211 protein-coding genes, 1 pseudogene and 1 riboswitch (2 of these 213 only partly in view) are annotated in these 225,946 nt (G+C 65.9%); of the genes and pseudogenes, 104 read left to right on the forward strand and 108 right to left on the reverse strand.

The features are described from left to right. Positions 1-770: the 5' portion of an FAD-binding protein gene (locus BLT71_RS01735; protein ID WP_091717021.1), read on the reverse strand. 487 nt of this gene lie to the left of the window's left edge; the window shows 770 of its 1,257 coding nt (coding positions 1-770); the start codon lies at positions 768-770; its stop codon lies off the left edge, out of view. 116 nt (positions 771-886) lie between these two features. Between BLT71_RS01735 and BLT71_RS01740 the strand changes: the two genes are divergently transcribed. Beyond that, entirely contained in the window at positions 887-2,170 is a 1,284-nt protein-coding gene (locus BLT71_RS01740) for a glycoside hydrolase family 27 protein (RefSeq protein WP_091717023.1), read from the forward strand. A gap of 34 nt (positions 2,171-2,204) precedes the next feature. Here BLT71_RS01740 and BLT71_RS01745 read toward each other — a convergent pair whose 3' ends face one another. From BLT71_RS01745 to BLT71_RS01780, 8 genes are all read right to left on the reverse strand, one after another. Next, positions 2,205-3,056: a pentapeptide repeat-containing protein gene (locus BLT71_RS01745; protein ID WP_091717025.1), complete on the reverse strand. Its 852-nt coding sequence runs from the start codon at positions 3,054-3,056 to the stop codon at positions 2,205-2,207. A gap of 205 nt (positions 3,057-3,261) precedes the next feature. Continuing rightward, positions 3,262-4,992 (reverse strand): amidase, encoded by a 1,731-nt coding sequence (locus tag BLT71_RS01750; protein WP_091717027.1) that lies wholly within the window; start codon positions 4,990-4,992, stop codon positions 3,262-3,264. Next, a complete protein-coding gene (locus BLT71_RS01755; RefSeq protein WP_091717029.1) occupies positions 4,989-6,104 on the reverse strand; it encodes an agmatine deiminase family protein in 1,116 nt (371 codons plus the stop codon). The genes BLT71_RS01750 and BLT71_RS01755 overlap by 4 nt, the downstream gene beginning before the upstream one ends. A 112-nt stretch (positions 6,105-6,216) precedes the next feature. Continuing rightward, the gene (locus BLT71_RS01760) at positions 6,217-6,924 is read right to left on the reverse strand and encodes an alpha/beta fold hydrolase (protein WP_091717031.1); all 708 of its coding nucleotides are present in this window, start codon (positions 6,922-6,924) and stop codon (positions 6,217-6,219) included. Positions 6,925-7,096: 172 nt separating this feature from the next. Further along, entirely contained in the window at positions 7,097-8,269 is a 1,173-nt protein-coding gene (gene rsgA / locus BLT71_RS01765) for a ribosome small subunit-dependent GTPase A (RefSeq protein WP_091717033.1), read from the reverse strand. Positions 8,270-8,553: 284 nt separating this feature from the next. After that, positions 8,554-9,594, reverse strand: a complete 1,041-nt coding sequence (locus BLT71_RS01770) for a hemolysin family protein (protein ID WP_091717034.1) — start codon at positions 9,592-9,594, stop codon at positions 8,554-8,556. Further along, the gene (locus BLT71_RS01775) at positions 9,587-10,945 is read right to left on the reverse strand and encodes a hemolysin family protein (RefSeq protein ID WP_091717036.1); all 1,359 of its coding nucleotides are present in this window, start codon (positions 10,943-10,945) and stop codon (positions 9,587-9,589) included. The genes BLT71_RS01770 and BLT71_RS01775 overlap by 8 nt, the downstream gene beginning before the upstream one ends. A gap of 124 nt (positions 10,946-11,069) precedes the next feature. Then, entirely contained in the window at positions 11,070-11,306 is a 237-nt protein-coding gene (locus BLT71_RS01780) for a zinc-ribbon domain-containing protein (RefSeq protein ID WP_091717038.1), read from the reverse strand. 158 nt (positions 11,307-11,464) lie between these two features. On the opposite strand from BLT71_RS01780, the gene BLT71_RS01785 reads away from it, so the two are divergent. Beyond that, positions 11,465-12,616 carry a GGDEF domain-containing protein gene (locus BLT71_RS01785; protein WP_091717040.1) on the forward strand — a complete coding sequence of 384 codons (1,152 nt, stop codon included), beginning with the start codon at positions 11,465-11,467 and terminating at the stop codon, positions 12,614-12,616. Here the strand turns inward: BLT71_RS01785 and BLT71_RS01790 are convergent. From BLT71_RS01790 to BLT71_RS01800, 3 genes are read right to left on the reverse strand one after another with little or no spacing between them, the layout of a single operon-like run. Then, positions 12,613-13,755, reverse strand: coding sequence for a Gfo/Idh/MocA family protein (locus tag BLT71_RS01790; protein ID WP_091717042.1), 1,143 nt, complete (start codon positions 13,753-13,755; stop codon positions 12,613-12,615). The genes BLT71_RS01785 and BLT71_RS01790 overlap by 4 nt on opposite strands. After that, positions 13,740-14,438: a ThuA domain-containing protein gene (locus BLT71_RS01795; RefSeq protein ID WP_091717044.1), complete on the reverse strand. Its 699-nt coding sequence runs from the start codon at positions 14,436-14,438 to the stop codon at positions 13,740-13,742. The genes BLT71_RS01790 and BLT71_RS01795 overlap by 16 nt, the downstream gene beginning before the upstream one ends. Further along, positions 14,435-15,664 carry a Gfo/Idh/MocA family protein gene (locus tag BLT71_RS01800; protein WP_091717046.1) on the reverse strand — a complete coding sequence of 410 codons (1,230 nt, stop codon included), beginning with the start codon at positions 15,662-15,664 and terminating at the stop codon, positions 14,435-14,437. The genes BLT71_RS01795 and BLT71_RS01800 overlap by 4 nt, the downstream gene beginning before the upstream one ends. Positions 15,665-15,792: 128 nt before the next feature. Between BLT71_RS01800 and BLT71_RS01805 the strand changes: the two genes are divergently transcribed. Both BLT71_RS01805 and BLT71_RS01810 read left to right on the forward strand, forming a co-directional pair. Further along, positions 15,793-16,821 (forward strand): LacI family DNA-binding transcriptional regulator, encoded by a 1,029-nt coding sequence (locus tag BLT71_RS01805; RefSeq protein WP_091717048.1) that lies wholly within the window; start codon positions 15,793-15,795, stop codon positions 16,819-16,821. 927 nt (positions 16,822-17,748) lie between these two features. Continuing rightward, complete coding sequence (locus tag BLT71_RS01810; protein ID WP_091717050.1) at positions 17,749-18,165, forward strand: hypothetical protein; 417 nt, start codon at positions 17,749-17,751, stop codon at positions 18,163-18,165. Positions 18,166-18,207: 42 nt separating this feature from the next. On the opposite strand, the gene BLT71_RS01815 is transcribed toward BLT71_RS01810, so the two are convergent. After that, the gene (locus BLT71_RS01815) at positions 18,208-19,707 is read right to left on the reverse strand and encodes a SulP family inorganic anion transporter (protein WP_197676726.1); all 1,500 of its coding nucleotides are present in this window, start codon (positions 19,705-19,707) and stop codon (positions 18,208-18,210) included. A gap of 193 nt (positions 19,708-19,900) precedes the next feature. On the opposite strand from BLT71_RS01815, the gene BLT71_RS01820 reads away from it, so the two are divergent. After that, a complete protein-coding gene (locus BLT71_RS01820) occupies positions 19,901-20,290 on the forward strand; it encodes a MerR family transcriptional regulator (RefSeq protein ID WP_390896637.1) in 390 nt (129 codons plus the stop codon). A 142-nt stretch (positions 20,291-20,432) separates the two neighbouring features. Further along, positions 20,433-22,034, forward strand: a complete 1,602-nt coding sequence (gene mptB / locus BLT71_RS01825) for a polyprenol phosphomannose-dependent alpha 1,6 mannosyltransferase MptB (RefSeq protein WP_091717052.1) — start codon at positions 20,433-20,435, stop codon at positions 22,032-22,034. A gap of 12 nt (positions 22,035-22,046) precedes the next feature. On the opposite strand, the gene BLT71_RS01830 is transcribed toward mptB, so the two are convergent. Next, positions 22,047-23,270: a glycosyltransferase 87 family protein gene (locus tag BLT71_RS01830; RefSeq protein ID WP_172829891.1), complete on the reverse strand. Its 1,224-nt coding sequence runs from the start codon at positions 23,268-23,270 to the stop codon at positions 22,047-22,049. Positions 23,271-23,331: 61 nt separating this feature from the next. Next, positions 23,332-24,675 carry a glycosyltransferase family 87 protein gene (locus tag BLT71_RS01835; RefSeq protein WP_091717054.1) on the reverse strand — a complete coding sequence of 448 codons (1,344 nt, stop codon included), beginning with the start codon at positions 24,673-24,675 and terminating at the stop codon, positions 23,332-23,334. A 291-nt stretch (positions 24,676-24,966) separates the two neighbouring features. Here BLT71_RS01835 and BLT71_RS01840 point away from each other — a divergent pair, with 291 nt between their 5' ends. Next, on the forward strand, positions 24,967-25,167 hold the full coding sequence (locus tag BLT71_RS01840; RefSeq protein WP_091717056.1) for a hypothetical protein: 201 nt from the start codon (positions 24,967-24,969) through the stop codon (positions 25,165-25,167). Between the two features lie 318 nt (positions 25,168-25,485). Here the strand turns inward: BLT71_RS01840 and BLT71_RS01845 are convergent, their stop codons facing one another. From BLT71_RS01845 to BLT71_RS01860, 4 genes are all read right to left on the reverse strand, one after another. Continuing rightward, positions 25,486-26,982 (reverse strand): NAD-dependent succinate-semialdehyde dehydrogenase, encoded by a 1,497-nt coding sequence (locus tag BLT71_RS01845; RefSeq protein WP_091717058.1) that lies wholly within the window; start codon positions 26,980-26,982, stop codon positions 25,486-25,488. 115 nt (positions 26,983-27,097) lie between these two features. After that, positions 27,098-27,679: a cysteine hydrolase family protein gene (locus BLT71_RS01850; RefSeq protein ID WP_197676727.1), complete on the reverse strand. Its 582-nt coding sequence runs from the start codon at positions 27,677-27,679 to the stop codon at positions 27,098-27,100. Continuing rightward, positions 27,676-29,106: a purine-cytosine permease family protein gene (locus tag BLT71_RS01855; RefSeq protein WP_091717060.1), complete on the reverse strand. Its 1,431-nt coding sequence runs from the start codon at positions 29,104-29,106 to the stop codon at positions 27,676-27,678. Before BLT71_RS01855 ends, BLT71_RS01850 begins: the two co-directional genes overlap by 4 nt. A 102-nt stretch (positions 29,107-29,208) precedes the next feature. Beyond that, positions 29,209-30,159 (reverse strand): flavin reductase, encoded by a 951-nt coding sequence (locus BLT71_RS01860; protein WP_091717062.1) that lies wholly within the window; start codon positions 30,157-30,159, stop codon positions 29,209-29,211. Positions 30,160-30,276: 117 nt separating this feature from the next. On the opposite strand from BLT71_RS01860, the gene BLT71_RS01865 reads away from it, so the two are divergent. The 8 genes from BLT71_RS01865 (at position 30,277) to BLT71_RS01900 (ending at position 37,472) form a co-directional block, all read left to right on the forward strand. Beyond that, on the forward strand, positions 30,277-30,972 hold the full coding sequence (locus tag BLT71_RS01865; RefSeq protein ID WP_091717064.1) for a GntR family transcriptional regulator: 696 nt from the start codon (positions 30,277-30,279) through the stop codon (positions 30,970-30,972). 53 nt (positions 30,973-31,025) lie between these two features. Further along, positions 31,026-31,691: an amino acid synthesis family protein gene (locus BLT71_RS01870; protein WP_091717066.1), complete on the forward strand. Its 666-nt coding sequence runs from the start codon at positions 31,026-31,028 to the stop codon at positions 31,689-31,691. Then, positions 31,691-32,242: an amino acid synthesis family protein gene (locus BLT71_RS01875; RefSeq protein ID WP_091717068.1), complete on the forward strand. Its 552-nt coding sequence runs from the start codon at positions 31,691-31,693 to the stop codon at positions 32,240-32,242. Before BLT71_RS01870 ends, BLT71_RS01875 begins: the two co-directional genes overlap by 1 nt. Then, positions 32,239-32,979, forward strand: coding sequence for an alpha/beta fold hydrolase (locus BLT71_RS01880; RefSeq protein WP_091717070.1), 741 nt, complete (start codon positions 32,239-32,241; stop codon positions 32,977-32,979). The genes BLT71_RS01875 and BLT71_RS01880 overlap by 4 nt, the downstream gene beginning before the upstream one ends. Further along, the gene (locus BLT71_RS01885) at positions 32,976-34,457 is read left to right on the forward strand and encodes an aldehyde dehydrogenase (RefSeq protein ID WP_091717072.1); all 1,482 of its coding nucleotides are present in this window, start codon (positions 32,976-32,978) and stop codon (positions 34,455-34,457) included. The genes BLT71_RS01880 and BLT71_RS01885 overlap by 4 nt, the downstream gene beginning before the upstream one ends. Before the next feature lie 12 nt (positions 34,458-34,469). After that, positions 34,470-34,670: a tautomerase family protein gene (locus BLT71_RS01890; RefSeq protein WP_091717073.1), complete on the forward strand. Its 201-nt coding sequence runs from the start codon at positions 34,470-34,472 to the stop codon at positions 34,668-34,670. A gap of 56 nt (positions 34,671-34,726) precedes the next feature. Next, positions 34,727-35,794 carry an LLM class flavin-dependent oxidoreductase gene (locus tag BLT71_RS01895; RefSeq protein ID WP_091717075.1) on the forward strand — a complete coding sequence of 356 codons (1,068 nt, stop codon included), beginning with the start codon at positions 34,727-34,729 and terminating at the stop codon, positions 35,792-35,794. 184 nt (positions 35,795-35,978) lie between these two features. After that, complete coding sequence (locus BLT71_RS01900; protein WP_091717077.1) at positions 35,979-37,472, forward strand: FAD-dependent monooxygenase; 1,494 nt, start codon at positions 35,979-35,981, stop codon at positions 37,470-37,472. Between the two features lie 132 nt (positions 37,473-37,604). On the opposite strand, the gene BLT71_RS01905 is transcribed toward BLT71_RS01900, so the two are convergent. Next, entirely contained in the window at positions 37,605-38,405 is an 801-nt protein-coding gene (locus BLT71_RS01905) for an IclR family transcriptional regulator (RefSeq protein ID WP_091717079.1), read from the reverse strand. A 120-nt stretch (positions 38,406-38,525) separates the two neighbouring features. Between BLT71_RS01905 and BLT71_RS01910 the strand changes: the two genes are divergently transcribed. The 4 genes and pseudogenes from BLT71_RS01910 to BLT71_RS01920 all read left to right on the forward strand — a co-directional run bounded on the left by BLT71_RS01910 (position 38,526) and on the right by BLT71_RS01920 (position 40,432). Beyond that, positions 38,526-39,035: a tripartite tricarboxylate transporter TctB family protein gene (locus BLT71_RS01910; protein WP_091717081.1), complete on the forward strand. Its 510-nt coding sequence runs from the start codon at positions 38,526-38,528 to the stop codon at positions 39,033-39,035. A gap of 17 nt (positions 39,036-39,052) precedes the next feature. Further along, a pseudogene (locus BLT71_RS20275) lies at positions 39,053-39,187 on the forward strand (TRAP transporter large permease subunit); the annotation flags it as partial. A 10-nt stretch (positions 39,188-39,197) separates the two neighbouring features. After that, positions 39,198-39,452 carry a hypothetical protein gene (locus BLT71_RS01915; protein WP_091717083.1) on the forward strand — a complete coding sequence of 85 codons (255 nt, stop codon included), beginning with the start codon at positions 39,198-39,200 and terminating at the stop codon, positions 39,450-39,452. Beyond that, positions 39,449-40,432, forward strand: coding sequence for a cyclase family protein (locus BLT71_RS01920; protein WP_091717085.1), 984 nt, complete (start codon positions 39,449-39,451; stop codon positions 40,430-40,432). The genes BLT71_RS01915 and BLT71_RS01920 overlap by 4 nt, the downstream gene beginning before the upstream one ends. Positions 40,433-40,435: 3 nt before the next feature. On the opposite strand, the gene BLT71_RS01925 is transcribed toward BLT71_RS01920, so the two are convergent. Next, a complete protein-coding gene (locus BLT71_RS01925; RefSeq protein ID WP_231994411.1) occupies positions 40,436-41,386 on the reverse strand; it encodes an EamA family transporter in 951 nt (316 codons plus the stop codon). Positions 41,387-41,455: 69 nt separating this feature from the next. Here BLT71_RS01925 and BLT71_RS01930 point away from each other — a divergent pair, with 69 nt between their 5' ends. The 4 genes from BLT71_RS01930 to BLT71_RS01945 all read left to right on the forward strand — a co-directional run bounded on the left by BLT71_RS01930 (position 41,456) and on the right by BLT71_RS01945 (position 45,802). Beyond that, positions 41,456-42,313, forward strand: a complete 858-nt coding sequence (locus BLT71_RS01930) for a LysR family transcriptional regulator (RefSeq protein WP_091717089.1) — start codon at positions 41,456-41,458, stop codon at positions 42,311-42,313. Positions 42,314-42,415: 102 nt separating this feature from the next. After that, a complete protein-coding gene (locus BLT71_RS01935; RefSeq protein ID WP_091717091.1) occupies positions 42,416-43,786 on the forward strand; it encodes an MFS transporter in 1,371 nt (456 codons plus the stop codon). Positions 43,787-43,964: 178 nt separating this feature from the next. Continuing rightward, positions 43,965-44,630, forward strand: coding sequence for a GntR family transcriptional regulator (locus tag BLT71_RS01940; RefSeq protein ID WP_091717093.1), 666 nt, complete (start codon positions 43,965-43,967; stop codon positions 44,628-44,630). Beyond that, positions 44,627-45,802 (forward strand): MFS transporter, encoded by a 1,176-nt coding sequence (locus BLT71_RS01945; RefSeq protein WP_091717095.1) that lies wholly within the window; start codon positions 44,627-44,629, stop codon positions 45,800-45,802. The genes BLT71_RS01940 and BLT71_RS01945 overlap by 4 nt, the downstream gene beginning before the upstream one ends. A 130-nt stretch (positions 45,803-45,932) precedes the next feature. Here BLT71_RS01945 and BLT71_RS01950 read toward each other — a convergent pair whose 3' ends face one another. From BLT71_RS01950 to BLT71_RS01960, 3 genes are all read right to left on the reverse strand, one after another. After that, positions 45,933-46,154 carry a hypothetical protein gene (locus BLT71_RS01950; protein ID WP_091717098.1) on the reverse strand — a complete coding sequence of 74 codons (222 nt, stop codon included), beginning with the start codon at positions 46,152-46,154 and terminating at the stop codon, positions 45,933-45,935. Between the two features lie 145 nt (positions 46,155-46,299). Next, positions 46,300-47,283 carry a trypsin-like serine peptidase gene (locus BLT71_RS01955; protein WP_091717100.1) on the reverse strand — a complete coding sequence of 328 codons (984 nt, stop codon included), beginning with the start codon at positions 47,281-47,283 and terminating at the stop codon, positions 46,300-46,302. A gap of 139 nt (positions 47,284-47,422) precedes the next feature. After that, positions 47,423-47,995: an MOSC domain-containing protein gene (locus tag BLT71_RS01960; RefSeq protein ID WP_091717101.1), complete on the reverse strand. Its 573-nt coding sequence runs from the start codon at positions 47,993-47,995 to the stop codon at positions 47,423-47,425. A 69-nt stretch (positions 47,996-48,064) separates the two neighbouring features. Here BLT71_RS01960 and BLT71_RS01965 point away from each other — a divergent pair, with 69 nt between their 5' ends. Continuing rightward, positions 48,065-49,051, forward strand: a complete 987-nt coding sequence (locus BLT71_RS01965) for an alpha/beta hydrolase (RefSeq protein ID WP_091717103.1) — start codon at positions 48,065-48,067, stop codon at positions 49,049-49,051. On the opposite strand, the gene BLT71_RS01970 is transcribed toward BLT71_RS01965, so the two are convergent. The 3 genes from BLT71_RS01970 to BLT71_RS01980 form a co-directional block, all read right to left on the reverse strand. Then, positions 49,048-51,438 (reverse strand): ATP-binding cassette domain-containing protein, encoded by a 2,391-nt coding sequence (locus BLT71_RS01970; RefSeq protein ID WP_091717105.1) that lies wholly within the window; start codon positions 51,436-51,438, stop codon positions 49,048-49,050. The genes BLT71_RS01965 and BLT71_RS01970 overlap by 4 nt on opposite strands. 76 nt (positions 51,439-51,514) lie before the next feature. Continuing rightward, positions 51,515-51,934, reverse strand: coding sequence for a VOC family protein (locus tag BLT71_RS01975; protein WP_091717107.1), 420 nt, complete (start codon positions 51,932-51,934; stop codon positions 51,515-51,517). Continuing rightward, positions 51,931-52,377: a helix-turn-helix transcriptional regulator gene (locus tag BLT71_RS01980; RefSeq protein ID WP_091717109.1), complete on the reverse strand. Its 447-nt coding sequence runs from the start codon at positions 52,375-52,377 to the stop codon at positions 51,931-51,933. Before BLT71_RS01980 ends, BLT71_RS01975 begins: the two co-directional genes overlap by 4 nt. Positions 52,378-52,595: 218 nt before the next feature. Between BLT71_RS01980 and BLT71_RS01985 the strand changes: the two genes are divergently transcribed. The 10 genes from BLT71_RS01985 (at position 52,596) to BLT71_RS02030 (ending at position 68,521) form a co-directional block, all read left to right on the forward strand. Continuing rightward, the gene (locus BLT71_RS01985; protein ID WP_091717111.1) at positions 52,596-52,979 is read left to right on the forward strand and encodes a CBU_0592 family membrane protein; all 384 of its coding nucleotides are present in this window, start codon (positions 52,596-52,598) and stop codon (positions 52,977-52,979) included. Between the two features lie 157 nt (positions 52,980-53,136). After that, positions 53,137-55,539: a phosphoenolpyruvate synthase gene (gene ppsA / locus BLT71_RS01990; protein WP_091717113.1), complete on the forward strand. Its 2,403-nt coding sequence runs from the start codon at positions 53,137-53,139 to the stop codon at positions 55,537-55,539. Next, entirely contained in the window at positions 55,540-56,391 is an 852-nt protein-coding gene (locus tag BLT71_RS01995) for a pyruvate, water dikinase regulatory protein (protein ID WP_091717115.1), read from the forward strand. It begins immediately after the preceding gene. Between the two features lie 71 nt (positions 56,392-56,462). Then, entirely contained in the window at positions 56,463-59,765 is a 3,303-nt protein-coding gene (locus BLT71_RS02000; RefSeq protein WP_231994413.1) for a DUF5107 domain-containing protein, read from the forward strand. Then, complete coding sequence (locus tag BLT71_RS02005; RefSeq protein ID WP_091717119.1) at positions 59,762-61,111, forward strand: cellulase-like family protein; 1,350 nt, start codon at positions 59,762-59,764, stop codon at positions 61,109-61,111. Before BLT71_RS02000 ends, BLT71_RS02005 begins: the two co-directional genes overlap by 4 nt. Positions 61,112-61,162: 51 nt before the next feature. Beyond that, positions 61,163-62,047, forward strand: a complete 885-nt coding sequence (locus BLT71_RS02010) for a helix-turn-helix domain-containing protein (protein WP_231994415.1) — start codon at positions 61,163-61,165, stop codon at positions 62,045-62,047. Positions 62,048-62,176: 129 nt separating this feature from the next. Next, positions 62,177-63,676 (forward strand): LCP family protein, encoded by a 1,500-nt coding sequence (locus tag BLT71_RS02015; RefSeq protein WP_091717123.1) that lies wholly within the window; start codon positions 62,177-62,179, stop codon positions 63,674-63,676. A gap of 268 nt (positions 63,677-63,944) precedes the next feature. Continuing rightward, positions 63,945-64,349 (forward strand): type 2 periplasmic-binding domain-containing protein, encoded by a 405-nt coding sequence (locus BLT71_RS20280; protein WP_157693409.1) that lies wholly within the window; start codon positions 63,945-63,947, stop codon positions 64,347-64,349. Positions 64,350-64,800: 451 nt separating this feature from the next. Continuing rightward, entirely contained in the window at positions 64,801-67,452 is a 2,652-nt protein-coding gene (locus tag BLT71_RS02025; RefSeq protein ID WP_091717127.1) for a polysaccharide lyase family protein, read from the forward strand. Between the two features lie 343 nt (positions 67,453-67,795). After that, a complete protein-coding gene (locus tag BLT71_RS02030) occupies positions 67,796-68,521 on the forward strand; it encodes a FadR/GntR family transcriptional regulator (protein ID WP_091717129.1) in 726 nt (241 codons plus the stop codon). Here BLT71_RS02030 and BLT71_RS02035 read toward each other — a convergent pair. The 4 genes from BLT71_RS02035 to BLT71_RS02050 are packed head-to-tail and all read right to left on the reverse strand — an operon-like array spanning position 68,518 to position 71,963. Then, on the reverse strand, positions 68,518-69,360 hold the full coding sequence (locus BLT71_RS02035; protein ID WP_091717130.1) for an amidohydrolase family protein: 843 nt from the start codon (positions 69,358-69,360) through the stop codon (positions 68,518-68,520). The two genes, BLT71_RS02030 and BLT71_RS02035, sit on opposite strands and share 4 nt — an antisense overlap. Then, positions 69,357-70,343 (reverse strand): aldo/keto reductase, encoded by a 987-nt coding sequence (locus BLT71_RS02040; RefSeq protein WP_091717132.1) that lies wholly within the window; start codon positions 70,341-70,343, stop codon positions 69,357-69,359. Before BLT71_RS02040 ends, BLT71_RS02035 begins: the two co-directional genes overlap by 4 nt. Next, the gene (locus BLT71_RS02045; RefSeq protein WP_091717134.1) at positions 70,340-70,651 is read right to left on the reverse strand and encodes an L-rhamnose mutarotase; all 312 of its coding nucleotides are present in this window, start codon (positions 70,649-70,651) and stop codon (positions 70,340-70,342) included. Before BLT71_RS02045 ends, BLT71_RS02040 begins: the two co-directional genes overlap by 4 nt. 1 nt (position 70,652) lies before the next feature. Further along, positions 70,653-71,963 (reverse strand): enolase C-terminal domain-like protein, encoded by a 1,311-nt coding sequence (locus BLT71_RS02050; RefSeq protein WP_091717136.1) that lies wholly within the window; start codon positions 71,961-71,963, stop codon positions 70,653-70,655. 132 nt (positions 71,964-72,095) lie between these two features. Between BLT71_RS02050 and BLT71_RS02055 the strand changes: the two genes are divergently transcribed. Both BLT71_RS02055 and BLT71_RS02060 read left to right on the forward strand, forming a co-directional pair. Next, a complete protein-coding gene (locus BLT71_RS02055; RefSeq protein WP_091717138.1) occupies positions 72,096-72,989 on the forward strand; it encodes a fumarylacetoacetate hydrolase family protein in 894 nt (297 codons plus the stop codon). Then, entirely contained in the window at positions 72,986-73,738 is a 753-nt protein-coding gene (locus tag BLT71_RS02060; protein ID WP_091717140.1) for an SDR family NAD(P)-dependent oxidoreductase, read from the forward strand. The genes BLT71_RS02055 and BLT71_RS02060 overlap by 4 nt, the downstream gene beginning before the upstream one ends. A gap of 601 nt (positions 73,739-74,339) precedes the next feature. Here BLT71_RS02060 and BLT71_RS02065 read toward each other — a convergent pair. The 5 genes from BLT71_RS02065 to BLT71_RS02085 form a co-directional block, all read right to left on the reverse strand. Beyond that, on the reverse strand, positions 74,340-75,257 hold the full coding sequence (locus tag BLT71_RS02065; RefSeq protein WP_091717142.1) for a carbohydrate ABC transporter permease: 918 nt from the start codon (positions 75,255-75,257) through the stop codon (positions 74,340-74,342). Further along, positions 75,254-76,207, reverse strand: coding sequence for a carbohydrate ABC transporter permease (locus BLT71_RS02070; protein WP_091717144.1), 954 nt, complete (start codon positions 76,205-76,207; stop codon positions 75,254-75,256). Before BLT71_RS02070 ends, BLT71_RS02065 begins: the two co-directional genes overlap by 4 nt. A gap of 66 nt (positions 76,208-76,273) precedes the next feature. Further along, positions 76,274-77,563, reverse strand: coding sequence for an ABC transporter substrate-binding protein (locus BLT71_RS02075; RefSeq protein ID WP_091717146.1), 1,290 nt, complete (start codon positions 77,561-77,563; stop codon positions 76,274-76,276). Between the two features lie 43 nt (positions 77,564-77,606). Further along, positions 77,607-80,201 carry a rhamnogalacturonan lyase gene (locus BLT71_RS02080; RefSeq protein WP_157693410.1) on the reverse strand — a complete coding sequence of 865 codons (2,595 nt, stop codon included), beginning with the start codon at positions 80,199-80,201 and terminating at the stop codon, positions 77,607-77,609. Between the two features lie 25 nt (positions 80,202-80,226). Next, on the reverse strand, positions 80,227-81,480 hold the full coding sequence (locus tag BLT71_RS02085; protein WP_091717150.1) for a D-arabinono-1,4-lactone oxidase: 1,254 nt from the start codon (positions 81,478-81,480) through the stop codon (positions 80,227-80,229). Between the two features lie 168 nt (positions 81,481-81,648). Between BLT71_RS02085 and BLT71_RS02090 the strand changes: the two genes are divergently transcribed. The 6 genes from BLT71_RS02090 (at position 81,649) to BLT71_RS20285 (ending at position 86,472) form a co-directional block, all read left to right on the forward strand. After that, positions 81,649-82,698 (forward strand): aldo/keto reductase family protein, encoded by a 1,050-nt coding sequence (locus tag BLT71_RS02090; protein WP_091723749.1) that lies wholly within the window; start codon positions 81,649-81,651, stop codon positions 82,696-82,698. 26 nt (positions 82,699-82,724) lie between these two features. Beyond that, complete coding sequence (locus tag BLT71_RS02095) at positions 82,725-83,744, forward strand: LacI family DNA-binding transcriptional regulator (RefSeq protein WP_091723751.1); 1,020 nt, start codon at positions 82,725-82,727, stop codon at positions 83,742-83,744. A 9-nt stretch (positions 83,745-83,753) separates the two neighbouring features. Beyond that, positions 83,754-84,167, forward strand: coding sequence for an RbsD/FucU family protein (locus BLT71_RS02100; protein ID WP_091717153.1), 414 nt, complete (start codon positions 83,754-83,756; stop codon positions 84,165-84,167). Positions 84,168-84,193: 26 nt separating this feature from the next. Next, on the forward strand, positions 84,194-85,414 hold the full coding sequence (locus BLT71_RS02105) for an alpha-L-fucosidase (protein ID WP_091717156.1): 1,221 nt from the start codon (positions 84,194-84,196) through the stop codon (positions 85,412-85,414). Between the two features lie 169 nt (positions 85,415-85,583). Then, on the forward strand, positions 85,584-85,907 hold the full coding sequence (locus tag BLT71_RS02110) for a LacI family DNA-binding transcriptional regulator (RefSeq protein ID WP_091717158.1): 324 nt from the start codon (positions 85,584-85,586) through the stop codon (positions 85,905-85,907). A 334-nt stretch (positions 85,908-86,241) separates the two neighbouring features. Then, positions 86,242-86,472, forward strand: coding sequence for a hypothetical protein (locus BLT71_RS20285; RefSeq protein WP_157693412.1), 231 nt, complete (start codon positions 86,242-86,244; stop codon positions 86,470-86,472). 1,102 nt (positions 86,473-87,574) lie between these two features. Here the strand turns inward: BLT71_RS20285 and istB are convergent. From istB to BLT71_RS02160, 8 genes are all read right to left on the reverse strand, one after another. Beyond that, positions 87,575-88,390: an IS21-like element helper ATPase IstB gene (istB, locus tag BLT71_RS02120; RefSeq protein WP_091717162.1), complete on the reverse strand. Its 816-nt coding sequence runs from the start codon at positions 88,388-88,390 to the stop codon at positions 87,575-87,577. Next, the gene (gene istA, locus BLT71_RS02125) at positions 88,387-90,066 is read right to left on the reverse strand and encodes an IS21 family transposase (RefSeq protein WP_091717165.1); all 1,680 of its coding nucleotides are present in this window, start codon (positions 90,064-90,066) and stop codon (positions 88,387-88,389) included. Before istA ends, istB begins: the two co-directional genes overlap by 4 nt. A gap of 187 nt (positions 90,067-90,253) precedes the next feature. Further along, positions 90,254-91,102: a carbohydrate ABC transporter permease gene (locus BLT71_RS02130; protein ID WP_091717167.1), complete on the reverse strand. Its 849-nt coding sequence runs from the start codon at positions 91,100-91,102 to the stop codon at positions 90,254-90,256. Continuing rightward, the gene (locus BLT71_RS02135) at positions 91,102-92,043 is read right to left on the reverse strand and encodes a carbohydrate ABC transporter permease (RefSeq protein ID WP_091717169.1); all 942 of its coding nucleotides are present in this window, start codon (positions 92,041-92,043) and stop codon (positions 91,102-91,104) included. Before BLT71_RS02135 ends, BLT71_RS02130 begins: the two co-directional genes overlap by 1 nt. A gap of 66 nt (positions 92,044-92,109) precedes the next feature. Next, complete coding sequence (locus BLT71_RS02140; protein ID WP_091717171.1) at positions 92,110-93,459, reverse strand: ABC transporter substrate-binding protein; 1,350 nt, start codon at positions 93,457-93,459, stop codon at positions 92,110-92,112. A gap of 1,462 nt (positions 93,460-94,921) precedes the next feature. Next, positions 94,922-95,452, reverse strand: a complete 531-nt coding sequence (locus BLT71_RS02150; RefSeq protein WP_231994416.1) for a gluconokinase — start codon at positions 95,450-95,452, stop codon at positions 94,922-94,924. Further along, positions 95,453-95,764 carry a putative quinol monooxygenase gene (locus BLT71_RS02155; RefSeq protein WP_091717173.1) on the reverse strand — a complete coding sequence of 104 codons (312 nt, stop codon included), beginning with the start codon at positions 95,762-95,764 and terminating at the stop codon, positions 95,453-95,455. It lies immediately after the preceding gene. A gap of 244 nt (positions 95,765-96,008) precedes the next feature. Continuing rightward, complete coding sequence (locus BLT71_RS02160) at positions 96,009-96,998, reverse strand: sugar-binding transcriptional regulator (RefSeq protein ID WP_091717175.1); 990 nt, start codon at positions 96,996-96,998, stop codon at positions 96,009-96,011. A gap of 315 nt (positions 96,999-97,313) precedes the next feature. Between BLT71_RS02160 and BLT71_RS02165 the strand changes: the two genes are divergently transcribed. The 10 genes from BLT71_RS02165 (at position 97,314) to BLT71_RS02210 (ending at position 109,676) form a co-directional block, all read left to right on the forward strand. Beyond that, positions 97,314-98,276, forward strand: a complete 963-nt coding sequence (locus BLT71_RS02165) for a sugar phosphate isomerase/epimerase family protein (RefSeq protein ID WP_157693413.1) — start codon at positions 97,314-97,316, stop codon at positions 98,274-98,276. Further along, on the forward strand, positions 98,277-99,245 hold the full coding sequence (locus tag BLT71_RS02170; protein WP_091717179.1) for a PfkB family carbohydrate kinase: 969 nt from the start codon (positions 98,277-98,279) through the stop codon (positions 99,243-99,245). Between the two features lie 306 nt (positions 99,246-99,551). Then, positions 99,552-100,610, forward strand: a complete 1,059-nt coding sequence (locus BLT71_RS02175; RefSeq protein ID WP_157693414.1) for a sugar ABC transporter substrate-binding protein — start codon at positions 99,552-99,554, stop codon at positions 100,608-100,610. A 14-nt stretch (positions 100,611-100,624) separates the two neighbouring features. Beyond that, positions 100,625-102,130, forward strand: coding sequence for a sugar ABC transporter ATP-binding protein (locus BLT71_RS02180; protein ID WP_091717183.1), 1,506 nt, complete (start codon positions 100,625-100,627; stop codon positions 102,128-102,130). Continuing rightward, positions 102,127-103,200, forward strand: a complete 1,074-nt coding sequence (locus tag BLT71_RS02185) for an ABC transporter permease (RefSeq protein WP_091717185.1) — start codon at positions 102,127-102,129, stop codon at positions 103,198-103,200. Before BLT71_RS02180 ends, BLT71_RS02185 begins: the two co-directional genes overlap by 4 nt. Before the next feature lie 183 nt (positions 103,201-103,383). Continuing rightward, positions 103,384-104,313 (forward strand): amidohydrolase family protein, encoded by a 930-nt coding sequence (locus tag BLT71_RS02190; RefSeq protein WP_157693415.1) that lies wholly within the window; start codon positions 103,384-103,386, stop codon positions 104,311-104,313. Between the two features lie 226 nt (positions 104,314-104,539). After that, positions 104,540-105,565 carry a LacI family DNA-binding transcriptional regulator gene (locus BLT71_RS02195; RefSeq protein WP_091717189.1) on the forward strand — a complete coding sequence of 342 codons (1,026 nt, stop codon included), beginning with the start codon at positions 104,540-104,542 and terminating at the stop codon, positions 105,563-105,565. Between the two features lie 500 nt (positions 105,566-106,065). Then, complete coding sequence (locus BLT71_RS02200) at positions 106,066-107,418, forward strand: NAD(P)H-dependent oxidoreductase (RefSeq protein ID WP_091717190.1); 1,353 nt, start codon at positions 106,066-106,068, stop codon at positions 107,416-107,418. Between the two features lie 158 nt (positions 107,419-107,576). Then, positions 107,577-108,467, forward strand: coding sequence for an NAD(P)-dependent oxidoreductase (locus tag BLT71_RS02205; RefSeq protein ID WP_091717192.1), 891 nt, complete (start codon positions 107,577-107,579; stop codon positions 108,465-108,467). Positions 108,468-109,034: 567 nt separating this feature from the next. Then, positions 109,035-109,676 (forward strand): hypothetical protein, encoded by a 642-nt coding sequence (locus tag BLT71_RS02210; protein ID WP_157693416.1) that lies wholly within the window; start codon positions 109,035-109,037, stop codon positions 109,674-109,676. Between the two features lie 126 nt (positions 109,677-109,802). On the opposite strand, the gene BLT71_RS20990 is transcribed toward BLT71_RS02210, so the two are convergent. Further along, positions 109,803-109,988: a DUF4913 domain-containing protein gene (locus tag BLT71_RS20990; protein WP_407681230.1), complete on the reverse strand. Its 186-nt coding sequence runs from the start codon at positions 109,986-109,988 to the stop codon at positions 109,803-109,805. A 229-nt stretch (positions 109,989-110,217) separates the two neighbouring features. On the opposite strand from BLT71_RS20990, the gene BLT71_RS02220 reads away from it, so the two are divergent. After that, positions 110,218-111,198 carry a hypothetical protein gene (locus tag BLT71_RS02220; RefSeq protein ID WP_172829892.1) on the forward strand — a complete coding sequence of 327 codons (981 nt, stop codon included), beginning with the start codon at positions 110,218-110,220 and terminating at the stop codon, positions 111,196-111,198. A 6-nt stretch (positions 111,199-111,204) separates the two neighbouring features. After that, on the forward strand, positions 111,205-111,660 hold the full coding sequence (locus BLT71_RS02225; RefSeq protein ID WP_091717198.1) for a hypothetical protein: 456 nt from the start codon (positions 111,205-111,207) through the stop codon (positions 111,658-111,660). Positions 111,661-112,436: 776 nt separating this feature from the next. Here the strand turns inward: BLT71_RS02225 and BLT71_RS02230 are convergent. Beyond that, the gene (locus tag BLT71_RS02230) at positions 112,437-113,603 is read right to left on the reverse strand and encodes a sensor histidine kinase (protein WP_231994418.1); all 1,167 of its coding nucleotides are present in this window, start codon (positions 113,601-113,603) and stop codon (positions 112,437-112,439) included. A gap of 582 nt (positions 113,604-114,185) precedes the next feature. On the opposite strand from BLT71_RS02230, the gene BLT71_RS02235 reads away from it, so the two are divergent. Both BLT71_RS02235 and BLT71_RS02240 read left to right on the forward strand, forming a co-directional pair. Next, positions 114,186-115,808, forward strand: coding sequence for a xylulokinase (locus tag BLT71_RS02235; RefSeq protein ID WP_091717202.1), 1,623 nt, complete (start codon positions 114,186-114,188; stop codon positions 115,806-115,808). Then, positions 115,805-116,737 carry an aldose 1-epimerase family protein gene (locus BLT71_RS02240; RefSeq protein ID WP_091717204.1) on the forward strand — a complete coding sequence of 311 codons (933 nt, stop codon included), beginning with the start codon at positions 115,805-115,807 and terminating at the stop codon, positions 116,735-116,737. The genes BLT71_RS02235 and BLT71_RS02240 overlap by 4 nt, the downstream gene beginning before the upstream one ends. An 87-nt stretch (positions 116,738-116,824) precedes the next feature. Here the strand turns inward: BLT71_RS02240 and BLT71_RS02245 are convergent, their stop codons facing one another. The 3 genes from BLT71_RS02245 to BLT71_RS02255 form a co-directional block, all read right to left on the reverse strand. Further along, positions 116,825-117,646 (reverse strand): hypothetical protein, encoded by an 822-nt coding sequence (locus BLT71_RS02245; protein ID WP_091717206.1) that lies wholly within the window; start codon positions 117,644-117,646, stop codon positions 116,825-116,827. Position 117,647: 1 nt separating this feature from the next. Further along, positions 117,648-119,375 carry a multicopper oxidase family protein gene (locus BLT71_RS02250; RefSeq protein ID WP_091717208.1) on the reverse strand — a complete coding sequence of 576 codons (1,728 nt, stop codon included), beginning with the start codon at positions 119,373-119,375 and terminating at the stop codon, positions 117,648-117,650. Between the two features lie 222 nt (positions 119,376-119,597). Next, entirely contained in the window at positions 119,598-120,341 is a 744-nt protein-coding gene (locus tag BLT71_RS02255; protein ID WP_091717210.1) for a GAF and ANTAR domain-containing protein, read from the reverse strand. 166 nt (positions 120,342-120,507) lie between these two features. On the opposite strand from BLT71_RS02255, the gene BLT71_RS02260 reads away from it, so the two are divergent. Further along, positions 120,508-121,029 (forward strand): hypothetical protein, encoded by a 522-nt coding sequence (locus BLT71_RS02260; RefSeq protein ID WP_157693417.1) that lies wholly within the window; start codon positions 120,508-120,510, stop codon positions 121,027-121,029. Between the two features lie 100 nt (positions 121,030-121,129). Next, positions 121,130-122,116: an aldo/keto reductase gene (locus tag BLT71_RS02265; protein WP_091717214.1), complete on the forward strand. Its 987-nt coding sequence runs from the start codon at positions 121,130-121,132 to the stop codon at positions 122,114-122,116. A 21-nt stretch (positions 122,117-122,137) separates the two neighbouring features. Here the strand turns inward: BLT71_RS02265 and BLT71_RS02270 are convergent, their stop codons facing one another. The 4 genes from BLT71_RS02270 to BLT71_RS02285 all read right to left on the reverse strand — a co-directional run bounded on the left by BLT71_RS02270 (position 122,138) and on the right by BLT71_RS02285 (position 127,814). After that, a complete protein-coding gene (locus BLT71_RS02270; RefSeq protein WP_091717216.1) occupies positions 122,138-123,913 on the reverse strand; it encodes an ATP-binding protein in 1,776 nt (591 codons plus the stop codon). Then, positions 123,913-125,613 (reverse strand): 5-oxoprolinase subunit B/C family protein, encoded by a 1,701-nt coding sequence (locus tag BLT71_RS02275; RefSeq protein ID WP_091717218.1) that lies wholly within the window; start codon positions 125,611-125,613, stop codon positions 123,913-123,915. The genes BLT71_RS02270 and BLT71_RS02275 overlap by 1 nt, the downstream gene beginning before the upstream one ends. A gap of 18 nt (positions 125,614-125,631) precedes the next feature. Continuing rightward, entirely contained in the window at positions 125,632-126,981 is a 1,350-nt protein-coding gene (locus BLT71_RS02280) for an MFS transporter (RefSeq protein WP_091717220.1), read from the reverse strand. A 74-nt stretch (positions 126,982-127,055) separates the two neighbouring features. After that, positions 127,056-127,814, reverse strand: a complete 759-nt coding sequence (locus BLT71_RS02285; RefSeq protein ID WP_091717222.1) for a LamB/YcsF family protein — start codon at positions 127,812-127,814, stop codon at positions 127,056-127,058. A gap of 107 nt (positions 127,815-127,921) precedes the next feature. On the opposite strand from BLT71_RS02285, the gene BLT71_RS02290 reads away from it, so the two are divergent. Further along, positions 127,922-128,599, forward strand: a complete 678-nt coding sequence (locus BLT71_RS02290) for a GntR family transcriptional regulator (protein WP_091717224.1) — start codon at positions 127,922-127,924, stop codon at positions 128,597-128,599. Positions 128,600-128,630: 31 nt separating this feature from the next. On the opposite strand, the gene BLT71_RS02295 is transcribed toward BLT71_RS02290, so the two are convergent. The 3 genes from BLT71_RS02295 to BLT71_RS02300 all read right to left on the reverse strand — a co-directional run bounded on the left by BLT71_RS02295 (position 128,631) and on the right by BLT71_RS02300 (position 130,632). Next, positions 128,631-129,113 (reverse strand): nucleoside deaminase, encoded by a 483-nt coding sequence (locus BLT71_RS02295; RefSeq protein ID WP_091717226.1) that lies wholly within the window; start codon positions 129,111-129,113, stop codon positions 128,631-128,633. Between the two features lie 93 nt (positions 129,114-129,206). After that, the gene (locus tag BLT71_RS20295) at positions 129,207-129,353 is read right to left on the reverse strand and encodes a lmo0937 family membrane protein (RefSeq protein WP_156368333.1); all 147 of its coding nucleotides are present in this window, start codon (positions 129,351-129,353) and stop codon (positions 129,207-129,209) included. 172 nt (positions 129,354-129,525) lie between these two features. Continuing rightward, the gene (locus BLT71_RS02300; RefSeq protein ID WP_091717228.1) at positions 129,526-130,632 is read right to left on the reverse strand and encodes a GTP pyrophosphokinase; all 1,107 of its coding nucleotides are present in this window, start codon (positions 130,630-130,632) and stop codon (positions 129,526-129,528) included. A gap of 317 nt (positions 130,633-130,949) precedes the next feature. Here BLT71_RS02300 and BLT71_RS02305 point away from each other — a divergent pair, with 317 nt between their 5' ends. Then, a complete protein-coding gene (locus BLT71_RS02305; RefSeq protein ID WP_091717230.1) occupies positions 130,950-132,428 on the forward strand; it encodes a M1 family metallopeptidase in 1,479 nt (492 codons plus the stop codon). Here the strand turns inward: BLT71_RS02305 and BLT71_RS02310 are convergent. Together BLT71_RS02310 and BLT71_RS02315 are read right to left on the reverse strand one after the other, a co-directional pair. Continuing rightward, positions 132,418-133,455 (reverse strand): LacI family DNA-binding transcriptional regulator, encoded by a 1,038-nt coding sequence (locus tag BLT71_RS02310; RefSeq protein WP_091723754.1) that lies wholly within the window; start codon positions 133,453-133,455, stop codon positions 132,418-132,420. The two genes, BLT71_RS02305 and BLT71_RS02310, sit on opposite strands and share 11 nt — an antisense overlap. A gap of 61 nt (positions 133,456-133,516) precedes the next feature. After that, positions 133,517-133,711, reverse strand: a complete 195-nt coding sequence (locus tag BLT71_RS02315; RefSeq protein ID WP_091717232.1) for a hypothetical protein — start codon at positions 133,709-133,711, stop codon at positions 133,517-133,519. A gap of 321 nt (positions 133,712-134,032) precedes the next feature. On the opposite strand from BLT71_RS02315, the gene uriH reads away from it, so the two are divergent. Genes uriH through BLT71_RS02330 form a run of 3 tightly spaced genes read left to right on the forward strand, consistent with a single transcriptional unit; the run spans position 134,033 to position 137,507 of the window. Further along, positions 134,033-135,100, forward strand: a complete 1,068-nt coding sequence (uriH, locus tag BLT71_RS02320) for a uridine-preferring nucleoside hydrolase UriH (RefSeq protein WP_091723756.1) — start codon at positions 134,033-134,035, stop codon at positions 135,098-135,100. After that, complete coding sequence (uriT, locus tag BLT71_RS02325; RefSeq protein ID WP_091717234.1) at positions 135,100-136,527, forward strand: uridine transporter UriT; 1,428 nt, start codon at positions 135,100-135,102, stop codon at positions 136,525-136,527. Before uriH ends, uriT begins: the two co-directional genes overlap by 1 nt. Next, on the forward strand, positions 136,524-137,507 hold the full coding sequence (locus BLT71_RS02330) for a ribokinase (protein WP_091717236.1): 984 nt from the start codon (positions 136,524-136,526) through the stop codon (positions 137,505-137,507). The genes uriT and BLT71_RS02330 overlap by 4 nt, the downstream gene beginning before the upstream one ends. A gap of 119 nt (positions 137,508-137,626) precedes the next feature. Here BLT71_RS02330 and BLT71_RS02335 read toward each other — a convergent pair whose 3' ends face one another. The 3 genes from BLT71_RS02335 to BLT71_RS02345 all read right to left on the reverse strand — a co-directional run bounded on the left by BLT71_RS02335 (position 137,627) and on the right by BLT71_RS02345 (position 140,135). Next, complete coding sequence (locus BLT71_RS02335; RefSeq protein ID WP_091717238.1) at positions 137,627-138,367, reverse strand: SDR family NAD(P)-dependent oxidoreductase; 741 nt, start codon at positions 138,365-138,367, stop codon at positions 137,627-137,629. Positions 138,368-138,435: 68 nt separating this feature from the next. Continuing rightward, the gene (locus BLT71_RS02340) at positions 138,436-139,359 is read right to left on the reverse strand and encodes an AEC family transporter (RefSeq protein ID WP_091717239.1); all 924 of its coding nucleotides are present in this window, start codon (positions 139,357-139,359) and stop codon (positions 138,436-138,438) included. A gap of 119 nt (positions 139,360-139,478) precedes the next feature. Continuing rightward, entirely contained in the window at positions 139,479-140,135 is a 657-nt protein-coding gene (locus BLT71_RS02345; RefSeq protein ID WP_091717241.1) for a cyclodeaminase/cyclohydrolase family protein, read from the reverse strand. 79 nt (positions 140,136-140,214) lie between these two features. Between BLT71_RS02345 and BLT71_RS02350 the strand changes: the two genes are divergently transcribed. The 4 genes from BLT71_RS02350 to BLT71_RS02365 all read left to right on the forward strand — a co-directional run bounded on the left by BLT71_RS02350 (position 140,215) and on the right by BLT71_RS02365 (position 143,063). Then, a complete protein-coding gene (locus BLT71_RS02350) occupies positions 140,215-141,009 on the forward strand; it encodes an alpha/beta hydrolase family protein (protein ID WP_172829893.1) in 795 nt (264 codons plus the stop codon). A gap of 42 nt (positions 141,010-141,051) precedes the next feature. Further along, on the forward strand, positions 141,052-141,990 hold the full coding sequence (locus BLT71_RS02355; RefSeq protein ID WP_091723759.1) for a carbohydrate kinase family protein: 939 nt from the start codon (positions 141,052-141,054) through the stop codon (positions 141,988-141,990). A 94-nt stretch (positions 141,991-142,084) separates the two neighbouring features. After that, entirely contained in the window at positions 142,085-142,582 is a 498-nt protein-coding gene (locus BLT71_RS02360; protein ID WP_091717243.1) for a MarR family winged helix-turn-helix transcriptional regulator, read from the forward strand. A gap of 85 nt (positions 142,583-142,667) precedes the next feature. Then, the gene (locus tag BLT71_RS02365; RefSeq protein ID WP_091717245.1) at positions 142,668-143,063 is read left to right on the forward strand and encodes a hypothetical protein; all 396 of its coding nucleotides are present in this window, start codon (positions 142,668-142,670) and stop codon (positions 143,061-143,063) included. A 145-nt stretch (positions 143,064-143,208) separates the two neighbouring features. Here BLT71_RS02365 and BLT71_RS02370 read toward each other — a convergent pair whose 3' ends face one another. From BLT71_RS02370 to BLT71_RS02430, 13 genes are all read right to left on the reverse strand, one after another. Further along, positions 143,209-143,466: a metal-sensitive transcriptional regulator gene (locus BLT71_RS02370; protein ID WP_091717247.1), complete on the reverse strand. Its 258-nt coding sequence runs from the start codon at positions 143,464-143,466 to the stop codon at positions 143,209-143,211. Between the two features lie 70 nt (positions 143,467-143,536). Continuing rightward, entirely contained in the window at positions 143,537-144,022 is a 486-nt protein-coding gene (locus BLT71_RS02375) for a hypothetical protein (protein WP_091717249.1), read from the reverse strand. 49 nt (positions 144,023-144,071) lie between these two features. Then, positions 144,072-144,794 carry a VIT1/CCC1 transporter family protein gene (locus BLT71_RS02380; protein WP_056077160.1) on the reverse strand — a complete coding sequence of 241 codons (723 nt, stop codon included), beginning with the start codon at positions 144,792-144,794 and terminating at the stop codon, positions 144,072-144,074. 92 nt (positions 144,795-144,886) lie between these two features. After that, positions 144,887-145,828 carry a matrixin family metalloprotease gene (locus tag BLT71_RS02385; protein ID WP_231994419.1) on the reverse strand — a complete coding sequence of 314 codons (942 nt, stop codon included), beginning with the start codon at positions 145,826-145,828 and terminating at the stop codon, positions 144,887-144,889. Between the two features lie 230 nt (positions 145,829-146,058). Then, a complete protein-coding gene (locus BLT71_RS02390; protein WP_091717251.1) occupies positions 146,059-147,240 on the reverse strand; it encodes an ABC transporter substrate-binding protein in 1,182 nt (393 codons plus the stop codon). A gap of 179 nt (positions 147,241-147,419) precedes the next feature. Then, positions 147,420-148,190 carry an SDR family oxidoreductase gene (locus BLT71_RS02395; protein WP_091717253.1) on the reverse strand — a complete coding sequence of 257 codons (771 nt, stop codon included), beginning with the start codon at positions 148,188-148,190 and terminating at the stop codon, positions 147,420-147,422. Beyond that, positions 148,187-149,101, reverse strand: coding sequence for an NAD(P)-dependent oxidoreductase (locus BLT71_RS02400; protein WP_091717255.1), 915 nt, complete (start codon positions 149,099-149,101; stop codon positions 148,187-148,189). Before BLT71_RS02400 ends, BLT71_RS02395 begins: the two co-directional genes overlap by 4 nt. Next, complete coding sequence (locus BLT71_RS02405; RefSeq protein ID WP_056077150.1) at positions 149,098-150,447, reverse strand: MFS transporter; 1,350 nt, start codon at positions 150,445-150,447, stop codon at positions 149,098-149,100. The genes BLT71_RS02400 and BLT71_RS02405 overlap by 4 nt, the downstream gene beginning before the upstream one ends. A gap of 171 nt (positions 150,448-150,618) precedes the next feature. Further along, positions 150,619-151,416 (reverse strand): IclR family transcriptional regulator, encoded by a 798-nt coding sequence (locus BLT71_RS02410; protein WP_056077148.1) that lies wholly within the window; start codon positions 151,414-151,416, stop codon positions 150,619-150,621. Between the two features lie 112 nt (positions 151,417-151,528). Then, complete coding sequence (locus BLT71_RS02415; protein WP_091717257.1) at positions 151,529-152,266, reverse strand: fumarylacetoacetate hydrolase family protein; 738 nt, start codon at positions 152,264-152,266, stop codon at positions 151,529-151,531. A gap of 19 nt (positions 152,267-152,285) precedes the next feature. Continuing rightward, complete coding sequence (locus tag BLT71_RS02420; RefSeq protein WP_091717259.1) at positions 152,286-153,338, reverse strand: D-2-hydroxyacid dehydrogenase; 1,053 nt, start codon at positions 153,336-153,338, stop codon at positions 152,286-152,288. A 70-nt stretch (positions 153,339-153,408) separates the two neighbouring features. Continuing rightward, positions 153,409-154,689 carry a Y-family DNA polymerase gene (locus BLT71_RS02425; RefSeq protein WP_172829894.1) on the reverse strand — a complete coding sequence of 427 codons (1,281 nt, stop codon included), beginning with the start codon at positions 154,687-154,689 and terminating at the stop codon, positions 153,409-153,411. A 26-nt stretch (positions 154,690-154,715) separates the two neighbouring features. Further along, complete coding sequence (locus BLT71_RS02430; RefSeq protein ID WP_056077140.1) at positions 154,716-155,147, reverse strand: LexA family protein; 432 nt, start codon at positions 155,145-155,147, stop codon at positions 154,716-154,718. A 120-nt stretch (positions 155,148-155,267) separates the two neighbouring features. Between BLT71_RS02430 and BLT71_RS02435 the strand changes: the two genes are divergently transcribed. Genes BLT71_RS02435 through BLT71_RS02455 form a run of 5 tightly spaced genes read left to right on the forward strand, consistent with a single transcriptional unit; the run spans position 155,268 to position 158,723 of the window. Next, on the forward strand, positions 155,268-155,618 hold the full coding sequence (locus BLT71_RS02435; protein ID WP_056077138.1) for an ArsR/SmtB family transcription factor: 351 nt from the start codon (positions 155,268-155,270) through the stop codon (positions 155,616-155,618). Then, positions 155,615-156,325: an aquaporin gene (locus BLT71_RS02440; protein WP_091717261.1), complete on the forward strand. Its 711-nt coding sequence runs from the start codon at positions 155,615-155,617 to the stop codon at positions 156,323-156,325. Before BLT71_RS02435 ends, BLT71_RS02440 begins: the two co-directional genes overlap by 4 nt. Beyond that, on the forward strand, positions 156,322-156,732 hold the full coding sequence (locus BLT71_RS02445; protein WP_056077134.1) for an arsenate reductase ArsC: 411 nt from the start codon (positions 156,322-156,324) through the stop codon (positions 156,730-156,732). The genes BLT71_RS02440 and BLT71_RS02445 overlap by 4 nt, the downstream gene beginning before the upstream one ends. A 54-nt stretch (positions 156,733-156,786) precedes the next feature. Then, entirely contained in the window at positions 156,787-158,151 is a 1,365-nt protein-coding gene (locus tag BLT71_RS02450) for an FAD-dependent oxidoreductase (protein ID WP_091717264.1), read from the forward strand. After that, positions 158,148-158,723 (forward strand): GNAT family N-acetyltransferase, encoded by a 576-nt coding sequence (locus BLT71_RS02455; RefSeq protein WP_231994420.1) that lies wholly within the window; start codon positions 158,148-158,150, stop codon positions 158,721-158,723. The genes BLT71_RS02450 and BLT71_RS02455 overlap by 4 nt, the downstream gene beginning before the upstream one ends. Here BLT71_RS02455 and BLT71_RS02460 read toward each other — a convergent pair. Further along, complete coding sequence (locus tag BLT71_RS02460; protein ID WP_056077127.1) at positions 158,695-159,228, reverse strand: hypothetical protein; 534 nt, start codon at positions 159,226-159,228, stop codon at positions 158,695-158,697. The genes BLT71_RS02455 and BLT71_RS02460 overlap by 29 nt on opposite strands. Before the next feature lie 276 nt (positions 159,229-159,504). On the opposite strand from BLT71_RS02460, the gene BLT71_RS02465 reads away from it, so the two are divergent. The 4 genes from BLT71_RS02465 (at position 159,505) to BLT71_RS02480 (ending at position 161,945) form a co-directional block, all read left to right on the forward strand. Then, on the forward strand, positions 159,505-160,323 hold the full coding sequence (locus BLT71_RS02465; RefSeq protein WP_091717268.1) for an HAD family hydrolase: 819 nt from the start codon (positions 159,505-159,507) through the stop codon (positions 160,321-160,323). Between the two features lie 125 nt (positions 160,324-160,448). Beyond that, on the forward strand, positions 160,449-160,697 hold the full coding sequence (locus tag BLT71_RS02470) for a hypothetical protein (protein ID WP_091717270.1): 249 nt from the start codon (positions 160,449-160,451) through the stop codon (positions 160,695-160,697). Between the two features lie 45 nt (positions 160,698-160,742). Continuing rightward, entirely contained in the window at positions 160,743-161,573 is an 831-nt protein-coding gene (locus tag BLT71_RS02475; protein ID WP_091717272.1) for a glycerophosphodiester phosphodiesterase, read from the forward strand. A 126-nt stretch (positions 161,574-161,699) separates the two neighbouring features. Continuing rightward, positions 161,700-161,945, forward strand: a complete 246-nt coding sequence (locus tag BLT71_RS02480; protein ID WP_091717274.1) for a DUF6480 family protein — start codon at positions 161,700-161,702, stop codon at positions 161,943-161,945. 8 nt (positions 161,946-161,953) lie between these two features. Here BLT71_RS02480 and BLT71_RS02485 read toward each other — a convergent pair whose 3' ends face one another. From BLT71_RS02485 to BLT71_RS02495, 3 genes are all read right to left on the reverse strand, one after another. Next, complete coding sequence (locus BLT71_RS02485) at positions 161,954-163,012, reverse strand: EAL domain-containing protein (RefSeq protein ID WP_231994421.1); 1,059 nt, start codon at positions 163,010-163,012, stop codon at positions 161,954-161,956. A 165-nt stretch (positions 163,013-163,177) separates the two neighbouring features. Next, positions 163,178-164,719 (reverse strand): putative bifunctional diguanylate cyclase/phosphodiesterase, encoded by a 1,542-nt coding sequence (locus tag BLT71_RS02490; RefSeq protein ID WP_091717276.1) that lies wholly within the window; start codon positions 164,717-164,719, stop codon positions 163,178-163,180. 20 nt (positions 164,720-164,739) lie between these two features. Beyond that, positions 164,740-166,455: an ATP-binding protein gene (locus BLT71_RS02495; protein ID WP_407681231.1), complete on the reverse strand. Its 1,716-nt coding sequence runs from the start codon at positions 166,453-166,455 to the stop codon at positions 164,740-164,742. A 51-nt stretch (positions 166,456-166,506) separates the two neighbouring features. Here BLT71_RS02495 and BLT71_RS02500 point away from each other — a divergent pair, with 51 nt between their 5' ends. The 5 genes from BLT71_RS02500 to BLT71_RS02520 all read left to right on the forward strand — a co-directional run bounded on the left by BLT71_RS02500 (position 166,507) and on the right by BLT71_RS02520 (position 170,866). Further along, the gene (locus tag BLT71_RS02500) at positions 166,507-166,881 is read left to right on the forward strand and encodes a DUF7793 family protein (protein ID WP_091723763.1); all 375 of its coding nucleotides are present in this window, start codon (positions 166,507-166,509) and stop codon (positions 166,879-166,881) included. 147 nt (positions 166,882-167,028) lie between these two features. Beyond that, positions 167,029-167,829, forward strand: coding sequence for a class I SAM-dependent methyltransferase (locus tag BLT71_RS02505; RefSeq protein ID WP_172830026.1), 801 nt, complete (start codon positions 167,029-167,031; stop codon positions 167,827-167,829). Between the two features lie 499 nt (positions 167,830-168,328). After that, the gene (locus BLT71_RS02510; RefSeq protein ID WP_091717282.1) at positions 168,329-168,781 is read left to right on the forward strand and encodes a hypothetical protein; all 453 of its coding nucleotides are present in this window, start codon (positions 168,329-168,331) and stop codon (positions 168,779-168,781) included. A 66-nt stretch (positions 168,782-168,847) separates the two neighbouring features. Beyond that, complete coding sequence (locus BLT71_RS02515) at positions 168,848-169,657, forward strand: SDR family oxidoreductase (protein ID WP_091717284.1); 810 nt, start codon at positions 168,848-168,850, stop codon at positions 169,655-169,657. An 84-nt stretch (positions 169,658-169,741) separates the two neighbouring features. Then, positions 169,742-170,866: a glycerate kinase gene (locus BLT71_RS02520; RefSeq protein WP_091717286.1), complete on the forward strand. Its 1,125-nt coding sequence runs from the start codon at positions 169,742-169,744 to the stop codon at positions 170,864-170,866. A gap of 36 nt (positions 170,867-170,902) precedes the next feature. Here BLT71_RS02520 and BLT71_RS02525 read toward each other — a convergent pair whose 3' ends face one another. The 3 genes from BLT71_RS02525 to BLT71_RS02535 are packed head-to-tail and all read right to left on the reverse strand — an operon-like array spanning position 170,903 to position 172,486. Continuing rightward, complete coding sequence (locus tag BLT71_RS02525; RefSeq protein WP_091717288.1) at positions 170,903-171,238, reverse strand: LuxR family transcriptional regulator; 336 nt, start codon at positions 171,236-171,238, stop codon at positions 170,903-170,905. A 40-nt stretch (positions 171,239-171,278) separates the two neighbouring features. Further along, complete coding sequence (locus tag BLT71_RS02530; RefSeq protein ID WP_091717289.1) at positions 171,279-171,941, reverse strand: DUF6766 family protein; 663 nt, start codon at positions 171,939-171,941, stop codon at positions 171,279-171,281. 32 nt (positions 171,942-171,973) lie between these two features. Continuing rightward, complete coding sequence (locus BLT71_RS02535; protein ID WP_091717291.1) at positions 171,974-172,486, reverse strand: DUF6328 family protein; 513 nt, start codon at positions 172,484-172,486, stop codon at positions 171,974-171,976. Between the two features lie 210 nt (positions 172,487-172,696). Between BLT71_RS02535 and BLT71_RS02540 the strand changes: the two genes are divergently transcribed. Continuing rightward, positions 172,697-173,611, forward strand: coding sequence for an SDR family oxidoreductase (locus BLT71_RS02540; protein WP_091717293.1), 915 nt, complete (start codon positions 172,697-172,699; stop codon positions 173,609-173,611). Positions 173,612-173,654: 43 nt separating this feature from the next. Beyond that, positions 173,655-174,011, forward strand: coding sequence for a hypothetical protein (locus BLT71_RS02545; RefSeq protein ID WP_091717295.1), 357 nt, complete (start codon positions 173,655-173,657; stop codon positions 174,009-174,011). A 77-nt stretch (positions 174,012-174,088) separates the two neighbouring features. Here BLT71_RS02545 and BLT71_RS02550 read toward each other — a convergent pair whose 3' ends face one another. From BLT71_RS02550 to BLT71_RS02600, 11 genes are all read right to left on the reverse strand, one after another. Next, positions 174,089-175,102 (reverse strand): Gfo/Idh/MocA family protein, encoded by a 1,014-nt coding sequence (locus BLT71_RS02550; RefSeq protein WP_091717297.1) that lies wholly within the window; start codon positions 175,100-175,102, stop codon positions 174,089-174,091. Positions 175,103-175,106: 4 nt separating this feature from the next. Beyond that, a complete protein-coding gene (locus BLT71_RS02555) occupies positions 175,107-176,000 on the reverse strand; it encodes a TolB family protein (RefSeq protein WP_231994423.1) in 894 nt (297 codons plus the stop codon). Positions 176,001-176,003: 3 nt separating this feature from the next. Continuing rightward, entirely contained in the window at positions 176,004-177,005 is a 1,002-nt protein-coding gene (locus BLT71_RS02560) for a sugar phosphate isomerase/epimerase family protein (RefSeq protein ID WP_091717299.1), read from the reverse strand. A 2-nt stretch (positions 177,006-177,007) separates the two neighbouring features. Further along, positions 177,008-178,219: a Gfo/Idh/MocA family protein gene (locus BLT71_RS02565; RefSeq protein ID WP_091717300.1), complete on the reverse strand. Its 1,212-nt coding sequence runs from the start codon at positions 178,217-178,219 to the stop codon at positions 177,008-177,010. Positions 178,220-178,250: 31 nt separating this feature from the next. Next, entirely contained in the window at positions 178,251-179,372 is a 1,122-nt protein-coding gene (locus BLT71_RS02570; RefSeq protein WP_091717302.1) for a Gfo/Idh/MocA family protein, read from the reverse strand. After that, positions 179,369-180,121, reverse strand: coding sequence for a sugar phosphate isomerase/epimerase family protein (locus BLT71_RS02575; protein WP_091717304.1), 753 nt, complete (start codon positions 180,119-180,121; stop codon positions 179,369-179,371). Before BLT71_RS02575 ends, BLT71_RS02570 begins: the two co-directional genes overlap by 4 nt. 40 nt (positions 180,122-180,161) lie before the next feature. Beyond that, positions 180,162-181,052: a carbohydrate ABC transporter permease gene (locus tag BLT71_RS02580; protein WP_091717306.1), complete on the reverse strand. Its 891-nt coding sequence runs from the start codon at positions 181,050-181,052 to the stop codon at positions 180,162-180,164. Next, positions 181,052-182,014, reverse strand: coding sequence for a carbohydrate ABC transporter permease (locus BLT71_RS02585; RefSeq protein WP_091717308.1), 963 nt, complete (start codon positions 182,012-182,014; stop codon positions 181,052-181,054). The genes BLT71_RS02580 and BLT71_RS02585 overlap by 1 nt, the downstream gene beginning before the upstream one ends. A gap of 12 nt (positions 182,015-182,026) precedes the next feature. Beyond that, positions 182,027-183,352: an ABC transporter substrate-binding protein gene (locus BLT71_RS02590; RefSeq protein ID WP_091717310.1), complete on the reverse strand. Its 1,326-nt coding sequence runs from the start codon at positions 183,350-183,352 to the stop codon at positions 182,027-182,029. 109 nt (positions 183,353-183,461) lie between these two features. Beyond that, positions 183,462-184,289, reverse strand: coding sequence for a hypothetical protein (locus BLT71_RS02595; RefSeq protein WP_091717312.1), 828 nt, complete (start codon positions 184,287-184,289; stop codon positions 183,462-183,464). Beyond that, on the reverse strand, positions 184,286-185,389 hold the full coding sequence (locus BLT71_RS02600; RefSeq protein ID WP_091717314.1) for a Gfo/Idh/MocA family protein: 1,104 nt from the start codon (positions 185,387-185,389) through the stop codon (positions 184,286-184,288). Before BLT71_RS02600 ends, BLT71_RS02595 begins: the two co-directional genes overlap by 4 nt. Positions 185,390-185,582: 193 nt before the next feature. On the opposite strand from BLT71_RS02600, the gene BLT71_RS02605 reads away from it, so the two are divergent. Beyond that, on the forward strand, positions 185,583-186,803 hold the full coding sequence (locus tag BLT71_RS02605) for an ROK family transcriptional regulator (RefSeq protein ID WP_091717316.1): 1,221 nt from the start codon (positions 185,583-185,585) through the stop codon (positions 186,801-186,803). Positions 186,804-186,873: 70 nt separating this feature from the next. Here the strand turns inward: BLT71_RS02605 and BLT71_RS02610 are convergent, their stop codons facing one another. Further along, positions 186,874-187,461 carry a TetR/AcrR family transcriptional regulator gene (locus BLT71_RS02610; protein ID WP_091717318.1) on the reverse strand — a complete coding sequence of 196 codons (588 nt, stop codon included), beginning with the start codon at positions 187,459-187,461 and terminating at the stop codon, positions 186,874-186,876. A gap of 90 nt (positions 187,462-187,551) precedes the next feature. On the opposite strand from BLT71_RS02610, the gene BLT71_RS02615 reads away from it, so the two are divergent. The 3 genes from BLT71_RS02615 (at position 187,552) to BLT71_RS02625 (ending at position 192,041) form a co-directional block, all read left to right on the forward strand. Further along, positions 187,552-190,065: a beta-glucosidase family protein gene (locus tag BLT71_RS02615; protein ID WP_091717319.1), complete on the forward strand. Its 2,514-nt coding sequence runs from the start codon at positions 187,552-187,554 to the stop codon at positions 190,063-190,065. Positions 190,066-190,251: 186 nt separating this feature from the next. Next, a complete protein-coding gene (locus BLT71_RS02620; RefSeq protein ID WP_091717321.1) occupies positions 190,252-191,139 on the forward strand; it encodes a GAF domain-containing protein in 888 nt (295 codons plus the stop codon). Further along, on the forward strand, positions 191,136-192,041 hold the full coding sequence (locus BLT71_RS02625) for an SGNH/GDSL hydrolase family protein (RefSeq protein WP_091717323.1): 906 nt from the start codon (positions 191,136-191,138) through the stop codon (positions 192,039-192,041). The genes BLT71_RS02620 and BLT71_RS02625 overlap by 4 nt, the downstream gene beginning before the upstream one ends. A 12-nt stretch (positions 192,042-192,053) precedes the next feature. On the opposite strand, the gene BLT71_RS02630 is transcribed toward BLT71_RS02625, so the two are convergent. Both BLT71_RS02630 and BLT71_RS02635 read right to left on the reverse strand, forming a co-directional pair. Then, the gene (locus BLT71_RS02630) at positions 192,054-192,530 is read right to left on the reverse strand and encodes a hypothetical protein (protein WP_231994424.1); all 477 of its coding nucleotides are present in this window, start codon (positions 192,528-192,530) and stop codon (positions 192,054-192,056) included. Positions 192,531-192,606: 76 nt separating this feature from the next. Then, positions 192,607-193,959, reverse strand: coding sequence for a uracil-xanthine permease family protein (locus BLT71_RS02635; protein WP_091717325.1), 1,353 nt, complete (start codon positions 193,957-193,959; stop codon positions 192,607-192,609). A gap of 238 nt (positions 193,960-194,197) precedes the next feature. Here BLT71_RS02635 and BLT71_RS02640 point away from each other — a divergent pair, with 238 nt between their 5' ends. Next, positions 194,198-194,803 (forward strand): malonic semialdehyde reductase, encoded by a 606-nt coding sequence (locus BLT71_RS02640; protein WP_012631002.1) that lies wholly within the window; start codon positions 194,198-194,200, stop codon positions 194,801-194,803. Positions 194,804-195,036: 233 nt separating this feature from the next. On the opposite strand, the gene pgm is transcribed toward BLT71_RS02640, so the two are convergent. Then, the gene (gene pgm / locus BLT71_RS02645; RefSeq protein WP_197676728.1) at positions 195,037-196,698 is read right to left on the reverse strand and encodes a phosphoglucomutase (alpha-D-glucose-1,6-bisphosphate-dependent); all 1,662 of its coding nucleotides are present in this window, start codon (positions 196,696-196,698) and stop codon (positions 195,037-195,039) included. A gap of 273 nt (positions 196,699-196,971) precedes the next feature. Between pgm and BLT71_RS02650 the strand changes: the two genes are divergently transcribed. Beyond that, the gene (locus BLT71_RS02650; protein ID WP_091717328.1) at positions 196,972-197,916 is read left to right on the forward strand and encodes a nuclease-related domain-containing protein; all 945 of its coding nucleotides are present in this window, start codon (positions 196,972-196,974) and stop codon (positions 197,914-197,916) included. On the opposite strand, the gene BLT71_RS02655 is transcribed toward BLT71_RS02650, so the two are convergent. Further along, positions 197,876-198,823, reverse strand: a complete 948-nt coding sequence (locus tag BLT71_RS02655; protein WP_091717330.1) for a LysR family transcriptional regulator ArgP — start codon at positions 198,821-198,823, stop codon at positions 197,876-197,878. The two genes, BLT71_RS02650 and BLT71_RS02655, sit on opposite strands and share 41 nt — an antisense overlap. A gap of 94 nt (positions 198,824-198,917) precedes the next feature. Here BLT71_RS02655 and BLT71_RS02660 point away from each other — a divergent pair, with 94 nt between their 5' ends. Together BLT71_RS02660 and BLT71_RS02665 are read left to right on the forward strand one after the other, a co-directional pair. Beyond that, positions 198,918-199,490, forward strand: coding sequence for a LysE/ArgO family amino acid transporter (locus tag BLT71_RS02660; protein WP_091717332.1), 573 nt, complete (start codon positions 198,918-198,920; stop codon positions 199,488-199,490). A 59-nt stretch (positions 199,491-199,549) separates the two neighbouring features. Further along, positions 199,550-200,122 carry a DUF4190 domain-containing protein gene (locus BLT71_RS02665; RefSeq protein ID WP_091717334.1) on the forward strand — a complete coding sequence of 191 codons (573 nt, stop codon included), beginning with the start codon at positions 199,550-199,552 and terminating at the stop codon, positions 200,120-200,122. Between the two features lie 104 nt (positions 200,123-200,226). Here the strand turns inward: BLT71_RS02665 and BLT71_RS02670 are convergent, their stop codons facing one another. Next, positions 200,227-200,925, reverse strand: coding sequence for a FadR/GntR family transcriptional regulator (locus BLT71_RS02670; RefSeq protein ID WP_091717336.1), 699 nt, complete (start codon positions 200,923-200,925; stop codon positions 200,227-200,229). A gap of 136 nt (positions 200,926-201,061) precedes the next feature. Here BLT71_RS02670 and BLT71_RS02675 point away from each other — a divergent pair, with 136 nt between their 5' ends. Genes BLT71_RS02675 through BLT71_RS02685 form a run of 3 tightly spaced genes read left to right on the forward strand, consistent with a single transcriptional unit; the run spans position 201,062 to position 205,235 of the window. Next, positions 201,062-202,429: an SLC13 family permease gene (locus BLT71_RS02675; RefSeq protein WP_091717338.1), complete on the forward strand. Its 1,368-nt coding sequence runs from the start codon at positions 201,062-201,064 to the stop codon at positions 202,427-202,429. Positions 202,430-202,489: 60 nt separating this feature from the next. Continuing rightward, entirely contained in the window at positions 202,490-203,716 is a 1,227-nt protein-coding gene (locus BLT71_RS02680) for a CaiB/BaiF CoA transferase family protein (RefSeq protein WP_091717340.1), read from the forward strand. A 1-nt stretch (position 203,717) separates the two neighbouring features. Continuing rightward, positions 203,718-205,235, forward strand: a complete 1,518-nt coding sequence (locus BLT71_RS02685; protein WP_091717342.1) for a carboxyl transferase domain-containing protein — start codon at positions 203,718-203,720, stop codon at positions 205,233-205,235. A gap of 141 nt (positions 205,236-205,376) precedes the next feature. Here BLT71_RS02685 and BLT71_RS02690 read toward each other — a convergent pair whose 3' ends face one another. The 5 genes from BLT71_RS02690 to BLT71_RS02710 all read right to left on the reverse strand — a co-directional run bounded on the left by BLT71_RS02690 (position 205,377) and on the right by BLT71_RS02710 (position 208,458). After that, positions 205,377-205,817 (reverse strand): LapA family protein, encoded by a 441-nt coding sequence (locus tag BLT71_RS02690; RefSeq protein WP_091723769.1) that lies wholly within the window; start codon positions 205,815-205,817, stop codon positions 205,377-205,379. Positions 205,818-205,897: 80 nt separating this feature from the next. Further along, positions 205,898-206,302 (reverse strand): hypothetical protein, encoded by a 405-nt coding sequence (locus tag BLT71_RS02695; RefSeq protein ID WP_091717344.1) that lies wholly within the window; start codon positions 206,300-206,302, stop codon positions 205,898-205,900. Positions 206,303-206,384: 82 nt separating this feature from the next. Continuing rightward, on the reverse strand, positions 206,385-206,588 hold the full coding sequence (locus tag BLT71_RS02700; protein WP_091717346.1) for a hypothetical protein: 204 nt from the start codon (positions 206,586-206,588) through the stop codon (positions 206,385-206,387). A gap of 111 nt (positions 206,589-206,699) precedes the next feature. After that, the gene (locus BLT71_RS02705; protein WP_091717348.1) at positions 206,700-206,930 is read right to left on the reverse strand and encodes a hypothetical protein; all 231 of its coding nucleotides are present in this window, start codon (positions 206,928-206,930) and stop codon (positions 206,700-206,702) included. Positions 206,931-207,048: 118 nt separating this feature from the next. Further along, positions 207,049-208,458 carry an amidase gene (locus tag BLT71_RS02710; protein ID WP_091717350.1) on the reverse strand — a complete coding sequence of 470 codons (1,410 nt, stop codon included), beginning with the start codon at positions 208,456-208,458 and terminating at the stop codon, positions 207,049-207,051. Positions 208,459-208,570: 112 nt separating this feature from the next. Between BLT71_RS02710 and BLT71_RS02715 the strand changes: the two genes are divergently transcribed. The 3 genes from BLT71_RS02715 to BLT71_RS02725 all read left to right on the forward strand — a co-directional run bounded on the left by BLT71_RS02715 (position 208,571) and on the right by BLT71_RS02725 (position 210,190). Beyond that, positions 208,571-208,897: a rhodanese-like domain-containing protein gene (locus tag BLT71_RS02715; protein WP_091717352.1), complete on the forward strand. Its 327-nt coding sequence runs from the start codon at positions 208,571-208,573 to the stop codon at positions 208,895-208,897. Next, on the forward strand, positions 208,897-209,877 hold the full coding sequence (gene pheA / locus BLT71_RS02720) for a prephenate dehydratase (RefSeq protein ID WP_091717354.1): 981 nt from the start codon (positions 208,897-208,899) through the stop codon (positions 209,875-209,877). Before BLT71_RS02715 ends, pheA begins: the two co-directional genes overlap by 1 nt. A gap of 94 nt (positions 209,878-209,971) precedes the next feature. Continuing rightward, entirely contained in the window at positions 209,972-210,190 is a 219-nt protein-coding gene (locus BLT71_RS02725) for a hypothetical protein (RefSeq protein ID WP_091717356.1), read from the forward strand. Between the two features lie 28 nt (positions 210,191-210,218). Here the strand turns inward: BLT71_RS02725 and BLT71_RS02730 are convergent, their stop codons facing one another. Further along, a complete protein-coding gene (locus BLT71_RS02730; protein WP_091717358.1) occupies positions 210,219-211,298 on the reverse strand; it encodes a diacylglycerol/lipid kinase family protein in 1,080 nt (359 codons plus the stop codon). 90 nt (positions 211,299-211,388) lie between these two features. Here BLT71_RS02730 and serS point away from each other — a divergent pair, with 90 nt between their 5' ends. Next, the gene (gene serS / locus BLT71_RS02735) at positions 211,389-212,669 is read left to right on the forward strand and encodes a serine--tRNA ligase (RefSeq protein ID WP_091717360.1); all 1,281 of its coding nucleotides are present in this window, start codon (positions 211,389-211,391) and stop codon (positions 212,667-212,669) included. Between the two features lie 150 nt (positions 212,670-212,819). Then, a complete protein-coding gene (locus tag BLT71_RS02740) occupies positions 212,820-213,875 on the forward strand; it encodes a type IV toxin-antitoxin system AbiEi family antitoxin domain-containing protein (protein WP_091717362.1) in 1,056 nt (351 codons plus the stop codon). A 91-nt stretch (positions 213,876-213,966) separates the two neighbouring features. Here BLT71_RS02740 and BLT71_RS02745 read toward each other — a convergent pair whose 3' ends face one another. Together BLT71_RS02745 and BLT71_RS02750 are read right to left on the reverse strand one after the other, a co-directional pair. Beyond that, positions 213,967-214,503, reverse strand: a complete 537-nt coding sequence (locus BLT71_RS02745) for a GNAT family N-acetyltransferase (RefSeq protein WP_091717364.1) — start codon at positions 214,501-214,503, stop codon at positions 213,967-213,969. A gap of 1,255 nt (positions 214,504-215,758) precedes the next feature. Next, a complete protein-coding gene (locus tag BLT71_RS02750; protein WP_091717366.1) occupies positions 215,759-217,315 on the reverse strand; it encodes a PLP-dependent cysteine synthase family protein in 1,557 nt (518 codons plus the stop codon). Between the two features lie 288 nt (positions 217,316-217,603). Here BLT71_RS02750 and BLT71_RS02755 point away from each other — a divergent pair, with 288 nt between their 5' ends. Continuing rightward, a complete protein-coding gene (locus BLT71_RS02755; protein ID WP_231994425.1) occupies positions 217,604-219,259 on the forward strand; it encodes an MFS transporter in 1,656 nt (551 codons plus the stop codon). A gap of 93 nt (positions 219,260-219,352) precedes the next feature. On the opposite strand, the gene BLT71_RS02760 is transcribed toward BLT71_RS02755, so the two are convergent. After that, positions 219,353-219,730: a rhodanese-like domain-containing protein gene (locus BLT71_RS02760; RefSeq protein ID WP_091717368.1), complete on the reverse strand. Its 378-nt coding sequence runs from the start codon at positions 219,728-219,730 to the stop codon at positions 219,353-219,355. A gap of 40 nt (positions 219,731-219,770) precedes the next feature. Continuing rightward, positions 219,771-221,039 carry an LLM class flavin-dependent oxidoreductase gene (locus BLT71_RS02765; RefSeq protein ID WP_091717370.1) on the reverse strand — a complete coding sequence of 423 codons (1,269 nt, stop codon included), beginning with the start codon at positions 221,037-221,039 and terminating at the stop codon, positions 219,771-219,773. A 215-nt stretch (positions 221,040-221,254) separates the two neighbouring features. After that, a riboswitch (SAM riboswitch) is annotated at positions 221,255-221,363 on the forward strand. Between the two features lie 35 nt (positions 221,364-221,398). Between BLT71_RS02765 and BLT71_RS02770 the strand changes: the two genes are divergently transcribed. The 4 genes in view from BLT71_RS02770 to BLT71_RS02785 are tightly spaced (at most 11 nt apart) and all read left to right on the forward strand, a layout consistent with a single transcriptional unit that may run on beyond the window. Then, positions 221,399-222,493: an LLM class flavin-dependent oxidoreductase gene (locus BLT71_RS02770; protein WP_091717372.1), complete on the forward strand. Its 1,095-nt coding sequence runs from the start codon at positions 221,399-221,401 to the stop codon at positions 222,491-222,493. Positions 222,494-222,504: 11 nt separating this feature from the next. Beyond that, positions 222,505-223,917 (forward strand): NtaA/DmoA family FMN-dependent monooxygenase, encoded by a 1,413-nt coding sequence (locus BLT71_RS02775; RefSeq protein ID WP_091717385.1) that lies wholly within the window; start codon positions 222,505-222,507, stop codon positions 223,915-223,917. Continuing rightward, the gene (locus BLT71_RS02780) at positions 223,914-225,575 is read left to right on the forward strand and encodes an ABC transporter substrate-binding protein (RefSeq protein WP_091717387.1); all 1,662 of its coding nucleotides are present in this window, start codon (positions 223,914-223,916) and stop codon (positions 225,573-225,575) included. Before BLT71_RS02775 ends, BLT71_RS02780 begins: the two co-directional genes overlap by 4 nt. Beyond that, positions 225,572-225,946: the beginning of an ABC transporter permease gene (locus tag BLT71_RS02785; RefSeq protein WP_091717389.1), read on the forward strand. The gene runs 573 nt beyond the window's last position; the window shows 375 of its 948 coding nt (coding positions 1-375); its start codon is at positions 225,572-225,574; its stop codon lies off the right edge, out of view. The genes BLT71_RS02780 and BLT71_RS02785 overlap by 4 nt, the downstream gene beginning before the upstream one ends.

Here is a 225,946-nt window from a genome sequence, read left to right on the forward strand (position 1 = left end):
TCCAGCTGCTGCGTGCAGTTCTCGGCGGACATGTCCGGCAGCGGATGCCGAGGTCGGGTGGCAGCGGTGGCGCCAAAAAACTTAGCCAGTGGAGGTTCGCTGTCGAGGGCCTTGAGCCAGACCTGGCTGACCGAATCACCCGCGTAGGTGGTGAAGAGGCTCACGCTGTAGGCGGCGGACACCAGGGCATCAAAGTTCGCCAGCGCTGCGTCCCACGGCAGGTCTTCGAGGACGCGTTGCCGCATCCGGAAGCTGGGCCGGGTGGAGAGTTCGACGGCGGTGATGACGCCCAGGGCGCCAAGGCCCACCACGCTGGCCAGGAAGTCGTCCCCGTCAGCACGGGTCAGGGTGAGGACTTCCCCGGACGGCCGGACCAGCTCGATGGACTGCACCTCGCCCGCCAGGGACTGGTTGTTGACGCCGGAGCCGTGCGTCCCGGTCTGGATGGCCCCGGCCACCGAGATGTGGGGGAGGGATGCCAGGTTGTGGATGGCCAGGCCTGACTGTTCAAGCGCCCGGCACAGTTCGCCGTAGCTGACGCCCCCGCTGACCCGGACGGTCTGCCGTTCGCTGTCCGGCTCGATGCTGTGCGGCAGGCCGTCCAGCAGGATGTGCAGCCCCTCGGTGTCGCCCACCCGGTTGAAGGAGTGCCGCGAGCCCAGCGCCTTGACCCGGGGCGCCGCCGCGACCAGGGCGGCGAGCTCGTTCACCGACTTTGGCCGGTGCACGGCGGACGATGCGTATTCGAGGTTTCCTGCCCAGTTCTTCATTGAGGTGGCTCTCCGGTCGGGTTCGTGGCTTCATCAACTGTCAGCGCTAACAAATGCAGGTGTCAAGGCACTTCCACGGGGTGGCGCATCGATTTCCAACGTTGTAGTTTGGCCGGATGACTATCGCCGCCACGCCGCCCATGGGCTGGAACACCTGGGACTGCTACGGCACGTCCGTCACCGAGGCTGAAGTGCTGGCCAACGCCGAATTCATGGCCCGGCACCTCCTGCCGCACGGCTGGGACACCGTGGTGGTGGACATCCAGTGGTACGAACCGGCTGCGCGGGCCGGCGGATACAACCACGGTGCCCGGCTGCAACTCGATCCGTACGGGCGGCAGCTCCCGGCCGTCAACAGGTTTCCCTCGGCGGCCGGCGGGCTGGGGTTCAGGCCGCTGGCCGACCGGATCCATGCCCTGGGGCTGAAGTTCGGCCTGCACATCATGCGCGGCATCCCCCGCCAGGCGGTCCTCGAGCGGCTTCCGGTGGAAGGAACGACTGCCACAGCAGACCTGATCGCGGACACCGCCTCCGTCTGCAGCTGGAATGCGGACAACTACGGCCTTGACCACAGCCAGCCCGGAGCCCAGGCCTATTACGACTCCCAGCTGCGGCTTTTCGCCGCCTGGGGCGTGGATTTCGTCAAGGCCGATGACATGCTGGGCCCCTACTTTGACGCGGAAATTGCCGCCTACCGGAAGGCCATGGACCGCTGCGGCCGGGACATGGTCCTCAGCCTCTCACCGGGCAGGGCGCTGTCGCTTTCGCGGCTTGACCACCTGCGGGCCAACGCCACCATGTGGCGTGTCTCCGACGACCTCTGGGACGTGTGGGAAGACGTGGAAGCGCAGTTCGCCCGCATGGCCCGCTGGGCACCCCACCAGCGGCCGGGCAGCTGGGCGGACGCAGACATGCTGCCGGTGGGACGGATGGCGCAGCGGGCCGAACGCGGCGGGGAACGGCTCAGCCGCCTCACCGCCGACGAGCAGCGCACCATGCTCTCGCTCTGGTGCATCGCCCGGTCCCCGCTCATGCTCGGCTGTGACCTGCCGGCCTCACCCCCGGAGACCCTGGACCTGCTGACCAACCCCGACCTGCTGGCAGCCCACCGGGCCGGTTCCAACAGCCGCGAGCTGCTCCGCGACGGGGACCTGGTGGTCTGGGCGGCAGAAAGCACGACGTCGGAGGACCGGTACGCGGCATGCTTCAACACCGGGACGGCCAGCCTGGCCCGTTCCCTGCCGCTCGCGGACCTTGGCCTCCCGCAGCCCGGCGGCTGGCGGGCACGGGAGGCCTGGAGCGGCTCCAGCGCCGGAATCACGGCAGTGGACCGGGTGCCGGCACTGGAGCTGGAACTTCCCGCCCACGGGGTGGGCTTCTACACTTTCTCCCGGGCCTGACTCCCGGCCCGCCGCACGCTCCGCGGTGCGCGCCCTAGTCCGTCCAGTGCCCGGGCCGCGCCAGCACCGCCGGAAGCCGCGTGCCCCCGTTGCCCCGGGCCGAGGTGACCTGCGCCTGGGTGAGGAAGAGCGCGCCGGCCAGGTCGGCGTCGTCGAGCCTTGCATCCCGCAGGTCGGCACCGAGCAGGTCCACGGCCGTGAGGTCCGTGCCGCGGAGGTCGGCGCCAATCAGCACTGCGTTGCGAAGGTCCGCGCCGCACAGCTGTAGCCCGCGCAGCCCGGCACCGGCAAGGTCGGCGCCAGCGTGCAGGCGGGCGGCCGGGCCGGCGTCGTCCGTAAAGTAACCTGCCCGGACCTCTTCACTGACCGTGCGCAGGAGCTGTGCGGTGCTGTGGTGCAGGGCCTCCACGTCGAGCTCCAGGACGGCCTGCGCGCCGCTTGCCGCGGCCTCTTCGAGCGTCACCCGAAGGTGCTGCACGTCGGCGGCAGTGTCCGGGCTGTAGGTTCGCCGGTGCGCTTCGGCCAGGTGCCAAAGCATCTCGTGGAGCTGCTTGACCACCCGGAAGGCGCCAAACGTGGCCTGCTGCGACGCAGGGTCCTCCCGCCAGCTGATCCTGGCAAAGAGGCCCTGGCTGACCGACTGGCCGGCACCGAAGCAGTCGAAGACCGTGCAGCCCCGGAAGCCGCGGGGCCTGAGCCTGTCGTGGATGGTGCAGGAAAAGTCGGTGGCCAGGTTGGGGCATTCGGCAGCGGGTGGCTTGTCGATGGCGAAATCCGCCGAGCGGGTAAAGCCAAAGGCGGTGAAGCAGAGCGCGAAGCAGTTGGCGCAGTCAGGCCGGAGGGTGACCTGCGTGAGGAGGGGTGTGCCGTGTGGCTGGGTGTCCATGGGGTCTCCCGAGAATGTTTCCGATAAGGGGGCCGGGTGGAGGGGAACCCACAACGGGGTTCCCCTCCATGGCACGCGGAATCACCGCCCTGTTCGTAATCGGGAGCCGGAGCGACGGGTGAAGACTGCGGAAGCTGTGGATCACAGGCAAGAAATGAAAATCACTGCGTCCAGAATAACTGCAGCGTCCAGGTCCGGGACAGGGCTATTCGACGTCTCCGGCGGACGTGGTGCGCGGCGGGGGTACGCGCCGGTTTCCGGTGGCCTCGACGGCCGCCGCGAGGCGCAGCAGTTCCGTGTCGCTGTAGGCCCGGCCGGCAATGGTCAGTCCCACCGGCATGCCGATGTCCGCGGCCAGCCCCATGGGAACCGTAACGGTGGGAATGCCCAGGTGGCGCGGCACCAGATTGCCGTTGGACACCCAGACGCCGTTGCGCCAGGCCAGATCGGCGGACTCCTGGTTCCTGTCCGCGTCGGCGGGGCCAACGTCCGCCGCGGCGGGAAACACCACGGCATCCAGGCCCAGCCGGTCCATCCACCGCTCCAGGTCCGTGCGGCGGGTCTTTTCCAGGCCCTCCAGCCCGGCCTGCAGGTGCGGGATCTCCGCCAGGGACGGCACGCCGTGGTCGCGGATCCACGCCGGATAGTCGCTGATGTCGTCGTCGAAACCGTCGTACCTGTCCGGCAGGGAACCGTCGGGTGCCGGGAAGATGTCGGCGCCCTTGACGTCGGCCAGCCGGTTCAGCCGGGGATCGCCGTTGGCGTCCAGGAAGTCGTTCCACGCCCAGGCGGAGAGGTCGACGATTTCGCGGCGGAGGTAGTCGGCGGATACCAGGCCGCGGGTGGCGATGGTGGGCGCGCCGGGCCGGTCGCCCTCGTAGTTGGAAACCACGGGGAAGTCCACCTCCACCACTTCCGCGCCGGCAGCTTCGAGATCGCGCCGGGCAGCGTTCCACAGGCCGATGATGGAGCCGCGGGTGTCGATGCGCCGGCCGGTGGGTCCGCCGATTCCCGGGTTCGCTGCTGTGCCGGCGTCCGGGTCGGCGTTGATGTACATCCTGGGGATGCCGAACCGTTTGCCGGCGAGCACGCCTGCCGCGGCGGCGCCGTCCGGAACGGCCAGGGCCACGTACGACGGCGGCCGGACGGCAGATGCCTTGGGTACCGGGATCCACGGCTGGACACGCCAGAAGTCGCCCCGGGTTTCGGCGTCGTCAGCCACCACCACGTCCAGGACCTCCAGGAGGTCCGCCATGGTGCGGGCGTGGGGGACCACCACGTCCATGGTGGGCACCAGGGGCCAGTTGCCGCGCACGGAGATGACGCCGCGGGAGGGCGTGTAGGCGCAGAGTGCATTATTGGACGCCGGGGCGCGGCCTGAAGACCAGGTTTCCTCCGCCAGCCCGAAGGCCGCGAAGCTGGCAGCCGTGGCTGTGCCGGCACCGTTGGAGGAGCCCGATGCGAAAGCCGCGGTGAGGTAGTCAGCGTTGTAGGGGCTCTCGGCACGTCCGTATACGCCGCGCTGCATACCTCCGTTGGCCATGGGCGGCATGTTGGTCAGGCCGATCAGCACGGCACCGCCGGCACGGAGACGTTCGATGGTGAAGGCGTCCCGTTGTGCCACCAGGTCCTTGAACGCAGGTGAGCCGGCGGCCACCGTCAGGCCGCGGGCCTGGTAGCTGTCCTTGGCGGTGTAGGGGATGCCGTCCAGCGGGCCGAGCAGGGAGCCGTCAGCCCGCCGCCGGTCCGACGCCCGCGCCTCTTCCAGCGCGTCCGGATTGACCACCACCAGGGCGTTGAGGCATATGCCGTTTGAGTCATACTTCTCGATCCGCGCCAGGTACGCGCGGACCAGGTCCTCGCTGGTGGTTTCGCCCCTTTCCAGCGCGGCGCGGAGCGTGCCGATGCCGGCCTCGACCACATTGAACGGTCTCACGATGCCGCGCTTCTCTTTGGTGCTGGCTGCTGCTGGGTGATGCAGTGGATGCCGCCGCCGAAGGCGAAGATGTCCCGGGCGTCCACCAGTTCCACCGTCCGTCCCGGGTAGGCGCGTTCCAGGATGCCCTGGGCAATGGCGTCGTTGGGATCGCCGAAGGCGCACAGCGCCACCACGTTGTTGGCGACGTAGTGGTTGATGTAGGACCAGTCCACGAAGCCGTTCTCATCCGAAAGGACGGTGGGCGCCGGAACGTCGATGATGCGCAGCGGCCGGCCCTGGGCGTCCACCTGGCCCTGCAGGACGGCCTTCAGCTGCAGGTAGAGAGCATGGTCCGGGTGGTCAGGGTTGTCCTGCTGGTGCAGCAGGATGGTACCGGGCCCGGCGAAGGCAGCCACGATGTCCACATGGCCGCGGGTGCCGAATTCGTCGTAGTCGCGGGTGAGTCCGCGCGGAAGCCAAATGGCCTTGGTGGTGCCGAGGGCCGCGTGGATCTCGGCCTCCACCGATTCCTTGGTGGCTGCGGGGTTGCGTCCGGGATCCAGCTGGACTGTTTCGGTGAGCAGCACCGTCCCTTCCCCGTCCACGTGGAACCCGCCGCCCTCGTTGACCAGAGAACTGGAGCGGACGGGGACCTCGGCTTGTGCCGCCACCGCGGAAGCAACCTTCCGGTCCTGGCCCCAGGCGGCCCACTCCTGCGCACCCCAGCCGTTGAAAACCCAGTCGACGGCAGCCAGCGAACCGTCCGGCTGGTGCACGAAACTGGGCCCGCTGTCCCGGATCCAGGCGTCGTCCAGTGGAATCTCCACCACCGCAATGCCGCTGCCGAGCCATTCGCGGGCTGCCGTGGCATCCCGGGGATCGGCTACCACAGTGACGGGTTCATACTTGGCAATGGTCCGGGCTACCTTCGTCCATGCAGCGCGTGCGCGGTCCAAGGTGGAGCTTCCCGCCGGCCCAAAGGTTTCGTTGGGCGGCGGGAAGGCCATCCAGGTCTGCTGGTGGGCGCTCCACTCAGCCGGCATGGCACCGGAGGCGGCTGACCGGGCGGCCGGGTTTGCTTGAGCGGGGGCGGCGCTGGCTCCGTCAAGGGAAGCGTAAATGAATGTCATTCATTTAGTATGCGGAGTGTGGCCCGGCCGCGCAAGGGTCCTGCCCAAAATGACGGCTCCTGGGCAAGGCGTGCGGCGGCCCGGAACGTCGGTCCCCCGGAAGCCTGCCGCTTCAGCTTTCCGGGGTGCCTACGGCTGCCACGATGGCCTGGCCCAATTCGTCCGGTTTGGTGAACTGTGGCCAGTGGCCGGTGGGCAGGTCCACGTACTCCACGTCCTTCATCCGGCCCAGTTCAGCCACGAAGGGGTGCCCTCCCGCGATCCATTCGTGCAGCATCGCGGAGGGAAACTCGCAGGCAATGACGGTTGCCGGCACGTCATAGCGGCGCTCGTCATGGAGGTGCTGCTGGTCAAAGGCCACGCCCTTGGGCTGCGGGATGGCCCGGGCACGGAACTGATCCCGCAACGCATCATCGAGGTCCACCAGGTCGGCGTCTTCGAAGCCCTCCCACGGAGGCAGCGGAACGTCGTGGCCGTCCGCCTCAAGTTCGTCATTGATCACCCCGCCCTCGCCCAGGGGGCCGCTGTCCACGTAGATGGCCCGCGCCACGCGCTCCGGCCGGGAATCGATGACGCCGTGGATGATGGCGCCACCGCCGGAGTGGCCCACCAGCACCACTTTTCCGTCGAGGCCGTCCACTGCGCCCACCACGGCGTCGATGTGGTCACGCAGGCCGATCCCTGCCCGGTTGGCGTCTTTCGACTCCAGCCCGGGCAGGGTGAGGGGGACGGGGCGGTGGCCGGCAGCTTCAAGCGCCGGCACCACCCCGTCCCAGGAAGAAGCGTCGAGCCAGAATCCGGGAACGAGGATGATGTCCATGACCGCACCCTACCGCGGCAGTCCGACACTGTGGCAGGACGCCGGGCCCTCCCGCCCAGTTGCCGGCGGGCTCAGGTCCAAGCAGCGGAGGCAGCGCCAGGTGCTGCACGGCGGAGCGTGGCCCCGCCCGCCTTCAGCAGGGGGTAACTGGGCAGGAGTGTACGCCGCCAGGTCAGCGGCTCCCCTTGCGCCGCTTGCCCCGTCCTGTGCCGCCGGCCTTCTCCTGCCTTTCGGCCACCTCACGCTCCGCCCACCGCTGCGACTTCCCCACGGACACCACTTTCTGGTGCCACTCGCGGTAGTACGCCCGCTGGGCCGCAACGTCGGACCGCCGCGCCAGGGCCGCCAGTTCCCGCTGCATCTTCAGGTAGGAGTTCCAGCGGCGCTCCGGGAGGACACCTTGGTCGATCGCCTCCCGGACGGCGCACCCCGGCTCGTTGCCGTGTCCGCAGTCATTGAACCGGCACGTCCCGGCCAGTTCCTCCACATCGCCGAACATTTCGCCCAGCCCGTCCTCGGCGTCGAACAACCCGAACCCGCGGACGCCCGGGGTGTCCATGAGCACGGTGCCGTTGGCAAGCGGCACCAGTTCCCGGGAGGTGGTGGTGTGCTTGCCCTTGAAGTCCCCGGACCGGACCTCGCCGGTGTGCTGGACTTCCCGGCCCGCCAGGGCGTTGATGAGCGTGGACTTGCCGGCGCCGGAGGGCCCCAGCAGCACAATGGTTCCGCCGGCCGGGATGTGCGCCATCAGTTCGTCGATCCCGTCGCCGTTTTCTGCCGACGTGGTGACCACCTCCACGCCCGCGGCCTGCAGGATGACCTTCCCGACGACGTCGTCCGCCACCTGCGCAAGGTCCGCCTTGGTGATGATCACCAGCGGAGTGGCGCCGGAGTCCCACGCGGCCACGAGCGTCCGCTCGAGCCTGTTGTGCGTGAGGGGCCGGTCCACCGGGAGCACCACCCCCACAGTGTCCATGTTCGCCGCCAAAACCTGCTCGGCGGATGAGTCCTCGAAGGCGCGTTTGCGGCTCAGCTCGGACCGGCGCGGAAGGACGGTCAGGATCTGCCGGTCACCGGCCCGGTTGGGGCCGAGCCAGACCCAGTCGCCGGTGACGGCAGCCTCCCCGCTGAGTGGATAGGGGAGGTGGAGGAGCCCATCGGCCACCGCCACGAGCAGCAAGTTGCGGTCCACGCGGACCACACGCCCGCGTCCGGTGCCCCCGGGGCAGGGATGGTCCTCGAAATATCGGGCGACGGCGGCCGTATATCCGAAACTGGATGGACCGTCAGTGATTTGTTGGGTGGTGATGGTGCTGTCCAGGGCGTTGCCTGAAGAAGTGTTCAAGGTTATTTCCTCGGGAGAATGTCCCGGTGCACCGGCGCGCGTCAGGCGCTGGCGGTGCAGGCGGGGAAAAAGGTTGGGTTGATGGTTGCGGGGCGCCCAAGGCGCGCGACAATGGCAGTCATCAAAACCACCTCCAATCCCTCGAAAGGTTCCCGTCGTCCTGCCGGGAACGGCAGGGCGGAACCGGGACCCACTCTAGCGGCGTCCGCCGTCGGCGGCTAGGGTCCGGCGCAAAAAAGGTGCGGCCCCCCGAAGGAGGCCGCACCCTGGTGCTGAAATGCCGGTCAGACGCTGGTGGCGTCCTGCACCTCGCCCACCAGCTCTTCGATGATGTCCTCAAGGAACAGCATCCCGGTGGTGGCGCCCTCGGCGTCGAACACCCGGGCCACGTGGGCTCCGGTGCGGCGCATGGCCGCGAGTGCGTCCTCAAGCTCGGAGCCCGCGAAGGCCGAGGCGAGCCGACGGATCCGCTTGGCAGGCACCGGCCGGGCGAACTTCTCCGGCGACGTGAGGTCCATGACGTCCTTGAGGTGGAGGTAGCCCGCAGGTTCGGCGTTGCCGTCCGTGAGGATGTAGCGCGAGTACCCGTGCCGGGCCACGGCCTGCTGGATGTCGGCCGGGGTGGCCGTCTCCGGGAGCAGCACGATGTCCGCCAGCGGAACCTGGACGTCGGCCACCGTCTTGGCGGTGAACTCGAACGCATTGGTCAGGGCACCGGTGGTGTCCTTCAGCATGCCGTCGCGGGTGGACTGCTCCACGATGCTGGCCACCTCATCCAGGGTGTAGGCGCTGGTGGCCTCATCCTTGGGTTCCACCTTGAACAGGCGCAGGATGCCGTTGGCGATGCCGTTCAGCGTCCAGATCACGGGCTTGAAGATCCGTGCCACAACTACCAGCGGCGGGGCCAGGATCAGCGCAGCCCGCGTGGGGACCGAGAACGAAATGTTCTTGGGCACCATCTCGCCCAGGACCACGTGCAGGAAGGTCACCAGCAGCAGGGCCACGATGAACGCGATGATGCTGATGGCCTCGTAGGACAGGGACGTCAGGCCCAGCGGGATTTCCAGGAGGTGGTGGATGGCCGGTTCGGAAACGTTCAGGATGATCAGCGAACAGACAGTGATGCCCAGTTGGCTGGTGGCCAGCATGAGCGTTGCGTGCTCCATGGCCCACAGCGTGGTTTTGGCGGCTTTGCTGCCCGCTTCCGCCTTGGGTTCGATCTGCGACCGGCGGGCCGAGATCACCGCGAACTCGGCGCCCACGAAGAAGCCGTTAACCACCAGGAGCACAGCCAGCCAGATGATGCCGGGAAGATATTCACTCATGGGTCAGCTCCCGGGTGATGTTGTCCACGATCCTGTCGTGCGGGCTTTGCGGTGCTTCGCCGGATTCGGCGGGCGTGAAGCGGAGCCGCTCCACGCGGGTCTCCAGCGCGCGCTCCACACGGAGCGTGCCGCCGTCGACCTCCACTTCGTCTCCGAGCTCGGGCAGCCGGTCCAGCTGGTCCGTTACGAAGCCGGCAACGGTGTCGTACTCACCGTCCGGAACGCGGATGCCGGTGCGGTCCAGGAGTTCGTCCGGGCGCAGCGCGGCGTCGAAGGTGATGGAGCGGCCGGTGCGGACCACGCCCACGCGGGCGCGGTCATGCTCGTCCTCCAGTTCACCCACGATCTCTTCCACGAGGTCCTCCAGCGTGACGATACCGGCGGTGCCGCCGTGCTCGTCGGAGACGATGGCCACCTGCAGCCCCTGCTTTCGGAGCAGGTTCAGAAGGGTGTCAACGCCCATGGATTCGGGAACGCGGAGCGGTTCAATCATGAGGTCTTCGGCGGTGGTGACGGCGCGGTCGGACAGGGCGACGGCGAACGCCTGCTTGACGTGCAGGACGCCCACCACGTCATCCCGGTCCCGGCCGATCACCGGGAAGCGGGAGTAGCCGGTGGACTTCGCCAGGCCGACGATGTCCTCCGCGGTGTCCGCTGTACCCACCGCGGTCATCCGGACACGCGGCGTCATGACATCCACCGCGCTGTGCTCGGTGAAGCGGAGCGTACGGTGCAGCAGCGTGGCATGGTCCAGGTCAAGAACGCCTTCGAGGGCGGAGCGGCGCACCAGGGAGCTCAGCTCCTCCGCGCTCCGGGCGCCGGACAGTTCTTCCTTGGGTTCGATGCCGAAGCCGCGGATGATCTTGTTGGCGGTGTTGTTGAAGAGCAGGATCACGGGCTTGAAGACCGTGGTGAAGAGCGCCTGGAACGGCACCACCACCTTGGCGGTGGCCAGCGGCAGGGCCAGGGCAAAGTTCTTCGGAACCAGTTCGCCGATCACCATGGAGAAGATGGTGGCCAGGAAAATACCGGCCACGGATCCGACGGCCGGCACCAGGGTTTCCGGCAGGCCCGCGGATGTCAGCGGGCCGCTGAGCATCCGGCTGATGGCGGGCTCGAACGTGTAACCGGTGAGGAGCGTGGTGAGGGTGATGCCCAGCTGTGCACCCGAAAGGTGGGTGGACGTGATCTTGAGGGCTTTGATGGTGGGGCCGAGGCGTTTCTCGCCGCGGGCCTGGCGGGCTTCGAGGTCGTGCCGGTCCAGGTTCACCAGGGCGAACTCGGAGGCGACGAAGAAGCCGGTGCCGACGGTCAGGACCAGGCCGATGCCCAGCATGATCCATTCATACATTGGGGCGCCCCTCTCCTGTGGTGGCCGGTGATCCGGTCAGAAGGCAGAGGGGCCAGGGCATATGTGAAGGAGGGTCGTCCATAGTGCTTTTAACTGTACGGGACGGCCGGAAGTTCCCGCAGCGTCAGCCGCGCATTTCCAGCGCCCGCTTCTGGCGGCCCGAGATGGACGAGACGTAACCGCAGTTGGTGCAGGTGATGCGGAACTTCCGGGACGTGGTGAACACCGGGATGAAGAACAGCGTGAACTTGGTGGCCCGCTCAACCAGTGCGTGGTGTACGTGGGCGTGGCAGTGCTGGCACGTACCGGGCCTGCCGGGGAGGGCTTTGTCCACTGTCTTGAAGCCAAAGAGAAGGAGCATGGCGGGCCTTTCTGGTGGCTTGTACGGGTGAACCGGCAGCATCTTCCACACTAGGCGGTCCAAGCACGTTCGTCATGGCGTGGTGGGTGCGGGCCAGCCGGGGCGGTGCGATACTTGGGGGCAATTAGGGTTTCGGCGTTTGGGGGACTTTCGGAGACATGGTTCTGGATACGACGACCCTTCGGATCGCATTCGGCCTCATGGCCCTGGTGCTGGTGGTGCTGTTCTACTTCTCGGCGTACCGGGTAACGCGCTCCCCATACAGCGGCTGGTGGTGCGTGGCGCTGATCTTCTTCCTCGGCGGTTCAGGGTGTTTCCTGCTGGACGGGACGCCGCACCAGGTCTGGGCCAACCCCGTGGGCAACGTGCTGCTGGTCCACGGCGGCGTGGCCGTCTGGGCGGGCGCCCGGTCCCTGCGTACCGTCCGGCCGCCCATGTGGGCCTTCGCAGGCCTTCCATTGGCCACGCTGGTGGCGTCGATCCTGGACAGCCCGGCCACCAACACCTGGTCCGGCGGGACGGTTTTCCTTGCCGCCATGAGCATCAGCATCGGGCTGGCCTCACGCGAACTGTGGCGCCTGGAGCCCGGGTACTCCCGGGTCCGGATCCCCATGGCGGTCTCCGCCGGCGGCCTGGCCGTCTACTACTTCTTCCGCTGGCTGGCCTTCGTCCTGGAAGGCCAGGACGGGCGCACGTTCGTCACCGTGTTCGGCTCTGCCGTCACCACGCTGGTGACCATGGTGCTCCTCGTGGTGGTGTCCTTCAGCATGGCGGCCCTGAGCAGCGAGCAGCAGACGCGGGCCCTGCGCGTGGTGGCCTCGCGCGACGACCTCACCGGCCTCCTGAACCGGAAAGCCTTCCTGGACCTGGCCGCCGAACAGTTGGCGGACCGGGCCATCACCGGCGCCTCCGGGGCCCTCATCCTGGCCGACCTGGACCACTTCAAATCCGTCAACGACACTTACGGCCATGCGGCAGGGGACGTGGCACTGCGCCGGTTCGCGGACGCCTGCACCGCCACCGTGCGGACCACGGACCTGGTGGGCCGCTACGGCGGCGAGGAATTCGTCCTCCTGATGCCCGGCGCCAGCCCCGAGCGGGCAGAGCTGGTAGCTTCCGAAATCAGCCGCCGCCTCGCCGCGGACGCCCGCCTGGACGGGGTGGAGATGCCCACGGCGAGTTATGGGATTTCCACGTACGACGCCGGGACCTCCCAGGTGGACGATCTCATCGCCGCAGCGGATGCGGCGTTGTACACGGCCAAGTCCCTGGGCCGGAACCGGAGCGCCCGCAGCGACGGGCGCGTTTAGGCGCGAGCGGGGCTGCTGTCCGGGCCGTCCTCCGGCTGGGCGGGTGTCAGCGGGACCGGTGCGGGCCGGGCAACGGTGCTCCGCACCTTCGTGGCGGCGCCGGTCCGGGCAGCCTCCAGCAGGGACTCCATGACATCCAGGACGTGGAACGCCAGCTCGCCCCCGGCCCGCGGCTCGCTGCCGGGAGGGGTGGCCGCCAGGTCCGCGATCCCGAAGCCGCGGCCCGCGCCCTCGTAGCCGGCCGACACCGGAAGCACCTCCCAGTCCGCTGCACCGAGCGTGAAAAGCTCCACGTCGCCGTCGAACTTGTTGGGATCCGGAACCACCAGCGAGCCGCGCTCGCCGTGCACCTCCAGGTTGGGGCTCTTGGTGCGGACGGCGTCAAAGCTCATCACCAGCGTGGAGATGGCGCCGCCGGCATGCGTCAGTGTCCCGGTGACGTGCGAGTCCACGTGGACGGGAACGGTTTCGCCGGCGCGGGGGCCGGAGCCAATGCTGCGCTGGTCCCTGGTGTGGCTGGCGGCGCCGGTCACGGAGACCACAGGACCCAGCAGGGTCACCAGTGCGGTGACGTAGTAGGGGCCCATGTCCAGCAGCGGGCCGCCGCCGGGCTGGTAGTAGAAGTCCGGGTTGGGGTGCCAGCGCTCGTGCCCCGGGGTGGCCATCACGGCGGTGGCGGCGATGGGGGTGCCGATCAGGCCGTCGTCGATCGCCTTCCGCGCGGTCTGGATCCCGGTGCCCAGGACCGTGTCCGGAGCGCATCCCACGGCGACGCCGGCGGCCTTCGCAGCGTCCAGGACCTCCCTGGCCTCCTTGGTGCTCGCCGCCAGCGGCTTTTCGCCGTACACGGCCTTCCCGGCGGCAATGGCCTGGAGTGCGATGTCCGCGTGGGCCGCGGGGATGGTGAGGTTCAAAACGAGGCCGACGGCGGGATCAGCCAGCAGTTCGTCCACCGTCAGGGCACGCACGCCATCGCAGGAGTCCGCCACAGCCTGCGCGCGGTACAGGTCCAGGTCCGCCACGGCGATGAGCCGGATGTCCGGCAGGCGGCGGAAGCTCGCCAGGTACTGGGCACTGATGGCGCCGCAGCCGATGATGCCGACGGTGATGGCAGTGCCTGCGGTCAGCGGCTGGCCCACAGCAGCCCCCTCTCCACGATGGTGCGGACGTTGGCGTCCTCCAGGATTTCCACGCGGTGGCCGGGGGTGCACACGAAGATCTTTCCCGCGCCCCACTGTCGGGTCCAGATGGCCGGTGAGGTGACCTCGCGGTGCCACGGATCCCAGGGCCGGACTTTCTGCGTGGTGGTGGCCAGGACGTCGATGTAGTCATCGGCCAGCACCCAGTACTGCTCGGTGACCAGGTCGAAGCCGGGAATGCCGCGGGTGATGGGGTGGTCCGCCGCGGCGGGAAGCATGTTCACCGTGTACGGAACGTAGTTGTCCGCCTGTTCGCCTCGGCGCTCGTCCGGGTGCTTGCCGGGGTGGCAGGCGAACTGCCCGCCGATCAGGTGCAGGTAGTCGGAGGTATTGCGGTACGAATCAGCGATGCCGCCGTGCCAGCCCGCCAGGCCGGTCCCGTTTTCGACGGCGGCCCGCAGGCCCGCGAACTCGTCCTTTTCGATGGTGCTCATGGTCATGCACTGGACGATGAGGTCCACGCCCGCCATGTAGTCCGCATCGGCATAGATCTTCGGGGAATCCTCGATCCGGACGTCGTACCCGTGGTCCTTGAGGAAGGGGATGAACAGGTCCGTTGCTTCGACGGGCTGGTGCCCGTCCCAGCCGCCGCGGACCACCAGGGCGTTTTTCGTGCCGGTCATAGGGATATTCCTTCATGTGCATAGGAGCTGGAGGCTGGGTCTGGTTGGCGGATCTCTTGCCAGCGGGAGGCATTGCCTGCACTGCTCTCCACCGCTGCGAGGACGCGCTGCACCCGCAGGGCGTCATGGAAGGACGGTTCAGGCTGGCGGCCGGCCGCGAGGGCTGTCACCAGGTCCACCACCTGGTGGGTGAAGCCGTGCTCGTACCCGAGGCCGTGGCCGGTGGGCCACCAGTTGCCCACGTAGGGGTGCTCCGGTTCGGTGACGATGATCCTGCGGAAGCCGGCGTCGGGCCCTTCAGCGGCGTCATAGAAGGACAGGACGTTGTTGTCCTCGAAGTCGAAGGCGAGGGAGCCCTCGCTGCCGTTGATTTCCAGCCGCATGGCGTTCCGCCGCCCCAGCGCATAGCGCGTGGCCTCGAAAACCCCCACCGGGCCGCCGTCGAACCTTGCCGTGAAGATCGCCGTGTCGTCCACCGTTACCGCACCCCGGGGCGAACCGGCGTCGAGGTTTCCGTGGCCGCCGAGGCCCACGAGGTCGCCGGCAAGGGGCCGTTCCCGGACGAACGTCTCCATCAGGGCCGACACTCCGGAGACCTGCCTGCCGGTGATCCACTGGGCGGCGTCGATGATGTGGGCGCCGATGTCGCCCAGGGCGCCGGAGCCGGACCTGGCCTTGTCCAGGCGCCAGGTCATGGGGGCATTTTCGTCGCTGAGCCAGTCCTGGAGGTATTGGGCACGCACGTGACGGATGGTTCCCAGCCTGCCGCCGTCCACCATCCGCTTTGCCAACGCCAGGGCCGGGGTGCGGCGGTAGCTGTAGCCGCACATGGCGTAGACGCCGCGCGGCGCGGCGGTCCGTGCTGCGGCGGCCATGCGCTCGGCCTCCTCCACAGTGTTGGCCAGGGGCTTTTCGCAGAGCACATGCTTGCCGGCTTCCAGCGCGGCAATGGCAATCTCGGCGTGGGTATCGCCGGGAGTGCAGATGTCGATGAGGTCGATGTCATCCCGCTCGATGAGCCGGCGCCAGTCCGTTTCGGTGGAACTCCAGCCCAGCTTGGCGGCCGCGGCTGCCGCGGCGTCGGCGTTCCTGCCGGCCAGGGCGGTCAGTTCCGGAACCAGCGGAAGGTCGAAGAACCGCGGGGCCGTCCGCCAGGCGTGGGAATGTGCGGCGCCCATGAAGGCGTAGCCCGCCATGCCAATGCGCAGCGGGGTGGAGTTTGCCATGTGTGCCTCTTTGCAGGTGTTCGAAAGTTTTCGGTACTATTTCGGGATACTTTGACGCTATTTTGGCTTCTGTTTCCGCGTCAAGGCTTTCGGCCACCGAAAACTTTCGACGACGGGATGGGAAGCGGATGGAGAAGCGCAGCAGGCTGACCCTCTCGGCTGTGGCTCGGCAGGCCGGCGTCTCGGTTCCCACCGTCTCCAAGGTGATCAACGGCCGGCCGGATGTCGCGGCGGAAACCCGGAAGCGGGTCCTCGCCATCCTGGAAGAGTCGGGCTACAGGTCGCCGGTGCAGCACCGCCGCTCCCTCGCTGCAGTCCCGGTGGTGGAGGTGGTGGTCGACTCCCTGAATTCCGGCTACACGGCTGAGGTGCTGGCCGGGATCATGGATTCGGCCACGGCCGGCGGCGTGGAGGTGGTGCTGAGCAGTACAGGTTCGCGCGGGGGAGCGCCCTACCCGGAGCAACGTGCCCAACGCATCGTGGACCAGGGGCGGTGCGGAATGATCGTGGTGACCTCGGCCTTCGGCGACGCGCCGCTGGACGCCTTCCACCGCCGCGGCGTTCCCGTGGTGGTCATCGATCCGCTGAATCCGCCGTCCGAGCAGGTGGTGAGCGTCGGCTGCACCGACTGGGCGGGGGCCAAGGACGCCACGGCGCATCTCCTGTCGTTGGGGCACCGGCGGATAGCGTTCCTCGGCGGTCCTGAAGCGGTGGAGTGCAGCCAGGCCAGGCTGCACGGTTACCTTGCGGCGCTGCGCTCACAGGGAATTGCCGCGGAGGACCGGTACGTCCTGGCCGGGGAGTTCAGGTCCGACGACGGCGCGCGGCGGCTCCGCGACCTGCTGCTGCTCGAGCCCCGGCCCACGGCGGTGGTTGCCGCCAGCGACACCATCGCCTTGGGCGTGATCGCCGAAGCCCTCCGCCAACAGGTCCGGATTCCGCAGGAACTCAGCGTGGTGGGATTCGACGGCATCCGCCAGGCGGAGGAGGCCGTGCCGGCGCTGACCACCGTGGCGCAGCCGCTGCGGGACATCGGCCGCGCGGCCCTCCGGATTATCCTGCGCCAGGTCCAGGGGGAGGTGCCGGACTCCCGCCGGGTTGAACTGGCCACGAAGCTGGTGGTCCGGGAATCGACGGCGGCCCCTCCCGGGGAATAGGCCTGCTGTTCGCCATTTAATTTCTTGGAGCAGAAAAGGGCACCCATTGCCAATTGCGGTCATGGGTGCCCTCGTTCTAATACTGCTTTACCCGTAAATCACACGGCACGATACTCCTGTGGGGAAGAATGCCGTCCCACGTTCAGTGCCGGTATGAAAACCGAAGAGGTTGTAACGGTCAACATTGTAAAAAACGAATGTTCCAGATGGGCGTGCGATGTAAAGCTGGTTGTAGCCGAGGACCGGCGACGTGCAGGAGACGGTATCGGAGACGGATACCGAATAGCTGAGTCCCGCTTGTGCACTGACAGCGCCCGCGGACAATCCGAACCCTCCCGACACCGTGGCTGACATGGTCACGGCACGGGACAGGCTGCAGGTTGCTCCGGGATTCCTGCAGCTCGTCAGAATGTCCGGAGACTCGGTTCCGTACTGCTGGCCGGTTACGGAGACGCGGTATGTGTCCCCCACGGCATCCGTGCCGGCCATGCTTCCCTTTGGCTGCACGGGCTGCGCGGAGAGATTCGCAAAGTGATGATCCACGGCGGCTTGGATATCTTCACCCGATAACGAGGACGGCCGGATTTCAGATGCATGCGCAGGAAGCGCCAAGCCGAGGCTTAGGCCTGCGGAGATTGTGGCTGCCAAAAGAACTCTTCTGATATTCATTTTCCCCCATTTTGTAAATCCATACGATTTCGATGGCGGATCGAGCGTAGCAGGGATATTTGGCGCAAATTCCGTTGTTTATGAATTGACGCCCACGAGGCGTGCTGGTAAATGGCGCCGTCCGTCGTTTTTCATAGCATCAAATTGCCGCATAGATCAAGTCAAGTGGCTTTTGCGGAACCTGTTCCCCGGCAATATCGTAGCTAAGTAGATATTTTCTTTTGAGGTGGGGGAATTATGCCGGTCCGCGGCTCTGTAGTGACGTCCGCAGTTGCAGCCATGGCGATGCTGGCGCTGGTGTCATGTACCCCGGAGCCGGAGCAGCCGGGCATGGCAATTCTTGACCGGGCAGCTTCAGCCGAAGATGAGGTCCCCGTGTTCGTGGACCTCAAGGGCGCGGACCCCTCCACTGTCAGGCTGGCTGCTGAGCACGGAGGTTTCCGGTTCTACCTTGCCCGCCCGGACCAGGAGGCGGGATTCTGTTTGATCCAGGTTGCGGACGAAGGCAAGGACCGGTGGGGTTCGGCGTGCGCAACGGACGGTGGGCCCGTGCTGACCACCAATCTTCTGGGGTACGGCAGTGAGGCGGCTGTGCTGGCCGACGGCGAGGATACCGGGGACCTGGTGGGCCAGGGTTATGCCCTGATCCAGGACAACATCCTCGTCCGACGCTGATTCGCCGCCAAACGCTTGCCCGCGCTCAACTGGCCGGAAGTGTCAGGAGCCGAGGTGCCCGCTGAGGCGGCGGTGGAAGCCGGTGCTGCGCTCATCGAGGCCTTCAATGGCCACCGTGGCCCCGTGGTCGCCGTACTTCGTTTCGATGGAGTCGAGGGCGGCGACGGTGGAGGCGTCCCAAATCTGGGCACGGCTGAGGTCGATGGTTACTGACTCCGGGTCGTCGGCGTATGCGAAATGTTCCACGAGGTCGTTGCTGCTGCCGAAGAAGAGCGGCCCCACCACGTCGTAGCGGACGCTTTCGCCGTCGTCCGCAAGCTTCCTGTCCACGCTGATGACGTGGGCCACCCGGCGCGCGAACAGCACCATGGCGAGGACAACGCCCACCAGGACGCCGTAGGCAAGGTTCCCGGTGAACACCACGACTGCCACCGTGACGCCCATGACAAGCGTCTCCGGCAGCGGCATCCGCTTCAGGGTGGACGGCCTCACGCTGTGCCAGTCGACGGTGGTAACGGCCACCACCATCATCACGGCGGCGAGGGCCACCATGGGAATCTGGCCCATGATCGAACTGAGCCCCGTCACCAACGCCAGCAGGAACACCCCGGCCACCACCGTCGAGATGCGGGTGCGGGCCTGCCCGGTCTTCACGTTCAGCACGGTCTGCCCGATCATCGCGCACCCGGCGATGCCGCCATAGAAACCGGCAAGGATGTTCGAGACGCCCAGTGCCCAGGATTCGCGGCCCTTGTGCGACGGGGTGTCGGTGATGTCATCCACGAGTTTCGCGGTGAGGAGCGTTTCCATGAGCCCCACGAAGGCCACGCTCAGCGCGGTGGGCAGGATCAGCTGGAAGGTCTCAACGTTCACCGGGAAGAGGAACGGCGTAAAGCCGGGCAGCTTGCCCGTGAGGGGCCCCTCGTCAGAGACGTTTGGAACCGCGAGGCCGGCAATAATCGCGATTGCGGTCACGACGACGATCGCCACCAGCGGCGACGGGACCACCTTCGTGAACCGCGGAAGGATGAAAATGATGGCAAAAGTCAGGGCGAACAGGGCATAAGCGAGCCACGGGACGTTGAGGACGTGCGGCACCTGCGCCATGAAGATCAGCACACCCAGGGCATTCACGAACCCGATCATCACCGAGCGGGGAATGAACCGCATCAGGCGGGCCAGGCCGGCCAGGCCAAAGACCACCTGGATAACGCCGGCCAGGAGCACCGTCGGCAGGACGTACTGCACGCCGTGCTCATGCACCAGCGGGGCAATGACCAGGGCCACGGAACCGGCTGCGGCCGTGACCACTCCCGGCCGGCCGCCAAGGATGGACATCGCCAGGGCCAGCACGATGGAGGCGACAAGGCTCACCATCGGGTCGACTCCCGCGACGATCGAGAAGGAGATGACCTCCGGGACCAGCGCGAGCGTTGTGACCATCCCTGCGAGGACCTCGCGGGACAGTTGCCGTGGGGAACGCAGGGCGGTCATCACGGTGATGGGTTGCCGGAAAGGGCGGGGGCGGTCGGCGACGGCCAAGGAGCGGCTCCAGGGACTCGGCTCTGTTTGGGAAGAGCGGTGGGGAACGTTTCTGCGCCACGCTGCGCACGGGTCCAGCCCGGTCATGGAAGACAATGGGTGGAGAGGGAATGCACCGGCAACGTCCGGATGCGTGTGCAACACTACCCTAACGTGAGGGTTGACCAGGGTTGGTGACGTGATGGTGAAAGAAATGACCGCCGAAGAAGTGGTGGCAACGATGCATATCGGCGAGCTCGCGGACCGGTCGCAGATGTCGTTGCGGACCATCCGCCACTACGACGAGGTGGGCCTGCTCAAACCGTCAGGCCGGACCGAGGGCGGCTTCCGCCTCTACACCGAACGCGACTTCACCCGCCTGCTGGTGATCCGCCGGATGAAGCCACTGGGATTCACCCTTGAGGCCATGGCTGAGCTCCTGCGGGTCATTGACGCGCTGGAAGCGTCCGGGCCCGGCCAGGATGACACCGCCATCAGATCCGAGCTGAACACCTTCATTGAGGAGGCCTCACGGCGCCGCGCCAAGCTGGAGGAACAGCTCGGCATGGCCGATGAGTTCCTGGCACTCCTCCACGCGCAGTAGGGCTTTACGAAAACTGTGGGCAGCCTCCCTGTCGCAGACCGGAGCAGCAGCAAAGCCGGCTGATAAAATGGGCGGGTTGCAGGGCGGCCTTTTCTCGCTGGTCCAGCCAGCGCCGCAACCAGGTAGGGGACCAGACACAATCATGACGGCAGGCGGGTCACACCTCCGGACTTCGGAAAGCCGGCCGGGCACACCGGCAACGGCGTCCGCGCCGGCCAAAGGACGTGCCTACCTTGCCACCATCGAAGGTTTCATCGGCTCCCTGATGATGTTCGTGGGCTCCATCGGCACAGGGTGGATCGCCAACGGCTCACCCATGATCCGCCAGCCCGTGGTTATCGCCCTGCGCACCGAAGGATGGGGCGTCACGGTTTCCACCTTCCTCCTCACCCTCGGCGCCATGCTCCTGATGCGCTCCTGGCTGCGGCTGGGCCAACGGCTCGCGGACTGGGGCAGCAAATCCCTGCGGTCCGTGGTCATTGCCGTGTCCGCATGGTCGCTGCCCCTGATCTTCTGCGTCCCCGTGTTTTCCCGCGACGTCTACGCCTACACCGGCCAGGGGCGGCTGGTCCAGGAAGGCCAGAACCCGTATGAGGTGGGAATCTCCACCCTCAACAACTGGTTCGCACTCGGCGCCGATCCCGCCTGGGCGGAAAACCGCACACCCTACGGCCCGTACTTCCTCTGGCTCGCGCGTGGGGTGGTGGGGCTGACAGGAGCCCAGCCCGACGCGTCGGTCCTGCTCTTCCGCCTGCTGGCCGGCGTCGGCGTGCTGCTCTGCGTCATCTACGTGCCCAAGCTCGCCGAACTGCACGGCATCAACGGTGCCCGGGCGCTGTGGATCACGGTGGCCAACCCGCTGTTCCTGATCAGCTTCATCGCCAGCGCCCACAATGACGCCCTGATGGTGGGGCTGGCGGTCGCCGGCGTGTACTTCGCGGCCACCCGGCGCTACCTGGTTGGCATCCTGCTGGTCACCGCCTCGATCGGCATCAAGCCCATCACCGTGCTCCTGCTGCCGTTCATTGGGGTGATGTGGGCCGGACCGTCGGCGTCCTGGCTCCGGAAGTTCCTGATGTGGGGTGCCACGGCGGGCATCAGCCTGGCCGTCCTGGTGTTGAGCGGCATCCCGTACAACCTGGGCATGGGCTGGACCTGGGCCATCCTGGACACCACCCCGGGCTACACCGGCTACTCGCCCTCAGGCTTCCTGGGACAGCAGGTGGAGTTCCTTGCCAATGTCCTTGGCCTGCCGGGCGGAACCTTCGCCACGTGGCTTCGGACCGGAATGAAGTGGACAGCCATCGGGCTGGTGCTGCTGCTCATGTTCCGCGGCGACTACTCGCGGGCGGTGCGCCGGATGGCGTTGGCGTTCACCGCCGTCGTAATGCTCTCGCCCATCATCCAGCCCTGGTACATCCTGTGGTTCCTGCCGTTCCTGGCCGTCACGGGCATCCGTGACGACTGGCAGATCCGGTCGCTCTACGTGGGTGTCACGTTCTTCGTGGTGTTCGGCGCGCAGGACCAGCTCTCCGTGTGGGGCTTCGTGGAACTGCCCATCCCGCCGTCGTCGCTGGCGTTCGTGACAGCGCTGGCCTTTACGTTTTACCTTCTATTCCTCGACGTGCATACACGCAAGCTGCTCATCGAGGGGCGTCCGCTGGACCTGGCCCGCACGGGCTGGCAGTGGGTGGCGGAGCGTCGGGCCGCCCGCCAGGCTACACGCCGCGCGGGACGTCGCTAGGCCCCAGCCGTTCTAGGCCCCGGCAGTTACGGGAGCGGAGTTCTTCCGTCCCAGCTCGGCGGTCCGCTTCACCGACCACCACAGCAGGACTACCAGCAGCACGTTGCGGGTGGTCAGGATGGCTGCCATCACCGGGTGGGCGTGGATCAACGGAGTGTAGAACAGCGGGTAAATCACGAACGTGGTCATGGCGATGCCCATGAGCAGCGCTGCGGGGACCTTCCAGCGGTTCCAATCGTGCGCGAGGCCGGCGATGATCACCGGGGCCAGCCAGATGATGAACTGCGGCGAGCCCACCTTGTTGAACACGATGAAGGCGGTGACCATCATCAGAGACCCCTCGAGGAACAGTTCCTCGCGTTCGGCGCCGCGCTTCAGTGCGCGGACCAGCAGGACGGCGGCCACCACGGCCGCGAGGATCAGCAGCGGCTGCATGAGGAACGCCGCGGTGCTGGCGCCCGGGCCGTAGACCTCGGTGGAGTTGATGGCCGTGTTGTCCGCCATTTTGGACCCGGCAATGTGGAAGACGCTCAGCCACACCCACGGCGTGGAGAAGGTGGCTTCGAGCTGCATGCCGCGTTCGCCCTGGTTCAGGAGGAAGTCCATGATGTGCGGCAGGCCGCCGGACAGCCACGTTCCCAGGGCCACGGCGGCGGTGACGCCGGCACCGGCCAGGACCACCTGGATGCGCTTGCGGCTGGCGATCACGATGGGCGCCAGGACGGCCGCGGGCCACACCTTGATCCACGTGGCGATGCTGAGCAGGAAGCCGGCAACAACGGGGCGCTCCGCCGCGTACAGCAGCGCGATGAGCACGATCGGGGCGGTGATGCCTTCCACCCGCGCGAAGCTGAGGTAGCCCATGAAGATGGTGAAGAACAGCCACCACCATGCGGGGGCGATGCCGCTGACCTTGCGCGGCCCCCGCGTCAGGTACAGGATCCCGACGGCGTTGAGCGCCGTGATGATCAGGAACCACATGAGCAGGTACAGGCTGGGCCCCGCGATGTTCGCCAGGAAGATGGGCAGCTGGGCCAGCACCGGGTAGACCCACGGGCTGATTTTGCCGTCCAGGTCCTGCGGGTTGTAGCCGTCCGTGGCCCACTGGCGGTACTGCTCCGTGTCGCTGAACGTGTCGCCATTCAGGAAAAAGGACGCCATCCAGCCGAGGAAGTACAGATGCACGACGGCGAAGCCCCACCACACGCTGGACGGCCGGGCGAACCAGTCCACCACCTTCGCCGGGAGCAGCCGGGTGCGGACACTGACCAGGCGGTCAAAGAACGTCGTGGAAATGTCAGGACTCCTTCAGTGCAGGAGCGGAAGCCGGGGTTTTCCTGCCCAGCAGGTACACCCGGCGGACGCTCCACAGGAACAGAACCACCAGCAGGATGTTGCGGATGGTCAGCACCAGCGCCATCCACGGGTTGTTGTGGCTGAGGGCGTCGTAGAAGAGCGGGTAGATGAAGTAGGTGGCCACGGCGATGGCGATGAGCATCACCGCAGGGACGCGCCATTCGCGCCAGCTGTGCGCCAGGCCCACGGCGACGGCTGGGCCAAGCCACACCATGAACTGCGGGGAGCCCACCTTGTTGAAGACCACGAACGCTGCGGCCAGGGCGAGGGCGCCGGCCAGGAGCAGCTCGGTGCGGTCCACGCCGCCGGCCACCTTGTGCTGCTTGCCGTTATGGAGCGCCCAGAAGGTCATGCCGGCCACCACGAGGGCGGCCAGGATGAGCAGCGGCTGCATCAGCACGGACATGGTGGCGGTGCCGGGACCGTCCACCTGCATGGAGTTGATGTCCGTGTTCATGTACATGCGGGAGCCGCCGGCATTCAGGACGGACAGCCAGAGCCACGGGGTGGTGAAGGTGGCTTCGAGCTGCATGCCGCGGTCGCCCTGCTGGGTGAGGAAGTTCAGCAGCTTGGGGACGCTGCCCAGGGCCGCTGCCAGCGCGACCACTGCCGCCGACGTCGCCAGCCCGGCCAGGACCACCACGAGACGGTTCTTGACCACGGCGAAGAGGGCCAGCATGATGGCAGCCGGCCACACCTTCACCCAGGTGCCGATGGCCAGCAGGACGGAGGCGATGAACGGCCGGCCCACCCCGTAGGCCAGGGCCACCAGGACAAGGGGAGCGGTGAGGCCGTCCACGCGGGCGAATCCGAGCCAGCCCATCAGGAAGGTGAAGGACAGCCACCACCAGCCCGCCGGGATGGCGTCCGTGTTGCGGCCGCGTTCGGTCAGTTTGAGCAGGGCCCAGCCGTTGAGGAGGGTGGTCATCAGGACCCAGAGGAAGAAGAAAGGTCCAGGTCCGGCGGCGCCGGCGACGGCCATGGGGATCAGCGCGAGGATCGGGTAGACCCAGGGGCTGGGTCCGCCGGACAGGTTGGCATCGTTGAACCCGGCCATGGCCCAGTCGCGGTAGATGAAGGTATCGCTGAAGGCCTCACCGCGCAGCGACAAAGAGGCCGCGAAGATGAGGAAGACCAGGTGCACCACGATGAACCCGCCCAGCAGCCCGCGGGGCGTGTTCAGCACCGCACGCGCCCTGCCGGGAAGGATGACATTGCGGATCCGGGTGAGATTGCCGAAGAAAGCGTCCGTGGAAATGGCGGGATCCTTGTCAGGTCGTGGCACACATAAGTGGTTGCGCGGGTGGCTGGACGCTGCCGCATGGCAGGCGCACAGCGGCGTCGTTCAGGAACATCGAAGGGCCTGGAACAGTTTCCGCCCGGTTTCAACTCTAATTCACGGCCATTGACCGGCCGTAATTGCATTTGCCGTGGAAAGCGCAATCCCCTGCCTGACCTGCGGTATTTTTCTAAAGTTGCTGGCGGGGGGATGTGTCATGCACCATAGTGCCCAGGCACTGCAGCCTTGGGGAGCGCAGGTTCCACTCCCATCCGCACCACCCCTAAGGCACAACCAATGAACTTTCCCCTGACCTTCACCGTGTCCGACCGCCAGAGCATGGACAGCCAACTGGACGCCGCCGTCTCAGTTGCCAAGAAGCATGCGATGGATTGCCGGCACGGCATCCTGGTAACCCGCCACGGAGTGGACAAGTTCACCGTGGCCCTCAGCGACGCCGTCCCCTTCGGCACCACGCGGGAACACCAGGCCTGGTAGGGCCCTTCCCCTGCACAGGCCGCCGGTCCGAAGCTTGTTCGCAGAACCCCGCCTTCAGGGTTCGGATCTGCGAAGTAGCTTCTGATCCATCAGCTGGTGAGAGCAACAAAAGCGCCTGCCGCCCCTTTCCGAAAGGGGTGGCAGGCGCTTTTTTGTTCGTGGCTGCGTTTCTGTTTTCGGCCGGGCCGGGCACGCATTCTGAAGTAACGCCCGACGGCGGAGTCCCGGCTGTGTGCGCGGTGGTCTGAAGCTTGTTCGCGGAACCCAGCCTTGAGGGTTCGGATCAGCGAACAAGCTTCTGATCCGCCAGGGACGGCGTTAGTGGGCGGTGTAGGGGTCGGCGATGCCGATGTATTGGGTGGTGGTGTATTCGGCGATGCCTTCGGAGCCGCCTTCGCGGCCGAGGCCGGATTGTTTGACGCCGCCGAAGGGTGCTGCGGCGTTGGAGATGACGCCGGCGTTGAATCCGACCATGCCGAATTCGATCTGTTCGGCCACGCGCAGCAGCTTGTTGAAGTCGCGGCTGTAGAGGTAGGACGCGAGCCCGTACTCGGAGGCGTTGGCCTGCCGGATGGCGTCCTCTTCAGTGGTGAACGTGGTGACAGGGGCGACGGGACCGAAGATTTCCTCGCCGAGGATCGCGGCGTTGTTGGGGACGTTGGCGAGGACGGTGGGCTGGTAGAAGTAGCCTGGTCCGTCCACGGGAGCGCCGCCAGTGACCGCAACCGCCCCGGCGTCGACGGCGGCTCTGACTAAGGCGTGGACGTCGTCGCGGGCACCGGAATCGATGAGCGGTCCGACCTTGGTGTCCGGGTGGGTGCCGCGTCCGGTGGTGAGGGCTGCCATGGCGGCGGCGAATTTGCGGGTGAATTCCTGGGCGACGGATTCGTGGACGAGGAAGCGGTTGGCGGCGGTGCAGGCTTCGCCCATGTTCCGCATTTTGGCGGCCATGGCCCCTTCGACGGCGGCGTCGAGGTCGGCGTCGTCGAAGACGATGAAGGGGGCGTTTCCGCCGAGTTCCATTGAGGTGCGGAGCACGTTCTGCGCGGCGTCCGCTATCAGTCGCTTGCCTACGGGGGTGGAGCCGGTGAAGGAGATCTTCCGCAGGCGGGAGTCTTTGAGCAGGGGTCCGGAGATTCCTGCGGCGGAGGAGGAGGCGACGACGTTGAGTACTCCGGCGGGCAGGCCGGCGTCGAGCATGGTCTGGGCGAAGTACTGGGCCGTGAGGGGGGTTAGCTTCGCGGGTTTGAGGACCATGGTGCAGCCGGCGGCGACGGCGGGGGCTACTTTGCGGGTGGCCATGGCGAGGGGGAAGTTCCAGGGCGTGATGAGCAGGCAGGGTCCGACGGGTTTGTGCTGGACGAGGATCTTGTTCTTGCCCTCGGGGGTGGTGAGGTAGCGGCCGTAGTCGCGGACGGTTTCCTCGGAGAACCAGCGGAGGAACTCGGCGCCATAGGTGACTTCGCCGCGTGCTTCGGCCAGCGGCTTGCCCATTTCCAGGGTCATCAGGAGGGCGAAGTCGTCGGCGCGTTCGGTGACCAGGTCAAAGGCGCGGCGGAGGATGTCGGCCCGTGCCCGGGGTGCGGTGCGGGCCCAGGCGGCCTGGGCGGCGTCGGCTGCGTCCAGCGCGGCGACCGCGTCTGCGCCGGTGGCGGAGGCGAGCGTGACGAGGACCTCGCCGGTGGCGGGATCGTGCACGTCGAACGTGCCGCCGTCGGACGCATCCCGCCACTCACCGTTGATCAACAGGCCGGTGGGCACCGAGGCAAGCAGGGATATTTCGCGGTCGATGGTCAAAGTCGTGGTATTAGCCATATCGGCTCCTTAGGATGCGTAGCTCAGTGCCTCAGGGCTCACGGCCCTGGATTTACGGGGGGCGGGGACGGGGAGGGTGGGAAGTGCTCACTTCGTGCTCCGGGTGTTGCGGGTTTCACGGGCGAGATGAGTGCTGACGCACTTTCCGGCCAGCGAACTGGTCGCTGGTCACCACTTCACACATGGGAGAGAGGAGTTCCAGCAGCGCCAGCGTCTGTTGCTGGGCTTGATCGCTGACAGCGGCACAGGCGTCGGAAATTATGGTGACAAACCGTCCGGCGTCCACCGCGCCAAGCGCGGTGGACAGGACACAGCAGTCGGTGGCTACCCCGGTCAGGACGATTTCTGCCCCTTCCGGGATGAGGGCTGCCAGCTGTGGTCCCCATTTGGAAAACGTCGGAGCGTCGAGGACCGTTGCCGTGCCTGAGACATCCATGGTGATGTCCCAGGCGCTGGAATCGGCTGGATATCGCATCTCGTCCCAGCGCTGATAGTAGGCCGCCCAGGCTCCGTGTTCGGTCTCATCGCGGACGAAGCGGGTGAAAACGGTGCTGCCTTCGAATTCCTGGTGAAGGCGTTCGATGACGGGGACGATCTCGTCGTAGCGGGGAACCTGCCATTGCCCCTCGTCCTGGAAGGCTCGCTGCATGTCGATGACGACGAGTGTGGCAGCACCGGGGCGAGGGGCGCCGATCACAGGGTTTGTCCGGCAGGGGTGCGGTCCAGCGTTGCGTGGCCGGAGAGGCGCTGGCGCCTGTGGGTGGCGAAGTAGACGGCGGCCGCGACGGCTGCTCCGACGTAGTAGGAGAGGTCACCGATCTGTGGGAAGGCTGCCGCGATGGGACCGGTGTAGATGGAGGACATCCAAAACGGAGAGGACAGGATTACGCCGGCAGCCCAGGCCACGAAGCCCCATTCGAATTTCCGGGACTTGTCAAAGAGTTCGCGCAGGCCGCGCTCGGTGCGGCGGCCGCCGAACAGGTAGTCGCACACCAGGACGGCGACATAGGGCGCGATCCAGTAGGCGGTCAGGTTCAGGAAGGCAGTGAAGCCCTCGTTGAATCCTGTCTGTCCCCACTGCGCCACGAGGTAGGAGGCCATGCAGATGAAGATGACCGCCGTGTGGCGCTTCACCGGAACACCCATCGTCTGGATCGAGATCGCACCCCCATAGACGTTGAGGAAGTTCTGGGTGAATGAGGACAATGCAACCACCCCGAGGCCGACGGCGGCCCAGGGGCCCATGAGTTCCTTCAAGGCGCCAATGCTGTCGGATGCCGTCGTCGTGGTTCCCAAAAGGGTGCCGAGAATACCCATCCAGACGAGTGTGATGAAGTTCCCGAGCATGGTGGCCCAGCCGGCACCGCGGCGGTTTCCCGGAGTGTTGGGGAGGTACCTGGAGTAGTCGGAGGCGAAAGGCATCCACGCGACGATGAATGAGAAGAACCAGCCGAAGAAGATGATCCAACCACCTACCCCGTCAAAGCCCTTCGCTGCTGGATTAAAGTCGCTCTCAATGCGTCCGTTGGCCGCTGCGACGATGGTGATGAAGATGAAACCGATCACCAGGACAAAGGAAAGAATCCGCTGCAGGAAATGGATCAGGTTGTAACCAATGACAGCCACACCAAGCTGGATGCCCATGAGGATCAGCGATGAAAGCCAGAAAGGAATGTCAGTGAGCAGGGCGATTGCTTGGCCTCCGAGGATGACCGTGACCGCTGCCCATCCGATTCCAGCGAAGACGTTCACGTACGCCACCGGAAACAGGTTGCCGATGAATCCAAGCGGGCCACGGCCTTGCATCTGCTGCGGGACTCCCAGGCGGACTCCCATCTGGGACAGGTAGCCCATTCCTGCCGAAGACGTCACCCCGGCGAGGACGATGGCTAGGGCCGCGGCCCAGAAGGGGAGCCCGAAGTAGGTGGCGCTAAACCCCAGGACCACGATGGGGAAGTTCATTCCGGCGGCGAACCAGAGGAAGAACTGGGAGCGTGGTTTTCCGTGTCGTTCAACGTCGGGAATGTGTTCGATGCCGTAGGGCTCGATTTTGGTGAGGCTGTTGCGGTATCCGCGGTCTTCCGCGACGCTGTTTTCGTCAGCGCGAAGGGTGTCAGGGCTCATCTTGTGTCCTAATGTGGAAAGCGCACCTTCGGTGCGCTGCTTGCGAGCAGGGAGTGTCGGTGCGGCTGGTGCCTGTCGGAGGGTGGTCAGCCGCGCCGGCCTTTAGAGTTCGGCCAGTTCAGCGCCGTCGAAGAACCTTCCGGCCTTGTAGACCATGGGATCCACGTCCGCCACTTCGGCGTGCCGGACCCGGCCGACGAAGATGGTGTGGGTCTTGGCCTGGAAGCGTTCCTTGATTTCCGCTTCGAGGGACGCCGCGGACCCGTCGATGAGCGGCACGCCGTTGGGGCCGGTATGCCATTCCAGATCAGCGAACTTGTCCGGGGTTTTGGACGCAAAGATCTGAACGGTTCCCAGCTGGTCGTTGCTGAGAATGTTGATCCCGAAGTGGGATGACTGGAACAGGGCGGGGTAGGTGGAGGACGTCTTTTGGACGCAGACCAGGACGAGGGGCGGGTCCAGGGAAATCGAGGCATAGGAATTGGCGGCAAGTCCCCTGGGGGTGCCCTCTTCGTCAACGGTGGTCACCACGGTAACGCCGGTGATGAACTGCCGGTTGAACCCCTTCATGATGTCCAGCGGCAGGTTGCCGGACAGGTTGTCGACGACGACGTCGGGGGTACCGTCCTCGAAGGCGGAGCTGAGGGACGGGATGCCCACGTGGGCCAGGAGTTCGACGGCGTCCCAAGTCACCTGCTCGTGGGCGATGCGCCCGTCACGGAGGGTGAGGGCGTTTGATCCGCGGGTTTCCACGACGCGTCCTGTGGGCGGGACGCCCCGGAGCGGCTGGGTGAAGGTCCCGGTGGACTTCCAGAAGATCGCCATGTCATCGCCACTGGCGATGACCTTCTCGATGCGGGTGGTCAGGTCCGGGAAGGCGGCCCGGACATCGAGGATTTCCTGCTGCAGTTCCTTTAGGCCGGACACCTTCCTGGTGCCGGTGCTTTCGCGCTGGTAGTCGGGGGTGACGATGGCGTCGAATGCGGTGACGTCGCCCTCGTCCCACGCTGCTGTCCAGGCGGCCGTTACAGAGTCGTTGATTGTCTGTTGCATGCCACAACGGTAGGACGGAGTGTGATCTGCGTCAATACTTATCTAGAAAGTCAGCTAGATATAAGGAAACGCGATTGACCCTTGACGGCTTTCTTGTATGCAACGTAGGTTTGATGCATGCAAGAAGTCATCCAGTTGCGGAAAGCCGCACAGACGTCCGCCAGCCAGGTCAGCCTTCTGGACAAGCTGCGGAAGTTGGTCCTCAGCGGTGAGTACCCGCCCGGGGCTCCGCTGCCGGAACTGTTCCTGGCCGAGGAATTCGACGTGAGCCGGACCCCGGTACGCGAAGCCCTGAAGCAGCTGGAAAATGAGGGCCTTGTGGAAATCCGGCCCAAAGTGGGAACCTTCGTCCGGATTCCCACACGGCGCGAAATCGTTGAACTCTTCCAGCTGAAGGAGAGCCTCGAGGGCCTGGCCGCCAGCCTCCTCGCCGGGCGCGGCCCGGTACCGGAGATGGACATCCTCAAGCGCAACATCGAGGAGTCCGAGCGGGCGGAACGGAACGCGGACAGCGTTAAGTACGCGGAGCTTGTCCACGAGTTCCACTGGACCATCGTCCGGGGCTCGGACAACTCCAAGCTCGTGGAGCACTACGGGCGCCTCATGAACCAGCTTGCCTACCACCGGATCGTGCTCAAGACCGTTGAGCGTCCCGCCCGCATGCGTGCCTCCATCAGGGAGCACCAGTCGGTGATCGACGCACTCCTGGAAAAGGATCCGGTGGGCGCCGAGCTCGCCATGCGCGGCCATGTCAATGCTTCCAGCCTCGCCGCGGCACGGGGCACGGACGCCGGCACACCAACAGATGCTTAGTGACCGAGAGGAACCCCATGACCGCCATTAGCTCCCCGAAGAAGGGTTGAACTGTGCCTGAAACCGCTTTGTCCCCGGTCGCTGAGGGAACCAGCGCCGCATCAACAGTGGAAGAACTCGCCAGGGAACTCGGTGTCCGCAAGGTCACCGTGCTGACCGAAGAGATCCTGCGGGACGGCTCCGGCGCCCTGCCCACCAGTGTGACCAGGGCTGCCGCTGCCGCCATTGTCCGCAACCCGTGGACCGGATCCGCTGTCTCTACCGACCTTGCACCCGAAACCGAACGCCTCGCTCCCGTGCTCGCCAAAATCCTCACGGACCGTCTTACGGCTGCCCTGGGCGGAGCCGGCGAGATCGAGGCGTTCGGCAAGTCCGCCGTCGTGGGCCTCAAGGGCGAGGTGGAACACGCCGCAGCGCTGATCCACACCCCGTTCTTCGGCAACCTTGTCCGCGAATTCCTCGAAGGCACCTCAATCCTGTCCTTCTCGGACGACCGCGCCGAACCGGGTACCACCATCGCCGTGCCGATGTGGCACAAGGAAGCCGCTTCCACCCGCAGCCACTACCAAACCCTGACACTGAGCCTGAGCGATGCGCCGCACCCCAACGAAATAGTCGTGGTGGCCGCGGCCTCCACGGGTTCGCGTCCGCATCCCCGCATCGGTGACCGCACCACCGATCGCCCCGTAACCGCCGAAATCCTGGAGGGAATCCTGTAATGAAGATCCGCAAAATCGTCACCCTGTCCGAAGAAATCCTTACCGAGGGCGGACGTCCCGTGACCCCCGCCGCCCGCGTGGCCATCGCCGTCGCCGTCGTGGAAAACCCGTGGGCCGGGCAGGGATTCGTCGAGGACCTCACCGCGGGCATCGATGCCACCGCGTCGGACCTCGGCGCCCTCCTCACCCCCAAGGTCATCGAGGCGCTCGGAGCGCCCGTGGAGGCCTACGGCAAGGCAGCCATCGTTGGCATCGAAGGCGAGGTTGAGCACGGCTCGGCACTGATCCACACGCTCAAGTTCGGCGACCACTACCGCAAGGCCGCTTCCGCCACCACGCTGCTGCCCGCCGTCGAGAAGCGTGCCCCCGCAGGCACCGTCTTCGACATTCCGATGAAGCACATCACTGACGCAACCATCCGCTCGCACCACCAGAGCGTCGAGGTCAGGTTGGCCGACGCGCCCCACCCCGACGAAATCCTCATCGCGCTGGCTGCCTCCGCGCAGGGCCGGCCGCAGGAGCGACTGGCACCGCTGTCCACGGAGCAATGAGCCACGTGCCCGAGACTCCCGTTGCCCTCCTGCACGGCGTCGGCCTCGACGCCGGCATGTGGGAGCCGGTCCGGGACGCCCTCAAACGTGACTCCGTGGCCCTTGACCTGCCGGGCCACGGGCAGCAGCCGGCCCTCACAGCACCCACATCACTGGCCGAACTGGCCGAGGACGTGCTGGCACGCCTCCCGCAGCAAAGCCACCTCGTGGGGTTCTCGCTCGGGGCACTGATTGCGCAGTACATCGCCAGGTTCCACCCCGACCGGGTGGCGACCCTGACCTGCGTGAACTCGGTGTGCCGGCGCACGGAGGAGGAATCCCGGGCCGTGATGGCCCGGCTGGCCTCCGCGGAGGATGACTTCCCGGCCACCGTTGAGGCGTCCATTGACCGCTGGTACACCGGGACGTCCGTTCCCAAAAGCGTCGTGGAGGCGACGCGGCGCACCCTGGCGGGGAACGACATCGGCTCCTTCGTTCACGCCTACCGCGTCTTCGCCACCGGGGACGCGATCATCGGACCGGAGCTCGGCAGCATCAGCGTCCCCACCCTCGCGGTCACCGGTGAACTGGACCCCGGATCGACGCCGGACATGACGCACCGCCTCACCGAAGCAATCCCCGGTGCCAAGAGCCTCGTGGTACCGGGCGCACGTCACATGCTGCCGGTCCAGGACGCCGACGTCCTGGCCGGGGCCATCAACGACTTCATCCAAGAATCCGAAGGAGAACGGACATGACACTCCGACTCGACCACTTCATCGGGGGTACCTGGTCGGCTCCCGCCGCCGGGGAATACTTCCCCAGCACCAACCCGGCCACCCTCGAAGTGCTGTACGAAGCCGCGCGGGGAACCGAAGAAGACGTCCGCCGTGCCGTGGCAGCAGCCAAGGAGGCCTTCGGGTCCCCGCTGTGGCGCGACCTCACGGCCACCAAACGCGGACACCTGCTCCGCCGCCTCGGTGACCTCATCGGCGAACACGCCGACGAACTGGCTGAGCTGGAAACCCTGGACAACGGCAAGCTGCTCCGCGAGATGCGCGGCCAGCTCGCCTCCCTGCCCGAGTACCTGTACTACTACGCCGGGCTCGCGGACAAGGTCCAGGGAAGCCAGATCCCCACCAACTCCATCACCATGCTGAACTACACCCAGCGCGAACCGCTCGGCGTTGTCGGTGCCATCACCCCGTGGAATTCACCCCTGACGCTGACCACGTCCAAGCTTGCCCCCGCGCTCGCGGCCGGCAACACCGTGGTCATCAAGCCCAGCGAGTACACGTCCCGGACCATCCTCCGCGTCGCCGAACTCGCCTCCGAGGCAGGGTTCCCGGACGGTGTGGTGAACGTCGTCACCGGTTTTGGCCAGGAAGCCGGCGCCGCGCTGGTCAGCCACCGCGACCTCGCCAAGATCTCCTTCACCGGATCCACCCAGACGGGTGCCCGCATCGCCGCGGAGACGGCGTCGCGCTTCATCGGCTCAACCCTTGAACTCGGCGGCAAGAGCCCCAACATCGTCTTCGGCGACGCGGACATGTCCAACGCCGCCATGGGCGTCATCGCCGGGATCTTCGCGGCCGCAGGCCAGACGTGCATCGCCGGCAGCCGCGTCTTCGCCCACCGCAGCGTGTACGACGAACTCGTGGAGCGCGTCGCCGAACGCGCCGCATCGATCATCATCGGCGACCCCCGCCTGGCCACCACCGAGCTCGGCCCGCTCGCGTTCGGCGCACAGCTGGAAAAGGTGAGCTCCTACGTGGACATCGGCGTCAGCGAAGGTGCCACGGTGCGGACCGGCGGCAAACGCCCGGACATCGAGCTCCCCGGCTACTTCTTCGCACCCACCGTCCTGACCGGCGTCGACAATTCCATGCGCGTGGTGCGCGAAGAGATCTTCGGCCCGGTGGCCGCGATCATGCCGTTCGATTCCGAGGACGAGGTGGTGGGCCTGGCCAATGACACCGAATATGGCCTCGCCGCCGGCATCTGGACGCAGAACCTGGCGCGTGCCCACCGCATGGCACGCCGCCTGGAAGCCGGGACGGTGTGGGTCAACACATACCGCGCCATGTCCCCAATGTCGCCGCGGCAGGGGTTCAAGAACTCCGGCGTGGGCATCGAGCATGGAATTGAATCCATGCACGAATACACCCGGCTCAAGAGCGTCTGGATCAACACGGACGAAGGCCCCGTCTCCGATCCGTTCGTCCTGCGCGGCTGAAAGGAACCCGCAATGCCACTCATCGAAGTTTCCATCGCCCGGGGCCGCAGCCCCGAACAGCTCCGCTCGCTCATCAACGAACTGCACCTCGCAGCGGAGAAGGCGGTTGGCGCGGTACCCGAAAACACCACGGTCATAGTCCGCGAAATCGAGCACGAACACTGGTCCCGCGGCAATCAGACCCTTGCCGAACGCAACGCCGCAGCCCGGTAGCTGCAGCCACTAACCACGCGTGCGGCGGACACCGCCGCAGAACGAAGGAGTTACTCATGCGCTTTTCCCTCTTCGTCCACATGGAGCGCTGGGACGAGTCAGTCTCGCACCAGGAATGCTTCGAGAACCTGACGGAGCTCGCCCTCATCGCCGAGGCCGGCGGCTTCAGCACCGTCTGGATCGGCGAGCACCACTCGATGGAGTACACCATCTCGCCCAGCCCCATGCCGCAGCTGGCCTACCTTGCGGCAAAGACCTCGAAGATCCGCCTCGGCGCCGGAACTATCATTGCGCCCTTCTGGAACCCGCTGCGGGTTGCCGGTGAGTGCGCCCTCCTGGACGTCATCAGCAACGGCCGGGCGGAGGTGGGGCTGGCGCGCGGCGCGTACCAGTTCGAGTTCGACCGCCTGATGGGCGGCATGCCAGCGGTCGACGGCGGCAAGCACCTTCGCGAGCTCGTCCCCGCCGTCCGCGCGCTCTGGGAGGGCGACTACGCGCACGACGGCGAGGTGTGGCAGTTCCCCACGTCCACCAGCGTTCCGAAGCCGATCCAGAAGCCCACCCCGCCCATGTGGATCGCGGCCCGGGACATTTCCTCCCACGAATTCGCCGTCGCCAACGGCTGCAACGTCATGGTGACGCCGCTGATGAAGGGCGACGAGGAAGTGGAGGACCTGGCACGCAAGTTCGACTCCGCCGTCGAAAGCAACCCGGGCGTTCCCCGGCCGGACCTCATGGTGCTGCGCCATACGCACGTCCACCCCGAGGATGAGCCCGATGGCTGGCGCCGCCCGGCCGAAGGCATCAACAAGTTCTACCGCACCTTCGATGCCTGGTTCGGCAACAAGAGCACGCCCACGAACGGTTTCCTGGAGCCCAGCCCCGAGGAAAAGTTCGCCGAGCGGCCGGAATTCACCCCGGAATCCCTGCACAAGACGGCCATGATCGGAACGCCGGAGGAGATCATCGAACGCCTCCGCAAGTATGAGGCACTAGGCGTCACCGAATTCAGCGTCTGGTCCGACAACACCCTGACCCACGAGGAAAAGAAGCGTTCACTCGAGCTCTTCATCCAACACGTGGTGCCGGCGTTCCAGGAGCAGCCCGCAGCGGTTTCCCGCTGATCCTGCCGGGAACAAACGTGAAGGTGCCCCATCAATCCGTGAATACGGGCTGATGGGGCACCTTCTGTAGTTCCAATGTATCGCCTGGGGTGGGGCTTGCGGCAAGGCTCCATGTGGGCCGGATAATCGTTCGCCGGAGGCCGTGGCATCAGCGCGGCCCCTACGGAGGATGGGGAGCACCGGGATGAAGCACCAGGCAGTGATCGTGGGAAGCGGGCCCACCGGGCTCATGCTGGCGGGGGAGCTGGCGCTCGCCGGGGTGGATGTGGCCGTGGTGGAGCGGCGACCCAGCCAGGAGCTTGCCGGCGCACGGGCCGGCGGCCTGCACTCCCGCACCATCGAGGTGCTGGACCAGCGGGGCATTGCGCAGCGGTTCCTCGCCGAAGGGCAGATGGCCCAGGTGGCGGGGTTCGCCGGCACCCGCTTCGACCTCACCGGGTTTCCCACCCGCCACCCGTACGGGCTCGGGCTGTGGCAGGACCATATTGAGCGCATCCTGGCGGGCTGGGTGGGGGAGCTGCCCGTGACCTTCCACCGCGGCACTGAGGTGACAGGCGTCGCGCAGGATGGCACCGGCGTCGTGGTCTCGCTGCCGGATGGCCGGACGCTGCACGCGGACTTCGTTGTGGGGTGCGACGGCGGCCGCAGCCTGGTCCGCAAGGCTGCGGGCATCGAATTTCCCGGCTGGGATCCCACCACCAGTGCGCTGATTGCCGAGGTGGAGATGACCGGGCAGCCGGAGTTCGGCGTCCACAAGAACCCGTTCGGCATCCACTCCTTCGGCCGGCGCGAGTACACCATCCAGGACGGCAAGGTGGTGTACGCGGACAGCGGCCCGGTGGCGGTCATGGTCACCGAGGAGCACGTGGGTGCCGGTGAGCCGGGACTGGCCGATCTCAGCGCGGCCCTCACCGCCGTGTGCGGAACCGACTACGGCGCACACAGCCCCACCTGGATTTCCCGGTTCACGGACGCCACCCGGCAGGCTGCCACCTACCGCAAGGGGCGGATCCTGCTGGCCGGCGATGCGGCGCACATCCATGCGCCCGACGGCGGCCAGGGCCTGAACATCGGCGTCCAGGATGCCGTGAACCTGGGCTGGAAGCTGGCGCAGGTGCTTCACGGGACTTCGCCGGAAAGCCTCCTGGACACGTACCACGAGGAGCGCCATCCCGTGGCCGCGCGGGTCCTGCGCAACACCATGGCCCAGAGTGCACTCCGCCGCCCGGACCCCCGGATCACCGCCGCGGGCGAGGTGATGGCCGAGCTGCTGGGGATGGAGGAGCCGCGCCGCCGGTTCGCCGGGATGCAGTCGGGCCTGGACGTGCATTACGACCTCGGCGAAGGCCACCCGCTGCTGGGCCGCCGGATGCCGGACCTGGACCTGGAGACTCCGGCCGGACCCCTGCGGACGTACTCGCTATTGCACACAGCACGCCCGGTCCTGCTGAACCTCGGGGCCGCCGGCGCCTTTGACTCCACGCCCCTGCCGCCGGCGGTCCAGCTGGTGGACGCACGCTTCAGGGGCGAGTGGGAGCTGCCGGTCCTCGGAACTGTCGCCGCGCCGTCGGCCGTCCTGGTCCGCCCCGACGGCTACGTGGCGTGGGTGGGGGAGGGCGCTGCTGAGGGCCTCGCCGAGGCGCTCCGCACCTGGTTCGGGCCTTCGGCGGCGCGGTAGCGTCACGCCGGGCACGCTTTTGGGGGACGGCCGACGGCGGAGGGCCGGGTTTCCGGGGTTTCCCCTCCGATGGCGAGGCGAAAGCGTGCCGTGCGTGACGCCGTCGTACTTCTTGCGGCGGCGTCACTCTGCTCAGTAGACCGAGCCCTCTAGCAGCTCGGAAAGGCGGCCGGCGGCGCGGCGGAGTTCGGGGACACCGGCTTTCAGTGTGGCCTCGCTGGCTGCCTCCACCGGGCTGGTCAGTGAGATGGATTCGCTGGGCCTGCCGGTCCGGTTCTGGACGGCCATGGCCACCGAGAGGACGCCGGTGGCCCGCTCATCCGCCGAGTAGGCGTAGTCGGTCCCGGGTTCGGGGAGGCGTCCGCGCAGGACCTCTGCGGTCAGGTCCGCGTCTTCCTGGCCGGACGCTACCGCCGCCGTGACCACCTGCTGAAGTTCGTCGTCCGAGGCCGATGCCAGCAGGATTTTCCCTGCGGCGCCGAGTGTCAGCGGCAGCCGCTTGCCCAGCGGAAGGTCGTAGCGCAGCGGCGCCTCGCCGTCCACGCGCGCCACCAGGATGCGCTCGAAGCCCAGCCGGGAATACAACGACGCCGTCAGCCCGGTCTGCGAGGCCACCTGCTGCAGGATGGGGCGTGCCGCGACCACGAGGGGATCGTTTTCCAGGAAGCTGCGGGCGGCCGGCAGGACGGCGGGGCCGATCCGGTAGGACTTGTCCGTCTGGCTCACCATCCCGAAATCCTGCAGCACCCGCAGGATCCGCAGGGTGGTGGGCAGGCTCATGCCGCAGTTCCGGGCCAGGTCGCTGAGCCGCTGCGGCCGTTCTGCCCGCTGCAGTTCCGCAAAGACCTCCAGGGCCCTTGAGAGGGAGCGCATGTTCGAGGACTTGGGGCCCTCTTCTGCCGGCCCGGCCGGGGTGGAAGTCGTCGTCGCCATTCTTCCATTCTATGTAAGTTCCTTGCGCTTGACAGTCTCTGTGTCTCCTGTCACTATTTCTCAGTACGCAATATAGTTTCAGTCTGTGAAATACAATGACGCGCAGTGAAAAGGAATCCCATGACAACGGAGTCAGTCACGACCAACCCCTGGCGTGAAGGCACAACCCGGGTGGCCCCTTCCGTGCTGGCAGGAATCGGCGCCTTCGCGGCCGTCGGTGTGTATGTCCTCGTCAGCTCCATCAGCCTCGGGCTGTGGACATCCCTCGGCCCGGGTCCGGGCCTCTTCCCCTTTGCCATGGGCGCCGTCCTCGCCGCCATGGCCCTCCTCTGGCTGCTCCAGGAACTCCGCAACCCCAGCGAAACGGCAGCCGGCGTTGACCGCGGACTGGTGATCGCCGTCGTCGCCAGCCTCGTGATCCTCGCAGCCGTCATGGACATGCTCGGATTCCAGCTGAGCATGTTCGCGTTCCTGCTGTACCACCTGAAAATTCGCGGGCGCAGGACCTGGGTGTCCTCGCTGATCATCGCGGTGGCCGGAAGCTTCGGGGCGTTCTACGCCTTCAACTACGGCCTCAACGTCGCACTGCCGGTGTCCGCCCTTCCCTTCCTGAACGCGATCGGACTCTAGACGTGGATACCCTCAACGGCGCCCCGCTGTACGTCGCCTGCGGCATCGCGGACGTGGATCCGCTCAAGACCTTCCTCCGCCTCCTGACCCACTACGCCCTGCCGCTGCTGGGCATCGGCGTCCTGATCATCCTCGGCATCCTGCCGATCTAGGGAACATTCCATGCATACCTTCCGAAGGGCCATCGAAGTCCTCTTCGTCCTCACCCTGGCTGTACTGCTGGCCGGCGGGATCGTCTTCGTCCTCGGCCAGGCGATCGGCCTCGTGGCGGGGCAGGGCCAGTGGCTCACGGCGCTCAACGACACCATCAAGACACCCATCTGCATCGCCGCCTCCGTCTGCGCCGTGGCAGGGTTCCTGCTCAGCTACAAACGCCGGCAGCCACAGGAGCAGCCGCAAAAGGCCGGGGCCCGATGAATTCCACTGACGGCATATATCCCGGCTTCGACGCGTTGCTGCAGCGGGAGGGCCGCCTGGCCGGAACCTCCTGGGGCCTGTTCCCGCACCCAACCCGCGGGACGCCGTCGTTCGTCACCCCCGAGGTGCTGCTCAATGCCCGTGAGTGCATACGCACCGGCACCGTCTTCGGCCTCGACTACCCCGCCGACGCGTTCCACCCCGGAATGTCGCTGAAGCGCGGCGCACCCAAGCACACCATCTACTCCTCCCACCCGGCCCACCGCGACGACTTCCTGGACGGCTACTACCTCCAGGGGTCCAGCCAGGTGGACGGCCTCCGGCACCGCCGCGCGGACGACGTGGGGTTCTACAACGGCACTCCCGATCACCGCGTGGTGGAGGGAACCCCGGACCTGGGCATCCAGGAATGGGCGGACGAACCGATCGTAGGCCGCGCAGTCCTGGTGGATCTTGACGGTTACCGCGCCGCCTGCGGCACCCCGATCGACCATGCAGCAGGGGAGCCGCTGGGCCTCGACCTCATCCAGGCAGCCCTCGAAGCGCAGGAAGTTACTCTCCACCAGGGGGACATTTTGCTGCTGCACACGGGCTGGTGCGAATGGTTCCTGGACCTGCCGACGGCGGGAAAGCGGCAGGTGCGCGACAGCAGGAAGGCCACGGGCATCGCCCAGTCGCAGGAGTTCGTGGCGTGGGCTTGGGACCAGCGCCTGGCACTGCTCGCAGCGGACAACTTCGCCTTGGAATGCCTGCCGGCGGTTCCGGACAGCCCGTACCGGGGCTCGGCCCCCAACGACAACGGCATGATGCACCAGCAACTCCTTGCCAAGCTCGGCATGCCACTCGGCGAGCTGTGGCGCCTCGGCCCGCTGGCGCGGCACATGCGCAGCGCGGGCCGGTGGGATGCGTTCATCAGCATCAAACCGCTGAACATCACCGGTGGAACAGGATCGCCGGCCAACGCCACGGCCATGTTGTGAGCGTCACCTCCGCGGTGAACTGACCAGCTGCCCGGTCCGCCCCGGCATTCGCCGCCCCCGTCCGGCGAGCCAGATCGCCGTGGCATTGGCCGCGACGATCAGGGTGATGCCCAGCCATTCGTGAAGGACCAGCACCTGGCCCAGCACCACCGTTCCGGAGAGCGCCGCGAGGATGGGGTTGATGCTCATGAACACCCCGAAGAAACCGGCAGGAACGAAGCGGAGGGCGATCAGGTCGGCAGCGTAGGGGACCACCGAGCACAGGATTCCGGCCGCGGAGGCATACATCAGGGCTTGTCCGGTGAAGCGGCCGCTGGCGAGCAGGTGGACGGCCACCGGAACGTAAAGCGCCAGTGAAACCAGGCTGGCGGCCGCCGGGGCCTGCAGGCCGGGGAGCCGTTGACCGGCCACACGGTTCAGCAGGATGTAGGCCGCCCAACCCGCCGCGCCGCCCAGGCCAATGAGTATCCCCGCCAGGTCGCTGGCGGGCCCGGGCATCACCAGGACGTATACGCCCGCGCCGGCGCCGATCCCGCACAGCAGGTCCCAGCGGCTCCGCGAGGACAGCAGCGCCACCGCCAGCGGGCCCAGGAATTCCAGCGTGACCGCCAGCCCCAGCCCGATCCGGTCAATGGCCACATACAGGCAGATGTTCATCGCGGCCGTGGCCACGCCCAGCAGGAGGACCGGCCACCACTGCCGCCACGTAAAGCGGTGGAACGGTGGCCGCGCAGCAGGAAGCAGCACGGCCGCGGCCACGAGCTGGCGCACTGCCACCACCCCGGCGGGTCCGATCACCGGGAAGGCATGCGCGCCGATTCCGGCGCCCAGCTGGTTGCTGAGCCCCGCCCCGGTCATGGTCAGCAGGCCACGAACCAACGACGACGGCGGCCCGCCCCGGGTGCGCGTCGCACTGCGGGTCTTCCCCGCGCCATGCAGCAATGAAGCGTCCATCCCCACAGTGTCCGGCCGCGGCAGGTGCCACAAGAAATGCATTTGCCGGGCCTTCTATACGATGAGCGTATGAATGTTGAGCTGCGCTATCTCCGCGCTCTCGTCGCCGTCGTGGACGCCGAAACCTTCACGGACGCCGCCATCGAACTGGGGACCTCGCAGGCCGCGGTCTCCCGGTCCGTCGCGGCGCTGGAACAGGCCCTGGGGCTCCGCATCCTGCAGCGGACCACACGCAGCTTCACCCCGACGCCTGTGGGCGAGCGGATCATTGCCCATGCCCGCAGCGTCCTCGACGAACTGGCCCTGTTGGAGCGGGAGGCCCGGGACCACGGCAGCGAACTGCGGGTGAGCTACGCCTGGTCCGCGCTGGGCCGCCGCACCATTGCGCTGCAGCGCCAGTGGGAGGAGCTCCATCCGGAGGTATCCCTGGTGTGGGTCCAGTCCAGTGCCCCGTCCGGCGGCCTCGCCGACGGGTCAGCCGATATCGCCGTGCTGCGCCGCTCCGCTGCCGATGCCCGCTTTACGTCGACGCCGATCGGAACCGAAGCGCGGTACGCCGCGGTGGCCAGCGGCGATCCCCTCTCCCGCAGGCGGTTCCTGCGGATGGCCTACTTCTCGGACCGGACCATCGCCGTCGACCGCCGCACCGGAACCACCAGTGAAGAGCTCTGGCCGGAGGGTTCCCGCCCTGCCGGGTTCCGGCTGGTCCAGGGCGTGGACGAGTGGCTGACGCTGATTTCCACGGGGAAGGCGCTGGGGATGTCGTCCGAGGCAACGGCCGCGCAGAATCCGCGCCCGGGCATCGCCTACCGCCCGGTGCGCGACGCCCCGCGGATTGAGGTTTTCCTGGCCTTTTGGCGGGACGATCCTTCGCCCGCGGTGGCTGATTTCATCCGCCTGGCGCAAGAGGCCTACGAGCTGGGATAGCGCTTGCCCATTGACGTAATGCTGGTCACGTCCTAAGATTGTGAATCGATTCAAAGCGCCGGTGATGCCGGTTCTTTGCCAATGGAGTCGAAGGACAAGCACATGAGCACTACCCACAGCAGCGCCGTTAACACCTGCGCCGTCAGCACCAGCGGGGCGGCCGGGGCCGGACCACGGGATCCGAGGAAGGCCGCGATGAGCGGCTGGATCGGAAGCGCCCTGGAGTACTACGACTTTGCGCTGTACTCGCTGGCCGCGACCCTGGTTTTCCCCACCATCTTCTTCCCGTCTGAAAACCCCACCGTCGGCATCATCGCCTCGCTGGCCACCTACGCGGTGGGCTATGTGTCCCGGCCCATCGGCGCCGTGGTCCTTGGTGCCTACGGCGACCGGAAGGGCCGCAAGAGCGTGCTGGTCTTCGCGATGCTGCTCATGGGTTTCGCCACCTTCGCCGTGGGGCTCCTCCCCACCTACGGGCAGGTGGGCCTCCTGGCTCCGGCCCTGCTGGTGGTCCTCCGCCTGATCCAGGGCTTCGCCGTGGCCGGTGAACTGGGCGGTGCCAGTGCAATGATCGTGGAGCACTCGCCGGATTCCAGGCGCGGCTTCTTCGCCAGCTTCAGCCTGCAGGGCACCCAGGTGGGCTCCATCCTGGCCACCGCCGTTTTGCTCCCGCTCTCCGCAGCGCTCCCGGCGGACCAGTTCGCGTCCTGGGGTTGGCGCATTCCGTTCCTGCTGAGCGCCGTGGTGATCCTTGCCGGCTACTTCATCCGCCGCCGGGTCCAGGAGCCGCCTGCCTACGCTGCGAAGTCCGGGGAAGCTGCGCAGAAGCAGCGCTTCCCGCTGGTGGAACTCCTGCGCACCCGGCCCGGCGCCATGGTCCGCTGCATCCTGATGACTTTCGCGAATGTCATCGGCATGGCCACCCTGATCTTCGGCGTCTCCTACGCCACCCAGAAGGGCTACGGCAACGGGTTCTCCAGCAGCGAGTTCCTGTGGGTCACGCTGGTGGCCAACATCGCCGCCGTCGTCACCATTCCGCTCTTCGGCGCGCTGTCCGACCGGATTGGCCGGCGCACGCTGATGGCAGGCGGCGGACTCCTGGGCGGCGTGATGGTGGGCGGATACCTCTGGGCGATCGAACAGGGCAGCCTGCCGCTGGTGTTCGTCTCCGTGGTGATCGTTCAGGGCATCTTCTTCCAGATGTGGAACGCCACCTTCGCCACGTTCTTCCAGGAACAGTTCCCCATGCGGATCCGCGTCACCGGTTTTGCCGTCTCGCAGAACATCGGCCTGATGATCGCGTCCTTCTTCCCGAGCATATTCACTGCCATTGCCCCTCCGGGCACCGCCAACGTCCCCTTCACCATCGGGCTGACCACCTTTGTCATCTGCCTGGTGGCCACCGTGGCCACCCTGATGTCCTCGGACACCAAGGGCAAGTCGCTGGAGGACCTGGAGGCGCACAAGGCCTGACCAGCCGGCGGCGCTGGGCCAGGCACGAAGGAGGGGACAGCAAGAGCTGTCCCCTCCTTCTGCGTGCTGCACACCGGCTCCGCCGTCTCCCGCACCCAGGATCGCCCGCGTGATGTGGCCCCCAAAAGCTGCTTTGCATAGTTGTATACAAGTATGCTGGGAGCCGGAGGTCCCACCCATGCCAGCAATTCCCGCCCGGAACACGGGCGCCCACGTCGTTTACGCCGAGCTGAAGCGGCGCATCCTCAGCCTTGACCTGAAACCCGGTGAGCGCATCTACGAACCGGCAATGGCCACCGAGCTGCAGGTGAGCCGGACGCCGCTGCGCGAAGCCATCCGCCGCCTGATTTCCGAGAACCTCTTGGAGCAGCAACCCACCGGGGGCGTGGTGGTCCCGGTGCTGGACGAGGGAGAGATTTCGGAGCTGTACGAGGTCCGCGCGGCCGTCGAGTCCCTCATGGCGCGGAACGCCTGCCTGAAAGCGACACCCGCGGACCTCGACGAACTTGACGGAATCCTGGCACGGAACGCCGCGCTGGTGGAGTTTGCTGACGACGCCATGGAGCAGGGGATGGCCCTGCACGCCCGGATCGCCCGGATCGCCGGCAATTCCTGGGCCGGGCGGTTCCACGACCAGGTCTCCAGCCAGATGGAGCGCTACCGGCACTACACCAACAGCACCCAGAGGCGGCGGGACCAGGCGCTGGCGCAGCACCGGGCACTGGTTGAAGCGATCGCCGCCGGCGACCCGGACCAGGCAGCCAAGGTGGCCTTCGACCATGTCATGGGCGCACGCGACGCCGCCGTCCGGGCCATCTCCGGAAAGAACGGAGCCGGATCGTGATCGGTGAACTCGGCCGGCGCTCGGCCACCGCCCTGCTCCTGCACTCAGCCCTGATCCAGGCCGTCACGTTCCTGGTGCGGCCCGCCGCCACCTACCGCGCGCTGGAGCTGGACGTTCCAGGCTTCGCACTGGGACTCCTGGCCGCGAGCTACGCCGTCTTTCCCCTGCTCCTCGCCGTTCCCACGGGCGGCCTGGTGGACCGCCTGGGTGAGCGCCGGCTCATGGCGATCGGGTCCGGCGTCGTGCTCGCCTGCTCCGCGTTCCTGCTGTTCTGGGGTTCATCCATCACCGCCCTGGTCATTGGCACCGCCTTCCTGGGCGCCGGCCAGCTGGCCTGCGTGGTGGGGCAGCAGGCGGTGGTGGCGAACAACGCCGCGGCCAGCCGGATGGACTCTGCATTCGGGTACCTGACGTTCGCCGCCTCGCTGGGCCAGGCCCTGGGCCCGCTGGCGATTTCCCTGGTGGGCGGCAACTCGGTCCAGCCGGACACCCACATGATCTTCCTCCTCGCAGTCTGCATGAGCGCGGTCCTTTTCGGCGCCACCTTCATCGTCTCGGCCGAGGTCAGCGGCGGCCGAAGGAAAGCCGGCGACACCAGTGCAGCCAAGGGCAGCGCCCTCTCACTCCTCAAAACCCCCGGCGTCGTGCGCGCACTGGCCACCAGCGCCACCGTCCTCGCCGTGGTTGACCTGACCATGGTCTACCTCCCCGCACTCGGAACGGACCGCGGCCTCACCGCGGCCACGGTCGGCGCGATGCTTACGGTCCGCGCCGTGTTCTCCATGGTGTCCAGGCTCCTGCTGGGCAGGGTCTCGCGGAGGATCGGGCGCATGCGGCTTCTGGTCACCAGTCTGGCGTTGTCCACTGCCGCCCTGGCCGCCGCGGCGATTCCCATGCCCGCCTGGCTGCTGTTCGTGGTGATGGCAGTGCTGGGGCTGGGCCTTGGCATCGGCCAGCCGCTCACCATGTCATGGCTGTCCGCGCAGGCGCCGGCGGGGCAGCGCGGCCGGGCGCTCGCCCTCCGCCTCGCCGGGAACCGCGTGGGCCAGGTGGTGCTGCCGAGTGCCATCGGCGTGGTCGCGGCAGGCCTTGGGGCCGCAGGGGTGTTCCTCGCCTCCGCGGTGGTGGTGGGCGGAACCATGGTGCTGCTCCGCGGGGTGAAGCTGGACTGACCTGCGCGCGCCGCAGTCACGCCTCGCGCGCTTGGCGATGAACGCACGACGGCGCCCCCCACACAAAGGTCCGCCCGGTGCTAAATCACCGGCCGGACCTTTTGTGCCCTCTTGGGAATGCCGGCCAAGATCAGCCGGTGTGGTTGGACAGTGCCACCAGGACGCCGGCCACCGCAAAGTACTTGTTGCTGCCCAGGTCCCGGATCGTCTTGATGCCCATGCCGGCAAGGAGTTCGGCGTGTTTTTCCGTCAGGCCGGCAAGGGCCGACGGCGGCGCATTCAGGATTTCCTCGAGGGACAGGTTTTCGAACTCTTTGTCGAGTTTCTTGCCAAGCTCAATTGAAACGGCCATTGTCATCCTTTGCTTGAACAAATCGATGCAGTCACTATCCGGCCAATCCTGCTGCCGGATCCGGGACGGGAAAACCCCGCCCGTGGTCGCTACGGTAGTGCACGATGTCGGGCCCCGGAAGAGCCCGGGACCCAACATCGTTCAGCTAAGAAGCTGAGGACGCGGTGTTGTACGCCTGCTGGATCACTGAACCCCAGTACGGGCCGTACATCTTGGTGGAGTTGGTGCCGTAGCCGTAGCTGTTGACCGAGTTCTGGTAACCGCTGGAGCTGGTGCCGATGAACCACGGTCCGCCTGAGGAGCCGCCGGTCATGTTGCAGGGAATTCCCTGGGTGTTGAACTCGGGGCTGTAGGGATCGTTGGTGGCGGTGCCGGAGCAGCTCTTCAGTGATTCGCCATTGAACGGTGAGGCCGCCGGGTAGCCGAAGGCCTTGTAGGCGAGGCCTCGTGCGGCGTTGAAGCTGACGCCGGAGGCCCCGACGACGTCGGCCAGGTTACGGCCGTTGAGCTGGCTCATCACGGCAAAGCCTGTGTCGTACTGCATGCTGCCGGACGAGCTCCACTGGGTGGGGGCGTACAGCGCCTTGGCAGTCCACTTGCCATAGGGTGCGGCGCCATTCAGGTAGGCAGGAACGAACGTGAACTTGGTGGCGAAGGCTCCGGGGCCCTCGTTGAGGCAGTGGCCGGCGGTGGAGACGGTGTTGCGGTTGGTGGACGCCACCGAGTTGGCCGAGCAGACGTAGTTCGTGCCGCCGAGGGTGAAGAACACCTTGCCGATGTGGGACACCGGGGATTCGCTGGCGTTGGCCTTGGTCTGGATCTGGGGTGCGTTGCCCTGGATCTTGGCCTCCGGGCCCTTGGCCTGTTCCGGGAGGACTGCCGGGTTGGCCTTCTGCCGGTCCACTGCCTTCTTCGCGAGGACGTCAGCGGGGATGGCCGAGCGCATGCGTTCCGGCGTCCAGTAATCGGCTCCGCTGGTGTCGGTGACGGCCGCGCTGCTGACGCCGGCAACATCCTTGTTGTCCGGCGATGCGGGCGCTGCCGTTGCCTGGCCGGCTGAGCAGAAGGCGAACAGTGCTGCGGTGGTGAGGCTCATGAGGCTTGTGGCCAGAGTCCTGGTTGATGTCATAGCTGTCCTCGGTAGGTTCGGGTGAAGCGGACCCGATGGGTGGTCCGCTGGAGAGAACTTATACCGGTATGACAAACTTGTAAATAAGATTCTTCAATCAGTTAATTACTCAACAAGGTTGTAATAATCGCAGGGAGGCTTATGGCAGCCTGGACGGACGGAGGACGCTGGCTTCGCCGGCTTTGGACGGGTCCAGCGGCACCGGGCTGACCAGGACGGCCGGCCCGCGGTGGAGCAGGCCGCCGGATACGGCCCGGCAGCGGATGCCGCCGCGCCCCCGCATGGCCGGATGCGCCCCGGGGGCCAGCATCTGGTTCATCCACGCGCAGGGCTGCGCGTGCCGGCCGCCAAAGAGGGACACCGAGGATCCGCCTGATTCCAGCCTGAAGTCCTGTCCCAGCAGGGGCGGCAGCTGGGCCCCGCGGAGCACCACGTTCCGCCGCGTCAGCAGGGGATTGAACGGTGCAGCCCCCAGCTCGGCCGCGATGGCCTCCAGGGATTCGACGGCGAACAGGGTCACCGCGGCGTCCATGTGGGCGGCCTTGCCAAAGAACCTGTCACCCACAATGCCCTTGCCGGCCACCACCTCGGCGACGTCCGCATCGGAGGTGGGAACGTCCGCGGCGCCGTCCCGGGCCCGGCCGAAGTAGGCGTGCGCGGGGGACACCAGCAGGTGGAGGATCTCTACGTCGTACCGGTAACTTTCGCCCATGCCCCTACCGTAAGCCCGCGTTCCGCCGAAACCGGGTGCTCGATGAAATGAGTGGAATGATCAGGAACCATGGACTCCTCTTCCCCCGCCGCTACAGCCATCGCGCGTCCGAGGCGCCGTACCGCGATCTACTGGGTGTCGGCGGCCTGCGCTGCCGCCCTCATCGCGGTTCCGGCCTGGATGCTGGTGGCGAACCCGGCTGTCCTGGGCGGGCACCCGCTGCTGCCCGGCCTGCTGATCGCGGCCGCCGTCGTCGGCGTGGCCTGGGCGGTCCTCCTCTGGCGGCGGCGGGACACGCCCCGTCCCCGGTCGCTGGTACGGGCCATCCGCGCCTGGGCCGGGCGGATCGCGGTCCTGGCGCTGGTGGCGGCGCTGGCCTGGCTCAACCCCTTCGCCTACCAGCCCGGCGCGGCAGCCGAGGCCGGCCCCAAGTCGGACCTGATCGTCACCGAAACGAACACCACCATCACCATGACGCCCGACGGCGGCCGGGCACCTTCCGGCGGGCTGGTCTTCTACCCGGGCGCGCGGGTGGACGCACGGGCCTACCAGGACATCCTGGCCCCGGCCGTCGGCGCAGGGTTCCGGGTGGTCATCCTGAAGGAGCCGCTGGGCCTCAGCCTGCTGGATGCCAACCAGGCCCGTAGCGCCATGGAAGCGAACCCGGACATCACCACCTGGGCGGTGGGCGGCCACTCGCTGGGCGGAGTGGCGGCGTCGTCCTTCGCGCTAAATAACGACGACGTCAGCGGCCTGACGCTCTACGCCTCCTACCCGCTGGACTCGCTCCGCGGCCGGTCAGGGCTGCAGGTCCTGTCCGTTTCCGGGACCAAGGACGGCCTCAGTACCCCGGCGAAGATCGATGCCTCCCTGGAGCTCCTGCCCGCCGACGCCGAGTTCGCCGCCATCCAGGGCGGCGTGCACGCCTTCTTCGGCGACTACGGTGCGCAGCCCGGCGACGGCGACCCCGGCATCAGCCGTGAGGCTGCGCAGGAACAGATCGCCGCCGCCACGGTCGAATTCCTCGGACGGCTCCAGGGACCCGGACGGCTCTAGGCTCCGACGTACGCTGCCAGGTGCTGCCCGGTGAGCGTGGACCGCGCCGCCACCAGCTCAGCCGGCGTGCCCTCGAACACCACCGTGCCGCCGTCGTGCCCTGCGCCGGGCCCGATGTCGATGATCCAGTCCGCGTGCGCCATGACCGCCTGGTGGTGCTCGATCACGATCACCGACTTCCCGGACTTCACCAGCCGGTCCAACAGGCCCAGGAGCTGCTCCACGTCGGCCAGGTGCAGGCCGGTGGTGGGCTCGTCCAGGATGTAGACGTCGCCCTTCTCGGCCATCTGCGTGGCCAGCTTCAGCCGCTGGCGCTCGCCGCCGGACAGGGTGGTGAGCGGCTGGCCCAGGGTGATGTAGCCCAGGCCCACGTCCGCGAGCCGCTCCAGGATCTTGTGCGCCGCCGGGGTCTTGGCCTCACCCTCGGCAAAGTACTGCAGCGCGGCGTCCACGGACATGTCGAACACGTCGGCGATGCTGCTGCCGCCCAGCGTGTACTCCAGCACGGCGGCCTGGAAGCGGCGGCCCTCGCAGTCCTCGCAGGTGGACTCCACCGTGGCCATCACGCCGAGCTCGGTGAAGATCACGCCGGCGCCGTTGCAGGTGGGGCAGGCGCCCTCGGAGTTGGCGCTAAAGAGGGCCGGCTTCACGCCGTTGGCCTTGGCGAACGCCTTGCGCACCGGCTCCAGGAGCCCGGTGTAGGTGGCAGGGTTGCTGCGCCGTGAGCCCTTGATGGCGCCCTGGTCAATGACCAGCACGCCCTCGCGCTTGGCCAGCGAGCCGTGGATCAGCGAGCTCTTGCCGGATCCGGCCACGCCCGTCACCACACACAGCACGCCCAGCGGCACGTCGATGTCCACGTTCCTGAGGTTGTTCGTGGCGGCGCCCCGCACCTCCAGCGACCCCGTGGCGGCACGGACCGCATCCTTGATCCGGGCGCGGTCGTCCAGGTGCCGTCCGGTGACGGTGTCGCTGGAACGCAGCCCGTCGACGTCGCCCTCGTAGACAATCTCGCCGCCGCCGGTGCCGGCCAGGGGGCCGAGGTCGACGACGTGGTCCGCGATGGCGATCGTCTCCGGTTTGTGCTCCACCACCAGGACGGTGTTTCCCTTGTCCCGCAGCTGCAGCAGGAGGTTGTTCATCCGCTCGATGTCGTGCGGGTGCAGGCCGATGGTGGGCTCGTCGAAGACGTAGGTGACGTCGGTGAGTGAGGAGCCCAGGTGGCGGATCATCTTGGTGCGCTGCGCCTCGCCGCCGGAAAGCGTGCCGGCCGGCCGGTCCAGGGACAGGTAGCCGAGGCCAATCTCGGTGAAGGAGTCCAGCAGGTCCCGGAGCCCGGTGAGCAGCGGCCGGACGGAGGGTTCGTCCACGTCCCGCACCCATTCGGCGAGGTCGCTGATCTGCATGGTGCACAGGTCCGCGATGCTCTTGCCCTTGATCTTGGATCCCAGGGCCTCCGGGGTGAGGCGGGTGCCCTTGCACTCGGGGCAGACGGCGAATGTGACGGCGCGTTCCACGAAGCGGCGCACGTGCGGCTGCATGGCCTCCACGTCCTTGGACAGCATGGACTTCTGGATCTTGGGGATGATGCCCTCGAATGTGAGGTTCACGCCCTCCACCTTGATCTTGGTGGGTTCGGCGAACAGCATCGTGTCCAGCTGCTTCGCCGTGAACTTGGCGATCGGCTTGTCCATCGGCAGGCCCATGCCCTCGAACAGCCGGCCGTACCAGCCGTCCATCGAGTAGCCGGGAACGGTCAGGGCACCTTCGGCGAGGGTCTTGGAATCGTCGTACAGCGCGGTCCGGTCGATGTCGCTGACGTTGCCCATACCTTCGCAGCGGGGGCACATGCCGCCCAGGTAGGTGGCCTGCTGGACGATGCTCTTTTCCACCCGGCCGCCTTTCTCGGTGCTCATCACGCCGCTGGCCTTGCGGGTGGGCACGTTGAAGGAGAACGCGGTGGGCGGGCCGACGTACGGCTGGCCCAGGCGGCTGTACAGGATCCGCAGCATGGCGTTGGCGTCGGTGGCGGTGCCCACGGTGGAGCGCGGGTTGGCGCCCATCCGTTCCTGGTCCACGATGATCGCGGTGGTCAGCCCCTCCAGCCGGTCCACGTCCGGGCGGGCCAGGCTGGGCATGAAGCCCTGGACGAACGCGCTGTAGGTTTCGTTGATCATCCGCTGCGACTCGGCGGCGATGGTGGCGAACACCAGCGAGCTCTTACCGGAACCGGACACCCCGGTGAAGACTGTCAGCCGGCGCTTGGGCAGCTCCAGGCTGACGTCCTTGAGGTTGTTCTCCCGTGCGCCCTGGACGCTGATCAGGTCGTGGCTGTCGGCGACGTGCGCTGCTGCCGCCCGGTTGTCGGTGCCGGTATCCGTGCTCATCGAGCCTCCATCTCGTTGGGCGGCGCTGAAGGGAGGCTGCGCGGGCAGCCTCCCTTCGCCGTCATTGGTCATCAGCCTACGGCTGCTGGTTGATGCGGACGGTGTTTCCGGCGGGGTCGCGGAAGGCGCAGTCCCGGATGCCGTAGGGCTGGTCGATGGGTTCCTGGACCACGTCGGCCCCGCTCGCCTCCACCTTGGCGAACGCGGCGTCCACGTCGGGGGAGGAGAGGACGATGGTGGCGTAGGTGCCCTTGGCCATCATCTCGGCGATGGTGCGGCGTTCGTCCTCGGTTATGCCGGGGTCCACGGCCGGCGGGTGCAGGACGATGGAGACGTCCTTCTGGCCGGCGGGGCCCACGGTGATCCAGCGCATGGTGCCGCGGCCCACGTCGTTGCGGATTTCGAAGCCGAGCGCGTCGCGGTAGAAGGCCAGTGAGGCGTCGGGATCGGTGGCGGGAAGGAAGGTTGAGGAAATGTTGATGTCCATGGAAGTCATGCTAGTAACGCCTCAACCGCTGGCGCTTCTCGATTCCTGACCGGTCTGGTGACCTGTTTTTCGACGCATGCGGGGATGCCCGCCGTGGAGCGTTCCGCCTGCTGTTTGTAGACGCTGGGAGGCATGCCCACGAGTTCGCTGAAGCGGGTGCTGAAGGTGCCCAGCGAGGAGCAGCCGACGGCGAAGCACACCTCGGTGACGCTCAGGTCGCCTTTGCGCAGCAGTGCCATGGCGCGTTCGATGCGCCGGGTCATGAGGTAGCTGTAGGGCGATTCACCGTAGGCGAGCTTGAAGCGGCGGCTGAAATGGCCGGCGGACATGTGGACGTCCTTGGCGAGTGATTCGACGTCGAGCGGCTGCGCGTATTCCCGGTCCATCCGGTCCTTGACGCGCCTCAGCCCGGTGAGTTCGCGGAGGTACGGATCGACGGGTGCGGAGGTCACTCTCAGATGGTGCTACGCGGCACCGATGTTGTCCATAGCCGGGGCCCCGCCGGGGTGGCAAATTGGCCCTCCGGAGCGGTATATGATTATCCCGCTGGCCAGCATGAGGTCCTCGCCCGAACAGGGCTTGAGGAACCCGGCGGCCGGCAAAACCAACCCCCGTTTTACCCCTCATAAGCCCTGCCTGGATTCTGCGCGGGGACCCTCGAAAGGACGTCATGGAACTGCTGTGGGAACTCGCCGGCTGGGCAGGCGCAGTTGCGATTCTCAGTGCTTACCTCGCTGTTTCTATGGGCTGGCTGAAGGCGGGTAAGGGCTTCCAGACGGCGAACCTCTTCGGTTCCGTGGCCTTCATCATCAACGGCACCCTGCACAGTGCCTGGCCGTCCGTGGTGACCAACGTTGCCTGGTTCCTGATCTCGGCCGTTGCGCTGGTCCGGATGCGAGAGGTGGAGGCTCCGGCCCAGGCCGTTGAGGCGCACGTACAGTACCCGGGCGTTCCCGATTCCACCGGCCAGATGGCCATCATTGAGGCACTCACCGAGGCGCTTCCCGTGGTGGGTTCCGTTACCACGGCGGCCGACGCGCGGCTCGCGGCCTAAAACCCTACGGCCCCAACCGCTGGGTGACACTTCATTACGTCCTCCGGGTGTTGTATGGGTCACATCCGTTTGCTTCTTTGGCGCACTCCTGACAAACCTTGCATCACATCTTTTTCTCAGCGCTTGTCAGCGCGTGCCCAATGGAGGGACACCACCTATGACTGACGTTCTCTGGTTTTCTGACCTCGGCCTGTCCGACCTCGACCAGGTCGGCGGCAAGAACGCCTCGCTCGGAGAAATGGTCCGGAATCTTGCCTCTGCAGGGGTAAAAGTACCGGACGGTTTCGCAACCACAGCCGACGCTTACAGAAGATTCCTTGCCGGGACGGGCCTCGATGCCCGGATTGAAAGCATTCTCGAAGACCTGGACAGCGGCGACGTGGCCGCTTTGACGGTGGCCGGGAAGCAGATCCGGGACCTGATCCGGGAGACCCCGTACCCTGACGGTTTCGAAGAGCAGATCCGCTCCGCTTATGAGCGCCTCACCGGCAGCCACGGCGCCGACGTGTCCTGGGCGGTCCGCTCCAGCGCCACGGCCGAGGACCTGCCCGATGCCTCGTTCGCAGGCCAGCAGGAGACCTTCCTGAACATCCGCGGCGTGGACAACGTCCTGCTCGCCATCAAGGACGTCTTCGCCTCGCTCTATAACGACCGCGCCATCGCCTACCGCGTGCACCACGGCTTCACCCACTCCGAGGTGGCACTCTCGGCGGGCATCCAGCGGATGGTCCGTTCCGACGTCGGCGCTTCCGGCGTGATGTTCACCATGGACACCGAATCGGGCTTCAACGACGCCGTGTTCATCACCTCGTCCTACGGCCTCGGCGAAGCCGTGGTCCAGGGCGCCGTGAACCCGGACGAGTTCTACGTGCACAAACCTGCCCTGGCAGCCGGGCGGCCCGCCGTCCTCAAGCGCGGCCTCGGCGAAAAAGCCGTCCAGATGATCTACACGGACTCAGATGAAGTGGGCCGGACCGTGGACTTCGTTCCCGTGCCGCAGGACCTGCGCCGCCGCTTCAGCCTGACCGATGACGAGGTCCAGGAACTGGCCCGCCACGCCCTGGCCATCGAGGCGCACTACGGCCGCCCCATGGACATCGAATGGGGCAAGGACGGTTTGGACGGTGAACTGTACATCCTGCAGGCCCGCCCCGAGACCGTGGAGTCCCGCAAGGCCTCCGGCACCATCTCCCGCTACACCCTCAGCGAGCGTTCCGCCGTCCTGGCCGAGGGCCGCGCCATCGGCCAGCGCATCGGCGCCGGCCAGGTGCGGGTACTGACCTCCATCGACCAGATGGCCTCCTTCCAGGCCGGCGACGTCCTGGTGGCGAACATGACGGACCCGGACTGGGAACCGATCATGAAGAAGGCCGCCGCCATCGTCACCGACCGTGGCGGGCGCACCTGCCACGCGGCCATCATCGCCCGCGAACTGGGCATCCCCGCCGTCGTGGGTACCGGCAAGGCCTCCCAGGTCCTCAAGGACGGAATTCCGGTCACCGTGTCCTGCGCTGAAGGCGAGGCAGGCTTCGTCTACGAGGGGCTGCTGGACTACACCCTGCAGGAAACCAGCCTGGACACCATGCCGGAGGCCCCGGTCAAGATCATGATGAACGTGGGCACCCCGGAGCAGGCCTTCAGCTTCTCCAAGCTGCCCAACCACGGTGTTGGCCTGGCCCGCCTGGAGTTCATCATCAACCGGCAGATCGGCATCCACCCCAACGCCCTGCTGGCCGTGGCCGGGGAGATTGAACGCCCGGCGTCGCTTTCGGACTTCACCGTGCGGCAGATCCGTGAAAAGACCGCCGCGTACGACGGCCCGCGGGACTACTACGTGCGGCGCCTGGCCGAGGGCATCTCCACGATCGCCGCGGCCTTCGCCCCGGAACCGGTGATCATCCGGCTCTCGGACTTCAAGTCCAACGAGTACGCCAACCTGCTGGGCGGCCCCGCGTTTGAGCCGTCCGAGGAAAACCCGATGATCGGCTTCCGCGGCGCGTCCCGGTACCTTTCGGACTCGTTCCGGCAGGCCTTCGAGATGGAGTGCGAGGCCCTGAAGTTCGTCCGCAACGAGATGGGCCTGACCAACATCAAGCTCATGGTCCCGTTCGTGCGCACCCTGGCCGAGGCCCGCGGCGTGACCGAACTGCTCGCCGCCAACGGGCTGGCCCGGGGCGAGAACGGCCTGGAAATCGTGATGATGTGCGAGCTCCCGGCCAACGCGCTGCTCGCCGACGAGTTCCTGGAGTACTTTGACGGATTCTCCATCGGCTCCAACGACCTGACCCAGCTCACCCTGGGCCTGGACCGTGACTCGGCCCTGGTGGCCGAAGGCTTCGATGAGCGGAATCCGGCGGTCACCAAGCTCCTGGAGATGGCCATCTCCGCCTGCCGCGCCAAGGGCCGGTACGTGGGCATCTGCGGCCAGGGCCCCAGCGATCACCCGGACTTCGCCGAGTGGCTGCTGGCCCAGGGCATCAGCTCCATCTCGCTGAACCCGGACGCCGTGACCGAAACCTGGCTGCGCCTGGCCCGCACCAGCAACCACACAGCGGTCTAAGTGCCTGACGCCCCATGGCGGGACGTCGTGGGGGCGGGCAGCACGTCCGCCCCCACGGTGTTCTTCCTTTCGGACAGCACCGGCATCACCGCCGAGACGCTGGGCAACACCCTGCTCACGCAGTTTCCCGCCCAGCACCTGGAACGCCGCACCGTCCCGTTCATCACCACGGTGGAGCAGGCGCAGGAGGTGGTGGCAGTCATCGACCAGGTGGCCGCCGCCGGCCCCCGGCCCCTCGTCTTTTCCACCACGGTAAGCCTTGACGTCCGCGCCGTCCTGGCCCGCAGCCGTGCGCATTTTTTTGACCTGATCGGGACGCATCTCGGCCAGTTGGAGCAGGCCCTGCACGCCTCCGCCAGCGGCCAGCCCGGCCAGGCCCACGGCGTGGGCGATGCCGTGCGCTACCAGTCGCGCATGGCCGCCGTCGAGTACGCCATAGAGCACGACGACGGGCAGTCGCTCCGTGCGCTGGAACGCGCCGAGCTGATCCTCATCGCCCCGTCGCGCTGCGGCAAGACGCCCACCACCATGTACCTGGCGCTGCAGCACGGCATCCTCGCGGCCAATTTCCCGCTGGTGGAGGAGGACTTCGCCAGCCTGTCGCTGCCCAAACCCCTGCTGCCGTTCGCGAAGAAGTGCTTCGGGCTGACGTCCCTGCCGGTCCGGTTGAGCCAGATCCGCCAGGAGCGCCGCCCCGGCAGCAACTACGCCTCGCTGAACCAGTGCAGCTTCGAGCTGCGCAACGCGGAGGACATGTACCGGGTGAATTCGATTCCGTTCGTGAACTCCGCCTCGATGTCCGTGGAGGAAATTTCCGCCACCGTCCTGCAACGGATGAACCTGCACCACTGAGTACACGATCGTCCATATTCGTGCCGCTATAAGCCATGGGAAAGCAAGGTCCCACTTCATAGCCTGTAGTGGTGACGAATGACGCGAGGAGCACGATTGTCCTGCCCGATGCCCCGCAGGACCAGCAGGACATCCTGGACGCAGGCGGTGTGGCCTGCTGGAGCGAACCGGTGCCGATCGACACCTACGCCCCCGGGCAACCCGACCGGTATCCGCTGTTCCTGGACCGGCGGGTGTATCAGGGCTCCAGCGGCAGGGTGTATCCGATGCCGTTCATCGACAGCATTGGGGCGGAGAAGAAACCCCGGCTGTGGCAGGCCATCCACCTGGAAAACGAATATGTCCGCCTGATGCTCCTCCCGGAGATCGGCGGCCGCATCCACATCGGTTACGACAAGACCGCCGGGTATGACTTCTTCTACCGGAACAACGTGATCAAGCCCGGACTGGTGGGCCTCGCCGGGCCGTGGATTTCCGGCGGGGTGGAGTTCAACTGGCCCCAGCACCACCGGCCGGCCACCTTCCTCCCCGTGGACACCGCCGTCGAATTTTCCGTGGATGGCAGCGTCACCGTGTGGCACAGCGACCTGGACCCGCTGCAGCGGATGCGCGGCACCCACGGCGTCCGGCTGACGCCGGGCAGTTCGCTGATCGAGGTGGAGGCGCGGCTCCACAACCGGACCGACGAGCCGCAGACCTTCCTCTGGTGGGCCAACGTCGCCGCCCGGGTGCATGAGAAGTACCAGTCCTTCTTCCCCACGGACGTCACCCACGTTGCGGACCACGCCCGCCGCGCCGTCACCGCCTTCCCGCGCGCGGACCGGCCGTACTACGGCGTGGACTACCCGGCGCTCGCGGCAAAAGGCGGCGGCGATGCGGACCGGCTCGACTTCTACGCCAACATCCCCGTCCCCACCTCCTACATGGTCACGGACACCCGGGACAGCTTCTTCGGCGGGTACGACCATGCCGCCGGGGCCGGGTTCGTCCATTGGGCGGACCGCAGCATCGCCCCCGGCAAGAAGCAGTGGACGTGGGGGACCGGTCCCGTGGGCACCGCCTGGGACAGGCATTTAACGGACGACGACGGCCCGTACGTGGAGCTGATGGCCGGCGTCTTCACGGACAACCAGCCCGATTTCAGCTACCTCGCCCCCGGTGAGACGCGCACCTTCAGCCAGTACTGGTACCCCATCCGGCAGATGGGCCCGGCGCAGCAGGCAAACCTGGACGCCGCCGTCGCGCTTTCCCTTGATGACGCGGGCCGCACCGTCACCGTGGGCGTTTCCGCCACCGCCCGCCGGGACGCACGGATTGAGCTCAGGCTCGGCGAGGCGACGCTCCACACCTGGGCCGCGGTCCTCTCGCCCGCCCATCCGTTTACCGCCACGCTTCATCTGCCCGTGCCCGCCGCCGGCACCGACCTGACGCTGCGGGTCATGGACGGAGGCGCGGAAGTGATCTCGTGGACCCCTCGGCACCCCGCGGAGAACCCCGAACCGTGGGCGGCCACCGAGCCGGCGCAGCCGCAGGACATGGACAGCATGGACGAGCTGTTTGTCACCGGGACGCATCTGGCACAGAACCGGCACCCTACCCGGTCGCCGCTGCCGTACTTCGAGGAGATGCTGTGCCGGGATCCGCTGGACTCGCGCGCTTCCACCGCGCTCGCGGCCGCGAGGTACCGCAGCGGCCAGTATGCCCAGGCCCGGGACCTGCTGGAGAACGCCCTGGCCCGTCTGACCCGGCGGAACCTGAACCCGCCCAGCGGGGAAGCGAGCTACCGGCTCGGCCTGGTCTTGGAGCGGACCGGGCATCTGGAGGAAGCCCGGGAAAACTTCGGAAAGGCTGCCTGGGACAGGGCATGGGCCCACCCGGCGCACCTGGCCCTCGCCCGGCTGGCCCTCCGGTCCGGTGACGCGGCGGAAGCACTCCGCCGGGCGGCTTTGGCGCTTGCGACAGAGGCAACCAGCCCGGAGGCCGGGCACCTGAGCTACCTCGCACTGGAACGGCTGGGGCGCCAGACGGAGAGCACCGCGCTGCTGGCGGACATCCTGGCGGCCGACCCCCTGGATCCGGTGGCGCAGGCCCTCGCCGGAACCCTGCAGGTGGCGGATCCCAAGACCGGCCTGGCGGTGGCGTGCTGGCTGGCGCGGGCGGGGCAGTGGCAGCGTGCCCTTGACCTGACCCGCAGCGCGGAACCCGCAGACGCCCACCCGTCCTTCGGCAACCCCGGCCCGCTGCGGCACTACCTGCGCGCCGGCTGGCTCGAGGAAGTGCTGGACCCGGAGACCGCCGCCGCGGAGCGTGCCAGGGCAAGGCGCGCGGATACCACGTACGCGTTCCCCTACGGGCTGGACGACTTCGACGCGCTGCACTGGGCGCTCGAGGCCGATCCCAAGGACAGGGTGGCCCACGGGCTGCTGGGGTGCTGGCTGCTGGACGCAGGGAGGACCACGGACGCCCTGGCGTACCTGGAGAAGGCCATGGCCCACGGTTCGCAGGATCCCGTGGTGTGGCGGAATGCCGCCCTTGCCACGGTGAATACGGGCGGGGACCCCGGCACGGCTGACCGGTACTTCCGCCGCGCCCTGGAACTGGCCCCAGGCGATGCCCGGCTGGTGTTCGAGCGTGCCGTCCTCGCGGAGGTCCGCGGGCTGCCGGCCGGGGAGCGGATCACCGCCATAGAGCAGCACGGGCCCGCCGTCCTGGACCGGGACGACCTCGCCATCCTCTACGCCAACCTGCTGACCGATGCCGGGCGGGCAGAGGACGCATTGGCCCTCCTGGCGTCCCGCAGCTTCCAGCCCTTCGAAGGCGGGGAGGGACTGGCGCTCGCGGCCTACGACCGGGCCGCCGTCCAGCAGGCCCGGCTCCTGATGGAGGAAAGCCCGACGGCGGCCGCAGCGTTGCTGCGGGACGGCATCGAGGCCCCGGCGAACCTGGGCGAGGGCCGGCATCCCGCGGACAGCATGGCTGAGCGGTTCGTGGCCTTGGGAGACGCGCTGGACCTTGCCGGCGACGCTGCTGCCGCGGCGGAGGCGTGGAACCGTGCCCTTCTGGCGGGCGGACCCTTGGCGGTGGACCGGCGTCCGGCAGGCTCGGCGGATTACTGGCGGGGCATCGCCTTCGTGCGGCTGGGATTGCCGGACGGCGGCGAGGACGTCTGGCGGCAGCTGGAGGCCCGGGCTGATGAACTGGACTCCGCTCCCGCTGCGCCGGACTATTTCGCGACATCGCTGCCTGAGCTGCTCCTCTTTAACACTGATACCGCAGCTTCCCGGGCCGCAGCAGCCGCGCACCTCCGGCAGCTGGCCGGTCAGGGGCGCCTGCTGGCCGCGCATGCCGGCACGAAAGAAGGGGCAGCACTGTGACCGAAAACCTGGGGACTGAAACCTCCGGGAGTGAAAAACCCCGCTACCTGGGGTCCGGAACCGTGGAAGGTGACACGGGCTCCCTGACGGGAGCGCCGCCGTCGCACCTTCCGCCCCGGCTGGCCATCACCCTCTGGGACTTTTCCTGGTACACCCGCGCCGAGGACGGCGGGCCGTACGCGGACCTCGACGCTGCGTGTGCGCGGGCGGCGGAGCTCGGATACAACGCCATCCGGATCTGCGCGGCACCGCTGCTGCTTTTCGGCGGGCTCGGCCTGGACGCGCTCGCGGAGGACCTGGAGATCGGGGGGCTCGGCACGGCGCCCGACGGCGGGATCTACGGCCGCGGCACCCGCTGGTACGACGCCCCCGGCGGGTACCGGCTGAACCTGCGGGAGCGCCTCATCGCGCTTTTCGACGCCGCGGAACGCCACGGGCTGGTGATCCTCCTGGCCAGCTGGGAATACCAGCAGTCCGCGGTGTTCGCCGCCTCCCCGCAGTGGTTCGAGGCCATCGACGCCGTCCCGCTGGCCGGCCGGTACCGGGTCCTGGCCGATGCCTGGGACCGGCTGATCCGCGCCGTGTCCGGGGCCGGGCACCGGGAGCGGATCGCCATGGTGGAACTGCACAACGAGGTGGATTTCTCCATCCTCCCGGCGCTGGCCGACGGCGGCACGGAGCAGGTGCAGCGGCTGCGGAAGCTGCACCCGGACCTGCTGGTGACGGCCAGTTACGGCAAGCCGCCGCACCTGGCCATGCACACCGTTCCCGAGGGCATGGGCGCCGCCCAGTTTCACGTCTACAGCTATGGGGTACTCGATGCCCTGCAGCAGCGGATCGACATCCGGTCCGAGGGGACCGACGGGTTTCCCAACGCTGCCCTGCGGTCGCTGTTGCGGGCCGATGCTCCCTCGTTTGCTGAGTACGGGCGGCTGGCGTCCTGGAAGTACCGGGCCACCGTGGTCACGGACCAGATGTTCTACGGCTACGACTGGATCGATCCCGCGGCCTGGGACACGTGGCTGGACAAGGAATACCGGCCGTACCGGGAGGTGATGTGGCGCGAGATCGAATCGCGGGTGGTGGCTATCGCCGCGTGGGCCCGGTGGAAGGACGTGCCCGCGGTGGTGGGCGAGGGGTGGATCGGCTACACACCGCTGCAGGGCGGGTTCGAGGAAGGGCCGGCGGGGCGGGAGCTGGCCGAGCACGGCATCCGCACGGCACTGGCGCACGGCGTGTGGGGGATGGTGCTGTGTTCCAACGCGGCCCCGCACCACCCCATGTGGGCTGACGCCGGGTGGCAGCGGCGCATGAACGATCTGATCCTCGGCTTTACTGTGAGCTGAGCTCCGGTGTCCCGTTCCGCTGCCGGGCTTCCGTTCTATCATGGACATTCCGTGACGGAAGGGGACGGGTTGGCGCGCGCCACCGGGTTCCAGAACCAGCGGCTGGTGGTGGTGCCCCGGCCGCTGGTCCGCGATGCCCTCAGCCGTCCCATCACCCGGCACCTGGTGGTTACCGACGCCGGCGTCTTTCCCGCAGCCGCCGACCACGGCCGGCACCGGCCGGACGGCGCGGCGGAAACCATTGTGATCCTGTGCGTCGCGGGCACGGGGTGGGTGGAAACCGGCGGGGTGCGGACCGCCGTGGGTGCGGCCACCGCCGTCGTGCTTCCCGGCGGAAGAGGTGAGGCCCACGCGTACGGTGCCGCGGAAGGCGACCCGTGGACTATCTGGTGGTGCCATGTGCGCGGTGCCGATGTGGCTGACCTGCTGGACGGAGCTGGCGTGCGGGGTGCGCAGGTTATTCCGCTGGTGGCGGCGGACCGGCTGACGGCGATGCTGGACGAGATCATCAGCGCGCTGGAGAAGGACCAGTCGCCGGCCAGGCTGGTGGCCACTGCCGGGATGGCGTGGCGGCTGCTGACCGCCCTGGCCATCGACCGCCGGCTGCCGGAGAAGGGGACGCCACTGCAGCAGGCGATGAACTATTTGGAGGACCGGGTGGATGGCTCGTTCCGCCTGGCCGATCTTGCGGCGCTGGTGGGGGTGTCGTCGTCGTACCTGAGCAAGCTGTTCCGGGAGGCGACGGGCGGGGGAGTGCTGGCGCACCACACGGCGTTGAAGATGGCGCGGGCGCGGCTGCTGCTGGACACCACTGACCTGCCCATCGCCGAGGTGGGCCGCGAGATCGGGCTGCAGGACCAGTTCTACTTCTCCCGCCAGTTCCGGCGCCTGCATGGGGTGAGCCCCAGCGCGTACCGGGCGGAGCGCAAGGGCTAGCCCTGCTTTTCGGGTGCTTTGCTGAGGTAACCATTCAGCATCGGATCCCTGGTTGCCCGCGGAGGGGCGTGAACCATGAGGCGGGGCCTTGTAGCGTGGGGCGCGGTCAACCCCCGAAAGGTTCTTCTGTTGGACAGCACGCCCCGCCCCGAAAACTCCGACCCCGCGGCCGCGCGCTATCCTGGCCAAGGAACGCTGACCAAGGGGAGTGCCCGGTATTCGCGCAGGCGCGCGCCGCGATGGCTCCTGATTGCCGGCGCTTCTGTTGCTGTGCTGCTCGTGGCGGCGTTGGTGTTCGGCGGCTATTGGGCTTTCCGGCTGCAATCGAACATTAAATCGTCGGCGCTGGGTGCCGGCGGGCAGCGGTCCGAGGGCCCGGTGGATGACCGGACGGACAGGCTCCAGGTGCTGATCCTGGGCACCGATACGCGGGATGGGAAGAACGCCGCCTACGGGACGGCGGACCAGTCCTCCGGGTACGGGCAGTCCGACGTCATGATGCTCCTGGACATTTCGGCCAACAACCAGGACGTCAATGTCATCAGTTTCCCGCGCGACCTTCTGGTGGACGTGCCGTCCTGCGAGGACCAGGACACGGACCGGCGGTATGCGGCCCGCCCCGGGGCGATGATCAACAGCGCCATGGCCGAGGCGGGAATTGGTTGCGCCGTGGACACTGTCAACGAGGTGACCGGGTTCGAGATTGACCACTTCATGATGGCCGACTTCAACTCGGTGAAGGAGCTCTCCAATGCCGTGGGCGGCGTGGACGTGTGCGTGGATGCGGCGGTGTTCGACCCCGATTCCGGGCTGCGCCTGCCGGAGGGGACCTCGAGCGTGCAGGGCGACCAGGCGCTGGCGTTCCTGCGGACCCGGTACGCGTTCGCGGACGGCGGGGACCTGGGCCGGATCCAGGCGCAGCAGGCTTTCCTGGGCTCGCTGACCCGCAAGCTCAAGGATGAGGGGACGCTGCGGAACCCTCAGAAGGTCCTGGGCATCGCCGACACCGTCACCCGGAACCTCACCGTGGACGACGGCCTCGCCTCGATTCCCGCGTTGCTGACCATCGCGGACCGGCTCAAGAACATCGACCCGGCCAGGGTGAACTTCATTACCGTGCCCACCGTTCCGGCCGCGAACCCCAACCGCCTGCAGCTCTCCGAACCCGCGGCAGGCAACCTGTTTGGCGCGCTGCGGCAGAGTGCCGACCTTGCCGGGCCGGCGCCCGCTCCCTCGGACGCTCCCCCTGCGGAAACGCCGAAGACCGACTACGACAAGTCGCTACAGCCGGTCCTCATTGCCAACGGCACCACCGTTCCGGGCCGCAGCCACGACCTCACCCCCATCCTCACCGAGGCCGGGTTCACCAACCTCAGCCGGATCGAGGCGCAGCCCGCCGACGAGACCACCATCTACTACGGGCCGGACTTCGAGGATGTGGCCGCGGACGTGGCGGCATTCTTCGGTCTTCCCGCGTCCAAGGTCCAGGCGGATCCGTCCGTTTACGGCGTGCAGCTCTACCTGGGCATCGACTTCACGTCCGGCACTAAGCCCGAAGTTGCTGCGCCGAGCGCCCGGGACGTTGTTGCCCAGACTGCCGAGGACCAGAAGTGCCAGGCGGTCCGATAGTTCCGTGCTGTGAGGCTGTTGGGTTTCGTCTGGGAGTGCCCGGTTAGGGTCTAAGACCCGGCGGGTGCTGTGTCCGGACATGGCGGACTGGAGCCTAATCTGACGCCTTTTCCGAGGGCGCCTGACGTCAGGTTGGAGTGTAGCTCACAGAGAAAAGCAACCTTCCATTTATGCGAGTAAGAGGCCCTAGAGAATCTATTCAGAGAGCAGCCGGCATTCAGGACGGAAATTTGCACTGGAGGCTCGTTATGGACGGTGCAACCAAGTTGTGGGTCCTCTAGTTCACCTTCCACGATCTATTGGCGGGACTCCAGGGCCGCGTCATCCAAGTCAGAACACCCCCGCCGAAGCGGCCGCACTGATCAACTTCCTGATCAGCGACCCCGAAGTCGCAAAAACCTTCGGCACCGACCGCGGCCTCCCTGCAGCCCCCGTGGCCCAGGACGCCATCGCATCCACCCTTGACCCCATCGGCAGGCAGATCCTGGGCTACACCAAATCCATGACCGAGCAGGCCGGAGAGGCACAACCGATCACCCCCAACGGCGTCAGCGATTCCGAATCAATCCTGTCGCGGAACTTCCAATCAGTACTCTTCGGAGAACAGTCCCCGGAAGCCGCAGCGCAGAAGTTCATCGACGAGTTGCAGTCCTCGATCGACGCAACGAAGTAAGACATCAAGATAAGGGAGAGGGAGCGCGAGGGGCTCCCTCTCCCGCGGCTTTGGGCGCCCACACCCGGCCAAGACCTGAATCAGCTTTGCATATGTTGCCGCCCCGGAGACAGGACTTCCAGCCAGCTCCGACGCATTGCGCCTAGCAGTGTCTCCAGACGCACCCGCGCGGCCAGTGAAGTTCCCGCTAGTCAGCCGGGCGGGCGGCTCGTGATGACAGGTATTGACGCTAGGCGGCGACACGTATAATCTAACGGCAACCCAAAGCGAAACGATTCGTTTTTGCGGCTTAGCGATAGCCCATAAGCCTGTCGAGCGCTTCGGGCAGCCACTCGATAGAATATGCGACTACCTCTCGCTGGTAAATACGTAACGTTTCGCTCTGGCGTGTGTTCGTCTTTCGGACCGACCGGGACGAACAGTCTAAACTCAAACGATCAAAGGAGATCCCGTGCAGCGCATTGCTCAGACGCGCCGCCGATTCACCGCGGTGCTCGTCGCCGCAGTAGTCGCCGCTGCCTTGTTCCCAATCAGTCCGACCAGTGTCCATGCGGCACCTGAGCCGGGCAGCTATGCACTCGACTTTGGACCAGGCGCCGTTGCAGACGGGTACCAGGGCGTCCCATGCGACAGCGCCTTCGACCCCGAACGCGGTTACGGCTTCGATAGCACCGCTAACATCGCTGGGCGGGATCGTGGCGGCGATGACCTGCTTAAGGGCGACTTCTGTTTCGCCAACACAATGAATTTCAGCGCCCAGCTTCCCACAGGTGACTACACCGTGCGGGTGATTTATGGCGACCTATCGTCCAGCCAAGGAGCGGCAACTATTACGGCTGAGGGCCAGACCGTGGTCTCACGTGCCGGTGCAGCAGCGGGTCAATTCGTGGACCGCACCTTCAACGCACGCGTATCTGACGGCGCACTTTCCCTATCGTTTTCGGGCAGCCCTGCACGAATCAACGCTCTAGTCATCAAGCCATACGTGTGGGAGCCAGGACTTGCCCTCACGGATGACGGAAGCGGAAGCGTACAACTGAAGAATTCTTCCGTCTCGCTTCGGATGTCCAAGAACTCTGCAGCAATCACCGAGATCCGCCTCAACGGACAAGAACCTACCCGCAACCTGCTTGCAGGCGGTCAAGGCGACTACCTCGCCAATTATGTTGTCGCCGGCAAACGGCTCCAGAACACACTGCGCAGCGCGGAATTCGCCATCGAATCCCAGACCGACTCCCGCATTGAGGTGTCCTTCACTGAAAATGACCCGGCCGCGCTCCCGTTCGAAGTTGAAGTGCATATCGTCCTCGAAGCCGATGCGCCTGGATTCTACATGTACTCGGTCTACCGCTACCCGGAGAACATGCCGGCAGACGTCCAGCTCGAGCAGCTGCGTTACAGCTTCTCCGGAGACAAGAACTTGTTCCGCTGGTACTCCATCGACGGGGAACGAGCAGGAGTCGCACCACTCCAGTCAGAGATCGACGCCGGCACAGAGGTACAGGACGCGACGTACCGCCTGGCGGACGGCAGCGTCTACTCGAAGTACCAGCAGATCAGCGACCCGGAGGGCACGGACGGGGTCTTCGGCATTTACGGTGACCACATCGGTTTATCACTCATTCAGGCGAACAAGGACTGGGTTGGGGGCGGCCCCACCCGGCAGGATCTGACCACACATACGGGAGGTTCCCCGCGCCTTCTTTGGCATGAAACAACCGCGCACTACACTTCAGAACGAGTCACCCCTGAGCACGGCTGGGAAAAAATATACGGCCCATACTTCCTCTACGTCCATGAGGGCGAATCCCCGGACAGCATGTATCAGGCCGCAGTGGCCCGTCTTGGGGAAGAAAAAGCGAAATGGCCCTACAGCTGGGTGACTGATCCGCTTTATGCAGCCCACACGCGGGGATCCGCCGCCGGCCAACTGACACTTTCAAACGTGAGTACTCCTGCCAACGCCTGGGTGCTCCTCACCGACCCCCAGTCCGACGACTGGCAACTCGATTTCGAGAACTACATCTACTCGGCCCGGACCGACAGCGAAGGCCGATTCACTATTCCCGCCGTCCGCCCAGGCACCTACACCCTGCACGCCTTCACAGACGGTGTCTTCGGCGAGTACACCAAGACCGACGTCGTCATCGCGGAGAACGCCCGCACTGAACTCGGCACGCTCACCTGGGAACAGGAAGCACACGGACGCGAACTCTGGCGGATAGGCACCCCCGACCGCTCGGCCGGCGAGTTCCACATCGCCGAGGGCGCCGCCTCGCCCGTTCCAGGGCTGGACCCATTCCGCAAGTGGGGCACGTGGCTCGACTACCCCACCGAGTTCCCCAATGACGTCGACTTCCAGGTGGGCCAGGATGACCCGGCCAAGGACTGGAACTACTTCCAGCCCGCAGTGCGAACACCAGGCCTCCCGGACACACTGAAGGTGCCATACGACAGCACTCCAACGGACTGGAAGATTCGCTTCAATGCGGACGGGCGCCTGACAGGAAAAGCCACCTTGACGTTTGGAATTGCCAGCAGTGTGTTTGGCAGCCTCGATGTCTCGGTGAACGGACAGAACATCAAGACGTGGGAGACAATCCCCGGTCCGAGCAACGACTCCGCACTGTATCGGCAATCTGATCGCGGCGTTTACCGCGAACTCAGCGTCCAGTTCGATGCCTCACTGCTCCGGCCCACAGACAACGTCATTAATCTGAAACCGGTCGTACCAGCCACGGCGGACCCAAATACGTCATGGTCCAACGCCTTCGCCAGCGTGATGTACGACGCGATCAAACTCGAGGTGGCACCGTCCTTGAACGTCGAGGCCGCGGTCTCCTCGCGATGCGAGGCGGGGAAGGTCGTCCTCGTCACGTCGCTTAAGAACAACGATTCCGAGGCGGTTACGGCAGCTGTTCAAACGGAATACGGATCCAAGGAACAGGCTTCGGTCAGAACACACCAAACGGTGAAGGAAGAAGTCAGGACGAACTTGCCGTCCGTACCCGCGGGTGTGCTCACGCTAGGTACGAGGGCCACAATAGGCGGCGAGGATATCTCTTATCAGCAAGAGATCGAATATCCAGGGCACTTCTGCTGAAGGGACTGGGGGCGGCGCTAGCCGCCCCCAGTCTTTTTGCACCGAAAGTCGCTCATAGACCGGGTACGTTCACGTGTTTTCGATGATGAAAAGTCGGTTCCCGGCGGCCCCGAAGACTTGCAGGCGAGGCACGGAAGGACAAGACATCGGACGTTTTTAGATACCCTTACTGTTGCAGCTGGAAGGACATATCACCTTGTTTTGGATATCTTCTGCAGAGAGCAATCAGCGGGGACAGGGAGAATTTGTGCCGACTGTGCGAACATGCATCCCAGTCCTGATAATGGTCGGATGTATTAGGCTTGTTTGAACTTGAACGTTCTCTCGCCTCTAGGAGCGCGCTTTGGCACTAACAGATGACGCCATCGAGAAGATCAAGGCGATGCTGCTGGCAGGTGAGCTCCGCCCTGGTGACCGGTTGCCGCCGGAAAAGGATCTCGCCGAGAAGCTTGGGCTGTCCCGCAGCTCAATGAGAGAAGCGGTTAAGGCTCTTGAGCTGATAAGGGTGCTCGATGTCCGGCGTGGGGATGGAACATACGTGACCACGCTTGACCCCCAACTCTTAAATGAAGCCCTCGGTTTCATCGTTGAGCTGCACCAGGCGCAGGGTGTAGTGGAGCTGTTGGAGGTTCGGCGCATCCTTGAGCCGGCCGCCGCCGCAATGGCAGCGCAGAAGATTGGGCAGGAGGGGCTGGATAATCTGAGGGCGTCGATGGCGGGTGTCACGGAAGAGACCAGCGTGGAAGAACTTGTTCAGCACGATATGGAATTTCACAGCATCATTGCCGCGCATTCAGGCAATACCTACCTTGCGGGGCTTCTGGAGGCACTGTCGTCACGGACTTTACGGGCGCGGATCTGGCGGGGACTGACTCAGGAAAAGGCTGTAGCCCGGACTCTTTCCGAACACGAGGCCATCGCTGCCGCCCTGGAACGTGGGGATGTGGAGTTAGTCAGGGCGTTAGTCACTGTCCACGTCAGTGGGGTTGAGGGTTGGCTGCGGGAAACGATGCTTAAGTCCACGGCTGCTGAATATGCGCCAGCGGAACTGGCGGGGATTAATCCCTAGAGTTTGTAGGCCGACTCAGCACTTCGACTACGCAGCCATTGTTGTTCGTTGGGTGATAGTTCGTCCACAAGGTCGTCCAGCACTTGCAATGATTCCGAATACGGGCCGCCCATCAAGCTGACCGGCCAGTCACTGCCGAGCATGAGGCGCTGCGGGCCGAAGGTGTTCAATGCCTCCTCCCAGGCCGGGCGGATGGCTTCCTTTGTATAGGGAACGCCGGGCAATCTCAGACCCGAGACTTTCGCCGCAGTGTTGGGCAGTGCCGCCAGTGCTCGCATGCTGTCGCGCCAAGGTCGGAAGTTTTCCTTGCCCGCCTCTAGCGGGGGCTTTCCCAAATGATCCAGGACAACCGTGAGCTCCGGAACCGCCCGGGCCAGGTCGACGGTTTGTTGAAGGTGACGCGGCCAGGCGTCCGGTACATCAAAGGCCAGGCCCGCGGCAGCCGCGCGCCTGAGGGATCTGCGCACCGCCGGAAGCTCAAGGAACCCCTCACGGGGATCGTCGTGCACCAGGTGCCTGAGGCCGCACACCACCGGTTCCGAGCTCAGTCGTTCTATTTCAGCTTCGGCTGCTAGGTCATCGTCCAAAGGAACCCACGCGACCACCCCGCGAACCCATGTCTCTGTCCGCGCGGTGCGAAGCATGGCATCAGTGTCCTGCTGGGAGTCTTCCGCCTGGACGAGAATGGCTGAATCGATACCGTATTGACCCATCAGGGCTTCAGCTTCGATGGCCGTAAAGCTGCGGAAGATGTGTCCGTGCTGTGGCCCCAGCCACGAGTATCCGCCCTCGTCGAGGTCCCAAAGGTGCAGATGGGCGTCGATTCGGGGTGCGGTCATGAAGCAATCAGCCCCTCATCTTCGAGGTGCTCCCAGAGTTCGGGGGGAATTTGCTCCTTGGTCCGACGCGCCGTGTCCTCCACCTGCTCGGGCTTGCTCGCGCCGACGACAACCGCGCAGACAGCAGGGTGGCGAAGGCTGTACTGGAGGGCTGCTGTGGGAAGCTCGACGTCGTACTCTGCGCACACGCTGGCCAGCCGGCGCGCCTTCAGAAGAGCAGCTGCCGGGGCTGGCGCATAGTTGTAGTGCGCAGCGTCCGGAACGGTTGGTTTGGCAAGCAGTCCTGAATTGTAGATGCCGACGTTCACGACCCACGTCCCTGCACTCAGGCAAGCGGGCAGCAAATTCTCGGCCGCCGGCTGTTCCAGAAGAGTGTATCGCCCGGCAAGCATCACCAGGTCCAGATCAGCGCTTTTCACACAACGGGTCAGCGCCTCGGCAGAATTCGATCCCACGCCGATTGCTCCCACGAGACCTTCACGTTTCAGTTTCTCCAACGCCGGCAGCGCCTGATCGATCCCGGCGTCAAGGCTATACGCATCGGGGTCATGCAGGTAGGCGATATCCAGCCGATCCATCCCCAGCCGTTCCAGGGATTCCTCCAGGCTCCTTCGGATACCCGCCTCGCTCGGGTCCCACCGTCTTCGTACTGTCGCCGGCACGCAGAATCCCTCGTCATCCAGCGTCCCTGGCGAGTAACCGGGGTTTGGTTCAAGAACGCGGCCGACCTTCGTCGAGATCAGATACTCGTCCCGGGGTCGTTTGGATAAGGCCGCGCCAAGTCGGGCCTCTGAGAGACCCAGCCCATAATGTGGAGCGGTATCGAAGTAGCGGACGCCCGAAGCCCAGGCCGCATCCACCGTCCTTGCGGCAACACTGTCCTCTACCTCTCGGTAGAGGTTTCCTATCCCTGCGGCACCAAATCCCAGCCACCCTGCCTCGATTCCGCCTACCGCCAGTCCATTCCGAGACGGGTTGGTCATGGCAGATTCCAGACCAGCTGTAGCCCGGAATCATCGCCCGAGTAATCGTCCGGAACAGCAAGCAGCTCGGCCATCCGCGCCTGCCAACTGATGTTCCCCGGATGCTCAGCCAGTTGTTTGCGCATGGCGACGTAGTCTTCAACTTCAAGAACATGGAACAGCTCCAGGCCGCTTCGCCATATGCTCCACTCGTTCACTCCTGCCTTGTGCAGAGCGGTGGTCAGTTCATGCGGAATCTCTGCGTGCGCCCGTTCATACTCGTGCTCCCTTCCGGGACGCAGGCGCGTGTGCAACGCAATTCTTTCCATGTCAGGCCACCACGGCTGGTTGCCAGGCAGCCCCCACAGGGTAGGTGTGATGTTTCAGGGAAGGGGCGAGGATCTGAGTTCCCGCACCGGGAACCGTTGGCGGCCAGTACTTACCCGAATGGACGACCACTGGGGCCATGAAGTGCTCATGCAGATGGTCCACGTATTCGATCATCCTGCCCTCCAGGGATCCGGACACGGCCACAAAGTCGAACATGGACAGGTGCTGGATGCTCTCGCACAACCCCACCCCGCCAGCGTGCGGGCACACCGGCACACCGAACTTCGCCGCGAGCAGTAGGTTGGCGATGTTTTCGTTGACGCCGGCTACACGCACAGCGTCAATCTGCATCACTTGGCATCCTCCGGACTGGAGGAGCTGTTTGAAGACGATCCTGTTTTGGGCATGTTCCCCGGTTGCCACCGGGACAGGTGCGATACTCCGTGCAATGGCCGCGTGTCCCAAGATGTCGTCCGGACTGGTGGGCTCCTCAACCCAGGCAAGATCAAACTGGGCCAGTGGGGCCAGCCACTCTACAGCTTCGGCAACGTCCCACCGCTGATTGGCATCAATGGCAATACGGATATCAGGTCCAACAGCTTCCCGGGCAAGGCGTACCCGCCGAATGTCGTCGTTGCGGTCCGCTCCCACTTTCAGCTTAATCTGGGAAAAGCCCTCGGTTACCGCTTGCAGGGCAAGCCTTACCAGCTTGTCATCGGTGTATCCGAGCCATCCCGGTGTCGTGGTGTAAGCAGGATAGCCTTCTGCCCGTAGGGTGGCGGCCCGCTCTGCCCGGCCAGGCTCGGCCTGTCGAAGAATCTCCAAGGCATCCTCGCGGGTAAGCGCATCACTGAGATACCGGAAATCCACAAGGTCCACAATCTGCTCTGGGGTGAAACCAGCAAGGAGTTCCCACAGTGGAAGACCAGCCCGTTTGGCCTTCAGGTCCCACAAGGCGTTCACGACGGCCCCAATGGCCATATGCACCACACCTTTTTCAGGTCCCAGCCAGCGAAGCTGCGAATCATGGACCAGTTCGCGCCATAGGCCGCCCAGGTCATCCAAAACGGCCTCTACCTCTCGCCCTGCTAACCGGTCCGCGACCAAAGCCACCGCCTGCGCCTGCACATCAGTTCCCCGCCCAATCGTGAAAACGAAGCCGTGGCCCTCGTGCCCGTCGGAAGCGTCCGTCCGGAGGATGAGATAGGCCGCCGAATAGTCCGGGTCGGGGTTCATCGCATCGGAACCGTCCAATTCCAAGGAAGTGGGAAACCGGACATCGATCGTTTCGATGTCAGCAAAGCGGCTCATATGCTCTCCTAGCCCTTAAATGAGAACTTGCATCTAAAAAACCATAAACATCCGATGTTTATGTTGTCAATCTCGGACGTCCTCTTGAATAATGTCCCTGAGACCCATGAAACCTCTGATGTTAGGAACGACATGAAACTGCTTCGTGTAGGAGAATCAGGTGCCGAACGACCGGCGGTGCTGGTTGCCGGCGCTGACGGCGTCGAGCGCTGCTATAGCTTGGAAAGCCTCACCCAGGACATTGACGGGGCTTTCCTGGCCCAGGATGGTATTGAGCGAGTCCGCTCCGGTCTTGCGGCAGGATCCTTTGCCGAACTTGAGGGATACCAGGAGCAGCGCGTCGGGCCGCCAATCGCACGACCGTCTTCCCTCATTTGCATCGGAATGAACTACGCTGCCCATGCGGCCGAGTCCGGCGCTGAGCCACCAACTGTTCCCGTGGTCTTTTTGAAACCCGCGAACACCGTTGCCGGTCCCTACGACGCCGCCCCCATCCCTCCACACAGCGCCCGCTACGACTGGGAGGTAGAGCTGGGCATCGTCATAGGACGCCCCGCCAGCTACCTGCCTTCTCCGGATGAAGCCCGCGGCTGTATCGCCGGTTATGCGGTTGCAAATGATCTCTCCGAGCGCGATTACCAACTCAATGGGCCTGCTGGTCAATGGACCAAGGGAAAATCCTTGCCCGGATCCACGCCGCTGGGTCCGTGGCTGGTTCCTGCCGATGAGGTCGACAGCGACCGGCTGCAGCTTCGCAGCTGGGTGAACGGCGAGCCCCGCCAGAATTCTTCGACCGGGGATCTTATTTTCGATGCTGCCACCCTGGTACATCACCTCAGCCAGTACATGCTCCTTGAACCCGGTGACGTCATCCTCACCGGAACCCCTGAGGGTGTGGCGCTTTCAGGCAGGTTCCCCTACATCGCTGACGGTGATGTCGTCGAGGTCGAAATCGAAGGCCTCGGACATCAACGCCAGGAATTCTTCCGAGCAACAACGCTCGGTCTGGCAGGGGCAGCGAAATGACGAAAGAATTTCACGGCCTCAAGGCGCTGGTCACCGGGGGTGCGTCGGGTATAGGTGATGCCATCTCCCGGCATTTGCAGGTACTCGGCGCAGAGGTTGCTGTTTTGGACCTGAACCCTCATGCCGCCGCCGAAAGAACTATTCCCATCCATTGCGACGTCGCCGATCCGGCATCAGTGGCCAGCTCAGTAGCGCGGGCTGTGGATCGACTTGGAGCTCTTGACGTGGTCGTGAATAACGCCGGCATCGGCGCTCAGGGCACCATTGCTGACAACAGTGACGAAGAGTGGCACCGTGTACTGGACGTCAACGTGCTGGGCATTGTGCGAGTGTCCCGCGCCGCCCTTCCGCACCTGCGTCAGTCAAGCAACGCCGCGATCGTGAACGTATGCTCAATCGCAGCCACTGCGGGGCTGCCGCAGCGTGCGCTGTACTCGGCCTCAAAGGGTGCCGTATTGTCACTGACCCTCGCGATGGCTGCCGATCATATTCGAGAAGGCATCCGGGTCAATTGCGTGAACCCAGGAACAGTTGACACGCCGTGGGTGGGCAGACTGCTCGGGTCCGCGGCTGACCCTGTGAAGGAACGCAGCTCCTTGGAAGCCAGGCAACCGCACGGCCGCCTCGTGCAGGCGGAAGAGGTTGCCGCGGCTGTTGCACACCTCGCAAGCCCCACATCCCGTTCAACGAGCGGCACCTATCTGGCCGTCGACGGCGGCATGCAGGGTCTCCGGCTCCGCCCACTGTGACCAAATACACCCCGCGGTGTCACCCTGCCCTATCTGTAATCTCCGGCAGGGTGATACACCGGATTGATTTGACGCAATAAGAGGAACCTCAAGGTGTTGTGTCGTGCCTGTTGAAGCGAACGCAAATCAGAAAGTCCTTGTGCCCCGGCGAGCAGGGCGAAGTGAATTGGCAGGCCAAAAAGCTGGCGGAACGCCGGCCAGGAACCGCGACAAGGTCCGTGACTGATCCTCCATCAGTTGACGGAGTCGATTTGTGGTTTATGTGTACTCCGAGACCCCTGCCCGATGAAATCAAGGAACCACCTCGGTTTTCATCCGCAATGGCATCCCAGCGTGCGCAGTCGGGGCGAAAGTTCAGGTGTGGTCGCCGATGACCGGCGCCTGCTATCATTCCTGCACTTGCGCCGTGTTCTCGTCCAAATGTGCGGAACCCCGGTGCCGTGCCAGAAGCCAAGGCAAGACACCGGGGTCCCTTTTAGACCCCCGGTATAGGAACATCCGAAGGAGCGGATGCCCGCCCGAGGGTCGGTCTGCGTCCTGGTCGCCGCCTTGGACCGGAAGCGGCCCAAGGCGACAAATCAGGAGTTATGGGTCTCTCCTCCTAGCCTTTGAGGCCCTGGGTGGAGACGCCTTCGACGATGTAGCGCTGGAAGACGAGGAAGAAGATTAGTACCGGCAGCAGGGCGAGGACGGACATGGCGATCATGGCGCCGTAGTCCGAGCTTTGGGTCTGGTCCACGAAGAGGCGCAGGGCCAGCGGCAGCGGGTACTTTTCGGGGGTGTTCAGGTAGAGCAGCGGGCCCAGGAAGTCGTTCCAGCTCCAGATGAAGGAGAAGATCGAGGTGGAGATCAGGGCTGGCTTCATCAGGGGCAGCATGATGGAGGTGAAGATCCGGACGTGGCCGGCGCCGTCGATCCTTGCGGCCTCGTCCAGTTCGGCGGGCAGGTTGCGCATGAACTGGACCATCAGGAATACAAAGAACGCGTCGGCGGCGAGGAACTTGCCGATCAGCAGCGGGACGTAGGTGTCAACGAGGCCGAGCTGCTGGAACACGATGTACTGCGGGATGATCACCACGTGGAAGGGCAGGAGCAGGGTGGCGATCATCATGCCGAAGAAGATGCTCCGGCCGGGGAACTTGATTCTGGCGAACGCGTACGCCGACACGGACGCCGAGAGGATGGTTCCCACCACGGCACCAATGGCCAGGATCAGCGAGTTGGTGAAGAACTGCAGGGTGGAGACCCCGCCAATGCCCTCCATCGCGGTGACGAAGTTGTCGAAGCTGAAGTTGTTGGACCACAGCGACGTGTTGGAACCGCCGATTTCCGAGTTTGGCTTGAAGGACGACGCGATCATCCACAGGCCCGGGTACAGGACCACGGCCGTGAGCCCCAGGGCCACGATGTGGAAGATGGTGCTCTTGGCGCGCTTTGCCCCGGCTGACTCGGACTTTGGGTTGTAATGCGGAACCTGCGCGTCCGGGGTGGACTGGGTGGGGGTTGCCATGGTTGTCATTTTGCATCACCGCTGTAGTGGACCCAGGACTTGGAGGTGCGGAAGAAGATCAGGGTAATGATGCCGACGACGATCACCAGCAGCCAGGCCATTGCCGAGGCGTAGCCCATCCGGAAGTCGCTGAAGCCCCGCAGGTAGAGGTAGAGGGTGTAGAAGAGGGTGGAACCGGCCGGGCCGCCGTCACCGTTGGAGATGATGTAGGCCGAGGCGAAGATCTGGAACGCGTGGATGGTTTCCATCAGCAGGTTGAAGAAGATGACCGGGGAGAGCATGGGCCAGGTGATGTTGAAGAACTTCCGCACCGGGCCGGCGCCGTCCATGGACGCCGCCTCGTAAAGGTCCGCGGGGATTTGCTTCAGGCCGGCCAGGAAGATCACCATGGGGGCGCCGAACTGCCACACGGTCAACAGGATGAACATCGGCATGGTCATGGCCGGGTTGCCCACCCAGCCGCCGAGGTTGATTCCGAAGAAGGACAGGCCTTGGTCCACCGGACCGGAATCGCCGAACATGGCCTTCCAGACGATCGCGATGGATACGGACGCACCGATCAGGGACGGGGCGTAGAAGGCGGAGCGGTAGAAACCCTGGCCGCGGCGCTTACTGTTCAGCAGCATGGCCACCGCCAGTGCCGCGGCGAGCTTCAGCGGGGTGCCGAAGACCACGTAGCCCACGGTCACGCCTACCGACTGCAGGAACCGTTCGTCCTGGAAGAGGGTGGTGTAGTTGTCCAGTCCGATCCATTTGGGCGGATCGAACAGGTTGTAGTTGGTGAAGGACAGGTAGAGCGAGGAAATCATGGGCCCGACAGTGAGGGCGATGAATCCCAGCAGCCAAGGCAGCAGGAAGGTGTAGCCGGCGCGGGCGTCCGCCCCGCGCTGCTTCGACTTGCGAAGCTGCGCGGGAGCGGACGACGTCGAACGCCTGCTCAGTGTTGGGCTTTGAGTCACGAATTCAATCCATTAGTAGGGAGGCGAGGCTGGGAGCCTGATTGTCAGGCAAGGGTATGGGCCCAGTTAGCCGTTTTGTTTGATGACGTCTTCGGCTTCCTTGAACCATTGCTCGACGGCTGCGTCAACGGTGAGTTTGCCGTAGTTCAGGTCGGAGCCGGTGCGTTTGAAGGAGGCTTCGAGCGTGCCGAAGCCGACGATGGGCGGCTCGGGAGCGTCCTTGAGGTACTTCTCGATTGACTTCTCGTAGTCCACCACGAGCTTGTCCGTACCTTCGAAGGTGGTGCCGTCACGCTGACTCTTGGAGGCCGGAACGCCGCGGGAGGTCTTGAAGATCTGGCCCACCTCGGGGTCGTTGACCATGAAGTCGATGAAGCGGGCGGCGGCGTCCTTGTACTTGGTCTTGGAGCTGGCCACCATCAGCATCGCGGGCTTCAGGAACAGGCCCAGGTTGTCCGGATCGTCCGACGGGACCGGAACCAGCTTGAGTTCCTTGGCGCCGCTGTCCGTGAGGTAGCCAGCCATGAAGTTATCCCAGGTGACTTCGGATGCCGAGATGTTAGACCCAAAAGGGGACTTCGGCAGCAGCTGGGTGACTCTCTCTTCCGGGACGATGGCGCCTGTGCCGCGAAGATCGGCGGCCAGATTCCACCATTGCCGCAGGTCGTCCTTGGTGAAGCCGAGCTTGCCGTCTTCGGTGAAGGCCTTGATGTCTTTTTGGCGGAGCCAAACGTTGAAGTTCCACCAGATACCGGTGAAGTCGGCGGTTCCATAGAGCGTACCGCCGCCTTTGGAACCGACTTCTGCGAGGAAGCTTTTGTACTCGGTGTAGTTCCACGTGCCGTCGGGTTCGGCGATGCCCAGGTTTTTGAGTTTGGCCGGGTCGTAATAGACGGCGAAGGCGTTGGTTCCGATGGGCAGGCCATAGGTCTTACCCTTGATCTGTCCCGAGGGGAGCAGGGACTTGTCGAAACCGTCCTTGTTGATGTTTACGCTGTCCAGGTCCAGGAGCTGGTTGCGCTGGCCGTAATCACGCAGGTAGGACAGGTCCCACTGCATCACGTCTGGCAGCCCGCCGCCCGCGGCCTCGGTGGCACGCTTCTGCCAGTACCCGGCGAAGTCGGAGAAGTTACCGTTGACCTTGATGTCCGGGTTCTTCGACTCAAACAAGGCAATGGCCTTCTGCATTCTTGTTGCCCGGTCGTCAGTGCCCCACCAGGTGTAGTTGATGGTGACGGGATTCTCGGCGGACCCCGTCTGTCCCGAGGTGCTTGACCCGGTTCCACACGCGGCGAGGATGCCGGCAGATGCGGTGCCGACGGCGACTGTGGTGAGGAAATGCCTTCTGTTGAGCATGGGTGCCTCCATGGCGGTGATTAGTTGCGTGATGATTGACGGATTACTTGCAGGTGATGCCGGGGAATGCGGCCTCGTAGGCTGCGGTGTGGGTTTGACCCTCTGCGTTTGTTGATGCCGTGATAGTTATGAGCCCGGGGTCCATCGCGTTGCCCTTGGGTTTGAACCGCTCCTGGACCGTTGCCCCCGGCTTGATGTTGTTGACCTTCTTTTCCCCGTAAGGAGTGACGATTTGCGCATCAACCTTTACGCCCTCGTTGTTGAGGACGTCGACTGTAAGAATTGGCTTATCTCCTTTGCATTGTGCGGCGGCCGTGACTGAAACGTCAGGGGAGGCCCGGGTCAGCACGATGCGGGGGAGCGGCACCTTTCGGAAGTCCATGTCGGAGGCGAGATAGAAACTTGTGTAGCTGGGCTGGTTGTAGGTGGTGTTCTGGCGGGCGACTTCTGCACGGTACTGCGGGTCATGCATCAGGGTGTAGAGCTTGTGCTCGGTCAGTTCGGTACTGAAGTGGATACGCAGAGCAGTGCTGTCCTGAGTGCCCAAAAGTAGCTCTTCGCGCCAGTCGCCGAGCACGTCGGCAGCAAGCCCCGGAACTGCCCGGGTGCCTAGGTTTGTGCGGGTGCCTTCTGCGGTGAGCAGGCGCCCGCGGGTCCTGTCGTCGATCACGGGCGTCGTTTGGGTGCCACTGGACCAGTTCAGGGTCTGTGTGGTCATATCCGGGCCCCACTTGATACCGAAGTTCGTGCTGGGGGTAGTTGCGGACAGGCGTTGTCCGGTTGCCGACCAGAGCCCGACTGCCCAGCTTTCGATTCCCCGGGTGTTGGGGTCGATGTCGCCGATGGTTCCCCTGCCCTGGTCCCGACCAGTGTAGGCACCGAAAATGGGAGAACCGGTGGCGGCATCACGGAGAACGTACCCATAGGGCGCACGGGTGGCATTCTCGTGGACACTGAAGATTTCAACTCCCGGACGGTCCGGGTCGATGTCTGTGACGTGCAGGTGGTCGCCGTGACCAAGTTTGGCGATGGTGCCGGGTGCGGCGCTACCTTCCGGAAGAGCGCCATAGGAGCTGTAGAGCAGCGACCCGTCGTCGTCGATGGTGGCTGACCCGTAGACGATCTCTTGTTTGCCGTCGCCGTCGACGTCGGCGGCACTGAGGGAGTGGAAGCCCTGATTCGTGAGCGAGGCAAAAGCGGGATTAGTGCCGTCCCGGCCGTGAGGAGTGTCGTTGAATGGGTTGTTCATGGGGACCCAGCCGCTATCAATGTCCCATCGCGTGCTCAGCTGCTTGCCGTCCCAGTCGTAGGCGACAAGGTTGGTCCTGGTGTAGTAGCCGCGGGCGAAGACAGCTGAGGGTTTGTGTCCGTCCAGGTAGGCGATGCCGGCGTTGAACCGGTCTACACGGTTGCCTGGCTCGATGCGTGCATAGGCGTAGTCACCCCACATGAGTCCATCGTCGCCCCGGCCTGGTTCGTAGGCCACGGTCTGCAGTTCCGTGCCCGTGGCGCCATCAAACACTGTCAGGTATTCGGGCCCGGAAAGGATGAAGCCTTGGAAGGCGCGGAGGTTGTTCCGTGCGCTGCGCGACGGGGCGTAGACGTCCATGAAGTGGTCGGCCAGAGCCTCCGCGTCTTTCCGGTTCAGCGGGTAGCTGTACTGGTTGGGGATTCCGAAAGCGGCTTCCAGAGTCGCCGGCCACGTCCCGGCGGCGACTTCCGGATGGGTGGCCCATCCCTGAAACATGTTGACCACGTGTTCGTAGTAGTCAGCGGGACTGACGCGGTAGTCGTCTGCGTTGCTGCGGCCTGCCGCGATATCCTCCGCCAGAAGGGTGACGAACTTTTCACCAATGACCTGGCCGTCCTTATAAGAGACAGTCTTGGTGCCGGGTGCGGTTTTGAGCATGACTTCAGCACGACTGTCCCCGTCGAAGTCATAGACCATCAGTTCGGTGTAGTGTTCGCCGGCCCGGATGTTCGGCCCCATGTCCAGGCGGTACAACTGGGTGCCGTCGGCGCGGTAGGCATCGACGTATACGGTTCCGGTGTAACCCACGAGGGAAACATCTTTTGCGTTGCTTGGGTCCCACTTGACGAAATATTCATATTGGCCGTCTCCGTCGACGTCGCCCACGCTCATATCCCCGGTCTGATAGCTGTAGGGCTCTCCTGCGGGAGTGATACCGTCGGCGGGCTTGTTCAGGGGCACTTCCAAGTAGCCTTGTTCTTGGGGTGTGACGCTGGCGCTGTGGGCGGTTTCCGCGCCGTTGACCACAGGCACGACAGTGTAGGCAGTCCCAGCGGGGGCCCCGGCGTCAAGATAGTTTGTGCTTCCGGTCACGCTCGAGAGGATTGTCCCGTCCCTGTAGACGTTGAAGTCGGTGCCGGTCAGTCCTGTCTCGGAGGCTCCTGTTACTTCGGTGCCCAACAGTCTCCAGCTCAGGAAAACCCCGTCCGCCGTGCGCGCAGCGATGAGTCCTCGGTCTAGGTTTTCCAATTGCACACCGTTATAGGCTGCACCGGGTGCCGCCGATGTATCGGCTGCGGCGGCCGGCACTGCGGCCGCCGAGGAGCAGGCGATGAGGGCGGCCGCGCCGGCGGCAGCTGTCCGGGTCCGCAGTCTGTGCAGAATCATCATCGATCTCTTTCGTGGTTTCGGGTCAGGAGCCAATGACTCGGCGCAGGTAGTCATTGCTGAATTTTCCGGTCGGGTCCATTCGATTGCGGAGCGCCTGGAAGTCGGGAAGCCGCGGGTACAGGGTTTTCATGAGGTCAGCTTGAGCAACAAACGTCTTGCCCCAGTGTGGGCGGGCGTCGAAGGGTGCGAGCACTTTTTCTATGCGGGGGAGGAGGTTGGTGAGCGCGTCCGGCCGGTTGAGCCAGGTGAAGTGGATTGCAAGCGATGGACGTTCGTAGGCCATACTCAGCCAGAGGTTGTCAGCAGCTGTGGACCGGATTTCACTTGCAATCAGATGTGGGGCAATTTCGGATGCGAGTCCTCGGAGGGCATCCATGGCGGCGGCTCCGTGCCTGCGGTCTACAAAGTACTCCGACTGGATTTCGTCGCCATTGGACGGGTTTGCGTCCACACGGAAGTGGGGGAGACGTTCGAGCCACGGTCCAGGGATTCCACCCTGCACAGTGCGGTTCGCGCCCAATGCCGCCAATTCGGGATCTCCATGATGCATCGCAGGTGCCCCGAACAGCTCTGTCGGGACCTCAGCGTCGACATCCAGCCTGGACTTAACAAGCACACGTGAAGCAGTCGGCTCATCCCAGACAGTAAAAATGCTGACGCTGTAACCCGCGGCCATCACAGTGTCGAGCTCGCCAATCACAGCCTCCCAGGGAAGGTCCCGGAAGACGTCCTGACGCACCTCGTAGGTCGGCTCGATATCGACGGTCAGGCGAGTGATAATGCCGAGTGCACCCAGGGATGGGACGATGCCCGCAAACTCCGGGTGGGAACGGTCAAAATCCAGGACTTCGCCCTCCGCATTGATCAGCTGCACTCCGGCTACGGCAGTTGAAAGGATTCCATTCGTGTCGCCGGAACCGTGGGTTCCCGTCGCCGTTGCTCCACCAATGGAAATATGGGGGAGTGATCCCATGTTTCGCAGCGCCCAGCCGCGATCGTGGAGCCATGATGCCAGTACTCCGTAGCGTGTGCCGCTGCACACCGAAACCGTGCGCGCCTGCTCATCGAGCTGCACATCAGGCTCCAGCTGAACCAGAGAAATCATGGTCTCGCCGTCTGCGATGTCATTGAATGAGTGCCGCGTCCCGACCGCCCGGACCCTGTCGAGGGAGCCGACGATTTCGGCGGCTTCGGAAAGGGACCCTGGAAGGTAGAGGCGCCGCGCACCAAAGGTGTGCGTGCCTGCCCACGTGGTGCCAACATCCGTGGTGTACATGCGTCCTCCATTGGAGCAGTAGCGAAAGATCTGAAGATAGGCGAAACGTTTCGTAATTTCGCGATGTGCGCTACGCTACATTTCATAGACCTCAGCCGTCAACCTACTTACGGCAGTTCGGGGGCTTGAGACAAAAGTAAAACGAAACGATTCGCTGAAAGGGCAATGATGTCCTCCCTTACCCCTGTTGACGTCACCTCGGCCGCGACGGCACCCCTCCGCCTCGCGAGTGGAGCGTCCATTCCAAGAGTCGGGTTCGGAACGTTCGGTTCAGATCGCTACGGATCCGATGCTGTGGCCCGGGCGTTGCGGATTGCTCTGGGCGCGGGTTACCGGCTCATTGATTGCGCCTCCGTGTACGGTAATGAGGCGGACGTTGGAGCTGTTTTGGAAGAGGCGCTGCAGGACGGAATCAACCGCAGCGATCTGTTCGTCATGTCAAAAATCTGGAACGACGCTCACGAGCCGCTGGCCGCCATCGCCTCGGTTGAAAAATCCCTGACCGATCTGCGCCTGGATTATCTGGATGCCGTCTTCGTGCACTGGCCGTTTCCCAACCATCATGCCCCGAAAGCCGGAACTGATGCCCGGGATCCTGCGGCCCGGCCCTATGACCACGCCGCGTTCATGAAATTGTGGAAAGCTCTCGAGTCGCTGGTCGATGCCGGCCTTGTACGCCATCTGGGCACGTCAAACGTCACCATCGCCAAGCTTCAACGAATCTTGGCCGATGCCCGCATCGCACCTGGCTTGAACGAGATGGAGCTTCATCCCAGCTTCCAACAAGGCGAGCTGTTCCAGTTCTGCCTGGACCATGAGATCCAGCCTGTTGGATACAGTCCGCTTGGTTCGCCGTCCCGCCCGGCGCGGGATACTACTCCTGACGATGTTTCAGACATGGATCTGCCCCCAGTTCGGGCAATTGCTGAGGCCAGGGGAATTCACCCCGCGCTCGTGTGCCTGAAGTGGGCGGTCGCGCGGGGCCACATTCCCATCCCCTTTTCGGCGAAGGAGCTCCAGATTGTCGCCAACCTCCACGCCGCGCTCGAAGATCCGCTCACTCCCGAGGAAATGGAGCAGCTACGATCAGCCGAGCGCAACAGCCGCCTTATTAAGGGGCAGGTCTTCCTGTGGCCGGAGGCCGGGTCATGGCTCGATTTGTGGGACGTTGACGGAACCATCCCTGGCTGGAACGGCTATGGAAGCCCCACGCTATGACTTCCACTCCGTATAGTTCGAAGACTATGGCGACTTACAAGGACATCCAGCGGCTTACCGGGCTTTCACTTTCCACGATTTCGAAGTACTACAACGGCGGCAGCGTCCGCCAAAGTAATGGCGAGGCTATCCAGCGCGCTGCCGACGAGCTGGGTTTCCAAATCAACGACTTCGCACGCAGTCTGCGACGAGGTACCAGTCAAACGGTGGGCGTTTTGCTGCCTGCACTGGACAACGGCTTCCACCTCGCAATTATCGCCGGCGTGGAAAAGTACCTGCAGGTGCACGGCGTTGGCGTCATCGTGGTTTCAAGCCATCCCGAAGAAAGACGGCCAGGCGGTGCGGTTGATGCCCTGCGCTCGAAGCGGGTGGACGGCATCGTCGCAGTGCCGTCAGTCCACGATGCTGAAGCGCTTAAACAGGCTGATGAGGCTGGGATACCGGTAGTCACAGTCGACCGCACCTTTCCGGGCCTGGAAACAGATCATGTCCAGCTTGACAACTATGCAGCCGGGGCCATGGTGGCCCATTATCTTCTCGACCACCGCCACAAGCGGATAGCCATCATCGGCGGCGACCATTCCGTTCCATCGCTTACCGAACGCCATAATGGCTTCCTTGACGCGCTGGAGCAGCGAGGAGTAGACCGCGAGGAATCCTGGTCCTCTGAAAACGACCTCACCATCGAAGCTGGACGACGCGCAGTTCGGCTACTGCTGGCGCGCGGCAACCGGCCAACGGCCATGTTCGCAGCAAATTACGAATTGACCGTTGGCGCGTTGATAGGACTTAACGAATCCGGTCTGGTCGTGCCGGACGATATGTCCTTCGTCGGGTTCGACATCGCTGAGATCGCCCAAGTGACCCGTCCCCCGATGGCCACAGTCGTCCAACCCATGGCTGAGATCGCCGAACACGCAGCACGCCGGATACTGGCCCGGATGAACAGCTCAGACGCACCGCGGGACATGCAGACCCTTCCAGCTGATTTGCGCACGGGAAGCTCCGTGCGTCACCTCGGACAGCCCGCCTCCACCGCGACCTGAAAGACAAAAATGCTTACCAATGAACTGATCCATCCCCACCTTATCGGCGCCCTCGCAGCGGCCGGACACGGTACCCGCCTCCTCTTGGCCGACGGCAACTTCCCTTATTCCTCCCACAGCAACCCGGCCGCAGAGAAGATTTACCTCAATCTCCGTCCCGGCCTCCTGACCGTCGACGATGTCCTGTCCGCGCTGCTCAGCGCCGTCAACATCGAGTCAGCAACCGTAATGAACTCCGACGGTTCACCCGTTCCGGCCCACACCAGCTACCGGGAAGCTCTCGGGGAGGCAATCCCTTTTGAGCAGGTGGACCGCTACGCCTTTTACGACCTTGCCAGGGCCAATGACACAGCCATCGTCGTCGCCACGGGCGACCAGCGACTCTACGCAAACATCTTGCTCACCATCGGCCTTGCCGGCTGATTGATCAGAATCTCGGAAACAACCTGATGACACCTTCCACAACCGTCGCTCTCCCCGTCTGGGCTCAGGAAGCCAGCCTCGGTATCTTCATCCACTGGGGACCATACTCCGTGCCCGCCTGGGCAGAACCAACAGGGGCTTGGGGCGCCATCCCTCCAGAGACCTGGTTTGCTCACAACGCTTATGCCGAATGGTATGCAAACACCATACGGATTGAAGGGTCCCCCGCCGCCGAGCACCACAAGGCCACCTTCGGGGACGTACCGTACGAGACGTTCCTGGACCAGTGGCGCGCGGAGAAGTACGACCCGGCCTCTTGGGCTGCACTCTTCCAGTCCATTTGTGCCGACTACGTCATTCCAGTCACCAAACATCATGACGGAATCACTCTGTGGGAAGCCCCCGGCACAGCGGACCTCAACACGGTGGTCCGCGGTCCCCGCCAGGACCTTCTGGCCCCCCTGGCGGAGGCCGTGCGTGCCGTTGGCATCCGTTTCGGCGTTTACTATTCGGGTGGCCTGGACTGGGCATTCACCAGCTATCCGCCAATCACATCCATGGAGGAAGTGGACCTTTTCCGGCCTACTGACGCCGCCTATGCCGAATATGCAACCGCCCATGTGCGCGACCTCATCGACCGCTTCAAACCGTCAGTGATTTGGAATGACATCGACTGGCCCGACGCAGGAAGGGCTGACGGGTCCCTGACCGAGCTGCTGGAGCACTACCGCCAGCTTGTTCCGGACGGCATCGTCAATGACAGGTGGGGCGCGGACGTATGGGATTACCGCACCAGCGAATACTCCCACGACACACACAACGAGTCCGGGATCGGTTGGGAGCATAATCGTGGGCTTGGCTTCTCCTTCGGCTACAACCAGATCGAGAACCTGGAGCTAACCATGTCCACCCAAGAAATTGCCAAGCTCTATGCAGATGTCGTCTCACGCGGCGGTCGGCTGCTCCTCAACGTCGGCCCCACTGCCGCAGGGGAAATACCCGATGTGCAACTTCGAAGCCTCACCGGCCTTGCGCCTTGGATACAAAACGTCAAACCATACACAATTCAGCGCCGCCCAGCTCAACCGTCCGATGACATCAAGATCACTGGAGACGGCTGGTCGCGCGCCTGGGTCAGCGGTAAGAACCTGGTCGTTATTGCTGACGATTTTGAGAAAGTCAGAATAGATGCGGGCGCCCTCGAGGTGGTCGCCATCAGCCTCCCGGTCCAAGACGGGACTGACTGAGGACAACAGCCGGTCGCAGGTGATGGTGAGCGGCGAATAATGCTGCTCACCATCCCCTAAGCCAGCCCGCCCCATCAATCTCCTGCGTGAGGAGGGCAACGAATAGGCAAGCCGCGCGGACGCAAAGAGTCCAATCTAGCGGTCACCGCGCGAGGAAGAGGGACACTTCATGGAACCACCCCCCCAGCTGCAAGGCGAGCTGGTATCGCAAGGAAAGAGTCGTCAATTGACTAACGTGACGATCAAAACCGTTGCCAAGCACGCCGGAGTTTCCACGGCTACGGTTTCCCGGGTTTTGAGCGGCAACGGACGTGTGTCGCCCGAACTGCAGGAGGCCGTAAGGCAGTCAGCAGAGGCGCTCAACTACTCGATCAATGCGGTGGCCATTGCCTTGCGTAGCTCCCGCACGGCCACCATGGGCATGATTGTTCCAGAAATTGACAGTCCAGCCATGAGCCGCCTAATCCAGCAGGTAGTCAACGTCTTGGAGTGAATGGACGTCCACCTTATGCTTTCCAGCTCACAGCACAACGCCCGGCGAGAACGGCTCGCGCTCAAATCCCTCATTGCACGACGGGTGGACGGACTAATTGTTAGTCCCGCTGACAGCTCCAGTGATCTCGACGTTCTGGCAAGCACCGCGCTGTCCATACCGATAATCCATGTCCGCCAAGGGGCAACACGATGGGACATCGAATCAAGCAGGTTAAGGCACGAAGCGGTAATGAGGCGTGTGATAGACCATCTAAAATCCCAGAACCCGGCGGCAGAAATGGTTCAGTAGTCCGCGATCCCAAGGAACTCATACGAACAACGAAGGAAAAACCGTGGTGAATGGTGATGAAGAATACCGCATCCTCAGCTGTGCTGAGTTGCGTCCGGGTGAATTCATTGAAGCACGAATCAATGACCGGCTTCTCCTCCGCGGAGAGGTCGCAGAGATAATGCCCTCACAGGAATTGCTTTGGATTCGCGAAGAATCATTGGGCTGTCGCCGTCTTTTGGATCTTACTGAAATCGACATTTACAGAATTCAGGGTTCAACCCCAGGCCTCTAATCAACAGGAAGCCTCTCAGCGGCGGCTGTAGTGGCGCCGCTGAGAGGCTTCCTGTTCTATAGCGGTCTCTTTCCCTTAGGAGCCTGCCTCCCGCTCCTGGTCTCGAACCTCGCCTTCGCCAGTTAGGGTGACGTGTTCGGCGGCCAGGTGGTTGCCCCGCGACGTGCTCGACTGCGTCGTCTACCGCGCCGAAGTCGCCGCCCTCAAGACTTCAGTTAGCCCCTCAAGCATCCAACAAGGTCAGCTCGCCTGCCATCGAAGACGACCAAAACGGGTAAAGATAACCACATCAAAGTGGCTCGATTGTCGCCACTTGAATATGTCAACGTCATTCAGGACCACTACGACGGCCTGATTCAGGGCCACCCAGACCACGTTAGTACCAGGATTGGCTGTTCTGATGGCTTCTCCGGCGTTTAGAGTCAGACATGACTGAGAAGCGCAGACGTCTATATTTGGTTCTTTTGCTTGTCGGCGGGGGTGGGGCCTATTTTCTCTATGAGCTCCTCTCCGGCGAACCTTCAGACCTTGCGGCAATAGGTACTCTCATCTTCTTAGGTGCCGTCAGTCTGATGCTCATTGTCTTAGTGCGTCAGCGGCGCCGGTCATCGCAGCGGCTGGCCCAGCGTGGCCAGATTGAGTGTTACATCCGTCGACCCGATGCGCCCCAGGGAGACCGCTATAGGAAATGGAATATCGGACTCGTGACGGCAGACCAGGGAGTACTCACCTTCCAGCCGGTCCTAGGTCGGACACGCATAGCGAGAGGTGACCCTTTCGATATTCGCGTTATGGCTACTACCGGATCCCGCTATCCCGCTACGAAATGGGACAAGTTCAACCGATTGGAGGCCAACGCTATCGTTCTGCCGGTGAACACTGTTGATGGACCCCTCGAGATCGCGGGTCAGACCAATACGCTCGACAATATTGAGGCATTCCTAACAGGGAAGGAGTCCCGAGGCCCTCGTACCTAATCAGACCTCAGAAACAACTCTGGCGTCCCCTCCAGGGTCCCGAGGGAAGCCGTGGACTAGACCCAGCGACTTGCGCCGCGTGAGGCGTCTCCTTTGGGATGCTGGATCGGAGTCACCTGAGAGGGCTATGAGTTTTGTTGGGCGATGGTGTGGGCGAGGCGGTAGGAGTCTGTGCCGGTTTCGATGATGGTGCCGTTGAAGGTGAGGCGGTCCACGATTGCGGCGCAAAGGCGCGGGTCACTGAAGGTTTTGGTCCAGCCTGAGAAGGATTCGTTGGAGGCGATGGCAATGGAGTTCTTTTCTTCCCGTTCGGTGAGGACCTGGAAGAGGAGCTCGGCGCCTCGGCGGTCCAGTTCCATATAGCCCAGCTCGTCGATGCACAGCAGGTCGACGCGGCCATAGCGGGCAATGGTTTTGGCCAGCATTTTCTCATCGGCAGCTTCGACGAGTTCGTTCACGAGCCGGGTGGCGAGGGTGTATTTGACTCGGTAGCCCTTCTCCGCGGCGGCTGTGCCGAGACCGATGAGTAGGTGGGATTTACCGGTCCCTGAGTCTCCTATGAGGCATAGGGGTGCGCCTTTGCGGATCCAGTCCCCGGTGGCCAGGGTGTGGATCGTTGCGGGGTTGATGTTCTGATTGGCGTCGAAATCGAAGTCTCCGAGCCATTTGTCCCTGGGGAAGTTTGCGGCCTTAACGCGGCGGATCGATGAGCGCCGGTCCCTATCGTCGCATTCGGCCAGCAGCAGCTCGGCCAGGAACCCCTGGTAGGACAGTTGTTCTTTCCCGGCAACGCTCAGTGCTTCGTCCAGGACGCCACGGATGGTGGGCAGGCGCAGCCGGCGGCAGGCCTGGTCCACGGCTGCGACCGCGGCCTGTTCGGTCAGACCGCGTCGCCGGCGCAGGACCGGGGTGACGGTTGTAGCAGGTGCTGTGGGGCTCATGAGATGTTCTCCTTCGACGCGGTTTTTGCAGGGTGTTCGGCGCGTTTGGCCAGCAGCTCGTCATAGGCACGGACTGAGGGCAGGGGCCGGCTATCAGAAGGCAGCCCGGCGATGACGGCCGCCGGGTCCATGAGTCGACGCTGGGTCAGGCTGACAACGCGTTGCACTTTCGCTTGAGCGTGGGCACCGCGATGACGGTCCGACCTGGGCCCACCCTCAGCGGCGGAGGTCGTTGCGTGTCTGCGGGCTTCGACCGCGACGACATCGGCGCTTACCGCACCCACCCGCAGCGCGGCGGTGATCCCTGCCTGAATGTCTGCAGCGTCCATAGACCGGTGGAGCAGCAAGACATCGATCAGTTCACGAGTCCCTTCGGCGTCGCCGTTGACCCGGCGCGAGGCGGCCCAGAAGGCCTCATGGGCGCTGGTGAAAGAACCTGATGCCCGAGCCCGTGCCAAAGCCGTGGAACCAGGCAAAGCACCGGGTTTGGTCTTGAGGACCTCCAGGTAATGGTCCAGCTGAACCGACTGGCCGCCCTTGGCGACGATTCTCTGATGCCGGGCCGCCACCGCGCGGCCGTCGAACACCACAAGCTCTGACGCCCGCAAGGACACCCGGACCCTTCGGCCGATGAACCGTGCCGGTACGGAGTACTTCACCATCCGCACCGTGATCATTGAGGATCTGTCCACTCTTGGGTTCAGCACGAGACCGGGGTCGAACTCTTCGGCCGGCAACGGCGCCAGGAACGGGCGCTCGGCGGCGAAGTCGTGGCCGATGGTGCGGATCCTGCCATCGAACCGCCGCTGATCGTCCTCCGCCTCCCTATACCGGATCCGGTCGTTGAGCTCCTCAAGGGACTTCGCGACAGGCATCGGGGTAAGGCGGTTGCGGCGGAACCAGCCCACTTCGCCCTCGACGCCGCCTTTCTCGTGAGCCCCGGCAATACCTGGTTGGCAATAAAAAGAATCAAAACCGTAGAACGAGCGGAACAACACCCACCGGTCGTTCTCCACACGGTTCCGGCCCTGCCCGAACACCACGGTCCTGACGGCACTGGTGAGGTTGTCATAGCGGATGTGCTTCACAGGCACGCCACCGATCTCATTGAACGCTTCGATGTGACCTTCCAGAAATGCTTCCTGCGCCTGAGTGGGGTAAACCCGGTGGATCGCTTTGCCGGAGTGGGAGAGACGGAAGATGAACATATGGCACTTCGTCTTCACCCCGTCCAACACGATCCAGACCTCACCGAAGTCCACTTCAGCCTCCGCGCCCGGGGCATGTTCTTGCGGAACAAACACCTCAACCCTGCGGCCGGCCTCCACATCGATCTGCGCCCGGCGGACCCGGACGTAGTCACGCACCGTCGAATACGACAGCTCTAGCGCATCGTGCTCCTCAATGAGCCGGGCAAGAATCCTACGGGCCGTGTGGCGTTGCTTCCGCGGAGCCGTCGTGTCCTCGACCAGCATTGCGTCAATGGCCGGTTTAAAGGGATCCAGCCGAGGCGAGGACCTCACCGGAGTCTTCCGTGCTGGAGGGACGGGATCCGACAATGCCTGCCGCACCGTGTCCCTACCAACTTGATACCGCTTTGCCAGACCGCGGATGGATAACCCCTCGATACGGGCATCTCTGCGAATACTGGCAAACAGCTCCAAGCGCGCTCTCATCCGGACCTCCAAATGTTGCTTTCATCAGATGAAGCAACATTGAGGGTGGTCCTGGTTCAGACCGTCACAACCAACCGGCGAGTCGTGGGATGGTCCTGATTCAAGCCGTCACACCGGTCCTGAATCAAACTGCCATAGTCACCACTCCCTTTTGCCATCCCCACAAGGTCCGTAGCGTCGGAATTACTCAACGGGAGACGCCACCCAAAGCAACCCCTTTTGCTATGGATTTATTAAAGATCAGATAGATGATCACCAAGGGGATGGTGGCGAGTGTCAACCCCGCAAACATTGCCCCGGTGTTATTGCTGAATTGACCTTGAAAATCAAGCAGTCCCACGGGAATCGTACGGCTGGACGGAGTCTGCAGCAGAACGATCGCCAGCTGCGTTTCGCCCCAAACAAAGAACCCGTTGACCATCCCGACAGCGACAATAGGTCCTTTCGAGAGTGGAAGAACGATGCGAGTGAACGTGGCAGTGATACCCAAGCCGTCGAGGGCGGCTGCCTCTCGGAGTTCACCAGGGAAGCCCATGTAAAAGCCATGAAGGATCAGTACGCATGTAGGCAGACACAGGGCGACGTAGACGACCCCGAGCGCCCACGGTGAACTGAGCAGGTTCAGGGTGCTGAAGGCTGAGTAGTACGGCAGCAGCAACATGATCAGGGGCAGGGTGGTGGCAACGAGGAATGCACGAATGATTGCGACTCGAACACGTGTTGGAGTCAGCGTCGCGAAGTAGGCTGTCAGTGCTCCAAGCAACAGCGAGAACGTGATCGCCACGACAGCAACGACGGCTGAGTTGAGTAGATAGGTGGAAAATCCTCGCCCGCCGCTTGGTCCGGTCCAGGCGTCAAGGAAGTTGGTTGGATTCCATTCGGCGTTGACTACGCCCAGAGGGTTGGTAAATATATCGGTGTTCGACTTGAAACCGAGCAGAATGATGAGCAGAAAGGGCAGAGCGGCCAGAACAGACCACACTACCGCTGTGATTTGTGCTGCTGTGCCGGCGGGGGTCAGGCGTTTTTTAGTCATTAGTCGTCCGCTGCTTTCCTGGAGCCGAGCCACTGCCCGGCGAATCCGACGGCCAGGAGGATGACGCCACCGATAACGCTTATAGCAGCAGCCATCCCGAAGTCACCAAATCGGAAGGCTTCCTTATAGACCTGCACAGGCAGGATGGTTGTTACGTCGCCCGGGCCCCCTTGGGTCATGCCCCATACAAGAGTGAAGCCGTTAAAGGCCCAGATCGCTTCGAGCAGGATGATCATTGACAGTACTGGCCTAACCAACGGCAGGGTGATGAGGAAGAAGCTCCTGACTGGTGAAGCACCGTCGAGGGAGGCTGCCTCGTAGGTGGACACTGGCACTTCCTCCATGGCCCCGAGAATAACCAGGAACGCGAATCCGGCTCCCTGCCAGATCGCGACAGCGATAATGACGTACATGGCCGTGGATGAATCGGAGAGCCACGCGTGGGTGTCACCCAGTCCTATCGCACCCAGAAAAGCGTTCACGGCTCCAGAACGCGGCTGAACGGAGAGGCTCCAGAACACTGCGACCGCAGATGGCGGAGCGATCGCCGGAAGGAACCAGACGATGCGGTAGAAAGCACCGCCGTAAATTTTTCCGCTAATCAAGGCGGCCAAGATTGTGGCGATGATGCCGATGCCTGCGGCCGTGCCGATGCCGAGGAGTATTGAGTTCAGCAGTGAATTCAGGAAGCTGTTATCGGTGAGCAGCTGCAGGTAGTTATCGACTCCGGTAAAGCGACGCTGGCCAATGCCTGACCATTGGGATAGTGAAGTCTGCAGCAGGTCGATGACAGGAAGTCCGAAGAAGATGATCAGGACGGTGATCCCTGGTGCAAGCATCAGGGCTATCTCCCGTGAAGCCCGGCGCGTTGTTTTCCCTGCTCCGCGTAGGGGAGCAGGAGGATTGCTCGTTGCTGGCGAGGTGTTGGCGGTTATCGTCATGAAGTTTGTTCCTTTGCGAAGCGTCGCTGTCACCCGCCCGTTCGCGCGGGTGACAACGACGATCTCCTACCCGTTCTTGGCCTTGAAGTTCTCGAACTGTCGTTGCTGGTTCTGTCCCAGCTGGTCGAGGGAGACCTGGCCGCCCAAGTACTTTTGGATTTCGGGGTCAATGAAGGACTGACCTAATGAACCGGGCAGAATGCTGGTCCAACCCGTGGTGGTTCCGTTTCCTGAGCTGAAGGTAACAATTTCCTGGACGACCTCGCCGAGGGCGGGAATATCGGCGGCTTTGACGGTTTGGACGGAGGGGAGCGAACCGACGTTCTCGGCGGCGTACTTTTGCACCGCATCGGAAACGTAGAGTTCCAGGAAGTCCTTTGCGAGGTCCGGACTCTTAGCCGTTCGTGGTACTGCCAGGGTGTCCCCGGCGTAGACGATTGGAACGGTCGGTTTGCCAGAGGTTTTTCCGGGGAGCAGCAGCCATCCATAGTCGAAGGGCAAATCGGTTTTTTCGAGGACAGAGGGTATCCATGTGCCCCCAAGGAACATCGCCGACTTGCCGGAGGTGAAGGCTGCTTGTGCCTGATCACCATCCTGGCCCAAGACCCCTTCCTGGAAGACACCTTTATCCGCCCAGCCCTTGAATTGCTTCACGGAATCCGTGAACTCGGTGCTCGTGTAGGGAGTGGTCTGCGTTTGGCCGGACTTCCAGGAATTCTTGAAGTCATCCAAGGCCTTGTCGGATGCGTTGGCCTGAAGCTGCCCGTCGACAAGCCACCCCCACTGGTAACCGGCGTTCCCGCCCATCGCGAGTCCATCGAAGCCTGCGGTTTTGAGTTTCCCAATGACGTCGTAGAGCTCGTCGTTCGATCGAATTTGATGATCCGCCGGCTCTGTGATTCCCGCCTTCCGGAAGGCGTCTTTGTTGTAGAAAACTACGTTGTAGAGGGTCGTGTCGAACAGTACGACATAGGGGGTGTCGTTGGACTTGAGAGACGTGGCCATCGACGCCTCGTAGCGCGTGTCAAGGTCAGCGTTTTCCCAGACATCGTCGAGAGGTAGGAGCGCGTCTGCCTTGAGGAGGTCCAGGTACGGTTGAGCATTTGTCGGGACCAGTCCGATGTCGGGCGCGTTTGTGGATGCCATGATTTGCGCATTGGTCGAGCTCTTTTGTTCTTCCGTAATCGTCTGCAAATCCACCTTGACGCCCTCGTGTGAGGCCTCGAACTTGGACGCTGCATATTGAAAGGCTGGCAACTGTGCAGACTGAACTTGGACGACCAACGTTTTCGACGCGTCTTCGCTGCTGCCCGAACCGCAGGCGGAGAGAGCCAAGCCCGAAAGCGTGACGGCAGCAATGATGCCAAGGCCCAGTCGCGAACGGCGGAGGCCGGGACCCTTGATGGTGTCTTGCATATGTCTACTTCACTTCCTCAAGCAGGGTGATGGGTTATGTACGGGTGAATAATTTCGAGCTAGCCAGCTTCCTGTTGCTGGCTTGTTCTTGGCGTATGGCGCACTTTCAGGGACGCCGGTAGGCGCAGGGATGCGACGTCATTTGCCCCAGCCTCGAAGGCTAGTGGTCCCGGCGACGTATACGATCTACAGAACCTCCAAAAGCGCGCTGAGCACCAAAACGAAACGTTTCGCCTTTTGTGATCAGAGTTACGTTATATTCTGAGACGACTATTCGTCAATCTTTGAGACCGGAGGGTCGCATCGCCGTTCGTGTATTACGAAACGATTCGCTATTGATCATCACGCCGTCTTCAGTTGACCCCTAGTCACCCCTCCTAGTGCCGGGGGGAGGGCAAGCGGACGACAGGGCTCCGGGGGCCTCGCCCTCGTTCAGCCAGTCTTTTGCGATGGCTGACGCGGGATTCAAGAAGCGCTTGGATCAGTTCGAGGGGGCTGTACAACGAGCGATAGGAGTTGCGGCAGCGCGGTCGTCATGCCGGCAAGGAAGTCGTGTTGGCAGAGATGCGCCTGGATAACACCTTGGCGGGAGCTGTACGCCTTCATGGAGCTTACCGCTGTCGTCGCATCATTCCCTGAGAGTCGGCTCTCCCTCTCCCCAGTCGCGATTTGGAAACGCCGATAGCTTATATTCGGTCAAGTAGCTATCGGGTAATGCTAGAAAGCAGAAGCCCAGTGGGGGTTCCCCGCACGCCTTGGCCCCTTAAAGTTTTTCTGAGGGCGCCTCGTCCTAGAGCAGCGTTGGACAGGGGGCAGGGGAGCGCGGGCAACTTGCGGGCGCCGGTCTCGGGTCGGAATAGCGCGAAATTCCGCATTGCTGACGGTGGCTCATGATGTTCTTAGATCCCACCCTGACAGTTGGAGGGGCAGGAAACCGAGCTGCGGTAGCCCGAGAACTATCAAAATAGTCCGAAAAATCGGGTCTTTATGGGAGTCGCTTAGCGAAGGGGGGCGATGTCACCTCCTGCGGTTCGTCAGGTGTCTGAGAACCAGACCAGAGCTCCACCTACGGAGAAGTCTTCCCACGTCAGGCGCCCCGACGTCAGGTTGGGGTGTGGTTCCGCCTGACAGCGATGGAGTTTGAAGGATCGTGCTCCGCTCAGGTGCCTTCTCTGGTCGGATGGGTTCGTTATTTTGTTGCAGAGGCGCGGTTGAAGGCAAGGGTGTGTAGTCCGGCAGGGAGTCGAGTCGGGGCGCTCCCCGGTTCGAGGTCAAGGACCACGGGGACGCAGGCGAACCGCTGGAGCTCCGTTAGCTGTGGCCTGGTGGTGTCCAGCCCCAGGCCTTGTCCGTGGAAGACCAGTCCAGAACCTGACCCCCGAGCTGGCGTTTCTCGTCCTGGTCAAGCGTGCTCAGCCGCACGTACCCGCTCCGCTGTCCGGCGACTGGCTGCCTCCTCCCTCTACCTGTGAGGTTGAGTTCTAGAGCTGTCCGATTGCAGGCTGCTCAGTTGGACGCTGATCCGCTCGACGGTTGCTTCGACTCCTTCGTCCGAGTTCATCGCGAGCCCGATTTCATCTTGTTGGAGCGGCTCGAGTGTTTCGAGCTGAGACGTGAGGAGGGAGGCCGGCATGAAGTGGCCAGGTCGCAGGGTCATGCGGACTCGCAATACCGGCGTTGCGACGTTCAGCAAGACAAATGCGGTTGATGGGGCCACGGCGCGGATCGCGTCCCGATAAACGCGTTTGAGCGCGGAGCAGGCCACAACGATGCCGCTGCCGGACTCGGCAGCAAGTGCTGCACCTACCAACTGGAGCCAGGGCCACCGGTCTTCATCCGTCAGGGGAGTACCGGCGGCCATTTTTTGCACGTTAGCAGGCGGATGGAGGGAGTCGGCGTCTATAAATGCTGCACCGATGCGGGCCGCCAGTGCGGCACCGACGGTGGACTTGCCGGCACCGGATACGCCCATGACGACGATAGCCCAGGACAACTAGATCTCTCCTTGGCTCGTTGTGCCTGCGGGAATGGCGCTCAATCGGGTGACCTCAACGGGGGTGCTGAGTAGTCCCTCAAGTGAAGCATTGAGTCGCTTAACGGCCTCTCCTTCGCCGTGTGCATCAAGCAGTGCTGCGGATTGCCATTTTTCAATCATGACAATCTGGCCATTTGGTGCTTCATGGATGGCATAGAGCAGGCAGCCCGGCTCCTGATGGACTTCGGTGATGGCGGGCGAGAGTGCCTCTACGACCTTGTGGAAAGCGCCGTCGATGGGAGTGAAAACTGCGGTGACGATGATGGACATCAGAGTCCTGCTCTTTCTGTGTCGATTGGGGGGGGAACGGAATGTACGATCGGCGTGCTCAAAACAGGCTGGGAAGGAAGTTGGTGCTCCAAACGAATCCTGGGACAAAAGTGTAACCGATACCACTTTTGATCAAAATCCCAGATGCTAGGACGAGCCGGAGTGCGTGCCGGGCACTAGGGGGTACTTCGTTTGCCTCAGCTGCTTATGCCGCGCCTGGCGGGACTCGTACGCGCTGCGGGATTTAGAGTTGCGGTGGCTCCAAGAGTTGTCTTGCGACATCCGCGTCCGTTATGAGCACATTGATCCAGCCTCCGGTGACGGCGCCGCGGATGGCGTCCAATTTGCGCATGCCCCCGGCGACGCCTATGCGGCGCGGCACACTCATCATGGCGTCAGCGTCGATGGAAATCACCCTGTCTTCTATGGCGGGCTTCATGGGATGCCCGTTGATATCGAAGAATCGCAAACAAATCTCTCCGACGGCGCCGGCCCGGGATAGCTCACCTTCTTCCGCCCTGTTCAGTGCATTTCCACTGGCCTGCCAGAGGGGGGAGGCCGGGAACGTTCCGATTCCGACCAGCAAGGTGGTCAGCCGGTCCCAGGCGTCAATGGAGGCCGCCACGGCAGGGTCGCCCGTGAACGCTTCGCGGATCTGCTGGTTTGCCACGAGCCCCGGGCATCCCATGTAGTAGGGCTTGGCTGATGTCAGTTCCGCGAGATGGGAGACCAGCCGCGTCGCCTGTATTTGGGCCTGCGGGCTTCCCACCCCTCCTATGAGTTGGATCACTTCGTTGGCGATCTTTCTTGGCCGTGAGCGCATGGCTTCAACGGTGTGCAGGAGCGTGGTGCTCCACGAGGAGATCCCGATGTACTCGTTGGCGTCGATGGTTGTTTCCAGGTAGGTGGCGGCGGAAGAGCCCAAGCGCATGCCCAACGAAGCGCCGTCCATGACGTCTACCACGACAACTTCGCGGAGCCGGTACTTCTCTTCCAGCGCTTTCTCAAGCCCCACATAGATTCCTGCCGGCTGAACTATGGAGGTCCGCACGATACCCAGGTCCACCGCGTTCTTGAGGTAGCGCGAAACCCGCGCTTGCGAGAGTTTGAGGCGCTCGGATATCTCGCCCTGAGACAAGCCTTCCTCGTGGTAAAGCACGGCAATCTTGGTGAATAGCCGCAGCTGCTCAGTGCTCACCGACAATAAGGAGGAGGGCCCTGTGGTCTGCGTCATATTTCGTCACTTTCGTCGATGTTTGAATATTTATGCACCTTTGAATGTGCAGCGATTGTTTCTGGAGTGGCACCCCTCCCGCCGCGGCTCGCCCTTCGGACCCCGATGGTCGACCAGGAGCAGTGCTGCCCATTGCTGAATCAATATTCAGGACTGAAAAATTCTAGCCCCGTGGTGCCGATTTCCCCTCTGTCCGGGGGCAAACGGCTCATAAGCTTCCAACACCAGCCCAACTTCAGAGTCGAAGTTCCGTCAGGAATTTCGATCGGCGTCAACGTGGGCAAAGTTGCCTCCACGATCGAAAGCGAAATGCAGATGACAGATGTTAAGTTCTCCACCCGCCTCAATTCCTTCGGGCTGGGCAAGGGCAAGAAATACCCCAGCGGTGAGGATTCGGTGATCGACCTCATCGCCCTCGCCGGAAGCGTCAAGGGGCTGACGTCACTCGAACTGAACTACCCCGAGCACTTTGGCCGACATTCAGTCAAGGAGATCAAGGCGGCCTTAGCCAAGGCAGATCTTGATGTCCGCGGGATCCAGCTCCGCTGGCCGGCACCCCAGTTTTCCAACGGAGGGTTCACCAACCCCGACCCCGCACTTCGGGAAGCAGCCGTCACGATGGTCAAGGAAGCCATCAGCTTGTGCCGGGAGTTCGGCACCGACCATGTACTGCTCTGGCCGGCCCATGACGGCTACGAATACCCGCTGCAGATGGACTACATGCAGGCCTGGAACTGGATGGTTGAAAGCCTGCAGGCTGTCGCGGACGTCGATCAGGAAATCCGCATCTCGATCGAGTACAAGCCAGCCGAACCCCGCGGGCGCACTATTCTCAACACCACCGGTGCCGTAATGAACCTCATCAAAGACTGTAACCGCCCGAATCTTGGCGTCACCCTGGACTTCGGCCACCTGCTGATGGCCCGGGAGAACCCTGCGCAGTCCGCTGCCATGTGCCTGCGGGAGCAGAAACTGTTCGGACTTCAGCTCAATGACTCACACGGCGTGGCCGACGACGGCCTGGTAGTCGCGTCCATTCACTTCGCCGAGACACTGGAACTCGTGTACTACTTGCTCCGCGAGGGTTACCAGGGCACGTACTATTTCGATACCGATCCGGTCCGGGAGAACCCGGTCGCCGAATGCGAGATGAACATCGAGAGGATGGGGACCATCATCGACAAGGCCCGCGAGATGGTTCGGGACTATCCGGATCTCCCGAGCGGCGACGCGCTGCACTCGTCGAGCGTTTTGTGGTCGAAAGTCGTAGGTGTGTAGGTGCGTCCAACCGGTATCTGTGTCGTCGGATCGCTAAACGCGGATCTCATTGCTTATCTTGGCGCAGATGAGAGCGCAGCGAGCTATGTGGCCGGGAAGCGCTTCGAAATGGCTGCAGGCGGTAAGAGCCTGAACGCCGCAATGAGCATCGCATCGCTGGATCCGACCGTGACTCTTCTGGGACGTGTCGGCGCTGACGATCTGGGAAATTTCATCACGGCCGCCCTTCAGGCGCGGGGCATTTCAATCGACGGCATCATTCCCGATGACAGCATTCACACCGGCGTCGGGCATGTAAGAGTCAATCCCGAGGGCGAATACGACACGGTCGTTGTTCCGGGAGCCAACGGGAATTTCTCGCCGGCTGACATTGACGCCTACCTCGAGGACCATGCTCCGCCGGCGTTTGTAGTTCTGAATCTCGAGGTGCCTCTTCCCGCCGTACGGCACGCAGCCACCAGGTTCCGTGAGCTCGGTTCTCAAGTTGTTCTGAACCTCTCTCCAGTACACGCGGAAGCGAGGACGCTCCTTCGGCTCGCGGACGTAGTGGTCATGAATCTGAGCGAAGCCTGTCATGTGTTGGATGTCCCCCAAAACACAGACGTGCCGTTGCTCCTCGACGCTCTTCGAGAGGCGGGTGCCAAAACTCCCGTGCTGACACTCGGCGGCGGCGGGGTTGCCGCGCTGAACGGCAACGACCTCGTGCAGGCAAAGGTCGCACCGACCCGGGTCGTCAACTCAGTTGGCGCCGGCGACAGCTTCCTGGGAACGATGGTAGTAGCGATGGCCAACGACCACCCGTTCCCTGTGTGCCTTGGGGTCGCCAACGAGGCGGGCCGGCTGGTTTGTAGCCACTCGGAATCGTTTCTGACGCCCGCCGACGTCCAGCCCCTCGAGGAGGTAGTTGGCGTTCGTTTCGCCAAAGCCCCGGCTGGATCGTCTGCAGGATCGGAAAAAGTGCCTACCTGAAGGGCCGGGGGAGTGGGCGTCATACCCGGCCCGGTAGCAGTTCCGCCCGCCGCTACGGGTCCCCGTGTCGGGGTACCAGTGACATTAGACATAAAGCTAATCACCAGACTATTTACAAGGCAAAATCTCTTGTGGTACAAAAGTGGAACCGATACCACAGCAAAGCTGAGACTGAAGACTTCTCCGCCGACACCGAGCGGCTGATGAGCTCGGGCGCTGTTCCTCTCCCTGGACCTGATGCCCGGTAATAACAGCAAGAGTGCCGCGTGTTTTGCGGGCCTTCCAATGATGAAAGGAACTATCACAATGACCAGAATTCCTCGAACCGCTACACAGCTCCTCGCGGCCACGGCAGTGGTCGCGATGCTCGCGGCCTGCAGCGCCACTCCCGAAGGGCCGAGTGGTAAGTCGTCCCAATCCGCTGACTTGGTCAGCCTGGTTGATGCGTCTGGAAAGACGCCGATCAAGGACCTGAAGGCGAGCCTAGGCGATCCGAAGGGTTCGGCCGACACCAAGCTGTGCTACATCACCCGGACGCTTTCCAACGAGTTCTGGGGATTTGAGCGGGACGGCTTCGAGTCCGAGGCGAAGAAGCTGGGCGTCAAGTACCAGACGTTTGATGTGACCGATGAGTCGTCCATTACTGAGCAGCTGGACAAGGCCAAGAGCGCCTCCAACCAGGGCTGCACCGCCCTGCTTGCCTCGCCTATCTCGGCGACCGGTCTGGACACGGTCTTTACCGATGCCCTCGCAAAGGGCACTCCCGTCGTCGTTCTGAACGATGCCAAGGGCACCGTGCCGGGAAGCGTTTACGTAGGTCCTGATGCACTGACGATCGGCCAGACGGCTGCTGATTACATTGCAACCAAGCTTCCCGACGGCGGGAAGGTCGCCATGATCGAAGGTGACCCCGGATCATCTAACGCGCTGAACCGCGGCGAGGGTTTCAAGACGGGACTGGCTAAGCACCCGAACTTGCAACTGGTTGCCTCTCAAACGGCCAAGTGGGATCAAACCAAGGCGCAGGAGATCGCCTCGGCGATGCTCACAGCAAACCCGGATATCAAGGCGTTCTACTCGCAGAACGACGGTATGGCCCTGGGCGTCTCCGCCGCCATCGCGGCCAAGAACCTCACGGGCAAAGTCCTGCTGGTTGGAACCGACGGCATTCCCCAGGCCAAGAAGGAAATCCAGGCGGGCAACATGACCGCCACGGTGAGTGAGCAGCCCGTCACCGAAGGCGCCAGCGGCGTGGATGCCGCACTGTGGCTTTTGGCCGGCAAGAAGGTACCCGGTTGGGTCGATGTTCCTGCCTTCATCATCGATTCCGCCAATGTCGGTCAGTACCCGACCGGAATGCCATAAGGACGGTACGGATCATGGTTGCTCCGCTGCTTGAGCTGCAGAACATCGCGAAATCATTCCCCGGTGTCCGGGCCCTGAACGACGTCAGTTTCACCTTGGAAAGGGGCGAGATCTGCACGCTGGCAGGGGAAAACGGCGCCGGCAAGAGCACCCTGCTCGCTATCCTTGGCGGCTCTCTTGTTCCGGATCACGGCTCTGTGATCATCGATGGTGAGCCGAGGGCGCACTTCTCCCCACGGCAGGCACTCGCAGATGGGGTGAGGATTGCCCACCAGGAACCGGCCATCGTGCCACAACTATCGGTGGAGCAGAACCTCGTGCTCGGGCGGACAGCACGCCAGCGCCGGGACGCCGGCAAGGACATCGACCAGGCACTGGCCGATGTCGCCCAGATGGGATTCCCGCTCAAGGCGAAGGCTTCGGTGCGGGGGCTGAGCCCCGCCCAACGCCACGCCCTTACCATTGCCAGGGCCCTGGCCTTTGGCGCGAAGATCGTCGCCCTCGACGAACCTACGACCAGCATGCTGGAACACAACGTCGAAGGCGTCCTGAGCAGGGTGAGGGAAATCGCTCACACCCGTGGGGTAGGCATCATCTACGTTTCGCACAAGATGCCCGAGGTCATGAGCGTCTCCGATAAGGTCGTGGTCCTGCGTGATGGCACAGTCAATTACACAAAGCCGATTGTGGAGACCTCTGAACAGGAAATAGTACGGAACATGGTGGGCCGGGAACTGCTGTCGTTCAAACGACAGCACCCGGTGCCACCGGGTGCTCCGGTCCTGTTTTCGGCCTCGGACGTCAGTCACCCCAGCGGTGGAGGCCCTCTGGCCCTGGACGTGCGGGCTGGGGAAGTCGTGGGGATCGCTGGCCTGGTCGGCTCAGGCCGTACCGAGTTCCTGCGTGCAATCATTCGGGCCGACAAAGGCAGCACCGGCACGATAACCGTTGACGGCAAAAAACGCAGGATCCGGTCGCCAAGGGACAGCCGGAACGCTGGCATTGCGTTCATCCCCGAAGAACGCAAACACCAGGGCCTGGTCCTGCAGGTTCCCGCTTACTTCAATATCGCACTCACTGCGGACAGGCAGTTCAACGGTTTCGGCCCGATGATCAGCCTGCGAAAACAAATTGCCGCAGCGGAGGAAGCCGCGGCGCGAATGTCGCTCCGCCCCGCCAATGTTCGCCTCAACGCCCGTCAGTTCTCCGGCGGCAACCAACAAAAGATCGTCATCGCCAAGTGGACCTGGCGCAACACCAGAGTATTCCTCTTCGATGAGCCCACCAAGGGCGTGGACGTCGGCGGCAAGGTCGAAATCTACGAACTTATCGACGCCTTGGCCAAGGCCGGAAGCGCTGTGGTCGTCGTGTCGTCCGATCTGCCCGAGATCATCTCCCTCAGCGACCGGGTCAAAGTAATGCGGCAGGGTCAGTTCGTCTCCGAGCACACAGGCGATGACATTAATGAACACAGCCTCGTGGCCAACGCCATGGGCATCGCAGAAAGAACAACGACATGAGCCAGCCCACTCTGCCCAAGGATGCCACGGGCAAAGACAGCCAGAACGCCATTGTGAAGGAACGGTCAGAGGCCTCACCCGGGAAACGTCGCACCCGGCCGACGCTAAACCTCCAGGCGCTGGGAATTTATATCGCCGCCTTGGTCATCTTCCTCATCTTCGGGCTGCTGAACCAGAACTTCCTTACCTCCGGCAACCTTCGGGACATCGCCGTCTCGGCCAGCGTCAACGCAATCATCGGCCTTGGCATCACGTTTGTCATCATCACCGGCGGTATCGATCTGTCCGTCGGCTCGATTGCGAGTTTCGTCGGAATCGCTGCTGCCACCATGATGGTCAATGCCGGGACGTCCCCCTTCTTCGCCCTGCTTGCCGGCATAGCCCTCGGACTGGTCTGTGGCGCCCTCAACGGCCTGCTGATCACCAAACTCAAGCTGCCCCCCTTCATCGCCACCCTCGGAACGATGAGCATCTATCAGGGCTGCGCTTACGTGGTAACCAACGGAAAGCCCGTCTACAACATCCCCAAGGACTTCGTCTTCATGCTCAACAGCTACGTCGGCGGAGTCCCGGTCGCGGTCATCCTCGTCGCGGTCCTGGCCATCCTCTGCTGGCTGCTGCTCCGCCGCACCGTGTTTGGACAGAACGTCATCGCTACCGGTGGCAGCGAAGAAACGGCCTGGCTCTCCGGTGTCCGTGTCGACAGGGTAAAAATCGCCGTTTACGCTCTCTCCGGCGTACTGGCAGGAATCGGCGGACTGGTCATCGTAGCCCGAATCAACGCGGCCCAGACTGACGCCGGCAGCCCCTACCTGCTCACGGCCATCGCCTCCGCAGTGATCGGCGGAGCCAACCTCATGGGCGGCGAGGGACGCATCGCCGGGACCCTGGTTGGAGCCCTGATCCTCGGTGCACTCACCAACGGGCTCGTCCTCCTCAACGTCCCGAGCTTCTACGAACAGATCGTCACCGGCCTCGTCGTTGTGATCGCCGTCGCCCTCGACCAAACCAGCAAAGGCTGGCCGTTGTTCAAGAAAAAATCACTACAGAAGAAGGAAGCGACAGCCTGACAAAACCTCAAGAGGGGGAGGTACCCGGGAGCCTACAATCAGGCACCGGGGTTGCACTGATGGGCGGCTGCGGAGAATTCCGTGGCCGCCTACCCCCGCTACGCCCCCGGCGCCTATGGTCCATCCCGCAAGCTGCAGGCCATACAGCACGCCGAGGGAACGCCCGGAAATTAGGAGATCTCAGTGCTCGATTTTGATATCGTCGACGCCCATCACCACCTGTGTGACTACTCCCGACCATACCCATGGCTCCAAGGGCCGGCAGAACCGTTCCGCTACCACGGGGATGACCGGCCGCTCCGGCGAAACTATCTCATCGAGGATTACCTGGATGATGCCAGGGGATTGCGCCTGGCCGGGTCCGTCCATATCGAAAACGGAGCCGCTGACGCTATCTGGGAAGCAGACTGGATCCAGGACGTCCACGACAACAGCGGCCTACCATCCGTTCAAGTAGCCAAGGCCTCCCTGGCCGAGGCAGGAGTAATACCCCGCTTGGAACGCCTCGCGGCGATTCCATCGGTACGCGGCATCCGCGACATCCTTAACTGGCACCCGGACCCCCGATACACCCACACGTCCCGGCCGGACCTAATCACGGACACCCAATGGTTGAAAGGGTTCTCGTGTCTTTCTGCGCTGGGCCTGTCCTTCGACCTCCAGGTATTCCCCGCCCAGCTGGACCAGGCGGCCCAATTGGCCGCCAACCATCCGGACACCACGATTATCCTGGACCACGCGGGAATGCCCATTCACCGCGACCCCGCGTCCCTACGGGATTGGAAGGCCGGAATGAAACACTTGGCAAAGCAGCCAAACGTGGTAACAAAGATTTCCGCCCTCGGAACGAATGACCACTCCTGGACGACGGCATCAATCCGACCCATCGTCCTGGACACCATCGACGTGTTCGGGCCCCACCGGACCATGTTCGGAAGCAACTTCCCGGTTGACAGCCTCTACTCCAGCTTCACGGCGCTCTATGCTGCCTTCGACGAGATAACCTCCGCCATGAGCGACGATGAACGCAGACACCTCTTCGCGGAGACGGCCAGGAAGACGTATGGCATCGGCCCCTCGGCGGCGCCACACAAGCATGAAAAGCGGCAGTAATTTCCCGCCTCCTGCTTCAGGGCAAGAGGCTCGCAACGCCCTGGCCCCTGTTTCGGGCGGAGTGGGTTCAGTAGCTAGGCGAGGGGAGAAACGCCCGAAGTTCCCTTCCCGGCAAAGACATGGAACCGGTTACACTTTGTCACGTACCTCATTTTCAGGGTCAACACCTTAATTTGAAAGAATTGCCTTCAAGGGTCAGGGGTGCTGAACAGAACCAGGAGCAAGCGTGCAGAAGCAACCGACGATCCGGGATGTTGCCCAAGCCGCCGGCGTGTCCGTCGCCGTCGTATCCCGGGTCCTCAATCCCGGCTCAGGTCCCGTTGCGGCACTGACGCGAAGCAAGGTCAGCGACGCAATGGAAACCCTCGGCTACCATCCCAGAACAGCCGCCAGGGAACTGAAGCACGGTCCTCCAACCACCCTCGGACTCCTGCTCGCAGACGTTTCCAATCCTTTCTTTGCCCACTTGGCCGACCTGGTAGTGCAAGAAGCCCACTCCCGCGGCATCCAGGTGCTTCTGATGACGACTCAGGAGGATGACCGGCTGGAGTCCGAACGCCTCGCGACGCTGATCGAACGCAGGGTCAGCGGCATCATTGCGACGCCGACCGGCAACAACCTTGAAATCTGGAAGAAGCTACAGGACCTGGGCACCGGTGTGGTCTTCGTCGACCGCTCAATCCCGGAAATGCCGGAAGTTGATGTCGTGAGCATCAACAACGTTGAGTCTGCCCGGTCGGCGACGGCTCTCATGGCTGCCCACGGGCACCGTCGAATTGCCATCATCTCCGGACCCGCCACCTCCACAACGGGGCGCGACCGGGTCGCCGGCTACCAGGAGGCACTGAGGGAAGCTGGTCTGGCCGAGGACCGTACGCTGATCCGGTCCGCCGCGTTCCGAGGAACTTCGGGCGGCGATGCCGTCACGGCCCTGCTCAATCTCCAAGATCGGCCCACGGCCCTCGTGGTGGCTAATACCGCTCAGGTCACCGCAGTGCTGCGCCGTCTCGCACATGCCGGAATCTCCATCCCGGACGAGCTTTCCGTCGTCGTGTTCGAGGATTCCCCGTGGACAGAACTGATGACTCCGCCGCTGACGATCATTCGGCAGCCTATCGACATGCTGGCCAGACACTCCGTGCAACTGGCGCTCTCCAACGCCAACGGGACAACCACCGGAAAACCAACGACAGTCCGCGTCGACGCTGAGCTCGTCGAACGGTCCAGCGTCGTAGCGCCCAAGACAGCCTAGAAGCCTTCCCGCCGGCGGATATCCGGGAGAGGGAGCGGGAACCCGGCTCGCCTGGATGCCGGAAGCCTGAGCGGGCGGCAGGCTTGGTTGCTTCTGAGCACCCGCACTGTTTCTTGCGGCGCCGTTTCCCGGGAACAGGGAGTGACCTGAGCGTGTGCCAACCGAGTCGGAATGGCATATGACGCCGGCAGTTTGGGTCCCTCTACCGCACGCGGCGCGTCCTGACTCCGGCCCAAAGCATCCAATCATTGGAGAGCCGATCGCCCAGGTACTGCTCCGGTTTGATGCCCTATGATATACCGCGGCTCCCACGGCATCATGGTTCCAGTCCGCCCATTTCGGATTTGAGGAGTGGTGCTGTTGACACGACCTAAACTCCACTGGTACAAAAGTGTAACCGGTTCCACTCCGGTCCCACAAACTCCAGTTCGCGACGAAGATGTTGCTCCTCCTCTCTGGGAGCCACCTTTCCGCCGCGATACGTCAAGCAGAGGATCCCCATGAACCTTCACCAGCTTCTCAGTGACCGCGAGCAGGAAGGTCGCCCCATCCGGGTTGGCCTGATCGGTGCAGGCCGTTACGGCACCATGTACTTGGCCCAGGCGAACAACATCCCAGGCGTCCACGTCGTCGCCATCGCCGACATCAACGTCAAGCGCGCCGAGGGGGCCTTCGACCTGGTCGGCTGGCCGAAGAACCAGATTGCCCCGGACATCGCGACCGCCTTACGGGACCGCACCACAACCATCGTGGCTAACGCGGACGAGCTCTTCGAAGTCGATATCGACGTCATCGTTGAAGCAACGGGCAACCCCATCGTCGGTGTGAAGCACGCGCTGCGGGCGATTGAAACGAAGAAGCACATCATCATGGTCACCGTCGAGGCCGATGCCCTGGCAGGGCCCGCCCTGGCCAAGCGTGCGGAGGCAGCCGGCGTTGTCTACTCCATGGCGTACGGTGACCAGCCGGCCCTCATCATGGAACTTGTCGACTGGGCGCGGACCAGCGGCTTCGACGTTGTCTGCGCCGGCAAGGGCGCAAAGTTCCTCGAGCACTATCACGAGATGAACCCGGACAACGTGTGGGAGAACTGGGAGTTCTCCAAGGAACTCACGGATTCCGGACAGCTGAACCCGAACATGCACACCTCTTTCCGTGACGGCACCAAGGCGTCCATCGAGATGGCCGCCGTTGCCAACGGTGCCGGGCTGGTGCCTTCCGACACCGGGCTAACGTTCACTCCGGGGGACGTCGAAGAGATCGCCACCATCTGCCGGCCAGCCGATGTCGGGGGAGTCCTCGCCCATGAAGGCACCGTCGACGTCATGTCCAGCGTCAAGCGCGACGGCACCTGGATCCCGCACAACACTCAGGAAGGCGTGTTCGTCGTGGTGAAGGCAACGAACGCCTACGTTTCGGGCTGCTTCACCGAGTACCCGTGGCACCCGGACCCCACAGGCCAGTACGCCGCGCTCTACCGCCCTTACCACTACGTGGGCCTGGAACTGAACATGTCCATCGCCAACGCGGCCCTCCGCGGGATCGCCACAGGTTCGCCTATCGGGTTCTTCGGCGACGTTGTGGCGACAGCAAAGAAGGACCTCAAGGCCGGTGAATTCCTCGACGGTGAAGGCGGATACACGGTTTGGGGCCAGTTGGTTTCGGCCAAGCACTCCGTCGCAACCGGCGCCCTTCCCGTTGCTTTGGCCCACCATGTGGAACTGCGAAATGACGTAGCCAAGGGCGGGATCGTCGGCTGGGACGACGTCATCATGGACGATTCCCTGGCCCAGGCACTGGAGCTCCGCCGGGAAACCGAAGCGCTCGTCTCGGAATCCAAAATCAACGCCTGACCCCCGCCGGCGTCGGCTGCTACGCCGCTTGTACAACTGCCCGCAAACCTGGCTGCCCTGTTCATGGGGCTCCTCGTACTTGCTGCCGTTCCCTAATTCAGCATCTTCCTCACCGCACTGGCCGGCTCATCACCTTCTAATCCAGGAGACAGTCAATAATGGACGCTTCTTCCGCCGGACTGCCCGCCTCAGTGGCTTTGCTAGGAACAGGTCCGATGGGCGCCCCCATCGCCCGGAACATCATCGCCGCAGGCGTTCCCCTGAAACTTTGGAACCGCACACTGGAAAAAGCCCGCGTAATTGACGGAGGCAGCGTCGTTGCACGTCCGGCAGATACAGCCAGCGAGGTCGTGCTGAGCGTGTTGCCCGACCTTCCCCAGGTTGCAGCCCTTCTACACGGTGAAGACGGGCTGCTGGCCGGGTGGAAGAGGGCCGACATAAAAAATCCGATCCTCGTGATTCACGGGACAGTGTCACCAGTAGCAGTTGCGGAATTCGCTGATGACTGCCTCCGAAATTGGGGCCTGACCGTTGTGGACGCTCCGCTCAGCGGCGGCACAATCGGGGCCGAGGAGGGCCGGCTGAGCATTATGATCGGAGGCCCCCGCGGCGCAATGGAACGTGTTCGACCGCTGTTCGCGCTATACGGCTCGACCATCGTGTGGTTCGGCGACACGGGCACAGGGTCAACCGTAAAGGCGTGCAATCAGATCGTCGTTGCCGCCACCGTCACGGCCTTGGCGGAGGCGATGGCCTTGGCCAGCTCCGCGGGACTGGACCTTGAAAAGGTGCAATCCGTGCTCTCCGGCGGCCTCGCCAACTCCGAAGTGCTGACACAAAAGGGACGTCGTTGGATCGACCAAGACTACGCGGGAGGAGGATCTGCCAAGAACCAGCTCAAAGACCTCAAGTTCATCACCGAGACTGCCGAGAATAGAGGACTGAAACTTCCATTAGCCGAGTGCCTAAAGAGCGCGTTCGAGGACATGCTCGCAGCCGGCGACGGTGACCTGGACCACACAGGAATATACCGGACCATCCTCACCTAGCCCGCAAGCAACCAGATTGACGTTGACGCATGGCTAAAATGCGGTACCACTCCCCGCCTGCTTAAAAGGCCGATAATAAAGATTCTGTAAAGCTGGGGAGTAGTGGCGTTTCGTGGGGGGTCCAGCCGCGAAACTGTCAAGCTCACGAACGGCACAAATGACTGCTGGGTGACACCCAGCACCTGATCGGCCGAGGCGTTTCCGTACCAGAAAATAACATTAGGCTCTTCGGGAAGATAGTAAGGGGCAGATGGAAGGCGACGGAGAACTAAACCCCTTGCGTCCGTAACTGGAAGCGACTCAGCAAGGGGCGCCGGGGAGGGTTTCGACTTGCTGGACGATATTGTTGGGCCGTCATGTGCTGCACTGCCCGTCAGCAAACTCCCAGGACTTAGGATCGTTCCCCCAATGCTCACTTGTTTACCGGCGCCGGCACCCTACTTGGCTGGAACAGTCCGTTGCAAGGGAGAAAAGATCAATCAAACTATCCCGCCGCAACCAGATGACGCCACTTGGTTGAGTCAGGACTGGGGAGACGTACCAACTTGGTGTGCAGTCGTGGCCGCCGTGGCAGCAGCCATTTACGCAGCCCGAGCCTATCGACTTGAACGCGGACGAGACATAGCCGCTGAGAGAATCCAACTGCAAAGCCAAGCAAACAACGTAGCTTTTTGGATGGAAGAGGATGCGGGCTATTACGAGATCTTCTACAAAAACGCCACAAATCAGATCGTGGAGAATGCCGTCGTTGAGATAGTCGACCTTGGGGACGGACAGTTGCTGGACGAACCCTTCAAGCTTGGCCCGCTACGGCCTGGAAAATCTGATTCGCTGGTTACGGCTATGAAGGTTTATCCCGATCCCGTTGCACTGCGGGCAACCTTCCGTGATGCACAGGGAATTAGCTGGACGCGGTTTATGGGCAAGCTCGAACCGGAGGGCGGTGCAGAGCAACCCTCTTGGTGGAAGTCTCTGACCGTCGACTGGGAACGGCTCCTCATGGCGCCTATCCCAGCTCTTGCACTCGTCCTAGCTGAGTTCACGCGCGACGTCGGGCAAGTAATGGCTGTAACGACCAAGCTTCTCAGCGTAACCCTTGCCGGGTCAGCCAAGATTTTTGCCGCGGCTCTTGTTGGTGGCGTCGGATTTGTCGGGCAAACCTTTGTTGAAGTCGGCCGAGCAGCGATGGATTTGTTCCGGCGGCGCTAGCTGTACTGCGCCACCCTCTACGCTGTGCCTTGTCCGGAAATCCTCGCGCGGGCGAGGTTGCGGACATCGGGGATCAGCATGCAAGAGCCACCTTTGGCTCAAAAAATCGGGCTGGCGGTCCACCTTTTATGTCCAGTTGGAGAAACGGCCCATGAGGGTCAAGGAGGACTCGCATGTGGTGGTCTGCATGGTCGCGCCAACAGACGCCGCCCATACCCTCCCAGGGTCGAGACGCAGGTGTTCCCAAGCGCGCCAGAGTGCCGCTACGCGGGAGGCTTCGGGGTGTAAGTACCACTCGATGCAACACTTCACAGACTTTCCCGTGAAGCTGCGGACATAGGTCGGCCCGCCGCTGCTCGTGAAGTTTTTCCTCGGCAGGCCGCAAAATCAGCGTGGGAACCTTGTGCGCGGTTGCGTCGGCTGGGCGGGCGAAGCTTGCGTGGCAAGTAACGATTTTGCAAGCCCATCGGAAAATTATGAGATAGAGATCGATACCAACTAGACAGTCGCCCTCGGGCGCAGATAACTGGGGCAAAAGCGCGTGGCTAAGGGTAATAAGAAACGGATTCAACGGACTATCCAATACTGGCGCCTTGTCAGTGCAGGCTCGGGGAACGCAGTCGACGAGCAGAACTGGTATGCCTTCATCAAGCAGATCTATGGTGATCCGATCACGCATCGAGTCCTTGAGAAGGAGATCACTGGCAAGGTCTTTGCCATGCAACCTGACGCCGTCGCGGATGTACTGGTCAAGGAGCTACTTGGCGAGAACTTTCCGGGCAGTTATGACGGCGCCGTTTATGCACTGGTACTTTCGACTGACAAGGACCACGTGCCAAGCCAGCGGCACCGGACCAGCGGCGACCAGAAGCCAATGTCTACAGACGACGAGCATGTGCCGGTGGACAACACATTCGTTTGGTTCCTGCCTGTGGGCAATTTGGTTGCAGTTCTGCAGGAGAACCAGTCAGCGATCCGCGCTCAGTACATATGCGGCTGGCTAGACCGCACGATGAGGGACGAAGACCTCCTGCCGCAGCACAATTTCCACTGGGATGCATCACCCGTCATCGACGCGAGCACCCGGAACGCGCTCAGTTCTGCCCGCGGTCTCCGGAGTGCAACCCTCGGTGTGAGTGTTCCCGCAGGCGATACAAGCGGTTTGAGGACCCTGCTTGGTGGTAACGCCAACTACGAGGGAGAGTTCGAGCTGGAGATCAAGATCCGCCACATCAAGAAGCGAAACCCTAGCCATCACGACCAAGATACGAAGAAGACTTTGGAGTGGTTTGGTGAAACTTTCGGACAGCATGTGGATAGCCTGAGGAAAGCTAGCGTAGTGCTGGAAGGGCCTGGGCGAAGGCCTGGCGAGATCGACATGTTGCGCCATAGGATGACGCGCAAAACTCAGGTGCAGATCGAGGACCAGGGCCTGTCGATCAATTCGTCGTCAGCCTTGGGTGCCATCATGAAGGGATTCGTGGCGGACGCCAAGCCGCTCCTCGAACTCCGGAAGCCATAGGGGACCATGACAGACGAAACCGTCAAACCCGAAACTCGTAGCCTGTGGATTGCGCTGGTCAGCGCACTCCTAGTTGCTGTAGGAGTTTCCGTTTGGGCGGGCTTCTTATTCACCGGCCTACAGCCTGATGACACGAGGGCCGGACTTACGAACATCGCTACTCTGGGAGGGGTTGCCGGCGGCCTCTCGCTCGCTGGGACTGCCGTGCTTTCGCTGACTGGTGAGAGTGTTAGCCGGCTGGTGAAGAAGTTCGGTAACTGGATCCGCGGCATCCTGTTCGGCGGCTACGTGATTATGCTACTTGCTGCCTTCGCGGCTGGCCTTGGGGCAATGTTTCCCAAATGGCCTGGTGCGCCGTGGCTTATATCAAGCACAACCTCGTTCATCCTTCTAGGGCTCGCAGTCACCGCCATGTTCATTAACACCGCTTTCCACTGGCACCACAGCGGCAAAAGGCCTTGAGCACCGTCCGCTGGTTGGACGTCTACTTGGGCAGCATTTCTGTCAGAAGGGATCACGTATTAGAACCGGCCGGTCGGGTGTCTCACGGGGCTCCTTGGAAGCCTGGCTCGCATGGAGCTCTCCTGAGTCGCGGCGCCTGCACTCGGATTCCAAACCTTCGCGAACCTTCACTGTGCCGCCCCTAATTCCGCGACGAACCATTCCGGAATGTTGAGACGGCAACACCTCCAGATTCGGGGCCCATATGAAGTCGATTCAACACAGGCTTACCCCGTCCGGGTTCCAAAATCTAACGCCGATAACCGACGTTCTGTAAAGCTGGCTGGCTTCAGGAAAGAGCTGCGTCGCCGTACCGGTGCGCGACTTTCCACTGCGCCCGGAGGTACTGCGCCGCGAGCATGCTGAATGTCAGGAAAAGCCTGCTGGACGGTTGGCGGCAAGTGCGGCGAGGTCGCGGATCAGCCGCCGCACTTCGTGTTCCCGTCCCGGTCGGACGGTGACCTGCGGAACCGGGCATGGCGTTGCCAGCGCCTTCCTCGGTGGAGCGGGGACGGGTGTATTCCCCGCTCCCGTCCGTATCGCACCTGAACTCATACGTCCCCCTTGACGCCGTCGTTGTTGCGTACGTGGAAACTCTAGGAACCCTGAAGGGCGGGAGGGAAGGGCGATAGCCAATCTTGGGCAGCTCTTGTGCCGGCCTTGATCCGCCACCGGCTGCGCATGATGGTTCGGCGCGGTTGGGGGATGGGCAGGCCGGTGTCAGCGGGGGTGCCGCCTCAGCTGCGCTCACCGAGGTGGATGGTCACCATGGTGCCGGCCTCCGGCGCCGGGCCGATCTCCAGCCGCCCTCCCGTCGCGGCGGCGATCCGTGCGCAGGTCGCCAGTCCCAGCCCTGTTCCGGGCGGGTCATCCTCGCGCTGCAGGCGGACCAGCGGGTCCAGGACCCGTTCGCGGTCTTCGGCGCTGATGCCTTTGCCGTTGTCGATCACCCGAAGGGTGGTCCCGTCCCCGGCCCTGCGGCCCGTGACGCGGATGACCGGGGGAACTCCCGGCCGGCTGTATGCGACGGCGTTATGGATCAGGTTTTGCAGCAGGAGCCGCATCTGCACGGGGTCGCCGGTGAAGCTCAGATCATCACAGTTCACCGAGGCGCCGCGGGCCTCAATGCTTGCCTGTAGGTCCTGGAGAACGTCCCGGACCAGGTTGGCCAGGGAAAGCTCTGCGAGCCGGACTTCTCCGCCGATGGTGGCGTAGGCCAGGACATCCTCCACCATGGTCAGCATCCGCTGACCGGAACTGGCCACGACGTCCAGGTACTGTCCGATCTGGGAGTGGGGGGAGTTTTCTGCCTCCATCTGGCCCAGTTCGACGTATCCGAGGATGGACGTCAGAGGATTGCGCAGGTCATGGCTGACCCGCCCGGCGAATTCGGCCAACAGGGCATTGCTGCGCTGCGCTTCCGCCAGCGCACCGGCCAGCTGGTGTGCCCGTTGTTCTAAGGCCAATGCCTCCACGACTTCGGCGGCCAGGATCTCCAGGCCCCGCCGCTGCCGGTCACTGAGCTTGCCGGGTTCCCGTGCGCCCGCGCAAAGCGTGCCGAGCACAAAACCGTCATCGGCGACCAGCGGCACGGATGCGTAAAGCCTGACGGCGCCACGCCGGCCATCGACGAACGGGTTGCCGCTGTATCGGGGATCGAGGGAGGCGTCCTCCACGATCGTTGATTCACCGTTCAGGAACCCGACAGCGCACATGGAATCCTCCCGCGAGCACAGATACGGCTCCATCCCGGCCGCAGCGACCTGATACTGCAGGTCCTCGGTGATGATGTTGATCGCTGTCACCGGCTGCCCGCACACGGTCCTGGCCAGCTCCACCAGGTTCTGCAGCCGCTCGGACGGAACGGGAACACTGATCTCCAACCCCGGGCCGGGAACCGCCAAACCCTTCCGGACTAACTGCGCATCCCTGGCCAGCCCATCCACCCTCACCGCTGCCGCACCCTTCCGGACGACCCGGCACACCCCTCAGCCGGCAGGCTCGCGGCCGGTACTCGTACTCCACACATCCAGCCATCCTGACAGAAGAACATCGCGCACTCCTGTCACACGAACGCTCACAGGTGGAGACGAAGGCCCAGCAGCATCCGCGCCGGGCCGGGTATAGGAAACGACGAGGGCACCGGTATCGGGTGGAGCTGCGAGACTCCGGGAAGGTCCCGCCGGTGCGTTGTCTCACGGGAGTAGGCGCTGGGCGGTTGCTGGCTTGAACGGTGCCCGGCCTGGAAATTGGCGAAACTCCGGCCAAATAGCGGTTGGCCGAAGTTCCGCAGCTAACTCTGCGGGGTGAACCTTAAGATTGGCTGGGGACGACGGCGGAGTCCGGCAATGAACTGGCGAACGGCCGTTGGAAGAGTTTTGGCCGCTGGGGAGTGGAGCTTCAGTTCGGGTTGCCTCTAGACGCCAGTTTCCGGATCGAGTAAGTTGGACACATCTTGTTAGCGCTAACAAAACGAAGGACCTTCTGTGAGTACTCCCGGTGCCGATACCGCGGCCGAAGTCATCCGTTCCGGACGTGGCCGTTTGGGGATCGAGCTTGGCTCCACCCGCATCAAGGCTTGCCTGATTGGCGATGATCCCCGAACAGTACTTGCCCTCGGAAGTTTCACCTGGGAGAACGCCTTAGAGGATGGCTTGTGGACCTACTCCCTTGAGGAGGTGTGGTCCGGTCTGCAGGCGGCCTACGCGGGTCTACTGGACGACGCGGAGCGCAGGCACGGCGTGCGGCCCGGGGCCCTGGCGTCGATCGGCATCTCGGCAATGATGCACGGTTATCTCGCCTTCGGCGCTGACGGTGAACTGCTCGTGCCTTTCCGGACGTGGCGGAACACGAATACCGGACCGGCAGCGCAGGAGCTCACCACGCTTTTTGAGACAAACATTCCCCTGCGATGGTCCATAGCCCACCTGCACCAGGCTGTTATTGACCAGGAACCGCACCTTTCCCAAATCGACTTCATGACCACCCTGGCCGGCTACGTGCATTGGCGTCTTACCGGCCGGAAAGTCATTGGAATCGGTGATGCTTCGGGCATGTTCCCCATCGATTCGGCCACCAACACCTATGACGCGGAACTGCTGAAACGCTACGACACGCTCGTGGCGCGGACCGCGCCCGGCCTGGAGGTTGGGCGGCTGCTGCCTGAGGCCCTGGTTGCGGGTACCAACGCAGGGCTGCTGACGGACGCGGGTGCCGCACTGCTCGACCCGACAGGGGCGCTGCAGGCGGGCGCAGTGTTCTGTCCGCCCGAGGGCGACGCCGGTACGGGCATGGTTGCCACCTGTTCGGTAGCGCCGCGAACGGGCAATGTCAGCGCCGGGACCAGCATCTTTGCGATGGTGGTGCTCGAGCGCCCCCTCGCAGGGCTGCACCACGAACTAGACCTCGTCACCACACCTGCGGGTGCCCCGGTGGCGATGGTCCACTGCAACAACGGCGCCAGTGAACTTGCAGCGTGGGTTCAGCTTTTCACCCGCTTTGCTGCGGCGGCAGGTGTTCCCGTGGACACGGACGCCGCGTTCAGTGCGCTCCTGCATGAGGCCCTGGATGGAGAGGCGGATGCCGGCGGGCTTCTTGCGTACAACCACCTTGCGGGCGAACCCATCGCGGGCCTCAGCCAGGGGCGTCCCCTCGTTGTCCGCGCCCCTGACAGCGACTTCACGCTCGCGAATTTCATGCGTGCGCAGGTCTATGGAGTGTTCGCCACACTTGCTCTCGGGATGCGGGTTCTCGCCAGCGAAAATGTCACCGTCGACCGGATGTTCGCCCATGGAGGCGTGTTCCGAACGGCTGGCATCGCCCAACGCTTCCTGGCCGGTGCGCTGGACGCGCCCGTTTCAGTGGCTGAATCCGCTTCCGAAGGCGGGGCTTGGGGGATAGCCGTACTCTCAGCCTTCGTCACCGACCCCTCGGGCGACCTCGACCACTTCCTCCGCACATCCGTCTTCGGCAGCGCCGAATTCGAGACGACGGACCCCCGTCCCGACGACGCAGCCGGGTTCAGCGCCTACCTCGACCGGTACAGCGCGGGCCTGGCGGTGCAGCGGGCAGCCATCGACAGCCTCCCTCTAAAAGGAGCGACCCGATGACTGACCGCCTACGACAAACTGGCCGGGGGACTGCGACCGAGTACAGGATCCGGGCAGGGGAGTACACCGCCGCAGTTACTGCGCGGGCGGGCGCCCTACGGGAGCTTCGCCACGGGAAGCGGGACTTGATTGTCCCGTTCCCGGAAGGTGCTCTCATCCCGGATTACCGCGGCGTTATCGCTGCCCCGTGGCCCAATCGGATCGCCGACGGCCGGTACTCGTTTGATGGTGCAGACTACGAGGTGCCGGTCAACGAAGCCGACCGCGGCTGTGCCCTGCACGGACTGGTGTTCCCGCTCGACTGGGCGCTGGAGTCACACGACGACGCATCCGTAAAGCTCTCCTGCTCGCCTGCGCGGACGGCGGGATACCCGCATGAGTTGCGTATCGTCGTCGAATACCGGCTCGGGGAAGACGGGCTCCACAGTACGGTCTCAGCTGAGAACCTCGGCAGCACCACGGCACCGTATGGGGTTTGTCCGCACCCCTACCTGCTGGCTGGCCCGTCACCGCTCAATGAATGGAAGTTGGAAGTCCCCGCGGGATCCTTTCTGGAGGTTACGCCGGACCGGCTCCTGCCGAAAGAAGTGCGTGGCGTGGACGGCCATGAGTTCGATTTCCGCGCCTCCCGCGCCATCGGCGCGACGGAGATCGACCACGCGTTCACGGACATAAAATTCGACGACGGCGGACAGGCTCGCGTCCTGGTCCACGACCCAACCGGCACCGGCGTCGGAATGTCCTGGGACCGTATGTGCCAATGGCTCCAGATTCACACCGCGGACAAAAAGCCACCGTTCCCGAACCGCCTGGGTCTCGCTGTGGAACCCATGACCTGCCCGCCCGACGCCTTCAACAGCGGTGTGGACCTGATCAGGCTGGAGCCTGGAGCGACCTGCACAGCGTCGTGGGGCATTTTCGCGGTCTGATCCTGGTTGACGAATGTTGCCGCAGGGACGGCAGAAGCGGAGAGAACGCGCTCCGCATCTGCCTTCTCTTCCAGCTTCCCCGCCGGCTCAGCCGTGGGCGGTGGTGTGTGCCCCGGACTTTGCCTCCGCTGTCCAGGGTGGTTCCGTTGCCATGTCCACTCCGGCCCCGTCCGTGGATTCCGGTTCGACCGTGACGGCGGACGCCGTGGTGTGCGCCGGGCGGGCGAGTCCTTCGCGGACACTTTCCACGATGTTGTCAGCGAGCAGTGGGCCGGTGTAATTGACGCTGAGCTTGCCGTCGGCCGCCGTTACTCCGTAGCTTCCGAGCGCGTCTGAGAGGATTCCCTCTGTCTCGACGGCTGCCGCGAGTGCAGCAGGGTCGTCGGCCGGGATGGTGAAGCACAGGTCGTGGACCAGGGTCCGGAGGACGTGGAAGCCCTCCGCCCCTAGCTCGACCGTGTCCTCCCCGGCAGCCTGGCCGGCCACGGCCCGGCCGTCCTCGAGGGTTGCCTCGGCCGGTAGAGCCACAATCAGTTCGGGCATTACTTCGTCGAGGACCGCCGGCTCCAGTACGTCAGGGGAGATGTCGGTCAGGGCGAGGCCCCGCGGCGCGGCTGCTGCCACCAGCTTTGCGCGGAGCCCTGCAAGGTCGGCGTCTATTTCGGAGTTGACGGCGATGACCACCCGGCGCCGCACCATGAGCCCGTCATAACTGACCACTGGCCTGCTGTTGCCTACGTCCAGGCCTTCCTCCGCTGACGCGCCCACGGTACCGGCCGTTTTGGCATCCGATGGGGCCACCACCGCATCCTGGGCCGGGGGACTGTTCGGGCTGACGTCCGCGCCTGTACACCCGGCCAATGCCAGGGAGAGCAGGGCCGTCGTCGTGAGCAGGACCTTGGCTTTCATCTCAGGTGCCGGCCGGGTAGGAGGGCTTGTAGCTTGAAGAGAAACTTCCTTCCGGGATGTTCTCGAGGATGGGCTTGTCGGCATTGATGGGATCGTTGTTTTTGAGATCCCCAACCGCGAACTGGACCATCATGTCGTGGTCCTCGTGAACGAGGTTGTGGCAATGGACCATGTAGCGTCCGCCCTCATGCTTGCCGGTATCGAACTGCATCAGTACCGTGACGGATTCGTTTTCTCCGGCGTAGAAGACGTCCTTGGGGCCATTCTCCCAGGCAAAGGGTTTGCCTCCGTTGGTGTTGCGGCCGATGATTTTTCCGTCGATCAGGTGGATATGCACCGGGTGGAACCAGCCGCCGGATTCATTGACGATGGTCCACTGCTCCACCTGGTTGCGCTGCGGGTTGGCGAAGACCCTGGTGAAGTTGGATTTCTCCACGTCATCCCACGTCTCGCCGTTGATGGTCCATTCGCCGCTCTTGCGCTGGACGCGCAGAGTCCTCTTGGCCACCGCCATGTCCGGGGTGAGGGACATGGTGTCCAGGCCGCCGCTGGCCTTGGTGGGGTGTTCACCGGGATCGAGGGTTTTTGGAATGGCAGTGATCGAGCGGGACCCAGGCAGCAGTGACGGGGAATCGGCCACGACCTCAAACTTCATGACCTTGCCGGTGTTGGCAAAGTCGATGTTGTTCTTGTTGCTGAGATTCCGCAGCTCCACGCTCTGGCCGGGCTTGTACTTACGGAAATCGACCAGGACCTCGTAGCGTTCGGCGGTACCCTGCCGCCAGGAGGACACTGCCTGGACGTTCGGCGTCATTCCGGCATCGGTGCCCACAACGTAGAACGGGTCCCCGGTGGACAGGGCGAAGCGGTAGGACCGGGTAATGGAGCCCACCAGGAACCGGAACCGGTAGATCCGCGGCTTGACCTTCATGGTTGGCCACGGCACACCGTTGACCATGATGATGTCTCCCCACAGCCCGGAGTGGCCGTTGTCGTTGTAGCCCAGGGAGCCATCGGCGTTGAGCATCACGTCTGAAACAAGGATCGGCACGTCGAACTCCCCCTGGGGCAGCTGCTCGCGCTCGTGCTGGTTGGTGATGGAGTAGGTGGCAGCCAGGCCGGAGTAGACGCCCTGGGCCGTCAGCATGTGGTTGTGATCGTGGTACCAAAGCGTCCGGGCCGCCTGCCAGTTCGGGTACTGGTAGTTCTTCACGTTTCCAGGGGCGGTGCGGTCGTTTGCATAGCCGTCGTACTGGGGGAGCGAGGCCGAGCCGTGCAGGTGCGTCACGGTATTGGGGGTGTCCGGATACAGTATTCCCTTGGCCGGCATCCTGTTGCTGATCCGCAATTCGCTCCGGGTGCCCTGTTCCACCCGGATGCTGGGGCCCGGGAAGATCCCGTTGTACCCGGCGAGAGTGGTCATCAGCCCGGGGGCGATCTGCGCCTGGCCCAGGCGCTGGGAGAGCGAGTACTTCGCGAACGGCTGCCCGTCCGGATCATAGCCCGTGGAGTACGGAACGAGCTCCGGCGGACGCTTGAACACCGCACGGAACGGGACGGGCATATTATTCGACGCCAACCGGCTCGGCGTAGAACCCGAGGACGAGGACACGTCATCCGACCCGCCCCTGGCCTGGGCCCCTGCCAGCCCAGTTGCCTGCAGGCCTGCCGCGGCCACAACGCCGCCCAGAACGCCGAACTTCAGAACATTCCTGCGTGTTGATTCCATGGGTTCCTCCACCTCGTCGTGGTAAGACCGAAAGCTGATTATTGTTGCCCCGGGACAACAATGTGGCCTCCACGCTGGGAAAAACTTGGAGGCATCCCAAGCTTCCAACAGGCATGCGGTGGGTGGCCGGTCGGTCAAATAGCCATGCGATTGTTTACAGCTCAGGAAGCACGGCTGGCGGAGTTGGTCGCACGGCTAGGCACACTCGCAGGAAGCCGGTGGCTACATGTCGAAGTGCGTGGAGCTGGCAGCCTGTTCGGCCGAGGTCCGCGCCCGAAGGATTTCCTCGGCCAGGTCGCGGAGTTTTTCGTTCCGGTTCGCTGAGGCCTGGTGCAGCTTCGTGAAAGCTTCTTCCTGGCTGCAGTGGTCCTGTTCCATGATGATGCCGGTGGCCAGGTCGATGGATGTACGGCTTTCCATGGCGGCCTTCAGGTCAGATGCCAGCAGATCTGCGGTGGCAATCCTCACTGCGAGGCGCAGGGCCTGTCCGGCCATGTCGGCGAAGACTGCCGCTTCGTCAATGGTTTCCCGGGTGAAGAGTCCGGTGTCGGCGGCAAAGAAGTTCAGCGCTGCGGACGCGTCGTTCCCAAGGTCCAGCGGGACGCCCAGGACGCTCCGGGAACCTGCGGCCGCAAGGCTCCTGGAGTAGGCAGGCCACCGGACGTCGTTGTCCGTGTCAGCCAGCAACACCGGCTGGAGCGTCTGGAGCGCCTCCAGGCACGGGCCGTCACCAAGCGACTGCTCCACGCCGTCCAGCAGGATCGCGATGTCACTGCTGCCGGCAATCGTCGCCCGGCGGCGCCGCCGGTGCAGGGTCACCGCACATTCAATCCTGGACCCTGCTGTCCGGCTGAGGGCTGCCGCCGCGTATCGGGTCATCCCCTCCAGGAAGCCTTTGACGTCGTCTGCTCCGGCAATGAGCTGGTGCAGGCGCTGGAAATCTTCGTTCTGCTCCTCCGTCCCCATCTCCCCAGTCTAGAAGCGCAGGTCGGTGGCGCAACAGGGCCTTCGGCGGGGGCCGCACCCGCCCCGCAGCGCCTCCCGCTTGCCCGTACGACGGCGGCCTGCCGGGGCTATGACGCGCGGCGCCGGGATCGCGAAGAGGTAGGGCCCGTTGTGCAACTATCGATCCATGCGCCAACCCATAGAACACCCGATGGCCGTCCGGGCGACGGCCTTCCTGCGGCCCTCAAGGTGGCTGAACCGCCCCCGGCGCCTGGTCCGCTACGACGCTTACTGGGCCGATGGGCGCGTGGACTTCGGCGTGGACCTCTCCGCGATGATGTACCGGGGCCATCCCGCAGACTTCGCCACGGTGGATGAGAGCGTGCACGCCAATTGCCCCGAGATTGGAACGGGCCAATGGGTGGACGAGGCCGGCCGCGTGGTGGAGGGTCCCGATGCCACCGACCCGGACCCGCAGGCGAATCGCATGGGAACGCCCCGGAAGTACGGGATGTCTGGACATGAGCCGAATATCAAGGCACGGCGTGCGTGGCGCCTTGGCGGGGGAGCCGCCGGGCTCACCCTCGGTGTCCTGCTTCTGACGGGCTCGGGAGGCGCTGGGTTCGCCGGGTTTTCGGGGATGCTGTGCTCCATCTTTGGCCTGTCATCACTGGCTGGCCTGATCCTTGGAAAACGCCGGCCCCGCTAACCCCAGGGAGGTACTGGCAGTACCCTGAACGGCAGTCACTGCCGGCCAGCGGATAACCGGTGTTGCATTGAAGCCATCACCTGCAATGAAAGGAACCACCATGCACACCAGGACACTTGGGCAGGGCTTCGAGGTATCCGCAATCGGCTTCGGCGCGATGGGGATGTCCCAGAGCTACGGCCCCAACCCCGGCGGCCGCGACGACATGATCGACGTGATCCGGTACGCCGTGGACCAGGGCGTCACGTTCATCGACACCGCCGAGGTCTACGGCCCCTACGTCAACGAGGAACTCGTAGGCGAAGCGATCGCACCGATCCGCGACAAAGTGCAGGTGGCCACGAAGTTCGGCTGGAACATCCTGGACGGGCGGATGCAGGGCACCGACTCCCGGCCCGAGCAGATCCGGCGGGTCGCCGAAGGATCGCTGCGCCGCCTGGGCGTCGAATCCATCGACCTGTTCTACCAGCACCGCGTGGACCCCTCCGTGCCCATCGAGGAAGTAGCCGGCGCCGTGGGCGAGCTGGTCGCCGAAGGCAAGGTCAAGCATTTCGGGCTCTCCGAAGCAGGAGCCGGCACCATCCGCCGCGCCCACGCGGAGTTCCCAGTGACGGCGGTCCAGTCCGAGTACTCGCTGTGGACCCGCGATCCCGAAGCCGAGGTCCTCCCCACGCTGGCGGAACTGGGAATCGGATTCGTGCCGTTCAGCCCGCTGGGCAAGGGCTTCCTCACCGGAACCGTGACGGCGGGCAGCACCTTCGCCCCGGACGAAATCCGCTCGCACATCCCGCGGTTCCAGGGCGAAAACCTGGCTGCGAACCAGGCGCTTGTGGACCACGTCCGCGCGCTCGCCGAAGCGCGCGGCGCCACCGCCGGACAAATAGCCCTGGCATGGCTGCTGGCACAGCACCCCTTCATCGCCCCCATCCCGGGCACACGCCGCCGCGAACGGATCGACGAAAACGCGGGTGCCACCGCCATGGCACTCTCCGCCGACGACGTCGCGGACCTCAATGGCCTCGCCCTCAGGCTCGGCGTCGCCGGGGACCGCTACGACGAGAACGGCATGAAGATGGTCAATCTCTGACCCGTCCGGCCGCCCGCGGCGTCAGGTGATGAGTGCCAGCACGCCTCCCGCGGTAACCACGCCTCCGGCGTCCACCCGCACGTCATCGAGGGTCCCGGAGCGGTGGGCGGTGACCTGGGTTTCCATCTTCATTGCTTCAAGGACGACGACGGGATCCCCGGCCGCCACCTCGGCGCCCGGTTCGACCAGCCACTTCACCACAGTCCCTGCCATGTCCGCCCGCAACTCACCGGGGGCCGCGGTACCTGTGGCAGTGCCGCCGTCGTTCTCCGCACCGAAGGGGCCGCCCGCCGGGGTGACGCCGGCGGGAACTTGGCCGCCGGAACGCGCCCAGCCGTCCAGCAGCGCTGCGGGCAGCCCGACGGCGAGGCGCCGGCCGTCCACGTCAACGGTGATGGTGCGCCGCGCACCGTCCGGGACGGAAGTTCCGAACTCCGGGTCCGCGCCGATGGTCTCGGCAAAGTCGGTTTCGATCCAGCGTGTGTGGATGCCGAGCTCCGTTTCGGACGTGAAATCGGAGGCCTCCACCACGGCGCGGTGGAATGGCAGGACGGTGGCCACGCCGCCGATCTGCATTTCGGCCAGGGCCCGGCGTGCCCGGCGGAGCGCCTGCTGCCGGTCCGCGCCTGTGACAATCAGCTTGGCCAGCAGCGAATCGAACTGAGGCGCCACAACGGACCCGGCACGGACGCCGGAATCGAGGCGGATTCCCGGGCCGGTGGGACCACTGAAGGCCGTAACGGTCCCGGGTGAGGGCAGGAAGCCGCGCCCAACGTCCTCGGCATTCAGCCGGAATTCGAAAGCATGCCCCCGCGGCGACGGATCGGCGTCCCAGCGGAGCGGTTCGCCCGCGGCAATCCGGAACTGCTCCTGGACCAGGTCGATGCCAGTGGTTTCCTCGGTGATGGGGTGCTCCACCTGCAGGCGGGTGTTCACCTCGAGGAAAGCGACGGTGCCGTCGGCGGCCACCAGGAATTCGACGGTCCCGGCCCCCGCGTAGGAGGCTTCGCGGCAGACTGCCTTGGCGGCGTCGTAAATCTGGCGGGTCTGGCCCTCGGTGAGGAACGGGGCGGGGGCCTCTTCCATGAGTTTCTGGTGCCGGCGCTGCAGCGAGCAGTCCCGGGTTCCCACCACCACCACGTTGCCGTGCTGGTCCGCCAGGACCTGGGCCTCCACGTGGCGGGGCCGGTCCAGGTAGCGTTCCACGAAGCATTCGCCGCGGCCGAAAGCCACCACGGCCTCGCGTACTGCGGAATCGAACGCCTCCTCCACCTGGCCCATTTCCCGGACCACCTTCAGCCCGCGCCCGCCGCCGCCGAAGGCAGCCTTGATGGCGATGGGCAGGCCGTGTTCCTCGGCGAAGGCGCGGGCCTCAGCGGCCGAGTCCACCGGACCGTCGCTGCCGGCCACCAGCGGCGCCCCCGCGCGCACGGCGATCTCACGCGCAGTGATCTTGTTGCCCAGCTGCCGGATGGCATCCGGGCTGGGCCCGATCCACGTCAGCCCTGCGCCGATGACCGCTTCCGCGAAACCGGCGTTCTCGGACAGGAAGCCGTAGCCTGGGTGGACGGCGTCCGCTCCGGACTCGGCTGCGACGCCCAGCAGCTTGGCGACGTCCAAGTAGGTCTCCGACGGGGCGTTGCCGCCCAGGCTGTACGCCTCGGTGGCGGCACCCACGTGCATGGCATCGGCGTCCACGTCCGCGTAGACCGCCACGGATTCGAGCCCGGCGTCCTCGCAGGCCCGGGCGATGCGGACAGCGATTTCTCCTCGGTTGGCGATGAGGACCTTGCGCATCAGTTGCTCACTTCGTCTAGGGAATCGTGGAAATGGTGGCGGGAGGTGTCCGCGGAGGCAGGCAGGTCGGGTGCCCAGCGGAACCGGATGGAGCCGCCCACCGGAACCTGCGCGGCGAGATCCAGGTGGTAGTCCGCCACCACTCCGATCACGGGATAACCGCCTGTGATGGGATGGTCGGCAAGGAAGAGCACGGGCTGGCCTTCCGGCGGAATCTGCAGGGCACCGGCCATGGTCCCCTCACTGGGCAGCTCGCCGTCCCGGCTGCGGCGAAGCGGTTCGCCGGCCAGGCGCATGCCCACCCGGTTGGACCGCGGCGTGACGGCCCAATCCTGGCTGCACAGCGATTCCAGCGCCGCCGCATCAAACCAGTCGTCGCGGGGACCGGGGACAATGTCCAGCACCGTGACCCCGGCGTCCGGGTAGTCGGGCTGCAGCTCGGGGTTGCCCACCACGTTGGATGTTGTGGTGGCGCCGGCGCCGAGCACTTGCCCGGCGGCCAGCGGCGCCGGCCCGATTCCGGACATGGTGTCAGTGGACCGGCTGCCCAGCACGGATTCCGCTTCCACGCCGCCGCGGATGGCCAGGTAGGTGCGGAAGCCCCTTTCCGGGGCGCCCACGGTCAGGGTTTCGCCGTCCAGCAGGGCGAAGGCGGTGGCCATGGGCACGGTGCGGACCTCGTCGGGCCAGCTGCCGTCTTCGGCGTCGTCGGTTTCGGCAGCGGACGACGGCGTCACTACAGTCAGTGCCGACGGCGCCCCGGTGACGGCCAGCACCTGGTCGCCCACGGCCTGGACGCGCAGGCCGCCGGCAACGCTTTCGATCACGGCGGCGGAGGGGCCGTTGCCCAGCACCCGGTTGGCGCGACGCACCGAGGCGCGGTCCAGCGCACCGGCCGATGACACCCCGAGTCCCGCATGCCCGGGCCGGCCGAGGTCCTGGACCAGGCTCTGGAGCCCGGGGGAGAGGATGCGGAGGCCGGACTCCACACTGGGATGCCCGGAGGTTCCGGCCGGTGCGGCCGGAATTTCCACGAGTTCCCGCACGGCGCGGAACTGGACGCGGTCACCCGGAGCGGCCAGGGCCGGCTGCTCCCGGCTGAGGTCCCACATGGGTGCCGCGGTGCGGCCGATCAGTTGCCAGCCGCCCGGCGACTGCCGGGGGTAGACGGCCGAATAGTTGCCGGCCAGCGCCACGGACCCGGCAGGGACAGCGGTGCGGGGTGAACTCCGGCGCGGGACCTCCAGTGACTGGTTTTCCCCCACCATGTAGCCGAACCCGGGGGCGAAGCCACCGAAGGCCACCGTCCAGACCTGTCCCGTATGGGCGGCCACTACTCCGTCAGCGCCCAGGCCGGTGAGCCTTCCCACCTCGGCGAGGTCCTCGCCGTCGTACACGGTGTCGATGGTGACCAGCGCGCCTTCGGCGTGGGACTGGACCGTCAGGTCCATCGCCAGCAAACGGGCAGCCATCCGGCGTGCCGCCGCGGGCGAGTCCGCCTTCACCATCACGGTTTCGGCGGCGGCCAGGACGTCCACCTGGCCGGGCAGCGGCGCCTCCAGCAGGAGGGCCTGCAGGGCCAGGACGTCGCGGAGGCCGGAGAGTTCGGCGAGCACTGCCGTGGTGCCTACGGGCCGTACGGCCAAAACACGGGCGGACAGCACACGGGATGCCGTGGCGGGGCTACTGACTGTTTCCATGGGGACCGGCCGCGCCGCTCAGGCGTGGCTCTCCTTTGCGCTGTTGTCGAGCAGGCGGACATCTTCCTCAGGCTGCGGATCGCGGCCCAGGCGCATGCCCACGATGGTGATGACCGCTGTCAGGGCGAGGTATCCGGCAATCAGGTGCCAGCCACCGGAGGCCGCGCCGTAGAGGGCGGTGAAGATCAGCGGGGCCACGGCGCCGCCGATGACGCCGGCCAGCGTGTACGCGAGCGAGCTGCCGGCGTAGCGGAGGCGGGCCGGGAACTGCTCCGTGATGAACGCGGCCTGCGGGCCGTACATGAAGGCGTGCAGGGCCAGGCCGATTACCACGCCGATGGTGAGCATCAGCACGGACTTGCCCTGGATCATCAGGAAGAACAGCGGAATGTAGATGGCGGTTGCGGCGGCGGCGATCCCGTAGACCCAGCGGCGGTTGATGCGGTCGGTGAGGGCGCCGGCGGCCGGGATAAGGAAGAGCTGGAACGCGGAACCGATGAGGATGGCCGCCAGGACGTTGCCGGTGGTCATGCCGAGTTGCTTGGTGGCGTAGACGGCCACGAACACGGTGAAGAGGGCGTAGAGGACGTCCGGGCACAGGCGGGACAGGGCTGCCGAGATGAGGGCCTTGGGCTCCTTGGTGAAGACTTCCTTGATGGGTGCCTTGGGGCGGTCACCGTGGGCCTGGATGGCTTTGAAGACCGGGGTTTCCTCGAGCTTGAGGCGGATCAGCAGGCCGAAGGCCACCAGGATCGCGGAGGCGAGGAATGCGACGCGCCAGCCCCAGGACAGGAATGCTTCGTTGCTGAGCGAGGCGGCCAGGACGGCGAGGACGCCGTTGGCCATCAGGTTGCCGGCGGGCGGGCCGATCTGCGCGGCGGAGGACCAGAATCCGCGCTTGTTGGGATCGCCGAACTCGCTGGAGAGCAGCACCGCGCCGCCCCATTCGCCGCCGACGCCGATGCCCTGGGCCAGGCGCAGGAGCACCAGGATGATGGGGGCGGCGATGCCGATGGCTGAGTAGTCGGGCAGCGCACCGATGAGGACGGTGGCGGCGCCGATCAGCACCAGGGTGAAGACGAGGACGTATTTGCGGCCCACCTTGTCACCGAGCCGGCCGAACACCACACCGCCGATGGGGCGGGCCAGGTAGCCCACCGCGAAGGCCGAGAAGGACAGGAGCAGCCCTACGAATTCGTCATCCGAGGGAAAGAAGATCTTGGGGAAGACGAGGGCCGAGGCCACCGAGTAGATGGCGAAATCGTAGTACTCGAGCGAGGTGCCGGTGAGGCTGGCGACGTAAGCCTTCAGTGCGCCGGCCGGCGGCTTCCTTGCCGCCGTCTTCGCTGCCTTGTTGGTGCTGGTCATGGGTTCCTCCGGGGGTGAGGGTGGTGCGGGGCCTGTTGGCCTTGGATACGGGGGGCGGTAGCCGGGCGGACTGGCTAGGCGAACGCGCCGATGCTGATGCCGGCGTCGGCGAGTGCGGACTTCACGGCGGTGGCCATTGCGACCGCCCCTGGGGAGTCACCATGCAAGCAGATGCTTTCTGCGCGGATTTTCAGGATGGACCCGTCGATGGTCCTGACGGACTGTTCGGTGGCCATCCTTAATACATGCTCCGCCACTTCGGCGGGATCGTGAAGGACTGCGCCCGGCTGGGTACGGGACACGAGGGTCCCGTCCGGGTTGTAGGCGCGGTCCGCGAAGGCTTCGGTCACTGCCCGCAGGCCCGCTTCCTCTGCCAGCCGCAGGACTTCCGAGCCTGGCAGCCCCATGATGGGCAGGCCGGGATCCACGGACTTCACGGCGTCGACGACGGCGCGCGCCTGGGCGGTGTGCGACACAATCGCGTTGTACAGGCCGCCGTGCGGCTTCACGTACCGGACTTTCGTTCCTTCGGCGGCGGCCAATGCCTGCAGAGCACCGATCTGGTACACCACGTCGTCGGCCAGTTCGCCTGGGCTGATGTCCAGGAAGCGGCGTCCGAAGCCTGCGAGGTCGCGGTAGCCCACGTGGGCGCCGATGACGACGCCGGCCTCCGCCGCGTTCCGGCAGGTCCGGCGGATCACGGTGGGGTCCCCGGCATGGAAGCCGCAGGCCACGTTGGCGCTGGACACCGAGCTGAACATGGCGGCATCGTCGCCGAGGGTCCAGCGGCCGAAGGACTCGCCGACGTCGCTGTTGAGGTCGATGGAAGTCATTTGTGATCCCCGTCTCATTGGTTGGTCATAACTAGGATGCACCAAATCTACGGATTGTTCAACAATCCTTCGATTCAACGATGTGACGATCGTGTAAATTCTCGGGTATGGCCACTCTCGATTCCGCTCCCGCTTCCGCAGGCCGCCTCCGGGTGGCCATGCCGTCCGTGGCTGAACGCGTGGCCCAGGAACTCCGCCGGCAGCTGGCCGAAGGCGCGTTGATCCCGGGGGCGAGGCTCACCGAATCCACCATTGCCGAGGACCTGGGCGTCTCCCGGAACACAGTGCGGGAGGCGTTTGCGGAACTGGCCAGTGAGCGTCTGGTGGTCCGGCACCCCAACCGCGGCGTCTTCGTGGCAAGCCTGGGGGCGGAGGACATCCATGACGTCTATACGGTCCGGCGGTTTATCGAGGTCAGCGCGATGCGCGGCGGAGGCAGCCCCGAGGATGTGGCCGCTGTCCGGGCCGCGGTGGAGGAAGGCAAGCGCGCTGCGGCGGCCGGAGACGATGAAGCCGGGGGGACCGCTAACCAGCACTTCCACGGTGCCATCGTGGCGATGGCCCGCAGCCCGCGGCTGAACACGGTCATGGCCCAGGTGCTGGCCGAGATGCGCTTGTTCTTCCACAAGGCCACCGCTGATGCACTGTTCTACCAGCGCTACCTGCCGGACAACGAAGCAATCTGTGAGGCGTTGGAAGCCGGCGATCCGGACCGGGCCGCGGATCTCCTGCTGGCCTACCTGGACCGTTCCGAGGACAACCTGGCGGCAGTGCACGGAGAGTAGGTCGGCGGCTTGGTGCCGCCGGATCCCGGGCTTACTCGGCGATGTCCTCTGCCCAGAGTTCCGGGTTGTTGTCCTGGAAATCGCGCATCATGTCCACGCAGCGCTGGTCATCGAGGACAATCACTTCGACGCCGCGGGACCGCAGGAGGTCGAACTCGCCCGGGAAGGTGCGCGCTTCGCCCACCACCACCCGGGGGATCTTGAACTGGATGATGGTTCCGGTGCACATGGCACACGGGGCAAGGGTGGTGTACAGCGTGGTGTCCCGGTAGCTGCGCTGCCGGCCGGCTGCCCGGAGCGCCGACATCTCCCCGTGCGCTATCGGATCGCCGTTCTGGACCCGCTCGTTGTGGCCGCTGGCGATGACCACACCGTTGCGGGCAAGCGCCGCGCCGATGGGAATGCCGCCTTCGCTGGAGCTTTTCCGGGCCGCCGCATAGGCAGCCTCGAATGCAGCGTCGGAAGTCGCCTGCGGAGGCAATGCGGCGGCAGCCAGCGGGGATTCGGAAGTCATCCGGACATTGTCGCATGCGGGATTACCCGGCGGACCGCCGGAGGCCCCGGGCAGCCGGGACCTCCTGGCTGTTAGGCCGGACTCGGGTTTTCGTCAGGCGCGGGTCCTGCCGCGGACGAAGTGGAAGATCAGGACGACGACGGCGACAACCAGCAGGATGTGGATCAGGCCGCCGCCAATATTGGCGAGCAGTCCGAGAAGCCACAGAACGGCAATGATGATGGCAATCCAAAGCAACATGGAATTCTCCTTGTGGGTAAATTTCGGATGGAATTGTGCTTTAGCCCGCGGATTTTCACATACTACGCCCGGCGCAATCCCCCGACGCCAAACACCGCGCTGTTAATTTTCCCAACCCCGCCGCGGGCCGATCCGCGGCCACCACGCGGGGGCGTTCGCCAACCGCCAGGACCTACTTTTGGGTGACCCGGTACCGTTCGATTTGCCGGAGACGGCGCAGGAGGCTGTCGCGCCGGGGGTGCGGGACGGCGTCGGCCGCTTCTGCCGTGAGGTCAATGTGCCTGGTGCCGAATTGCCACAGCAGGAGGTCATCCAGCAGCCGGTCCGGTCCGGGGGAGTAGCGGTGGTCCAGGGCCTTGCGGACCTCGGTGATCTGCTCCGCGCGGAGCAGCCCGGCCAGTTCCATGGTCCGCGTGAGTCCGTGCGCCGCGAGCAGCTCCGAGGCCCAGCCCCAGTCGTCATCCACCTTGCGGTCCACGTGCGGCAGCAGCGTGCGCCACACATCCCTGACCCGGTTCGGTGTGAGCGGTGCCGCGCCCTCACCGTCGGTGTCCCAGAAGCTGCGGACTTCCTCGTACCGTTCGTGCAGGTCCGCGAACGCCGTCTCCACCGTTTCCAGCATGGCTGCCGTGGCCGTGAACTGCCGGTCGAAATGCGGGGTCCAGGCCCGGGGATCCTCGGCCTTGAAGCGGATATCGTGCTCGATTTCGCTCCATGCGTGGGCGAAGATGGTGCGGATCTGGCACTCGAAGAAGTAGCTGCCGTTGGGCGTGACCTCCGGGTTGAAGACCTGTTGGTATTCCTTGACGGCCTCGTTCTGGATGGTCCGCAGGATCAGGTGCCGGCTCGAATACCCGTAGGTGCCGGACTCGATGGAGCCGATGTCCTTTTCCCGGTCCCCGCGGCAGTCGAACAGCTGGCGCTGCCGCTTGATGATGTTGGCCACCGCCGCATTCTCGGCCGGCAGCTTGGTAATGACGCGGATCCCCACCATGTCATTGAGGGTCCGGAACGGGTCCGGGAACTTCAGCAGCCGGCGCCCGCCCGGCTCCAGCGGCTCCTCTGTGCGGGAGATCTTCTCCTTGAACGACTCCACCGTCTTGGTGCGGCCAGTGACGAACAGCGGGGTGACCTCACTGTCCTTGAGCATGTCCCGCAGGACCAGCAGCACATCGCGGGTAACCAGTTTCAGGGCAGGGCGGACTTGCTCGTACAGCTCCACGTTGTGCTGCACGGATTCGCGCAGCGGCTCGTCCAAATTCTCCCAGTTACTCGGCATGGTCCCAGCTTACGGCCGGGGTCTGACAGAACGGAGGCGGCCAATCCTTGCGCGTCACAGGACGCCACCAGACACCCGCCCCAGTCCCGGACTCGGAAGCGGAAGAGGGGGGGGTGAATGGGGGGGGAGGAAGTGTTGACACGCCCCGCCGGCTGGCCTAGCTTTCATTCCATCTGGTGGGGCAACAGCGGCCCAGAGGCCGCCGGTACCGGTCTTGTCGCCGCGAAGGCACACAACCTGTTACCTCCGGCGGGCGCCGGGCAGAACTGCCACGGCCGGAACCGCCCGCCGCCCGGCACCATTCCAGGACTGCAACCATGACCAACCTGACGAAGGCCCGCCGCATCGCCGCGGCAGCAGTAGCACTCTTGACGGCCGCCGCCGCGGGGATCACCCCGGCGCAGGCTGCACCCCAAGGCGGCCCGCGCTACGGCCCAGGTGCGGCGGGAAGTGGTGATCCCTACTTCCCGTACGCGGGCAACGGCGGGTACGACGTCCTGCACTACGGCCTCGACCTCCGCTACACGCCGCCGTCGGACCCGGCCGCAGCGGGAAACCTCACCGCGGAGGCCACCATCACCCTGCGCGCCACCCAGGACCTGGACGCCCTCGACTTCGACCTGCGCGGACTCACCGTCACCGCCGTGGACGTGGACGGCAAGGACGTCAATCGCGGCGCGGGCCCCTCGGAGTGGACCCAGGTGCAGGACGATGCGAACCGCCGGTGGGAACTCACCGTCGGACTGCGGCCCAAACTGAAGGAAGGCCGGACAACCACCATCACCATCAGCTACGGCGGTGCCACCGGCCGGCCCCAGGACACTACGGGGGCGCTGTACGGATGGGTGACCACCCCTGACGGAGCCATGGTGGTCAACGAACCCGACGGCGCACCCACCTGGTTTCCGGTGAACGACGACCCCGAGGACAAAGCCACGTACTCCTTCCGCATCACCGTCCCGGAAGGAAAAACCGCAGTAGCCAACGGCCTGCCCGGGGACGACCCGGAAACACACGCCGGCTGGACAACCTGGAGCTGGGAGGCGGCGGACCCGATGGCCAGCTACCTCGCCACGGCAAGCGTCGGAGACTTCACCCTGTCCTACAGCGAGGGACCCCGCGGCCTGCCGATCATCAATGCGGTGGACACCGGTGTGACCGGGCCCGCGCTGGTGAAAACCAATGCGGCCCTTGCGCTGCAGCCACAAATGATCCGCTACCTGTCAGACCTGTTCGGGCGGTATCCGTTCGAGGCCTTCGGTGCGATTGTGGACGACGACTCGGTGGATTACGCCCTGGAAACGCAAACCCGGCCGGTCTATTCAGAGGTTGCCGATGAGGACACGGTTGTCCACGAACTGGGTCACCAGTGGTTCGGTAACAGCGTCAGCCCGGCGGACTGGAAGGACATCTGGCTCAACGAGGGCTGGGCCACCTATGTCGAGTGGCTGTGGGCCGAACACCAGGGCAAGGCGACACTGGCAAAGCAGTTCACGGATACCGTGGCTGAACTGGACAGCAAGAACCTCTGGGCGCTGGACATCTCCAATCCGGGGCGGGACAACCTGTTCGCCGAGCAGGTGTACCGACGGGGAGCCGCCATGCTCCATGCACTGCGGGCCAGGATCGGGGACGCGGCCTTCTTTGCCGGGGCCACCGAATGGCTGGACCGCTACGCCAATTCCTCGGCAACAACCGGGGATTTTGAAGCAGTGATGGAGGAAGCCTCCGGGCAGCAGCTTGACGCGTTCTTCAACGACTGGCTGCGGGAGGGGGACCGCCCGGCTATGCCGTAGTGGAGCCGCGCACCACCAGCGACGTTTCCAGCGTGACGCCGCCGGGCTTCAGGAACTTGCCCTCCATCAGCCGGCGCAGCTGCTCGCCCGCTTTCTGGCCCAGGGACGTGGCGGGCAAGTGGACGCTGGTCAGGCCGGGATTGCTGGTGGCCGAATAGGGAAGGTCGTCGAAGCCGGCCACCGCAAGTTCCTCCGGGATCCGCACACCGGCCACCCGAGCCTCCTGCAGCACGCCGTAACCGTGCGTATCGGTTCCGCAGACGACGGCGGTCACCCCCGCGCGCTGCCACTCCGGCCAGGCGGCGGCGAACGCGGCGGCCGCGGTCCCGACGTCGATGGTGGTGCTGATGATCCGGTCCGGGCTCACGGAGATGCCGCGCGCCGCGGCCTCTTCCAGGAACGCCGCACGCCGCACGGCAAACGTGTCGGTGCCGGTCACGCTGTCCACATAAGCCGCTTCCGTGTGCCCGGCGGCGGCCAGGTGTGCTGCCAGCTGGCGGGCCCCGCTGGCCACATCGAGGTTGACGGATGGTGCGTAGGATTCCAGCCCGGGCGCGTCCAGCAGGACAAGGGGCGACGGCGAGGCGAGGTCCTCAAGGAAGTCCGCGTTGGGTGCGTCCACCAGCAGCCCGGCCGGGCGCAGCGACATGAGCCGCCGGACGTCGCTGGCCTGCGGAAACTCGCCCGCTTCGGTGACGGACAGCAGCAGCTGGTACTGCGGGCCGAGTGCTTCCCGTACCCCGTCGATGACCTTGGCGAAGAAGGGGTTGGAGATATCCGGCGCCACCAGGATGACGATGGAGCTCACGCCCTTGGCCAGCGAGCTGCCGATTCCGTCCACCACATAGCCAAGCTCGGCAATGGCGTCACGAACCCGGGCCACGTTGTCCTCGGAGACGCGGCCCGCCGTCTTGCCGTTGGCCACAAGGGATACCGTCGCCGTCGAAACACCTGCCCGGGCGGCGACCATGGCCGCCGTGATCCGCCGTGGGCGCGCGTGCTGCTGCCTCTGTTCCGCGGATTCCATACGTTGATCGTAGTGGGCGTGGAGCAGCACTCGCCGCTGGCGTGTGCTGCGCCTGGCCCTGCTAGCTGCTCGGGCGCTGGGCGCGCAGGGCCAGCACGGCCCTTGAGGCAAACGCACAGCCCGCGAGCAGCAGAATGACTGCCGACACGATGGAGTACCAGACTCCATTGGCGGTCAGTGCGATGTAGACGCCGATGAGAGAGAAGACAACTGCCCCCAGCGACCAAATGAGCGTTGCCCTCTTGGTGTTATCCATGACCTCAGCCTAGGCGACATCGTTCCTGTTCAGCGCCCCGGGGCGGTCCCGCCGGATCTTCGTGAATCCCGACGGCGGCAGCCGCTGAGCCGGCAGCGGCACCGCGACCGCGCCGATGGCGCTGAGCCGGTAGCCTGGCGGATATGGCGCGCATGTGCCATAAAAAATCAGGGTCAAGCGCGGCAATACGTCAAGCGCTTGACCTGCACCAACGTTAAGCGTTTGACGTACGCCACATTCTGCTGCCATGATCACTCCTGAACGCTACAACTCCCCGGACGCCAGGCAGCTGGCACGGGCCCCAATGACGTGGAGAACACCATGGAACCCAACTTCCAGAACCCTGAGCCGGTCCAGGGCGCCGAGCGCAGGAAAATCATCCTGGACTGCGACCCCGGGCATGACGACGCTGTGGCGTTGCTGCTCGCACACGGCAACCCCAACATCGACCTGCTGGCTGTCACCACAGTGGTGGGCAACCAGACCCTCGAAAAAGTCACCCGCAACGCGCTCGCCGTGGGCACCATCGCCGGCATCACCGGCGTTCCCTTCGCTGCCGGCTGCGACCGCCCGCTGGTCCGCAGCATCGAAACCGCACCGGACATCCACGGCGAGTCCGGCATGGACGGCCCCGCCCTGCCCGAGTCCACCATCGAACTGGACCCGCGCCACGCCGTCGACCTCATCATCGACACCGTGATGGCGCACGAACCCGGCACCGTCACCCTGGTCCCCACCGCCGGCCTGACCAACATCGCCCTGGCCGCCCGCAAGGAACCCCGCATCGTGGAACGCGTCAAGGAAGTGGTCCTCATGGGCGGCGGCTACCACGTGGGCAACTGGAGCGCCGTGGCCGAGTTCAACATCATCATCGACCCCGAGGCCGCGCACATCGTCTTCAACGAGAAGTGGCCAGTGGTGATGGTGGGCCTGGACCTCACCCACCAGGCGCTGGCCACCCCGGACGTGGTGGAAAAGATCGCCGCCATCGGTACCGGGCCGGCGAAGTTCGTCACCGAGCTGATGGACTTCTTCGCCCACACGTACAAGGACGCCCAGGGCTTCGACTACCCGCCCGTCCACGATCCCTGCGCCGTCGCGTACGTCATCGACCCCAGCATCGTCAGCACCCGCAAGGTGCCCGTCAACATCGAACTGCAGGGCACCCTCACCCTTGGCATGACCGTGGCCGATTTCCGCGCCCCGGCGCCCGCCGACTGCCACACCAGCGTTGCCGTGGACCTGGACCACGGACGGTTCTGGGACCTCGTCACCGACGCACTGGTCCGCATCGGCGAGCCGGGCCCCGGTGACACGGACAACAAAGGCAACGCGTCCGACGTCGTCCGTCCCGAAAGTGCCCAGCTCACCGCCGGAGGGGTCAAGTAATGGCCGCCACCATCACTGAAACCAAGACCGGCCGCGGCAACATCGCAGCCCTCATGACCGCGCTGCTGGCCGCCTGCGTGGCGTTCCAGCTCAACGCGTCCATGCTTAGCCCCGCCCTGGTGACCATGGGCGAGGAGCTCAAAGCGGACCAGGCCGTCATCGGGCTCTCGCAGACCTGGTTCTTCACCGCCGCCGCCCTGTTCTCCCTGTTCCTGCCGCGGCTGAGCGACATCGTGGGCCGCAAGAAGGTCCTCGTGGGCATGATGGTGATGATGGCCGTGGGTTCGGTCATCGCCGCCCTCGCCCCGGACATCACCTGGCTCTTTGTGGGCCGCATCATCCAGGGCGTCAGCGGACCCACCGTGCCGCTGTGCCTGATCATGCTCCGCTCCGCCGTCAGCAACCCCCGCAAGTACGGCACGCTCATGGGCCTGATCACCGCCGTCAACGGCGGCGTGGCGGGCGTGGACTCCTTCGTGGGCGGCTACTTCGCCGAGCACTTCGGCTTCCGCAGCATCTTCTGGCTGATGGTGGTCCTGGCCGTCGCTGCCACCGCCCTCATCGTGTTCCTGGCCGCCGAAAGCAAGCCTGCCGCTGGTACCCGGATGGACTGGCTGGGCGTGTTCTTCATCGTGGTGGCCGTCGGTGCCCTGCTCACCGCCCTGAACGAAGGCTCCAAGCTGGTGGGCGGCTTCAACTCCGGCACGCTCATCCTGAGCCTGGCGCTGGTGGCCGTGTCCGTCGTCGCGTTCCTTGCCTTCTGGCGCGCCGAACAGCGCGCCGCGCAGCCCATGGTGGAAACCGTGCACCTGCGCCAGCGCGCCACCTGGGCCCCGCTGCTCACCACCACCCTGACCATGACCGGCATCTTCGCCGTCATCAACGGCATCGTTCCCGCCTACGTCCAGGCCGCGGAGCCCGGGTTCGGGGTGGGCCCCACCGAGATGTCGCTGATCATCCTCACCCCGTACGCCCTGCTGGGCTGGGTGGTGGGCCCGCTCAGCGGCAAGCTCGCACCGGTCCTGGGATACACCAAGGTGCTGCGCATCGGCCTGCTCGGCAGCATCGCGGCGCTGGCCGTCATCGGGTTCCTGGGCCTGCACAGCCTGCCGATGATGATTGCCGGCACGGTCTTGCTGGGCATCATGTACGCCGGTACGGTCAACATCATGCTCAACGGACTCGGCGTTGTCCTCTCGCCCGCCGGCAACCCCGGCTTCCTGCCCGGCATGAACGCCGGTGCCTTCAACCTCGGTGCGGGCCTGAGCTTCCTCATCCTGCCGGCCGTGCTGGTGGCGACAGCCTCCCTTGGCGATGCCTCCGCTTCCTACCTGACCGTGGTGGTGGTCGGCCTGGGGCTGACGGTGGCCGCGTTCGCTGCATCGCTGCTGATCCCCAAGCCGGTTGAGGCCGAGGTGGCCGAATGAGCGCCGATGCCGGGACCGCAGGTTCCGTGGGCACTGGCCGGATTGTCGTCGTCGGGTCCCTCAACGCGGACCTCACCATCTACTGCGAGCGGCTCCCGCAGCCGGGCGAAACGGTGCACGGCAACGGCTTCGCCGTGAACCCCGGCGGCAAGAGCGCCAACCAGGCGGTCGCCGCCGGCCGCCTGGGCGGGCACGTCAGCCTGGTGGGTGCCGTGGGGGATGACCCCAACGGGCACATGCTGCTGGCCTCGGTGGCCGGTGCCGGCGTGGACGTAGGGCAGGTGCGCACCTCCAGCGAGCCCACCGGCGTCGCCGTGATCGCCGTCGACGCCGGCGGCGAGAACAACATCATCATCTCCGCGGGCGCCAACGGCACGCTGTCCCCGGCGGACGTGGCGGAGGCCGCGGACGTCCTGGAGGGCGCCGCCGTCGTCAGCCTCTGCCTGGAAGTTGCCATGCCCACGGTGCTGGCCGCGGCGCAGGCAGGCCACGACGCCGGCGCAAAGGTCCTGCTGAACCTCTCGCCGTACGCCCACATCCCCGCAGCGCTGGCTGAGTTGGTGGACGTCCTGCTGGTGAACGCGCATGAAGCCGCGCTGTTCCTCGGGCCTGGGGCCTCCGTCCCGGGTGCCGGCGCCCACGCGGCGCAATGGGATGCCGTCCGCGAACGCTTTGCCGAACGGGGGATCCGGCAGGTGCTGGTGACCCTCGGGGCGAACGGGTCCGTGGTGCTGGATTCCGACGCCCCCGCCAACCGGTCCGTGGTGTTCGTGAAGCCCACCAAGGTTGACGCGGTGGACACCACCGGCGCCGGGGACGCCTTCACCGGTGCCGTGGCGGTCCGGCTCGCCGCCGGTGATGCCCTCGCCGACGCCGCAGCGTTCGCCTCCGTGGCCGCGGCCCTGGCCACCACGCGCAAGGGCACCCAGGCGGCGTATCCGGAAACGGCCGACGTCGAACGCCGCCTGCGCGTCTCCTAACCCCATCGATTGTTCCCCACCGGCACCCTAGCCTCGAAAGCTCGGCCAAGGAACCCTGCGGGCGTGGGCCCAAACGCCCTTTTCAGGCGTCAGAACGGCGTTTACGGAGCAATCGATGTTCAGCCGAGTGCTTCCAGCGTGACGCCGGTGTGCTCTTCCAGCCGGGCGAGCAGGGCGTCCTGGAAATCGTGATCTTCCGCGGCCGGGTGCGGGGTCTGCCGGCGCTGGTGGTACCAGTAGCCGCCGCTGCCCTGGGCGTCCGGGTCATCACTGGTGGCCAGCCACTCCTGCGTGCGGTGGCCGAGCTCAAGATCGTCCGGGGCGGAGCGTCCGCCCATCCGGGTGGGCACCCAGCCCGGGTCCACGGCGTTGCTGGTGACGCCGGGTACCAGGCGGGCCAGGGCGGCGGAGATGGCCGTGATGTGCAGCTTGGTGGTGGAATACGACGCCGTGGCGGAGCGGCCTGACCAGTCCAGGCCGTCGAGACGGGTGTTGCCGCCGCGGTGCATGCCGCTGCTCAGGTAGATCAGCCGGCGCGGCCCGCTGATCAGCGCGGTGAGCAGGTACGGCGCCACCACGTTGACGGGCAGGAGCGCGGCACCGTCCAGTACTCCGGCGTTGTGGATCACGGCGTGTATCCCGCCGATGCGGTTGGCCTGGTCAGCGAGTTGGCGGACCTCGGCGTCGTCCGAAAGGTCTCCCACCAGGCACTGCGCACCCTGGTCCACCAGGTGCTGCACCGCGGGCAGGCGCCGGGCGGACCGGGCGTGAACCAGCACGTGGTGGCCTTCACGGGCCAGTGTTTCCGCCGTTGCCAGGCCCAGCCCGTCCGTTGAACCGGTCACCAGAATCCGTGCCATGGAAGAACCTCCGTTGTTTGTGCTCCAGGTACCCAGTTATACCCGCGCCCAAGTCCGCCGCCGGGAGCTCAGTTCAGCAGCCAGGCCGCCCCGAGCAGCAACGGAACGGCCAGCGCCGAGGTGATCACCGCCGTCGTCTGCGCAAGGCTTTGGCCCACGCGGTACCGCACAGCGTAGAGGACCACGTTCTGGCCGGTGGGCAATATGGCACAGGCGGTCACCACGAAGGTGTTGAAGTCGTCCAGGTGGAAGACGTAGCTGGCCAGGAGCCAGGCGAGGGCGGGCTGGATGGCTGATTTCAGGACGACGGCCAGGAACGTGGGCGCGCTGTCGCTGCTGCTGGCCCGGGGTGAGAGGCCATGGAGGGACATGCCGAAGATGATCAGCATCAGCGGAACCGTCACCTGGGCGATGAGCCTAAGCGGGTCCAGCACCAGGGTGGGGATTTCGATGCCGACGGCGCTGACGATGATGCCCAGGATGGCCGCCACTGTCACGGGGTTGCGGAAGGGCGTGGCGAGGATGCGGCGCAGGGACGGCTTGGTTCCGTCCGGGTTGGTCAGGTCCAGGATGGTCAGCGCGATGGGGGTGATCACGGCGAGCTGGAACAGCATGATGGGTGTGACGTAGGTGGCGCTTCCCATGACGTACTGCGACAGCGGAACGCCGAGGTTGGTGGAGTTCACGATGCCTGTGGCCAGGGCGCCGATGGTGGTGCGGCGGACTCCCCATCGGGCGATTGCACCCACCAGGGCGAACACCGCCATCATGGCAACGGCGGTGACCACCGAGATCAGGCCCGTTTCGCTCAGGACCTCCGAGATGTGCCGGGTGGCGATCATCGAGAACATCAGGCTGGGCAGTCCCACCAGGAACGTCAGGCTGGAAAGCACCTTGGTGCCCTGCGGGCCCAGCGCATTCGACCTGCCGAGCACGTAGCCGACGAACATGACCACGCCCACCACAAAAAATCCCTTTAGGACTCCGTCCACACCGCTGTCCTCAATCTCATCGCCCTTCGGGCGGCAGTACCTGGCGGAGCCTTTGACCAGTGCCTTTGGCCAGAGCCTTTGACTGCTGCCGTTGCCCGCTGCCCTGGCAGGAGGCCCTGTCAGATGCTATCCGTAGGGGCGGCGCGGGAATCAATTTGCTCCGTCAGTGCGTCAATCCGCTCCAGCGCGCCGGTGAGGCGCTCCACGGAAGCCCACAGTTCCGGCTGCTGTTCACGGATCTCTTCAAGGGAAGCCCCGGTGGAGCGCAGGGATCCCAGGTCGAAGCTGACGTTGGTCCGGGCTCCCGCCACGGCCGCGCGGAGGGCACCGAAAGCGACAACGACGTCGGCGATCAGTGCCTTATTGCCGTGCGCCGCCAGCCAGGCGAGATCGTCTATGGCCTGCACCGCCCGGGCGCCGAGCACGGCGGAGGCGTGCGCGGCGTCAACTGAGGCCTCGCGGATGGCGTTGTCCCGTTCAGCGCCGGGCTCCAACCGGAAGGCGGCGCCGAAGGCCCGGGACGCCGTCGAATCCTCGTCGGCCAGGTGCAGCGCCTCGCTCCGCAGTCTCCGGGCACGGTCCCTGAGATCGTCCACGGTTTGCTGATGGTCCGCGCCCGGTTCGGTATAGCCGGCCACCATCGAGGCCAACGACGCAGCAACGGCCAGCATTACGCCTGTCCCGGCACCGCCGCCCGGTGAGCCGGTGGATTCGGACAGGCCCTGCGTCCACTCCTCAACGGTGGAACTCCGGGTGGTCACGTCACGTTCTTCCATGGTTGAAGGGTGCCCAGGAACAGGCCCGGCTAAACGGGTCCGGTCCCTGCCGTCCCGTCCCCCCATGTAGTCTCGGCACATGATCCAACGCCACCGCTACCCGTACGGCGAGGATCCCAGCCAGTGGGGCGAACTGTTCCTCCCCGATCTTCCCGTAGGCGCCCGGCACCAGGGCGTGGTGGTGGTGATCCATGGCGGTTACTGGCGCGCGCAGTACGGCGCCGAGCTCGGCGAACCTCTGGCCAGGGACCTGGCGGAACACGGGATCGCCGCCTGGAACCTGGAGTACCGGCGCGCCGGAAACGGAGGCGGCTGGCCCGGCACGTTCGATGACATCCTGGCGGGCATCGACCAGCTGGCAGCGCTCGCGGACCCCCATGCCCTGGACCTGGGGAAGGTGGTGGCCCTGGGCCATTCGGCCGGAGGGCACCTGGCCGTCTGGGCCGCCGGGCGGGACAGGGTGGCGGAACTGGGGACAGGAAACGCGGACAGCCTTCCAGGCCGGCGGGGAGTCCGGCTCGCCGGCGTGGTCAGCCAGTCCGGGGTCCTGGACCTGGCCGGCGCTGAACGCCTCAACCTCAGCAACGGTGCCGTAGCCAACCTGCTGGGCGGACCGTCGTCGGAATTCCCCGCCCGGTACCGGCTGGCCAGCCCCATGGCGGCGCTGCCGCTGGACGTTCCCGTGTACGCCGTCCACGCCGACGCCGACCACGATGTGCCGCCGGAAATGTCCACAGGCTATGTGGATGCGGCCCGGGGATCGACGGTGCCCGCACGGTTCGTCAGCGTCCCCGGCGACCACTTCGCGCTGATCGACATCACCGCCCCGGCCTACCTGGCGTGCCGCCAACTGGTGTGTGAACTGCTGCGCTGACATGGAATTCGGCCCCGCCCGCTTCTCTGGCAGAGTATGACCATGCTCACAGTGATCGGCGAAGGCCTTGTTGACGTTGTCCAGCGCGCTTCGGGAATCGAGGCCCACGTAGGCGGCAGCCCGCTCAACGTTGCGGTGGGCCTGGCCCGCCTGGACCATCCGGTGCAGTTCATTGGCCGCTACGGGCGTGACGCCTACGGCGATTCCGTGGCCGCGCACCTCCGCGCCAGCTCGGTGATGCTTCCGCTGGGCCCGGATGAGTTGCCCACCAGCGTTGCCACCGCCTTGATTGACGACGACGGCGCCGCCACCTACACGTTCGACCTCGCCTGGGACCTTCCCGGCATCGCAGACCGGCTCGGCTTCATGCTCCAGGGCACCACGCTGCTGCACACCGGATCGATCGCCACGATGCTGGCGCCCGGAGCCACCGAGGTGCTGGCCGCCGTCGAATACGCACACCCGCATGCCACCATCAGCTTCGACCCCAACTGCCGCCCGAGCATCATCACCGACGTGGATTACGCGCGCCGCCATGCGGAAAAGTTCGTCTCCCTCGCCGATGTGGTGAAGGCCTCGGATGAGGACCTCGCCTGGTTGTATCCGGGGCAGGACGTCCTGGAATCCGCGCGCACGTGGCTGGCCATGGGCGGCTCCGAGGGCCCCGCGATGGTGGTGGTGACCCGGGGTGGCGAGGGTCCATGGGGCATCACGGCCGCAGGCGAGGCCGCAGTGGCGGCCCCGCGCGTCGAGGTGGCGGACACCGTTGGCGCCGGCGACTCCTTCATGGCGGCACTGCTCTCCGGACTCGTGGACCGGGGCCTGGACGGCGCGGAAAACCGGAAGGACCTGCGCGAGCTGCCCGCGGAGGCGCTGGCGGAACTGCTGGCCCACGCTGCCCGCGCCGCTGCTGTCACCGTTTCCCGGCCCGGCGCCAACCCGCCCACCCGGGCGGAGATGAACGCCCTGCCGGGGGACTGACGCGGGAGCTGGCCCCCCCACATCGACACTGCAGGGTGAATGCCTTAGTATCTTTAGCTTGACGGGCGTGTTACTAGGCTATCGAGGAAGGGTCATGACTCCTTTAGGTGGATTGGGAAGTGTCGACACCCGGGAAGCGGTTGGCCGGATCGGTGCAACCGACGTCCTTGATGCGCTGAGCGAGTACCGTGCCGCGGAGACAGCCATGCTCCGCCGCACCCGCCCCATCATGGATCGCGGTGCAACCGACGTCCTCGCCCTGCGCTACGTCCGTGAGGCAACACTTCGCGGCGATGGCATGCGCCCCACGGAATTATCGGCCCTGTTGGGGCTGAGCTCCGCCTCGATTACTGCCCTGATTGACCGGCTGGTGTCAGGCGGCGTTGTGGTGCGGGAGCCCCACCCCTCGGACCGTCGGGCTTCCATCCTCCGGAGTACCGGGCTGAGCGAGACCGCGGAAGTCCAGGCGCTGGACGACGCCCGGCGGCCCATCGCCAACCTCATAGAATCCCTTGACCGCGACGAGCTTGGAACAGTTTTCGGCTTCCTGGTCCGCATGCGCCACGCCATGGACGAGGTGGCGAGGGGCTGATCCGCCAAACCGGGCTGGACAATTGCCTAGAGGTACTAAATACTAGGCAAACTAGCAATTCGGTAAACGAGGGATCGAGGGCGACATGACAGCGGTAGCAGAACCACAGAGCCGGAACCGGAATCACCTGGCCGATGTCGTCGCCCTGCCGCTGCCCGACAGCTATGGCTTCAATGCCGATCCCGTGGGGGCGTCCGGCGCGCCCTCGGAGGCCGGCGGATGGATGAAAGCAGTTGCCTTGGCGTCCGCCAAACTGGAGCAGCTGCAGTGGGAGCTGGACGCCGCCGAAGAGGACCTGTGCGCGGCTCTCCGCGGCGCCTCGGCCTTCAGTGTCAGCGCGCCTGCCCTGGCCCGGACGGCCGGCCTTTCAGCCGACGAGCTTGAGGCTTACCTGCAGCGGCCTGCACTGATGGATGTTGCCGCTGCCCCCGGTTTGGCCGGCCCGGCCATACCGCCGCTCGGCATGCAGGCGCAGGCCTAGCTCAAGCTACTTAGCTCCACTTTGGCGGGCTGTTGCCCCGCCGCCGCCCTGCGGCCACCCGCCCCGGTGTTTCGCTGACGCGCCGCAGCCGCATGCCGGCGTCGTCCGCCCCTGGCGTCCGGCGCGTATTGGCCCCGCCCGCCTGTTAGGCCAGGGAGAGGAAAAGCTTCTCCAGCTCTTTCCGGTCCAGGGTTTCGTCCTTCTGGACGATGCACTGCTCCAGCCCGGTGGCGATGATGGCGAATCCGGCCCGGTCAAGGGCCTTCGATACCGCCGCCAGCTGCGTGACCACATCCTTGCAATCGCGGCCTTCCTCGAACATGCGCGTGACAGCGGCAAGTTGGCCCTGGGCGCGCTTCATGCGATTGATGACGGGCGTAAGTTCGGCGGGGTTCAGTTCCAAGGTCTACTCCAGTGACGGGGGATTGATGATCCCAGCCACCTTTCCAGCGGGCCATTCCCCGCGCAGCGCCCTAGGTTCCGCTCCAGACCGACGCCGAGCCGGAGTGGCCGGTCACAACGGCCTCGTAGATCAGGAACAGCCCCGCCAGGACGCCGAGAACTGACGTAGCCGGAACAAGCCAGCGGGCGGCCAGGAGGCGTCCGGTTCCGCGGAGCACGTGCCAGCGGTTCACTGCGGCGGGGAAGGCGGCAAGAATCTGCGCGGCCGCCACCACCAGGAAGATCACCGCCACGAACCGGAAGAAGCCGCCCTGCTCGGCGTGCTCCCGGATGAGGTTCGAGGCAGGCCTGGCCTTCTCCAGCTGTTCACCGGCCTGCGCGGTGAGGATGGACAACGGCACCAGGCCAAAGGCCAGGACGCCGAGGGGCCAGGCCAGGTAGGCCCTGCTCCGGCGCCAGAGTGCAAAGACCACCGCCATCAGGCCCGCCAGCGGCGCCAGGACAACCACTCCATGGACCAGGAGGATGTGGGCCGGAAGGCCGCCGATTTCCACCATGCAAAGCTCCTAGGGACTGGGCAGTGACGCCGGATCAGGTGTGCTGGAGTCAGGCTATCCCCGTGGTGCCCAGCAGCAGGCCAACGCCATAGGTGAAAGCCATGGCAAGGGCGCCGCCAATTACCAGGCGCAGGGTGGCCTTCCGCTTCGAGCTGCCGCCGATCCTGGCGCTGACCGTGCCGGTAATCGCCAGGGCGATGACAACCGCCACGAAGGTGAGGGGGATCCGGATTTCGGCCGGTGGCAGCAGGATTGCCAGCAGCGGCAGTACCGCACCGACGGTGAAGGCGATGGCCGAGGCAAACGCTGCGTGCCAGGCGCTGGCGACGCTGGCCTCATCAATCTTCAGTTCGGCCTCCAGGTGCGCGCCCAGCGCATCGTGCTCGGTGAGCTCGAGGGCCACCGTGCGCGCGGTTGCTTCGGTGAGTCCCTTCGCCTGGTAGATGGCGGCTAGCTCCTCCAGTTCGCCGTCGGGATCGTCACGGAGTTCTTGGCGTTCCTTCTCGATCAGGGCCCGCTGGCTGTCGCTTTGGCTGCTGACGGACACGTACTCGCCCAGCGCCATGGAGACGGCGCCACCCACCACGGCGGCCGCGCCGGCCACCAGGATAGGGGTGACATCGTTGGTCACACCGGCGACTCCCACCACCGTTGCGGCCACGGACACGATGCCGTCATTGGCTCCAAGGACGCCCGCGCGCAGCCAGTTCAGGCGCGCTGCAATGCTGTCGTCGTGCGGCTCGTTTGGGTGCTGCTTCAGCAACTCAGTCATAGGGGAAAGTAAAACACCGGCAGCGGTCCCCTGCTACGCAGGTTTGCATACCCTATCCGCGCCCCCGGGCACGCCCTGTCTTGCGCCGGGGGTCAGAGCTGGGGAACGCACGGGCCGCTGCCCAGGAGGGCCAGCCCGGCGCGGTCCCCGGCGGCGAAATCCACCACGCCCATGTTGGCCGCATGCATCAGCTGGCCCGGATCGTTGACGTGGTCCAGGCCCACAACGTGGCCGAGTTCGTGCATGATGATGGCCCGCACCTGGTCCGTTCCGTCCGGGCGGCTGGCGAGGATGCCCGCGAGGTCGGGCGCATCCAGCCGGATCTGGCCGGCGGCGAGGACCATCGGCTGGCCGGGTGCCTGGACGAAGGTGCTGCCGCCGTCGCCCGCGATGTCGCCGGCGAGGCCGGGTGACTCCTGCGGGGTGGACCATGCGATCAGCACCGGGGCCCAGCGCTTGCCGTAGCGGTCCGGCTGGAAGGCTTCCCGCTCATCTGCCGGCGCTTCGGTTGAGGTGCCGTCGTAGATGAACTGCAGGCCGGTGGCCGCGGAGGTCGCTGCTACCGCGTCCCGGATCAGCGCGTCCCCACCCGGCACGGCGAAGTCAGGACGCACTACGTAGTGGACCGGACGGCACGGATCGTATGCGGCGAACCGCTGGCCGGGATCGGGCGAGTCCTGCAGGACGAAAGCCGTGGAGCCGGTGCTGGCCGGGGGAGTCCCCAGGGGCGAGGACGCGGCCTCGAACCCGGGCGGCGGAACCGTTGCCCCCGGCAGGTACGGTGCCGCGAAGGGAAGGACAACGCGGTTGAAGAACGACGGCGTGAAGTACAGGCAGATGACCAGCGCCAGGCCGAGCGCGGGGAGCAGCCGCCGCTTCCGCTGCCGGGGCCGGTACGGCCGGCGGAAACCGCCAAACGCCGGCCGTCCTGCGGGCGCCGGTTCCGGTGCGCGCCACGGAGCCTGCTGTGCCTGCCGGCCGAACGCCTCGTCGATGGCCCACTGCGGGATCCTTCCGCTCGGTGACCGGCGCACCCTTGGCAACGGGCCGCCGTCGGGCGCTCCCGGCCATGTGCCATGATCCCTGCCTGAACCGCCCACCCAACATCCCCCGTGCCGCCTGCCGATGAATCCTCTTCAGCTTAGGGGCGGCGAGGCGCCTGTTTCCGGCGGCTAAGCGCAGGATTTCCACAAGTTAAAAGCGCCCGCCCGGCCGGAGCGCTGGTGCCGTTCCTGCCGGGCGGGCGCCCTGTGGTGGTTGGCGGCTATTCTTTGCCGAGGTTGGCGGCGGAGGTCTTCTCGCCGGTGACCTCGTTGAGGGCCCGCAGGTCGAAAATGCCGTTGATGTCGGCCTGCTTGGTGGTTCCGGCCGTGACGCCATCGGCCAGCAGCTTCTGGTACGTTCCGGCCAGCGGATCCACCGTGAACACGATGTTCTTGAGCGACCGGTCGATGACATCGGCCTTGAGCTCGGCGCCGGCCGCTTCCTTGAGTGCTGCGTTGATGACGGTGGCCTTCTCATCCGCGGCGGCACCGTTCAGCCACTCAACGGACTTGGCGTGGCCCTTCAGGAGCGCCTTGACGGTGTCCGGGTGGTCTGCGGCGAATTTCTGGTTGACGATCAGGATGGTGGTGGGGAATTCGCCGGGCTTGCCGGACAGCGAACCGTCCCACAGGTCCTTCTCGTCCACCAGCACCTTGGCACCGGCGGTCAGCACCAGGCGGGAGGCCCAGGGCTCGGGCAGCCACGCGCCGTCGAGCTTGCCGTCCTGGAACAGCTTCAGGGTCTGGGCGTTCTCGGTGGGGTTGATGGCCACGTCGCCGCTGCCGTCCACGTTTGTCTTGTAGCCCTGGGCGGTCAGCCAGGCGCGGAGGGCCACGTCCTGGGTGCCGCCGAGCTGCGGGGAGGCGAGGGTCTTGCCCTTGAGGTCCGCGGCGGAGTTGATCTCCGGCTTTACCACGAGCTGCGCTCCGCCGGCGGCGGCACCGGCAATGATGTTGATGGATTCGCCCTGGCTCTTCACGAACGAGTTGATGGCCGGGTTGGGGCCTAGGTAGGTGGCGTCGATGGCTCCGGCGTTGAGCGCCTCAATGGCCGCGGGACCGGCGTTGAAGACCTGGGTGCTGAGCTTGGTGTCGCCGAGCTGGTCCTTGATGAAGCCTTTGCTGACGCCCACCAGTGCGGGGGCGTGGGTGACGTTGCCGAAGTAGCCGAGTTTCAGTTCCGCTGCCGGGTTTCCGGCGGGCGCTGCTGCGGCCTCTGGTGCGGTGGCGGTGTTGTTCGCGTTGACGGCTGAGGCGACGGCGGCGCCGCCTCCCACGAGGGCGAGGATGGCGGCGGCGATGCCGATTTTCAGGCCCAGGGGGCGCTTGGGAGTGGCCTGGCCGGCGACGATGCGGGTGGAGTTTCCGGGGTTCTGCGGACTCGTGTCCTGGGGGTCTGCCATGGGGATTCCTTTGCTGGGGCGGGTGCTGAGACGAGATTACGGAGCGCCCAGCAGGGCCACAATGATTCCCGTAGCAGGCGTTAACGGGACGACGCGCGGCCGCAACGCGGCGTCGTGCAGCGTCACGGAAGGTCGCACGGCGTCTTCCCCGCGCCCGGACATCCGGGTGCAGTCTCCCGTTAAACCACCACCGTCATGCCGCCGTCGATGAAGATGGTTTGCCCGTTGACGAAGGCCGAACCGTCCGACGCCAGCCAGACGGCAGGGCCGGCCAGGTCGCTGGCGGTACCCCAGCGCCGGGCCGGTGTCCTTCCCAGGATCCAGGAGTTGAACTGCTCGTCGTCCACCAGGTTCTGCGTCATCTCCGTGTGGATGTAGCCCGGAGCGATGGCGTTGATCTGCAGCCCTGATGACGCCCACTCCGCCGTCATGGCACGGGTCAGGTTCCGCAGCCCGCCCTTGGCGGCGACGTAGGGCGCGATGGTGGGCCGGGCCAGGTCCGTCTGGACGGAGCAGATGTTGATGATCTTGCCGCGGCCCCGGGGCACCATCACGCGGGCTGCGGCGCGGCCCACCAGGAAGGCACTGGTGAGGTCGGTGCTGATGACCCGCTCCCAATCGCTGACGTCGAGGTCCAGCATGGCCACCCGGTGCTGGATTCCGGCGTTGTTGACCAGGATGTCCAGGGGGCCAACGTTCTCCTCCACCCAGGCAACGCCCCGCTCGGCGTCGCTGTCCCGGGTGACGTCGAACGCGCAGCTGCGGATCCGGCCCGGGGCGAAATCCGCTGCCATCGACGCCTCAGCCGCTGCGAGCCGCTCCGCATTGATCCCGTTCAGGACCACCGTGGCGCCGGCCTCCGCCAGTGCCCGGGCGAGTGCGTTGCCGATGCCGCGGCTGGAACCCGTGACCAGGGCGGTGCGTCCGGTCAGGTCAAACAACTGGCTCATCGCCGGGCCTCTCCGGCGCCGGCGGCGCTGGGGTTTGCGACGGCCTGCCGCACCACCGCAAGGTCCTGGTCTCCCAGGCCCTGCGCCACCAGCTCGGTGTACAGCTCGATTCCGGCGGACGCCATGGGTGTGGCGGTACCCGCGCTGCGTGCACTGTCCAGTACGAAGGACAGGTCCTTGCGCATGAACTTGGCCGGCCCTGTGGGTGTGTAATCCTTGGCCGCCAGCCGGGGTCCCACCTGGTCCAGCACGCGGCTGCCCGCCAAGCCCCCGGCGAGCACCTCGAAGAGGGCGTGGACGTCCAGGCCCGAGCGTTCGGCCAGCTCCGCGGCTTCGGCGAGTGCCGCCGTCGTGGTTCCCACCACCAGCTGGTTGCATGCCTTGGCGAGGGAGCCGGCGCCCAGCCCGCCCAGCCGCCGGACCGCCGCGCCCATGGCCTCCAGGACCGGCAGCGCACGTGCGAAGTCCGCCTCGGAGCCGCCGGCCATGATGGCCAGGGTTCCCCGGCGCGCGCCGTCCGTGCCGCCGCTGACCGGTGCATCGAGCACGGAGGCGTTCCCGGCGCTCGCCTCAGCCACCGCAAGGCCGAACGCCTGCACCCCCACCGGTGACACGCTGCTCATGACCACCACCAGCGTCCCCGGCGCGGGTGGCTCCGTCCGCCATGCCGCCAGGAGGCCGGCGGCGGACTCTTCGATGAAGGGGAGGTCGGGGAGCATGAAGATGATGACGGGCTCGCCGCGCAGGTCGGCGACGGTGTCGACGCCGGACCCGCCCCGGAGTTCAAGGTCCCGGACGGCTGCGGGGGAGCGGTTCCAACCCCTGACCTGCCACCCGGCGCCGAGCAGGTTGGCGGCCATCGGGGCGCCCATGAGGCCGAGCCCCACGAAGCCGACGGAGCCGTGCGTCACTTGGCGTCCTCCACGACCAGCAGGTCGCGGCCGTTCGTTTCGGGGGTGAAGAAGGTGGTGGCGAAAGAGATTGACGCCAGCACCAGGGAGTAGATCGCGGGAACCAGCCAGGAGTGGCCGGTAGCTGCGAGCAGTGCCACACCGATCATCGGTGCAAAGCCGCCGGCGAGCACTGCGGAGATTTCGCGGCTGAGGGCGACGCCGGTGAAGCGGTGCTGGGAGCCGAAGAGTTCCGGCAGCAGGGCGCACTGCGGGCCGAGCATGGACTGGACGCCCAGGGCGATGCCCACCACCATGACCACCCAGACCAGGGTGACGTTGCCCAGTGTGACCAGGTAGAAGGCCGGGAGGGCGATGACGGCCTGGAACAGGGCGCCGTAGCGGTAGACGGGTACCCGGCCGAAGCGGTCGGACAGCGCACCGAAGGTGACCACCAGGACCGCCGCGAATCCGGCGGCGATCAGCAGGCCGGTGGGGCCGATGAACTTGTCGCCGGCGAAGACGCCGGCCGGCATGCTGATGAAGGACACCAGCAGCGCCGAGTAGATCGATGAGTTTCCGTTCTCACCCATCCGCAGGCCGATGCCCACCAGCACGTTCTTCTTGGAGTGCTTCCAGATCTGGCCCACCGGGTTCTTGACCACGGCCTTGTGTTTTTCGAGCTCCTGGAAGACCGGGGTCTCCTTGAGCTTGAGCCGGATGAAGACGGCGATGATGATCAGGATGACGCTGGCCAGGAAAGGTACGCGCCAGAGCCAGCCCTGCAGGACTTCCTTGTCCGCCAGGGCCATCAGGGCGAAGGTGCCGGCGCCCAGGAGCGTGCCCAGCTGGATGCCCACGAAGGGCAGTGAGGCGAAGAAACCGCGACGGCGGCGCGGGGCCACCTCGGAGATCAGCGTTGTGGCGCCTGCCTGCTCGGCTCCGGCGCCCAGGCCCTGGAGGATGCGCAGGGCAACCAGCAGCACCGCCCCGAGCATCCCCGCCTGCTCAAAGGTGGGGAGGAGCCCGATGGCGAAGCTGGCCATGCCCATCAGGCCGATGGTCAGGATCAGCACCATTTTGCGGCCAAACCGGTCCCCGATGTACCCGAAGACCACGCCGCCGAACGGCCGGGCCGCGAAGCCGACGCCGTAGGTGGCGAAGGAGGCGATGACGGCGCCGCTCTCGCCCAGCGGGGCGAAGAACAGCGGGCCGAAGATCAGGGCCGATGCGAGGCCGTAAATGTAGAAGTCGTAGTACTCCAGGGCCGAACCCACGGAGCTGGCAAGAGTTGCCCTTCGCAGCTGCTCCGGATCGACGACGGCGCCGTCCGCATCGGTCTGCGGTGATTTAGTACGAGTTGTCACGAGAACTCCCTCTAATGCACTCCAGGCCCCCGTTGGCCTGGTGGGATAGCGACAACACCTGTTGTGTCGATCACTATGCTGAACACAATACAGCAAGCTGAACAACTGGCAACAGTTTTTTGTTTTGTTGAGAAGCGGCGTTCCTCTGCGGCTTGGAGTCCGCGGCCGCGCTTAGCCCATAGGGTTGCCCAGCGAGTGCGCCAGCTCCTTGAGCTCCTTGACCATCTGCGAGCCCTGTTCCGGAGTGTAGGTGGCCTTCAGCGCGGTGACGGACAGGCCCAGGCTGGGACCGTGGGCGCCGCGCGTGGGAACAGACACGGCCAGGCACACCACGCCGGTGGTGCTTTCCTCGTCCTCGAAGGCGTAGCCCTGCTCGCGGATTTCGCGCAGCTGCGACTTCAGTTCCGCCCCGGTGCGCAGCGACTTGGGCGTGAGGACCGGCAGTTCGGCGTCGTCAGGGAACATCCCTTCGATGTCGTGCACGTTGAGCCGGGCGATCAGCGCCTTGCCTACGGCGCAGAGGGATACCGGCATCTTGTCGCCGATATTGGAGGTCAGGCGGACTGCGGGGTGGCCCTCGTAGCGGGCGAGGTAGATAACGTTGGTTCCGTCCAGCATGGCGATCCGGACGGTCTCCCCGGAGAGGACGGAGGCCTGTTCGCAGTAGCGGTAGAACTCCTGGACCTCGTCCATCCGGCCCAAGTAGGCAGCGCCGAGTTCCACCAGCTTGCGGCCCAGGGTGAATTCCGCTCCCTGCCGGGTGATCAGCCGGGCTTCTTCGAGCGCCAGCAGGAGATTGGAGGTGGAAGACTTGGGAATCCCCACTTCGCGCGAAAGGTCGCTGAGGGTCAGCCGCCCCGTTGCAGAAGCCGCCAGCGCATCCAGGACGGCGGCCGCACGCGTGACTGCCGGCGCCGGCGAGGCGGCTCCCGACTTGTCCGGTGAAGCGGGGGTGCGGGAATCGGCCATGATTCTCCTTAGGTTGCCGGGACTGACTGCAGTGTCCGTTCAGTCAACTGAACGCTATCCATCATAAGTGCCCCGGCGAATGTGCGGTCCCGAAGAATACGGGAGCGGCCCGTCAACCCACCGCGCTGGCCAGGGTTCCGACGCCCTCCACCACGATGTCCACGCGGTCGCCCGGCTCCACCGGCACCGCGGTGCCGGGCGCGCCAGTCATGACGACATCCCCGGGCTCAAGGGTCAGCCAGGAGGTGACGTAGACAAGGCAGTCCACCACAGAGGAGGGCAGGTTGAACGTCCCGGAGTTGGCCTTGGGCACTCCGTTGACGAAGACGCCGATGCCAGCCCGCTCGGGATCCGGAAGGGCGGTTTCTATCCACGGTCCGAGTGGCGTGTAGTTGACGCCGGCCTTGCCCTGGAAGTTCCGCTCGTCCACCGCGTTCTGATCCACGTTGGTGACGTCGTTGACGCAGGTGTAGCCGAGGACGTGGTCCAGGGCGTTCTCTGCGGTCAGGTCAGCTGCCTGCTTGCCGATCACCACGGCGAGTTCACCTTCTACGTTCACTGTGCCGCGGCCGCGTGCGGCGACGATCCGGTCGCCAGGTCCGGCCACTGTGTGGACGGACTTATGCCATGCCTGGATGGGCAGTGGGTGGTCGTTGAGGGTCAGGTTGTGGCCGATGCCTACCACTACCGCCGGGGCCACGGGAGCGAGGAGCTCCGCCTCACCTGCGGGGGTGGTGCCGCCCGTGAAGCGGAGCGGTGCCTCGAACGGGTCGACGATGTGGTGCCATGATCCGGCCCGTTCAACCGCGTGCCGGGTCCCGGACGCTGTGTTGATTCTGGCGATGCGCATTGGTTCTCCCGGTACTGGCTTAGTAGAAGTGGACGGTGTCCACGAGGTGGGGAAGCTCGCCGCCGTCGAGGAAGGTGCGGAGGTTGCTGCAGAACCGCTCGGTGATCAGCCGGTTTTCGGCGGCGCTGAGGGCTGACGTGTGGGGCGAGACCATAACCCTGGGGTGGCTCCACAGGGGGCTGTCCCGGGGCAGCGGCTCCACGGCGAAGACGTCCAGGCAGGCGTAGCCCACCTGGCCGTTCTCCAGCGCCTCCAGCAGCGCATCCTCATCCACCACGGTGCCTCGGCCAACATTGACGAAGGTGGTGCCGGGTTTCATGGCCGCGAACAGTTCCCGGTTGAAGAGTTTCTCTGTGTATTCGGTTCCGGGCAGGGTGTTGACAACGGCGTCTGCCGTGGCGAGGAGTCCGGGCAGGCCCGCGTTGTCCACCACCTGGTGGATGCCCTCGATGGGCTCAACGGTCCGCTTGGTGCCGCTGACGTTCATGCCGAGCGCCCTGGCGATCCGGGCCGTTTCCAGCCCGATTTCGCCCAGGCCGCTGATCACCAGGTTCGAGCCGTTGACCAGGCGGGTGGGTACCCGCAGGTCGGGCCAGGCCTTGGCGGCCTGGTCCTGGGCCAGCTCGGCGCTCCGTTTGAAGCCGTTCAGGATTCCCATCGCCGCAAATTCGGCGAGGGGAAGCGCGTGTACTCCGGCGGAGGTGGTGATCCGGAATTTCTGCAGGACGTCCTGGCCGAGCCCGGATGCCTTGACCGCTCCGCCTGCCCCCGCCGCCATGGCATGGATCCATTCGAGTGCGGGGTTATCCCGGGCGATGCGGGCCAGGCCCGCAGGGCTCTCATTGGGGAAGCCGTAGAGCACTTCGGCCCTGCCGAGCATGGCCCAGTAGCGTTCCTCCTGCCCGGGCGTGCGCTCGAAAGCGGGATCGCCGGCGTGGTCTGCGGGAAAGCGCTCCGGCGGGAGGAGGCCGGGCTCGTACAGGACGGTGATGGACGGATCGACGGCACGGATCTGGTCCACGAGCTCTGCTTCGAGCGGGACGGCGATGGCCACAGTCTTGGGAGAAGTCATCTGTTCACTATACTGTCTGCTGGCTAGCATGCTGAACAGTTTGGACTATGTTTCTGTCACTGCAGCCGGGTCATGCGGCTTTGACCACCGGAAGTTCGTCCCAATGGGTGGTGTACCGGGGCGAGCGCATGTCACGCTTCATGGTCCAGTCGAGGCCGGACTTGATGCCGGCATGTCCCAGCCCGATGGCCCCGCGCCCGAAGCGCCGGCTCACATCGTCAAGCAGCGGGCCGATGCCGCGTTCCTCATGCCGGTTCTCGAACAGTTCGAGCGGCGACTGGTTGCCGCTGGGCCGCAGGTCGGTCAGCATGATCCCCGCCTTGGCATATTTGAGGCCGTCCCGGATGTGGGGGAGCAGGGCATGTGCCGCCCTGGTCAGCAGCAGCGGGTCCGCCGTCGGCATCGGCAGCGAAACGCATACGGACGGGTACGCCTGCTCCTGTTGGCGGAAGGGTGACGTGGCGGCAAATGCCGTGAGCACTTTCGCCTGCAGGCCGTGCTTGGACAGCCTGGCGCTCGCCTGCTGCCCGTAAATGCTCAGCACCTGCCGCAGGCCGTCCGCACTGGCGACCGGCGTGGCGAACGATCGCGAGAAGATCAGCTGGTCCCGGCCGATTCGCTCCTCCTCCATGGGAATGCAGGGGGTGCCCCGCAACTCGAGGACGGTGCGCATCAGCACCACCGAAAACCTGTCCCGGATCATCACCGCATCGGCGCGGACCAGGTCCTGGACCGTGAAGATCCCCAGGACGTTGAGCCGCTTGGTCAGCCTTCCGGCGATGCCCCAGATCTCGTCCACGGGCAGCCGGGCCAGCAGGCTGTCCCGGACATCGTGGGGGACCGCCTCCCATAAACAGACCCCGTCAAAGGCCGGGTTGTTCTTGGCCCACTTGTTGCAGAGCTTGGCGAGCGTCTTGGTGGGTGCGATGCCCACGCATACGGGAACGCCCACATGCCTGCGGACGGCGTCCTTGATGGTGCGTCCGAGGGGTAGCAAGGTGCCGGCGTCCCCCTTGACCCCCAGGAACGCCTCGTCGATGCTGTAGACCTCCAACCAGGCCGAGTACCTGCCGAGCAGCTCCATGACCCGCGCGCTGATGTCGCCGTAGAGTTCGTAGTTGCTGGATTTCGCCACGAGGCCCCACTCCTTTGCCCGCGGCGCGAGCTTGAACCAGGGTTCACCGGTGGTGATGCCGAGTGCCTTCGCCTCGGGGGAACGGGTAACGGCGCAGCCGTCGTTATTGGACAGGACCACCAGTGGGCGGCCCTCCAGCGAGGGGTCGAAGGCCCGTTCCGCGGACGCGTAGAAACAGTTGACGTCTACGTGGGCGATCTGCGGCATGTGGCGCATGAGGGCAGGTTTAGCCACGGCGGGCCTCAGACATGGTGCAGGCACCTTGTGGCGACTCCCCAGATGGTCAGTTCGGAAAGCGCCGATACCTTGATGTCCTGGTACCGGGGATTTTCCGCCTGCAGGACGATTCCGGTGGCCGTGATGCGCAGCCTCTTAACGGTGAGTTCACCGTCCAGCACGGCAATCACGACGGACCCGTCCTTGGGTTCCAGCGCGCGGTTGACGATCAGCTCGTCCCCGTCGCTGATGCCGGCACCCTCCATGGAGTTTCCGGTGACCCTGACAACAAAGGTGCTGGTGATGTCCTTGATCAGGTGTGCGTTCAGGTCGATCCGCCCGTCGAAGTAGTCCTGTGCCGGCGATGGAAAGCCGGCCGCGACTGCCACGGGAGAGATCAATACCGAGAACAGCGACGCGCCTGCATCTATCACGCGAGGCCCGACAATAACGCCCACAACACACCCTTATTCGAATATTTGTTCGATAAGTTCAGTGTAGCGCCGGACGCCGACAATGAGCCCGGCGTTGGGTCATTGCGCTATGACATAGATGAATGTAAATATATACGTGTGTCTATGTCTTTGGAATTGACCGCGGTCCAAACGGTTGCTTGCTGCTCCCCGCTGGCGCGGGAGCCCTTGTCCCTGCCCGAGGCTGAGGGAATCGCGCCACTGTTGAAGGCCCTGGCGGATCCGGTCCGGTTGCGGCTGATGTCCCTGGTCGCCTCGCATGAGGGCGGTGAGGCGTGTGTCTGCGACCTGAACGACGCCTTCGAGCTGTCCCAGCCGACGATCAGCCACCACCTGAAAATCCTGCACGGGGCCGGTCTGCTGGACCGGGAGAAGCGTGGCGTCTGGGTTTACTACCGGGCCCGCACCGAGGCCCTTCAGAACCTCGCCACACTGATCGGGGGACAGGCGACGTGAGCGTCCTGGCGCGCAGAGCCGGTGCCGAGCTCGTCGGTACGGCATTCCTCGTGATAGCCATCGTGGGCTCCGGGATCATGGCGTCACGGTTGTCCCCGGACGACGTCGGGCTGCAGCTTCTGCAGAACAGCGTGGCCACAGGCGCCGCCCTGGTCGCGCTCATTGTCGCCCTGCAGCCGGTCTCCGCCTCGTTCAACCCCGTCGTCACCCTGGTCGAACGCGCCTTGGGCATGATTGACACCAGAACATCGGCGGCTCTGATCGGCGCCCAGTTCCTGGGCGGCCTGGTGGGCGCCCTTGCCGCGAACCTGATGTTCGGCCTGGACGCCGTCACGTTCTCCACGCGTGAAAGAGCCGGGGCCGGCCTCTGGCTCGGCGAGGTCATCGCCACCATCGGGCTGCTGCTGGTCATCTTCGGCACGGTCCGTTCCGGGAGGACCGACCGGGTCGCGTTCGCCGTCGGCGGCTACATCACGGCAGCGTACTGGTTCACGTCCTCCACCAGCTTCGCCAACCCCGCCGTCACGATCGCCCGGACCATCACGGACACCTTCGCCGGGATCTCCCCGTCGTCCGCTCCCGCTTTCATCCTCGCCCAGCTGGCCGGCGGGGCAGCCGGCTACGCCCTGGTCCGATTCCTTTACCCCGCCCTTGCTGCTTCCACCGCTGCCGCGGCGGTCGCGGCTGATCGAAAGGTGCTCTCGTGAGCCACAAGCCCTCCGTCCTGTTCGTCTGCGTCCACAACGCCGGCCGTTCCCAGATGGCCGCCGCGTTCCTCGCCACCCTGGGCAAGGGTGAGATTGAGGTCCGCTCCGCCGGGTCCCAGCCCGTGGACAAGGTCAATCCCGCCGCGGTCGAGGCGATGGCCGAGGTCGGTATCGACATGTCCGCCGAGATCCCTAAGATCCTCACCACCGAGGCCGTGAAAGGTTCCGACGTCGTCATCACCATGGGCTGCGGTGACGAGTGCCCCTACTTCCCGGGGAAGCGCTACGAAGACTGGGTCCTGGAAGACCCCGCCGGCAAGGGCGTCGACTCCGTCCGGCCCATCCGCGACGAGATCAAGACCCGGGTCGAGGCGCTGATCGCCTCCCTGACCCCGGCTACCGCATAACCCGTCACCCGAACGGCACCGTAAGTGCGCGCCGACGATTGAAATGAGGACAGCATGACAGCACAGGACTCCCTGCCGGTCGCCGTGATCGGTGCCGGACCCGTCGGCCTGGCAGCGGCCGCGCACCTGCTCGAACGCGGCCTTGAACCGCTCGTCCTCGAAGCCGGCCCCACCGTCGGAGCCGCAGTGCGCGCGTGGGGCCACGTCCGGGTGTTCTCCACCTGGCAGTACAACCTCGACGCCGCCGCCGTCCGGCTGCTCGAGGCCACTGGTTGGGAAGCGCACCGTCCAACCGCACTGCCCTACGGACACCAGATCGTCACCGGCTACCTCGAGCCCCTGGCCGCCACCACCGCACTCAAACACCGGATCCGGACCGGAGCCAGAGTCGTTGCCGTCACGCGGCAGGGCATGGACAAAGGACGTAGCGCCGGCCGCGACCAAGCTCCGTTCCTCCTGCGCATCCGGCACACCAGCGGCGACACCACAGAGATCCTGGCCCGCGCCGTCATCGACGCTTCCGGAACCTGGACCACCCCTGCGCCCCTTGGATCAGGGGGGCTGCCCGCGCCCGGTGAGGCCGAAGCCCGGGCCGCCGGGCTGATCACCGGGCCGCTGCCTGACGTCTCCGGTGACGGGTTCGCGGGACGCCGCACCCTGGTCATCGGCTCCGGACACTCGGCCGCGAACATGGTCCTGGACCTCGCCCGAACCGCCCGGACCAATCCCGGAACCGAAGTCCTCTGGGCCATCCGCGCCAACACCCCTGCCCGCGCCTACGGCGGCGGAGACGCTGACCAGCTTCCCGCCCGCGGCCAGCTCGGCACGCGGCTGCGCACCGCCGTCGACACCCGGGCCGTCCAACTCCTCACAGGCTTCCACACCAACGGCATTGACATGAACGGTGGCACGGTCACGGTCATCGCTGCTGACGGCCGCCGTGTCGAGGCCGACCTGGTGATCCCGGCGACCGGGTTCCGCCCCGATCTGTCCATTCTCACCGAGCTGCGCCTCGACCTCGACCCCGCCGTCGACGCACCCAAAGCCTTAGGCCCGCTGATCGACCCGGACTTTCACAGCTGCGGCACCGTCCCGGCCCACGGTGCCAGGATCCTTACCCACCCGGAGAAGGACTTCTACCTGGCCGGCATGAAGTCCTATGGCCGCGCCCCGACCTTCCTGATGGCCACCGGCTACGAACAGGTCCGCTCAATCGCCGCCGCCCTCGCCGGAAACAGCATGGCCGCGGACACGGTCGAACTCGAACTCCCCGAAACCGGCGTCTGCTCCACCAGCATCCCCGACAACGACGCGGTAATGGCGGACTCCTGCTGCGCAACCCCGGAGCCTGTCATTGTGTCGGTTGGATTTTCCACTGGCCTGCAGCACGGCCGCACCAACCAAGCAGCACCCCTGTGACCCCAGGCGCCGGGTTGAGGATCCGTGAACTGACCAGGAACGACTGGACCGTCGTCAAGGACATCTGGGCAGAGGGCATCGCCACCGGAAACGCGACCTTCGAGCAGGCCCCGCCGTCCTGGGAAGACTTCGACGCGGGGCGCCGGCCGGACCTGCGCCTCGTCGCCGAAGACCACGGAACCGTCATCGGGTGGGCAGCCGGATCGCCCGTGTCCTCCCGACCCGTTTACTCCGGCGTCATCGACCACTCGATCTACATCAGCCCGGCCGTTAACGGTCACGGACACGGCTCCCGGCTCCTTGCCGCCTTCATCCGTCACTGCCACGCCGCAGGGGTCTGGACCATCCAGTCCAACGTCTTCCCCGAAAATACTGCCTCTCTCGCACTGCACCAGCGCCACGGATTCACCATCGTCGGCACCCGCCGACGCATCGGACTCATGGTCTACGGGCCCCACGCCGGCATCTGGCGTGACACCGTCCTGATCGAGCACCGCAGCCCGGACAGCCCGGCGGGTGCCGCCGGCAGTCCTTCTCAGCCCGTTACTTCGGGCAGCTCAGGTCCGGGTTGAACGCCGCGAACATGCCGTCCGGATTGTCCCGCCAGACCCACGCATGGAGGGCGAAAGAACCGGGGAACGGGCCGTCTTCAAACTTCAGCCCGGCAATCGAGGGCCGGTTCTTCGCGGTTGAAATGAACTCGGCGGCCACCAGCCGGTACCGCCCGTTCCGGTCCGGCATGTAGACGAGGACCTCGGGCTTGCGGGCCTGGGTCTTGTCGTCGAGCAGCTCCTGCTTGGCGTAGTGGAATCCCATCGCCCCCACCCCCGGCATGTCGATGCACTCGGTGATCTTCTTGTAACCGTCGGCTTCGGCGTTCTCCAGCCAGCGGTAGTCGTCCGTGACGTGGCGCAGTACCCTGACCAGCCGGCGCTGGTCGTCGTTGTTCCGCCAGTCGTCACCCTTGTCGGAGCCCTCGTGCCCGGACCCGCCGTGTGCCACGGCAGCCCCCGGTGCGAGCCCCAGCGCAAGTGCCGCTGCGGCTATGGACAGTACCCCATTTTTGGTGCGGTTCATCGTTGATCTTCTGCCCCTCCGAGACCTGTGTCTTCCTCAGGGATGCGCAGCGCGGGAACGGGATGTCCCGCCTTCGCCAGATGCCGGCAGATTTCCCGGGAGTGCCGGTGACAGTGCCGCCCGCAAGGCCGAGCGTCCTCTCATTGGGCGGCGTTTCCAGTATGCTCCTGCCCCGGAACGCCGCGCTACGCTACGGGCCGGTAGTAGGGGAACCACGGGACTCCCGGCCAAACCCCCAGCGCAGGCGCCTCCCCGCAATCCACGTAGACTGGCAGCATGCGGTTGGTGGCAAGCGATATTGACGGAACGATCCTCGGGCACGACGGGAAAATCAGCCCCCGCACCATCCGCGCCTTCCATGCCTGCCGCACCGCCGGTGTGGAGCTCGTTTTCGTGACCGGCCGGCCGCCCCGCTGGCTGCACCCGCTCGAGGAACAACTGGGCCACACCGGCCGCGTGATCTGCTCCAACGGCGCGGTGGTCTGGGACCTGGAAGCCGACCGCCTGGTGTCCGCCCGCACCCTGGCCATCGGTGCGGTCCTGGAAATCCGCCGCATCATCAAGGACCTCCGCCCCGCCGCGCTGTTCGCCGCCGAAACCCTCAGCGGATTCCACCTTGAGCCCGGCTTCATCGAGAACGAATCGAGCGAACTGCTCACCCAGTTCACCCCGGCGCCGCTGCGCGAGACGCTCACGGCGGATGACGCCGTCGTCAAGTTCCTTGCCATCGTCCGCGACGGCACCCCCGACGACTTCCTCGCCGAGGTGGCCCCCGCCGTCGAGCACCTTGCCGCAGCAACGCACTCCTCGCCCGGCGTCGCCATGCTGGAACTGTCCCTCCCCGGCGTCAACAAGGCCGTCACCCTCGCCGAGTACGCGGCCGCGCTGGGAATCGGCGCCGCAGACGTCGTGGCGTTCGGCGACATGCCCAATGACATCGAGATGCTCCGCTGGGCCGGGCACGGCTACGCCATGGCCAGCGGCCACCCCGAGGCCATCCGTGCTGCGGGGCAGCAGGCACCGCATTTTGACGACGACGGCGTCGCCCAGGTCCTGGAGGAACGCCTCGCTTCCCTTGGGGTGCAGCACTCCTGACGCCGGCGTTCCCGTGTGGTGCACCTGCCGCCATTTTCACAGGTTGCGCTCACTTGCCGTTCACCTTCGTTCCGTAGCGTGAAGCGCGGAGGGCAGGCACCTCTCCGGCCGGCAAAGGGGACAACATGGCACGAAGCGCAAAACACCAGACCGCTGAAGCACCGCTGCGCAGGGCAACGCCCGCGCCGCACTGGAAGAAGCTCCGGCAGGGGGACCGCGTCCGCGTCCAGCTCGCGCCCGGATTCGATGCCGCGGGCGTGGTGGATGCCATCACGGCTGACCATTCGGCCGTGTGGGTCCACCTCGATGGTGGCCGCGGCCGGACGCTGCTGCACTGCAGCGACGGCGTGGAAATCCTTCCGTACGGGGACTGACGCCACCGCCATGGGCGGGTGGGCCGGCTCCGGTACGCTCACTCTGTGAGCCTGCCGTTCTTCGACCACGCCGGCGCCGATGGCGCCCCGCTTCCCATCGCCATGGCCCACCGCGGCTTTTCCGTGGACGGACTCGAGAACTCGATGGCGGCGTTCCGCGCCGCCGCTGAGCTGGGCTGCCGCTACCTCGAAACGGACGTCCACACCACGTCCGACGGCGTGCTCCTCCTCTTCCACGACGGGACCCTGGACCGCGTGACGGACGGCAGCGGACGCGTAGCCGACCTTCCCGCCCAGGATGTTGCCGGTGCCCGGATCGGCGGGCGCGAACCTATTCCCACCTTCGAAGAACTCATCACGGCCCTGCCGGACGCGCGGCTGAACCTGGACGTCAAGGACTGGGGCTCGGTCCGCAGCACCGTCGAGGCCATCGAACGCCACGCTGTCCACGACCGGGTACTGATCGCCAGCTTTTCGGACCGGCGGCGGCGGGCCGTGCTGAAGCAGCTCAGCCGCCCGGTTGCCTCGTCCGCTGGCGTCGTATCCAACGCCCTGTTCGCGCTGCTGGGCCCCGTGCTGCCCGGTCCGGCGTTCCGCTGGCTGATGCGGAGGGTCCTGCGGGACGTGCACGCGCTGCAGGTGCCCGTGCGCTACGGCGCGGTGCCGGTGGTTACGCCCGGTTTCCTGCGCCGCGCGGAGTCCCTGGGACTGGTGGTCCACGTCTGGACCATCAACGACCCCGCCGAGATGCGCCGGCTCCTGGAGCTCGGCGTGGCAGGCATCGTCACCGACCGGGCGGACCTGCTGCGCCAGGTGCTCATGGAGCGCGGCGAATGGCCCGGCCCGGGCGCTGCCGAAGAGGGCCGGAATCGCTAGTACCGTCTCCGTCCGTTCGCAGGGCCTTCGCCGGGCCCGGCCTTACCCGGCGGGATCATCAGCATGCTTACAATTAGTCCAGAGCTGGGGCGTTGGACCGCAGCCCGAACGGAAGGACGAAGGACCGTGAGCACCTACCATCCGGAGAACGACCCCGCCAACCCGGACAAGCCGGGCAAAGACAGTGCCGACAACGTCGGCGCGGCCCAGGACGACCTCGCGAAACAGCGCAGCACTGAAGCGGGGGACTCGCCCAACCCGGATCCGGCCGAAGGCAACATCACCGGGCTGGAGCCCGGCGGTGGAGTGCCGCCGGGAGAGACCCCGCCGGCTGAAGGCCAGATGAGCCGGGACCAGGGCCACTCCGAGTAGGCAGTGGCTTAGGCGGACTCGTTCTCCTGCGGACTGCGCCCGGCGGGCTCGGCCAGCTGGCGGTTGAGGCCATCAGCGTCCTGCCGGGTGTTCCAGGACGCCCAGTCCTGCGGGCGGACGGAGGGACGGCCCAGCAGGTACCCCTGCCCGGCGTCGATGCCCAGTTCCGTCAGGACCTTCAGCTCGCCCACGGTCTCGATGCCCTCCGCCACCAGGGTGGTGCCGATCTGGTCCGTGAAGTCCACCAGGCAGGTGGTCAGTGCCCGCTGGAGGCCGTCGTTGTCCACGTTGCCGAAGACGTCCCGGCCAACCTTGAGGAAGTCCGGCCGCAGGTGCACCATGCGGCTCAGTGCCCCGGCGCCGGAGTGCGTGTCGTCAATGGCGATCCGCAGGCCCTTGTCCCGGAGCGGGTTAATGGCGGCGATGAACTGCGCATACTCCTCATCCGGGATGGTTTCGGTCAGTTCGAGGACTACCCGGTCGATGGGAAGGTCGATGTGCGCGAACAGTTCCGGCAGCCGCGGGTCCAGGCAGGACGTAGGCGAAATGTTGAGGGAGACGTACAGGTCCGCCGGCAGGTCCCTGGCCGCGGCGGCAGCCGAACCCAGTGCCGAGAACTCAAGGTTTGCGCCGAGGCCTACGGCGGCTGCCTCTGCGAACCAGAGTTCGGCGGCGGCGCCGTCATCGCTGACGAACCGGGAGAGCGCCTCCACTCCCACCACGCTCTTGTCCGCCAGCCCGTAAATGGGCTGGAACGCCGTCATCAGCATCTGGTTTTCCAGGAGCGCACTGATGCGGGACACGCTGCGGATGGCATCCAACTGCTCCGCAAACTTCGGCGGCATGGAGTTCGGCGCCAAGCGCATCTGCCGCGCGCTCTCGAGCGTCTCTTCGGTGTTGGCGTCGCTGCGCCGGGTCTCGAGCAGGTACTCCAGCAGCGCCCGCTCGGGCACGCCGGGATTCTCGTCGAGGCTGTTGCTGAGGCGCTGGCGGACAGCGGCTCCGGACGGATCAGTGTCCGCCAGGACCGCGGCGATGATTCCCCATGCCTGTACACGAACCGACATTAGCTACGCCCCCAGTTGACGAAGTAATGACCCATTGGCCCATTAATGTTCAATTTCTAAAACGCCTTTAACGTTTGGTGCTGACAACGGCGGTTTTCCGCGGTGCCGGAAAACCGTCCCCCGCACGATGATCGTATATCGGGTGAGGTGAAAAAGGCAGTACTTTTACGGCTGCCGGTGAGCGCTTTCCTGCTGGTCAGCGAGCAATGCGGGGATGTCGTCCGCCGGAACGGGCCTGCTGAAGTAATAGCCCTGCGCGCTCTGGCAGCCAAGTTCCCGCAGGATGTCCGCCTGCTCCGCCGTTTCAACGCCTTCCCACACGGCTTCCAGGCCGCAGGCGCGGACCAGCTGGAGTACGGCTGCCACCAGTGCCGGCTGGCTGGGGTCTGTCCCCAAACCGGAGATCAGCGACCGGTCCACCTTGACCCGGTCCACCGGCAGGCGCCGGAGGTAGCTGATGGACGAGTAGCCCGTGCCGAAATCGTCAATCTCGATTCCCACGCCAAGCCCGCGGAGCCCGGCCAGGGAGTAGCGGTCCAGCTCGTTGCCCTTCACGATGGCCACTTCAGTCAGTTCGAGGACCACCTGTTCAGGCTTGACGCCCGTTTCCCGGAGGACGTTCCTGACGTCCTCGATGAACTGCAGGCTTTGCAGGTCCGTGGCGGAAATGTTGATCCGGACCGAGAAGTCGCCGTCCACGAGTGAATCGTCGATCCAGGCGCGCAGCTGCTGCACGGCGGTGCGGAGGACCCAGTTGCCCAGCTCCGAAATCAGGCCGGCCTCTTCGGCCAGCGGAATGAACTCGTCGGGCATGATGAACCCCCGGGTGGGGTGGCTCCAGCGGACCAGGGCTTCCACGCCCTCCAGCCGGCGGGACACCAGGTCCACCACCGGCTGGTAGTACAGCATCAGGCCATCGTTCCTGATGGCCGCCCGCAGGTCTTCCACCAGCTGGCTCCGGAGCCTGCGGACCAGCAGCAGCCCGGGTTCGAACCGGTGCAGCCGGTTTTGCCCTTCGGCTTTCGAGGCGTACATGGCCACGTCGGCTTCCATCAGCATCTCTTCCGGGGTCTGGCCCGGCGAGCCGACGCTCAACCCGATGCTGGCCCCGCAGCGCACGCTCTTGCCCGGCAGTTCGATGGGCTCGCTCAGCGCCGCCAGGATCCGGTGCGCCACAATGGCCGCCTGGTCAGGGGCGACGGCGGGCATGACGATGGCGAACTCATCCCCGCCCAGCCGCGCCACCACGTCCGTGGCCCGCACAGCGTTCCGCACCCGCTGGCCCACCGTGATGAGCACCTGGTCCCCGGCAGTGTGCCCCATGGAGTCGTTGATGGACTTGAAGGCGTCCAGGTCCATCAGGAGGATCACCGGCCCTTCCCCTGATGCGGTGTCCGCATCCAGGGCGGCCCTGAGCGCATCGATCAGCGCGGACCGGTTGGCAAGCCCGGTCAGCGGATCCTGCATGGCCATCTTCTGCATCTTGAGGTGTGCCTCGTGCAGCATCTGGGTGCGGACCTGCACGCGCTGTTCCAGTTCCTCGTAGATGATCTGGAGGTCTTCGGCCAGCAGGTTGGTGCCCATGATGATCGCATCCAGCTCATCGCGGGCAGGGGAAACCTCAACCCGTGAGCCCAGGTCACCCGATGCGATCCGGACTATGTGGTCCAGCAGTTGGGTGAGCCGGGGATCGTCATCCGCGAACATCGGATTCTTCCTTCCCCCGCTCAGTTGGACTGGGTGCGGTCTGCATCGAGGGGGAGGCTGACCGTGACAGTGGTCCCCGCGCCCAGGGTGGAGGCCACATCAATCGTCCCACCATGGCGGGCCACGATGTCCTTGGTGATGGCCAGGCCCAGTCCCGTTCCCGGGATAGCACCGGACATGGCGTTGGATGCCCGGTAGAACCGGGTGAACACATGGTCGATCTCGTCACTGGAGATGCCGATGCCGTTATCGGCAACCCGGACGGTGGCCCAGCGGCTGCCGTCCGCAGCTGCGTGGGATTCACTGCCCACCTCGATGCGTCCGCCGCTGGGGGTGAACTTGATGGCGTTGGAGACCAGGTTGGTGAAGACCTGCTGCAGCTGGATTTCGTCGGCCAGGATCTCCGGGTCTTCCGGAACCGGATCCAGCGCGATGGTCACGTTCTGCAGTTTGGCCAGCGGCCGCAGCGCGGAGGCCACCAGGTCCAGGGTCTGGCCGAGGCGGACCGGGGTGAGGTGCATCAGGGTGTCGTCGAGGCCGTTGCGGGAGACGCTGAGCATGTCCTCGATGAGGGTGCGCAGCCGCTCGGTGTTGCGGACCACGATGTCCAGCATCTGGTGGATCTCGGCCGAGCCGGGCTGTTCGGTGCTCTCCTGGATCATGTCCAGGTAGGCCATGATTGACGTCAGCGGCGTCCGGAGCTCGTGGTTCACGGTGGCCAGGAAGTCCGTCTTCGCCTTGTCCAGCTGCTGCAGCTGCTTCACCACCTGCTGCTGGCTGCTGATCAGGTGGCTCTGGATCAGGCCGTGGGCCGCGTTGCCCGCCACGTGCTGGATCAGCCCGAGTTCTGCGCGCGACCATTTCCGTGGTTTGTCCAGGGACGCGATCCAGATGATGCCCAGCGAGGAGCTTCCCTCGCCCATGGGCACCGCCAGCGTTGATGCCGCGTTGGAGATGCCCGACGCCGGAACCTCGCCGTCCGCCGCCTGCCCGCCATCGGCGCGTGCCCGGGCGGGCTCGGCGTCGTCCGCGTCCCCGGCATCCGTGGACAGGGTCTCGGCGCCGGCCCACAGCAGGTCCGCGGTCCGCCGCGCGGAATCCTCGTCCGGCAGGTCGTCGTCGGACAATGGTTCCAGCCCTTCGCTGTCCCACGCGGCGGTGATGCGCGGAACGCGGCTGTCCTCAAAGGTTTCCAGCAGGACGTGGTCCGCCTTGAAGGTCCGGCCAAACCCTTCGACCACGCAGCGCGCAATTTCCTGGGGATCGTTGGTGGCGCGTACGGCGGCCGAAACCAGCCGGAGCTGCTCGCGGAGGGCCTCGGCGTCCTGCCGCGACGCCCTGCGGCGTGCCACCTGGTCGATCAGGGCCGTGGTGCGGTGCACCAGCTCCCGCGGCGAGGTTGGCTTGGTGATGCAGTCGTGGATACCCGGCGGGCGCACGGATGTTTGCCGGGGATCGTCCAGGTCGACCATGACCAGCAGGGGCGCCTCGGTCTCCAGGCCGGGCAGCAGGGTGGCGTCCGTGATGATGGCTGCCGGTTCGCCTTCCGCCAGCAGTCCGGCCAGGCTGGCAGCATCGCCCGCGGCGTGCGCTACGTAGCCGGCACCGCGGAGGGCCGAAGTGTTCTGAGCCAGCCTCCCGGCGTCGGGATCCGCTACGACGACGGTGCGGGGCGCGCTCGAAACCTCGGGCGTGTCAGACGCCACAACCACCCCTTCCCTCCCAGTTGAGTACATTGTAGGGGGACGAGGGGCGTGGGGCTCCAGAAAGATCGCGGGGAGGACAAAGTGACGCACCAGCCAGCCGAGCACGTCAAAGGGGATCTCAGCATCGATGAGGGCGGGATCCTGCAGCTCCGGTGGCCGCGCGGCGCATCGATCAGCGAGACCGATGCGCAGAGCGCCATGGATCGGGTCAACGAGATGTGCGGGTCCACCCGGCGTCCCATGCTGGTGGATATGGCCACTACCGAGAAGGTCAGCCGCGGCGCCCGGGCCGTGTTCGGCCGGCCGTGCCAGGCTTCCAGGATTGCCCTCCTGGGCTCGTCGCCCGTGGACAAGGTCATGGCCAACTTCGCCTTGGGCGTCAGCAGGCTGCCGTGCCCCACGCGGTTCTTCACGTCCCGGACCGATGCGATGGCCTGGCTGGCGCGCGACACCTGACCCATACCGCGTCCCCATGCGGCATCCGCCCCCGTACGCGGCCGCGCCGACACTGCACGTCCCGGCGGCTGTAGTTGCTTCAGGACATATATTTGGGGCGTGCCTACCCCCGCAAAACCCGTGAAGACCGGCTGGCGGAAGTACCTGATGCTTCCCCGGCTCATCCGGCTGTCCCGTTCCGCACCCAAGGACAGGCCGCTCGCCTGGGACCGTTACTGGGCGGGGATCACAGCAACCGGGCCGGGCGGCGAAGTGCTCTGGGACGCCGGAAGCGACCATGAATTCCTTGGCTACCGGGACCTCATCCTCCGCCACCTTGACCCGGGGTTGCCGGTGGTGGATGTGGGGTGCGGCCACGGCAGCTTCACCCGTGCCCTCGCTGCACATTTTCCCCAGGCCATCGGCGTGGACATCTCGGCACATGCCGCCGCCCGCGCCGCAGCGGAGCCGGGCAACCCGGGCAACGTCCGCTTCGAGGTCCGTGACATGACGGCGCCCGGCGCCGGTGCCGGCCTGGTGGACGGGCCGGCCAACGTTTTTGTCCGCGGCGTGCTGCACGTCCTGGCGCCGGCAGACCAGGCGGCCCTGGCCGACAACCTGCGGGTCCTGGCAGGGGGCCGGGGGACGGTGTTCCTGGCGGAAACCAATTTCCAGGGGAACCCCGTGGAGTACGTGACCCATCTGGGCGCCACGCAGCGCAGCATCCCGGCTCCGCTGGAGCGTGCCATCCGCGGCCTGCCGATGCCCGGCCACTTCGGCCCGAAGGAGCGCTCGCGGGCCCTGCCGCCTGCGTCCTGGGAGCTGCTGGAGGAGGGCTCCGCCGCCATCGAAACCAACCCCGTTACCGGGGTCGAGGGCCAGAGCCGGGTGCCCGGCTATGTGGCCGCCCTGCGCCCGCGGCGCCTGTCCGGAGCGGCCCCGCAGCACCCCGGGGAAACGCGCCACTGACACATCCCTCATGCTTCCCGGCGCGCGCCTGCCCGTGCCGTGCGTGCTGCGGGAGCTGTGGGTTCCCGCCGAAACCCCGCCATCCCCTTGACAGCGGCCTGCCATCGGAGGCTTGCTGGTAAGTAGACTTATTACTCAGCTGGGGCTGTTGAGGCCCATGGAAAGGGCGGCCAACGTATGGCAGGGGGAACGCGATGCGCAACAGGTGGCGGAGATGCCGGACAGTACGCCGCGGCGGCTGCCGGGAGCACTCCGCATTGATTTCAGCGGCGGAATCGCGAGGTTCCGCCATCCCTGCCTAACGGGGCTTTCCAGTCCACCGAAACGGCAGGCCACCCTTCATCAACCAGGAACCGCGCAGCGAAAGGCAACCACTCCCCAGCCGGAAAACCCGGCCCGGGAGGTGCCCCAGCCGCACCCGCATCCCTGCACAGGCAGCACCGGGATACCATTCCGGGCCGGTCCGGCGGCAGTGGACGCAAGACCCACAGGAAAAACAATGCGAGAAATAATTCCCTCCGGCACCCTTCGCGGGATGCTCCTGCCGCCCACGTACGGCCGGCACGTCACCGACGCCACGGCGTTCACCGTCCTGTCCGTCGAGATCTGGGCCACCGGCCTGGTGGTCACCATCCAGATGGCTGCCGACGGCGGCCCGCAGCCCCGCATCATCCTCCAGGACCACTTCGGAACCGAGTACACGCTCCGCGACTCCGCCACGCTGGGGTCACGGAACCTCCAGGTCTTTACACCCGCCGTGCCGCCCGGCACCAGGAGCCTGACCATCCGCTCCGCTGACGACGCCGGAGCGCGCCCCGTGGTCACCTTTGCCGTTCCCCTGATGGCCGTTCCGGACACCCGGGACGACGCCGAGACAGCGGACGCCTCCGACGCCGCGGGTGGCAGCTCCGACGAAGGTTACACACCGCAGGAACTGCGCCGGCCCGCCTGACAGCCGGCCCGCCTGACAGCCCGCCCGCCGGGCAGGTCCGCCAAACCCCCAACGAAAGGCCGCCGAATGCAGGACGCCAGCCCGTTCGCACCCGCCACCGCCATCGTCACCGGATCAGATTCCGGAATTGGCAAGGCCACTGCGGTGGCCCTGGCCCGGGCAGGGCGGGACGTCGGCGTCACCTGGCACTCGGACAAGGCCGGAGCCCAGGGCACGGCCGACGAGGTCCGTGCCCTGGGCCGGAAGGCCGTGGTCCGGCAGCTCGACACCACGGACTTCAAGGGCGCCGCGGCGGCCATCAATGAGCTGGCTGACGGGCTTGGCGGCGTAGACGTCTTTGTGAACAACGCCGGCGCCGGTGACGGCACCAGGTTCCTTGACCTGGACGTTGACACCTGGATGCGGACGCTGGACACCAACCTCAACGGCGCATTCGTGTGCCTGCAGGCGGCCGCCCGGCGCATGGTCAGCGCCGGCAGGGGTGGCCGCCTCATCGCCGTCACCAGCGTGCACGAATTCCAGCCGCGCGTCGGCGCGTCCGCGTACGACGCCTCGAAGCACGGGCTGGGCGGCCTGATGAAGACCCTGGCGCTCGAGCTCGCCGAGCACGGCATCACTGCCAACCCCGTGGCTCCCGGCGAGATTGCCACCCCCATGACAGGCCAGGAAAACGAGGATCCGGCGTCGAAGGACCGGCCGGGGGTTCCCTTGGGCCGGCCGGGAGATGCCCGCGAGGTTGCCGCGGTCATCGCCTTCCTCGCCTCGCCTGCTGCCAGCTATGTGAACGGTGCCTCCTGGGCAGTGGACGGCGGCATGCTGCAAATGGGGCCGCAGGCGGGTTCGCATCTGACCGGCCACGACTGGCGGCAGGGCTAAGCGTTCCTGCAGTGGCAATGCAGGCGCTGTCCGCATGACGGATCGGGCAAGCGCTTTCCGGGCTGAGGCTGGCATGATGGGCGCATGCGCATTCTGATCGCTCCGGACAAGTTCAAGGGTTCACTCACCGCAGCTGAGGCTGCCGCGGCCATCGCCGAGGGCGCCCTGCGCGTGTACCCGGACGCCGTGGCTACGCAGTTCCCCATCGCCGACGGCGGCGAGGGAACCCTGGAGGCGGCTGTCGCAGCCGGCTATGAGGAGCGGCTCAACGCCGTGGTGGGTCCCATCCTCGCGCCGCTGGGTGCCGCGTGGGCCATCCGCAAGGACGACGCCGGCAAGGTCACCGCGGTGATCGAGACGGCACAGGCCTCCGGACTGGCGGAGATGGAACCGACGCCGGACAACGCGCTCCGTGCCCACAGCTACGGCTGCGGCCAGCTCATCGCGGCGGCGCTTGAGGCAGGTGCCACCGAGATTGTGCTGGGCCTGGGCGGTTCGGCCATGAGCGACGGCGGCAGCGGCGCCCTGCGTGCGCTGGGCCTCAAGCCGCTCGACTCCGCCGGTAACGTGGTGCCGCTCGGCGGTGGCTCGCTGGCCGACGTCGTCTCGCTCGACGCCAGCGGACTCGATCCACGGCTGTCCGCCACCACCTTCCGCATCGCCGTGGATGTCCGTAACCCGCTCTACGGGCCCACCGGCGCGGCGCACGTCTTCTCGCCCCAAAAGGGTGCGGACGATGACGCTGTTGAACTGCTCGACGCCGGGCTCCGCAACTGGGCGTCCGTCCTGCGGGAAGCGACAGGCCGGGACGTGAACGTCCCCGGCGCAGGCGCCGCCGGCGGCTTCCCGGCGTCGTTCCTCGCCTTCACCGGCGCCACGCTGGAAGGCGGCTTCGCGCTGGTGGCTGGCCTCACCGGCCTGGCAGGCGAGCTGGCCGGCGCCGACCTGGTGATCACGGGCGAAGGGTCCATGGATTCCCAGTCGCTGACCGGCAAGGCGCCCATCGCGCTCGCCGATGCTGCCCGCGAACGTGGCATCCCCGTCATCGTGGTGGCCGGGCGGATCCTGGTGAGCCTTGAGGACCTCACCGGGCACGGTGTGGTGGCCGCGGCCCAGTTGCTGGATGTTGCCTCAAGCCCGGAAGACGCCATCGCGAACGCCGGCAAGTACCTCACCTGGGCAACCAGCCAGGTCCTCGAAGGGGCTTAGTCACCGCACCTCGCCAATCGCAGGCGGCTACGTGGATCAGCCGACGAAGGGCTTGTTGCGGCGCCGGCTCCAGATCAGCACTGCGATCAGAACCACCACCACGATCCCGCCGATAACCCAGGGCGCATAGTTCACGCGCGTGGATTCGCTCTGCGTCGATTCGCCGGTTCCGGGGTTGGCCGGGCCGGTGGACGACGTGTCACCGGGCGACGGGGTGGGAGTGTTTCCCGCCGGCACCGCGGCTCCGGCGCTGAAGCCAACCGCCGCAGTAGCGGCGGCTGGCGCCGGGGCGCCCGAGGCCGCGCCGACTGAGAGTGCGGGGGCGGCCAGGAGAAGCAGGGCGAGCAGGACTGATTTCAGTGCGGTCCTCATGGGTTCCTCTCGTAGTGGATGGTTCTAGGTGTCGGGGAGCTCAGGCGCCGGTCTCGTAATGCGGTTCAGCTACAGGCTTGGACTCCGGGGAGCCCTTCTCCCGCAGGTAGACGGAGGCGCCCACCAGGACAGCGACGGCCAGGAATTCGCTTTGCCAGTTCTGGAACGACTCGAACCAGAACCGGCTGGTGCCCAGGTACTGCAGGAAGGTCACGGCTGGCTGGCCATGGCTTTGCTGGTCCTCGCTGTACGCCGCCGCGCCGCCCACCCCGTGCATGGTGAAGGACGCAAGGAACAGCACGAAGAGGAGGATAGACAGCGAGTGCTTATAGAACCCGAGCGCTATCCCGCCGCGCTTCACCGGCCAGGGCGTTGCCTTGCTGATGGCGGCCTGGCGGGGGTCTTCGTCCTGCGGCGCTTTCTTGTCCACAGGCTTCGACTCCGACGAACCCTTCTGGAACAGGAAAACGGTCAGCACCACGTACATGGCCATCTGCAGGAACTCTGACTCCCAGTTTTCGAAGGTGGCCTCCACGAATTCCCCGCTGCCCAGGAATTGGAGCACGGTGACTGCCGGTTCCCCGTGGGCCTGCTGGTCGTCACTGTAGGAGGCAGCCCCTGAAAGGATCATGCCTCCGAAGAACACCAGGAAGAGGGCCAGGTTTGCCAGGAGCAGCCCGTGCTCTTTAGCCCATTTGCGCATTTCCTACTCCGTTCCCTAGAGCTTCCGGTCGCCTACAGCTTCCGGTCGAGTTTGCCGGCGTCGGCCTTCCGGTTGAGATGGATGGGGACATAGACCAGCAACACCACCATTACCGCCATCAGGGCCCCTCCGGCGGTCAGCCCGGCCTGCCGCCCCGCGGTGACGTCGAAGACCAGCGCGGCGGTCCCGGCGCTGAGGAGGGCGATCCCGCCCAGCGCGATCTTGGTGATGGAGTCCGCGCTGGAGACCAGCGTTTCCTTGAGCCGCTTGCGGAACAGCCGGCGGTGGACGCTGACCGGGAGGAGGATGAAGGCGGTGGTCAGGGCGGCGACAACGACGTTGGCCAGGTAAAGCGTCACCTGGAACCTGTCCAGGTCCTCGAAGCGTGACTGGAAGGGGAGCGTCAGCAGGAATCCGGCAAGGATCTGCACACCGGTCTGCAGCACCCGCAGCTCCTGCAGCAGCTCGGCCCAGTTGCGGTCCAGCTGTTCCTCGCGGGTTTCATTCCGCCCGGTCCTGCCGGTGTAATCCTCCACCTCTGACATTGCTGCGTCCTCCAATCCCGGCCAGCCCCCTGTTTCCTTCCTACTCTCCACCTACCCAGAAACAAGGCAACGTTGCGCCAACACCAGTATTTGATAAGTTTACTGATTATTGGTTCTGAACGGTGGACTTCGTTCCTTCGTGGGGGATAGCTTCGAAGAGCCGGTATACCGGCGAAGCTCTTCGGAAACCGACAACTGAGTAGGCGGACTATGAGCGGTACAGACAAGCAGGACACAGGCAAGCAGACAGACCAGCCCAAGGACCCGCGGGGCGGTTACCATTCGGGGCCGTTCCCTGAACAGGAGCAGAAGCAGCCCGGCCTGACGGCGCCCATGGACCCCAAGCCGGACCATGGCGAAGCGTCCTATGAGGGCAACGGAAAGCTTGAAGGCAAGGCAGCCCTGATCACCGGCGGCGACTCCGGCATCGGCAAGGCCGCGGCCATCGCCTTCGCCCGTGAGGGGGCCGACGTCGCCATTTCCTACCTTCCGGAAGAGGAGGAGGACGCCCAGGACACCGCGGAATGGATCCGCAAGGCGGGGCGCCGCGCCCTGCTGTTCCCCGGCGACGGGCGCGAAGAGGAGTTCAGCACCCGGATCGCGGACGAGGCCGCCAGCGAATTTGGCCGCCTTGATGTGGTGGTGCTGAACGCGGCCTACCAAAAGAACCGGGACAGCCTCGAGTCGCTGCCCACCGAAGAGTTCGACAGGGTGTTCAAGACCAACCTGTACTCGCTGCTCTGGACGGCGCGGGCGGCCGTTCCGCACCTGAAGGCGGGCGCCTCCATCATCACCACCGCTTCGATCCAGGCTTTCAACCCGTCGCCTGGCCTGATCGACTACGCCATGACCAAGGCAGCCCAGGTGGCCTTCACCAAGGCACTGGCCCAGGAACTGGGGCCCAAGGGGATCCGGGTCAACGCCGTTGCGCCCGGCCCCATCTGGACGCCGCTGATTCCGGCCACCGAATGGCCGGACAAGCTGCCGTCCTTCGGTCAGGACACACCCTTGGAGCGCGCCGGCCAACCCGCCGAACTGGCAGCCGCCTACGTGCTGCTCGCCTCCGAGGACGGCTCCTACATTTCCGGGGCAGTACTGCCTGTGACCGGGGGCAAGGGCCTTTAGCCCACTTCACACCGAATCAACCGCAACGCAAACAGGAGGAACCATGACCCAGGACAACCAGCACGCTGCACCCGAGACCGACCCGGGCGGCTACGGCACTCCCACGGCTGAGCAGGAAATGGGCGGGCAGGACCAGCAGGCGGGCCAGGGTTCGCAGGGCGGCCAGGGCGCGGCCACCAACGAACCGCAGTCCAGCGGAGAGGAACAGGTGGCGCGCGACGTCGACCTGCCCTCCAGCGCCGCCGAAATCGACGAGAACAACGACGACTCCAAGGGGTCCGCTCCCACTTCCTCGGAACCGGGCCAGGAAGCAGCGGGCGTCCCGGACGGCAGCGGCAACGACCTTCCGCAGGAGAAGTCGCCGAAGGACGACGACGGCGAAGAGTTCAACGCCGGCTAGCAGCACCACTTCAGCACAAAGGCCTCTGCCGCTGGTTCCTGAGGGAGCTGCGGCAGGGGCCTTTGCCGTCCCCCCTGTCAGAGCCGGGTGTCGGCGTCGTACTCCAACCCGATCTGGCGGCGGATTTCATCCATGGCTGCCATGATGGACACGGTCTGGGTGGGCGGAAGAAGGCTCCCGGCGGTGGCGCCGGTGCCCGCCAGCCGCTCCAGCTCAGCAGCCTGGTATTGCATCCCGCGGCTCTTGACCGGCTGCTCAAACCGTTCCACCACGTTTCCTGCGGCGTCGAACACCGTAAACGGAACAGGGTTGTACCAGGTGGACTCGATGTCGATCCAGCCTTCGGTCCCGATCACCAGGGCCCGGTTGGCGCTCGCGGCGTCGAGCTCGCAGTCAATGATCGCCTGCGCACCGCCTGCGTACTCGAAGATCGCCGAGGTCTGGCGGTCCACCCCGGTGACGGTCTTCGACGCGCTGGCCAGGATCCGCTGCGGCGCGCCCAGGATGTCGAACGCGAAGGAAATAGGGTAGATCCCCAGGTCCAGCAGCGCTCCGCCACCGAGCGCGGGATCGTTCAGCCGGTGCGCAGGATCCTTGGGCAGGTCCTGGTTGTGGCTCGCCAGCACCTTGCGTACTTCGCCGATGGCTCCCTGGCCGATGATCTGGCGGATCCGGGCCATATGGGGAAGGAACCTCGTCCACATGGCCTCCAGTGCCACCAGGCCCTTGGCCGCTGCGAGGTCCACAATCTCCTGCGCCTCGCGGGCGTTGATGGTGAAGGCCTTCTCCACCAGCACGTGCTTGCCGGCGTTGAGCGCCAGCAGGGCATTGGCATGGTGGAACGGGTGCGGAGTGGCGATGTAGACAACGTCCACGTCCGGATCGGCCACCAGGTCTTCGTAGCTTCCGTATGCGGTGGGAATGCCGTGCTGGTCGGCGAACGCCTTGCTGGACTCCTCCGTGCGGGAGCCCACGGCCTGGACGGTGAAGCCGTTCTCCTTCAGGTCCGGGACCTGCAGTCCGGCGATGAAACCGGTGCCCAGGATGCCCCAGCGGATGGTGCCGTCGGAAGTGCCGTTGTTCAAGGTCACGAAGTCAGTCCTTTGGTGAGTCAGAAAGCGGATAGGCCACAAAGGCAAAGTGGTCGGAGTCCGGCGACCAACTGTTGACGTTGAGCGTACCTTGGCCGCCCAGCAGCGGCCATGTGAACAGGGGAGTGGTCCAGTCATCCGTGGAAACAAGGACGACGTCGACCGGCAGGTCAGCGGGGTGGCCTTCGGTTCCGGCGGGGAACCGGATGTACGTGGCGAAGCGGCCGTCCGGGGAAACGTGCGGGAACCAGTCGACAGTGGTGCTGTGCAGGAGTTGCTCGAATCCGCTGCCGTCGGCCCGCACGCGGGCAAGCTGGGCATGGCCCGGAACTGTGCTGAAGGACTCCGTATTCACGTACAGCCACGTCCCGTCAGGCGAGTACTCGGGACCGTCGCAATGGCCGGAACCAACATCGACGCGGGCGGCAGCACCGCCGTCGGACGCCATGGTCATCAGGTGACCCGGCCGCTTGAAGTCGCCCGCCTCGATGCCAACGTAGGCGAGTTCCTTGCCGTCAGGGCTGACGCCGTGGAGGAAATGGAAAGTGCCGTCGTCTTTGGTGATCCTGGTGGCTGCGCCGCCGTCCAACGCAGCCCGGTAGATGTGGCCGTCGTTGGCTGAGAGGAAGATGTCACTGCCATCAGGTGCCAGGACGTGATCGTTGTTGAGGTCCGGAATTCCGGTGAGCGGTATTTCCCCGAGCGCCCGTTCTTCAGTGGCCAGCCTCCACAACTTCCCGTTACCGTTCAGGACAAGGGCTGTGCCGTCCAGGGTCCAGTTGGCCGCTTCCAGCAGGAGCGTGTCGGAGCTGAAAAGCAGGCTGGCCTGCCCGGAAACCGACGCGACCCACACCTCACAGCGCTGGCCGGGCCGGAGACTGCGGATCGCGTCGGCCACAGGCTAGTCCTTGCTGCTGAAGGCGGCGTCGAAGCTGGTTTGGGATGCGGGGAAGTCGTATTTCTTGAGGGCTGCGAGGGCTTCGGGGGCGCCGTGGAGGCGGTCCATGCCGGCGTCTTCCCATTCCACTGAGATGGGGCCGGTGTAGCCGATGGCGGCCAGGGCCCGGAAGGACGCTTCCCAGGGGACGTCGCCCCGGCCGGCGGAGACGAAGTCCCAGCCGCGGCGGGGGTCGCCCCAGGCGAGGTGGGAGCCGAGGACGGTGTTGCGGCCGGTCTGGCGGATCTTGGTGTCTTTGCAGTCCACGTGGTAGATCCGGTCCTTGAAGTCCCAGATGAAGGACACGGGGTCGATGCCCTGCCACATCATGTGTGACGGGTCCCAGTTCAGGCCGAAGGCTTCGCGGTGGCCGATCGCTTCGAGGGTGCGGACGGTGGTCCAGTAGTCGTAGGCGATCTCGGAGGGGTGGACTTCGTGGGCGAAGCGGACGCCGTTGTCGTCGAAGACGTCCATGATGGGGTTCCAGCGGTCGGCGAAGTCCTGGTAGCCGGCGTCGATGATTTTTTCCGGGACGGGCGGGAACATGGCGACGTATTGCCAGATGGACGAGCCGGTGAATCCGACGACGGTGTCCACGCCGAGTGCGCGGGCGAGCCGGGCGGTGTGCTTGAGTTCCTCGGCGGCGCGTTGGCGGACGCCTTCGGGCTCCCCGTCGCCCCAGACGCGCGAGCCGACGATGGCTTCGTGGCGGAAGTCGATGGGGTTATCGCAGACGGCCTGGCCCTTGAGGTGGTTGGAGATGGCCCAGACTTTGAGGTTGTACTTGTCGAGGAGTTCGAGCTTGGACTCGACGTAGCCTGGTTCGTCCACGCGCCAGGCGTCCAGGTGGTCTCCGGAGACGGCGATTTCGAGGCCGTCGTAGCCCCAGCCTGAGGCAAGTTTGGCAACTTCCTCGAGGGGAAGATCGGCCCACTGGCCGGTGAACAGGGTAAACGGGCGGGGCATGGTCAGGCTCCTTCGGTGGGGCTGGTCTCCGGGGAGGTGCCCGGCAGTTGAATCAGGGCGCTCTTCGCGGCGGCGGATTCCTCCACGGCGTTGAGGATGTACTGCACGTTCAGTCCTTCCTCGAACGACGGCGAGGGCGGGGTTTGATCCCGGATGGCGGTGAGGAAGTCCCGGACCTGGTGGGTAAAGGTATGTTCCCAGCCGATGATATGGCCCTGCGGCCACCACGCTTCGAGGTAGGGGTGCTCGGGTTCGTTGACCAGGATGCGGCGGAATCCCTGCTCGCGCACCGGGGCGGTGGCGTCCAGGAACCCGAGTTCGTTGAGGTTTTCCAGGTCGAACAGAATGGTGCCCTTGTCGCCGTAGATCTCGAGCTTGAGGCTGTTCTTCTGGCCCGTCGCCACCCGGGAGACCTCCACTGAGGCGATGGCCCCTGAGGCGAGGGACAGCGTGGCCCAGGCGGCGTCGTCGACGGTGACGTCCTCCAGGCCTTCCCCGGCGGAATTGCCGCCGGGACGCTGCGGAACGAACGTATGGAGCCGGCCGGTGACCTCCGTGACCTGGTCGCCCAGGAGGTAGAGGACCTGGTCGATGGCGTGGGAGGCGATGTCGCCCAGCGCGCCGGAGCCGGCAGTCTCCTTGCGGAGCCGCCAGGTCATGGGCGATTGGTCGTCGGCCAGCCAGTCCTGGAGGTAGGCGGCGCGGACGTGCCGGACGGTGCCGAGCCGGCCTTCGGCGATGAGCTCCCGGGCCAGGGCAAGGGCGGGGACGCGGCGGTAGTTGAAACCGATCATGGACTGAACGCCCCTGGCGCGTGCCTTCGCGGCGGCGGCGGTCATGAGCTCGGCTTCGGCAAGGGTGTTGGCGAGCGGCTTCTCAACCAGCACGTGCTTGCCGGCTTCCAGTGCTGCGATGGCGATCTCGGCGTGCATCCAGCCGGGGGCGCAGATGTCGATGATATGGATGTCGTCCCGGTCGATGACTTCACGCCAGTCGGTGGCAGACTCGGCCCAGCCGTACCTGGTGGCGGCCTCGGCCACGGCGGTGGCGTCCCGGCCCACGAGCACTTTCTGCTCGAAGGCCGGGACGTCGAAGAAACTTGCCACGTTCCGCCACGCATTTGAATGGGCTTTGCCCATGAAGGCGTAACCGATGGCGGCCACCCCGAGGGATGGGGGAGCCGGGGTTGCGGTTGGGTGTGCGGGAGTGGTCATGGCGTGTTCCTGCTGCTTCCTGCTGGCTGAGCTAGAGAGTTGCGGTTTCCGGGGCCCAGTCCTCGGGGAGGGCTGTGGAAACCGGAGCTGAGCTTTCGACGTTCACGAAGGTTCCGGAGTCGATGGATTCGGAGATCGAGACCATGCTGTCCAGCACGTGGTAGGCGAGGTCGCCGGTGGCCCGATGCGGCACGCCTGCGCGGATGGCGCGGGCCATGTCCAGGGCACCCATGCCGCGGCCGTTTGCAGGGCCGGTGGCCGGGATGGTGGTCCAGTCTTCGTCACCGGCGCGCCAGAGCCTGATGTCGCCGGTGAAATAGTTGGGGTCCGGCAGGGAGATGGTGGCTTCCGTGCCGGTGATTTCCACGAACCCCATCCGGGCGCGGGGGGATTCGAAGGAGAAGACGCTGTGCGAGGAGGCGCCGGATTCGAACTGGGCCATCGCTGAGACGTGGGTGGGGACCTCCACGGTGAATTCCTCGCCGGCCTTGGGCCCGGAACCGATGACGCGGACCTCCTTGGCCTTGGACCCGACGGCGGCCACCTTGCGGATTGAGCCGAAGGCCTGGACCAGGGTGGTGAGGTAGTACGGTCCCATGTCGAACAGGGGGCCGGCGCCATGCTGGAAAAGGAACGCGGGATTGGGGTGCCAGGATTCCGGGCCGGGGGTCTGGAAGGTGGTCATGGCGGTCAGCGGCGTGCCGATGTCGCCGCGCTGGATGAGCCGCAGCGCAGTCTGGATCCCGGCGCCCAGGAACGTGTCCGGTGCAGTGCCGAGCCGGATACCTGCGGCGTCGGCAGCCTTGAGCAGGCCAAGCCCGGATTCGCGGTCCAGGGAGAAGGGCTTCTCGGTCCAGACGTGCTTGCCGGCGTTCACCGCTGCGGTGGCCACCTCCACGTGGGCGGCGGGGATGGTGAGGTTGACGATGATTTCGACATCGGGGTGGTTCAGCGCCTTTTCCGGGCCGCCCCATTCAGGGATGCCGTATTCCTTGGCGCGGGCCTCGGCGGCGTCTTCGAAGAGGTCGGCGATCACCAGGACCTTCAGGTCCGGGAAGACGGTGAGGTTGTCCAGGTACTGCTTGGAGATGTTGCCCGCGCCGATCACTGCAACGCCAACCGGTCCCTTGCGGGTGGATGGTGTGAAACTCATGCTTTGGCTCCTTCGGTGGCGGTGTTGTTGTTGAGGAAGGCCAGGCTCTGGGTGATGCCGTCGAAGATGTCGCCGGAGTAGTCATCGAATTCCACCACGCCAACGTCGAGGGACTTTGCGGCGGCGATCACGTCCAGGACGGGGACCTTGCCCTGTCCGGCGGGCTGCTGGGCCTTGGTATCCGTGGTCAGGTTGCCGTCCTTGATGTGGATGAACTTCACCCGGTCACCGAGCTTGGTGAGGATATCCACGGGGTCCTGGCCGCCCACGGCCACCCAGTAGGTGTCGACCTCCAGGACCAGCTCAGGGTCCAGCAGGGACTCGAAGTACTCCAGCGCGGTGCGTCCCTCAATGCTGGACTGCAGTTCCCAGGCGTGGTTGTGGTACCCCACGGTGATGCCGTACTCGGCGCCCTTCTTCGCTGCGGCGTTGAGCTTGGCTGCAGTGGCCTGGATGGTTTCGGCGTCCTGCCAGTGCTCGGCGGGCAGGAAGGGATCGATGACGGTGCTGATGCCCAGTTCCTTCGCCGCGGTGAAGATCTCGTCCTGGTCCTGGGACAGCAGCGGCGCATGGCCGGAGGGTGCGGTGAGGCCGTTCTCCTTCAGCGCGGCACCGAGTTCCTTGGCCGTAGCGACGAAGTTGTAGGGCTCAACCTGGGTGAAGCCGATCTCCGCGACCTTCTTGATGGTGCCGGGCAGGTCCTCCGCGATGGCGTTGCGCAGGGTGTAGAGCTGGAGTGAATAAGACATGGGTTTCCTATCAGGATGGTTGGCGACGATGTTGGGCAGGTTAGCGGCCGGCGAGGGATCCGCCGATGCCGCCGACGCTGAAGTACTTGTTCAGGGTGGCGAAGACGATGACGGGCGGGAGCATCATCACCACGGCGAGGGCCATCACGGAGGTCCAGTCCGTGGCGTTCTGCTGGAAGAAGGACTGCACGCCCATGGGAAGGGTGAAGATTTCGTTGGAACGCAGGAACACGATGGCTACCAGGTAGTCGTTCCAGGCAAGGAGGAAGGCAAAGATGGCGGTGGACAGGATTCCCGGGAGGGAGTTGCGCAGCACCACCTTGGTGAAGGAGCCGAAGACTGAGCAGCCGTCGATCCAGGACGCCTCTTCCAGGCTGATGGGGATGGAGTCGAAGTAGGCGGCCATCATCCAGGTGGCAACGGTCATGGTGGAGCCCACGTAGATGATGGTCAGGCCCATGAGGTTGTCCACCAGGCCCATCCCTGCGAACAGGATGAACAGCGGCACCACGGAGGTGATGATGGGCAGGGACTGCATGACGAACAGGAGCAGCGAGTAGCCGGAGACTGCCTTGGACCGGCCGCGGGACAGGACATAGCCGGCCGGAGCGGCGACCGCCACGGACACCAGCACGGTTGCCAGTGTGGTGATGAGGCTGTTCTTGAGCCAGGTGGCGGCGAGGGTCTTGGAGAAAACGTTGCTGAGGTTCTCGAAGGTCAGGCCGGTGGCGGTGCTGTTCGGTCCGGGGGTGAAGGCCAGGATCACGGTGACCAGGATGGGAACCAGCACAACGGCGGTGATGGCAAGGATCAGGACGAACCGCCACCAGCGGCCGCGCATGCCGGCTTCGGACAGGACCCGGCGTGGTTTGCTCTCGTCGATTCCGAGTGCGGGGCCGGATTCCGGGTGGGCGTGGAGGACTGCACTCATTATTCGACGCTCGACTTTCGGATCTGGCGGTACAGGATGACGGAGATGACCACCAGGGTCATGGTCATGAGGAAGGCGATGGCCACGCCGGGGCCGGTGGCGAAGTCCTGGAAGACGGTGCGGTAGGCCAGGACCACCAGGGAGGTGGTGGCGCTGACGGGTCCGCCGCCGGTGAGCAGGTAAATGGTGGGGAAGTCGTTGACGCAGAAGATGGTCATCAGGATCCAGCTGATGTACGTGGACCGGGCGATCAGCGGCAGGGTGATGTGGGTGAACTGCTGCCAGCGGCTGGCACCGTCCATGCTGGCGGCCTCGTAGACGGTTTCATCCACCGAGGCCAGCGCCGCGGAGGTCATCATCATCATGAAGGGGAAGGACACCCAGACCTTGAACGCCATCACCGTGATGGAGGCCAGGGTGGGATCCGCCAGGAACAGCGGGGTCCCCAGTCCGAGGTTGCGGAACATGGAGGGGATAAGGCTGTCCGGGGTGGCCACCAGCCAGTTCCAGGCCGTGGAGGAGACCACGATGGGCACCACCCAGGGCAGGAGCAGGAGGACCTTGAACGTGTTGCCGGCGGGAATCTTGGTGCGCAGGAGCAGCGCCAGGCCCAGTCCCACCAGCCAGGAGCCAAAGACACCCACGATGGTGAACCAGAGGGTGAACTGGGCTGCTTTCCAGAACGCCGGCGAGGTCAGGACGGTGGCGAAGTTTTCCCCGCCGATGAAGTTTCCGGTCTGCAGCAGGTTCCCGTCATGGGTGGCCTGGACGGCCGCGTAAACCAGCGGGTAGCCGTGGATGAGGACGAGCAGGACGACGGACGGGAGCAGGAGCCAGAAGAACGTCCTGGTTGCCTGCGCCGAGAGCTTGCTCTTGCGCTTCCCGGGAAGCGTCCCGGACCCGCCGGGGGCGACTCCCCGGCGGGCCCGGGCCAGGCCGGACTGTGCTGTGGTACTGGACATGGGGGCCCTGTCCTACTTCTTCAGGACGGATTCGAGGCCGGACTGGAAGGCCTGCAGCGCGGACTTGGCGTCGGACTTGCCGGTGATGATGGTCTGGCTGAACTGGTTCAGTGCCTGCCCGCCGTCGAGCGCTGCGAGGTTGGCGTTCAGGGTGTTGCCCTGCGAGGCGAAGGTCTTCGCGATCGGCTGCCATTCCTTGACGATCTTGACGTTGTTGGGGTCGTCGGCGAACTCGGGGATCTCGGTGATCGACTTGAAGACGGGGAGGGCGGACATGAGCTTCTTCTGCCAGAGCTGCTTGAGCTGGCCCAGGTAGTAGACCAGGAATTCTTCGGACGCGTCCTGCGACGGGGTGTTGGTGTACATCATGATGTTGTTCGGGAAGACGATGGTGGCCTTGTCGCCGTGCGGGCCGGTGATGGGATCCGCCACGAGCAGGTCGCCGGAGGTATCGCCCACCCGCTGCGGGACGTTGACCTGGAAGAGGCCGTAGCCGGCCTTGCCGTCCTTCCACTGGGCGGACATGTTGTCCGTGGTGTAGCTGACCGCTGCGGGGTCCACGATGCCGTTGGAGACCAGTTCCAGAACGAATTCCATGGCCTCGACGTTGCGGTCGTTGAGCAGGTCCAGCTCGCCGTCCTTGTTGAACACGCCGCCGCCGTTGTTGACCATCATCATGATCATGGAGTGGTTGGCGTAGTTGTTGCCGGTGCCGGCACCTGTGGTGAAGCCGAACGCGCCGACCTTTTTCAGCGCCTTGCCGGCCTCCAGGAGGGACGGCCAGTCAGTGGGCAGGGCAACGTTGGCCTTTTCGAACAGGGACTTGCGGTACCAGAAGACGCGCATGTCCAGCTGCCACGGCACCGCCACGTAGCCCTTGTCTGACTTGAACGGGTCCAGCACGCCCGGAAGGAAATCGTCGAACTGGCCGTTGGACTTGAGCTTGTCGATGACCTTGTCTGCGTACGCAATCTGGCCCTGCTGCTCGAACTGGAACGCCTGGAAGCCGCCGCCGGTGGACACTGCCGGGCCGGTCTTGGAGGCAATGGCGGAGGAGAAGGTCTGGTAGAAGTTGGCCCACTGGATGATCTGGTAAGACGCCTTGCTGCCGTTCGCACCGGAGAAGCCCTCCGCAACGACCTTCGCGGCGTCGTTGTACGCGGGGGTGGCCCACGGCATATCCCAAAACTTGATGGTTCCCCCGGCGCCGCCTCCGCCGCCCTGGCTTGCCGATCCTCCGCCGCAGGCCGCAAGCAGGGGAACGGATGCAGCCGCGGCTGTCAGGCCCAGGAAACCGCGGCGGGAGAAGGAACGGCTCTGGTGGGTGTTTGCGTTCATGGTGTGTCCTTTCGGGACCGCCGCGCGATGCGTTGTGGTGCGGTCCTGCTCATCGTTGAGAGTGGAGGTGGGACTGGACTGCTGGTTGGTTGCGTATCGGAGGGGCTGGTTACGTGTCAGCGAAAGTTGCGTAAAGCTCGGTCAGCCGGGCAAACCGGGTGAGGTCGTCCGGCCGGGTGCCGGCTGTGAGGTGATCCTTGAGGCGGCGCCACGCCGTCCGGTGGGCTGATTCATACAGGGTGGGCAGCAAAAGTCCGCCGTGCGGCCCGGTGACCCGGACTTCGGCGGGCCAGGCGGCGGCGGGCTCGGGCAGCCGGACGCTGACGCCGCCGTCGGCCGTGTACAGCCGGATATCGACGCCGGCGGGACGGGCCGCGGTCAGCACGCCGTGGGCGGACATCGGGGCACCGTTGGCGAGCCTTCCGCCGAACGTGTAACCGGTGGTCCCGCGCTGCAGGAGGGACACGGCGTCGAGCGTTCCGGTTACCTCCAGCAGCACGGCGAGGTGCTCGCCGAGGAGCCGCTGCGGGTCCGTGCCGGGTGCCGCCGTGGCGACGCTGTCCAGCATGGCCGCCGTGCCCAGGGCGCTCCGGAATGCCTCCCGGGCATCCGGGCCTCCATCCTGCGACACCAGCGCCGGGTTGGAGGCCCAGCGCAGGTCCAGGACGACGGCGGTGCCCGCGGCTTCGGCGGCAGCGGACAGTTGGGCGGTGTCCTCGGGGACGGGGTTGACCACCAGGACGCCGCGGCTTCCGGCTTCGATGGCGTGCATGGCCTCGGCGGTCCAGCCCCGTCCGCCGGCGATGGCGGCGACGTCAGGGGTGGCGGCAGCGCCTGCCGCCGGGCCGAAGGTTGCCGGCAGCGACGCCACGGCCAGGGCGACGGCGCCGGCTTCCTCGGCGCCGGGGGTTGCCGTGACGGAATAGGTGGCGCTCATGCTAACGCTCCTGCGGTTGCGGCGATCCCGCCGGGCAGGCGGGCATACTCGGCGGCGACCCTGTCCACGGTGGCGTCCGCGATGGCCAGGGCGAAGGTGAGGTCATCAATCAGGGTCTGCGCGGACGGCGGCTGTTTGGTTCCGCGCGCCAGCTCTGCCAGCTCGCGCCACTCGCCCTCGTAGCCGTTGTGGCTGTAGGGACCGAGGGTGGTGGTTTCGGTGCCCCGGCTGAAGGTGGCGGTGGCGGAACCGGCCTGGACGTAGGAAGGAGTGAAATCGATCCGCAGCGCACTGTGGTCGGCAATGGCCTCGAAGCTCCACTCCGGCTGCCAGGTGCTGTTCATGGCGGCGCGGAGTTCGATGGTGCGCGTGGGGGTGCGGAGAGAGATGGCGTAGCCGAAAGGCTGGACGTGCCGGGCCTGCAGCACCTGGATGTCGTCGAAGTCCGGGGTGAACCGGCGGACCAGGGGGAGGTCGTGGATGGCGAGCCCCATGATCCCCCCCTGCATCATGGATTTGATGACATCGATGTCTGAGTAGTCCGGTGTGCCGGCGGCGGGGCGCGACACAATCTCCGTGGCGAAGTCTTCGAAGCGGGCGTTGGGCGGAAGCACGATGGAGGAACGGATGGTGTGAGCCGTCTCCGGCAGGTCTTCCCAGTGACCTTCTGCTGCGAGCCAGCCGGGATCGAAGGTGTGCATGGCACCCACCACGATGGGAACACCCGTTTCGGCACTGACCTCGGAGATGCGCGCGGCCTCTTCAGCGTTCATGGCGAACGGCTTTTCGCACAGGACGGCTTTCTTGCCGGCCCGGCAGGCGGCGATGACCTGGTCGGCGTGGAACTGGTGCGGGCTGCAGATGGCAACAATATCCACGGTGCCGTCGCCGAGCAGGGCGTCCATGTTGTTGCTGGACGTGGCACCGACGCGGGCGGCGACGGATGCGGCCACGGACTCATCCACATCCATGATGTGGCGTACTTCGAGGATGTCGCGGAGCCGGGCGAGGGCGGGAAGGTGGATGGCCTGTGTGACAGGACCGGCGCCCAGGATGCCGACCCCCAGGGGCGTTTCGGCGGGCGTTGTCTGGCTTGGCAAGTCGGTTACCTCTTTGTAGGCGGACTCGGGTTCGGAGGTTGATCGATGCCGTCAATCTGCTGTATCGGCAAGGGCGATGTGCTCCTCGTCACAACCTAGGACGACTTTTGACGAGAGTCAAGCAAAAGTTGTTTGCGTCGAATCAATCTTCTGCATTGGTGACAGTGCCAAGTCTGCGTGTTATGACTTGTACATGACTCCAGCCTCAGGAAAATTGCCTGCAAGGGATGCCGACGCCGGCAACCTTTCGCGCGCTGGTGACCTTTTCCAGCTTCTTCGTGACGGCCAGGCGCGGACCCGTGCCGAGCTGGCTCTCACCACCGGGCTTGCCAGGTCCACCGTGGCGTCACGCATTGACGCCCTCATCGGCTCCGGGCTTGTGGGCCCGGCCGGCGAGGCGAATTCGAGCGGCGGCAGGCCGCCGTCGCGCTTTGCCTTTAAGCCCGAGGCCCGCGTGGTGCTGGCGGTCGACGTCGGCGCTACCCATGTGATTGTTGCCGTCACCGATCTGGGCGGCAGCATCCTCGGCGAACGCCGGTTTGCGCAGGAAGTGGCGGACGGGCCGGCTGTTGTCCTGGGCCGCGTGATCGCCGCCGGCAAGGAACTCCTGGCCGAATCGGGCCGTGAGCCGGGCGACCTCGCGGGCGTCGGCATCGGACTGCCGGGCCCCGTTGAACATGACACCGGACGGCCCGTTAAGCCGCCCATCATGCCCGGCTGGGACGGGTTCGACGTCGTCCCCTACGTCCAGCGGCAGCTGCCGGTTCCCGTCCTGGTGGACAACGACGTGAACATCATGGCGCTCGGCGAACGCACCGCGCACTGGCCCGAGCACGAGAACTTCCTTTTCATCAAGGTGGCCACGGGAATCGGGGCCGGCATCATCAGCAGCGGCGAGCTGCAGCGCGGCGCCAACGGCACCGCCGGTGACCTTGGGCACGTCCGCGTCCCCCGCGGCGACGACGTGCTGTGCCGCTGCGGCAACTACGGGTGCCTGGAGGCGCTCGCGTCAGGTCCCGCCGTCGCGCACCAGCTCCGGTCCCACGGGCTGGAAGCCAAAACCGGCGGCGACGTCCTGCGGCTGGTGGCCGAAGGGAACCTGCAGGCCATCCAGGCGCTGCGCCAGGCCGGCCGGGACGTCGGGGACGTGCTGGCCACAGTGGTCAACCTGCTGAATCCTTCCATGATCGTGATCGGTGGGAGCGTGGGGGAGGCCGGCGAGCACCTGGTGGCCGGTATCCGCGAAGTGGTGTACCGGCGGTCGCTGCCGCTGGCCACGACGCACCTGCGCATCGGCATTTCCATGGCAGGCGGAGAGGCGGCGATCCTGGGGGCCAGCCAGATGGTCACCCAGCACGTGCTTTCCCCGGCTGTCATTGAGGCCACCCTCGCAGGCAGCGCCATCGCCGGTTAGGCCGGAGGTTGGGCCGCCGGGTGGGTCGGCTGGCTGGGTCACTGGGTGCCGGCCGGCTCGCCGGAAAAGATCAGGCGGGCGGCTTGAGAAGGACGTCGATGAAGGTAGCGAGCCCGGCTGCCATGTCCACGTCCTTGTCATAGAGCCATTGCAGCTGCAGCCCGTCGGATACCGCCACCACCAGCCTGGCCAGGTCCGTGGCGGAAACATCGGACCTGACCCCGCCGGCCGCCTGCCGTTCCCGGATGTCGTCCTCCAGGGAGCGGACCACGGACGCGAACCGCTCCTGGAAGTAGCCGTGGGAATCATGCCCGGGGTTGCTGGCCGTGGCGGAGGCCACCGCGTAGAGCGTGGTGAGCCCCGGCTGTGTCCGGTTCCTGGCGGCAATCGGGGCCATCAGTGCCAGCCCGGCCTCCTTCGCCGGGGTGTCCGCAAGCCCGCGCCTGTCCCGCTCGGCCAGGACTGCGGTCAGGAGTTCCTGCTTTCCGCTGAAGTAGTGGAACAGGGTGGCCTCTTTGACGCCCACCAGCTCGGCCACCCGCTTGAGGGCGGTGCCCTCAAAGCCGTCGGTGGCGAAGACGTCGGTTGCAGTCTGGATGATCTGTTCGCGGCGTTCCGCTCCCTTGGCGTACGGTCCGCGCGGCTTGTTCGGAGTCACGGAAGCCAGTGTATTTCACCCCGCCCAGCGAAAGCCTAGTCATACTCGGTTTTTACGGCTACGATCTTTCCACTACCTGAAGGAGCCCCTGTGTACCCCACCCTGCCCGCCGCCGCCACCGTTCCAGCCGACGCCGTTCCAGCCGCCGGCTCCCCGGACGCCGAAGCCCGGATCAGGGACCTTGCGGAAAGCCTCACCCTGGAACAGCAGGTTCAGCTGCTCACCGGCGCGGACGTCTGGTCCACGCACGCCCTTCCCGCCATCGGGCTGTCCCGCGTGGTGATGTCGGACGGCCCCGCCGGCGTCCGCGGCGAGGACTTCGATGAGCGGCACGACTCGGTTTCCCTGCCGTCGTCGTCCGCCCTGTCCGCCACCTGGAGCGTCAGCCTGGCCCGCCGCTACGGCCAGGTCCTGGGCCAGGAAGCCCGGCGCAAAGGCGTCCACGCCGTCCTGGGCCCCACCATCAACCTGCACCGCTCCCCGCTGGGCGGCAGGCACTTCGAATGCATGAGCGAGGACCCCCGGCTGACGGCCACCATCGCCGCCGGATACGTGGCCGGCGTGCAGTCCATGGGAGTCGGGGCCACCCCCAAGCACTACCTCGCGAACGAAGCCGAAACCGACCGCTTCACCGCCGACTCCGTGGTGGACGAGCGGCCCCTGCGGGAGCTTTACCTGGCAGCCTTCGAGGACGCCGTGACCGAGGCCCGGGCCTGGCTGGTGATGAGCTCCTACAACTCCATCAACGGCACCACCGCCAGCGAAAACGCCCTCCTCGAAACGCCGCTGTCCACCGAGTGGGGCTTCGACGGCGTAGTGGTGTCCGACTGGACCGGGGTCCGCTCCGTTGACGCCGCCAACGCCCACCAGGACCTGGAAATGCCGGGCCCTGTGGGTCACTGGGGACCCAAGCTGCTGGCCGCCGTCGAAGATGGCCGCGTCAGCCGCACCGCCATCCTGGACAAGGTGGTCCGCATCCTTCGGCTGGCCGCCCGCGTAGGTTCGCTCGACGGCGTCAGCCCCGCCGTCACGGAACTGCCGGCACCCCTCAACGCCGCCGCCGTCGCCCGCGAAGTGGCTGTCCGCGGCGCCGTCCTGGTCCGCAACCGGGGCGGCCTGCTGCCCCTGGACCCGGCTGCCCTGGGCAGCGTGGCCGTGAGCGGCCACAACGCAGAGGAAGCACGGACCCAAGGCGGCGGCAGCGCCACCGTCATGCCCAAGCAGAACATCTCGCCGCTGGACGGCCTGCGCGAGGCCCTGCCCGCCGGCGTCACCGTCTCCTACCACCGCGGCGCCAAGGTGGCCGAGGGCCTGCAGGCCTTCCCGCGGACCTCGCTCCACAACCCGGTGTCCAACGTCCCCGGCCTGCGCGTCACGTTCCTGGCAGCTGACGGCACGGATCTCTCCGGCGAGGACCGGCTGGCATCCCACCTGATCTGGTTCGGGATCGGCATCCCCGAGGGCTCTGCCGCCATCCGGATGGAAACTGACTGGACGGCACCGTCCGCGGGCACGCACCACCTTGGCGTGGGTACCGTGGGCAGGATCAGCCTCTCACTCCGCGGCGACGAGGTGTTCAACGGGACCATCGAGGACGATACCGACGTCCTCGGCGCCGCGCTCTTCGATCCGCCCAAGACCGTCCACGCCATCGAAACCGGGGCAGGTCAGCGGGTCCGGATCGAGGCGCTCTTCGAACTGCCCGCGGAGCAGGCCATCCCGTTCACCGCCATCCTCCTGGGCGAGGAAACCGTAGTGGCGGACCCGCAGGCTGAGATCGACGCCGCGGTAGAGGCAGCCAGGGCGGCGGACGTTGCAGTAGTGGTGGTGGGCACCAGCGCAGCCATCGAGTCCGAAGGCTTCGACCGCAAAGACCTCGACCTTCCCGGCCACCAGAACCAGCTGGTCGAAGCCGTGGCCGCTGCGAATCCGCGCACCGTGGTGGTGGTGAACTCCGGCTCGCCGGTGCTCATGCCGTGGCTGGACCGCGTGGATGCGGTGCTGCTGGGCTGGTTCGGGGGACAGGAATTCGGCCGTGCCATCGCGGACATCCTGCTCGGTGCCGAGGAACCGGGCGGCCGGCTGCCCACCACCTGGCCGGCAGCCCTGGCGGACGTCCCGGTGCTGGACACCGTCCCCGTGGACGGCAAGGTGGTCTATTCCGAGGGCATCCATGTGGGCTACCGGGCCTGGCTGAAGCAGCAGGCAGCCGGCGGGGCTGGCCCGGCGCTGCCGTTCGGCTACGGGCTGGGCTACACCACGTTCGAGCTCTGCACGCCGCACGCCTCCCAGGCGGTTCCTGCCGGCAAGGACGTGGTGGTGCACGTCCCCGTCCGCAACACCGGCACGCGGGCCGGCCGCGAGGTGGTGCAGGTCTACCTCGAGCGCCCGGAATCAGTGGTGGAACGGCCCGTCCGCTGGCTCGCCGGCTACGCAGGAACGCATCTTGCCGCCGGCGGCACGGACAGCGTTGAGGTCAGGATTCCTGCGCGCGCCTTCGCCCATTACGACGGCGGCTGGCAGGTTGAGCCGGGAACGTTCCGGATCCTGGTGGGCCGGCATTCGGCGGACGAGTTCCAGGCGCTGGACATCGACGTGCGCTAGAAAACGCCCCGTCAGTGCAGTTGAGCTGCCTGGACGCGCAACCCCGCCTCGGACCAGGTAAGGATAGGGGTGGCTGCGGCTTCCCCTAAACCTGCGGTCCGGACCTCCCAATCCGGCGCCTTCGGGTCGTATTCTTAGAGGAGGTTTTGCAGTGGGCCGCAGCTTTTTCAACCCTAGGCGTGGAACATGGCCGCTGAACCCTCGGGGCAGGTTGGCTGGGGACCGCTTCCATCGCCCCCGGAGCCCGTTTTCGACAGCAAGGACGTCGAGAACTATCTCTGGGAAGTCACCCATGAGTTCATGCGTGACGTCAAGGGTGAACAGCGCGGCATCGGCTGGGCGGCCACCCTCTTCCGGCTGGGAAAATCCCACACCCTCGCGGCGAGCACCGAGCAGGCGCGCGAGGCGGACCGCGAGCAGTGTTCGTTCGCGGACGGCCCCGTCATGGAAGCCATGCGGACCGGCGAGTTCGTCCTCCTCTCCGACCTCAGCCGGGACTGGCGCTGGCCAGGCTACTCCAGTGCCGCCGCGGCGCACGGCGTGCAGTCCCTGCTGTCCGCGCCCATCGCCTCCGAAGGCGGGGCGAGTGCCGCCATCAACCTTTACGCGGCCGCCGCGCACACCTTCACCAGTGACGACCTTGTCCGCTGCCGCACGTACGTCCACCAGGTGGCCCGGGCGCTGCGCGTGGTAGTACGCGTCGGAGAACGTGCCGAAGCCACGGCGGGCATCGCCGTCGTGCAAAGCTCGCTGGTGCTGGTGGACCTGGCCGTCCGCAGCCTCATGAACGAATACGGGCTGAGCCGCGAGGGCGCGCTGAGGTTCCTGCAGACCCAGGCGGTCCACCACGAACTGGACCTCCGGGACGCGGCGCTCAACGTCGTCGCGCCCAACGCCGGGATGGGACGTCCCGGCCCGGCACCGGCGGCACCTGCGCCGGAGATGTACGACGGCGTCACGGGCTTCCAGCCTGCGCCGGCGGCCGAGCTGGGGCACGCCTCACAAGGCGCCCCAAGGGCGGGGGCTGCAAGGAAGCAGCGCCCGCGTCCAACCGCGGGAAGGAGAACGGCATGATCACCGACGATCGTGGATTGAACAGGACCGGCGAGGGCCAGGTGCTGCATCCCTGGCACCGTTTCGTCGCCCTGGGAGACTCCTACACCGAGGGCATTGGCGATCCAGAACCACGCAGCCTGGGCGGTTTGCGCGGCTGGGCGGACCGGGCGGCGGAGGAACTCAGCGACGGGCAGCCGGACTTCGCCTACGCCAACCTGGCCGTCCGGGGACTGCTGCTGCGGCAGATACTGGACCGTCAGCTGGCACCCGCGCTTGCCCTGAAACCTGACCTGATTGCCATGTCCGGCGGCGGGAACGACATCCTCTTCAAGCGCGGCAACCCGGACAAACTGGCCGAAAAGCTGGATGCCGCCGTCGGGGTGCTGTCCGCCACCGGCGCCACCGTCCTCCTCTACGCCGGGCCGGACTGGGGCAACACGCCCGTCTTCAGTACCATCCGCGGCAAGGTGGCTGTCTACAACGAGAACATCCACACCATCGGTGCCAGGCACCACTGCGTCATGGTGGACCTCTGGTGCCTGCCCGAACTCCAGCATGCTGCCATGTGGGATCCGGACCGGCTGCACCTTTCCCCGCTGGGCCACCACGCGGTTGCCGTGGCCACGCTCAACGCCCTGGGCGTTCCGCACACCCTGCAGCCCTTCCAGCCCAAACCCCTTCCGGACCAGGGCTGGAAGCACGCGCGGGCAGAGGACCTGGTGTGGGCGCGGCAGTACTTCGTCCCCTGGGTCCTGAGGCGGATCCTGCATCCTGAGGACGAATCGCTGACCGCCAAGCGTCCGCTGCCCGGGCCCATCTTCGGGTTGGGCCGGCCGGGACCGTTCCCGCCCGGCCACCCCGTGGCGGGCCTGAACCCCGGCATGTCGGGCGGCCCGGCGCCGCAAGGGCAGGCCGCCTAGCCTGCGGCAGCTCTAGCGGGCAGAGGGCCGGCGTGCGTCCCGGATCAACAAGATGAGTGCCGGGACTCCCGCCACTGCGGCCGGAACCGCGAGCAGTAGCCCGTATCTTGGCAAGAACGCTGAGACGGCTGCCGCGGTGACGGCTGCAGCCAGGGCCGCGATAAGGGCGCCGGACAGCCGCTTTCGGACGTCCCTGGCGTTGAAGAAGCGGAAACCGCCGAGGCCCGCGGTGACCAAGGCAAAGGCGATAATGCCTCCGGTCAGGACGGCGGTTCCTGGCCCGGGAGCATCCTTGAGGCGGTCAATCAGGGCAATGGGCACTGCCAGCATCCAGGCACTGAGCAGGACCGCGAGGATGCATCCTGCCAAGCGGGACTTGGGTACCGGATCCAGGGTGTAGATCTGGCCGGACGGCAGATCCCCCTGCTGGACGTGGCGGTGGTTTGCCGGCGGCGTCGATTTCGGCAGGCGCATGAAACTCTCAAGCATTTGATTCCCCAGACGTAGTGCTTGACGTCCTTTCACCCTACATGGGGTGCCGGGAACGGCTATCTGAGCAAGCGGCTCAGCGCTTCTTGGGGCTGCGCTTGGTCGCCGCGTTCAACGCAGACCTGACCGCCGGCGGCAGCCCGCCCTGCTCGGTCTCGGGCTCGGCTACGGTTCCGCGGGCCTTCGCGATGCCACGCATGCCGTGGTAGATCACCAATGCCGCGGCGGAGCCCAGGGCGATGCCGGTGAACTTCAGGTCTCCGATGGTCCAGGTGTAGTCGGCGATGCCGATGATCAGGGCGACGGCGGCCGTGGTCAGGTTGACGGGGTTGGAGAAGTTCACCTTGTTCTGCACCCAGATCTTCACGCCCAGGATGCCGATCATGCCGTACAGCATGGTGGCAGCACCGCCCAGTACTCCCTGCGGGACCGTGGCGATGAGTTCGCCGAACTTCGGGGAGAAGCTGAGCAGGATGGCGAACATGCCCGCCACCCAGTAGGCCGCCGTCGAATAGACCTTGGTGGCAGCCATGACGCCGATGTTCTCGGCGTACGTGGTGGTGCCGGATCCGCCGCCGAAGCCCGCCAGGACCGTCGCGGCGCCGTCGGCCATCAGCGCGCGCCCGGAGACGCCGTCGAGGTTCTGGCCCGTCATGGCGGCCACGGACTTCACGTGGCCGATGTTCTCTGCAACCAGCACCAGCACCACCGGGACGAACAGGCCCAGGACGCCGATGTGGAACTCCGGTGTCTGGAAGTGGGGGAGGCCCACCCATGCGGCGGCGTCCATCTTTTCGTAACTGACCTCGCCGCGGAGCATGGCCACCAGGTAGCCCACCACCACGCCCACCAGGATGCTCAGCCGGCCCAGGATCCCGCGGAACAGCACGCTGACCAGGATGATCGTGGCCAGCGTGATGACGGCGGTGATGGGGGCGGCGTCGAAGTTCTGCTTCGCGGCGGGCGCCAGGTTCAGGCCGATCAGCGCCACGATGGCGCCGGTGACGATGGGCGGCATGAGCCGGTTGATCCACCCGGCGCCGAACTTTTGCACCACGGCGCCCACCAGGGCCAGGGTGGCACCGGCCAGCACCACGCCGCCGAGGGCACCCGGAATGCCGAACTGCGCCTGGGACGCGGTGATGGGTGCGATGAACGCGAAGCTTGAGCCGAGGTAGCTGGGCACGCGGCCCTTGGTGACCACCAGGAACAGGAGCGTGCCGATGCCGGAGAAGAACAGCGTGGTGGCCGGCGGCATGCCGGTGATGATGGGCACCAGGAACGTGGCGCCGAACATGGCCACCACGTGCTGCATGCCCACGCCGATGGTCAGCGGCCACGCCAAACGCTCATCCGGGGCCACCACCTGGCCGGGCTTGATGGATTTTCCGGTGCCGTGCAGCTTCCATTTGATTCCGAGCATGCTCATGGGAAGGAATGCCTTTCAGGGGGTGCCGCGAGGGGGCGAAGATCAACTCGCTCAAGAATACCGCCAGCCCTGCAGGGAGGCTGCCGTCCGCAGCATGCCGTGAAGAGCCGGGGATCCGCTGTGTCCAACGTCACCTGCCGTCACGGGAAGAGGCGGCAAGCAGTTGAAGTTGCAACTATGGAAAGCAACCAGAGGCCCACCCCGGCAGGCGGGGGGAGCCGCAGCGAAAGGTACGCGAATGACCATTGCCCATGAAGAAGCGGTTATCGATTCGGCAGCCGTTGACGCCATCTTCGCCCAGGCCCGCACCGCCAACTCCTTCACCGGTGAGGTCACCGAGGAGCAGGCCCAGGCCATCTACGAGCTGACTAAGTTCGGGCCTACCGCGTTCAACTCCCAGCCGCTGCGCGTCACCTACGTCCGCTCGGACGAGGCCCGCGCCACCCTGGTGGACACCCTCTCCCGCGGCAACCAGGCCAAGACGGCCTCCGCTCCGCTGGTGGCCATCCTCAGCTACGAGACTGACTGGGCCGGCAAGTGGGACAGCTTCCTCCCCGGCTACAACGCCCCCAAGGCCATGTACGACGCCGATCCCGCCCTGGCCGCCAGTACCGGCAACAACAACGCCCACCTTCAGGCCGGCTACTTCATCCTTGCCGTCCGCTCGCTCGGCTTCGCCGCAGGCCCCATGACCGGCGCCGACTTCGCCGCCATCGACGCCGCCTTCTTCCCGGCCGGCGACCAGAAGAGCTTCCTGGTGGTCAACATCGGCCAGCCCGGTGAGGAAGCCTGGGGCGCCGCCAAGCCCAAGTTCTCCTACGACGAGGCCGTCCGCACCGTCTAACCACGCTCACGCGCGCTCACTTGTGGTGCCTTTTCCGCGAACGCGCGCTCACATGTGGTGCCTTTCCCACGAACGCGCGCTCGCATCCGCGGGCTTAAGAAGCTAACGCCCGCTCACTTCAGGTGAGCGGGCGTTAGCGTTTTAACCACCGTTAGTGAGCGGGCGTTCGCCTTTTAACCGCCGCTAGTGAGCGCGCGTTTGGCTTGGGGCCAGCACAGGCGGGCGGACGCGGGTCAGGCGATGACGCTGTCCACCAGGGCCTTGGCTTCGGCCTGGACCTGCTTCAGGTGCTCCTCGCCCTTGAAGGACTCGGCGTAGATCTTGTAGACGTCCTCGGTGCCGGACGGGCGGGCGGCGAACCAGGCGTTTTCCGTGACCACCTTCAGGCCGCCAATGGAAGCGCCGTTGCCGGGGGCTTCGGTGAGCTTGGCGGTGATCGCCTCGCCTGCCAGTTCCGTAGCGGTGACGTCCGACGGCGAGAGCTTGCCGAGTGCCGACTTCTGCTCCCGCGTGGCGGCGGCGTCGATCCGGGCGTAGACAGGTGCGCCGAACTGGTCCGTGAGGCCCTTGTACAGCTGCGACGGGGACTTGCCGGTGACGGCGGTGATCTCGGATGCGAGCAGGGCCAGCAGTATGCCGTCCTTGTCCGTGGTCCAGACGCTGCCGTCCAGCTTGTTGAAGGACGCGCCGGCCGATTCCTCGCCGCCGAACGCCCCGTCGCCGGAGAGCAGCCCGGGGACGAACCACTTGAAGCCCACGGGAACCTCCACCAGCTTGCGGCCCAGGCTTTCCGCCACGCGGTCAATGATGGAGGAGGACACCAGGGTCTTGCCCACCACCGATGCCGGGTTCCAGCCGCTGCGGTTGCGGTACAGGTAGTCGATGGCCACGGCGAGGTAGTGGTTCGGGTTCATCAGGCCACCGTCCGGCGTAACGATGCCGTGCCGGTCCGCGTCCGCGTCGTTGCCCGTGGCGATGTCGTAGGCGGTGGACCCGTCCGCGCCAACGGTCATCCGCTGGATCAGCGAGGCCATGGCCGACGGCGATGAGCAGTCCATGCGGATCTTCTCATCCCAGTCCAGGGTCATGAAGGCCCACTGCGGGTCCACGGTGGGGTTCACCACGGTGAGGTTCAGGTGGTGGCGCTCGGCGATCTCGCCCCAGTAGTCCACGGAGGCGCCGCCCATGGGGTCGGCACCGATCCGGACTCCGGCGTCGCGGATGGCGTCCAGGTTCAGGACGGACGGAAGGTCGTCCACGTAGCTGGAGAGGAAATCGAACTTGCCCGTGGTGTCCGCTGCCTGGGCGTCGGCCAGCGGGATGCGCTTGACGCCGCGCAGGCCGTTTTCGAGCAGTTCGTTGGCGCGGTTGGCGATCCAGCCCGTGGCGTCGGAGTCTGCCGGGCCGCCGTGCGGCGGGTTGTACTTGAACCCGCCGTCCTGCGGCGGGTTGTGGCTGGGGGTGACCACGATGCCGTCCGCCTGCGGGGCGCCGGCACCGGCGTTCCGGTTGTAGGTGAGGATTGCGTGGCTCAGTGCCGGGGTGGGCGTGTAGCCGTGCCGGGCGTCGACCAGCACCTGGACGCCGTTGGCGGCAAGGACCTCGAGGGCCGAGTTCTGTGCCGGCTCGCTCAGGGCGTGGGTGTCCTTGGCAAGGAACAGGGGGCCGGTGACGCCCTGCGCCGCCCGGTATTCGACGATGGCCTGGGTGATGGCCACGATGTGCTTTTCATTGAACGAGGCCTTCAGGCTCGATCCGCGGTGACCCGACGTGCCGAACACCACGCGCTGGCCTGGGTCACCCAGGTCCGGCGAGATGTCGTAGTACGCATCGAGGAGCGCTGTGATGTCAACAAGGTCCTGGGGTTGGGCAACTGTACCCGCGCGGCTAGCCATGGGACCTAGCATGCCAGAACCTCGCCGGAGTCAAAACGGCAGGCCCACATTCCGGCCCCTGTGACGGCGGCACGTCATCGAAAACGAGCCGTTAACCAAGTAGCCAACCTGAGTACATGCCCCGAAAAGTACCTATATACCGGCCCCTGCGCGCGCTGTTACTTTCGAAAAATCCGGAAGGCTATCCACAGCCTCCCGGCTCGAACAACCACAGCAGGGGACGACGGCGGCCCGCCGCTTTTCGCCCGTCCGGCACGGAAGCAGGGACGCACCATGGGGGCAGGAGACGGGGCAGCCGAACAGTCCAGGCTGGCCGCTGAGCGGGTAGCCAGGCTCAAACGCCGGCTGGATGCGGCCGAGCGCTCCACAAAGGCGTGGGATGCGGGGGCCGTGGGCGAACGCGTGGTGGCGGACAAGCTCAGCGAACTGGTCCCGCACGGCTGGTACGTGCTGCACGACGTGCACTGGCCCGGCCGGCCCAAGGCCAACCTGGACCACGTCCTGGTGGGGCCCGGCGGCGTGGTGGTGGTCGATTCCAAAAACTGGACCGGCGAGGTGCGGGTGGCATCGGGAGTGCTCTGGCAGGGCCGGTATGCGCGGACCCAGGCAGTGGAAGGCGCACTGGCGCAGTGCGCCGCCGTCGCCTCCGTGCTGGCGCCGCCGCACCGCCGGCTGGTCCGGCCGCTGATCTGCATGGCCGCCCAGCCTGACCTCTTTGGCGTGACGAACTCCGATGTCGCCGTCGCGGGCAGCCAGCGCGTGGTGGCTACCATCGAGGCGCTGCCGCCGGTACTGGACCACCAGGCAGTCGTGGGACTTTATGCCCAACTGGGGGAGGAACTTACCCACGAGCAGGAGCCCGGCATCACGGCGTTCCGGAATGTCCGGCCGGGAACCGTGGTGCGGCCTGCGGGCGGCCTCCCGCCGGCCGGTCCAGGAAACGCCGGTCCGCGGACGGGCGCTCCCGGCGCGGACCGTCGCAGCACGGACAATCACCGGACAACCGGTCCTGACCGGAGCCGGAGCGGCAGTGTTTCCCGGCATCCCGCCGGGCGTGCCGTCCCGCCGGCAGGCGCCGGCGGAGCGGCCCGAACCGCTGCCGGCCGGAACCGAAACGGGAAACCGCAGGCGCGGGGCGGCACCAGCGCGGGCAGGCTTGCGCTCCTGGCGGCCTTCGTTATTTTTGCGGTCTACGTGCTGCCGTTCTGGATGCGCTGAGTTTGCTGCCGGCACTGCGGCCGTTCTCCGAAGCGGTTGTGCGCAGCTTGCCAAGGCCGGCGTCGCGGACCGCCTCGCCCATCCGGCGGAGCCGCTCCGAGTCCAGTGACCAGGATTGCCAGTAGAGCGGCACATCCTCGTGGGCGTTCTTCCCGAGGAGGACCAGCGAGCCGCGGGCCAGCTCGTTGCCGAGCTGCAATTCAGGGAGCATGCCCCACCCCAGGCCGGCTTTGATGGCCGCCAGGAACCCTTCCGACGACGGAACCGTGTGGGTGGGCGGAACCTGCCCGACGCCTTTCGCCGCCAGCAGCCCGCGCTGCAGGTTGTCCTTGGCATTGAATTTCAGGACCGGCATCCGGGCCCAGTCCACCGAGCTGCCCTTGGTGAACCGTTGACGCAGGGCGGCTGCGGCCACCGGGACGTACCGCATGTGGCCCAGCAGCTCCACCCGGCAACCGCTGACGGGGGCGGGATCGGAGGTGACGGCACCCATGACGTCACCCTGGCGCAGGAGCTGGCTGCTGAAGCCCTGGTCCTCGACGTGGAGGTCCAGGGTGGTGTCCTGCCACGTGGCCGCCACGGCGAGGACGGGCACGAACCACGTGGCCAGCGAATCCGCATTGATGGCCACCGGCAGGGTGGCGCGGGAGGCTGTGGCGGTGCCCAGCGCAGTTGACGCTTCGGCCTCGAGGACCTGCACCTGGCGGGCCATCCGGAGCAGCACGACGCCGGCGTCGGTGGGAACGCAGGGGACCCGCCGGCGCACCAGGACCTGCCCCGTGGAAGCCTCCAGCGCCTTGATGCGCTGGCTGACGGCGGACGGAGTGACGCGCAGGAGATCGGCCGCGGCCTCGAAGGTGCCTTCATCAATGACGGCCATCAGTGCGCGGAGATGCTCGAGGTTCATGAAGAAATTCTAATGTAGGCAAAGAATCAATCGTTTGTCTTCAGATCCTGTGGTCCGTACCGTCGGATGCATGTTGATGACAGGAATCACCGGGATGCTGACGGGGCTGGCGCTGATCGTTGCCATCGGTGCCCAGAATGCCTTCGTGCTCCGCCAGGGCGTCCGCCGCGAGCACATCGGCGCGGTGGTTGCCGTGTGCATGGCCGGTGACGCTGCCCTGATCCTGGGCGGGACCGCCGGAATCGGCGCTCTGGTGACCCGCTTTCCCGAAGCCCTCGAAGTCCTCCGGTGGGGCGGAGCTGCCTACCTCGCCTGGTTCGCGGTGCGCTCCTTCATCTCGGCGCTAAAGCCGTCCGCCCTTGCGCAGGGCACGCCCCGGTCCAAGGGGTCGGTGGTGGCCAGTACTGTGGCGCTGACGTTCCTGAACCCGCACGTGTACCTCGACACGGTGGTGCTCCTGGGAAGCCTGGCCAACCAGCAGGGCCCGGACCTCCGGTGGGTTTTCGCCGGCGGCGCCGTTGCCGGCAGCATCGCGTGGTTCTCCGCGCTGGGGTACGGAGCCAGGGCGCTGTCCGGGGTGCTCGGCAGCACGCGCACCTGGCGGTTCCTGGACCTCGGAATCGGCATCGTCATGCTTGGCCTGGCCGTCAAGCTGGTCCTGCACTGACGGCGCCCGGAAAGCCGCCGCAGGCGATAGGCTGGAAGCAACATTCCAGGGGGAAAACCATGACTGACCAGCCTTCCCAGCGCCCTGACTCCCAGTGGCACAACCCGTCCGGCAGCGACGGCACTCCGCCCGCGCCGCCGTCGGGGTATGAACCGCCGCCGTTCGTGCCTTTGCACGGAACCACCGCGCCGGGCTCCGACATCCCCCCGCCGCCGCTGTACCCGGGCCTTTCCGCGGAGTACGGCAGCAACCAGTACGGTGGCCCGCAGTATGGCAATGACCAGTACGGCAACCAGTACAGCGGCGCCAGCCCCTACGCCCAGCCGAGCCTGTACGGGCAGCAGGCCCAGTACGGACAGCCGGCGTACTACGGCATGCAGGCCGAGCCCAAGACCCTCAGCATCGCCAGCATGGTGTGCGGCATCGCGTCAGTGATCATGGGATGGCTGATGCTTCCGCAGCTTGCCGCCATCATCACCGGCCACATGGCCCTCAAGCGCGAACCTGCGGGCAAGGGCATGTCCATCACCGGACTGGTCCTGGGCTACCTCTGCCTGCTGGGGTACGGCGGCTTCTGGCTGCTGCTCATCATCGGGCTGGCCTCGTACTCGTCCTCAAGTTACGGGTACTGACCGCCGCCACCCCGCATGCCCCATCAGATCCGGTTCCTGAAACCCGGTTTTAGGAACCCATCTGACGGGGCATCTGCCGTTTAGCCGCGGATGGGGGAGCGGGGTCAGCGGAGGAGTTCGACGTCGGACACCAGCTCGATGTGCGCCAGCATCGCCTCTGCTGCGGCCTCCGCGTCCTGGTCCCGGATGGCATCGGCAATCCGCCGGTGTGAGGCCAGTGACTGTTCCGGCCGCCCCGGTTGCCCGAGGGACTCCATCCGCGTTTCCAGGATCATTTCGGCGATGAATGCCATGAGCTGCGCCAGCACCGAGGAATGCGCTGCTGCGGTGATCGCCTCGTGGAAGAGCTCATCGCCATGGGTGCCGCGGTCGCCGTCGCTGATTTCCGTGGCCATGACCTCGAGAGCGTGATCGATCGCTTTCAGGTCCTCGTCCGTGCGCCTCGCAGCGGCCAGTGCGGCCAGTTTTCCTTCCAGCGTGCTCCGTGCCTCGACGATTTCCGGCAGCCGGCTCCGGTGTTCGCGGAGGCCCTTGATTACTGACGCAACGCTGGGCCGCCGGGCGAGCACGGCTCCCGTCCCGTGCTGCACATCGATGACGCCCAGCACTTCCAGCGCCACGAGTGCCTGGGCCAGGGTGGCGCGCGAGACCCCCAGCCGTTCGGCGAGGTCGCGCTCTGCCGGCAGGAGGTCGCCGGGCTTCAGCTGCGCCGATTCGATGTAGGCAAGGATCTGCTCCACCAGCTGTTCGTAAAGCCTTGGCCGCGAAACCCGTTCCAGTCCCAGCCGTGCTGTCTTCTCCACAAAGCCCTCGCTACATTGTCGGTCCCCTAAGAATACAGCGCGCTGCTATTGACAGATAGACTCACTGTCTAAGAGGCTAGTCCAGTGAGCCAGTAACTCACGTCACACTTTTTCTTTCCCCAATGGAGGACCAACGATGTCCGCTCCTGTTCTATCGATCATCATCCTGGCGGCGATGTTCCTGTTAGCCACCGTGCTGCCCCTCAATATGGGAGCCCTCGCCTTCGTGGGCGCCTTCCTGCTGGGCGCCCTGGTGCTGGGCATGTCCACGAACGAGATCCTGGCCAACTTCCCCGGTGGCCTCTTCCTGACGATTGTCGGCGTCACCTACCTGTTCGCCATTGCGCAGAACAACGGCACCATCGACCTCCTGGTCCGCGGCGCCGTCAGGCTGGTGGGCAGCCGCGTTGCCCTCATTCCCTGGGTCATGTTTGCCATCACCGCCGTCATCACCGCTGTTGGCGCGCTGTCCCCGGCCGCCGTCGCGATTATTGCCCCCATCGCCCTCAGCTTTGCCGGCAAGTACAAGATCAGCCCGCTGCTGATGGGCATGATGGTGATCCACGGCGCCCAGGCCGGCGGGTTCTCGCCCATCGCGGTCTATGGCGTCACCGTCAACGGCATCATCGCCAAGACGGACCTCGCCTTCAGCCCCACGGCGCTGTTCTTGAGCAGCCTGATCTTCAACGTCGTCATCGCCGTGGTGCTCTTCGCCGTCCTGGGCGGCCGGGCGCTGCTGTCCTCCCGCGTGGGGCACTTCGTGGAGCAGGCTGCCGAAGCGCGGATGTCCGTCAGCGTGGGTGCCAAGGCCGGCACGGACGTTGCCTTCAAGGGCTTCGGCTCCGGCATGTACGGCCCCCGCGACCCCGCAGGCGACGGCGTTGCCGCCACCAGGGAACGCTCCCAGCGGATCCCGCAGCTGGTGACCATCGCCGGCCTGGTGGTGCTCGCCGTCGTCGCCCTGGGCTTCAAAATGGACGTCGGTTTCGTGTCCATCACCATCGCCATCGTCCTGGCCCTCGTCTCGCCCGCGGCCCAGAAGGGCGCCATCAACAAGATCAGCTGGTCCACCGTGCTGCTGATCTGCGGCATGCTGACCTTCGTTGGGGTGCTCGAAGAAGCAGGCACCATCGAATTCGTCTCCAACGGCGTTGCCGGTATGGGCATGCCCCTGGTGGCAGCGCTCCTCATCTGCTTCATCGGCGCCATCGTCTCGGCCTTCGCGTCCTCCACCGCCATCCTGGCCGCGCTCATCCCGCTCGCCGTGCCCTTCCTGTCCACCGGCGAAATCGGCGCCGTCGGCGTCATCTGCGCACTGGCCGTCGCCGCCACCATCGTGGACGTCTCGCCCTTCTCCACCAACGGCGCCCTGGTCCTGGCCAATGCGCCCGAGGGCGTGGACAAGGACAAGTTCTACAAGCAGATCCTGGGCTACAGCGGCATCGTCATCGTTGCCGGACCAATCCTCGCCTGGCTGGCGCTGGTAGTCCCCGGCTGGCTGTAGCCTCCACATTTCCACCCCGCCAGCGCTCCGCGCCACGCACTTCAGTAAAGGAACCAGCACATGAATGCAGCTGACCGTCAGCAAGGCCCCCTGGCCGGGCACACCGTCGTCGACCTGAGCCGTGCCCTGGCCGGCCCGCACGCCGGCATGATGCTGGCCGACCTCGGCGCACGCGTCATCAAGGTGGAGAACCCCGGAACCGGCGATGACACCCGCGGCTGGGGCCCGCCCTTCGTGGGCCCCGAGGATGACCTGCAGTCCACCTACTTCATGTCCTGCAACCGCAACAAGGAATCCATCAGCCTGGACCTGAAGAGCAGTGACGGGCAGGCAGTGCTCCGCGGGCTGCTGGAACGGGCGGACGTGGTGATCGAGAACTTCCGGCCCGGCGTCATGGACCGGCTGGGCTTCTCCACCGCCGCCATGCACGAGCTCAACCCGCGGCTGGTGATCCTCTCCATCACCGGCTTCGGCCATGACGGCCCAGAATCCCAGCGCAGCGGCTACGACCAGATCCTCCAGGGCGAGGCAGGGCTGATGTCCCTCACGGGGTCCGGCCCGGACGATCCGCAGCGTGTGGGCGTGCCGATCGCCGACCTGCTGGCCGGCATGAACGGCGCCACCGGCGTGCTGGCCGCGCTGGTTGAACGCGAACGCACCGGCCAGGGCAAGGTGGTCCGCACGTCGCTGCTCGCCTCCCTGATCGGGGTCCACGCCTTCCAGGGCACGCGCGCCACCGTGGCCGGCGAAGTCCCGCAGGCACAGGGCAACCACCACCCGTCCATCGCGCCCTACGGCCTGTTCAACTGCAAGGACGGCAGCGTCCAGATCAGCGTGGGCAGCGAGAAGCTGTGGGCTTCCTTCGCCGCCGCCTTCGGCCTTGACCCTGCCGCGCCCGGTTTCGCCAGCAACGCCGACAGGGTGCGGAACCGCCAGGAGGTGATTGCCGCCGTCGAACGCGCCTTCGCCCAGTACGGCGCGGTGGAACTGCTGGAGAAGCTGAACGACGCCGGGATCCCGGCAGGGAAGGTCCGCTCGCTGGACGAGGTGTACGCCTGGGAGCAGGTGGCCTCGCAGGGCCTGGTGGTGGATGTGGAACACCCCCTGCTTGGCACGGTCAGCCTGCCCGGTCCGCCGCTGCGGTTCTTCGCCCAGGGCGACGCCGCGGAGACGACCGTGAAGGACCACGCTGCGCCGCCGCTCCTGGACGCCGACGGCGGATCCATCAGGGAGTGGCTGGGGCTGGTTCCCGTCGCTGCCGCGGACGCGCCGGCCGGGGCGGAATAGCATGCCGACGTCGGAAAAGGTGCGCCACCTCAGCGCCGCGGAACTGCTGGACGCCGTGGTGGACGACGGTTCGTTCACGTCGTGGGACGCCGAACCGCAGCAGCCGGCCCTGAGCGAGGAGTACGCGGCCGACCTCGCCAGGGCGCGGGCACGCAGCGGCACTGACGAATCCGTGCTCACCGGCGCCGGCCTGATCCGCGGCCGCCGCGTGGCGCTGATCGTGAGCGAATTTTCTTTCCTGGCCGGCTCGATCGGCCACGCCGCTGCCGAACGGATCGTGGCTGCGGTGGAGCGCGCCACGGCGGAGGGCCTGCCGCTGCTGGCCGGTACCGCCTCGGGCGGTACCCGCATGCAGGAAGGCACCCTGGCGTTCCTGTCCATGGTTAAGATCACCGCGGCCGTCCGGGCCCACCGGCAGGCAGGCCTGCCCTACTTGGTCTACCTGCGCCACCCCACCACCGGCGGCGTCATGGCCTCCTGGGGATCCCTGGGCCACATCAACGTGGCCGAGCCGGGCTCCTTGCTGGGGTTCCTGGGCCCGCGGGTCTACGAGGCGCTGCACGGCGAAGCCTTCCCGGACAACGTCCAGGTGGCCGAGAACCTGTTCAGCAAGGGCCTGATCGACGGTGTGGTGGAACCCGGCAAGCTCGCAGAACTGGTGGGCAGGGCGCTGGACATCCTGATGCCGCGCCGGGCTTCCGGCTCCGCTGCCTGGCCTGAGGCCCCGGCCACGCTGGCCGTCCGGCCCGCCGAGGTGGACGCCTGGACCTCCATCGAGATTTCCCGCCAACCGCGCCGGCCCGATCTCCGCCAGCTCCTCAAGTACGGTGCCAGCGATGCCCTCCCGCTCAACGGCACCGGGCAGGGCGAAAAGGATCCCGGGCTGCTGCTGGCCCTGGCCCGGTTCGGCACGCAGTCCTGCATCGTGCTGGGCCACGCCCGCCCGCTCCGGAAGGACGCCGCCGGAATGGGGCCCGGTTCGCTGCGCGAGGCGCGGCGCGGCGCCAAGCTGGCCGAGGAACTGCGGCTGCCGCTGCTCACGGTTATCGACACCGCCGGTGCAGCCCTCTCACAGGAAGCCGAGGAAGGCGGCCTGGCCGGGGAAATCGCCCGCTCGCTGCACGAACTGATCGGGCTCGAATCGCCGTCGGTCTCGGTCCTGCTGGGCCAGGGCGCCGGGGGAGGGGCACTGGCCCTGCTGCCGGCGGACCGGACCATCGCGGCGCAACACAGCTGGCTGTCGCCGCTGCCGCCCGAGGGCGCGAGTGCGATTGTCCACCGCACCACGGATTTCGCCCCCGCGATGGCCCAGGCGCAGGGCGTCAACGTGGCGTCCCTCTACGCCAACGGGCTGGTGGACCACATTGTGGACGAGCGCCACGACGCGTCCCTCGAACCGCGCGATTTCTGCGCACGGATGGCGCACGCCATTGAGTACGAGCTCGCGTCCGTTGCCGCGGTGCCCGTGTCCCAACTGGTGGCGTCGCGGGCAAGGAAATTCCGGAACCTCGGCAGTTAGGCCCCGACGACGGCGGCGGGCACCGTGCTGGTGCCCGCCGCTGTTCGGTACTGCTTGTGTGCTGGACGCTTTTTGTTGGTCTGCCTCGCCAGGATGCCCTGCCGGCGACGCAGTGCCGGCCGCGGCTCTGCTGTTACTGCTTTAGCGGCGCTGCCGCACCCGTGCCCGGTGTGCGCTGGCCCGGAGCTGCAGGATCCGGGCGCCGCCGGCTGCCGCCACCAGGACTCCGCCGGTCACACTGGCGATGAACAGCGCCATGCCCAGCGGGACGGATCCCTCCAGGCCCAGGAACTTCACCAGCGCCTGCTCCTGGTTCTGCAGGATGAAGATAATCAGCAGGATCAGCAGCACCAGTGCGGCCACCACGGCCGCCCAGATGACACCGGTCCGGGTAACCTGGCGCTGGGCCGGCCCGCTGGTGGGCGCGGTGGCGGTGCCTGCGGCGGGTGTATCCGGGGAGTATGAGGGTGCATTGCTGTAGGGGGCGGTGCTGTCGGCTCCGCCTGCGAGGCCGGGGGAGGGCGTTCCGGCCCCTGGCTCCTGCCGTCCGTTGGATTCTGGCGTGGTCTGTCCGGCGCTCATGTTCATCCCCTTCCTGATGCTAAGCATGCTTATCACCCAACCCTAGCCGCGGGGATCCGCGCAGCACAACAGATATCGCTTCAGGTGCCGGCAAGGCGTTCAGCGTGGATGCGTTCCGCTGCCGTCAACTCACCCGCTTCATCCGCCAGCAGGGTCCAGCGCGACGTCGTGCCCTCCGGGCCCGTCTGCGAGCCCTGGGCCAGTGCAGCGCGGATCCGACGGCGGACCTCGCCTTCCTGCTCCGGCTCGGCCGCGAAGACGGTCCGCAGGTTCAGCGTCATGTCGTCTTGCTGCACGCCGTGCTGCTGAGCGGCGTTCTGTTGCGCCGACGTGCGGGTGGTGGCCGTGTGGTGGGCGGCGAGCGGGCACGGCGGCGGGTGCTCCCACTGTCCGCAGAGCGCCAAGGTGATGGCCGCCCCCGACGCCCCGGTATCGCCGTCGTACCCCATCCGGAGCGAGGCGGCGTGGACGTAGGCTGCGCGCATACCCCTATTCTCCCCTGTGGAACCCATCGGCCGGTTAACGGGGGCGGGACGGGCCGTGGAGGCCCGTCCCGATGCTGCGGAGTCAGACCCGCTCCTCGCTCCGCTCTGCGGAGGGGGTGCGGGGTGTTGGCGACCTGCGCCAACTCGGGAAGGCCCAGAACGTGTAGTCCTGTGCCTTGACCCGCGGTTCCGGAGTTCCTACCGGGGTTTCTTGCTTGGCTTCAGGCTTGCGGCTGGTTTCCTTCTTGTCGCTCCGCCCGAAATCCTTGTTGTATCCGTAGCACATCACAGACCTCCTTCCAGTGACTGCGCTTTAATCGTCCTCCCGAAAAGCCGGGGAGTCGACACCCGGACGGAACGGATCCGGGCCCGGGCGGCACCACTTTGGAGGGGGCGGCTACTGGCTGGCGGAGACCACGTCGGCAGCCTCGGCGGGCCCGTGGAAATCGCACGGCCCCGGGTGGCGGAGGGGCAGGAGGCAGGTCCTGCCGGAGGGCAGATGGACCAGGGCGCAGCGGCCGGTCAGCGCCAGGTCCTCACGGACGTTGGCGTTGCTCAGGTCGGGCCGGGTTTCGTCCACTTGCCCGGAAATGCCGGCGTCCGTGGTGGTGGGGTATTCGGCGTTCATAGTGGGCAACTCCCCGTCGAGCGGTGGCTGGATGGACGTGACGCCTTCCCAGTCTGCTCCCGCCGGGTTACGTGCGGGTTAAGGGAGCGTTAGGAGCAGATCAACAGGACGGGCACCGTTACAGGCCCAGCTGGTGCCCCACCTGCAGCAGCAGCTGTTCCGAGCCCATGGGCCCCACCAGCTGGATTCCCATCGGCAGGCCCTGGCCCGGGGTACCTTCTGTCCAGTGGACCGGGAGGCTGATGGCCGGCAGTCCGCACACATTGATCATGGAAGACCAGGGCGCGAATTCGCACTGCTTCCGGTAGTCGCCGTCGGCGTCTCCTGGCCATTGCGCCGCCGGCCACCGCTCGCCGCCGTGGCCCGTCCCGGTAAACCAGCCCACCGGCCGGGGCGTCTGCGCCAGGGCAGGCATCAGCATGAGGTCCCATTCGGCGTACTGCGCCACGGTGTCGTGCTGGAACTGCCGCAGGAAGGCTAGGGCCTCGGACAGCTTGGCGGGGCTCCGCTGCTGTGCCCGGCGGCGGAAGGTGCGGGTCAGTGGCGCGAGCAGCGCTTCCCGGTGCGGGCTAATGCGGGCGCTGCCTACGCCGGCGGTCCAGGCCGTGGTGAATGCATCGGGGTACCTGTTGTCGTAGCGGATCGCCGCTTCACCGAACGTATGCCCCGCGTGTTCCAGGAGCCGCTCGCCCGCCGCCAGGGCGTCCAGGGCTTCCTGGTCAGGCGTGAAGGGGAAGGTTGCCGACCACGGGCTGTCCAGTGTGACGCCGATGCGCAGCTTCCGCGGCTCCCGCTCCAGGGCGGCCAGGTAGCCGGCATCCGGAACCAGCGCGTCCATCATCAGGGCGGCGTCGGCGGCGGTCCTGGCCAGCGGTCCTGCGACCACCAGCCGGGCCGGATCGCCCTGGCTTTCCCCGCTGGGCACCACGCCGCGGCCCGGCTTCAGGCCCACCAGCCCGCAGGCCGCCGCCGGGATCCGAACGGAACCGCCGCCGTCGGTCCCGGGAGCGAAGGGGACCAGACCGGCGGCCACGGCGGCAGCGCTGCCGCCGGAGGAGCCGCCCGAGCTCCTGCTGGGGGCATACGGATTGCGCGACGGCGGTGCAACGCGGTTTTCGGAGTAGGCCGTCAGGCCGAATTCGGGCACCTGAGTCTTGCCGAGGGAGATGACGCCGGCTTCCCTGAGGTGCGCCACGAGGGGCGCATCCGCGGGTGCCGCCTTGTGGTCAAGGGCGGCGCTGCCGTGGGTGGTCACCACACCGGCAACATCGGTCAGGTCCTTGAAGGCCAGCGGCATCCCGTGCAGCAGTGGCAGTTCGCCGGTGCGGGAGCGGGAGTGGCGGGCGTCCGCGGCACGGGCCTGTTCGATGGCCTGCTCCGCCGTCACGGTGATGAAGGCCCCCAGCAGCGGATTGCGCTGCCCAATCCGGTCCAGGAAATGTTCCGCAGCTTCCACGGCCGAGACCTGGCCGCCGCGCAGGACATCCCGCAACTGGACGGCGGAGAGGCTGTGGAGCTCTTCGGGCACTGGTCCTCCTGGGGGTCTCCTAGAAGCGTAACGTGCCCGGCCGCAGGCCCTTCGGCGGGGTGCAAGCACTAGGCTGGAAGCTGACTTTCGATCTGCCACGAAGGGATTCCCCATGAGCGACTTCGATTCCGTGCCCGTCAACGATGTTCCTGATGACGCCGTCATCCTGGACGTCCGGGAAGACTACGAGTGGGTTGCCGGCCACGCAGAAGGTGCCCTGCACATCCCCCTGGACCAGATTCCGGCCCGGCTCGACGAGCTCGACCCGGACGCTGACGTCTACGTCATTTGCCGCACCGGCGGCCGCTCCTTCCGTGCCGCGCAGTGGCTGACCGGGCAGGGCTATACGGCGATCAACGTCTCGGGCGGCATGGACCAGTGGCTGGAGTCGGGCAAGCCCCTGGTCTCCGACAACGGGCTCAAGCCGATGGTGCTTTAGTGCCCGGCGCTGTGCCCACCTATTCGTTCCTCGGCCCCGAAGGAACGTTCACCGAAGCGGCGCTGATGCAGGTGCCCGGTGCGGGGGACGCCGTCCGGGTGCCTGCTTCCAACGTGAACGCCGCCCTGGATGCAGTCCGGCAAGGCTCCGCCCATGCTGCCATGGTGCCCATCGAGAATTCCGTGGAGGGCGGAGTCACTGCCACGTTGGACGCGATCGCCGGCGGCCAGGAACTGCGGATCGTCCGGGAAGTGCTGGTGCCCATCAGCTTCGTTCTGGTGGCACGTCCCGGCACCCGCCTCGGCGACGTCCGCAGGATCTCCACGCACGGCCACGCGTGGGCGCAGTGCAGGCTCTGGATGGATCAGCATATTCCAGGCGCGGAATACGTTCCGGGATCCTCGACGGCGGCCGCCGCAATGGGCCTGCTGGAACCTGACTGCCACTACGACGCCGCCATCTGCGCACCCCTGGTTGCCCAGGAACAGCCCGGCCTCCCGGTGCTGGCCGAGAACATTGGCGACAACCCGGGCGCAGTCACCCGCTTCGTACTGGTGAGCCGTCCCGGAAAGCTTCCGGAACGCACGGGCGCAGACAAGACCACAGTGGCGGTCCCGCTGCCTGAGGACCGTCCCGGCGCCCTGATGGAAATCCTGGACCAGTTCGCCAACCGCGGCGTGAACCTGAGCCGGATCGAATCCAGGCCCACCGGCCAGTACCTGGGCCACTACTTCTTCAGCATCGACGCCGACGGGCATGTGGGCGACGCAAGGATGGCTGACGCACTGGCCGGGCTCCACCGCATCAGCCCCGCAACCCGCTTCCTCGGCTCATACCCACGGGCGGACCGGCAGCCCATCGAGGTTCAACCGCACACCTCGGACCGGGCCTTCGCGGCGTCCCGGAACTGGGTGGAATCCATACTGGACACGGAATCATTGCAGGTGGAAAGCGGTTCCGGACCTTCGCCCACAGCGTAGGTAAATGCCGCCCGGGGTACTTCCCCGGGTTCTGCACTGTGCGTATGCTTGCCTGATCCACATGAAGAGTGGCCCCTAACGAAGGGAGCGGGTCATGTCAGCCGGCAGCAGCACCGAGAACGATGGCCAGGGTATGATCGTCAACCCCAAGCCCTCCGCCGACAACCAGGACTGGGACGGCGACGACGCCGACCGCGCCGACCGCCTGCGCTTCGAGGAAGAACAGGCGATGATCCGCGAGCAGTCAGAGGAACGTGCCCACGCAAAGGCCGCCTCGGAGGCCGCCAAAGAAACCAAGCCGGACCACCACTGAGTCCTGCCCCGCACCGGCGGCTGATCCGCTAAGCGGCAGTCCCGACGTCGGGCCCGGAAATCCCCCGGACCCGCACCAGCAGGGACGCCGGCTGCACCTGAACCGTGAGCTTGGTTGCCTCACCTGACGTGTCGCCGTCCAGCTGCGTGGGCATCGGTTCCGGGCACTTGATGACGATCCTGCCGGACCGGTACACGGTCATGATCGGCAGCTTTCCGCTGTGCTTGAAGATGATCTTGCCGTACATCAGCAGCCAGCCGAGCGCACTGCGGGGGCTCATCACCACCACGTCCAGCATGCCGTCGTCGATCATGGCCTGCGGAATGAGGTCGATGCCGCCGGGCACCAGGCCGCAGTTGGCGAAGAGCACGCTGCGGATGTTCCGGACCTGTTCCGGGCTGCCGTCCAGGGAGATGGACACCTTTTTGCGCCGGCCTGGAAGGTGCCGCATGCCGGACTCGGTGTAGGCGAGCCAGCCCACCGCCTTCTTCAGGCCGTCGTTCGTATCCGCCAGGACCTCTGCATCCATGCCGATCCCGGCAATCACCAGGAAAACGTGCTCCGAATAGGTGCCCGTGCGGGAATTCTCGATGGCCATCCGGGCCGTGTCGATGGAGCGCTGCCGGCCGAAGAGCGCGGTCTGGACGGAGCCGTGCAGGTCCGTGACGTCCACGTCCACGTTCCGTGCCAGCAGGTTGCCCGTCCCCAGCGGGATCAGTCCCATGGCCACATCCGTGTGCGCCAGTGCCTCGGCCACCACCCGGACCGTGCCGTCTCCGCCGCCCACCAGGACGACGTCCGGTTTGGTGGCCAGGGCTGCCTGCATCTGGGTGAAACCGGGGTCCTCGGCCGTGGTCTCGTAAAAGACCGGCTCATCCCAGCCGGCGGTGAGGCAGGCCCGCTGTATGGCCGCCCGTGCCTCGGCTGCGCGTGCCTTGATGGGGTTGATGATCACCGCCACCCCCTGCTTTTCCAGGCCGGGATCATAGGCGTCGCCGGCCACGGCGCTGCGCATATGCAGGGCCTTCAGCCGGCGTACGCCCCACCAGCTGGAGATGGCAAAGGCAAGGGCCACCGCTGTCAGCAGGTAGAGAATCCAGTCGCTCATGGTGGTTCCACAGTAGCCCGGCGGAAGGCGCGCCGGACCCATCTGTCCCGGCCGCCCGCCGTCGTGCGCTGTATTGGATACCCTTGTCAGGTGATCGACGTAAAAGACCTCAGCGAAAACCCGGACAAGTTCCGTGCCAGCCAGCGCGCCCGCGGCGCGGACGAATCAGTGGTGGACGCGATCATCTCCGCGGATTCCGCCCGCCGTGCCGCGCTGATCCGCTACGAAAACCTCCGGGCCGAGCAGAACGTGTTCGGCAAGAAGGTGGCGCAGGCCAAGGGCGAGGAAAAGCAGGCGCTGCTGGCCGAGGTCAAGGAACTGGCCAACTCGGTCAAGGCCGCGTCCGCCGAGGCAGACGCCGCGCAGACCAAGCAGGAAGAACTGCTGCGCACCGTCCCCAACCTCGTTGAGGACGGCGTTCCCGAAGGCGGCGAGGACGACTACGTGGTGGTCAAGACCGTCGGCACGCCGCGCGAGTTCCCGGACTTCGAGCCCAAGGACCACCTGGAGATCGGCGAGCTGATCGGCGCCATCGACATGGAACGCGGTGCCAAAGTCTCCGGTTCACGCTTCTACTTCCTCCGCGGCGTCGGTGCGCGGCTGGAGATGGCGCTGCTGCAGATGGCCATGGAGCAGGCAATCGATGCCGGCTTCGTCCCCATGATCACGCCCACGCTGGTGCGCCCCGAGACCATGCAGGGCACCGGCTTCGACGTGAAGCACGACGCCGAGATCTACCGTCTCGCTGAAGACGACCTTTACCTGGTGGGCACCTCGGAGGTGGCCCTGGCCGGGTACCACGCGGACGAGATCCTGGACTTCTCCGCCGGCCCCATCCGTTACGCCGGCCAGAGCTCCTGCTACCGCCGCGAAGCCGGATCGCACGGCAAGGACACCCGCGGCATCATCCGCGTGCACCAGTTCAACAAGGTGGAAATGTTCATCTACACCACTGTTGAAGAGGCCGCCGCCGAGCACCAGCGGCTGCTGGCCTGGGAAGAGGAAATGCTGGCCAAGTGCGAGCTGCCCTACCGGGTCATCGACACCGCGGCCGGCGACCTCGGCAACTCCGCGGCCCGCAAGTACGACTGCGAAGCCTGGGTCCCTACCCAGGGCGCCTACCGCGAACTGACCTCCACCTCGAACTGCACCACGTTCCAGGCCCGCCGCCTGAACATCCGCGAGCGTGCGGTCAACGCCGAGGGCGTCGCCAAGGGCACCCGCGCCGTGGCCACGCTGAACGGCACCCTGGCCACCACCCGCTGGATTGTTGCCCTGCTGGAGCACCACCAGAATGCCGATGGTTCGGTCAACGTGCCCAAGGCCCTGCAGAAGTACCTGGGCGGCCTTGAGGTCCTTCCGGTCCTGTAGGTTTCGTTTTCCCGGGCTTGTTCGCGAATCCGAACCGTTACGGTTCTGATCCGCGAACAGGCTTAGGGCTCCCTCGAGGCGGTCCGATGGCTGTCCACATAGGGGTTTCGCTGACTGCCGTGTGGGCTGTTTGACCTGCATTCTGTGGGGATGGAGATCCCGCCTGGACTGATCGATACCGCTGCCATCCTGCGCACCGGCGCCACCACCGACACCCTGCACCGAGCCTTCCGGGCGGGTCAGCTGGTCCGGATCCGGCGCGGCTTTTACATGCCCACTGAGGACTGGCTGCGGGCGCGCCCTTCCGAGCGCTTCGCATGGACGACGACGGCGGTGGCCAGGTCCGTCAAAGGTGCGGTTCTGTGCGGGCAAACGGCAGCCGTTGCCAGTGGGCTGCCCACGCTGGGGACGCCGCCCTGCGTTGAACTGGGCACGACCCTTCCCGGCCGCAGCGGAACCCGCAAATCCACCCTCTTGGTCCTGGGCGAGAGCGGCGCGGCAGAGGAAGTCCGGCTGACGCGTTCCTACCCCCTCCGGTACCGGCTGGGAGCCGTGCCGGAGCCGGCCCGGTCTGGGGAATTCCTGTGTTCGGGGCTGATCCGGACCACGGTGGATGTCCTGGCATCCGAGAAGCTGGACCAGGCCCTGGTGGTTGCCGATGGCGCTGCCCGCAGGCTTCGAGGGACGGGCGTCCTTGGTCCCGGCGCCAGCCTGCTGACCGTGCCGGGAGTTGCGGCCGGCATCGCAGAGCTTCCTACGGCGGCTGGCCGGCGCCGCGCAGAACGGGTGGTTGCCCTTGCCAGCCCGCTGCCCGAGTCCGTCGGAGAGTCCTACAGCCGGGCCGTTTTTGAGTTTCTCGGGTTCGAGCAGCCCGCACTGCAGCACGTCTTCAACGACGGTGCCGGCTTCATTGGCAGGAGCGACTTCTGGTGGCCGCGTCAGGGCGTGGTGGGGGAGTTCGACGGCAAGGGCAAGTATGTCGAGACCGCGCAGCGGGACGGGATGACTGCAGAGGAAGCCGTCTACCGGGAGAAGCTCCGCGAGGACCGGATCCGCGCGCTGGGCCACGGCTTCGTCCGCTGGCGGTGGGCCGATCTGGTGGATCCCGACAAACTCCGGCGGAAGCTGCTGTCCGGCGGGCTTCGCCCGGGTGCCGGGATGCCAGTGGCCGTTGGTCAGAGGCTTGTTCGCGGATCAGAACCGTGAAGGCGGGGTTCTGCGAAGAAGCTTAGGAATGGGCTCGACGGCGCGCGGGTTGGAGGCGCGGCGTGTGCGGCCAGGCCAGTCGGGGGAGTGGTTAGCTGCTTGCGAGGTCCAGGGTGAAGACGGCGAGCTGGACCTTGGGTGCGGGCCGGGGCTTCTCGCGGTCGGGGCGGCGCACGTAGCCGTACCGCTCGTAGAGGTTTTGGGACCCGTGGTTGTCCACGCCGGTGTCGAGGACGATCCGCTCTGCACCCTGTGCCACGGCGATTTCCGACGCCCGGTCCAGCAGCAGCCACCCGAGTCCCCGGCGCCGGGCTTCGGGCAGCACGGCCAGCAGCCGGACTTCCGCTTCACCCGGCTCGGCCTGGCGCGCCAGGGCGGAACCGTGCTGCAGCACCGTCACGGTGCCCAGCAGTTCGCCGGTTGTGGTGTCCTCGGCTACCAGTAGGTCGCCGGCCGCTGCCCGGGCCCTGGCGTCTACGAGCAGGTCCAGCCGCTCGGCGTCGGGCTGCTTGGCTCCCGGCAGGTGGTGCCCGAAACCACGGAAGGTCAGCTCACCGACGGCCTCATATTCGGATTCCCGGGCCGCGCGGATCACGGCGGTCTCCAATGCCTGTGTGGGGACTGTCAATGTTCCTGCCCTTCCGCCGTGGGGTTCGGCCTGCCTCGTCTTTACTTCCAACCGGCGCCTCCGGTCGGTGCTTCCAACCGGCGCTGGACCGGTCCTTGAACCGACAGGCTATCGGTGGGGCAATGCCGCATCCCACCAGCGGGAAACAGGGCGTCTCCGGCAGTCACTTAGGGCAACACGGGGACATGTTTTGCCTTGCGCGACGGCGCATTGCGGACAGTGTTGTGATGCCCCCACCCCGGTGGTTGTGTGGTGGCACAGGCATCAACAGGGGGAAACCAATGGACGCAAACCCGGGGCCTCCGGCGCCGGCGGCACGCAAAGAAGTGGCCGGCGGAGCAACTGCTGGCGACGAACACCGCAAGGATGCGGCCGGGCCCAGTACCGATGTGAACGTGCGACAGGGATCGCGACGGCGGCGGGGATCCTCCGCCAAGCCGCGCAGATCCTCTGGGGGCAAGGCAGCCCGTGGACACGAGGAAGCCGCTGATCAGGGCCAGGACTGGCGAGGTTTCGACGCGGGGCACCTGGTTGACGTCCACCTGCCTGACGGGTTCTCGTTTCACGGAACCGTGGACGCCAAGACGGCCGATTCCGGCGTGATCTGGATCAGGAGCGACGCCGGCACGCGCCGGATGTTCGGCCACCTCGAAGGAGTCCGTCTGGCTCGCCGGACGGCAGACGCAGGAGTACTCCTGCCGCGCACTGCAACACCCGTCGCTTCAAATGATGTCACTTCAAAAGCCGGCACCCCAGAACCACCCACCCCGGAACCTACGGCAGCAGCGCCGGCGACCTTGACCGGCAGGGCCGCGGTGCCGTGACGCCACCTGTCCGGACCGCAAACAGCAGCCTCAACACCAGCCACCACAGGAGACCGTGTGCCAGCCACTCTCACCCATAGGATCAACATGCTCTGCGGAGCAGACCTGGCCGCCTTCCGCGCCCGGCTCTGCTCCCTTGCTCAGCGGGACGTCTACGCGGACGGGCTTGAAAGCGCCGTGACAACGATGCCCCGGCACCCGTCGCTCCTCACCGAAGGCTCGTCGGTGGACATCCTGGGGTTCGGCACCTGCGCCGGCTACGGGCCGCCGCAGCTGACATTGTCCGTGGCCATGCTGCTCGACTATCCGCGCTGGCCCCAGGAAGTTTTTTGGGACGAAGCCCATGCCTGGGCCGAGGCCGTGGCCGGTCCCTCGATGGCCGTCGCCGGCATCTCAGGGAGCCGTGAGAACGAGGACGGCATGGTGTTCCATTACCGGCTGAAGGTTACTGAGCCCGCCGCCGCGGCGTCCGCGCCCCGTACACCGGCCCGCCAGCCGGCAGGCACGGCTGCCGTGATCCGCCCGTCAACCAGGACCGCCAATACTTCATGGGCTGACGTGCCTGTGCCTGCAGCAACAAGCGCGCCCCGGGTGGGCTCATCGCCGTCAGCCACATTCCCGCCAGCCACGTCCTCGCCAGCCACCCCTTCGTCGGCCCCACCGACGCCGTCGTCGCCCGCAGCGCCGGGCACAGGTGTTCCAACCCCCACCGCACGGTAGGGCACTGCGGCAAGGAGGGACGCCGCCGATGGCCCGGCCTGGGACTCCAGCGCCTGCAGCGACTCGAGGGTTACGGCAGCCAGGACCTCCCTGGGGTGGACAGTGCCGTGCCGCTCGCCGCGGTCCAGGACCAGGAAAGCAGGATCGGCCGGCCCCAGTCCCCGTGCGCGGAGGTGGGCGATCGCCTCGCCAACAGCCTGCCCTGACGGCAGAAGCGGCACCCCGGGCGCCGGTCCGCCGGCGTCAACGGAAGGCAGCAGTGACCGCACGGTTCCCCGGGGACTCACCGGTTCGAGGAAGCCCAGGGAGGCGAGCCAGCCGTCGTCGAAATAGGTGGACAGGTAGTTCCGCCCTGAATCGGGAAGTACCACCACGATGGTGTGGGACTCGTCCAGGCCTTCTGCCAGGGTCAGTGCGGCAGCGAGCGCCGTTCCGCCCGTTGCTCCGGTCAGCAGCCCCTCCTCGCGGGCTGCCCGCCGGGCGGTAAAAATCGCGTCACGGTCGCTGACCCGGATGTATTGGTCCACGACGCCGGTGTCGAACGCCTCCGGCCAGATGTCCTCCACGGATTCGGGGTGCAGGGCATGGCCGGCGCCTTCCACGTACTTCAGCGCACCGTCGCCGCCGCCGTACCGGGAATGCTCCGGATCAGCCGCCACCACCCGCACCGAACCGCCGCTGGCGTCCTTCAGGAAACCGCCGGTGCCGGACAGCGTGCCGCCCGTTCCCACGCTCGCCACCAGATGGGTGACGGACCCTTCCGTGTCATCCCAGATCTCAGGGCCCGTGGTGTGCCAGTGGGCAGCTGGGTTGGCGGGGTTGTCGTACTGCTGGGCAAGCCACGCGCCGGGGGTGGCTCCGGTGTACGCGGCAGCCCGGGAAGCCAGATGGCCCGGATGGTCGCGCGGAACGAAATCGGCCACCAGATGCACCTCGGCGCCGTAGGCCCGCAGCAGCCGGACCTTCTCCCCAGCGGTTGCCGCCGGGGCGAAAATCACGGCCCGGTACCCCAGCTGCGCCGCCACCATGGCCAGCCCGATGCCGGTGTTGCCGCTGGTTCCTTCCACCACCGTCCCGCCGGGACGGAGCAGCCCCTCGCGTTCGGCGGCCCGGATCATGGACAGCGCCGCCCGGTCCTTGACGCTGCCGCCGATGTTCTGGAATTCCAACTTGGCGTAGATCCTTGGACGGAATCGCGCCCCGAGGCGGCGCAGGCGGACCAGGGGCGTGCCCCCGATGCCGTCCAGGACGGATTCAAAAACGGTCACGCCGTCACCTCCGCGTCCGGAACCGGGCGGGGATGGACTGCGGGGGCGCTGCGGAGGGCTGTCATGCGGCCACGGTAGGACCGCGCAGCGGCGCGTCCCAAACTATTTTGAGCCGCGTTTCCCAGCATGTCGCCCGATGTGCAATTGCGGCTCCGCCCACCCGGCCGGCGTCACGGGACCTGTCACACAGGGACCCCTCACGGAAGCCTCAGGTAACCGGACTTCACCGGGATTAACGCTCCGACGCCGGATGAGGAGTGCCCTGCTGCCCGGGCTTAGGGTCCCGATATGGGCCGAATCGCAGGGGCAAGCACTCCACTGACCAGGGGCACGCCGTCACCGCGGGCCGCGCTGTGGCTGTGCCTCGGCGCCGGGTTCGTGACCCTGCTCGATCAATCGGTCTTCGTGCTGGCCGTCCCTGCCATGGCAGCCGGCCTGCACGCGGACAGCGGGCAGGTGCAGTGGATCCTTGCCAGCTATTCCCTGGCCTTCGGCGTCGCGCTGGTCCCGGGCGGGCGGCTGGGTGACCTGCTGGGCCGCCGGAAACTGTTCATCGCCGGCATTGCCGTGTTCGGCGCCTTCAGCCTCCTCGGCGGACTCGCATCGGATCCCGCCGTCGTCATCGCCGCCCGCCTGCTGCAGGGACTGGGTGCCGGCACGCTGAATCCCCAGGTGCTGGGCCTCCTCCAGGACATCTTTACCGGCTCCGGACGGGCCAAGGCCCTGGGCTACTACGCGGCCGCCGGTGGCACGGCAGCCGTCTGCGGCCCCGTGGTGGGCGGCATCATTCTGTCCGCCGGCGATCCCGCCCTGAGCTGGCGGCTGTTGTTCCTGGTCAACGTCCCGCTCGTGCTGGTCCTGGTGCCGCTGGCCCTGGTCTATCTTCCGCGGGCGACGCCGCAGCCCGGCCAAGCCAGGTCAGGAAGCACAGGCAGCCACGGCACGGACGCCGCCCGCTCAGACAGCCCCAGCCGCGTCCACGGCTCAAGCGAGGCTGGACCGCGCCGCTCCGCCGTGGATGTCCCCGGGGCAGTGCTCCTGGGTGCTGTGGTGGTGGCATCGCTGGTGCCCACCATTTACGGTCCGGGCCCGGTGGCAGTCCTGTGGGCAGCGCTGGGTGCCGTTGCAGTACTTGCCTTCGCGGGATGGGAGTTTTTCTATCACCGGCGCGGCCGCACGCCGCTGCTCAGCCCGGCCCTGGTGAGGTCGCCCGGGTATCTCCTGGGCACGGTGGTGGCACTGTGCCAGTTCGGCGTCGGAGCGGCCATGGCGGCCGTGACCTCCCTGTACTTCCTGACCGGAACGGGCCTGCCGCCGCTGGCAGCTGCTGCGATCCTGGCACCGCAGGCCGCCGGAATGCTGCTGGCCTCCAGCCTCAGCTGGAGGTTCGTTGCGCGGTACGGCAGGACGGGAATCGTGGCCGCCATCGCCGCGGGGCTGGCCTGCCTCCCGGCAAAGGACTGGGCGGTCCAGGGGTTCGACGCCGGTGCTGCCGCAGCCATCGTCGCCGGGGTGGGGCTCTTGCAGGGCGTGGCCACAGGACTGGTGGTGGCGCCCAACCAAACGCTCACGCTGGCCCATGCCCCGCAAGGGGCGGCCGGCGTGGCTGCGGGGTTCTACCAACTCAGCCAGCGCTTCTCCGCCGCACTCTGCTCCGCCGCGGCCGCTGGCATGTTCCTAGGCGAGGGTGCCTCCGGTGGCAATGCCCGGGAGGCCTTCCACCAGGGAATCCTGCTGTGTTGCGCCTTGCTGGCCGCCGCACTGCTGGCCGGAGGGGCGGACGCCGGGCGGATCGCTGTGGCGGCACGCAAGGCGAGGGCCGCCGTCGCACGCTCCGGAAAGGAAAGTACGACGACGGCCCGCGCCGCAGTGCCCGGCGCACCGCTGCCTGCCACGTCGGTGTCCCGCGGCTCAGTTCCCGTCGACTCAGTTCCTATCGACTGAGTTTCTAGTGACTAGGTTCTTTGGCGGGTGGCGCCTGTCGGTGCCGGGATCGGTGCCGGGCCAGGTTCCCCGGCCCAGGGAATCGGCGGACGCCTAGCTAGCGGTGTCGACGGGCCCGGTGGTCGGTACACCGGCGTCGCGCAGGGCGGGGAAACCGCCGTCAACGTGCACCGCGTTGGCGTAACCGAGCAGCTCAAGTTTCCGTGCAACCGGGCCGGAGCCGTTCACGGAGCCGCAGAACACCACGATCTTCTGGTCCGTGCCCTCAACCTGCGCCAGGCGTTTGTCCGAACCGGGGCCGAAATCCTCCTCCACGCGCCCGCGGTCCACCACCAGTGCTCCCGGGACTGCCCCGGTGCTGTTGCGTCCGGCGTCGCTGCGGACGTCAACCAGCAATGCACCGCCGGCAATCAGTTGGGCGGCTTCTGCGGCCGTGACGAGCTGGGTGTCTGTTTCGGTTTCAGTGGTCATGACTTTTCCTTCTCGTGTGTGGATGGTGATGGGACAAACTTCAGGCCAGGCCCCACTCGGCAGCCAGCAGTTCGTAGGAGCGCACGCGGTGCCGGTGGTTGTGGGCGATGGTGGTGATCAACAGTTCCTGGGCGCCCGTGGCGTGCTGCAGGTCGCGTAATTGGTCCGCCACCTGCGCCGCGCCGCCCACGAACCGCGTTTCCACCCGGTCCCGGATGAGGTCCGGAGCCCCGGTTTCGGGTGCGGCTGCCTGCGCATCCAGGCGGCCGCCGTCACTGGGTGCGGGGTAGGGGATGGCGCCGTGGCCGGTGCGGATGCTGTGCACCCAGGCGGCATAACCGGCACCAAGGGTGCGGGCGGTCTGCCCGTCATCGGCCACCAGGACGTCCGCGGAGACGGTGACGTATGGCTCCGCCAGCGCGGCCGACGGCTTGAAATGGGCCCGGTACTCGGCCACCGAATCCAGCACGGTGGCGGGGGAGACGTGGTAGTTCGCCCCGAACGGCAGGCCGAGCTTCCCGGCCAGGCGGGCGCTGGGACCGGCCGTTGAACCATGGATCCAGAACTGGGGCGTGGTGCCCCGCGCCGGAGTGACAGTGATTTCCTCGCCGTGCCGGGTCCGGAAGCCGCCGGTGAAGAACCCGATCACGTCCTGGACGTCGCTTTCGAAGTTGTCCGCGTCGCCGGGTTCGCGGCCCAGGAGTTCGGCCTGGAGGCGGAACTTCCGCGGGAGGACGGAATTGAAGAGCCGCCGGGCCGCCGGGACCAGGAGCCCGTCCACCACCCGGGCTCCCTCGTCCGGTTGCGCCGGAGCGCCCGCGCCGGCTGAGCCCGCATGAAGCGCGGTGCCGTCCGCACCAGCACCAGCACCGCCCGCACCCGCGCCGGAGCCGTAAACGGCGGAGGCGGGCTCCGCCGTCGTCCGTCCTGCACCCGTCGAATCCGCGGCCGGCGTGCTGGGCTGTCCTGACCGTCCGAACCCCAGGTCCAGCCGGTCCGGGTACACGGCCGCGAGCGTGCCGAGATTCTCCGCCACCTGCAGAGGCCGGTAGTTACCCAGGATGGTGGCGGCCGTGCCCACGCGGATGGTCCGGGTAGCCGCGGCAACCAGGGCGGAGAGCACGTGCGGGGCGGAACCGGCGACGCCGGGGTTCAGGTGGTGCTCGGCCAGCCAGAAGCGGTGGTAGCCAAGGCCCTCGGCCGCTACAGCAAGGTCAATGCTGTTGCGCAGCGCGTTACCGGCCGACTGCCCGGCAGGGACTGGACTGAGATCGAGTACTGACAGGGGGACAGCGGAAGCGGTAGGCATGGCATGACCCTACGAGCCTGCCCACCCGGTCCCAAGCGGCCCTGTCACCGGGCTAAACCCGGGGAAACAGGCCGTCACGGAGCCCGCTTCCGGGTGTGGGCCGAAGAGCCCAGATGACGCCAAAAACCGCTGTTTGACGCGGGATTTCCTGCGTTGACGCCGCGCGACAACCGCGTTTGTCAACGCATTGGACCGGCTCCTACATTCAAGCCATAGGTCAAGAGTCAGCACGCCAAGGACCGGCTGGTGCTGCGGCAACCCTCAGGCATTTTGTGGCGGGGTGCTCCGGAAACAGACCTGGCCGCCCCGCGGCAAGTGAATGTCGTCCCGGCCGCCCTGCGGCCCTGAAGAAGGAAACCATGGCTTCAACACCTGTACCTGAACTGCGCTCCAAAATAGTGGCGCTCGAGCTCGATGGCGACGGCGCCCACCCGGCTGCGTGGCGCCGCGCCGCCCACCTTCCCGGCGCCCTGCTGGGCGGCGGCCGGATACGGGAAACCGTGCAGGCCGCGGACATCGCAGGCTTCCACCTGGCCACCTTCCGCGATTCCCGCGTACTGGATGCCGGCAGCACCGGCATCGCGGGCCGGATCGACGCCGTGCAGCGCGCGGCCTTCGCGGCTCCGCTGACCCGCTCCCTCGGCCTGGTTCCCGAAGCGGGAACGCTGTTTACCGAGCCGTTCCATGTGGCCACGCAGTTGGCCAGCCTGGACTACTCCTCCCACGGCCGGGCCGGCTGGCTGGTCAGCGCCGCCAACGAACCCGCCGAGGCACAGTCCGTGGGCCGCGAGGCACTCGCCGAAGCCGATGTCCTGGCCGAGGCAGCGGACGTGGTGGAGGCCGGCCGCCGGCTCTGGGATTCCTGGGAGGACGGCGCTGTCATCCGGGACGCAGCCACCGGCCGTTACCTGGACCGGGATAAGCTCCACTACGCCGACTTTGACGGTGACAGATTCTCCGTGAAGGGCCCGTCCATCATTCCCCGCCCGCTGCAGGGCCAGCTGGTGGTCTTCGCACCGGCGGACCTGATCCCCGCCGTCGAAGCGGATGTGGCGCTCGCCGCCGCCGGTTCCGTTGACGGACTGGCGGCCGCGGCGACTGCGGCAGCAGCGGCCGGAACCCCGCGCACCCTGGTGGAGCTCGACGTCGTCCTCGACTCCCGTGGCCAGGCCGCGGCGGAGCGCCTCGCGGAGCTTGATGCGTACGAACCCTGGCAGGGCGGCGCCAGGTACGTCGGCAGTGCGGCAGGGCTCGTCGAGCTGCTGGTCGAGCTGTTCCGGGCAGCCGACGGCGTCCGGCTCCACCCCGCCGTCCTGGACGTTGACCTGCCCGAACTGGCCGCCCAGGTGCTGCCGGAACTGCGCCGTGCCGGTGTGGCCGCACCGCGCACCGGAACCACCCTCCGCGAAACCTTCGGCCTTCCCCGCCCCGCCAACCGCTACGCCGCGGCCTGAAAGAGAGCATCATGAGCACCCACCACCGCCCCGCCGGCAACGGCCAGATCCAGTTCGGCGTCTTCTTCCAGGGCGTCAACCACACCACCGTCTGGAAGACTCCGGAGAGCGGGTCCCAAACGGACTTCGAATCCTTCCGCCGGGTGGCCCAGACGGCGGAGCGCGGCCTCTTCTCCGCGTTCTTCCTCGGCGAGGGACTGCGCCTGCGCGAGCACCTGGGCCGCATCCACGACCTCGACGTCGCCGGCCGCCCCGATGCCCAGACAGCCCTCGCGGCCCTGGCCGCCGTCACCACCAACATCGGCCTGGTGGCCACCCAGAACACCACCTACAACGATCCCGCAGACCTGGCGCACCGCCTGGCCAGCCTGGACCTGCTCTCCGGCGGGCGGGCGGCCTGGAACATCGTCACCACGGACAACGCCTGGACCGGTGCCAACTTCCGGCGCGGCGGGTTCCTCAAGCACGAGGACCGCTACATCCGGGCCGAGGCCTTCGTCCAGACAGCCAAAGCGATCTGGGATTCCTGGGCCGACGGCGCAATCGCCGGGTCCCGGGATGCCGGGCGCTGGCTAGAAGAAGGCAGCATCACACCCGTCCGGCGCACGGACGCAAGTTTCGACGTCGACATCACCGGCCGCCTGCCGCGCTCCTCACAGCACCATCCGGTGCTCTTCCAGGCCGGCGACTCGGCGGACGGGCGGGACTTCGCCGTCCGGAACGCCGACGTGATCTTCTCCCGGCACGCCGAGCTCGAGGACGCCAAAAGGTTCCGCGAGGACATCGTGGCGCGCACCCTCAAGGCTGGCCGACCCGCCGACGACGTGAAGATCTTCCCCGGCCAGGAGTTCATCCTTGGCGCCACCGAGGCCGAGGCGGAGGAGAAGCACCAATGGGTCCGCGAACAGCAGGTGGGCCCCGAGACGTCCATCGCGTATCTGGAACAGTTCTGGGGCCGGACCCTCACCGATTACGACCCCGACGGTCCGCTTCCCGAAACGGACCCCGTCGTGGACGTCACCAACCCCACCCGCGGCAACGCCTTCCACGGCGCAAGCGCCAAGGAACTCGCGGCCCAGTGGCGCGCGGAGGCCAAGGACAAGGGCCAGTCCATCCGCCAGTTCGTCGCCGCACGCTCCCGGCTCAACGGCCGCGGCCTGGTGGGTTCCTACGATGGCATCGCCGACAAGCTCGCCGAATACGCCCACGCCGGCGCCGTTGACGGCTTCAACATCACCCCCTGGATCGTTCCCGGCGGGCTGGACGAGATTGTCAACGAACTCGTCCCGCGCCTGCAAGACCGCGGCGTTTACCGCACCGAATACGAAGGCACCAACCTCCGCGAAAACCTGGGCCTCCGCGCCCCGCTGACCCGCCGCGCCTCCCTGGACGGCGGCCTGACCGAAAGCGAAAACGTCGCATGACCCGCTCCAACCAGCCCCGCCCGAACCAGCCCCGCACCCTGCCCGCCGGTCCCTTCCGCCGGCCCGCCGCCGTCGTCGGCCTCCTTGGAACCGCAGCCCTGCTGCTCTCGGCCTGCGGAGGCGGGGCCGACGCCGGCACGCAGCAAACCGCCGACGCCACCCCGGTGTCCGGCGGGAACCTGAACTTTGCCCTGTCCGTGGACCGCGGCTGCATCGATCCGCAGCAGGTGGGCAACAACGATGCGATCGCGATCGCCCGGCAGACCGTGGCGTCGCTGACCTCGCAGGACCCGACATCCGGCGAAATCGTGCCCTGGCTGGCGGAGAAGTTCGAATCCAACGGCGATGCCACCAGCTTCACGTTCACTCTCCGCACCGGCGCCACCTTTGCGGACGGCACGGCCATTGACGCCGCATCCGTGAAGACCAACTTCGAAGCGATCAAGGCACTGGGGGCCAAGGCGAGCCTGGGCTCCACCTACCTCAGTGACGTCAGTGCCATCACCGTCAAGGACCCGCAGACCGTTGTGGTGGACTTCAGCAAGCCGAACGCCCAGTTCCTGCAGGCAACATCCACCTTCACGCTGGGACTGCTTTCGCCGTCGTCAGCGTCCCTGTCCGAGGCGGACCGCTGCGCCGGGAAGTTCTCCGGGTCCGGCCCGTTCAACGTCAAGAGCTACACCGTGGACAAGGAAGCGGTGCTGGAGCGCCGCGCCGGCTACAGCTGGCCGGCCGCCACCAACACCAACACGGGCGAGGCTTACCTGGACACGGTCACCTTCAAGATCATTCCCGAGGCCGGCAACCGCACCGGCAGCCTGCAGTCCGGCCAGATCGACGCGACGGCGGCCATCTCCGCGGCGGACATCACCCTCTTCAACGGCAACGGTTTCTGGAACGAAACCAGGGCCAACCCCGGCGTCGTCTACAACCTGTACCCGAACGAGTCCACGCCCAAGCTCAAGGAAACAGCTGTCCGCCAGGCGATCTCCAAGGCCATCAACCGTGAGGAGATCACCTCCACTCTCCTGACCGAAAAGGACCAGCCCGCCAAGGGCGTGCTGTCCCACACCACGCCGTACTTCAAGGACTTCAGCGGGCTGCTGGCCCATGATCCCGACGGCGCGAAGCAGCTTCTGGAGGACGCCGGCTGGAAGGCCGGGGCGGACGGAGTCCGGGAAAAGAACGGCGAGAAGCTCGCCTTCAAGGTCACCTACTGGCAGTCGCCCAAGGAAGTCCTGGAACTGGTCCAGCAGCAGCTCAAAGCCGTGGGCGTGGACCTTCAGCTGAAGTTCACCACCATCGCCGACGTCACCGCCGCGCAGGCCGGCAAAGACTACGACTTCTCCTACGGCAACCTGACCCGCAGCGACCCGGACGTGCTGCGCACCGTCTTCGCTTCCACCACCGCCCGGGGCGGCAGCAACCTGCGCGAGAAACTTCCCGTGGACGACACCCTGGGCGAGCAGGCCGCAGCACTGGACAAGGACGCCCGCCAGAAACTGGTGGACCAGGGACAGGAAACCCTGATCACGGACGCCCACTCGATCCCGCTCTACGAACTGTCCACCACCATCTCCGCCAACGAAAAGGTCCACGGCCTGGCGTTCGAAGCCTCCAGCCGCCTGGACTTCTACGACGCCTGGCTGTCCCAGTGATCCGCTACGTCGGCCGGCGGCTGCTGCAGGGGGCGTTCGTCCTCTGGGCCGCGTACACCGTGTCCTTCCTGATCCTCTACCTCCTCCCGGGGGACGCCGTGAGCATCATGGCCAGCGGGGACGAACAGAACTCGGTGGACCCGGCGCTGGTGGCCAAGCTGCGCAGCGAGTACGGGCTGGACCGGCCGCTGCACGAGCAGTACGTGATAGCGCTGTTCAAGGCCCTGCAGCTGGACTTCGGCGTGTCCATCAAGAACGGTGTGGCCGCCACGCAGGCAGTGGGGGAGGTCCTGCCGGAAACCATCAAGCTTGCGGCGGCCGGGTTTGCGCTGGCCGTACTGCTGGGCAGTGCGCTGGCCATCGCGGCCTCG

Origin of the sequence: Pseudarthrobacter equi, from assembly GCF_900105535.1 — a bacterium.
Classification (GTDB): Bacteria; Actinomycetota; Actinomycetes; order Actinomycetales; family Micrococcaceae; genus Arthrobacter; species Arthrobacter equi.

Excerpts from the sequence above, each read along its gene's own strand:
- BLT71_RS01740 (WP_091717023.1), top strand. The coding sequence starts at position 887 with ATGACTATCGCCGCCACGCCGCCCATGGGCTGGAACACCTGGGACTGC.
- BLT71_RS01745 (WP_091717025.1), bottom strand. The coding sequence starts at position 3,056 with ATGGACACCCAGCCACACGGCACACCCCTCCTCACGCAGGTCACCCTC.
- BLT71_RS01755 (WP_091717029.1), bottom strand. The coding sequence starts at position 6,104 with ATGACATTCATTTACGCTTCCCTTGACGGAGCCAGCGCCGCCCCCGCT.
- BLT71_RS01760 (WP_091717031.1), bottom strand. The coding sequence starts at position 6,924 with ATGGACATCATCCTCGTTCCCGGATTCTGGCTCGACGCTTCTTCCTGG.
- BLT71_RS01770 (WP_091717034.1), bottom strand. The coding sequence starts at position 9,594 with ATGAGTGAATATCTTCCCGGCATCATCTGGCTGGCTGTGCTCCTGGTG.
- BLT71_RS01775 (WP_091717036.1), bottom strand. The coding sequence starts at position 10,945 with ATGTATGAATGGATCATGCTGGGCATCGGCCTGGTCCTGACCGTCGGC.
- BLT71_RS01780 (WP_091717038.1), bottom strand. The coding sequence starts at position 11,306 with ATGCTCCTTCTCTTTGGCTTCAAGACAGTGGACAAAGCCCTCCCCGGC.
- BLT71_RS01785 (WP_091717040.1), top strand. The coding sequence starts at position 11,465 with ATGGTTCTGGATACGACGACCCTTCGGATCGCATTCGGCCTCATGGCC.
- BLT71_RS01795 (WP_091717044.1), bottom strand. The coding sequence starts at position 14,438 with ATGACCGGCACGAAAAACGCCCTGGTGGTCCGCGGCGGCTGGGACGGG.
- BLT71_RS01800 (WP_091717046.1), bottom strand. The coding sequence starts at position 15,664 with ATGGCAAACTCCACCCCGCTGCGCATTGGCATGGCGGGCTACGCCTTC.
- BLT71_RS01805 (WP_091717048.1), top strand. The coding sequence starts at position 15,793 with ATGGAGAAGCGCAGCAGGCTGACCCTCTCGGCTGTGGCTCGGCAGGCC.
- BLT71_RS01820 (WP_390896637.1), top strand. The coding sequence starts at position 19,901 with ATGACCGCCGAAGAAGTGGTGGCAACGATGCATATCGGCGAGCTCGCG.
- mptB (WP_091717052.1), top strand. The coding sequence starts at position 20,433 with ATGACGGCAGGCGGGTCACACCTCCGGACTTCGGAAAGCCGGCCGGGC.
- BLT71_RS01840 (WP_091717056.1), top strand. The coding sequence starts at position 24,967 with ATGAACTTTCCCCTGACCTTCACCGTGTCCGACCGCCAGAGCATGGAC.
- BLT71_RS01845 (WP_091717058.1), bottom strand. The coding sequence starts at position 26,982 with ATGGCTAATACCACGACTTTGACCATCGACCGCGAAATATCCCTGCTT.
- BLT71_RS01855 (WP_091717060.1), bottom strand. The coding sequence starts at position 29,106 with ATGAGCCCTGACACCCTTCGCGCTGACGAAAACAGCGTCGCGGAAGAC.
- BLT71_RS01860 (WP_091717062.1), bottom strand. The coding sequence starts at position 30,159 with ATGCAACAGACAATCAACGACTCTGTAACGGCCGCCTGGACAGCAGCG.
- BLT71_RS01865 (WP_091717064.1), top strand. The coding sequence starts at position 30,277 with ATGCAAGAAGTCATCCAGTTGCGGAAAGCCGCACAGACGTCCGCCAGC.
- BLT71_RS01875 (WP_091717068.1), top strand. The coding sequence starts at position 31,691 with ATGAAGATCCGCAAAATCGTCACCCTGTCCGAAGAAATCCTTACCGAG.
- BLT71_RS01880 (WP_091717070.1), top strand. The coding sequence starts at position 32,239 with ATGAGCCACGTGCCCGAGACTCCCGTTGCCCTCCTGCACGGCGTCGGC.
- BLT71_RS01885 (WP_091717072.1), top strand. The coding sequence starts at position 32,976 with ATGACACTCCGACTCGACCACTTCATCGGGGGTACCTGGTCGGCTCCC.
- BLT71_RS01890 (WP_091717073.1), top strand. The coding sequence starts at position 34,470 with ATGCCACTCATCGAAGTTTCCATCGCCCGGGGCCGCAGCCCCGAACAG.
- BLT71_RS01895 (WP_091717075.1), top strand. The coding sequence starts at position 34,727 with ATGCGCTTTTCCCTCTTCGTCCACATGGAGCGCTGGGACGAGTCAGTC.
- BLT71_RS01900 (WP_091717077.1), top strand. The coding sequence starts at position 35,979 with ATGAAGCACCAGGCAGTGATCGTGGGAAGCGGGCCCACCGGGCTCATG.
- BLT71_RS01905 (WP_091717079.1), bottom strand. The coding sequence starts at position 38,405 with ATGGCGACGACGACTTCCACCCCGGCCGGGCCGGCAGAAGAGGGCCCC.
- BLT71_RS01910 (WP_091717081.1), top strand. The coding sequence starts at position 38,526 with ATGACAACGGAGTCAGTCACGACCAACCCCTGGCGTGAAGGCACAACC.
- BLT71_RS01915 (WP_091717083.1), top strand. The coding sequence starts at position 39,198 with ATGCATACCTTCCGAAGGGCCATCGAAGTCCTCTTCGTCCTCACCCTG.
- BLT71_RS01920 (WP_091717085.1), top strand. The coding sequence starts at position 39,449 with ATGAATTCCACTGACGGCATATATCCCGGCTTCGACGCGTTGCTGCAG.
- BLT71_RS01925 (WP_231994411.1), bottom strand. The coding sequence starts at position 41,386 with ATGGACGCTTCATTGCTGCATGGCGCGGGGAAGACCCGCAGTGCGACG.
- BLT71_RS01930 (WP_091717089.1), top strand. The coding sequence starts at position 41,456 with ATGAATGTTGAGCTGCGCTATCTCCGCGCTCTCGTCGCCGTCGTGGAC.
- BLT71_RS01935 (WP_091717091.1), top strand. The coding sequence starts at position 42,416 with ATGAGCACTACCCACAGCAGCGCCGTTAACACCTGCGCCGTCAGCACC.
- BLT71_RS01940 (WP_091717093.1), top strand. The coding sequence starts at position 43,965 with ATGCCAGCAATTCCCGCCCGGAACACGGGCGCCCACGTCGTTTACGCC.
- BLT71_RS01950 (WP_091717098.1), bottom strand. The coding sequence starts at position 46,154 with ATGGCCGTTTCAATTGAGCTTGGCAAGAAACTCGACAAAGAGTTCGAA.
- BLT71_RS01955 (WP_091717100.1), bottom strand. The coding sequence starts at position 47,283 with ATGACATCAACCAGGACTCTGGCCACAAGCCTCATGAGCCTCACCACC.
- BLT71_RS01960 (WP_091717101.1), bottom strand. The coding sequence starts at position 47,995 with ATGGGCGAAAGTTACCGGTACGACGTAGAGATCCTCCACCTGCTGGTG.
- BLT71_RS01965 (WP_091717103.1), top strand. The coding sequence starts at position 48,065 with ATGGACTCCTCTTCCCCCGCCGCTACAGCCATCGCGCGTCCGAGGCGC.
- BLT71_RS01970 (WP_091717105.1), bottom strand. The coding sequence starts at position 51,438 with ATGAGCACGGATACCGGCACCGACAACCGGGCGGCAGCAGCGCACGTC.
- BLT71_RS01975 (WP_091717107.1), bottom strand. The coding sequence starts at position 51,934 with ATGACTTCCATGGACATCAACATTTCCTCAACCTTCCTTCCCGCCACC.
- BLT71_RS01985 (WP_091717111.1), top strand. The coding sequence starts at position 52,596 with ATGGAACTGCTGTGGGAACTCGCCGGCTGGGCAGGCGCAGTTGCGATT.
- ppsA (WP_091717113.1), top strand. The coding sequence starts at position 53,137 with ATGACTGACGTTCTCTGGTTTTCTGACCTCGGCCTGTCCGACCTCGAC.
- BLT71_RS02035 (WP_091717130.1), bottom strand. The coding sequence starts at position 69,360 with ATGACCGCACCCCGAATCGACGCCCATCTGCACCTTTGGGACCTCGAC.
- BLT71_RS02040 (WP_091717132.1), bottom strand. The coding sequence starts at position 70,343 with ATGACCAACCCGTCTCGGAATGGACTGGCGGTAGGCGGAATCGAGGCA.
- BLT71_RS02045 (WP_091717134.1), bottom strand. The coding sequence starts at position 70,651 with ATGGAAAGAATTGCGTTGCACACGCGCCTGCGTCCCGGAAGGGAGCAC.
- BLT71_RS02050 (WP_091717136.1), bottom strand. The coding sequence starts at position 71,963 with ATGAGCCGCTTTGCTGACATCGAAACGATCGATGTCCGGTTTCCCACT.
- BLT71_RS02055 (WP_091717138.1), top strand. The coding sequence starts at position 72,096 with ATGAAACTGCTTCGTGTAGGAGAATCAGGTGCCGAACGACCGGCGGTG.
- BLT71_RS02060 (WP_091717140.1), top strand. The coding sequence starts at position 72,986 with ATGACGAAAGAATTTCACGGCCTCAAGGCGCTGGTCACCGGGGGTGCG.
- BLT71_RS02065 (WP_091717142.1), bottom strand. The coding sequence starts at position 75,257 with ATGACAACCATGGCAACCCCCACCCAGTCCACCCCGGACGCGCAGGTT.
- BLT71_RS02075 (WP_091717146.1), bottom strand. The coding sequence starts at position 77,563 with ATGCTCAACAGAAGGCATTTCCTCACCACAGTCGCCGTCGGCACCGCA.
- BLT71_RS02080 (WP_157693410.1), bottom strand. The coding sequence starts at position 80,201 with ATGATTCTGCACAGACTGCGGACCCGGACAGCTGCCGCCGGCGCGGCC.
- BLT71_RS02085 (WP_091717150.1), bottom strand. The coding sequence starts at position 81,480 with ATGTACACCACGGATGTTGGCACCACGTGGGCAGGCACGCACACCTTT.
- BLT71_RS02090 (WP_091723749.1), top strand. The coding sequence starts at position 81,649 with ATGTCCTCCCTTACCCCTGTTGACGTCACCTCGGCCGCGACGGCACCC.
- BLT71_RS02095 (WP_091723751.1), top strand. The coding sequence starts at position 82,725 with ATGGCGACTTACAAGGACATCCAGCGGCTTACCGGGCTTTCACTTTCC.
- BLT71_RS02100 (WP_091717153.1), top strand. The coding sequence starts at position 83,754 with ATGCTTACCAATGAACTGATCCATCCCCACCTTATCGGCGCCCTCGCA.
- BLT71_RS02105 (WP_091717156.1), top strand. The coding sequence starts at position 84,194 with ATGACACCTTCCACAACCGTCGCTCTCCCCGTCTGGGCTCAGGAAGCC.
- BLT71_RS02110 (WP_091717158.1), top strand. The coding sequence starts at position 85,584 with ATGGAACCACCCCCCCAGCTGCAAGGCGAGCTGGTATCGCAAGGAAAG.
- istB (WP_091717162.1), bottom strand. The coding sequence starts at position 88,390 with ATGAGCCCCACAGCACCTGCTACAACCGTCACCCCGGTCCTGCGCCGG.
- istA (WP_091717165.1), bottom strand. The coding sequence starts at position 90,066 with ATGAGAGCGCGCTTGGAGCTGTTTGCCAGTATTCGCAGAGATGCCCGT.
- BLT71_RS02130 (WP_091717167.1), bottom strand. The coding sequence starts at position 91,102 with ATGACTAAAAAACGCCTGACCCCCGCCGGCACAGCAGCACAAATCACA.
- BLT71_RS02135 (WP_091717169.1), bottom strand. The coding sequence starts at position 92,043 with ATGACGATAACCGCCAACACCTCGCCAGCAACGAGCAATCCTCCTGCT.
- BLT71_RS02140 (WP_091717171.1), bottom strand. The coding sequence starts at position 93,459 with ATGCAAGACACCATCAAGGGTCCCGGCCTCCGCCGTTCGCGACTGGGC.
- BLT71_RS02155 (WP_091717173.1), bottom strand. The coding sequence starts at position 95,764 with ATGTCCATCATCGTCACCGCAGTTTTCACTCCCATCGACGGCGCTTTC.
- BLT71_RS02160 (WP_091717175.1), bottom strand. The coding sequence starts at position 96,998 with ATGACGCAGACCACAGGGCCCTCCTCCTTATTGTCGGTGAGCACTGAG.
- BLT71_RS02165 (WP_157693413.1), top strand. The coding sequence starts at position 97,314 with ATGACAGATGTTAAGTTCTCCACCCGCCTCAATTCCTTCGGGCTGGGC.
- BLT71_RS02175 (WP_157693414.1), top strand. The coding sequence starts at position 99,552 with ATGACCAGAATTCCTCGAACCGCTACACAGCTCCTCGCGGCCACGGCA.
- BLT71_RS02180 (WP_091717183.1), top strand. The coding sequence starts at position 100,625 with ATGGTTGCTCCGCTGCTTGAGCTGCAGAACATCGCGAAATCATTCCCC.
- BLT71_RS02185 (WP_091717185.1), top strand. The coding sequence starts at position 102,127 with ATGAGCCAGCCCACTCTGCCCAAGGATGCCACGGGCAAAGACAGCCAG.
- BLT71_RS02200 (WP_091717190.1), top strand. The coding sequence starts at position 106,066 with ATGAACCTTCACCAGCTTCTCAGTGACCGCGAGCAGGAAGGTCGCCCC.
- BLT71_RS02205 (WP_091717192.1), top strand. The coding sequence starts at position 107,577 with ATGGACGCTTCTTCCGCCGGACTGCCCGCCTCAGTGGCTTTGCTAGGA.
- BLT71_RS02225 (WP_091717198.1), top strand. The coding sequence starts at position 111,205 with ATGACAGACGAAACCGTCAAACCCGAAACTCGTAGCCTGTGGATTGCG.
- BLT71_RS02240 (WP_091717204.1), top strand. The coding sequence starts at position 115,805 with ATGACTGACCGCCTACGACAAACTGGCCGGGGGACTGCGACCGAGTAC.
- BLT71_RS02245 (WP_091717206.1), bottom strand. The coding sequence starts at position 117,646 with ATGAAAGCCAAGGTCCTGCTCACGACGACGGCCCTGCTCTCCCTGGCA.
- BLT71_RS02250 (WP_091717208.1), bottom strand. The coding sequence starts at position 119,375 with ATGGAATCAACACGCAGGAATGTTCTGAAGTTCGGCGTTCTGGGCGGC.
- BLT71_RS02255 (WP_091717210.1), bottom strand. The coding sequence starts at position 120,341 with ATGGGGACGGAGGAGCAGAACGAAGATTTCCAGCGCCTGCACCAGCTC.
- BLT71_RS02260 (WP_157693417.1), top strand. The coding sequence starts at position 120,508 with ATGCGCCAACCCATAGAACACCCGATGGCCGTCCGGGCGACGGCCTTC.
- BLT71_RS02265 (WP_091717214.1), top strand. The coding sequence starts at position 121,130 with ATGCACACCAGGACACTTGGGCAGGGCTTCGAGGTATCCGCAATCGGC.
- BLT71_RS02270 (WP_091717216.1), bottom strand. The coding sequence starts at position 123,913 with ATGCGCAAGGTCCTCATCGCCAACCGAGGAGAAATCGCTGTCCGCATC.
- BLT71_RS02275 (WP_091717218.1), bottom strand. The coding sequence starts at position 125,613 with ATGGAAACAGTCAGTAGCCCCGCCACGGCATCCCGTGTGCTGTCCGCC.
- BLT71_RS02280 (WP_091717220.1), bottom strand. The coding sequence starts at position 126,981 with ATGACCAGCACCAACAAGGCAGCGAAGACGGCGGCAAGGAAGCCGCCG.
- BLT71_RS02285 (WP_091717222.1), bottom strand. The coding sequence starts at position 127,814 with ATGACTTCCATCGACCTCAACAGCGACGTCGGCGAGTCCTTCGGCCGC.
- BLT71_RS02290 (WP_091717224.1), top strand. The coding sequence starts at position 127,922 with ATGGCCACTCTCGATTCCGCTCCCGCTTCCGCAGGCCGCCTCCGGGTG.
- BLT71_RS02295 (WP_091717226.1), bottom strand. The coding sequence starts at position 129,113 with ATGACTTCCGAATCCCCGCTGGCTGCCGCCGCATTGCCTCCGCAGGCG.
- BLT71_RS20295 (WP_156368333.1), bottom strand. The coding sequence starts at position 129,353 with ATGTTGCTTTGGATTGCCATCATCATTGCCGTTCTGTGGCTTCTCGGA.
- BLT71_RS02300 (WP_091717228.1), bottom strand. The coding sequence starts at position 130,632 with ATGCCGAGTAACTGGGAGAATTTGGACGAGCCGCTGCGCGAATCCGTG.
- BLT71_RS02305 (WP_091717230.1), top strand. The coding sequence starts at position 130,950 with ATGACCAACCTGACGAAGGCCCGCCGCATCGCCGCGGCAGCAGTAGCA.
- BLT71_RS02310 (WP_091723754.1), bottom strand. The coding sequence starts at position 133,455 with ATGGAATCCGCGGAACAGAGGCAGCAGCACGCGCGCCCACGGCGGATC.
- BLT71_RS02315 (WP_091717232.1), bottom strand. The coding sequence starts at position 133,711 with ATGGATAACACCAAGAGGGCAACGCTCATTTGGTCGCTGGGGGCAGTT.
- uriH (WP_091723756.1), top strand. The coding sequence starts at position 134,033 with ATGGAACCCAACTTCCAGAACCCTGAGCCGGTCCAGGGCGCCGAGCGC.
- uriT (WP_091717234.1), top strand. The coding sequence starts at position 135,100 with ATGGCCGCCACCATCACTGAAACCAAGACCGGCCGCGGCAACATCGCA.
- BLT71_RS02330 (WP_091717236.1), top strand. The coding sequence starts at position 136,524 with ATGAGCGCCGATGCCGGGACCGCAGGTTCCGTGGGCACTGGCCGGATT.
- BLT71_RS02335 (WP_091717238.1), bottom strand. The coding sequence starts at position 138,367 with ATGGCACGGATTCTGGTGACCGGTTCAACGGACGGGCTGGGCCTGGCA.
- BLT71_RS02345 (WP_091717241.1), bottom strand. The coding sequence starts at position 140,135 with ATGGAAGAACGTGACGTGACCACCCGGAGTTCCACCGTTGAGGAGTGG.
- BLT71_RS02350 (WP_172829893.1), top strand. The coding sequence starts at position 140,215 with ATGATCCAACGCCACCGCTACCCGTACGGCGAGGATCCCAGCCAGTGG.
- BLT71_RS02355 (WP_091723759.1), top strand. The coding sequence starts at position 141,052 with ATGCTCACAGTGATCGGCGAAGGCCTTGTTGACGTTGTCCAGCGCGCT.
- BLT71_RS02360 (WP_091717243.1), top strand. The coding sequence starts at position 142,085 with ATGACTCCTTTAGGTGGATTGGGAAGTGTCGACACCCGGGAAGCGGTT.
- BLT71_RS02365 (WP_091717245.1), top strand. The coding sequence starts at position 142,668 with ATGACAGCGGTAGCAGAACCACAGAGCCGGAACCGGAATCACCTGGCC.
- BLT71_RS02375 (WP_091717249.1), bottom strand. The coding sequence starts at position 144,022 with ATGGTGGAAATCGGCGGCCTTCCGGCCCACATCCTCCTGGTCCATGGA.
- BLT71_RS02380 (WP_056077160.1), bottom strand. The coding sequence starts at position 144,794 with ATGACTGAGTTGCTGAAGCAGCACCCAAACGAGCCGCACGACGACAGC.
- BLT71_RS02390 (WP_091717251.1), bottom strand. The coding sequence starts at position 147,240 with ATGGCAGACCCCCAGGACACGAGTCCGCAGAACCCCGGAAACTCCACC.
- BLT71_RS02395 (WP_091717253.1), bottom strand. The coding sequence starts at position 148,190 with ATGAGCCAGTTGTTTGACCTGACCGGACGCACCGCCCTGGTCACGGGT.
- BLT71_RS02410 (WP_056077148.1), bottom strand. The coding sequence starts at position 151,416 with ATGGCCGATTCCCGCACCCCCGCTTCACCGGACAAGTCGGGAGCCGCC.
- BLT71_RS02415 (WP_091717257.1), bottom strand. The coding sequence starts at position 152,266 with ATGCGCATCGCCAGAATCAACACAGCGTCCGGGACCCGGCACGCGGTT.
- BLT71_RS02420 (WP_091717259.1), bottom strand. The coding sequence starts at position 153,338 with ATGACTTCTCCCAAGACTGTGGCCATCGCCGTCCCGCTCGAAGCAGAG.
- BLT71_RS02425 (WP_172829894.1), bottom strand. The coding sequence starts at position 154,689 with ATGCGCCACATGCCGCAGATCGCCCACGTAGACGTCAACTGTTTCTAC.
- BLT71_RS02435 (WP_056077138.1), top strand. The coding sequence starts at position 155,268 with ATGTCTTTGGAATTGACCGCGGTCCAAACGGTTGCTTGCTGCTCCCCG.
- BLT71_RS02450 (WP_091717264.1), top strand. The coding sequence starts at position 156,787 with ATGACAGCACAGGACTCCCTGCCGGTCGCCGTGATCGGTGCCGGACCC.
- BLT71_RS02460 (WP_056077127.1), bottom strand. The coding sequence starts at position 159,228 with ATGAACCGCACCAAAAATGGGGTACTGTCCATAGCCGCAGCGGCACTT.
- BLT71_RS02465 (WP_091717268.1), top strand. The coding sequence starts at position 159,505 with ATGCGGTTGGTGGCAAGCGATATTGACGGAACGATCCTCGGGCACGAC.
- BLT71_RS02470 (WP_091717270.1), top strand. The coding sequence starts at position 160,449 with ATGGCACGAAGCGCAAAACACCAGACCGCTGAAGCACCGCTGCGCAGG.
- BLT71_RS02485 (WP_231994421.1), bottom strand. The coding sequence starts at position 163,012 with ATGTCGGTTCGTGTACAGGCATGGGGAATCATCGCCGCGGTCCTGGCG.
- BLT71_RS02490 (WP_091717276.1), bottom strand. The coding sequence starts at position 164,719 with ATGTTCGCGGATGACGATCCCCGGCTCACCCAACTGCTGGACCACATA.
- BLT71_RS02495 (WP_407681231.1), bottom strand. The coding sequence starts at position 166,455 with ATGTACTCAACTGGGAGGGAAGGGGTGGTTGTGGCGTCTGACACGCCC.
- BLT71_RS02505 (WP_172830026.1), top strand. The coding sequence starts at position 167,029 with ATGCTTCCCCGGCTCATCCGGCTGTCCCGTTCCGCACCCAAGGACAGG.
- BLT71_RS02510 (WP_091717282.1), top strand. The coding sequence starts at position 168,329 with ATGCGAGAAATAATTCCCTCCGGCACCCTTCGCGGGATGCTCCTGCCG.
- BLT71_RS02515 (WP_091717284.1), top strand. The coding sequence starts at position 168,848 with ATGCAGGACGCCAGCCCGTTCGCACCCGCCACCGCCATCGTCACCGGA.
- BLT71_RS02520 (WP_091717286.1), top strand. The coding sequence starts at position 169,742 with ATGCGCATTCTGATCGCTCCGGACAAGTTCAAGGGTTCACTCACCGCA.
- BLT71_RS02525 (WP_091717288.1), bottom strand. The coding sequence starts at position 171,238 with ATGAGGACCGCACTGAAATCAGTCCTGCTCGCCCTGCTTCTCCTGGCC.
- BLT71_RS02530 (WP_091717289.1), bottom strand. The coding sequence starts at position 171,941 with ATGCGCAAATGGGCTAAAGAGCACGGGCTGCTCCTGGCAAACCTGGCC.
- BLT71_RS02535 (WP_091717291.1), bottom strand. The coding sequence starts at position 172,486 with ATGTCAGAGGTGGAGGATTACACCGGCAGGACCGGGCGGAATGAAACC.
- BLT71_RS02540 (WP_091717293.1), top strand. The coding sequence starts at position 172,697 with ATGAGCGGTACAGACAAGCAGGACACAGGCAAGCAGACAGACCAGCCC.
- BLT71_RS02545 (WP_091717295.1), top strand. The coding sequence starts at position 173,655 with ATGACCCAGGACAACCAGCACGCTGCACCCGAGACCGACCCGGGCGGC.
- BLT71_RS02560 (WP_091717299.1), bottom strand. The coding sequence starts at position 177,005 with ATGCCCCGCCCGTTTACCCTGTTCACCGGCCAGTGGGCCGATCTTCCC.
- BLT71_RS02565 (WP_091717300.1), bottom strand. The coding sequence starts at position 178,219 with ATGACCACTCCCGCACACCCAACCGCAACCCCGGCTCCCCCATCCCTC.
- BLT71_RS02570 (WP_091717302.1), bottom strand. The coding sequence starts at position 179,372 with ATGAGTTTCACACCATCCACCCGCAAGGGACCGGTTGGCGTTGCAGTG.
- BLT71_RS02575 (WP_091717304.1), bottom strand. The coding sequence starts at position 180,121 with ATGTCTTATTCACTCCAGCTCTACACCCTGCGCAACGCCATCGCGGAG.
- BLT71_RS02580 (WP_091717306.1), bottom strand. The coding sequence starts at position 181,052 with ATGAGTGCAGTCCTCCACGCCCACCCGGAATCCGGCCCCGCACTCGGA.
- BLT71_RS02585 (WP_091717308.1), bottom strand. The coding sequence starts at position 182,014 with ATGTCCAGTACCACAGCACAGTCCGGCCTGGCCCGGGCCCGCCGGGGA.
- BLT71_RS02590 (WP_091717310.1), bottom strand. The coding sequence starts at position 183,352 with ATGAACGCAAACACCCACCAGAGCCGTTCCTTCTCCCGCCGCGGTTTC.
- BLT71_RS02595 (WP_091717312.1), bottom strand. The coding sequence starts at position 184,289 with ATGAGCGCCACCTATTCCGTCACGGCAACCCCCGGCGCCGAGGAAGCC.
- BLT71_RS02605 (WP_091717316.1), top strand. The coding sequence starts at position 185,583 with ATGACTCCAGCCTCAGGAAAATTGCCTGCAAGGGATGCCGACGCCGGC.
- BLT71_RS02620 (WP_091717321.1), top strand. The coding sequence starts at position 190,252 with ATGGCCGCTGAACCCTCGGGGCAGGTTGGCTGGGGACCGCTTCCATCG.
- BLT71_RS02625 (WP_091717323.1), top strand. The coding sequence starts at position 191,136 with ATGATCACCGACGATCGTGGATTGAACAGGACCGGCGAGGGCCAGGTG.
- BLT71_RS02630 (WP_231994424.1), bottom strand. The coding sequence starts at position 192,530 with ATGCTTGAGAGTTTCATGCGCCTGCCGAAATCGACGCCGCCGGCAAAC.
- BLT71_RS02635 (WP_091717325.1), bottom strand. The coding sequence starts at position 193,959 with ATGAGCATGCTCGGAATCAAATGGAAGCTGCACGGCACCGGAAAATCC.
- BLT71_RS02640 (WP_012631002.1), top strand. The coding sequence starts at position 194,198 with ATGACCATTGCCCATGAAGAAGCGGTTATCGATTCGGCAGCCGTTGAC.
- pgm (WP_197676728.1), bottom strand. The coding sequence starts at position 196,698 with ATGGCTAGCCGCGCGGGTACAGTTGCCCAACCCCAGGACCTTGTTGAC.
- BLT71_RS02650 (WP_091717328.1), top strand. The coding sequence starts at position 196,972 with ATGGGGGCAGGAGACGGGGCAGCCGAACAGTCCAGGCTGGCCGCTGAG.
- BLT71_RS02655 (WP_091717330.1), bottom strand. The coding sequence starts at position 198,823 with ATGAACCTCGAGCATCTCCGCGCACTGATGGCCGTCATTGATGAAGGC.
- BLT71_RS02660 (WP_091717332.1), top strand. The coding sequence starts at position 198,918 with ATGCTGACGGGGCTGGCGCTGATCGTTGCCATCGGTGCCCAGAATGCC.
- BLT71_RS02665 (WP_091717334.1), top strand. The coding sequence starts at position 199,550 with ATGACTGACCAGCCTTCCCAGCGCCCTGACTCCCAGTGGCACAACCCG.
- BLT71_RS02675 (WP_091717338.1), top strand. The coding sequence starts at position 201,062 with ATGTCCGCTCCTGTTCTATCGATCATCATCCTGGCGGCGATGTTCCTG.
- BLT71_RS02680 (WP_091717340.1), top strand. The coding sequence starts at position 202,490 with ATGAATGCAGCTGACCGTCAGCAAGGCCCCCTGGCCGGGCACACCGTC.
- BLT71_RS02685 (WP_091717342.1), top strand. The coding sequence starts at position 203,718 with ATGCCGACGTCGGAAAAGGTGCGCCACCTCAGCGCCGCGGAACTGCTG.
- BLT71_RS02690 (WP_091723769.1), bottom strand. The coding sequence starts at position 205,817 with ATGAGCGCCGGACAGACCACGCCAGAATCCAACGGACGGCAGGAGCCA.
- BLT71_RS02695 (WP_091717344.1), bottom strand. The coding sequence starts at position 206,302 with ATGCGCGCAGCCTACGTCCACGCCGCCTCGCTCCGGATGGGGTACGAC.
- BLT71_RS02700 (WP_091717346.1), bottom strand. The coding sequence starts at position 206,588 with ATGTGCTACGGATACAACAAGGATTTCGGGCGGAGCGACAAGAAGGAA.
- BLT71_RS02705 (WP_091717348.1), bottom strand. The coding sequence starts at position 206,930 with ATGAACGCCGAATACCCCACCACCACGGACGCCGGCATTTCCGGGCAA.
- BLT71_RS02715 (WP_091717352.1), top strand. The coding sequence starts at position 208,571 with ATGAGCGACTTCGATTCCGTGCCCGTCAACGATGTTCCTGATGACGCC.
- BLT71_RS02725 (WP_091717356.1), top strand. The coding sequence starts at position 209,972 with ATGTCAGCCGGCAGCAGCACCGAGAACGATGGCCAGGGTATGATCGTC.
- BLT71_RS02730 (WP_091717358.1), bottom strand. The coding sequence starts at position 211,298 with ATGAGCGACTGGATTCTCTACCTGCTGACAGCGGTGGCCCTTGCCTTT.
- BLT71_RS02740 (WP_091717362.1), top strand. The coding sequence starts at position 212,820 with ATGGAGATCCCGCCTGGACTGATCGATACCGCTGCCATCCTGCGCACC.
- BLT71_RS02755 (WP_231994425.1), top strand. The coding sequence starts at position 217,604 with ATGGGCCGAATCGCAGGGGCAAGCACTCCACTGACCAGGGGCACGCCG.
- BLT71_RS02760 (WP_091717368.1), bottom strand. The coding sequence starts at position 219,730 with ATGACCACTGAAACCGAAACAGACACCCAGCTCGTCACGGCCGCAGAA.
- BLT71_RS02765 (WP_091717370.1), bottom strand. The coding sequence starts at position 221,039 with ATGCCTACCGCTTCCGCTGTCCCCCTGTCAGTACTCGATCTCAGTCCA.
- BLT71_RS02770 (WP_091717372.1), top strand. The coding sequence starts at position 221,399 with ATGGCTTCAACACCTGTACCTGAACTGCGCTCCAAAATAGTGGCGCTC.
- BLT71_RS02775 (WP_091717385.1), top strand. The coding sequence starts at position 222,505 with ATGAGCACCCACCACCGCCCCGCCGGCAACGGCCAGATCCAGTTCGGC.
- BLT71_RS02780 (WP_091717387.1), top strand. The coding sequence starts at position 223,914 with ATGACCCGCTCCAACCAGCCCCGCCCGAACCAGCCCCGCACCCTGCCC.